General features: G+C 59.7%; 223 protein-coding genes, 2 tRNA genes, 1 other RNA gene and 1 pseudogene (1 of these 227 running past the window's edge). 123 read left to right on the top strand and 104 right to left on the bottom strand.

Translation table 11 applies throughout. From position 1 onward, the window contains the following. The first annotated feature begins 143 nt into the window (after positions 1 to 143). From Q8L89_06080 to Q8L89_06065, 4 genes are read left to right on the top strand one after another with little or no spacing between them, the layout of a single operon-like run. Positions 144 to 671, top strand: a complete 528-nt coding sequence (locus tag Q8L89_06080) for a GspH/FimT family pseudopilin (GenBank protein MDP1708618.1) — start codon at positions 144 to 146, stop codon at positions 669 to 671. Then, positions 665 to 1,393 (top strand): prepilin-type N-terminal cleavage/methylation domain-containing protein, encoded by a 729-nt coding sequence (locus Q8L89_06075; protein ID MDP1708617.1) that lies wholly within the window; start codon positions 665 to 667, stop codon positions 1,391 to 1,393. The genes Q8L89_06080 and Q8L89_06075 overlap by 7 nt, the downstream gene beginning before the upstream one ends. A gap of 30 nt (positions 1,394 to 1,423) precedes the next feature. Next, positions 1,424 to 2,629: a PilX N-terminal domain-containing pilus assembly protein gene (locus tag Q8L89_06070; protein MDP1708616.1), complete on the top strand. Its 1,206-nt coding sequence runs from the start codon at positions 1,424 to 1,426 to the stop codon at positions 2,627 to 2,629. Positions 2,630 to 2,648: 19 nt separating this feature from the next. After that, positions 2,649 to 3,134 (top strand): prepilin-type N-terminal cleavage/methylation domain-containing protein, encoded by a 486-nt coding sequence (locus tag Q8L89_06065; protein MDP1708615.1) that lies wholly within the window; start codon positions 2,649 to 2,651, stop codon positions 3,132 to 3,134. 2 nt (positions 3,135 to 3,136) lie between these two features. Here Q8L89_06065 and ispH read toward each other — a convergent pair whose 3' ends face one another. The 4 genes from ispH to rhlB form a co-directional block, all read right to left on the bottom strand. Beyond that, complete coding sequence (gene ispH / locus Q8L89_06060; protein MDP1708614.1) at positions 3,137 to 4,084, bottom strand: 4-hydroxy-3-methylbut-2-enyl diphosphate reductase; 948 nt, start codon at positions 4,082 to 4,084, stop codon at positions 3,137 to 3,139. Continuing rightward, positions 4,081 to 4,713 carry a methylthioribulose 1-phosphate dehydratase gene (mtnB, locus tag Q8L89_06055; GenBank protein MDP1708613.1) on the bottom strand — a complete coding sequence of 211 codons (633 nt, stop codon included), beginning with the start codon at positions 4,711 to 4,713 and terminating at the stop codon, positions 4,081 to 4,083. Before mtnB ends, ispH begins: the two co-directional genes overlap by 4 nt. Before the next feature lie 89 nt (positions 4,714 to 4,802). Continuing rightward, positions 4,803 to 5,345 (bottom strand): cupin domain-containing protein, encoded by a 543-nt coding sequence (locus Q8L89_06050; GenBank protein MDP1708612.1) that lies wholly within the window; start codon positions 5,343 to 5,345, stop codon positions 4,803 to 4,805. Between the two features lie 29 nt (positions 5,346 to 5,374). After that, positions 5,375 to 6,706: an ATP-dependent RNA helicase RhlB gene (gene rhlB, locus Q8L89_06045; protein MDP1708611.1), complete on the bottom strand. Its 1,332-nt coding sequence runs from the start codon at positions 6,704 to 6,706 to the stop codon at positions 5,375 to 5,377. 181 nt (positions 6,707 to 6,887) lie between these two features. On the opposite strand from rhlB, the gene trxA reads away from it, so the two are divergent. After that, complete coding sequence (gene trxA, locus Q8L89_06040; GenBank protein ID MDP1708610.1) at positions 6,888 to 7,214, top strand: thioredoxin TrxA; 327 nt, start codon at positions 6,888 to 6,890, stop codon at positions 7,212 to 7,214. A 161-nt stretch (positions 7,215 to 7,375) separates the two neighbouring features. Further along, positions 7,376 to 8,632: a transcription termination factor Rho gene (gene rho / locus Q8L89_06035; GenBank protein ID MDP1708609.1), complete on the top strand. Its 1,257-nt coding sequence runs from the start codon at positions 7,376 to 7,378 to the stop codon at positions 8,630 to 8,632. A 117-nt stretch (positions 8,633 to 8,749) separates the two neighbouring features. Here the strand turns inward: rho and Q8L89_06030 are convergent, their stop codons facing one another. Next, positions 8,750 to 11,245 (bottom strand): glycogen/starch/alpha-glucan phosphorylase, encoded by a 2,496-nt coding sequence (locus Q8L89_06030; protein ID MDP1708608.1) that lies wholly within the window; start codon positions 11,243 to 11,245, stop codon positions 8,750 to 8,752. A gap of 162 nt (positions 11,246 to 11,407) precedes the next feature. Here Q8L89_06030 and Q8L89_06025 point away from each other — a divergent pair, with 162 nt between their 5' ends. The 11 genes from Q8L89_06025 (at position 11,408) to accC (ending at position 21,207) form a co-directional block, all read left to right on the top strand. Further along, positions 11,408 to 11,842 carry a DUF3135 domain-containing protein gene (locus Q8L89_06025; protein ID MDP1708607.1) on the top strand — a complete coding sequence of 145 codons (435 nt, stop codon included), beginning with the start codon at positions 11,408 to 11,410 and terminating at the stop codon, positions 11,840 to 11,842. Between the two features lie 64 nt (positions 11,843 to 11,906). Then, positions 11,907 to 12,119 carry a 50S ribosomal protein L31 gene (rpmE, locus tag Q8L89_06020; protein MDP1708606.1) on the top strand — a complete coding sequence of 71 codons (213 nt, stop codon included), beginning with the start codon at positions 11,907 to 11,909 and terminating at the stop codon, positions 12,117 to 12,119. 21 nt (positions 12,120 to 12,140) lie between these two features. Further along, a complete protein-coding gene (locus Q8L89_06015) occupies positions 12,141 to 12,917 on the top strand; it encodes a thermonuclease family protein (protein MDP1708605.1) in 777 nt (258 codons plus the stop codon). Between the two features lie 5 nt (positions 12,918 to 12,922). After that, the gene (locus Q8L89_06010) at positions 12,923 to 14,392 is read left to right on the top strand and encodes a M48 family metalloprotease (GenBank protein MDP1708604.1); all 1,470 of its coding nucleotides are present in this window, start codon (positions 12,923 to 12,925) and stop codon (positions 14,390 to 14,392) included. 122 nt (positions 14,393 to 14,514) lie between these two features. Beyond that, positions 14,515 to 15,723 (top strand): malic enzyme-like NAD(P)-binding protein, encoded by a 1,209-nt coding sequence (locus tag Q8L89_06005; protein MDP1708603.1) that lies wholly within the window; start codon positions 14,515 to 14,517, stop codon positions 15,721 to 15,723. A gap of 7 nt (positions 15,724 to 15,730) precedes the next feature. Next, a complete protein-coding gene (locus tag Q8L89_06000; protein ID MDP1708602.1) occupies positions 15,731 to 16,549 on the top strand; it encodes a DUF3530 family protein in 819 nt (272 codons plus the stop codon). 2 nt (positions 16,550 to 16,551) lie between these two features. After that, on the top strand, positions 16,552 to 16,875 hold the full coding sequence (cutA, locus tag Q8L89_05995; protein ID MDP1708601.1) for a divalent-cation tolerance protein CutA: 324 nt from the start codon (positions 16,552 to 16,554) through the stop codon (positions 16,873 to 16,875). 1 nt (position 16,876) lies between these two features. Next, positions 16,877 to 18,793: a protein-disulfide reductase DsbD gene (dsbD, locus tag Q8L89_05990; GenBank protein ID MDP1708600.1), complete on the top strand. Its 1,917-nt coding sequence runs from the start codon at positions 16,877 to 16,879 to the stop codon at positions 18,791 to 18,793. 113 nt (positions 18,794 to 18,906) lie between these two features. After that, a complete protein-coding gene (gene aroQ / locus Q8L89_05985) occupies positions 18,907 to 19,356 on the top strand; it encodes a type II 3-dehydroquinate dehydratase (GenBank protein MDP1708599.1) in 450 nt (149 codons plus the stop codon). 12 nt (positions 19,357 to 19,368) lie between these two features. Then, positions 19,369 to 19,824 (top strand): acetyl-CoA carboxylase biotin carboxyl carrier protein, encoded by a 456-nt coding sequence (gene accB / locus Q8L89_05980; GenBank protein MDP1708598.1) that lies wholly within the window; start codon positions 19,369 to 19,371, stop codon positions 19,822 to 19,824. A 42-nt stretch (positions 19,825 to 19,866) separates the two neighbouring features. Continuing rightward, complete coding sequence (accC, locus tag Q8L89_05975; protein MDP1708597.1) at positions 19,867 to 21,207, top strand: acetyl-CoA carboxylase biotin carboxylase subunit; 1,341 nt, start codon at positions 19,867 to 19,869, stop codon at positions 21,205 to 21,207. A 112-nt stretch (positions 21,208 to 21,319) separates the two neighbouring features. Here accC and Q8L89_05970 read toward each other — a convergent pair whose 3' ends face one another. Beyond that, positions 21,320 to 21,904, bottom strand: coding sequence for a lysozyme inhibitor LprI family protein (locus Q8L89_05970; GenBank protein MDP1708596.1), 585 nt, complete (start codon positions 21,902 to 21,904; stop codon positions 21,320 to 21,322). A 214-nt stretch (positions 21,905 to 22,118) separates the two neighbouring features. Here Q8L89_05970 and prmA point away from each other — a divergent pair, with 214 nt between their 5' ends. Beyond that, positions 22,119 to 23,003 (top strand): 50S ribosomal protein L11 methyltransferase, encoded by an 885-nt coding sequence (gene prmA / locus Q8L89_05965; protein MDP1708595.1) that lies wholly within the window; start codon positions 22,119 to 22,121, stop codon positions 23,001 to 23,003. Between the two features lie 5 nt (positions 23,004 to 23,008). Then, the gene (locus Q8L89_05960) at positions 23,009 to 23,833 is read left to right on the top strand and encodes a zinc-ribbon and DUF3426 domain-containing protein (GenBank protein MDP1708594.1); all 825 of its coding nucleotides are present in this window, start codon (positions 23,009 to 23,011) and stop codon (positions 23,831 to 23,833) included. 23 nt (positions 23,834 to 23,856) lie between these two features. Here Q8L89_05960 and Q8L89_05955 read toward each other — a convergent pair whose 3' ends face one another. Then, entirely contained in the window at positions 23,857 to 24,294 is a 438-nt protein-coding gene (locus Q8L89_05955) for a cyclic nucleotide-binding domain-containing protein (GenBank protein MDP1708593.1), read from the bottom strand. Between the two features lie 133 nt (positions 24,295 to 24,427). Here Q8L89_05955 and rnpB point away from each other — a divergent pair. The 18 genes from rnpB to lpxC all read left to right on the top strand — a co-directional run bounded on the left by rnpB (position 24,428) and on the right by lpxC (position 44,131). Further along, an RNA gene (rnpB, locus tag Q8L89_05950) (RNase P RNA component class A) lies at positions 24,428 to 24,788 on the top strand. 203 nt (positions 24,789 to 24,991) lie between these two features. Then, positions 24,992 to 25,450 (top strand): division/cell wall cluster transcriptional repressor MraZ, encoded by a 459-nt coding sequence (gene mraZ / locus Q8L89_05945; protein MDP1708592.1) that lies wholly within the window; start codon positions 24,992 to 24,994, stop codon positions 25,448 to 25,450. Between the two features lie 71 nt (positions 25,451 to 25,521). Continuing rightward, on the top strand, positions 25,522 to 26,451 hold the full coding sequence (gene rsmH, locus Q8L89_05940; protein ID MDP1708591.1) for a 16S rRNA (cytosine(1402)-N(4))-methyltransferase RsmH: 930 nt from the start codon (positions 25,522 to 25,524) through the stop codon (positions 26,449 to 26,451). Continuing rightward, complete coding sequence (gene ftsL, locus Q8L89_05935; protein ID MDP1708590.1) at positions 26,448 to 26,726, top strand: cell division protein FtsL; 279 nt, start codon at positions 26,448 to 26,450, stop codon at positions 26,724 to 26,726. Before rsmH ends, ftsL begins: the two co-directional genes overlap by 4 nt. Next, on the top strand, positions 26,723 to 28,492 hold the full coding sequence (locus tag Q8L89_05930; GenBank protein ID MDP1708589.1) for a penicillin-binding transpeptidase domain-containing protein: 1,770 nt from the start codon (positions 26,723 to 26,725) through the stop codon (positions 28,490 to 28,492). The genes ftsL and Q8L89_05930 overlap by 4 nt, the downstream gene beginning before the upstream one ends. Beyond that, positions 28,489 to 30,042, top strand: a complete 1,554-nt coding sequence (locus Q8L89_05925; GenBank protein ID MDP1708588.1) for a UDP-N-acetylmuramoyl-L-alanyl-D-glutamate--2,6-diaminopimelate ligase — start codon at positions 28,489 to 28,491, stop codon at positions 30,040 to 30,042. The genes Q8L89_05930 and Q8L89_05925 overlap by 4 nt, the downstream gene beginning before the upstream one ends. Further along, complete coding sequence (murF, locus tag Q8L89_05920; GenBank protein ID MDP1708587.1) at positions 30,039 to 31,397, top strand: UDP-N-acetylmuramoyl-tripeptide--D-alanyl-D-alanine ligase; 1,359 nt, start codon at positions 30,039 to 30,041, stop codon at positions 31,395 to 31,397. The genes Q8L89_05925 and murF overlap by 4 nt, the downstream gene beginning before the upstream one ends. A 2-nt stretch (positions 31,398 to 31,399) precedes the next feature. Beyond that, positions 31,400 to 32,482 carry a phospho-N-acetylmuramoyl-pentapeptide-transferase gene (mraY, locus tag Q8L89_05915; GenBank protein MDP1708586.1) on the top strand — a complete coding sequence of 361 codons (1,083 nt, stop codon included), beginning with the start codon at positions 31,400 to 31,402 and terminating at the stop codon, positions 32,480 to 32,482. A 13-nt stretch (positions 32,483 to 32,495) separates the two neighbouring features. Next, complete coding sequence (murD, locus tag Q8L89_05910; GenBank protein ID MDP1708585.1) at positions 32,496 to 33,896, top strand: UDP-N-acetylmuramoyl-L-alanine--D-glutamate ligase; 1,401 nt, start codon at positions 32,496 to 32,498, stop codon at positions 33,894 to 33,896. Next, on the top strand, positions 33,893 to 35,074 hold the full coding sequence (ftsW, locus tag Q8L89_05905; GenBank protein MDP1708584.1) for a putative lipid II flippase FtsW: 1,182 nt from the start codon (positions 33,893 to 33,895) through the stop codon (positions 35,072 to 35,074). Before murD ends, ftsW begins: the two co-directional genes overlap by 4 nt. Before the next feature lie 106 nt (positions 35,075 to 35,180). Then, positions 35,181 to 36,254: an undecaprenyldiphospho-muramoylpentapeptide beta-N-acetylglucosaminyltransferase gene (gene murG / locus Q8L89_05900; protein ID MDP1708583.1), complete on the top strand. Its 1,074-nt coding sequence runs from the start codon at positions 35,181 to 35,183 to the stop codon at positions 36,252 to 36,254. Further along, on the top strand, positions 36,247 to 37,719 hold the full coding sequence (murC, locus tag Q8L89_05895) for a UDP-N-acetylmuramate--L-alanine ligase (GenBank protein MDP1708582.1): 1,473 nt from the start codon (positions 36,247 to 36,249) through the stop codon (positions 37,717 to 37,719). Before murG ends, murC begins: the two co-directional genes overlap by 8 nt. Positions 37,720 to 37,748: 29 nt before the next feature. After that, positions 37,749 to 38,657: a UDP-N-acetylmuramate dehydrogenase gene (gene murB / locus Q8L89_05890; GenBank protein MDP1708581.1), complete on the top strand. Its 909-nt coding sequence runs from the start codon at positions 37,749 to 37,751 to the stop codon at positions 38,655 to 38,657. Further along, positions 38,654 to 39,616 carry a D-alanine--D-alanine ligase gene (locus tag Q8L89_05885; GenBank protein MDP1708580.1) on the top strand — a complete coding sequence of 321 codons (963 nt, stop codon included), beginning with the start codon at positions 38,654 to 38,656 and terminating at the stop codon, positions 39,614 to 39,616. The genes murB and Q8L89_05885 overlap by 4 nt, the downstream gene beginning before the upstream one ends. Next, entirely contained in the window at positions 39,606 to 40,550 is a 945-nt protein-coding gene (locus Q8L89_05880; GenBank protein MDP1708579.1) for a cell division protein FtsQ/DivIB, read from the top strand. The genes Q8L89_05885 and Q8L89_05880 overlap by 11 nt, the downstream gene beginning before the upstream one ends. Next, positions 40,550 to 41,782: a cell division protein FtsA gene (ftsA, locus tag Q8L89_05875; GenBank protein MDP1708578.1), complete on the top strand. Its 1,233-nt coding sequence runs from the start codon at positions 40,550 to 40,552 to the stop codon at positions 41,780 to 41,782. The genes Q8L89_05880 and ftsA overlap by 1 nt, the downstream gene beginning before the upstream one ends. 96 nt (positions 41,783 to 41,878) lie before the next feature. Next, positions 41,879 to 43,024, top strand: coding sequence for a cell division protein FtsZ (ftsZ, locus tag Q8L89_05870; protein MDP1708577.1), 1,146 nt, complete (start codon positions 41,879 to 41,881; stop codon positions 43,022 to 43,024). A gap of 192 nt (positions 43,025 to 43,216) precedes the next feature. After that, a complete protein-coding gene (gene lpxC, locus Q8L89_05865) occupies positions 43,217 to 44,131 on the top strand; it encodes a UDP-3-O-acyl-N-acetylglucosamine deacetylase (protein MDP1708576.1) in 915 nt (304 codons plus the stop codon). Between the two features lie 22 nt (positions 44,132 to 44,153). Here the strand turns inward: lpxC and Q8L89_05860 are convergent, their stop codons facing one another. After that, complete coding sequence (locus tag Q8L89_05860; protein ID MDP1708575.1) at positions 44,154 to 44,465, bottom strand: DUF721 domain-containing protein; 312 nt, start codon at positions 44,463 to 44,465, stop codon at positions 44,154 to 44,156. Between the two features lie 106 nt (positions 44,466 to 44,571). On the opposite strand from Q8L89_05860, the gene secA reads away from it, so the two are divergent. The 3 genes from secA to Q8L89_05845 all read left to right on the top strand — a co-directional run bounded on the left by secA (position 44,572) and on the right by Q8L89_05845 (position 49,989). Then, complete coding sequence (secA, locus tag Q8L89_05855) at positions 44,572 to 47,283, top strand: preprotein translocase subunit SecA (protein MDP1708574.1); 2,712 nt, start codon at positions 44,572 to 44,574, stop codon at positions 47,281 to 47,283. 25 nt (positions 47,284 to 47,308) lie between these two features. Continuing rightward, positions 47,309 to 48,529, top strand: coding sequence for a bifunctional glutamate N-acetyltransferase/amino-acid acetyltransferase ArgJ (gene argJ, locus Q8L89_05850; GenBank protein MDP1708573.1), 1,221 nt, complete (start codon positions 47,309 to 47,311; stop codon positions 48,527 to 48,529). A gap of 101 nt (positions 48,530 to 48,630) precedes the next feature. Beyond that, positions 48,631 to 49,989 carry a diguanylate cyclase gene (locus Q8L89_05845; protein ID MDP1708572.1) on the top strand — a complete coding sequence of 453 codons (1,359 nt, stop codon included), beginning with the start codon at positions 48,631 to 48,633 and terminating at the stop codon, positions 49,987 to 49,989. A gap of 73 nt (positions 49,990 to 50,062) precedes the next feature. Here Q8L89_05845 and Q8L89_05840 read toward each other — a convergent pair whose 3' ends face one another. From Q8L89_05840 to pilB, 6 genes are all read right to left on the bottom strand, one after another. Continuing rightward, positions 50,063 to 50,230, bottom strand: a complete 168-nt coding sequence (locus Q8L89_05840; GenBank protein MDP1708571.1) for a DNA gyrase inhibitor YacG — start codon at positions 50,228 to 50,230, stop codon at positions 50,063 to 50,065. Positions 50,231 to 50,253: 23 nt separating this feature from the next. Continuing rightward, complete coding sequence (gene zapD / locus Q8L89_05835) at positions 50,254 to 51,021, bottom strand: cell division protein ZapD (protein MDP1708570.1); 768 nt, start codon at positions 51,019 to 51,021, stop codon at positions 50,254 to 50,256. A 231-nt stretch (positions 51,022 to 51,252) separates the two neighbouring features. Next, positions 51,253 to 51,855: a dephospho-CoA kinase gene (gene coaE / locus Q8L89_05830; GenBank protein ID MDP1708569.1), complete on the bottom strand. Its 603-nt coding sequence runs from the start codon at positions 51,853 to 51,855 to the stop codon at positions 51,253 to 51,255. Positions 51,856 to 51,862: 7 nt separating this feature from the next. Next, positions 51,863 to 52,786 (bottom strand): A24 family peptidase, encoded by a 924-nt coding sequence (locus Q8L89_05825; GenBank protein MDP1708568.1) that lies wholly within the window; start codon positions 52,784 to 52,786, stop codon positions 51,863 to 51,865. Between the two features lie 80 nt (positions 52,787 to 52,866). Beyond that, positions 52,867 to 54,090: a type II secretion system F family protein gene (locus Q8L89_05820; GenBank protein MDP1708567.1), complete on the bottom strand. Its 1,224-nt coding sequence runs from the start codon at positions 54,088 to 54,090 to the stop codon at positions 52,867 to 52,869. A 14-nt stretch (positions 54,091 to 54,104) separates the two neighbouring features. Further along, on the bottom strand, positions 54,105 to 55,811 hold the full coding sequence (gene pilB / locus Q8L89_05815) for a type IV-A pilus assembly ATPase PilB (GenBank protein ID MDP1708566.1): 1,707 nt from the start codon (positions 55,809 to 55,811) through the stop codon (positions 54,105 to 54,107). 171 nt (positions 55,812 to 55,982) lie between these two features. Between pilB and dapA the strand changes: the two genes are divergently transcribed. The 6 genes from dapA (at position 55,983) to Q8L89_05785 (ending at position 63,874) form a co-directional block, all read left to right on the top strand. Beyond that, positions 55,983 to 56,861, top strand: coding sequence for a 4-hydroxy-tetrahydrodipicolinate synthase (gene dapA / locus Q8L89_05810; GenBank protein MDP1708565.1), 879 nt, complete (start codon positions 55,983 to 55,985; stop codon positions 56,859 to 56,861). A gap of 18 nt (positions 56,862 to 56,879) precedes the next feature. Then, positions 56,880 to 58,025, top strand: coding sequence for an outer membrane protein assembly factor BamC (bamC, locus tag Q8L89_05805; GenBank protein ID MDP1708564.1), 1,146 nt, complete (start codon positions 56,880 to 56,882; stop codon positions 58,023 to 58,025). Between the two features lie 17 nt (positions 58,026 to 58,042). Next, positions 58,043 to 61,939, top strand: a complete 3,897-nt coding sequence (purL, locus tag Q8L89_05800) for a phosphoribosylformylglycinamidine synthase (protein MDP1708563.1) — start codon at positions 58,043 to 58,045, stop codon at positions 61,937 to 61,939. 124 nt (positions 61,940 to 62,063) lie between these two features. Beyond that, positions 62,064 to 62,252 (top strand): type II toxin-antitoxin system HicB family antitoxin, encoded by a 189-nt coding sequence (locus Q8L89_05795; protein ID MDP1708562.1) that lies wholly within the window; start codon positions 62,064 to 62,066, stop codon positions 62,250 to 62,252. Positions 62,253 to 63,155: 903 nt separating this feature from the next. After that, the gene (locus tag Q8L89_05790; GenBank protein ID MDP1708561.1) at positions 63,156 to 63,470 is read left to right on the top strand and encodes a DUF805 domain-containing protein; all 315 of its coding nucleotides are present in this window, start codon (positions 63,156 to 63,158) and stop codon (positions 63,468 to 63,470) included. A gap of 113 nt (positions 63,471 to 63,583) precedes the next feature. After that, complete coding sequence (locus Q8L89_05785) at positions 63,584 to 63,874, top strand: DUF6122 family protein (protein MDP1708560.1); 291 nt, start codon at positions 63,584 to 63,586, stop codon at positions 63,872 to 63,874. Between the two features lie 15 nt (positions 63,875 to 63,889). Here Q8L89_05785 and gatB read toward each other — a convergent pair whose 3' ends face one another. The 3 genes from gatB to gatC form a co-directional block, all read right to left on the bottom strand. Then, a complete protein-coding gene (gene gatB / locus Q8L89_05780) occupies positions 63,890 to 65,323 on the bottom strand; it encodes an Asp-tRNA(Asn)/Glu-tRNA(Gln) amidotransferase subunit GatB (GenBank protein MDP1708559.1) in 1,434 nt (477 codons plus the stop codon). A 97-nt stretch (positions 65,324 to 65,420) separates the two neighbouring features. Further along, positions 65,421 to 66,875: an Asp-tRNA(Asn)/Glu-tRNA(Gln) amidotransferase subunit GatA gene (gatA, locus tag Q8L89_05775; protein MDP1708558.1), complete on the bottom strand. Its 1,455-nt coding sequence runs from the start codon at positions 66,873 to 66,875 to the stop codon at positions 65,421 to 65,423. 75 nt (positions 66,876 to 66,950) lie between these two features. Continuing rightward, positions 66,951 to 67,238, bottom strand: coding sequence for an Asp-tRNA(Asn)/Glu-tRNA(Gln) amidotransferase subunit GatC (gene gatC / locus Q8L89_05770; GenBank protein MDP1708557.1), 288 nt, complete (start codon positions 67,236 to 67,238; stop codon positions 66,951 to 66,953). Between the two features lie 146 nt (positions 67,239 to 67,384). Between gatC and Q8L89_05765 the strand changes: the two genes are divergently transcribed. The 15 genes from Q8L89_05765 (at position 67,385) to lplT (ending at position 83,653) form a co-directional block, all read left to right on the top strand. After that, positions 67,385 to 68,431, top strand: a complete 1,047-nt coding sequence (locus Q8L89_05765; protein ID MDP1708556.1) for a rod shape-determining protein — start codon at positions 67,385 to 67,387, stop codon at positions 68,429 to 68,431. Between the two features lie 91 nt (positions 68,432 to 68,522). Further along, a complete protein-coding gene (gene mreC, locus Q8L89_05760) occupies positions 68,523 to 69,422 on the top strand; it encodes a rod shape-determining protein MreC (GenBank protein ID MDP1708555.1) in 900 nt (299 codons plus the stop codon). Further along, positions 69,419 to 69,901, top strand: a complete 483-nt coding sequence (gene mreD, locus Q8L89_05755; GenBank protein MDP1708554.1) for a rod shape-determining protein MreD — start codon at positions 69,419 to 69,421, stop codon at positions 69,899 to 69,901. Before mreC ends, mreD begins: the two co-directional genes overlap by 4 nt. A gap of 35 nt (positions 69,902 to 69,936) precedes the next feature. Beyond that, positions 69,937 to 71,844: a penicillin-binding protein 2 gene (mrdA, locus tag Q8L89_05750; protein MDP1708553.1), complete on the top strand. Its 1,908-nt coding sequence runs from the start codon at positions 69,937 to 69,939 to the stop codon at positions 71,842 to 71,844. A 1-nt stretch (position 71,845) separates the two neighbouring features. Further along, positions 71,846 to 72,931, top strand: coding sequence for a rod shape-determining protein RodA (gene rodA / locus Q8L89_05745; protein MDP1708552.1), 1,086 nt, complete (start codon positions 71,846 to 71,848; stop codon positions 72,929 to 72,931). Between the two features lie 8 nt (positions 72,932 to 72,939). Beyond that, positions 72,940 to 73,938 (top strand): lytic murein transglycosylase B, encoded by a 999-nt coding sequence (gene mltB, locus Q8L89_05740; protein ID MDP1708551.1) that lies wholly within the window; start codon positions 72,940 to 72,942, stop codon positions 73,936 to 73,938. Continuing rightward, a complete protein-coding gene (locus Q8L89_05735; protein MDP1708550.1) occupies positions 73,922 to 74,845 on the top strand; it encodes a septal ring lytic transglycosylase RlpA family protein in 924 nt (307 codons plus the stop codon). The genes mltB and Q8L89_05735 overlap by 17 nt, the downstream gene beginning before the upstream one ends. Before the next feature lie 65 nt (positions 74,846 to 74,910). Then, complete coding sequence (locus tag Q8L89_05730) at positions 74,911 to 76,080, top strand: D-alanyl-D-alanine carboxypeptidase family protein (GenBank protein ID MDP1708549.1); 1,170 nt, start codon at positions 74,911 to 74,913, stop codon at positions 76,078 to 76,080. A 39-nt stretch (positions 76,081 to 76,119) separates the two neighbouring features. Further along, positions 76,120 to 77,001 (top strand): D-amino acid aminotransferase, encoded by an 882-nt coding sequence (locus Q8L89_05725; protein ID MDP1708548.1) that lies wholly within the window; start codon positions 76,120 to 76,122, stop codon positions 76,999 to 77,001. After that, a complete protein-coding gene (gene lipB / locus Q8L89_05720; protein MDP1708547.1) occupies positions 76,994 to 77,686 on the top strand; it encodes a lipoyl(octanoyl) transferase LipB in 693 nt (230 codons plus the stop codon). Before Q8L89_05725 ends, lipB begins: the two co-directional genes overlap by 8 nt. A 12-nt stretch (positions 77,687 to 77,698) precedes the next feature. Further along, positions 77,699 to 78,646, top strand: coding sequence for a lipoyl synthase (gene lipA / locus Q8L89_05715; GenBank protein MDP1708546.1), 948 nt, complete (start codon positions 77,699 to 77,701; stop codon positions 78,644 to 78,646). 61 nt (positions 78,647 to 78,707) lie between these two features. Continuing rightward, the gene (locus Q8L89_05710) at positions 78,708 to 79,019 is read left to right on the top strand and encodes a metalloregulator ArsR/SmtB family transcription factor (GenBank protein MDP1708545.1); all 312 of its coding nucleotides are present in this window, start codon (positions 78,708 to 78,710) and stop codon (positions 79,017 to 79,019) included. 46 nt (positions 79,020 to 79,065) lie between these two features. Next, the gene (gene aas / locus Q8L89_05705) at positions 79,066 to 81,213 is read left to right on the top strand and encodes a bifunctional acyl-ACP--phospholipid O-acyltransferase/long-chain-fatty-acid--ACP ligase (GenBank protein MDP1708544.1); all 2,148 of its coding nucleotides are present in this window, start codon (positions 79,066 to 79,068) and stop codon (positions 81,211 to 81,213) included. Next, on the top strand, positions 81,210 to 82,442 hold the full coding sequence (locus Q8L89_05700; GenBank protein MDP1708543.1) for an amidohydrolase family protein: 1,233 nt from the start codon (positions 81,210 to 81,212) through the stop codon (positions 82,440 to 82,442). The genes aas and Q8L89_05700 overlap by 4 nt, the downstream gene beginning before the upstream one ends. Beyond that, the gene (gene lplT, locus Q8L89_05695; GenBank protein MDP1708542.1) at positions 82,439 to 83,653 is read left to right on the top strand and encodes a lysophospholipid transporter LplT; all 1,215 of its coding nucleotides are present in this window, start codon (positions 82,439 to 82,441) and stop codon (positions 83,651 to 83,653) included. The genes Q8L89_05700 and lplT overlap by 4 nt, the downstream gene beginning before the upstream one ends. Before the next feature lie 213 nt (positions 83,654 to 83,866). Here lplT and Q8L89_05690 read toward each other — a convergent pair whose 3' ends face one another. The 3 genes from Q8L89_05690 to Q8L89_05680 are packed head-to-tail and all read right to left on the bottom strand — an operon-like array spanning position 83,867 to position 86,827. Continuing rightward, positions 83,867 to 84,613 (bottom strand): SDR family oxidoreductase, encoded by a 747-nt coding sequence (locus tag Q8L89_05690; protein MDP1708541.1) that lies wholly within the window; start codon positions 84,611 to 84,613, stop codon positions 83,867 to 83,869. A 53-nt stretch (positions 84,614 to 84,666) separates the two neighbouring features. Next, on the bottom strand, positions 84,667 to 85,458 hold the full coding sequence (locus Q8L89_05685) for a sulfite exporter TauE/SafE family protein (protein ID MDP1708540.1): 792 nt from the start codon (positions 85,456 to 85,458) through the stop codon (positions 84,667 to 84,669). A 4-nt stretch (positions 85,459 to 85,462) separates the two neighbouring features. Continuing rightward, positions 85,463 to 86,827, bottom strand: a complete 1,365-nt coding sequence (locus Q8L89_05680; GenBank protein ID MDP1708539.1) for an NAD-dependent succinate-semialdehyde dehydrogenase — start codon at positions 86,825 to 86,827, stop codon at positions 85,463 to 85,465. 42 nt (positions 86,828 to 86,869) lie between these two features. Between Q8L89_05680 and Q8L89_05675 the strand changes: the two genes are divergently transcribed. Genes Q8L89_05675 through Q8L89_05665 form a run of 3 tightly spaced genes read left to right on the top strand, consistent with a single transcriptional unit; the run spans position 86,870 to position 91,060 of the window. Beyond that, a complete protein-coding gene (locus Q8L89_05675) occupies positions 86,870 to 88,852 on the top strand; it encodes a transglycosylase SLT domain-containing protein (GenBank protein ID MDP1708538.1) in 1,983 nt (660 codons plus the stop codon). A 34-nt stretch (positions 88,853 to 88,886) separates the two neighbouring features. After that, positions 88,887 to 89,846 carry a complex I NDUFA9 subunit family protein gene (locus tag Q8L89_05670; GenBank protein MDP1708537.1) on the top strand — a complete coding sequence of 320 codons (960 nt, stop codon included), beginning with the start codon at positions 88,887 to 88,889 and terminating at the stop codon, positions 89,844 to 89,846. A gap of 5 nt (positions 89,847 to 89,851) precedes the next feature. Next, complete coding sequence (locus tag Q8L89_05665; protein MDP1708536.1) at positions 89,852 to 91,060, top strand: multifunctional CCA addition/repair protein; 1,209 nt, start codon at positions 89,852 to 89,854, stop codon at positions 91,058 to 91,060. 4 nt (positions 91,061 to 91,064) lie between these two features. Here the strand turns inward: Q8L89_05665 and Q8L89_05660 are convergent, their stop codons facing one another. Next, complete coding sequence (locus tag Q8L89_05660) at positions 91,065 to 92,246, bottom strand: SAM-dependent methyltransferase (protein ID MDP1708535.1); 1,182 nt, start codon at positions 92,244 to 92,246, stop codon at positions 91,065 to 91,067. Positions 92,247 to 92,325: 79 nt separating this feature from the next. Between Q8L89_05660 and Q8L89_05655 the strand changes: the two genes are divergently transcribed. Continuing rightward, on the top strand, positions 92,326 to 93,078 hold the full coding sequence (locus tag Q8L89_05655) for a pteridine reductase (GenBank protein ID MDP1708534.1): 753 nt from the start codon (positions 92,326 to 92,328) through the stop codon (positions 93,076 to 93,078). Here Q8L89_05655 and folK read toward each other — a convergent pair. The 3 genes from folK to Q8L89_05640 form a co-directional block, all read right to left on the bottom strand. Next, positions 93,075 to 93,587, bottom strand: coding sequence for a 2-amino-4-hydroxy-6-hydroxymethyldihydropteridine diphosphokinase (gene folK / locus Q8L89_05650; protein MDP1708533.1), 513 nt, complete (start codon positions 93,585 to 93,587; stop codon positions 93,075 to 93,077). The two genes, Q8L89_05655 and folK, sit on opposite strands and share 4 nt — an antisense overlap. Beyond that, positions 93,584 to 93,940 carry a dihydroneopterin aldolase gene (gene folB, locus Q8L89_05645; GenBank protein MDP1708532.1) on the bottom strand — a complete coding sequence of 119 codons (357 nt, stop codon included), beginning with the start codon at positions 93,938 to 93,940 and terminating at the stop codon, positions 93,584 to 93,586. The genes folK and folB overlap by 4 nt, the downstream gene beginning before the upstream one ends. Before the next feature lie 102 nt (positions 93,941 to 94,042). After that, complete coding sequence (locus Q8L89_05640; protein MDP1708531.1) at positions 94,043 to 94,477, bottom strand: hypothetical protein; 435 nt, start codon at positions 94,475 to 94,477, stop codon at positions 94,043 to 94,045. Positions 94,478 to 94,577: 100 nt separating this feature from the next. Between Q8L89_05640 and plsY the strand changes: the two genes are divergently transcribed. Both plsY and Q8L89_05630 read left to right on the top strand, forming a co-directional pair. Next, on the top strand, positions 94,578 to 95,186 hold the full coding sequence (plsY, locus tag Q8L89_05635) for a glycerol-3-phosphate 1-O-acyltransferase PlsY (GenBank protein ID MDP1708530.1): 609 nt from the start codon (positions 94,578 to 94,580) through the stop codon (positions 95,184 to 95,186). A 2-nt stretch (positions 95,187 to 95,188) separates the two neighbouring features. After that, positions 95,189 to 95,632, top strand: a complete 444-nt coding sequence (locus tag Q8L89_05630) for a phosphate-starvation-inducible PsiE family protein (protein ID MDP1708529.1) — start codon at positions 95,189 to 95,191, stop codon at positions 95,630 to 95,632. On the opposite strand, the gene Q8L89_05625 is transcribed toward Q8L89_05630, so the two are convergent. After that, positions 95,629 to 97,017: a hypothetical protein gene (locus Q8L89_05625; GenBank protein MDP1708528.1), complete on the bottom strand. Its 1,389-nt coding sequence runs from the start codon at positions 97,015 to 97,017 to the stop codon at positions 95,629 to 95,631. The two genes, Q8L89_05630 and Q8L89_05625, sit on opposite strands and share 4 nt — an antisense overlap. Before the next feature lie 131 nt (positions 97,018 to 97,148). Between Q8L89_05625 and Q8L89_05620 the strand changes: the two genes are divergently transcribed. From Q8L89_05620 to purD, 7 genes are all read left to right on the top strand, one after another. Beyond that, complete coding sequence (locus tag Q8L89_05620; GenBank protein ID MDP1708527.1) at positions 97,149 to 98,594, top strand: M48 family metalloprotease; 1,446 nt, start codon at positions 97,149 to 97,151, stop codon at positions 98,592 to 98,594. Between the two features lie 85 nt (positions 98,595 to 98,679). Then, positions 98,680 to 99,141, top strand: a complete 462-nt coding sequence (gene soxY / locus Q8L89_05615; GenBank protein MDP1708526.1) for a thiosulfate oxidation carrier protein SoxY — start codon at positions 98,680 to 98,682, stop codon at positions 99,139 to 99,141. A 24-nt stretch (positions 99,142 to 99,165) separates the two neighbouring features. Continuing rightward, entirely contained in the window at positions 99,166 to 99,480 is a 315-nt protein-coding gene (gene soxZ, locus Q8L89_05610) for a thiosulfate oxidation carrier complex protein SoxZ (GenBank protein MDP1708525.1), read from the top strand. Positions 99,481 to 99,569: 89 nt separating this feature from the next. Then, positions 99,570 to 100,565, top strand: coding sequence for a tRNA dihydrouridine synthase DusB (gene dusB, locus Q8L89_05605; protein MDP1708524.1), 996 nt, complete (start codon positions 99,570 to 99,572; stop codon positions 100,563 to 100,565). Beyond that, a complete protein-coding gene (fis, locus tag Q8L89_05600; GenBank protein MDP1708523.1) occupies positions 100,562 to 100,843 on the top strand; it encodes a DNA-binding transcriptional regulator Fis in 282 nt (93 codons plus the stop codon). Before dusB ends, fis begins: the two co-directional genes overlap by 4 nt. Before the next feature lie 24 nt (positions 100,844 to 100,867). Then, positions 100,868 to 102,436 (top strand): bifunctional phosphoribosylaminoimidazolecarboxamide formyltransferase/IMP cyclohydrolase, encoded by a 1,569-nt coding sequence (gene purH, locus Q8L89_05595; protein ID MDP1708522.1) that lies wholly within the window; start codon positions 100,868 to 100,870, stop codon positions 102,434 to 102,436. 3 nt (positions 102,437 to 102,439) lie between these two features. After that, positions 102,440 to 103,729, top strand: coding sequence for a phosphoribosylamine--glycine ligase (gene purD / locus Q8L89_05590; GenBank protein MDP1708521.1), 1,290 nt, complete (start codon positions 102,440 to 102,442; stop codon positions 103,727 to 103,729). Here purD and Q8L89_05585 read toward each other — a convergent pair. From Q8L89_05585 to Q8L89_05555, 7 genes are all read right to left on the bottom strand, one after another. Beyond that, positions 103,726 to 104,190, bottom strand: coding sequence for a chemotaxis protein CheW (locus tag Q8L89_05585; GenBank protein ID MDP1708520.1), 465 nt, complete (start codon positions 104,188 to 104,190; stop codon positions 103,726 to 103,728). The two genes, purD and Q8L89_05585, sit on opposite strands and share 4 nt — an antisense overlap. Continuing rightward, positions 104,187 to 105,236 carry a chemotaxis protein CheB gene (locus Q8L89_05580; protein ID MDP1708519.1) on the bottom strand — a complete coding sequence of 350 codons (1,050 nt, stop codon included), beginning with the start codon at positions 105,234 to 105,236 and terminating at the stop codon, positions 104,187 to 104,189. Before Q8L89_05580 ends, Q8L89_05585 begins: the two co-directional genes overlap by 4 nt. 10 nt (positions 105,237 to 105,246) lie before the next feature. Then, positions 105,247 to 110,307, bottom strand: a complete 5,061-nt coding sequence (locus Q8L89_05575; protein MDP1708518.1) for an Hpt domain-containing protein — start codon at positions 110,305 to 110,307, stop codon at positions 105,247 to 105,249. Positions 110,308 to 110,804: 497 nt separating this feature from the next. Continuing rightward, positions 110,805 to 112,850: a methyl-accepting chemotaxis protein gene (locus Q8L89_05570; protein ID MDP1708517.1), complete on the bottom strand. Its 2,046-nt coding sequence runs from the start codon at positions 112,848 to 112,850 to the stop codon at positions 110,805 to 110,807. Positions 112,851 to 112,921: 71 nt separating this feature from the next. Continuing rightward, a complete protein-coding gene (locus Q8L89_05565; protein ID MDP1708516.1) occupies positions 112,922 to 113,470 on the bottom strand; it encodes a chemotaxis protein CheW in 549 nt (182 codons plus the stop codon). Between the two features lie 11 nt (positions 113,471 to 113,481). Then, positions 113,482 to 113,847 carry a response regulator gene (locus Q8L89_05560; GenBank protein MDP1708515.1) on the bottom strand — a complete coding sequence of 122 codons (366 nt, stop codon included), beginning with the start codon at positions 113,845 to 113,847 and terminating at the stop codon, positions 113,482 to 113,484. 92 nt (positions 113,848 to 113,939) lie between these two features. Beyond that, positions 113,940 to 114,347 (bottom strand): response regulator, encoded by a 408-nt coding sequence (locus Q8L89_05555; protein MDP1708514.1) that lies wholly within the window; start codon positions 114,345 to 114,347, stop codon positions 113,940 to 113,942. Between the two features lie 181 nt (positions 114,348 to 114,528). On the opposite strand from Q8L89_05555, the gene gshA reads away from it, so the two are divergent. The 12 genes from gshA to Q8L89_05495 all read left to right on the top strand — a co-directional run bounded on the left by gshA (position 114,529) and on the right by Q8L89_05495 (position 124,507). Further along, entirely contained in the window at positions 114,529 to 115,866 is a 1,338-nt protein-coding gene (gene gshA / locus Q8L89_05550; GenBank protein MDP1708513.1) for a glutamate--cysteine ligase, read from the top strand. Between the two features lie 41 nt (positions 115,867 to 115,907). Next, a complete protein-coding gene (gshB, locus tag Q8L89_05545) occupies positions 115,908 to 116,915 on the top strand; it encodes a glutathione synthase (GenBank protein MDP1708512.1) in 1,008 nt (335 codons plus the stop codon). 109 nt (positions 116,916 to 117,024) lie between these two features. Beyond that, complete coding sequence (locus Q8L89_05540; GenBank protein MDP1708511.1) at positions 117,025 to 117,990, top strand: FAD:protein FMN transferase; 966 nt, start codon at positions 117,025 to 117,027, stop codon at positions 117,988 to 117,990. Then, complete coding sequence (locus Q8L89_05535; GenBank protein MDP1708510.1) at positions 117,990 to 118,358, top strand: NusG domain II-containing protein; 369 nt, start codon at positions 117,990 to 117,992, stop codon at positions 118,356 to 118,358. The genes Q8L89_05540 and Q8L89_05535 overlap by 1 nt, the downstream gene beginning before the upstream one ends. Before the next feature lie 61 nt (positions 118,359 to 118,419). Then, positions 118,420 to 118,935: a Gx transporter family protein gene (locus Q8L89_05530; GenBank protein MDP1708509.1), complete on the top strand. Its 516-nt coding sequence runs from the start codon at positions 118,420 to 118,422 to the stop codon at positions 118,933 to 118,935. Positions 118,936 to 118,939: 4 nt separating this feature from the next. Next, entirely contained in the window at positions 118,940 to 119,827 is an 888-nt protein-coding gene (locus tag Q8L89_05525; protein MDP1708508.1) for an energy transducer TonB, read from the top strand. Positions 119,828 to 119,898: 71 nt separating this feature from the next. Next, positions 119,899 to 120,459, top strand: coding sequence for a YqgE/AlgH family protein (locus Q8L89_05520; GenBank protein ID MDP1708507.1), 561 nt, complete (start codon positions 119,899 to 119,901; stop codon positions 120,457 to 120,459). Then, positions 120,456 to 120,884, top strand: a complete 429-nt coding sequence (ruvX, locus tag Q8L89_05515) for a Holliday junction resolvase RuvX (protein MDP1708506.1) — start codon at positions 120,456 to 120,458, stop codon at positions 120,882 to 120,884. The genes Q8L89_05520 and ruvX overlap by 4 nt, the downstream gene beginning before the upstream one ends. Beyond that, positions 120,881 to 121,390, top strand: coding sequence for a bifunctional pyr operon transcriptional regulator/uracil phosphoribosyltransferase PyrR (gene pyrR, locus Q8L89_05510; protein MDP1708505.1), 510 nt, complete (start codon positions 120,881 to 120,883; stop codon positions 121,388 to 121,390). Before ruvX ends, pyrR begins: the two co-directional genes overlap by 4 nt. Continuing rightward, positions 121,387 to 122,349: an aspartate carbamoyltransferase catalytic subunit gene (locus tag Q8L89_05505; GenBank protein MDP1708504.1), complete on the top strand. Its 963-nt coding sequence runs from the start codon at positions 121,387 to 121,389 to the stop codon at positions 122,347 to 122,349. The genes pyrR and Q8L89_05505 overlap by 4 nt, the downstream gene beginning before the upstream one ends. Further along, on the top strand, positions 122,349 to 123,629 hold the full coding sequence (locus tag Q8L89_05500; GenBank protein ID MDP1708503.1) for a dihydroorotase: 1,281 nt from the start codon (positions 122,349 to 122,351) through the stop codon (positions 123,627 to 123,629). Before Q8L89_05505 ends, Q8L89_05500 begins: the two co-directional genes overlap by 1 nt. Beyond that, the gene (locus Q8L89_05495; GenBank protein ID MDP1708502.1) at positions 123,626 to 124,507 is read left to right on the top strand and encodes a dihydroorotate dehydrogenase electron transfer subunit; all 882 of its coding nucleotides are present in this window, start codon (positions 123,626 to 123,628) and stop codon (positions 124,505 to 124,507) included. The genes Q8L89_05500 and Q8L89_05495 overlap by 4 nt, the downstream gene beginning before the upstream one ends. Positions 124,508 to 124,513: 6 nt before the next feature. On the opposite strand, the gene Q8L89_05490 is transcribed toward Q8L89_05495, so the two are convergent. Together Q8L89_05490 and Q8L89_05485 are read right to left on the bottom strand one after the other, a co-directional pair. Continuing rightward, complete coding sequence (locus tag Q8L89_05490) at positions 124,514 to 125,641, bottom strand: PilT/PilU family type 4a pilus ATPase (protein MDP1708501.1); 1,128 nt, start codon at positions 125,639 to 125,641, stop codon at positions 124,514 to 124,516. A 10-nt stretch (positions 125,642 to 125,651) separates the two neighbouring features. Continuing rightward, positions 125,652 to 126,689: a type IV pilus twitching motility protein PilT gene (locus tag Q8L89_05485; GenBank protein ID MDP1708500.1), complete on the bottom strand. Its 1,038-nt coding sequence runs from the start codon at positions 126,687 to 126,689 to the stop codon at positions 125,652 to 125,654. A 56-nt stretch (positions 126,690 to 126,745) separates the two neighbouring features. Here Q8L89_05485 and Q8L89_05480 point away from each other — a divergent pair, with 56 nt between their 5' ends. The 3 genes from Q8L89_05480 to Q8L89_05470 are packed head-to-tail and all read left to right on the top strand — an operon-like array spanning position 126,746 to position 128,882. Next, the gene (locus Q8L89_05480) at positions 126,746 to 127,447 is read left to right on the top strand and encodes a YggS family pyridoxal phosphate-dependent enzyme (protein MDP1708499.1); all 702 of its coding nucleotides are present in this window, start codon (positions 126,746 to 126,748) and stop codon (positions 127,445 to 127,447) included. Positions 127,448 to 127,488: 41 nt separating this feature from the next. Next, positions 127,489 to 128,316 (top strand): pyrroline-5-carboxylate reductase, encoded by an 828-nt coding sequence (proC, locus tag Q8L89_05475; GenBank protein MDP1708498.1) that lies wholly within the window; start codon positions 127,489 to 127,491, stop codon positions 128,314 to 128,316. Next, positions 128,313 to 128,882 (top strand): YggT family protein, encoded by a 570-nt coding sequence (locus Q8L89_05470; protein ID MDP1708497.1) that lies wholly within the window; start codon positions 128,313 to 128,315, stop codon positions 128,880 to 128,882. The genes proC and Q8L89_05470 overlap by 4 nt, the downstream gene beginning before the upstream one ends. A 545-nt stretch (positions 128,883 to 129,427) precedes the next feature. On the opposite strand, the gene fliJ is transcribed toward Q8L89_05470, so the two are convergent. The 22 genes from fliJ to Q8L89_05360 all read right to left on the bottom strand — a co-directional run bounded on the left by fliJ (position 129,428) and on the right by Q8L89_05360 (position 152,019). Continuing rightward, positions 129,428 to 129,868 (bottom strand): flagellar export protein FliJ, encoded by a 441-nt coding sequence (fliJ, locus tag Q8L89_05465; protein MDP1708496.1) that lies wholly within the window; start codon positions 129,866 to 129,868, stop codon positions 129,428 to 129,430. Between the two features lie 30 nt (positions 129,869 to 129,898). Continuing rightward, positions 129,899 to 131,257, bottom strand: coding sequence for a flagellar protein export ATPase FliI (fliI, locus tag Q8L89_05460; protein MDP1708495.1), 1,359 nt, complete (start codon positions 131,255 to 131,257; stop codon positions 129,899 to 129,901). Positions 131,258 to 131,294: 37 nt separating this feature from the next. Continuing rightward, positions 131,295 to 131,927 (bottom strand): flagellar assembly protein FliH, encoded by a 633-nt coding sequence (locus Q8L89_05455; protein MDP1708494.1) that lies wholly within the window; start codon positions 131,925 to 131,927, stop codon positions 131,295 to 131,297. Continuing rightward, entirely contained in the window at positions 131,920 to 132,933 is a 1,014-nt protein-coding gene (gene fliG, locus Q8L89_05450; GenBank protein ID MDP1708493.1) for a flagellar motor switch protein FliG, read from the bottom strand. Before fliG ends, Q8L89_05455 begins: the two co-directional genes overlap by 8 nt. Beyond that, positions 132,926 to 134,524 carry a flagellar basal-body MS-ring/collar protein FliF gene (fliF, locus tag Q8L89_05445; GenBank protein MDP1708492.1) on the bottom strand — a complete coding sequence of 533 codons (1,599 nt, stop codon included), beginning with the start codon at positions 134,522 to 134,524 and terminating at the stop codon, positions 132,926 to 132,928. The genes fliG and fliF overlap by 8 nt, the downstream gene beginning before the upstream one ends. A 109-nt stretch (positions 134,525 to 134,633) precedes the next feature. Beyond that, a complete protein-coding gene (fliE, locus tag Q8L89_05440) occupies positions 134,634 to 134,951 on the bottom strand; it encodes a flagellar hook-basal body complex protein FliE (GenBank protein MDP1708491.1) in 318 nt (105 codons plus the stop codon). A 63-nt stretch (positions 134,952 to 135,014) separates the two neighbouring features. Next, positions 135,015 to 136,433 carry a sigma-54 dependent transcriptional regulator gene (locus tag Q8L89_05435; GenBank protein ID MDP1708490.1) on the bottom strand — a complete coding sequence of 473 codons (1,419 nt, stop codon included), beginning with the start codon at positions 136,431 to 136,433 and terminating at the stop codon, positions 135,015 to 135,017. Beyond that, positions 136,430 to 137,713, bottom strand: a complete 1,284-nt coding sequence (locus Q8L89_05430; protein ID MDP1708489.1) for an ATP-binding protein — start codon at positions 137,711 to 137,713, stop codon at positions 136,430 to 136,432. Before Q8L89_05430 ends, Q8L89_05435 begins: the two co-directional genes overlap by 4 nt. A 96-nt stretch (positions 137,714 to 137,809) precedes the next feature. Continuing rightward, the gene (locus tag Q8L89_05425) at positions 137,810 to 139,261 is read right to left on the bottom strand and encodes a sigma-54 dependent transcriptional regulator (GenBank protein MDP1708488.1); all 1,452 of its coding nucleotides are present in this window, start codon (positions 139,259 to 139,261) and stop codon (positions 137,810 to 137,812) included. Positions 139,262 to 139,508: 247 nt separating this feature from the next. Then, positions 139,509 to 140,081: a PilZ domain-containing protein gene (locus Q8L89_05420; protein MDP1708487.1), complete on the bottom strand. Its 573-nt coding sequence runs from the start codon at positions 140,079 to 140,081 to the stop codon at positions 139,509 to 139,511. A 60-nt stretch (positions 140,082 to 140,141) separates the two neighbouring features. Then, positions 140,142 to 140,489 (bottom strand): flagellar protein FliT, encoded by a 348-nt coding sequence (locus Q8L89_05415; protein ID MDP1708486.1) that lies wholly within the window; start codon positions 140,487 to 140,489, stop codon positions 140,142 to 140,144. Between the two features lie 14 nt (positions 140,490 to 140,503). Beyond that, entirely contained in the window at positions 140,504 to 140,923 is a 420-nt protein-coding gene (gene fliS / locus Q8L89_05410) for a flagellar export chaperone FliS (protein ID MDP1708485.1), read from the bottom strand. Between the two features lie 19 nt (positions 140,924 to 140,942). Then, positions 140,943 to 142,976, bottom strand: a complete 2,034-nt coding sequence (gene fliD, locus Q8L89_05405) for a flagellar filament capping protein FliD (GenBank protein ID MDP1708484.1) — start codon at positions 142,974 to 142,976, stop codon at positions 140,943 to 140,945. A gap of 175 nt (positions 142,977 to 143,151) precedes the next feature. Further along, complete coding sequence (locus tag Q8L89_05400) at positions 143,152 to 143,541, bottom strand: flagellar protein FlaG (protein MDP1708483.1); 390 nt, start codon at positions 143,539 to 143,541, stop codon at positions 143,152 to 143,154. Between the two features lie 88 nt (positions 143,542 to 143,629). Next, positions 143,630 to 145,804, bottom strand: coding sequence for a flagellin (locus tag Q8L89_05395; protein ID MDP1708482.1), 2,175 nt, complete (start codon positions 145,802 to 145,804; stop codon positions 143,630 to 143,632). A 179-nt stretch (positions 145,805 to 145,983) separates the two neighbouring features. Further along, positions 145,984 to 147,876, bottom strand: coding sequence for a DNA topoisomerase IV subunit B (gene parE, locus Q8L89_05390; GenBank protein ID MDP1708481.1), 1,893 nt, complete (start codon positions 147,874 to 147,876; stop codon positions 145,984 to 145,986). Between the two features lie 2 nt (positions 147,877 to 147,878). Next, entirely contained in the window at positions 147,879 to 148,403 is a 525-nt protein-coding gene (locus Q8L89_05385; protein MDP1708480.1) for a CNP1-like family protein, read from the bottom strand. A gap of 5 nt (positions 148,404 to 148,408) precedes the next feature. Beyond that, positions 148,409 to 149,011 carry a DUF3501 family protein gene (locus Q8L89_05380; GenBank protein ID MDP1708479.1) on the bottom strand — a complete coding sequence of 201 codons (603 nt, stop codon included), beginning with the start codon at positions 149,009 to 149,011 and terminating at the stop codon, positions 148,409 to 148,411. Beyond that, positions 149,008 to 149,313 carry a ferritin-like domain-containing protein gene (locus tag Q8L89_05375; protein MDP1708478.1) on the bottom strand — a complete coding sequence of 102 codons (306 nt, stop codon included), beginning with the start codon at positions 149,311 to 149,313 and terminating at the stop codon, positions 149,008 to 149,010. The genes Q8L89_05380 and Q8L89_05375 overlap by 4 nt, the downstream gene beginning before the upstream one ends. Before the next feature lie 5 nt (positions 149,314 to 149,318). Then, the gene (locus tag Q8L89_05370; protein ID MDP1708477.1) at positions 149,319 to 150,668 is read right to left on the bottom strand and encodes a heterodisulfide reductase-related iron-sulfur binding cluster; all 1,350 of its coding nucleotides are present in this window, start codon (positions 150,666 to 150,668) and stop codon (positions 149,319 to 149,321) included. 181 nt (positions 150,669 to 150,849) lie between these two features. Next, entirely contained in the window at positions 150,850 to 151,269 is a 420-nt protein-coding gene (locus Q8L89_05365) for a rubrerythrin family protein (GenBank protein MDP1708476.1), read from the bottom strand. Positions 151,270 to 151,614: 345 nt separating this feature from the next. Continuing rightward, positions 151,615 to 152,019, bottom strand: a complete 405-nt coding sequence (locus Q8L89_05360) for a hypothetical protein (protein ID MDP1708475.1) — start codon at positions 152,017 to 152,019, stop codon at positions 151,615 to 151,617. 95 nt (positions 152,020 to 152,114) lie between these two features. Here Q8L89_05360 and Q8L89_05355 point away from each other — a divergent pair, with 95 nt between their 5' ends. Together Q8L89_05355 and Q8L89_05350 are read left to right on the top strand one after the other, a co-directional pair. Beyond that, positions 152,115 to 153,437 carry a vitamin K epoxide reductase family protein gene (locus Q8L89_05355; protein ID MDP1708474.1) on the top strand — a complete coding sequence of 441 codons (1,323 nt, stop codon included), beginning with the start codon at positions 152,115 to 152,117 and terminating at the stop codon, positions 153,435 to 153,437. Positions 153,438 to 153,580: 143 nt separating this feature from the next. Next, entirely contained in the window at positions 153,581 to 154,687 is a 1,107-nt protein-coding gene (locus Q8L89_05350; GenBank protein ID MDP1708473.1) for a cytochrome c peroxidase, read from the top strand. Between the two features lie 96 nt (positions 154,688 to 154,783). Here the strand turns inward: Q8L89_05350 and fba are convergent, their stop codons facing one another. The 6 genes from fba to Q8L89_05320 all read right to left on the bottom strand — a co-directional run bounded on the left by fba (position 154,784) and on the right by Q8L89_05320 (position 163,017). Continuing rightward, entirely contained in the window at positions 154,784 to 155,875 is a 1,092-nt protein-coding gene (gene fba, locus Q8L89_05345) for a class II fructose-bisphosphate aldolase (GenBank protein MDP1708472.1), read from the bottom strand. Positions 155,876 to 155,939: 64 nt separating this feature from the next. Then, entirely contained in the window at positions 155,940 to 157,391 is a 1,452-nt protein-coding gene (gene pyk, locus Q8L89_05340) for a pyruvate kinase (GenBank protein ID MDP1708471.1), read from the bottom strand. A 79-nt stretch (positions 157,392 to 157,470) separates the two neighbouring features. Beyond that, positions 157,471 to 158,664 (bottom strand): phosphoglycerate kinase, encoded by a 1,194-nt coding sequence (locus Q8L89_05335; GenBank protein MDP1708470.1) that lies wholly within the window; start codon positions 158,662 to 158,664, stop codon positions 157,471 to 157,473. Between the two features lie 121 nt (positions 158,665 to 158,785). Beyond that, a complete protein-coding gene (gene gap / locus Q8L89_05330; protein ID MDP1708469.1) occupies positions 158,786 to 159,796 on the bottom strand; it encodes a type I glyceraldehyde-3-phosphate dehydrogenase in 1,011 nt (336 codons plus the stop codon). A 118-nt stretch (positions 159,797 to 159,914) separates the two neighbouring features. Continuing rightward, positions 159,915 to 161,909 carry a transketolase gene (tkt, locus tag Q8L89_05325; GenBank protein ID MDP1708468.1) on the bottom strand — a complete coding sequence of 665 codons (1,995 nt, stop codon included), beginning with the start codon at positions 161,907 to 161,909 and terminating at the stop codon, positions 159,915 to 159,917. A gap of 538 nt (positions 161,910 to 162,447) precedes the next feature. Then, on the bottom strand, positions 162,448 to 163,017 hold the full coding sequence (locus Q8L89_05320) for a thioredoxin family protein (protein MDP1708467.1): 570 nt from the start codon (positions 163,015 to 163,017) through the stop codon (positions 162,448 to 162,450). A 134-nt stretch (positions 163,018 to 163,151) separates the two neighbouring features. Between Q8L89_05320 and metK the strand changes: the two genes are divergently transcribed. The 5 genes from metK (at position 163,152) to Q8L89_05295 (ending at position 170,116) form a co-directional block, all read left to right on the top strand. Then, the gene (gene metK, locus Q8L89_05315) at positions 163,152 to 164,321 is read left to right on the top strand and encodes a methionine adenosyltransferase (protein ID MDP1708466.1); all 1,170 of its coding nucleotides are present in this window, start codon (positions 163,152 to 163,154) and stop codon (positions 164,319 to 164,321) included. Positions 164,322 to 164,342: 21 nt separating this feature from the next. Further along, on the top strand, positions 164,343 to 165,656 hold the full coding sequence (ahcY, locus tag Q8L89_05310) for an adenosylhomocysteinase (protein MDP1708465.1): 1,314 nt from the start codon (positions 164,343 to 164,345) through the stop codon (positions 165,654 to 165,656). Between the two features lie 63 nt (positions 165,657 to 165,719). Continuing rightward, positions 165,720 to 166,610, top strand: a complete 891-nt coding sequence (metF, locus tag Q8L89_05305) for a methylenetetrahydrofolate reductase [NAD(P)H] (protein MDP1708464.1) — start codon at positions 165,720 to 165,722, stop codon at positions 166,608 to 166,610. Positions 166,611 to 166,992: 382 nt separating this feature from the next. After that, positions 166,993 to 168,714 (top strand): EAL domain-containing protein, encoded by a 1,722-nt coding sequence (locus tag Q8L89_05300; GenBank protein MDP1708463.1) that lies wholly within the window; start codon positions 166,993 to 166,995, stop codon positions 168,712 to 168,714. 52 nt (positions 168,715 to 168,766) lie between these two features. After that, positions 168,767 to 170,116, top strand: coding sequence for an adenosylmethionine--8-amino-7-oxononanoate transaminase (locus Q8L89_05295; protein ID MDP1708462.1), 1,350 nt, complete (start codon positions 168,767 to 168,769; stop codon positions 170,114 to 170,116). Positions 170,117 to 170,193: 77 nt separating this feature from the next. Here Q8L89_05295 and Q8L89_05290 read toward each other — a convergent pair whose 3' ends face one another. The 8 genes and pseudogenes from Q8L89_05290 to rpsU form a co-directional block, all read right to left on the bottom strand. After that, positions 170,194 to 170,604: a cytochrome C gene (locus tag Q8L89_05290; protein MDP1708461.1), complete on the bottom strand. Its 411-nt coding sequence runs from the start codon at positions 170,602 to 170,604 to the stop codon at positions 170,194 to 170,196. A 19-nt stretch (positions 170,605 to 170,623) separates the two neighbouring features. Next, the gene (locus tag Q8L89_05285; GenBank protein ID MDP1708460.1) at positions 170,624 to 171,751 is read right to left on the bottom strand and encodes a twin-arginine translocation signal domain-containing protein; all 1,128 of its coding nucleotides are present in this window, start codon (positions 171,749 to 171,751) and stop codon (positions 170,624 to 170,626) included. Between the two features lie 223 nt (positions 171,752 to 171,974). After that, positions 171,975 to 173,294 carry a 30S ribosomal protein S12 methylthiotransferase RimO gene (gene rimO / locus Q8L89_05280; protein MDP1708459.1) on the bottom strand — a complete coding sequence of 440 codons (1,320 nt, stop codon included), beginning with the start codon at positions 173,292 to 173,294 and terminating at the stop codon, positions 171,975 to 171,977. 11 nt (positions 173,295 to 173,305) lie between these two features. Continuing rightward, a tRNA-Ile gene (locus Q8L89_05275) sits at positions 173,306 to 173,382 on the bottom strand. A 97-nt stretch (positions 173,383 to 173,479) separates the two neighbouring features. Next, the gene (gene rpoD / locus Q8L89_05270) at positions 173,480 to 175,321 is read right to left on the bottom strand and encodes an RNA polymerase sigma factor RpoD (protein ID MDP1708458.1); all 1,842 of its coding nucleotides are present in this window, start codon (positions 175,319 to 175,321) and stop codon (positions 173,480 to 173,482) included. Positions 175,322 to 175,378: 57 nt separating this feature from the next. Continuing rightward, a complete protein-coding gene (dnaG, locus tag Q8L89_05265; protein MDP1708457.1) occupies positions 175,379 to 177,187 on the bottom strand; it encodes a DNA primase in 1,809 nt (602 codons plus the stop codon). A 56-nt stretch (positions 177,188 to 177,243) separates the two neighbouring features. After that, on the bottom strand, positions 177,244 to 177,696 hold the full coding sequence (locus Q8L89_05260; protein ID MDP1708456.1) for a GatB/YqeY domain-containing protein: 453 nt from the start codon (positions 177,694 to 177,696) through the stop codon (positions 177,244 to 177,246). 138 nt (positions 177,697 to 177,834) lie between these two features. Next, positions 177,835 to 177,999 (bottom strand): annotated as a pseudogene (gene rpsU / locus Q8L89_05255) (30S ribosomal protein S21). Positions 178,000 to 178,094: 95 nt separating this feature from the next. Between rpsU and tsaD the strand changes: the two are divergent. Continuing rightward, the gene (tsaD, locus tag Q8L89_05250; protein ID MDP1708455.1) at positions 178,095 to 179,093 is read left to right on the top strand and encodes a tRNA (adenosine(37)-N6)-threonylcarbamoyltransferase complex transferase subunit TsaD; all 999 of its coding nucleotides are present in this window, start codon (positions 178,095 to 178,097) and stop codon (positions 179,091 to 179,093) included. A 205-nt stretch (positions 179,094 to 179,298) separates the two neighbouring features. Here tsaD and Q8L89_05245 read toward each other — a convergent pair whose 3' ends face one another. The 3 genes from Q8L89_05245 to glyQ form a co-directional block, all read right to left on the bottom strand. Then, the gene (locus tag Q8L89_05245; GenBank protein MDP1708454.1) at positions 179,299 to 180,012 is read right to left on the bottom strand and encodes a lysophospholipid acyltransferase family protein; all 714 of its coding nucleotides are present in this window, start codon (positions 180,010 to 180,012) and stop codon (positions 179,299 to 179,301) included. 220 nt (positions 180,013 to 180,232) lie between these two features. Next, positions 180,233 to 182,332, bottom strand: coding sequence for a glycine--tRNA ligase subunit beta (glyS, locus tag Q8L89_05240; GenBank protein ID MDP1708453.1), 2,100 nt, complete (start codon positions 182,330 to 182,332; stop codon positions 180,233 to 180,235). A 4-nt stretch (positions 182,333 to 182,336) separates the two neighbouring features. Then, entirely contained in the window at positions 182,337 to 183,236 is a 900-nt protein-coding gene (gene glyQ / locus Q8L89_05235; protein ID MDP1708452.1) for a glycine--tRNA ligase subunit alpha, read from the bottom strand. 315 nt (positions 183,237 to 183,551) lie between these two features. Between glyQ and Q8L89_05230 the strand changes: the two genes are divergently transcribed. The 10 genes from Q8L89_05230 to Q8L89_05185 all read left to right on the top strand — a co-directional run bounded on the left by Q8L89_05230 (position 183,552) and on the right by Q8L89_05185 (position 192,194). Then, positions 183,552 to 184,127 (top strand): hypothetical protein, encoded by a 576-nt coding sequence (locus Q8L89_05230; protein ID MDP1708451.1) that lies wholly within the window; start codon positions 183,552 to 183,554, stop codon positions 184,125 to 184,127. A gap of 203 nt (positions 184,128 to 184,330) precedes the next feature. After that, positions 184,331 to 185,737, top strand: a complete 1,407-nt coding sequence (glnA, locus tag Q8L89_05225; GenBank protein ID MDP1708450.1) for a glutamate--ammonia ligase — start codon at positions 184,331 to 184,333, stop codon at positions 185,735 to 185,737. Positions 185,738 to 186,046: 309 nt separating this feature from the next. Next, positions 186,047 to 186,991, top strand: coding sequence for a M23 family metallopeptidase (locus tag Q8L89_05220; GenBank protein ID MDP1708449.1), 945 nt, complete (start codon positions 186,047 to 186,049; stop codon positions 186,989 to 186,991). Beyond that, positions 186,975 to 187,403, top strand: a complete 429-nt coding sequence (locus Q8L89_05215) for a polymer-forming cytoskeletal protein (protein ID MDP1708448.1) — start codon at positions 186,975 to 186,977, stop codon at positions 187,401 to 187,403. The genes Q8L89_05220 and Q8L89_05215 overlap by 17 nt, the downstream gene beginning before the upstream one ends. Before the next feature lie 8 nt (positions 187,404 to 187,411). Beyond that, positions 187,412 to 188,041, top strand: a complete 630-nt coding sequence (locus Q8L89_05210) for a DUF4124 domain-containing protein (GenBank protein MDP1708447.1) — start codon at positions 187,412 to 187,414, stop codon at positions 188,039 to 188,041. A gap of 158 nt (positions 188,042 to 188,199) precedes the next feature. Then, positions 188,200 to 189,255, top strand: a complete 1,056-nt coding sequence (glnL, locus tag Q8L89_05205) for a nitrogen regulation protein NR(II) (GenBank protein MDP1708446.1) — start codon at positions 188,200 to 188,202, stop codon at positions 189,253 to 189,255. Beyond that, complete coding sequence (glnG, locus tag Q8L89_05200; GenBank protein MDP1708445.1) at positions 189,252 to 190,658, top strand: nitrogen regulation protein NR(I); 1,407 nt, start codon at positions 189,252 to 189,254, stop codon at positions 190,656 to 190,658. The genes glnL and glnG overlap by 4 nt, the downstream gene beginning before the upstream one ends. Before the next feature lie 105 nt (positions 190,659 to 190,763). Further along, a complete protein-coding gene (purU, locus tag Q8L89_05195) occupies positions 190,764 to 191,624 on the top strand; it encodes a formyltetrahydrofolate deformylase (protein MDP1708444.1) in 861 nt (286 codons plus the stop codon). A gap of 49 nt (positions 191,625 to 191,673) precedes the next feature. Beyond that, positions 191,674 to 191,940, top strand: a complete 267-nt coding sequence (locus Q8L89_05190; GenBank protein MDP1708443.1) for a hypothetical protein — start codon at positions 191,674 to 191,676, stop codon at positions 191,938 to 191,940. Positions 191,941 to 192,014: 74 nt separating this feature from the next. Further along, a complete protein-coding gene (locus tag Q8L89_05185) occupies positions 192,015 to 192,194 on the top strand; it encodes a hypothetical protein (protein ID MDP1708442.1) in 180 nt (59 codons plus the stop codon). A 15-nt stretch (positions 192,195 to 192,209) separates the two neighbouring features. Here Q8L89_05185 and Q8L89_05180 read toward each other — a convergent pair whose 3' ends face one another. Beyond that, positions 192,210 to 193,175 carry a dihydroorotate dehydrogenase gene (locus tag Q8L89_05180; GenBank protein MDP1708441.1) on the bottom strand — a complete coding sequence of 322 codons (966 nt, stop codon included), beginning with the start codon at positions 193,173 to 193,175 and terminating at the stop codon, positions 192,210 to 192,212. Positions 193,176 to 193,228: 53 nt separating this feature from the next. Here Q8L89_05180 and trmL point away from each other — a divergent pair, with 53 nt between their 5' ends. Next, positions 193,229 to 193,693, top strand: coding sequence for a tRNA (uridine(34)/cytosine(34)/5-carboxymethylaminomethyluridine(34)-2'-O)-methyltransferase TrmL (gene trmL, locus Q8L89_05175; GenBank protein ID MDP1708440.1), 465 nt, complete (start codon positions 193,229 to 193,231; stop codon positions 193,691 to 193,693). A 313-nt stretch (positions 193,694 to 194,006) separates the two neighbouring features. Here trmL and Q8L89_05170 read toward each other — a convergent pair whose 3' ends face one another. The 7 genes from Q8L89_05170 to Q8L89_05140 all read right to left on the bottom strand — a co-directional run bounded on the left by Q8L89_05170 (position 194,007) and on the right by Q8L89_05140 (position 197,840). After that, a complete protein-coding gene (locus Q8L89_05170; protein ID MDP1708439.1) occupies positions 194,007 to 194,228 on the bottom strand; it encodes a DUF3185 domain-containing protein in 222 nt (73 codons plus the stop codon). A gap of 107 nt (positions 194,229 to 194,335) precedes the next feature. Then, entirely contained in the window at positions 194,336 to 194,590 is a 255-nt protein-coding gene (locus Q8L89_05165) for a hypothetical protein (protein MDP1708438.1), read from the bottom strand. A gap of 21 nt (positions 194,591 to 194,611) precedes the next feature. Beyond that, positions 194,612 to 195,355 (bottom strand): hypothetical protein, encoded by a 744-nt coding sequence (locus Q8L89_05160; protein ID MDP1708437.1) that lies wholly within the window; start codon positions 195,353 to 195,355, stop codon positions 194,612 to 194,614. A gap of 209 nt (positions 195,356 to 195,564) precedes the next feature. After that, positions 195,565 to 196,575: an NAD(P)H-dependent glycerol-3-phosphate dehydrogenase gene (locus Q8L89_05155; GenBank protein MDP1708436.1), complete on the bottom strand. Its 1,011-nt coding sequence runs from the start codon at positions 196,573 to 196,575 to the stop codon at positions 195,565 to 195,567. A gap of 42 nt (positions 196,576 to 196,617) precedes the next feature. After that, the gene (gene secB, locus Q8L89_05150) at positions 196,618 to 197,103 is read right to left on the bottom strand and encodes a protein-export chaperone SecB (GenBank protein ID MDP1708435.1); all 486 of its coding nucleotides are present in this window, start codon (positions 197,101 to 197,103) and stop codon (positions 196,618 to 196,620) included. 24 nt (positions 197,104 to 197,127) lie between these two features. Next, entirely contained in the window at positions 197,128 to 197,412 is a 285-nt protein-coding gene (grxC, locus tag Q8L89_05145; protein MDP1708434.1) for a glutaredoxin 3, read from the bottom strand. A gap of 2 nt (positions 197,413 to 197,414) precedes the next feature. Beyond that, the gene (locus Q8L89_05140) at positions 197,415 to 197,840 is read right to left on the bottom strand and encodes a rhodanese-like domain-containing protein (protein MDP1708433.1); all 426 of its coding nucleotides are present in this window, start codon (positions 197,838 to 197,840) and stop codon (positions 197,415 to 197,417) included. A gap of 99 nt (positions 197,841 to 197,939) precedes the next feature. On the opposite strand from Q8L89_05140, the gene gpmI reads away from it, so the two are divergent. The 4 genes from gpmI to Q8L89_05120 are packed head-to-tail and all read left to right on the top strand — an operon-like array spanning position 197,940 to position 202,653. Beyond that, entirely contained in the window at positions 197,940 to 199,487 is a 1,548-nt protein-coding gene (gene gpmI / locus Q8L89_05135) for a 2,3-bisphosphoglycerate-independent phosphoglycerate mutase (protein ID MDP1708432.1), read from the top strand. A gap of 11 nt (positions 199,488 to 199,498) precedes the next feature. Beyond that, entirely contained in the window at positions 199,499 to 200,674 is a 1,176-nt protein-coding gene (locus Q8L89_05130) for a peptidoglycan DD-metalloendopeptidase family protein (protein ID MDP1708431.1), read from the top strand. A gap of 38 nt (positions 200,675 to 200,712) precedes the next feature. Then, the gene (locus Q8L89_05125; GenBank protein MDP1708430.1) at positions 200,713 to 202,047 is read left to right on the top strand and encodes a S41 family peptidase; all 1,335 of its coding nucleotides are present in this window, start codon (positions 200,713 to 200,715) and stop codon (positions 202,045 to 202,047) included. A gap of 48 nt (positions 202,048 to 202,095) precedes the next feature. Beyond that, entirely contained in the window at positions 202,096 to 202,653 is a 558-nt protein-coding gene (locus tag Q8L89_05120; GenBank protein ID MDP1708429.1) for a DJ-1/PfpI family protein, read from the top strand. 117 nt (positions 202,654 to 202,770) lie between these two features. Here the strand turns inward: Q8L89_05120 and Q8L89_05115 are convergent, their stop codons facing one another. The 13 genes from Q8L89_05115 to Q8L89_05055 all read right to left on the bottom strand — a co-directional run bounded on the left by Q8L89_05115 (position 202,771) and on the right by Q8L89_05055 (position 212,876). After that, positions 202,771 to 203,124, bottom strand: a complete 354-nt coding sequence (locus Q8L89_05115) for a hypothetical protein (protein MDP1708428.1) — start codon at positions 203,122 to 203,124, stop codon at positions 202,771 to 202,773. Then, positions 203,125 to 203,646, bottom strand: a complete 522-nt coding sequence (locus tag Q8L89_05110) for a hypothetical protein (protein ID MDP1708427.1) — start codon at positions 203,644 to 203,646, stop codon at positions 203,125 to 203,127. Next, entirely contained in the window at positions 203,639 to 204,385 is a 747-nt protein-coding gene (locus Q8L89_05105) for a TIGR04255 family protein (protein MDP1708426.1), read from the bottom strand. The genes Q8L89_05110 and Q8L89_05105 overlap by 8 nt, the downstream gene beginning before the upstream one ends. 120 nt (positions 204,386 to 204,505) lie before the next feature. Continuing rightward, entirely contained in the window at positions 204,506 to 206,161 is a 1,656-nt protein-coding gene (ubiB, locus tag Q8L89_05100; GenBank protein ID MDP1708425.1) for a ubiquinone biosynthesis regulatory protein kinase UbiB, read from the bottom strand. Beyond that, positions 206,158 to 206,787 (bottom strand): SCP2 sterol-binding domain-containing protein, encoded by a 630-nt coding sequence (locus Q8L89_05095; GenBank protein MDP1708424.1) that lies wholly within the window; start codon positions 206,785 to 206,787, stop codon positions 206,158 to 206,160. The genes ubiB and Q8L89_05095 overlap by 4 nt, the downstream gene beginning before the upstream one ends. A 153-nt stretch (positions 206,788 to 206,940) precedes the next feature. Beyond that, entirely contained in the window at positions 206,941 to 207,684 is a 744-nt protein-coding gene (ubiE, locus tag Q8L89_05090; GenBank protein ID MDP1708423.1) for a bifunctional demethylmenaquinone methyltransferase/2-methoxy-6-polyprenyl-1,4-benzoquinol methylase UbiE, read from the bottom strand. A gap of 55 nt (positions 207,685 to 207,739) precedes the next feature. Next, positions 207,740 to 208,117 (bottom strand): DUF971 domain-containing protein, encoded by a 378-nt coding sequence (locus tag Q8L89_05085; protein MDP1708422.1) that lies wholly within the window; start codon positions 208,115 to 208,117, stop codon positions 207,740 to 207,742. Positions 208,118 to 208,128: 11 nt separating this feature from the next. After that, entirely contained in the window at positions 208,129 to 209,448 is a 1,320-nt protein-coding gene (gene hslU / locus Q8L89_05080; GenBank protein ID MDP1708421.1) for an ATP-dependent protease ATPase subunit HslU, read from the bottom strand. An 8-nt stretch (positions 209,449 to 209,456) separates the two neighbouring features. Next, a complete protein-coding gene (gene hslV, locus Q8L89_05075) occupies positions 209,457 to 210,002 on the bottom strand; it encodes an ATP-dependent protease subunit HslV (protein MDP1708420.1) in 546 nt (181 codons plus the stop codon). 46 nt (positions 210,003 to 210,048) lie between these two features. Further along, positions 210,049 to 211,299 carry a diaminopimelate decarboxylase gene (gene lysA / locus Q8L89_05070; protein ID MDP1708419.1) on the bottom strand — a complete coding sequence of 417 codons (1,251 nt, stop codon included), beginning with the start codon at positions 211,297 to 211,299 and terminating at the stop codon, positions 210,049 to 210,051. Between the two features lie 37 nt (positions 211,300 to 211,336). Beyond that, positions 211,337 to 211,477: a lipoprotein gene (locus tag Q8L89_05065; GenBank protein ID MDP1708418.1), complete on the bottom strand. Its 141-nt coding sequence runs from the start codon at positions 211,475 to 211,477 to the stop codon at positions 211,337 to 211,339. 260 nt (positions 211,478 to 211,737) lie between these two features. Beyond that, on the bottom strand, positions 211,738 to 211,941 hold the full coding sequence (locus tag Q8L89_05060; protein MDP1708417.1) for a cold-shock protein: 204 nt from the start codon (positions 211,939 to 211,941) through the stop codon (positions 211,738 to 211,740). Between the two features lie 230 nt (positions 211,942 to 212,171). Next, positions 212,172 to 212,876, bottom strand: coding sequence for a type 1 glutamine amidotransferase (locus tag Q8L89_05055; GenBank protein ID MDP1708416.1), 705 nt, complete (start codon positions 212,874 to 212,876; stop codon positions 212,172 to 212,174). Between the two features lie 21 nt (positions 212,877 to 212,897). Here Q8L89_05055 and Q8L89_05050 point away from each other — a divergent pair, with 21 nt between their 5' ends. Beyond that, entirely contained in the window at positions 212,898 to 213,554 is a 657-nt protein-coding gene (locus tag Q8L89_05050) for a TIGR02281 family clan AA aspartic protease (protein MDP1708415.1), read from the top strand. Positions 213,555 to 213,568: 14 nt separating this feature from the next. Here the strand turns inward: Q8L89_05050 and queD are convergent, their stop codons facing one another. The 4 genes from queD to Q8L89_05030 form a co-directional block, all read right to left on the bottom strand. Beyond that, a complete protein-coding gene (gene queD / locus Q8L89_05045) occupies positions 213,569 to 213,952 on the bottom strand; it encodes a 6-carboxytetrahydropterin synthase QueD (GenBank protein MDP1708414.1) in 384 nt (127 codons plus the stop codon). Positions 213,953 to 213,956: 4 nt separating this feature from the next. Beyond that, positions 213,957 to 215,888, bottom strand: coding sequence for a 1-deoxy-D-xylulose-5-phosphate synthase (gene dxs / locus Q8L89_05040; GenBank protein MDP1708413.1), 1,932 nt, complete (start codon positions 215,886 to 215,888; stop codon positions 213,957 to 213,959). 81 nt (positions 215,889 to 215,969) lie between these two features. Beyond that, on the bottom strand, positions 215,970 to 216,857 hold the full coding sequence (ispA, locus tag Q8L89_05035; protein ID MDP1708412.1) for a (2E,6E)-farnesyl diphosphate synthase: 888 nt from the start codon (positions 216,855 to 216,857) through the stop codon (positions 215,970 to 215,972). A 40-nt stretch (positions 216,858 to 216,897) separates the two neighbouring features. Then, complete coding sequence (locus Q8L89_05030; protein ID MDP1708411.1) at positions 216,898 to 217,134, bottom strand: exodeoxyribonuclease VII small subunit; 237 nt, start codon at positions 217,132 to 217,134, stop codon at positions 216,898 to 216,900. A gap of 70 nt (positions 217,135 to 217,204) precedes the next feature. On the opposite strand from Q8L89_05030, the gene Q8L89_05025 reads away from it, so the two are divergent. Together Q8L89_05025 and typA are read left to right on the top strand one after the other, a co-directional pair. Beyond that, positions 217,205 to 218,242 carry a VIT1/CCC1 transporter family protein gene (locus tag Q8L89_05025; protein ID MDP1708410.1) on the top strand — a complete coding sequence of 346 codons (1,038 nt, stop codon included), beginning with the start codon at positions 217,205 to 217,207 and terminating at the stop codon, positions 218,240 to 218,242. 163 nt (positions 218,243 to 218,405) lie between these two features. After that, a complete protein-coding gene (typA, locus tag Q8L89_05020; GenBank protein ID MDP1708409.1) occupies positions 218,406 to 220,220 on the top strand; it encodes a translational GTPase TypA in 1,815 nt (604 codons plus the stop codon). A gap of 64 nt (positions 220,221 to 220,284) precedes the next feature. Here the strand turns inward: typA and phoB are convergent, their stop codons facing one another. After that, positions 220,285 to 220,989 (bottom strand): phosphate regulon transcriptional regulator PhoB, encoded by a 705-nt coding sequence (gene phoB, locus Q8L89_05015; protein ID MDP1708408.1) that lies wholly within the window; start codon positions 220,987 to 220,989, stop codon positions 220,285 to 220,287. Positions 220,990 to 221,058: 69 nt separating this feature from the next. Next, entirely contained in the window at positions 221,059 to 222,837 is a 1,779-nt protein-coding gene (locus tag Q8L89_05010) for a GGDEF domain-containing protein (GenBank protein ID MDP1708407.1), read from the bottom strand. A 226-nt stretch (positions 222,838 to 223,063) separates the two neighbouring features. On the opposite strand from Q8L89_05010, the gene Q8L89_05005 reads away from it, so the two are divergent. Beyond that, positions 223,064 to 224,161 carry a porin gene (locus tag Q8L89_05005; GenBank protein MDP1708406.1) on the top strand — a complete coding sequence of 366 codons (1,098 nt, stop codon included), beginning with the start codon at positions 223,064 to 223,066 and terminating at the stop codon, positions 224,159 to 224,161. A gap of 54 nt (positions 224,162 to 224,215) precedes the next feature. Here Q8L89_05005 and sixA read toward each other — a convergent pair whose 3' ends face one another. From sixA to Q8L89_04990, 3 genes are all read right to left on the bottom strand, one after another. Then, positions 224,216 to 224,719, bottom strand: coding sequence for a phosphohistidine phosphatase SixA (sixA, locus tag Q8L89_05000; protein MDP1708405.1), 504 nt, complete (start codon positions 224,717 to 224,719; stop codon positions 224,216 to 224,218). Beyond that, positions 224,716 to 225,537: a sterol desaturase family protein gene (locus Q8L89_04995; GenBank protein ID MDP1708404.1), complete on the bottom strand. Its 822-nt coding sequence runs from the start codon at positions 225,535 to 225,537 to the stop codon at positions 224,716 to 224,718. The genes sixA and Q8L89_04995 overlap by 4 nt, the downstream gene beginning before the upstream one ends. Positions 225,538 to 225,621: 84 nt before the next feature. After that, positions 225,622 to 225,695, bottom strand: a tRNA-Gly gene (locus Q8L89_04990). Positions 225,696 to 225,867: 172 nt separating this feature from the next. On the opposite strand from Q8L89_04990, the gene thiS reads away from it, so the two are divergent. The 6 genes from thiS (at position 225,868) to Q8L89_04960 (ending at position 229,722) form a co-directional block, all read left to right on the top strand. Continuing rightward, positions 225,868 to 226,068: a sulfur carrier protein ThiS gene (gene thiS, locus Q8L89_04985; GenBank protein MDP1708403.1), complete on the top strand. Its 201-nt coding sequence runs from the start codon at positions 225,868 to 225,870 to the stop codon at positions 226,066 to 226,068. 15 nt (positions 226,069 to 226,083) lie between these two features. Next, a complete protein-coding gene (locus Q8L89_04980; GenBank protein ID MDP1708402.1) occupies positions 226,084 to 226,476 on the top strand; it encodes a DUF302 domain-containing protein in 393 nt (130 codons plus the stop codon). A gap of 26 nt (positions 226,477 to 226,502) precedes the next feature. Further along, complete coding sequence (locus Q8L89_04975; protein MDP1708401.1) at positions 226,503 to 227,315, top strand: thiazole synthase; 813 nt, start codon at positions 226,503 to 226,505, stop codon at positions 227,313 to 227,315. Between the two features lie 3 nt (positions 227,316 to 227,318). After that, positions 227,319 to 228,005 (top strand): tRNA (guanosine(46)-N7)-methyltransferase TrmB, encoded by a 687-nt coding sequence (trmB, locus tag Q8L89_04970; protein ID MDP1708400.1) that lies wholly within the window; start codon positions 227,319 to 227,321, stop codon positions 228,003 to 228,005. A gap of 371 nt (positions 228,006 to 228,376) precedes the next feature. Beyond that, positions 228,377 to 228,952, top strand: a complete 576-nt coding sequence (locus Q8L89_04965; GenBank protein ID MDP1708399.1) for a hypothetical protein — start codon at positions 228,377 to 228,379, stop codon at positions 228,950 to 228,952. A gap of 29 nt (positions 228,953 to 228,981) precedes the next feature. Next, positions 228,982 to 229,722 (top strand): BPSS1780 family membrane protein, encoded by a 741-nt coding sequence (locus Q8L89_04960; protein ID MDP1708398.1) that lies wholly within the window; start codon positions 228,982 to 228,984, stop codon positions 229,720 to 229,722. Here Q8L89_04960 and Q8L89_04955 read toward each other — a convergent pair. Then, the gene (locus Q8L89_04955; protein ID MDP1708397.1) at positions 229,719 to 230,447 is read right to left on the bottom strand and encodes a ComF family protein; all 729 of its coding nucleotides are present in this window, start codon (positions 230,445 to 230,447) and stop codon (positions 229,719 to 229,721) included. The genes Q8L89_04960 and Q8L89_04955 overlap by 4 nt on opposite strands. 29 nt (positions 230,448 to 230,476) lie before the next feature. Between Q8L89_04955 and bioB the strand changes: the two genes are divergently transcribed. Continuing rightward, positions 230,477 to 230,686 carry the start of a biotin synthase BioB gene (bioB, locus tag Q8L89_04950; GenBank protein ID MDP1708396.1) on the top strand. 753 nt of this gene lie beyond the right edge of the window, so only the first 210 of its 963 coding nucleotides appear in the window; it begins with the start codon at positions 230,477 to 230,479; its stop codon lies off the right edge, out of view.

The raw sequence follows: 230,686 nt of genomic DNA, 5'->3' as shown, positions 1-230,686 counted from the left end.
CCAAGTATATAGGCCAGACAGCGTGTGGTTTCGACCCGTTCCAGACCAATGGTCATCAGGCCCGGACCGGCGGTCATGCAACCCATGTTAAACCGCTGCCGGTTCCATTACCATGGTTACTACCGGGTTTTGAAGGACAGGTCATGCGCACAGTGGCACCACACGCCGGCTTTAGCCTGATCGAGTTGATGGTCACCATCGCGGTGCTCGCTGTTCTGTTAGGCATTGCGATACCTTCCTTCCAAAGTATGCTGGAGAAACAGCGCCTCGTGGGCGCCGCCGAACAGCTCTATGAAGACCTGCAATACGCCCGCACCGAGGCCATCAAACGCAACGCCAATGTTTTTGTTTCCTTTACTACCGGCAGCAATTGGTGCTACGGCATCGCCCTGGCAACCTGCACCTGCGGTACCGCCGGCAGCTGTCAGCTGAGCGGCGTCGACAAAGTCGTCTCTGGCACTGACTTCCGCGGGGTCAGTCTCGAGAGCAATTTTGGCGGCTCCACCCGCTTTGAGCCCCGACGCGGCACCGTCCCCGGAGGCAATGGCACAGCCACCCTCAGCTCCAACTACGGCAGCATCAAAATCATCGTCGGCTCGCTCGGGCGGGTGCGCATCTGCTCCGACTCAGCCAGCCTCACCAAATACAAACCGAGTTCCGGCTCATGTTAACCCGTAATAAAATCGTTGCCCAAAAAGGTTTCAACCTGATTGAATTAATGGTTGCTTTAACCCTAGGCCTGCTGCTGCTTGCCGCGGTATCCCAGATCTACGTCAACACCACCGGCAGCAGCCACAACACGCTCAAAATGGCGCGCGTCAACCAGGAGTTGCGCGCGGCCATGGACGTGATGGTGCGCGACATCCAGCGTGCCGGTTATTACAACCAAGCGACAGCCACCGGCACGGGCGCGGTGGCTGGCGCCGCCAACCCCTTCATGCAAGGCGCGAATAATCTGGCCATCAGCGGCAGTTGCATCACCTACACCTATGACCGCGACAATAACACCACGGTGGACGATACGGAAAAGATGGCCTTTTATCTCAGCAACGACGCCATACTGATGCGTAATGGAGGAAGTGCCGCCAGCAATAGCTGCACACCCACCTCAGAGGGCATCACCGACAGCAACCGGGTCACCATTACCGCGCTCGACTTTGCCCTCACTACCCATTGCATCAACACCTCTGTCGCACTGTCCGGCCCAAACGTCGATAATTGCACAGCCATCACACCGACTGCCGGCGATGTCCTGATTAAACCACGCCAGGTGACCATCACCATCACCGGCAAACCGAAAGAGGACAGCAGCGGCGAAATGCAGCGCACCATCACCGATACCGTACATCTGCGCAATCACATGGTATGCATCGCGGGCGCCGCCCCATGCTGAACAAACTTACCAATGTTTAGGAGACTGAACATGACACATACAAAATCATACCGCCGGCACGCCCTGCCACATACGCAGCGCGGCGCCGCCACACTGGTGACCTCCCTGATTCTGCTGCTGGCCATCACACTCATGACCTTTTCATCGGCACGGGTCGTGGTGGTGGAGCAGCGCATCGCCGCCAACGACTACCGCGCCAAGCAGGCGCTGCATGCCGCGCAGGCGGCGCTGGAAAGGGCCGTATACAACTCCAACCTTGGTGCGCCAAGCCTCGGCACCGCCACCACGGGCGTCCTGCCCGGCAGCACCAGCACTATCGCACCCTGCACTGTGGCCGGCATTTGCTACCGCTATGTTTACGACTCGGTACTTACCCCGGTCAACACCGCCTTGCTAAGCATCACCGCCACGGGCTGGTCCGACGACGGCAGCGCCACCAAAACCGTCATCCAATACATCAAGAAATACAGCCTGCCCTCCTTTACGCCCCCCAATGCCCCGGTGCAATCCGGCAGCGCATTTTCATCTACCAGCCAGGCCCTTACGATTACCAACGGCGAGACGGGCACAGTCATTGAGGCGCAAGGCCTAGTGCAAGTGAGCGGTAACCCGGACAATAACACGAACCCTAATATAACTTACCAAACTGGCACCACCACTACAGTTGCCACCACAGACCCCGGCGGCGGCTTGGTTCAAAACAGCACAACGGATGGGGTAACCGGAACCGTAGACAGCACAGCGGAGGGTGAGGCCTTCTTCCAGAGCATTTTCGGCGCCAGCAAGTATGAAATCCAGAATATGAGCCTGCCGGTCACCTGCGGAGGCGTCTGCAACCCCAGCCTGGTCAATAGCGGCGCGAACACATCCAGCAACTCCATTACATACGGCACCCCGATAGCCCCCTATATCTGGGTCACGGGCGATACCACGATTAACGCAGGGACAATCATAGGCTCGCCCACCAATCCCGTGGTACTGGTTGTGGACGGGGGTCTCAGGATCGAGGGCGGCGCCACCATTCATGGCTTCATCTACTCCACCGGCTCTACTACCAAGCCAGACACGGTGCTGACCGGCACGGCCAATATCGTGGGCGCTGTGGCATCGGAAGGGGATATGATTGCCTCAGGCGGAGGCGCCCTGACCATCAGTTTCAACTCATTCGGTAACAACTCTGGGGGTAATGGACCGGAGTTTTACGTCAAGGTGCCCGGCACCTGGATTGACAATTGAACACTGGCGACGTTAACCCGTGAACTACCCGCGCACCCGACAGTCCGGCTTCACGCTCATTGAGGTGCTGATCGCCGTTGTCGTGCTGGCGGTAGGCCTGATTGCCATGGCCCGCTTCCAGGCCACGGTGCTGCAAGGCAGCGCGCTGGCCCGGGAGCGCAGCGAAGCCGTCGCCCTGGCCGAGCAGAAAATCGAGCAACTGAGAAACTATCGCGACCTGGCCGACTCTTCCACGGTGCTGGACTATGTGGACATTGCTGCCGCATGCGCCACTACGGGTACCACGGAAACTGCGGTGTACAGCAACAGCAGCGATTCCGGTAACACCGTCTACAGCCGCACCTGTACCAGCACAGCGGCGGTCACCAGCGGCACCTACTCCTACACCCCGATCACTGTAACTGTCACCTGGAGCAGGCCGGGCGGCTCTACGGCAGATACCACAGTGACCTTGCGCAGCATCATCACCAATGCCAACCCGCGTTACTCGGGCAACCTCACCTGAGGCTATGGCGCGCCCTGCTGCAATTCCCGTGGCAACGGAAACACCACCCGCTCATCCGGTCCTGCACTCTCTTCCACCAGCTCCGCACCGAAGCCGCGCAGGTGCGTGATCACTTGCTGCACCAACGTCTCCGGCGCAGAGGCGCCGGCGGTCACGCCCACCGTGGCCTTGCCGTCCAGCCAGCCGGGCAGGATGTCTGTGGCGGCATCAATGAGATAGGCCGGTGTGCCGAGCTTGATGGCCAGCTCCTTCAGCCGGTTGGAGTTCGAGCTGTTGGGTGAACCCACTACCAGCACCATGTCGCACTGCTGCGCCAGTTGCTTCACCGCATCCTGCCGGTTTTGCGTGGCGTAGCAGATGTCGTCTTTCTTCGGGCCGATGATGGCGGGAAAGCGTATGCGCAAGGCGTCGATCACGCGCGCGGTATCGTCCATTGAAAGTGTGGTCTGGGTCACAAACGCCAGCCGCTCCGCATCCCCTACCTCCAGGCTTTGCACGTCGGCCACAGACTCCACCAGATACATGCGCCCCAACTCTTCCGGCCTGTTGTACTGCCCCATGGTGCCTTCCACTTCGGGGTGACCTTTGTGCCCGATGAGTATGCACTCGCGCCCTTCGCGGTAATGGCCCAGCACCTCCACGTGCACCTTGGTCACCAGCGGACAGGTGGCGTCAAACACATGCAGCCCGCGTCGCGCGGCTTCCTCCCGCACGACGCGCGAGACGCCATGGGCCGAAAAAATCACATGGCTGGCGTCCGGCACCTGATCCAGCTCATCCACAAACACTGCACCCTTGGCACGCAGACCCTCCACCACGAAGCGGTTATGGACCACCTCGTGCCGCACGTAAATCGGCGCCCCGAACTTTTCCAGTGCACGCTCGACAATCACGATGGCGCGGTCGACGCCGGCGCAGAACCCGCGCGGATTGGCAAGAATGACTTTCATTTGCAGCGCGCCAGATAGCTCAGGATAAACTCCATACACTCCACACGATTATAGGCCTCCTGCAACGAACCGCCCCACACCGTCACCCCGTGACCATACACCATCAGTGCCGGTAGCTGCGGTGGCTCGCGCCCGAAGCGGGCAACAATGGCGTCTGCAATCTTGCTCACATCGAGGCTGTTCTCAAACAACGGCAGGCTCACCTGGGGCCTCTGCTCCCAGATGCCGAGCCCCTTGAGCATTTCCAGGGCGGGCAAAGGCAACGCGCCTGCATCTTCTGCGACGCGCGCGGCAGCCAGGCAGGCGTCCACTGTATGCACATGCAGGCAGGCACGTGCCGCCGGGAAGCTCTGGTAGAGAACGCGATGGATGGCGGTTTCAGCCGAGGGTTTGACGTCGGCACGTGCGCGTTCGACCACGCCGCCATCGGCACTGTTGACCAGCAGAAAATCGGTTTCGTCGAGACGGCCCTTGGGGCGACCGCTGGCCGTGATCCAGAAGCTCGCGGCATCATCATCGCGCGCGCTGAGATTGCCCGCCGTACCCGCCATCCAGCCGCGGGCATGGAAGTCGCGCGCGATCTCCACTAAGGCGGTACGCAACGGCAATTGGTCTAATGTAGATGGCATGAACAGGATGTGCGCGGGCTACTCTGCAGATGTATCTCCTTCACCCTGGCCCTTCGGGAGGGGGGGTATAGTAATTTACTCGCCACGTGCTACTCGAAGCTCGCCACTGTCCTTTCCGTATATACCGGCGTCCAGCCGCTGTTATCTATAAAATAGCGCACCGCCTTGATGCGTTTCGAGTCGCGCAGCGTAAACCAGTGCTCGGTATTGGCCGGCACGTTGATGTAGTCACCGGCGTTGACCTCCAGCATGAACTGTCTGCCGCTGTTATCGACAAAGCCAAAGTAGCCTTTGCCCGCCAGGATGTAACGCACCTCGTCGTCGGTGTGGTAGTGCACCTTGTCGAATTTGCCCAGCATCTCGGCCAGACCGGGCACATCCTCGTGCAGCACGATCATGTCGCGTGTGCTGTAGCCCGCCTCCTGCTTCAGTGCTTCAAACCTGTGATCAACCGCATGCAACAGCTCTTCCTTCTCGCCGTCACTCAGCGCGGCCTGGTTCAGCAGCGCCTGCACCCGTGCGTCTGCCGGGGCGGGCCAATCACGCAGCGTAATGCCGATTTCAGCCAGCTTGCCCTGAATGGTCGGGAAGTCACGGGTCTCGCGCTCACCGGGAAAAATCATACGCGCCATGTCATGTCCTCACTCAATATTTGCGCCTGTCAACCACGACCGCGCGAACGCGATGAGCCGTGGCTGTGACTCTTGGGCGGCGCGCCACGCCCACCCGGCGCCCGCCCACCCGCCTTGCCTTGCCGTGCGGTAAACGGCTTGGGCGCAAACTCGGATTTATGCGGCGGCAGCAGCGGCTTGGCCAGCAGCTCGTCCGTGACCCGCATCACGGGAATCTTGTGGCCGGTATAGTCCTCGATCTCGGGCAGCGTAAAGGCGTATTCCTCGCAGGCAAAGCTGATGGAGTCGCCGGAGGCGCCGACGCGCGCGGTACGCCCGATGCGGTGCACATAGTCCTCGCCCGATTGCGGCAGGTCGTAATTGAACACATGGCTCACCTCGGGGATATGCAAGCCGCGCGCCGCGACATCGGTAGCCACCAGGATCGCCAGCTTGCCGGCCTGGAATTCCGCCAGCAGTTGCTGGCGCTTTTTCTGTGGCACGTCACCCGACAGCAGTGCCGTGCCGAAACCGTTGCCCGTCAAATAGCCGAGCACCCTGTGCGCTGCAGCCTTGGTGTTCACGAACACGATGCTGCGCGTCGCATCGGTGCGCCGGAGCAGACCGATCAACAGTGCAATCTTTTCCTCGTTCGCCACGTGGTACACCGCCTGCGTCACCTTGTCCGCCGTCACCTTGTCGGGCTCGACCTCAATCAGGCGCGGGCTGTTCATGTGCTCGTAGGCGAGCTCGGTCACGCGCCACGACAGGGTGGCGGAAAACAGCATGTTCAAACGCCGCTCGGGAGGCGGGAGGCGGCGCAACAGAAAACGTACGTCCTTGATGAAACCCAGATCAAACATGCGATCCGCCTCGTCCAGCACCATCACCTGCGCCGCCTTCAGATCGAATACGTGCTGCTTGAAGTAATCGATCACGCGCCCCGGCGTGCCGATCAGGATGTCCACCCCAGCCTCCATCATGGCGCGCTGGGTGTCGTAGCCGGTGCCGCCGTAGACCAGGCCGAGGCTCAGGCCAGCGTGCCCGCCCAGTATCACGGCGTCCTTGTGAATCTGAATCGCAAGCTCGCGGGTAGGTGCGAGCACCAGCGCGCGCGGCTGGTTAGCCTTGCGCCCCGGCTCGGCGGGGTGCTTGAGCAGGTGGTTCATCAGCGCCAGCAGGAACGCCGCTGTCTTGCCGGTGCCGGTCTGCGCCTGGCCGGCGACATCATGGCCCGCCAGCGCCAGCGGCAGGGTCTCGGCCTGGATCGGTGTACAAAAAGAAAAGCCAATCTCTTCAATGCCTTGCATCAGTGGCGCAGGCAAGCCGAGGCCCGAGAATGCCACCTCTGTCAGGTGTTTTTTGCTTGCGGGTGCGGTCATAGGCGGTACACGATAGCAGATTTGCCGATACCTGGCTTGCCCTGTTGGAAAAAACTGAGACTTGTAAAAGTCGCCCAAGTGCGGTGAAATGTCACCAGCAGAGCGGAACAATCAAAACCTATACCCCGCAAGCGGCCCCTCTCAGGGCCACCCGATTACTCCAAACAGAGGCACACAACGCGTGAGCGGAAATATCGTTCATATCACCGACGCAACGTTTGAAAGCGAGGTACTCGAGGCCGGCGTTCCGGTGCTGGTAGACTACTGGGCAGACTGGTGCGGCCCGTGCAAGATGATTGCACCCGTCCTCGATGAGATCGCCACCGAGTACGACGGCAAGATCAAGATCGCCAAACTCAATATCGACCAGAACCCTGCCACCCCGCCCAAGTTCGGCATCCGCGGCATACCGACCCTGATGCTGTTCAAGAACGGGGGGGTCTCAGCCACCAAGGTAGGCGCGCTCTCGAAATCGCAACTCACCGCGTTTATTGACTCCAATCTTTAGAACTGGACGCCGGATGAATAGCATGCTACTGTGATTAGGAATCGTAACGCTTGTTGACCTGCCGCCCCGGCAGTTCTTCCCAAACCGCAACCACCCAGTTACTCAGGGCTCCTGAACGCCCGCCTTCCTCACCCACCCGCCATCCATAAAAATATACGTGCATGAACCTGACCGAACTCAAACAAAAAACACCCTCTGATCTGATCGACCTTGCCCAGTCCATGGGCGTCGAAGGCATGGCGCGCTCGCGCAAGCAGGAAGTCATCTTTGCCATCCTCAAGGCCCACGCGCACAAGGGGGAAGACATCTCCGGCGACGGCGTGCTGGAAATCCTGCAAGACGGCTACGGCTTTCTGCGCTCCGCCGACAGCTCCTACCTCGCGGGTCCTGACGACATCTACGTCTCACCCAGCCAGGTACGGCGCTTTAATCTGCGCACTGGCGACACCGTCTCCGGCAAGATCCGCCCGCCCAAGGAGGGTGAGCGCTACTTCGCACTGCTCAAGGTCAATGAAATCAACTTCGAAGCGCCTGAAAATGCCAAGAACAAGGTGCTGTTTGAAAACCTCACGCCGCTGTTCCCCAATGAACGTCTCAGCCTCGAAATCGGCAACGGCACCACCGAAGACCTCACCGCGCGCGTGATCGACCTCATCTCGCCCATCGGCAAGGGACAGCGCGGTCTGATCGTCTCCCCGCCCAAGGCGGGCAAGACCATGATGCTGCAGAATATCGCGCACTCCATCGCCGCCAAGCATCCGGAATGCTACCTGATCGTGTTGCTCATCGACGAGCGCCCGGAGGAAGTCACCGAGATGCAGCGCTCGGTAAAGGGCGAGGTAGTCTCCAGCACCTTCGATGAACCGGCCACCCGTCACGTGCAGGTGGCGGAGATGGTGATCGAAAAGGCCAAGCGTCTGGTCGAGCACAAGCGCGACGTGATCATCCTGCTCGACTCCATTACCCGCCTCGGCCGCGCCTACAATACCGTGGTGCCTGCCTCGGGCAAGGTGCTCACCGGCGGCGTGGACGCCAACGCCCTGCAGCGTCCCAAGCGCTTTTTCGGCGCGGCGCGCAACATTGAGGAAGGCGGCTCGCTCACCATCATCGCGACCGCGCTGGTGGATACCGGCTCCAAGATGGATGACGTGATTTACGAAGAATTCAAGGGCACCGGTAACATGGAGGTACACCTTGACCGCAAGATGTCGGAAAAGCGCGTTTACCCCTCCATCAACATCAACCGCTCCGGCACGCGGCGCGAAGAGCTGCTCACCAAGCCGGATGAATTGCAGAAGATGTGGATACTGCGCAAGCTGCTGCATCCGATGGATGAGCTTGCGGCGATGGAATTCCTGCTGGAGAAGCTCAAGAGCACCAAGGTCAATTCCGAGTTCTTTGACTCGATGAAGCGTTGAACGGCAGGGAAAAGAGGCAAGAGAAAAGAGAAAAGTTAAGGCCCGGAAACGTTTGCACCAAGGCGGCTGTGAAATAATTCAATCCTTTGCTCTTTTCTCTTGCCTCTTTTCCCTGCCTCAAATCGGGCACTGCAACGTCACATCCACCGGCGCCACGCCCCATATCTCCTCGGCATACTCGCGGATGGTGCGGTCACAGGAAAATTTGCCCATGGACGCGGTGTTCAGTATCGCCCGCCGCGTCCACTCTTCCTGATCCAGATATAGCCGTGCCGCGTGCTCGTGGCACTCCACGTAGGATGCGTAGTCGGCAAGCAGCATATAGCGATCGCCGCCATCAAGCAGGCCGTCGATGATGGAGTGATACATTCTCGGGGCATTGGGTGAAAAATAGCCCGAACCGATCATGTCCAGCACCTGCCTGAGTTGATCGTCTCCATGGTAATACTCCCATGGCTGATAGCCCTCGTGGCGCAGCCGCTGGACTTCGTCCGTGGTGCGACCAAAGATGAAGATATTTTCCGACCCCACCTCTTCGCGTATCTCTACGTTTGCCCCATCCAGCGTACCGATGATCAGCGAGCCGTTCAGCGCAAATTTCATGTTACCGGTGCCTGACGCCTCTGTGCCCGCCGTGGATATATGCTGCGACAGATCGGCGGCAGGGATGATATCGAGCGCAGTGGAAACATTGTAGTTCGGGATAAACACCACCTTGAGGTGGCCATGCACATTCGGGTCGTTGTTTATCACCTCGGCCACATCATTAATCAGCTTGATGATCAGCTTGGCGATGGCATAGCCCGGAGCGGCCTTGCCCGCGAAGATTACGGTACGCGGCACAATCCCCTCCGTGCCGCTGGTGCGTATGCGATTATAAAGCGTGATCACATGCAACAGGTTCAGCAACTGGCGCTTATATTCGTGAATGCGTTTGACTTGCACGTCAAACATCGAATCAGTACGAATCTCTATTCCCAGGCGTTGCTTGATCAACCGCGCCAGACGCTGCTTGTTCTCATTCTTTGCGGCACGAAAGGCGGCGCGAAAGCTGCTGTCATTCGCCAGCGGCTCCAGCTTTTTCAACTCATCGAGCCTGGTAATCCAGCGGTCGCCGATATGTGAGCCGATGAGTTGCGCCAGCGGCGGGTTGGCCTGATTGAGCCACAACCGCGGCGTGATGCCGTTGGTCTTGTTGATGATGCGACCGGGAAAGATGCGGTCGAAATCGGCGAACAGCGTAGTCTGGAGCAGGTGGGTGTGCAGCGCCGCCACCCCATTGACCTTGTGGCTGCCGACGATAGCCAGATGCGCCATACGTACGCAGCGTTTACCGCCCTCCTGTACCAGCGAGACGCGCCGCAACAGCTCCAGATCACCGGGATATTTGTGTATCACCTGCTTGAGAAAATGATGGTTGATCTCGTAGATGATCTGCAAGTGACGCGGCAACATGACCTCAAACAGGTCGACCGGCCACGTCTCCAGCGCCTCCGGCAACAGGGTGTGATTGGTATAGGAAAATGTGCGCTGGGTAATATCCCAGGCCTGTTCCCAGGCGACATGGTATTTATCCACCAGCAACCGCATCAACTCCGGTATGGCAATCGCCGGGTGCGTATCATTGAGCTGGATCGCCACCTTGTCAGGCAGCTTGCCGATGTCTTCGTGGGTCTTGTGAAAGCGCGCGAGAATATCCTGCAGCGAAGCGGAGACAAAGAAATATTCCTGCTTGAGGCGCAGCCCGCGCCCCGAGCTGGTGCTGTCGTCCGGATATAACACCTTGGAGATACTCTCCGAGGCGCTTTTGTCCTGCACGGCACGGATGTAGTCACCGTCATTGAAGTACTTGAGATCGAAATCGCGTGAGGACTTGCTGGCCCACAAACGCATATTGTTAACGGTGTTGGTACCGTAACCCGGAATCGGCGTGTCATAGGCCATGGCCAGCACCTCTTCCCCCTCCACCCACTGGAAATGGGACTTGCCGTGCTCATCCACGTAATCCACCACGCGACCATACATATGCACCGGATACAGTAATTCGGCGCGGGGAAACTCCCAGGGGTTGCCATAGCGCAGCCAGTTATCAGGGTGCTCCACCTGCTGTCCGTTCTCGATGCGCTGGTTGAACATGCCGTATTCGTAGCGGATGCCGTAGCCGTAACCGGGCAAGCCGAGTGTAGCCATGGCATCGAGAAAACAGGCCGCCAGTCGACCCAGGCCACCGTTGCCTAGCGCCGCCTCGGGCTCAAGTTCGGCGATTTCCTCAAGATCAAGACCCAGCTCATCCAGCGCCTCGCGGTACTCCTTAAGTACGCCCAGATTAAGCAGGCTGTTGATCAGCGCCCGACCGGTGAGAAATTCGAGCGACAGGTAATACACGCGCTTGGAATCTTCGCGGTAATAGGTGCGCATGGTCTCCATCCAGCGCTCAATCAACCGGTCACGCACGGTATAGGTGACCACAGCGGTCCAGTCGCGCGGGGTGGCGGTATGCAAATCCTTGCCCGCCGAATACTCGAGCCGGTTGGCCAGCGACTGGCGGATGGATTCGACATCCATGCCCAGACATTCATACTTCAGTGACTGGGTCTTGTTTTTAGTCAGCATAGTGCCTACCAACATTCAAAGGGGTACGTTGCGTGCAAGCACAAATCAGGCCATGCAAACAAGCCAGCAGCCGACAGCTACCGTCCGACACATGACCAGTACTTTAATTAGCGACAGCTCACGGGCTATACTTGAATCTAAGTTAGTCGATGGGCTGCCCAGATGCAAACAGCGTTTGATTGGGATATTGACTTCGATAGGTGGTCTGAACTCGCCCGCTCCGATCCCGCAGCGTTTGAACGGCAGCGTGAAGTGCTCGTCAACCAAGCTATTTCCCGCACCGTTGTGGAGCATCAGCACCGCCTGCGGTGCCTGCAATGGCGCGTCGACAAGGTGCGGGAACGGTCGGGCACCGCACTTGCCGCCTGCATCCGCATTTCCGCCATGATGTGGGACGCCGTGATGGGACAGGGCGGCCTGGTTGACCAGCTGGAGGCCTTGCGCGAGGCTGCTCCCGCGCATACCTTTCGCCCGTATACCCTCCCGCAAAGGGCATCTGCCGCCAAACCGACGGGTCTCGCAACCGTACTGCCCTTTCCGGACAAAAATGGCGTGAACAGCAGGCCCCGGCTTGCTGTAGAGGAAGAACTCCCGTAATATTACGAGTTCGAAATTTGGCCGCTACCCGTCAAGGCACGGCAGAGGAATGAGGCTTTACACCATGAAACCGGATATTCACCCCGCCTATCAGGACATCAAAGTTACCTGCAGCTGCGGCAACAGCTTCCAGACCCGTTCCACAGCAGACAAGGATCAGCATCTGGATGTGTGCTCCAGCTGCCACCCCTTCTTTACCGGCAAGCAGAAGATTAGCGACACCGGCGGCCGGGTAGACAAATTCCGCCAGAAGTACGGGCGCAGCACCAAGCCATAACCCGCCTTCCGGCACGAGCCTGTGCCCCGCCGCCCGCTTTACACACTGCCTGCAGCCCTTCTGGCGCTGGTGGCGTGTGTCAGCAGCGCCACGGAACAGGAGTGTGTCGCTGACCGCACCGATGAGCGTGCCCGCGTCGCAATGGTCTACGACGGCGACACCGTCAGGCTCGCCGATGGCCGCAAACTACGCCTGATCGGGCTCGACACCCCCGAAATGGATCATGGTGGTGCAGCTGCTCAACCCTATGCCGAGCAAGCCCGCTCAAGCTTGAACGATCTGCTGGCAGAGCATCCATTCATACGCCTGCGTTACGACGCAGTGCGGCAAGATCGTTACCAGCGCACACTTGCCCATGTCTATCTTGAGGATGGGCGCAGCGTCACGGCCCTGCTCATCGAGCAGGGTCTGGCCACGGCACTGACCGTGCCCCCCGACCTGTGGAACCACACCTGCTACCAGGCCGCAGAACAACGCGCACGTGCTGCACGGCGCGGCATCTGGTCGCTGCCATCCTATCAACCAGTCGCATCCACCGCGCTCGCCCCCGGGGCCGAGGGCTTTCATCGCATCCGCGGGCGGGTAACGCGGGTCAGCGAAAGCCGCGGATCGGTGTGGCTGGCGCTTGAGGGCAATGTTGCTTTGCGCATTGCCCGTGACGATTTACACTATTTCTCGACGCCGCCTGAGCAATGGCGCGGGCGTACCCTCACGGTACGCGGCTGGCCGCACGCAGACACTACAGGCAGACTGGTCATACGCGTGCGTCATCCCGCCGCACTTGAGATTGCAGACTAACACTGATGCCAAGACCTACAGCAACCCTTCTGTTCGGGCTCACCTGCGCACTGCTGCTCGGCAGCTGCGCAGTCAATCCGGTGTCCGGCAAGCAGGATTTTGTGCTGCTGTCGGAGGAGGCCGAGCTAGAAGTGGGGCGCAAGACAGCGCCTGAAGTACTGCGCGAATTCGGTTACTACGACGATGCAACGCTGCAGGCCTACGTACAGCGCGTCGGCGAAGAACTGGCGGCCCACAGCCATCGCACCCACCTGGTCTACCGCTTTACAGTGCTGGACAGCCCTGACGTCAATGCCTTCGCGCTGCCCGGCGGCTATATCTACATCACGCGCGGCCTGCTCGCCTACCTCAACTCCGAGGCACAACTCGCCGCCGTGCTCGGCCACGAGATCGGTCACGTCACCGCACGCCACAGCGTGCAACAGCAAAGCGCCGCCCAGGCCGCCGACATTGGCTTCACGCTCGGTGCGATCCTGTTGCCCGGGCTCGGCAATCCGGGCGCGCAACAACTGTTCGGAACGCTCGGCACTGCCCTGCTTGCCGGCTATGGACGTGAACACGAACTGGAGGCCGATCGTCTGGGCGCAGAATATATGGCGCGCAGCGGCTACAATCCGCACGAGATCATTGCGGTGATTGGCGTACTCAAAGATCAGGATACGTTCGACAAACAACTGGCCGCCGAAGAGCAGCGCGAACCACGCAGCTATCATGGCCTGTTTGCCACCCACCCGGATCACGACACACGCCTGCAACAGGTGGTGGCCAGTGCCCAGATATTACAACGGCCGGGCGCCACACGCATCAATCAGCACGAATTTCTGCATGCCCTGAAAGGCCTCACCTTTGGCGACAGCGAGCGTGAGGGCGTGCGGCGTGGCAACCAGTTTTATCACAAGGGCCTCGGCTTCGCGCTCAGCTTCCCCGTCGGCTGGCGGGTGGAGAATCGCCCTGACCGCCTGATCGCCACCGCGCCGCAAGGCGGCGGCCTGCTGCATGTCAGCAGCGACGACATCAACAAGCGGGTCACGCCGGAGGAATTTCTGCGTACCCGACTCAAGCTCACCAGGCTGCAAAATGGCGAGGCCTTCACCCATCACGGCATGCCGGGCTACACGGCGCTGGCCGGCACCCGCACACCCTACGGCCAGCGCCTGGCGCGCTTTACCGTAATCTATTTCGGCACACGCGCCTTCATCTTTGCCGGGGCCAGCAAGGACGAGCGCGACGCCCACCGCTATGACGCGGATTTCATCGCCACTGCCAGGAGCTTCCATGCCCTGACCCCGGAGGAGCGCCCGCTGGCCACGGCGCTGCGCCTCGACCTCCTGCGCGCCGACCCGGCCACGCGCTTTGCCACGCTGGCGCGTGAATCCCGCATCCCGCACCATGCCGAGGAGCAGCTACGCCTGCTCAACCAGTATTATCCGGCGGGCGAGCCCGCACCCGGCGCCCTGCTCAAGATCGTCCGCTAACTGGCCGCCGCATAGGGGAGACGTGCTATCTTGTCCGCTCCTGCCCCGCATTGCGGGCTGGCCTGACGCATAAACGTAACCGTAAAATTGAATCTTCCCTCTTGCCACGCATCCAACCACCTATGCCCACAGACCTGAAACAGGCCGCGCTTGATTATCACGCCCATCCGACAGCGGGCAAAATCGGACTCGCCATCACCAAGCCCTGCGCCACCCAGCACGATCTTTCGCTGGCCTACACCCCGGGCGTCGCCGCACCCGTGCGTGAAATCGCACGCGACCCCGAGACCGCCTACCGGTACACCGCCAAGGGCAATCTGGTGGCGGTGATTACCGACGGCAGCGCCATTCTCGGACTCGGCAATCTGGGAGCGCTGGCGGCCAAGCCGGTGATGGAAGGCAAGGCGATCCTGTTCAAGAAGCTCGCCAACATCGACGCCTTCGACATCGAGGTCGATGCCGAATCGCCGCAGGCCTTTATCGATACCGTGGCACGCATCGCCCCTACCTTTGGCGGCATCAATCTGGAAGACATCGCCGCGCCCCATTGTTTTGAAATCGAGCGCGCGCTGAGCGAGCGGCTCAACATCCCGGTATTTCACGATGACCAGCACGGCACCGCGCTGATCATCGCCGCAGGGCTGCTCAATGCGCTGGAACTGCAAGGCAAGCAGTTGAGTGACGCCGTCATCGTGTGTCTGGGCGCAGGGGCCGCCGGCATCGCCTCCATGCGGCTGTTGCTGGCGCTCGGCGCCCGGCGCGACAACCTCACACTGGTGGATCGCAACGGCGTCATCCACAGTGAACGCACCGACCTCAACATTTACAAACAGGAGTTCGCACGCGCGACCCCGGCGCGCGCACTGCATGACGCGCTCACTGGTGCGGATGTATTCATTGGCGTCTCCGGTCCCAATCTGGTAAGTGCCGACATGCTGCGGTCGATGACCGCAAAACCCATCGTGTTTGCGCTCTCCAACCCTGACCCGGAAATCAGCCCGGCAGCGGCCTATGCGGCACGCAGCGACGTCATCATGGCCACCGGTCGCTCCGACTATCCCAACCAGGTCAATAACGCGCTCGGTTTTCCGTATGTCTTTCGTGGCGCACTGGACGCCCGCGCACGCCGCATCACACCGGAGATGCAGATGGCCGCCGTGCGGGCACTGGCCGCGCTGGCGCACGAACCCGTACCTGCCGAGGTGCTGCACGCCTACGATCTCAAACAGCTTGAGTTCGGCCCCGACTACATCCTGCCCAAACCCTTCGACCCGCGCCTCATCACCTGCGTCGCGCCCGCCGTGGCGCGCGCCGCAACCAACAGCGCCTAGACCCACCATGCCCGCACACCATCCACTCCGCTACCAAGTCACGCTGCTGGTCGTCACGCTGCTGTGCACTTCACTGGCGCATGCAACCTTCAAGCAGCGTGAGGAACGCTGGGCGCAGCAGATACTGCAATATCTCACCATCGGCAAGGCGGAATGGCTGCCCGACCCCACTGGAAAATTTTTAAGCATCTACACCGCAGCCGAAGGCCAGACCAAGGGCGGAGTGATTGTGATGCACGACGAGGGGCAGCACCCGGACTGGCCGGATGTGATCTCACCCTTGCGCCGTGGCCTGCCGGCGCACGGCTATGCAACTCTCTCGCTGCAAATGCCGATCCTGCCACGCGGCGCACCACTCACCGGCTACGGCCGCGCCCTGGATGAAGCGCCGCCGCGCATTCGCGCCGGTATCAAATTTCTGCGCAACAAGGGCATCAAACGCATCATACTGATCGGCCACGGCATGGGGGCGACCATGGCCAGCGCCTATCTGGCGCAGGCCAAAGACCCCGGCATCACCGCCTTCGCCGGTCTCGCGCTGGACGCCCCGGAGACACAGAGTACAATCTACAAGCTGGATCCACGCCTGCACGCCCCCACCATGCTCGCCAAGATACGTATCCCGGTGCTCGATCTCTACGGCGGCCTTGACCGCCCCACCATCGTCGACGCCGCGCCTAAACGGGCCAAGGCGGCGGCGGGCAACAAACATTACCTGCAAGTCAAACTCGACTACGCGGATCATTTTTTCACCCGGCTGGACGACGCGCTGGTCGAACGCCTCTCTGGCTGGTTCGACCAGTATGCCGCGACGGGTGGCAACTGATCATGATCGATTGCCAGCTCATACTCAGCACCTGCCCGGACACTGAAGTCGCGGAGCGCATCGCCGATACACTGGTGGACCAGAAGTTGGCCGCCTGCGTGAACCTGGTGCCGGGGCTGCGCTCGGTGTACCGCTGGAAGGGCCAGCGGGAACGGGCCGAGGAAGTACTGCTCATCATCAAGTCACGTACGCAAGACTACAGCGCCGTAGAAAAAGCGTTGCGGGCCTTGCATCCCTATGAACTGCCGGAGATCATCGCCGTTCCTGTCAGTGCGGGCCTGCCCGCCTATCTTGCCTGGCTCGGACAGCGCGGCGAGGATGAATGACATGAAGCTGTATAAATGGATATTGCTGCTCACGCTGGCAAGCGCCAGTGCCGGCGTCAGCCTTGGCGCACTGGCGTCCGCACCCACCGACAGCGGCAAAAGCACTGTTGCTGATTTCTTCAATAACCTCGGCACCAAGCTCGGCCTGCCGGGCAGTGATGGGCAAACCTTTCTCGAACCCGACGCGGCCTATGCCTTTTCCGCCACAGCCATAAACGGCGGCCACGCCATTGCGGCGCGCTGGCAGGTGGCCGACGGCTATTATATGTACCGCGACAAGTTCCGTTTTGAGCTGGTCGAGAGCAATGACGTAAGCCTGGGCGCGGCCCAATTCCCCCCCAGCGAAACCAAACAGGACCCCAATTTCGGCGCGGTACAGGTCTACCATCAGGATGTAGAGATCGTGCTGCCGCTGCTACGCACCAGCGCTGCACCGACTGCCATCACCCTGCGCGTCGGTTACCAGGGCTGTGCCGAGGCGGGCTTTTGCTACCCACCGATGACCAAAACCGTCAGCCTGCAACTGCCGGTAGCGAGCGCAGCCAATCCACTCGTCGGCGCTAGCGCCAACACTGGCGCGCCCGCATTAACCGAACAGGATCAACTGGCACGCCTGCTCACCGGCGGCAGCACGGCCTTCGCGCTGCTGACCTTCTTCGGCCTGGGCCTGCTGCTCGCCTTTACGCCGTGCGTATTTCCCATGGTGCCAATACTCTCCAGCATTATTGTGGGTCAGGGCGGCATGCAGAACTCGCGTCGCGCCTTCATGCTGTCGCTGGTTTACGTGCTCGCCATGGCAGCCACCTACACCATTGCGGGCGTGGCCGCAGGGCTGTTCGGCAGTAACCTGCAGGCCGCCTTTCAGAGCCCGTGGGTACTCAGCAGCTTCAGCATCGTCTTCGTGCTGCTGGCGCTGTCCATGTTTGGTCTCTACAAGCTGCAATTACCGGCCGCATTGCAGACCCGCCTGACGCGCCTCAGCAATAGCCAGCAGGCCGGCACCCTGTCAGGGGTAGCCCTTATGGGGCTGTTTTCGGCGCTGATCGTTGGCCCCTGCGTGGCGGCGCCGCTGGCCGCAGCGCTGATCGTGATCGGTCAGAGCGGTGACGCCGTGCTGGGCGGGGCCGCGCTGTTTACCCTCAGCATGGGCATGGGGGTACCCCTGCTGCTGGTCGGCACCTCACTCGGCAAATGGCTGCCCCGCGCGGGCGGCTGGATGAGCACCGTGAACGCCGTGTTCGGCGTGCTGTTGCTGGCCCTGGCGGTATGGCTGCTGGAGCGCATCCTGCCTGCCTCCGTCACCCTGGCCCTGTGGGCACTGCTGCTGATTATCTGCGCCATCTACATGGGTGCGCTGGAGCGCCTGCAACCCGAGGCCACCGGCTGGCGCAAACTCTGGAAGGGCGTGGGTGTGGTGATGCTGATCTATGGCAGCCTGCTCGCCATAGGCGCCGCCAGTGGCGGCAGGGATGCCCTCCAGCCGCTGCAAAATTTCGCTGTAGCTGGCGCCGATCGGGCGATCTCCGCTGCGGCCCTGCCGGCCCTGCCGTTCAAGCAGATCAAGGACCTCGCCCAACTGCAGGACGAAATCATGCAGGCCCGTGCCGCCGGCAAACCGGTGATGCTCGACTTTTATGCCGACTGGTGCGTCTCCTGCAAGGAGATGGAGAAATACACCTTCTCCGACCCCGCCGTACAACAGGCCTTGTCGGTGGCGGTACTGCTACAGGCCGACGTTACCGCCGATGACGCCACTGACCGTGACCTGCAAAAGACACTGGGCGTATTTGGCCCCCCGACCATGATCTTTTACGGCCCGGATGGACAAGAGCGCACCGAATATCGTCTAATTGGTGCCTTAGGCGCCAAGAAATTCCTCACCCATGTACGCAGCGCCTTCGAACTACCCGCTATTTAGGCAATCTTGCCGTCAAATGCGGCGAACGTCTTCAAATTAGACTCATTCCTGCTGGACAGCCCCGCCTTTTCTAGGCACAATGGGGCGGTCTTTGGTCGCAGGGAAAGTCTTGCATGGCGAAACTGCTGGTACTGCACGGCCCCAATCTCAACCTCCTGGGCAGCCGTGAGCCCGATTACTACGGCCACACCGGGCTGGACGCCATCAACGCGCGGCTGGAAACCCTGGCCCGAACCGCCGGCCACAGCCTGCAGCACTTCCAGAGCAATGCCGAGCATAGCCTGGTAGAGCGCATCCACGCCGCCCAGACCGAAGGTGTCGCCTTCATCCTCATCAATCCGGCGGCCTTCACCCATACCAGTGTCGCCCTGCGCGACGCCCTCGCCGCCGTAGACATCCCGTTCATCGAGGTGCACCTGTCCAACGTGCATGCGCGGGAAGAATTCCGCCAGGCCTCCTATTTCTCCGACATTGCCGTCGGCGTCATCAGCGGGCTCGGCGCACAGGGCTACGAACTGGCGCTGCAAGCCGCACTCCAGCGCCTCTCACCCGCTACCGCCTAAGGCCCACCTACCATGGACATCCGCAAGGTAAAAAAACTGATCGAGCTGCTGGAGGAATCCGGCATTGCCGAAATCGAAATCCGCGAGGGCGAAGAGTCGGTGCGCATCAGCCGCCACGGCCAGAGCGGCACCCAAGTGGCCATGCAAGCCGCGCCGGCAGCACTGCAAAACGGCCACACCCCGGCAGCAGCGCCCACCGAACCGGCCGTACCGGCGGCACCCACCGTCCCTGCCGGACACACCGTGAACGCCCCCATGGTCGGCACCTTCTACCAGGCGCCCACGCCGGGTGCCCCGTCCTTCGTCGAGATCGGCCAGAGCGTGAACGTGGGCGACATCCTGTGCGTGATCGAGGCCATGAAAATCATGAACCAGATCGAAAGCGACAAGTCCGGCGTGGTGCAGGCGATGCTGGTCGAGAATGGCCAGCCGGTCGAGTTCGGCCAGCCGTTGTTTGTCATCGAATGAGCCCGGCACCCGCGCTGCCTTACCTGCTGACGACCACCCCCCATGCTTGAAAAAGTCGTCATCGCCAACCGCGGTGAAATCGCGTTGCGTATCCTGCGCGCCTGCCGCGAGCTCGGCATCAAGACCGTGGCGGTGCACTCCACCGTTGACCGCAACCTCAAGCACGTATTGCTGGCGGACGAATCGGTCTGCATCGGCCCTGCACCATCGGCCCAGAGCTATCTCAATGTTCCGGCGGTCATCAGCGCCGCCGAGGTCACCGACGCGGTCGCCATCCATCCCGGCTACGGCTTTCTGTCGGAAAATGCCGACTTCGCCGAGCGCGTGGAGCAGAGCGGCTTCATCTTCGTCGGGCCGCGCGCCGAGACCATCCGCCTGATGGGCGACAAGATCGCCGCCATCAACACCATGAAGAAGGCAGGGGTACCCTGCGTGCCGGGCTCTGACGGCCCGCTCGGCGACAACGCCAAGGAAAATCTCGCCCTGGCGCACAAGATCGGTTATCCGGTCATCATCAAGGCCTCAGGCGGCGGCGGCGGGCGCGGCATGCGCGTGGTGCATACCGACGCCACCCTGCTCAGCGCCATCACCCTCACCAAGTCCGAGGCGCTGGCCGCGTTCAGCAACGATACCGTGTACATGGAAAAATTCCTTGAGCGCCCGCGCCACATCGAGTTTCAGGTGCTGGCCGACACCCACGGCAATGCCATCCACCTCGGCGAGCGCGACTGCTCCATGCAGCGCCGGCACCAGAAAGTGCTGGAAGAAGCGCCCGCGCCGGGCATACCGGAGAAACTGCGCAACAGCATGGGCGAGCGCTGCGCCGAGGCCTGCCGCGACATCAGATACCGTGGCGCCGGCACGTTTGAATTTTTATACGAAAACGGCCGTTTTTATTTCATCGAGATGAACACCCGCATCCAGGTCGAGCACCCTGTCACCGAAATGATCACCGGCATCGATCTTGTCCGGGAGCAGTTGCTCATCGCCTCGGGCGAGCGCCTGTCTGTACGCCAGAAGGACGTTATCTGGCGCGGCCACGCCATCGAATGCCGCATCAACGCCGAAGACCCGAAAAAATTCACGCCCTCGCCCGGCACCATCACCCAGTTCCACGCCCCCGGCGGGCCGGGCGTGCGCATGGACTCGCACATCTACAACGGTTACACCGTGCCGCCGAACTACGACTCATTGATCGGCAAGCTCATCGTGCACGGCGACACGCGCGCCTCGGCACTGGCGCGCATGCACACCGCGCTGGCCGAAATTGTGGTGGACGGCATCAAGACCAACATCCCGCTACAGCGTGACATCATTGCTGACGCAGCCTTTCAGCAGGGTGGCACCTCGATACACTATCTGGAAAAGAAACTGGGGTTGTAGGCGTAGGGCGCATCAGGTGCAAGCCGTAATGCACCGAAGTGTTAGCGGTTACATTCGGCGGGATGTGCTGCAGTTAGTGCTCCCTACCGTGCTTAACAAGCTTGTCAGTACTTTAATTTCCTAACCTCTTTAATTCATCTAACTCTACCTGCAATCTAGCCGCCCTTTCAACAGTTAGGGATTCAAGCTCAGATAGATAAATTAGAGGATATATACTACCTCCTCGATAACCTATTGATGCAGACTCTGCCTGTTTTTCGCTGTATTCTTCCCACGCCTTCTGTGATTCATATAAAGCCTCTCTTTCTATCTCATCAATTTTAAAAGAAAGCTCGTTTAAGGTTTGCTCTAATCTGGCTTTAGAAATCTTCAGATTAGCATCCGCCCTTATGTTAAGTGCGGCCTGCGAAAGAAATTCCCCATCAGTTTTTTCGACCAGCGACTGGGTTTCATTTTCTATTAACCTAGATGCCTTGCCTATTAACTCCGACTTTCCGGTCAGAGCATTTTCTAATTCACAAAGATCCTCAATCGATAGGCATTGCTCAGATAACTGCTTATTTATTTCAAGGACTTTCCTTTGCCTATCAAGTTTGTCTGATTGCGGCTTCTTCTCAACCATCCTCTTAATTAGATACAGTGCGCCCGAAATAATGGCTCCCAATAAGACAAATCCTAATTTTTCGTAGATATCCATGAGCTATTCTTATTATGAATCCTGACGAGATTTAGACGCCTACTTTAAACCTATCCAAGTATGCTGCCGAAGTGATAGTAAATTAAATATCATTCTCTAGCTCTTTAATTCCGCTACTTTTTCATTCCTTGCACCTACCATCCTGATCCAACGTTACCGTGCATGTATGATAGGCTGCCTATCATCGCCTGATAGCATTTAAAGCTAAATACCCATGGCTTGGCTGCAACTCAAATTTAACGCACCCTCCGCGCTGGCCGAAGCGCTCGCCGACCGCCTTACAGACGCGGGCGCGCTCGCAGTGACCCTGCGCGACAGCCAGGACGAGCCATTATATGAACCTGCTCCCGGTGACACGCCGCTGTGGACGCACACCAGCGTTGAAGGCCTGTTTGCCGCCGACGCCGACATCCCCGCCATTGTCGAGCAATTGCATGCCCAAAGCGGTGACGAATCGGTGCGTGATTACACGCTGGAACCACTGGCGGAACAGGCGTGGGAGCGGGTGTGTCTCGACCAGTTCAAGCCACTGTGCTTCGATGACACGCTGTGCATTTGCCCCAGTTGGCTGACACCGCCGGATGCCACACGCGTCACACTGCTGCTCGACCCCGGCCTCGCCTTCGGCACCGGCACCCATCCCACTACCGCGCTGTGTCTGGAGTGGCTGGCGCAGCACCCTCCCGCCGACCTGACGGTAATCGATTATGGCTGCGGCTCTGGCATCCTCGCACTGGCGGCGGCGAAGCTCGGCGCGCGCACGGTGTATGCCACCGACTACGACCCGCAGGCGCTCACCGCCACTCGCGCCAACGCGGAAAAAAATGCAGTGCAGCTGCACACGCTGGCGCCGGAGCAGCTCCCGGCGCTGGAGGCCGACGTGCTGCTGGCCAATATTGTTGCGCAACCGCTGATGACACTTGCGCCTCTGTTTGCGCAACACCTGCGCACCGGGGGCCAGCTGGTGTTGTCGGGCATACTTGAGCAACAGGCAGACGACGTGATAGCCGCCTATCTCCCCTGGTTTTCAATGGTGCAGAAAGTTCTGCGTGAAGACTGGATGCTCTTGGAAGCGGTGCGCACATCCGCTAAGGTATAGCCCATATGTACACGCAATGTCCGCTGTGCAACACGCAATACCTCATCATCGCTGCTGAACTGAAGGCGGCGCTGGGCAAGGTGCGTTGCGCGCACTGCGATAGCGCGTTCAATGCATTAAGCCGCCTCAGTGACACACCGCTGGAAACCGCTGCAGCGCCATCGGCCTCCCTGCTTGCAGCCGACAGCATGGCGGGTGATGAGACGGGCGCGTCACCCGCAGCCGTCATTAGCGCATCCATGGCTCCCACAGGACCCATGATTTCTGACTTGATCGACACACCACCCCGCATCATGATGGAGGAATTCGCCTGTCCGCGCAGAAGGCCCTACCGGGCGTTGGGCACGGCGCTGTGGAGCATGGGTATTGTCTTTTTGCTGGCCTTGCTGCTGGCACAATATGCCTACGCCACGCGCGACAACCTCGCGCGCTCGCCGGCGCTGCGTCCGCTGGTGGAACAGTTATGCACGCTAGTGGAGATGTTTGCGCACTGCGCGATGCCCCTGCGGCGTAACCTGACGCAAATTGAGCTGCAAGGGCAGTATGTGCGCCCGCACCCGCACTTTCAGAATACCCTGCTGGTCAGTGTGACGCTGCTGAACAAGGCACCGTTCGCGCAGCCTTATCCCGCGCTCGAACTTACGCTGGCGGATTTCAATGGCGCATTAGTGGGGCACCGCCGCTTCCAGCCCGCCGACTATCTGTTGCCGGACGTTGATATCGGGCGCGGCATGGCACCCCAGACTGTCACGACTGTAAGGCTGGATATGGTCACACCGTCAGCGTCGGCCAATCCTGATCTGATCTCATGGAGCTTCGCACTGTTTTAGTCAGGCCTGCCCCTGCACGCCTGTCAGCCTGCCGCCTCTGCAATGACCCTGTTGTTATACCTCAAACGCTGCGCCAGGATCTTGAGCAGGTTGCGCGCCAGGCCATGCGAGATGCGAGTCATGGACCACAAGGTCGACTGTTTGATGACCAGCAGCACACTGTCCTCTTCGGCAATAACGGAAGCAGTGGTCGTGGTTTCGGTCAGGATGGAAATCTCGCCCACGCACTCGCCTGCACCCAGCGTAAGAAAGGGTGCCGCGTGTGTGTCGCTCAGGTGTATGTTGAGCGCACCGGAGAGTATCAGATAAAGCTTGTCATTGCGCTGACCCGGCCTGAGCAGCGCCTCACTCCGCATCAAATCCTTGAGCGGACACGCTTCCAGCAGACGCGCCATCCCATCCAGGCTGACCTTTTCAAACAAGGCCGACCGGGTGATCAGTTTCCGGTAGTGCTCGGTCATGCATGTGCTCATACATTTCCCCGACTGACTGTTATTACCCCACCCCTGCTCCCGCTAAATGCCACCGGTTTACTCAACTGTCAACTATTTCTTATTCACGGCTGCGGCGTTGCGCCATGTTAGACTAGCAGCGGGAGTCGGCCAGACAGCCGCTCCGTGGCTGGAATCCAGACGCGGGGAGGAAAGTCCGGGCTCCACAGGGCAGGACGCCAGGTAACACCTGGGAGGCGCGAGCCTATGGAAAGTGCCACAGAAAACATACCGCCTACGTCTGCATCCGTGCAGGCCGGTAAGGGTGAAATGGTGCGGTAAGAGCGCACCGCGCCAGTGGCAACACTGGTGGCAGGGAAAACCCCGTCCGGAGCAAGACCAAATAGGGAAACCATGGTGCGGCCCGCACCGTTTCCGGGTAGGTTGCTTGAGGTACGCGGTGACGCGTATCCCAGAGGAATGGCTGTCCACGACAGAACCCGGCTTATCGGCTGACTCCCGCTTTTAACAGTTACCCCTGACCAGTAAATCGAGCTCTTTCTACCCCCTTCTCCTACCCCTGCCCGGGCCTTTTGCCGTGCCCGCCCCGGCTCTCAGCATGCTGTTCTATTCCAATGATTTCACTTGACAATTCAGCACTTATCTTTCTATAGTGGGAAAATGTGGGGTAAAGTGGGTTAGCCGCAGCTGGCGTGGGGAGGCAGGCGTGTTTCGAGGGGTAAACGCACTCAGTCTGGATGCCAAGGGGCGCATGGCGATGCCCGCGCGCTACCGTGAGCGCCTGACGGCCCAGTGCAACGGCAATCTGGTGGCCACCATTGACCCGGAAGACCGCTGCCTGTGGCTGTATCCGCTGTCGGTGTGGGAAGAGATTGAGCGCGTTATCGACCGCCTGCCCAGCCTCGACAAGGGCTCACGCCGCATCCAGCGCCTGCTCATCGGCCACGCCACCGAGTGTGATCTCGACGGCCAGGGGCGCCTGCTGCTGCCCGCCCCGCTGCGCGAGTTCGCCCAGATCGACAAGCAGGTGGTGCTGATCGGTCAGGGCAAAAAGTTTGAAATCTGGGCCGAGGCGGCGTGGAGCGAGCAGCGTGCCGCGTGGCTGGAAGAGGATATCGGAGACTACAAGGAGTTGTCCGACGACATGAAAAAGCTGTCGCTCTAACTAAGGGGCTAGGGTCTAGAGACGAGGGATTTTCCGTAGCCCCTGGCCCCTAAATCCTGGTTTAGATAACGATGAGTAATCAGCACCGTGCGGTGTTGCTGGAAGAGGCGCTCACGGGCCTCGCGATCAAACCGGAAGGCCGGTATGTGGACGGTACCTTCGGTCGTGGCGGCCATGCGGCAGCGGTGCTGGAAAAGTTGGGCAAGGAGGGGCGCCTGCTGGCGCTCGACAAGGACCCGCAGGCGGTGCAGGCGGGGTTGGAGGGGCTGGCGGCGGATAAGCGCTTCATGATTGAACGGGGGTCGTTTTCGGTGCTCAAGCAGCATATTGAAAGCCGGGGGTGGCTGGGCAAGGTCGATGGTGTACTGCTCGACCTCGGGATGTCTTCGCCCCAACTTGACGACCCTGCGCGCGGCTTCAGTTTTTCCTCCGACGGCCCGCTCGATATGCGCATGGATCCGGACAGCGGCATCAGCGCCGCCGACTGGCTGGCGCGGGCCAGTGAAGACGAGATCGTCCGCGTCCTGTTTGAGTACGGCGAAGAACGCTATGCGCGCCGCATTGCCCGCGCCATCGTGACCCAACGCGTCCATACCCCCATCACCACCACGCGCCAGCTGGCCGAGACCGTGGCCGCCGCCAACCCGCGCTGGGAGCGCGACAAAAATCCCGCCACGCGCAGCTTTCAGGCCATCCGTATTTTCATCAATCATGAACTCGACGATCTGGCTGCTTGTCTAAACCAGTGTGCCGATGTGGTAGCGCCCGGTGGGCGGCTTGCCGTCATCAGCTTTCACTCCCTGGAAGACCGCTTGGTAAAACGCTTCATCCGGCGCGAGGCGCGTGGCGTCGAACTACCGCCCGAACTTCCCGTCATCCATGCCGATCTGCATCCGCGCTGGCGTGCCGTCGGTAAGGCCATCCGCCCGGGCGCAGCCGAGATCGCCGCCAACCCGCGCGCGCGCAGTGCCGTGCTGCGGGTTGCGGAGCGGCAACCATGAGACTGCATGGCGACATGCTATTCGCCGCCCTGCTGGCGCTGGCAGCGCTGGCCAGCGCGCTCGCCGTGGTCTACGCCCGCCACGAAGGCCGCAAGCTGTTCATCGAGTTGCAGGCCCTGCAACAGGTGCGCGATGACATGGATGTGGAATGGGGACAACTGCAGCTCGAGCAAAGCACCTGGGCCACGCACAGCCGCATTGACCCGATTGCACGCGAGCAACTGGAAATGTCGGTGCCCGGGCCTGACGCCACCCGGATCATCAAGCAACCGTGACCACCAGCGCGCCCTTTACCCTCCATCCCGCACGCCGCATCGTGGTGTTTACGCTGCTCGCACTGGCCGGCCTGACGCTGGTCTGGCGTGCGGTTGATCTGCATGTGGTGCACAAGGAATTTCTGCGTGACCAGGGCGAGGCACGCTACCTGCGCGTGGTCGCGCTGCCCGCACATCGCGGCATCATCACCGACCGCAATGGCGAACCTCTGGCAGTGAGCACGCCGGTGGAGTCAGTGTGGGCCAACCCGCGCGAACTCGCCACCGCCCAAGCCGACTGGCCAGCCCTCGCCGCCCTGCTCGATCTCGACAGTGATGGCCTCGCAGCCTATCTGGCCGCGCGGCTGGAACGCGAGTTTGTCTATATCAAGCGCCGCATCGACCCCGACCTCGCGGCCCGCGTGATGGCCCTCAATGTGCCTGGGGTGGCGCTCATGCGTGAGTATCGGCGCTACTATCCGGACGGCGAGATCATGGCGCATGTGGTCGGCATCACCAACGTGGACGATATCGGGCAGGAGGCCATCGAACTCGCCTACGACGACTGGCTGCGCGGCGTACCCGGGGCAAAACGCGTGATCAAGGACAGGCTCGGCCGTATCGTGGAAGATGTAGAGAGTCTGAGCATCCCGCGCCCCGGCAGGGAGTTACGTCTCAGCCTCGATCGCCGTATCCAGTACCTGGCCTACCGCGAACTCAAGGCGGCGCTGCTGCAACACAAGGCCCGCTCAGGCTCACTGGTGGTCATGGAGGCCGGTACAGGTGAAGTGCTGGCCATGGTCAATTTCCCTGCCTACAACCCGAACCGCTCCAATGGCGCGCGCAGTGACAAGCGCAACCGCGCAGTCACCGACCTGTTTGAACCCGGCTCCACGATCAAGCCCTTCACCGCCGCCGCCGCCCTGGAGTCCGGACTGTACCAACCCGGCACACTGATCGATACCGCGCCCGGCCTGCTGCGCGTGGGCAACAAGAGCGTGCGGGATATCCATGACTACGGGCGCATTGATGTTGCCACCGTAATCCAGAAATCAAGCAACGTCGGCGCCTCCAAGATGGCGCTCGCCATCTCTCGCGAACAGTTGTGGCGCATGTTTTCAGGCGTGGGTTTTGGTGCCGCCACTGGCAGCAGTTTTCCGGGTGAAGCGGACGGCGTGCTGCCGCCTTACACACGCTGGCGCGAGGTGGAGCGTGCCACACTTGCCTTTGGATATGGCGTTTCGACAACCGCGCTGCAACTCGCCAGCGCCTATGCAACGATTGCCAACGGCGGGCAACTGCATCCGGCATCGTTTCTGCCCGTAAAGAAGCCGTCGAATGCCAATACCGTCATGCAATCGGATACGGCGGCGGCACTGCGCTCCATGCTGGAGAGCGTCACCCATGAAGGCGGCACCGGCACCCAGGCCCGTGTCACAGGTTATCGTGTGGGAGGAAAAACCGGCACGGTACACAAGGTCGGCGCGCACGGTTATGACAAGAGTCGCTATGTTGCATTGTTTGCCGGTTTCGCTCCCGCACATCACCCACGCCTGGTCACCGTCGTGGTCATCAATGAGCCTGGGGGCGAACAGTATTATGGCGGCCATGTCGCAGCCCCGGTGTTTTCGCGTGTCATGGCAGGCGCCCTGCGTCTGCTCAATATCGCACCGGATGCCCCTGTCGTTCAGACACAGCAGCTCGCACACAACCTGCCCCGCACTGATTTGCACCAGACAAGCATCAACACCCTGTCCCCAGACACTTATACAGGAGATGCCGAATGACAGCTGCCTCACGTTCCAGCAGTTACCATGCACCCGCGGCACACCGACTGTCAGCCCTGCTGGCGGGCTTCACTGAAATCGCGCCCGCCTGTGAGCGCTTGATCTACGGTCTCTCGCTGGACAGCCGCACCACCCGCGCCGGTGACCTGTTTCTCGCCTGTCGCGGCACGCAGACCGATGGCCACCGCCACATCGAACAAGCCATACAGGCAGGCGCCGCTGCCGTGGCCTGGGAATGGTCCACAGAGCACGCGCCACATGAACTGCAAACTGGCTGCAATGAACACAAAAAACGTACGCCCATGATCAGCGTTGAGCAGTTGAGCCAGCGTGCAGGGGTGATTGCCGAACGCTTTTATGATTACCCGTGCCAACACCTCAGCATCATCGGCATCACCGGCACCAACGGCAAGACTTCAGTCAGCCATATACTTGCGCAGGCGCTGTCAGAGGACAACAAAACCGCCTGCGGGGTCATCGGCACGCTGGGCTACGGGCTCTACGGTCAATTGCAGAGCGCGCACAACACCACGCCCGATGCCCTCAAGCTGCACGCACTGCTGGCACAGTTCCGGGCCGCGCAGGCCCATCATGTGGTGATGGAGGTTTCATCCCACGGGCTTACCCAGGGCCGCGCCAACGGTGTCAGTTTCGATACCGCAGTATTCACCAACCTCACTCGCGATCATCTCGATTATCACGCCAGCATGGAAGAATACGGTCAGGCCAAACGCCGCCTGTTCCTGATGCCCGGACTGCGGCGCGCAGTGATCAACACCGATGACGCCTATGGGCGCGAGATCATCAACACGCTGCCCGATCACATCAAAACCCTCCACTACGGGCTGGGCGCGGCAGCTGCCAGCGGCGTGCGCGGCAGTCAGCTCAAGCTCGGCCCTGACGGGCTGCGTATGAAGGTGCATACGCCCGCAGGTGATGGCATGTTGCACAGCCCGCTGCTCGGCCGCTTCAACGCCTCCAACCTGCTCGCGGCACTCAGCGTACTGCTGCTGCAAGGCAAGTCGTTGAAGCATGCGCTGGATCGACTGGAGGGCGTACAGCCCATAGCCGGCCGCATGGAGCGCTTCGGCGGCGGACGGCGGCGTCCGCTGGTGGTGGTGGACTACGCCCACACCCCGGATGCCCTGGCCCAGGCCCTGCAGACACTGCGTGAACATACTCCGCCCGGCGGCAAGCTGTGGTGCGTCTTTGGTGCCGGCGGCGACCGTGACCGTGGCAAGCGTCCGCTCATGGGCCAGGCAGCGGAGGCGCATGCCAACTTCATCGTACTCACGGATGACAATCCGCGCCACGAAGACCCGGTGAGCATCATCACCGACATCCTGGGCGGCATGGCCAACCCGGACGCTGTTTATATCCATCGCGGGCGCGCCGAGGCCATTGCCTTCGTGCTGCACCACGCCTTGCCCACGGACACCGTGCTGATAGCCGGCAAGGGCCACGAGGACTACCAGCAGATCGGCAATGAAAAACTGCCGCTCAGCGACCGTGAGCAGGTGCAGCGCCTGCTGCATGAGATGGAGGAATGATCCAGATGCAACTCTCCGCCGCCGCCCACCTGCTCGCCGCCGAACACATCGGCGCCGATGTGACGTTTCGCGGCGTGAGCACGGATACCCGCAGCCTGCAACACGGCAATTTATTCGTTGCGCTTGTCGGCCCAAATTTCGATGGTCACCACTTTATTTCCGAAGCGTTCGCCAAGGGTGCGGTGGCGGCCTTGGTAAACCAGCGGGTAGAGGCCCCACTGCCCCAGCTCGCGGTAGCGCACACCCACCAAGGGCTGGGCCAACTCGCCGCTGGCTGGCGGGCGCAGTTTTCACTGCCGGTGATTGGCGTCACCGGCAGTAATGGCAAAACCACCGTAAAGGAAATGATCGCCGCAATTCTGGCCCAGAGCGGCCCCATGCTCGTTACCCAGGGCAACTTCAACAACGACATCGGCGTACCGCTGACCCTGTTCCAGCTCGATGGCAAGCATCGTTATGCCGTGATCGAGATGGGCGCCAATCACCTGGGTGAAATAGGCTATCTCACCCAGCTGGTGCGTCCTACGGTCGCACTCATCACCAATGCCGGCCCGGCCCATCTGGAAGGCTTTGGCAGCCTGGACGGCGTGGCGCACGGCAAGGGCGAGATCTATGCCGGGCTGGATGACGATGGCATCGCCGTGATCAATGCCGATGACGTGTATGCACCCCTGTGGCGCGGGCTCGCAGGCAGTCGTCGCTGTCTGAGCTTCGGGCTGTCACAACCCGCCGATGTGAGTGCGCAATGGGAGGCGCATGCCGACGGCAGCCTGATCCAGCTGGTGACGCCCGCCGGACAACTGGCGCTACGCCTCAAACTGCCCGGCAAGCACAACGTCATGAATGCGCTTGCAGCCACGGCGGCGGCGCTGGCCGTCGAGGCCCCGCTCACCGATATTCAGCACGGACTGGAAGGCATGCGGGCCGTGGCGGGGCGGCTGCAGCTGCGCACTGGCTACAATGGCGTGCGCATCATTGATGACAGCTACAACGCCAACCCGGCCTCACTGAATGCAGGTATCACGGTGCTGGCTGCGCAGCCAGGCGCCAAGTGGCTGGTGCTGGGTGATATGGCGGAGTTGGGACCTGATGCAGCGCAAGCGCACCACGCGGTCGGCCGCGCGGCACATGCAGCGGGCATCAATCGCCTCTATTGTGTGGGTGAACTGAGCCGCGAAGCCAGCAAGAGTTTTGGCCATGGCGCGCACCACTTTGCCACCCAGGCCGAACTGGTCGACGCGATTCGCCTGGCGATTGCAGGCAACCATGCGGATGACATCACGCTGCTGGTAAAGGGCTCACACAGCGCGGAGATGGAGCGCGTGGTCGCGGCACTCACGGCAACGGAGCACTGATCATGCTGCTGTACCTGTTTAAACATCTGGAACAATTCTACAGCGTCTTTGGCGTGTTTCAGTATCTCACGCTACGCGCCATTCTCGGCGTACTGACCGCGCTGCTGATTTCACTCCTGCTGGGTCCGCGCATGATCCGCCTGCTGAGTTTCCGCCAGATCGGCCAGCAGGTGCGTGACGACGGACCGCAAAGTCATCTGAGCAAGGCGGGTACGCCAACCATGGGCGGTGCGCTGATACTGGTCTCCATTACAGTAGCAACGCTGCTGTGGGCCGACCTCGGCAATCGTCACGTCTGGCTGGTGCTGCTGGTTACGCTGCTATTCGGTGTGATCGGCGGCATCGATGACTATGCCAAGCTGACCCAGGGCAGCTCCAAGGGTCTGTCTGCGCGCAGCAAATATTTCTGGCAATCCGTCGTGGGCTTGGGTGCGGCGATGATACTTTTTTTCAGCGCGCAGATTCCCGCCGAGACCCAGCTCATCGTCCCGTTTTTCAAACACGCCACGCTGGAGCTTGGCGTGCTGTTTATCGCACTGGCCTACTTCGTCATCGTGGGCACGAGCAACGCGGTCAATCTCACCGACGGCCTGGACGGGCTCGCCATTATGCCCACGGTAATGGTCGGTGCAGCGCTCGGCATCTTTGCCTATGCCAGCGGTCATGTGAACTTCGCCCACTACCTCGGCATTCCCCACATTCCGGGCGCAGGTGAGCTGGTGATTTTCTGTGGCGCACTGGCCGGCGCAGGACTCGGCTTCCTGTGGTTTAACACTTACCCGGCGCAGGTATTCATGGGTGACATCGGCGCACTCGGCCTCGGCGCGGCACTGGGCGTGATCGCGGTGGTAGTGCGCCAGGAAATCGTGCTGTTCATCATGGGCGGCGTATTCGTGATCGAAACCGTGTCGGTGATTCTGCAGGTCGCGTCGTTCAAGCTCACCGGCAAACGCATCTTCCGCATGGCGCCGCTGCACCACCATTTCGAACTCAAGGGCTGGCCCGAGCCGCGCGTAATCGTGCGCTTCTGGATCATCACCGTGGTGCTGGTGCTGATCGGCCTCGCGACACTGAAGCTGCGTTGAAATGGCGGCTGTCATGACAACCAACACAGCACTGCCAGAGACCCTGATCGTCGGCCTTGGCAAGACCGGGCTTTCGGTCGCACGTTTCCTGCACCGGCGCGGCATGTCGTTTGCCGTAACCGACAGCCGCGCCGAACCACCCGGCCTCGCCACCTTGCGCAAGGAATTTCCCGATGCACCACTGCGCCTGAACGGTCTGGACGCAGACGCCTGTTTGCACGCACGCCAGATCATCGCAAGCCCCGGCGTAAGTCTGCGCGAACCCGCGCTCGCTGCCGCACAGTCTCATGGCATCGAGATTATCGGCGATATCGAGCTGTTTGCGCTGAATGCGCATGCACCGACGGTGGCCATCACCGGCTCCAACGGCAAGAGTACTGTCACCACACTGCTCGGCAACATGGCCCAGCGCGCCGGGCGCAACGTGCGCGTAGGCGGCAATCTCGGCACGCCAGCGCTCGACCTGCTCGACGACACTCCGCCTGAACTCTATGTGCTGGAGTTGTCCAGCTTTCAGCTGGAGACCACGCGCTCACTCAGTGCCGCTACCGCCACCGTGCTCAACCTCACCCCTGATCACATGGATCGTTATCCCGATCTCGCAAGCTATGCAGCGGCCAAGCAGCGCATCTATCACGGCAGTGGCGTCATGGTCGTCAATCGTGACGATGCGTGGGTAGCGGCCATGGCGGAGCCAGGCCGCAACTGTGTTGGTTTCACGCTGGCAGAGCCGCAGGCAGGCGATTTCGGCGTGCGTACTGCGCAGGGCGAACGCTGGCTGGCAGCCGGCGACAAAAACCTGCTGCCCGCAAGCGCGTTACGCATCAAGGGCGACCACAACATTGCCAATGCACTTGCCGCGCTGGCACTGGGCAGCACCATAGGCCTGCCCCTGCGCGCGATGCTCGATGCTTTGCAAGAGTTCGCTGGCCTGCCCCACCGCTCGCAGTGGGTAGCCGAGTGCGATGGCATTGCCTGGTACAACGACTCCAAGGGCACCAACGTGGGCGCCACACTGGCCGCATTGTCCGGCCTCGGCGCCAGCCAGGGAGGGCTGAGTGTTGCGGGAGGCAGGACGCCGGGCACAGGCAAGATTGTGCTGATCGCCGGCGGAGACGGTAAAAACGCCGACTTTTCCATTCTGCGCGATGCCGTCAGCCGCTATGCACGGGCAGTGGTGTTGCTCGGCCGCGATGCACCTGCCATCACCACGGCACTCGCAAACACCACAGCACTGGTGCAGGCGCACGACATGAAAGACGCCGTACGCAAGGCACAACATCTCGCGCGTACAGGTGATACCGTGCTGCTGTCGCCGGCCTGCGCCAGCTTTGACATGTACAGCGGCTACGAAGAACGCGGCCGTGTATTTACCGCCGCTGTGCACGCCTGCCTGGGGGAGTCCTCATCATGAGCCAGGCTTCGCCCGCCACCTTGCGCAACGTCGATGCCTGGCTACTCGGCGCTACGCTCGCGCTGCTTGCCCTCGGCCTGGTCATGGTGGCCTCCAGCTCCATCACCAGCGCCGAACGCGCCACTGGCCAGCCATTTTATTTTTTGTTGCGTCAGGCCGCGTACCTCGGCGTCGGTCTGCTGTGCGCGCTGGCAGTATGGCGCATTCGCCTGGTCTACTGGGAAAAGTACGGCGCGCCGCTGCTGCTGTTCGGCCTGCTGTTGCTGATACTGGTGCTGGTACCCGGCGTCGGGCACGCGGTGAACGGCAGCATGCGCTGGCTCCCGCTCGGCCCGGTAAAGCTGCAGCCTTCAGAGTTCGCCAAGCTGCTGGTGGTGATCTACCTCGCGGGTTATCTGGTGCGCCATGGCGCGGAGGTGCGCAACTCGTTGCAGGGATTTTTCAGGCCGATGATGCTGTTTGTCGTAATGGCCGCGCTATTGCTGGCTGAACCCGATTTCGGTGCGGCCCTGGTCATACTCGCCACCGCCCTCGGCATGCTGTTTCTTGCCGGCGCACGCCTGTGGCAGTTTGGCACACTGCTCAGCCTCGCCGTGCTCGCCTTCGGCGCCCTCGCCTTTGCCGCGCCCTACCGCCTGCAACGGCTCACCACTTTTCTCAATCCCTGGGCCGACCCCTTCGACAGCGGCTTCCAGTTGACGCAGGCACTGATCGCCTTCGGACGCGGCGACTGGCTTGGCGTCGGGCTGGGCGCCAGTGTGCAGAAACTGTTTTATCTGCCGGAGGCGCACACCGATTTCCTGTTTGCCGTGCTGGCCGAAGAGCTGGGACTGGTCGGCGTGCTGACGGTCATTGCACTGTTCGCTGTCGTCGTGTGGCGCGCCTTCGCCCTCGCACAACTGGCGTTGATCAGAAGCAACTATTTTGCGGCCTATCTGGCCTGGGGCATCGGCCTCTGGATAGCGCTCGCCGCCACCATCAATCTGGGCGTGAATATGGGGCTGTTGCCGACCAAGGGCCTCACGCTGCCGTTCATGAGCTATGGCGGCAGCAGTATGGTGGCCAGCTGTGTCGCTGTCGCCCTGCTGCTGCGCGTACACCACGAGTTGCGCATGCCACAGCGCTCACCCGCAGCAGGCACACATGCCATGGGGAGGCCCGCATGGCAGCACGTGTAATCATCATGGCGGGCGGCACCGGCGGGCGAGTTGCGGCGCAACCAGCGCCATGCCATGAATGGCATGGCCGGGCGACTGCACCAGGGATGGTTGCATATCCGGGTGCCTGGCTATGAGGGTGCTCATCATGGCAGGTGGCACCGGTGGCCACATTTTTCCGGCCTTGGCAGTGGCAGAAGAATTAAAGACACAAGGCTGTGAAGTATTGTGGCTCGGCACGCGCGCGGGGCTGGAGGCGGACATCGTGCCGCGCGCCGGATTTCCGATTTCATTCATCGCGGTCAGCGGGCTGCGCGGCAAAGGCATTTTAAGCTGGGTACTGGCGCCCTATAAACTCGGGCTGGCATTCCTGCAGGCCTTGATGCTCATCACACGGCTCAAGCCCACACTGGTACTCGGCATGGGCGGCTTCGTGACCGGACCGGGCGGCCTGGTGGCCTGGTTGCTCGACAAGCCCCTGGTGATACACGAACAGAACAGCATTGCAGGCCTCACCAACCGTCTGCTGGCTCCCATTGCCAGCCGTGTGCTGGAGGCCTTCCCCGGCAGCCTGCACACAAAATATCATCCGCAGCACACCGGCAATCCGGTACGGGTGGCGATTGCCACACTGGCCAGCCTCACCCGCCCGGGTCGCCCCGGGCCGCTGCGCCTGCTGGTGCTGGGCGGCAGCCGTGGCGCACGCGCCCTGAACGAAGTGATGCCGCGCGCCTTGGCCACACTGGCCACCGCGCAACGACCCGAGGTGTGGCACCAGACGGGAGCCGAGCACCTTGCAACAGCCCAGCAGGAATACCGTGCCGCCCACGTGACTGCACGGCTTGAGCCCTTTATTGATGACATGGCAGCGGCCTACAGTTGGGCCGATCTGGTGCTGTGTCGCGCCGGCGCATTGACTATTGCCGAGCTGGCCTGCGCCGGCGTTGCCTCCATTCTGGTGCCGTACCCGTTCGCAGTAGATGATCACCAGACCCACAACGCGCGTTACCTCACGGATGCGAATGCTGCGCTGCTGGTACCACAATCGCAATTGACACCGCATGCGCTTGCAACGCTGCTCGCCGATCTCCAGCGCACACCAGAACGAGTACGCGCCATGGCTGCGGCAGCACACCGGCTGGCCCGGCCCGATGCCGCCACCCGTGTTACCGACGTGTGTCGGGAGGTGGCGCATGTCTGACACGCGCCTGGGCATGGGTCGTATGCGCCGCATCCATTTTATCGGCATCGGCGGGGCCGGCATGGGCGGCATTGCCGAAGTCCTGCTCAACCTGGGCTACCAGGTCTCCGGCTCCGATCTACACCCGAACGCCATGACCCGCCGCCTTGCCGAGCTCGGCGCGCAGATAGCGATCGGCCATGCGGCGCGTCATGTTCAGGACGCCGATGTTGCCGTCACTTCGACCGCCGTCAAGAACGACAACCCTGAAGTCGTGGCGGCACGTGCACGCCGCATCCCGGTGGTACCGCGCGCCGAAATGCTGGCCGAACTCATGCGTTTTCGCCACGGCATTGCGGTTGCGGGCACGCACGGCAAGACCACCACCACCAGCCTGGTCGCGAGCCTGCTCGCTGAAGGCGGGCTCGACCCCACCTTCGTGATCGGTGGCCGCCTGAACAGCGCCGGCGTGCATGCCCGTCTGGGTGCGGGCCAATATCTGGTCGCTGAAGCAGACGAAAGCGATGCCTCGTTTTTATATCTGCAACCCATGATCTCCGTGGTCACCAACATTGATGCCGACCACATGGACACCTACGGCGGCGACTTCACGCGCCTGCGCCAGACCTTCATCGAATTTCTGCATCACTTGCCATTTTACGGGCTGGCCGTGCTGTGTGTGGACGACCCGGTGGTACAGGAAATTCTGCCGCAGGTGACGCGCCCCATGCTTACCTATGGATTTACCTCCGACGCCGATGTTTGCGCGCAAGATATCCATCAGGAGCAGGCGCGCACCCACTTCAAGGTCAGGCGCGGCGGCAAGGCGTGGTTACCGGTCACACTCAACCTGCCGGGCCGCCACAATGTACTGAATGCGCTCGCCGCCATGGCTGTAGCGCACGAAGTCGGCGTCCCCGATGCCGCCATCCAGCACGCGCTTGAAGGCTTCCAGGGCATCGCACGACGCATGCAGGTGCAGGGCGAGATCGTCACGCCCAAGGGCAAGGTGCTGATCATCGACGACTACGGCCATCACCCGCGCGAAATCGCCGCCACGGTACAGGCCATCCGTGACGGCTGGCCACAGCGGCGCCTGCTGGTTGCCTTCCAGCCGCATCGCTACAGCCGTACCCGCGACCTGTTTGACGACTTCGCGCGCGTACTGTCCGAGGTCGACGCACTGGTGCTGACCGAGGTGTATGCCGCAGGCGAAACAACGATTACCGGCGCCGACGGCCGTGCACTGGCGCGCGCCATTCGCGTGCGCGGCAAGATCGAACCGGTGTTCGTCGAACACGCCGCCGAACTAGCCGGGACACTCGCTGCCCTGCTCGCCGATGGCGATGTACTGCTCACGCTGGGCGCGGGCGATATCGGTACCGTTGCGGCGACCCTGCCACAGCAGCTTGCAGCAGTATCGCAACCGGTCACGCCGTTGAAACAGAATCATCGTAGCACGCAGCACGGGAATGGACGCCCATGAACGTAGAGCTCCATCATCACAACTCCCCAATGGCGACGTTTAAGCTGCGCGGGACACTACGCCACGACGAGCCCATGGCGCGTCACACGTCCTGGCGTGTGGGTGGTCCTGCGCAGCACTTTTTTCAACCCGCCGACCTCAACGACCTGGGGCAGTTTCTGCGTCAATTACCTGCGGCCGAGCCCCTGCTGTGGCTCGGCCTTGGCAGCAATCTGCTGGTACGCGATGGCGGCTTTACCGGCAGCGTGATTAGCGTCAGCGGTGCACTCAACGAGCTTACCCAGATCGACGCGCGCACGGTGCGCGCCGAGGCGGGCGTGGCCTGCGCCAAGGTGGCGCGCTTTGCTGCGCGCGCAGGGCTTGCCGGTATCGAATTCCTGGCCGGCATCCCCGGCACCGTGGGTGGCGCACTGGCCATGAATGCCGGCGCCCATGGCAGCGAAACCTGGCTGTGGCTGTGTGCTGTCGAAACCCTCGACCGCCACGGCGAACACCATCTGCGCACCCCGGAGGATTTTCACATCGGCTATCGCAGCGTGCGCCCGCGCCACCCCGGCGAGGAGTGGTTCAGTGCCGCGCACTTCCGCCTGGCGCCCGGCAATAACGCTGCCATCAGCGCACGTATCAAGGAATTGCTTGAGAAGCGCAACCAGACCCAGCCAGTCAATCAGCCCAATGCCGGCTCGGTGTTCCGCAACCCGCCGGGGGATCACGCCGCGCGCCTGATCGAGCTCTGCGGACTCAAAGGTCTGTGCATTGGCGGTGCCTGCGTGTCGAACAAGCACGCCAACTTCATCATCAACACCGGCACTGCCACGGCGGCAGACATTGAGGCGCTGATCCGGAAAATTGCCTACAGCGTACAGCAACAGTGTGACGTACAACTGGTGCCGGAAGTGCGCATTGTGGGTGAGTATGCGGCGGGAGCAGACGCATGAATTCGCGCACCACTAACGCCCGCGACTTCGGCAAGGTCGCCGTCGTATACGGCGGGACATCGGCCGAGCGTGAGGTATCACTTGAAAGTGGCAAGGCCGTGTTTGAAGCGCTACGACGCAAAGGCGTGGATGCGCACGCACTGGACGTCTTCGGCACTGAATTGTTGCGCACACTGCAGCAAGGGGGCTTCGACCGCGTTTTCATCGTATTGCATGGCCGTGGCGGTGAAGACGGCGTGCTGCAAGGCGCGCTCGAAATGCTCGATCTGCCCTACACCGGCAGCGGCGTGCTCGGCTCGGCGCTGGGCATGGACAAGGTACGCACCAAGCAGGTGTGGCAGGCGCTGGGACTGCCGACGCCGGAATTCGCGGTACTCAACCGTCCCGATGACGTGTCACGCTCACTACAGGAAATAGGGCTGCCTTTGATCGTGAAGCCGGCCCGCGAGGGCTCCACCCTGGGTATCACACAGGTGACGACGCCGGACGCATTACGCCCGGCATGGCAAGCAGCCCTGACCTACGATACCGATGTGGTAGCCGAACGCTATATCCAGGGTGCCGAATACACCGCCTCCCTGCTGGGCAGTGAGGCGCTGCCACTCATTCGCATCGAAGCGGCTTCGGGATTCTACGATTACCAGGCCAAATATGTCGCTCATGACACACGCTACCTCTGCCCCTGCGGACTCGACCAGCAACACGAACGGGAATTGCAACAAATGGCCGTGTGCGCCTTCGAAGCGCTCGGTTGCAGCGGCTGGGGGCGGGTTGACTTCATGGTCGATGCCGAGGGGCAACCATGGCTGCTGGAGGCCAACACCGTGCCCGGCATGACCAGTCACAGCCTGGTGCCTATGGCCGCGCGCGCCGCAGGCATGGATTTCGATACCTTGGTGTGGCGCATCCTGGAAACCAGTCTGACCGCATCCCGAACGGAGGCTGGCCGTGTTGCATAACGCCGGCACGATCCGCCCGTTGCGCCACACGATCGAGCATGCGCCCATCATGCCGACCGCGCTCGCGCGCGATACGGCTGAGCGCGCCCGGTTGTATATGCAACGGAAAGAGCCCGTACTCCATACCACCGTGCGCACCGACACCGCACCACAGCGCCGTACACCACAGCCAGTAGCGCAACAACGCCCGCGTCTGCGCATGCTGCTGCTGGTCATGCTGGGCGTGCTGTTCGCCGCAGCGGCAGCCGTGCTCGGCATAAAGCTGCTCGACCCTGCCACCTTGCCGATTATATCGGTACGCATCGAGGGCCGATTTACCCATGTAACTGCCGTGGAACTACAGCAGAAGCTCGCCACCGTGACCAGCGGCAATTTCCTCCTCGTGGATGTCGATGGCATCCGCCACACCGCGCTGGCATTGCCCTGGGTCAGCAGCGTCAACGTACAGCGCGTGTGGCCTGACACCCTGCGCGTGAGCATCACCGAACATGTCGCCGCCGCCACCTGGATCGAAACCGGCGCTGAAGCAGCCACTGGCCTGCTCAGCACCAGTGGCAGGCTGTTTACGCCAGAACTCGCCTCGTATCCGGATCGCCTCCCCACCATCCGTGGGCCGCATGACACGCACGGCGCCCTGCTCGGACATTACCAGGCCATGAACCAGACACTGCTGCCGCTGGGGCTGCGAATAACGCATCTCACCCAGGACGCCCGACGGGCGTTTCATCTGACTCTCGACAATGGCATTGAACTTGCGCTGGGCCGCTCTGACAGCTACGCGCGCCTCATGCGTTTTGTGTACGCCTGGCCAGTCTTGCAAGCTGCGGGGACACAACCTGCCGTCATCGATTTACGTTACAGCAATGGCTTGGCCGTACGCTGGCTGCAACAGGAATCCGGCGACAATACAGCAGCAACGGGGAGAAATAGTTGATGTCCAGGAAATCTGAAAAAAACCTGATCGTGGGCCTCGATATCGGCACCTCCAAAGTGGTTGCGATCGTGGGCGAAATTACCACAGACGGCAGCATTGAAATCATCGGCATCGGCTCACACCCCTCGCGCGGACTGAAAAAAGGCGTGGTGGTCAACATCGAATCCACCGTGCAGTCCATACAGCGCGCGGCGGAAGAAGCCGAGCTCATGGCCGGCTGCCAGATTCACTCGGTCTATGCCGGCATCGCCGGTTCGCACATCCGCAGCCTCAACTCGCATGGCATCGTAGCCATCAGCGAAAAAGAAGTACACCAAAGTGATGTCGAGCGCGTGATTGACGCTGCGCGCGCGGTTGCAATTCCTGCCGATCAACGCATCCTGCACATCCTGCCGCAGGAATTCATCATCGACAACCAGGAAGGCATTCGCGAACCCATCGGCATGTCGGGCGTGCGCATGGAGGCCAAGGTGCATCTGGTCACCGGGGCAGTGAGCGCGGCCCAGAACATCATCAAATGCGTGCGCCGTTGCGGGCTGGAAGTGGACGACATCATTCTTGAGCAGCTCGCCTCCAGTGCCGCAGTACTCACCGATGACGAAAAAGAGCTTGGCGTCTGCCTGGTAGATATCGGCGGCGGCACCACCGACATCGCCGTGTTCACCGGCGGCGCGATCCGCCACACTGCCGTCATCCCCATCGCCGGCGACCAGGTCACCAACGATATTGCGGTGGCCCTGCGTACGCCCACACTGCATGCGGAGGAAATCAAGATCAAGTACGCCTGCGCACTGACCCAGCTGGCACAGGCCGACGAGACCATCGAGGTGCCGAGTGTCGGCGACCGCCCGGCGCGGCGGCTGGCCCGTCAGACCCTTGCGGAAGTCGTCGAGCCCCGGCTCGAGGAGCTGTTCACGCTGGTGCAGACCGAACTCCGGCGCAGCGGCTTCGAAGACCTGATCGCCGCCGGCATCGTACTCACTGGCGGCAGCTCCAAAATGGAAGGCACGGTCGAGCTGGCCGAGGAAATCTTCCACATGCCTGTGCGGATTGGCTTGCCACAGTATATCGGCGGGCTGGTGGACGTGGTACGCAACCCGATCTACTCCACCGGCGTCGGCCTGCTCTTGTTCGGCCTGCGCCATCGCAGCGGCCCCGGGCCGGAGCGGCGGCTCAAGTCTGACCGGGGCGTGTGGGGGCGCATGAGAAGTTGGTTTCAGGGCAATTTTTAAAAATACAGTGGCGAGTGGCTAGTAGCGAGCAGCTAGAAATTAGTTACTCGCCACTGACACCCCGCTACTCGCTACTTCAATTAAAGGAGGAATACCATGTTTGAACTAATCGATACCTATACGCAAAATGCAGTTATCAAGGTCATCGGGGTAGGCGGCGGCGGCGGCAATGCGGTCGAGCACATGGTGCAGGCCAACATAGAAGGCGTCGATTTCGTCTGTGCCAACACCGATGCCCAGGCGCTCAAAAACACCTCGGCCCGTACCGTGCTGCAGCTGGGTGGCGCCATTACCAAGGGACTTGGCGCCGGCGCCAACCCCGACATCGGACGTCAGGCCGCCATGGATGACCGCGAGCGCATCATCGAGGTGCTTGAGGGCGCGGACATGGTCTTTATCACCGCAGGCATGGGCGGCGGCACCGGCACCGGCGCAGCACCGGTAGTAGCACAGATCGCCAAGGAACTGGGCATCCTCACCGTGGCCGTAGTCACCAAGCCGTTTCCGTTTGAAGGCAGCAAACGCATGCTGATCGCAGAAAGTGGCATCAAGGAGTTGAGCCAGTATGTCGACTCGCTCATCACCATCCCCAATGAAAAACTGCTCATCGTGCTGGGCAAGGACATCAGCCTGCTGAATGCCTTCAAGTCGGCCAACGACGTGCTGCTCGGTGCGGTACAGGGTATCGCCGACCTCATTACCCGCCCAGGTCTCATCAACGTGGATTTTGCCGATGTGCGTACCGTCATGTCGGAAATGGGCATGGCAATGATGGGCTCCGGCGTGGCCTCCGGCGAAAACCGCTCACGCAAGGCGGCCGAGTTAGCCGTTGCCAGCCCGCTGCTGGAAAACATCAGCCTGGCAGGCGCACGCGGCATCCTGGTGAATGTGACCGCCGGCCTCAATATGTCGATCGGGGAATTCGAGGAGGTCGGCAACGCCGTGAAGGAACTGGCCTCCGATAACGCCACCGTGGTGGTAGGCACCGTGCTCGATCCTGAAATGAACGAGGAAATGCGCGTCACCGTTGTGGCCACTGGTCTGGGCCAGAGCGCCCGGAGCGAAGAGCGACCTGTACGCCTGGTACAAAAGAGCACCAGTCCGGTCGTGGATTACGGCCAACTGGAGCGCCCCACGATAATCCGCAATCAGGTGGCAGGCGGCGAACGCTTCTCTGGCAACACCGACGGCAATCTCGACTACCTCGACATCCCGGCCTTTCTGCGCCGGCAGGCAGACTGAGATGGCAGCGGTTCTGGCCACAGGCCCAAACTGACCCTGCCGCCGCACATCCAGACCGGCTAATGAGCCAAGGGGAATCAGTCACTTATACTGGAATGACGGCCAGGACAGGCTAGGCAAAGGCCATTTTCCTGTGATAACATTGCTATCTGTCTGAATTATAACCACCCTTTGCACAGGGAACGGGGAAGAATGATAAAACAACGCACGTTGCGCAATGTTATCAGGGCCACTGGGGTTGGCCTGCACACCGGGGAGAAGATCTACCTTACGCTGCGACCCGCTGCCATCAACACCGGCATCGTGTTCCGTCGCGTTGACCTGCCGGTGCCGGTCGAGATCCAGGCCCGCCCGGAAAATGTGGGGGACACCCAACTCTCTACGACACTGGTAAGCGGCGATGTGCGCATCTCCACGGTTGAACATCTGCTGTCGGCACTCGCGGGTCTGGGCGTGGACAACGCCTATATTGATCTCAGCGCCGCCGAAGTACCCATCATGGACGGCAGTGCCGGTCCGTTTGTATTCCTGATCCAGTCGGCCGGTATCGAAGAGCAAAACGCACCCAAGCACTTCATCCGCATCAAGCACACCGTGAAGGTAGAAGATGGCGACAAGTGGGCCCGTTTTGAGCCCTTCAATGGCTTCAAGGTCGCCTTCAGCATCGACTTCAACCACCCCCTGTTCAAGGACAGCCACCGTGAGGCGTCCATCGACTTCTCCACCACTTCGTTCGTGAAGGAAGTAAGCCGCGCACGCACCTTTGGCTTCATGCGCGAAGTGGAGCTGCTGCGCGAACGCGGTCTGGCCCTGGGTGGCAGCCTGGATAACGCCATCGTGATGGATGATTACCGCATCCTCAACGAAGACGGCCTGCGCTACGACGATGAATTCGTCAAACACAAGATTCTGGATGCCATCGGCGACCTGTACCTGCTTGGGCGCAGCCTCATCGGTGCCTTCAGTGGCCACAAGTCAGGCCATGCGCTGAACAACCACCTGTTGCGCACCCTCATCGCCGACGAAAACGCGTGGGAACTGGTCACCTTCGATGACGAGCGCCACGCGCCTATTTCCTTCATGCAACCCGTCACCGCCAGCCACTGACGCCTGGATACCCTTGCACCGCTCAGCTGCCGGGATGGCTGGCGGGAAAAGATTTGATGTGGATAGTGCGCAGCCCTGCGAAATCCGTCTCCTGTCTGAACTGCTTAAGCAAGGCTGCCACCTGGAAGCGGAGTTTGGCCGCCCAGGCAGGCGTATCCGTATGAATTATAAGCACATCGGCGCGCACATTCGCCACCAAACAATGTCCGGCCATCTGCTCGCCCACACACCCATGCAATATCCCGGTCGCACGCCGCACGTGCTGCGTGTGTCGCACCAGACGGGCGACGGAGGCCGTCTCCAACAAATCATTTATATGGCGCGGTAATGTCATACGTCCAGACTCTCAACGTAGTACTATACTACCCCACCAAAAACCCGTCGAGCAGCCTTGATTGCGCCTCACCCGAGGCGCCCGCACCCGGGATTATCATCGAACCATGGCCAGCAAACTGTTAAACAAAATTTTCGGTAGCCGCAATGAGCGGCTTTTGAAGCGCACACTCAAGATGGTGGCGCAGATCAACGCCCTGGAGCCAGGGCTTGCCAGCCTGTCCGATGCGACGCTGGCAGCCAAGACTGACGAGTTCCGCGCCCGCCTGGCGCAGGGCGAAGCCCTGGAAGCCCTGCTGCCTGAGGCCTTCGCTACCGTACGTGAGGCCGGCAAGCGGGCGCTCAACATGCGCCATTTTGATGCGCAGCTGATCGGCGGCATGGTACTGAACGACGGCAAAATCGCCGAGATGCGCACCGGTGAGGGCAAGACGCTGGTTGCCACCCTCGCCGCCTACCTCAACGCCCTGCCCGGGAAAGGCGTGCATGTCATCACGGTCAATGATTACCTGGCGCGACGTGATGCGCGCTGGATGGGAAAGCTGTACGCGTTTCTCGGCCTCACCACCGGCATCGTGGTAGCAGGCATGAGCGGTGAGGAGAAACGTGTCGCCTATGCCGCCGACATCACCTATGGCACCAACAATGAATTCGGTTTCGATTATCTGCGCGACAACATGGCGTTTGCCAGCAGCGAACGCATGCAACGCGGCCAGTATTATGCCATCGTCGATGAGGTCGACTCCATCCTGATTGACGAGGCACGTACGCCGCTGATCATTTCAGGTGCGACTGAAAACAGTTCCGATCTGTACCTGAAAATCAATGCGCTCATTCCCCGCCTCACACGTCAGGCAGACGCAGACTCACCCGGTGATTACCTGGTGGAAGAAAAAGACCGCAACGTGCTGTTGTCGGAGCATGGGCACCAGCACGTCGAGGAACTGCTGGCGGAGGCCGGTATCCTGCAGGAAGGTGAAAGCCTGTATGACAGCGCCAACATCATGCTCATGCATCATCTGCATGCCGCACTGCGCGCGCACGCACTATTCCAGCGCAACGTGGACTATATCGTCAAGGACAACCAGGTCGTCATCGTCGATGAGTTCACCGGGCGCACCATGCCGGGTCGGCGCTGGTCGGAGGGGCTGCACCAGGCCGTTGAGGCCAAGGAAGGCGTGCGCATCCAGAGCGAAAACCAGACGCTCGCCTCGATCACCTTCCAGAATTATTTCCGCCTCTACCACAAGCTCTCGGGCATGACCGGCACGGCGGATACCGAGGCCTACGAATTCCAGCAGATTTACGGCCTTGAGGTGGTCGTGATCCCGACCCACAAGCCGATGGTGCGCAAGGACTATGGCGACCTGGTATACCTTACCGCAGGCGAAAAATTCAACGCCATCATCGAGGATATCAAGGCCTGCCAAGTCCGCCGCCAGCCGGTACTGGTGGGTACCGCCTCAATCGAAACCTCCGAGCACCTCTCGCGTCTGCTGGACAAGGAGGGCATCACGCATCAGGTATTGAACGCCAAGTTTCATGAGCGCGAAGCGGAAATCGTGGCGCAGGCTGGACGACCCGGCACGGTGACCATCGCCACCAACATGGCCGGGCGCGGCACCGACATCGTACTGGGTGGCAGCCTCGAAGCCGAGCTGGCCGCGCTCGACAACCCGGACCAGGCGACCACAACCCGCCTGCGCGAGATGTGGCAGACGCGGCATGACGAAGTCCTTGCCAGCGGCGGCCTGCACATCATCGGCACCGAGCGTCACGAGTCGCGTCGCATCGACAACCAGTTACGCGGGCGCTCAGGGCGCCAGGGCGACCAGGGCTCCAGCCGTTTTTACCTCTCGCTCGAAGACAACCTGATGCGTATCTTCGCCTCCGAGCGGGTGGCCGGGCTGATGCAGAAACTCGGCATGAACGAAGGCGAGGCAATCGAACACCCGTGGGTAACCAAGGCGATCGAGAATGCGCAGCGCAAGGTGGAGGGCCGCAACTTTGATATCCGCAAGCAGTTGCTGGAATACGATGACGTGGCCAACGACCAGCGCAAGGTAATCTACGAGCAGCGCAATGAGTTGATGGGCAGCGATGACATCTCCGAGACGGTTACCATCATCCGCAGCAATGTGGTTGACGAGATCATCAATGCCCACATGCCGCGCGCAAGCCTGGAAGAGCAATGGGATATTCCCGGGCTGGAGACTGCCTTACAGTCCGAACTCGGCATGACCCTGCCCATCGCCGCATGGCTGGAGGGTGACGCTACGCTACATGAGGAAACCCTGCGCAGCCGCATCCACGACGAAATTGAACAGACGATGAAGACGCGTGAAGAATCCATCGGCAGTAACGTCATGCGCCATCTTGAAAAAGCCGTCATGCTGCAGGTGCTGGATGCCCTCTGGAAGGATCATCTTGCAGCCATGGATTACCTGCGTCAGGGCATACACCTGCGCGGATACGCACAAAAGAATCCCAAACAGGAGTTCAAGCGTGAATCTTTCGAGCTGTTTGCGGATATGCTGGAGCGTATCAAGCATGACGTCACACGCCTGATCTGTACCGCGCAAGTGCGCGCCGAAGAGGACGTACACCAGATTGAGCAGCGGCGGCGTAGTGCCACCAACATGCAGTTCCAGCACGCCGCTGCCAGCGCACTCACGACAGCTTCCGAAGCAACACCAGACACCGCAACTGCCGAACCTGCCTCCCCCTTCGTGCGCAGGGAGCGCAAGGTAGGGCGCAACGAGCCCTGTCCCTGTGGTTCGGGAAAAAAGTACAAGCAGTGTCACGGCACGCTGGACTGATCAAGTCCCCAGCCAGGGCACGATCGTGGCAGTAGTCATCCCGCCATTACCACACCTGCATCCGGTAGCGGGCGTACGCCTGGGGACTGCGTGCGCCGGCATCAAGAAGCCCGGGCGGCGCGACCTTGTGGTCATCGAACTCGATACTGGCGCGGGCTGCGCCGCCGTATTCACCCGCAACGCCTTCTGCGCCGCACCCGTGCTCATTGCGCGCCAGCATCTCGCGCACGCTGCGCCGCGCTATCTGCTCATCAACACCGGCAATGCCAACGCGGGCACGGGTGCACAGGGGCTGCGTGACGCCGAGGCATGTTGTGCAGCACTGGCACAGCTCACACAGTGCAGCAGCGACACGGTACTGCCCTTTTCCACCGGCGTCATCGGTGAACAGCTGCCGGTGGAGAAAATTCTGCACGGCCTGCCCGAGGCGTACGCAAGGCTTGATGCTGCCGGCTGGGAGGATGCCGCCCACGGCATCATGACCACCGACACCGCAGCAAAGGCCGTCTCGCGCACGATTGAGATCGAAGGCTGTAGCGTCACCATCACCGGCATTGCCAAGGGCTCGGGTATGATCCGGCCCGACATGGCGACCATGCTCGCCTTTATCGCCACCGACGCAGATGTCGAGCAGTCGCTTCTGCAGCAGTGCCTCCACCAGGCCGTCGAGCGCTCATTCAACCGCATCACCGTCGATGGCGACACCTCGACCAACGACGCCTGCCTGCTGATCGCCACAGGCAAAAGCAGCCTTGCACGTATCGACCACAGCACACAGCCCGCGTACCGCATGTTGTGCGACGCACTCATCCAGGTATGCATCGAGCTTGCACAACTGATCGTGCGTGACGGCGAAGGTGCGACCAAATTCATTACCGTGTCCGTCACAGGTGGCGCGAACCAGGCAGAGTGTGATGCCGTCGCCTACGCCATCGCACACTCGCCACTGGTCAAGACCGCATTCTTTGCCTGCGACCCGAACTGGGGCCGCATTCTGGCCGCCGTAGGTCGCGCCGGCATAGCTGGCATGGATATTGCTAGCACCACGCTCCACCTGGACGAGGTATGTATCGTGCGCAATGGCGAACGGGCACAAGATTATAAAGAGGAGCAAGGCCAGTCCGTCATGCACAGAAATGAAATTACCATCAGCGTTGACCTGGCGCGCGGGGCACACTGCAGCACCGTGTGGACCTGCGACTTTTCCTACGACTATGTACGCATCAACGCCGAATACCGCACCTGATTCCTCTGGCTTTCGGACAGTACTTGGGGCACTATCATCCAAAGTGTCCTTATTTTTAGGGCGTAACACTCGACTACCTCACAGGGCGGCGGGAGACGAACTTGATACCGAGTACGGCGCTCGTAGTGCTGAAAACATCACTTATCGGACCCCTGCTCACCGTACTGGTAGCGGCAGTGATAGAGATATTTTCGCGAACGTTCTACCCGATACCCAATCCACCCGCCGTACTGCTCATTACCGTGGTGTTTGCCGCCTTCCACGGCGGCATGCGCGCAGGCCTGCTGAGCGCCGGCCTCGCCTGGCTTTACTTTGCGTATGCCTTCTCCATTCCGGGCGAGCCCCTGCAGTACACACGCGAGAACCTGTTGCGAGTGCTGATATGGGGCGTGGCCACACCCCTCATCGCCACCATGACGGGTCTGCTCAAGCGTCATGCAGAGCGCTCACTGGAACTTGAGCGCGCCAATGCGGTACTTGAGACACGCATCGCTGAGCGCGAACAGGCCGAGCGGGTATTGCAGACCAAGGAAGCCCTGCTGCAGGCCGTTCTGGAAAACCTGCCCGTAGGTGTATGGCTAATCGATGCCCAGGGCAACATCACACGCGGCAACCAGGCCGGCCAGAGTATCTGGGCCGGCAAGCGCTATGTCGGTATCGATCAGTATGATGGATACAAGGGCTGGTGGGCAGATACCGGCAAACTCATTACTGCGCAAGAATGGGCGGCAGCGCGGGCCATCACACGCGGTGAGACCTCGATCGAGGAGGTGGTTAACATAGAGTGTTTTGATGGCACACACAAAACCATTCTGAATTCAGCCATTCCAATATTCGACACTGAGCACACCATCACCGGCGCTGTCGTGGTGAACCAGGACATTACCGAACGCCGCAGAATCGAGGAACACCTCACCTATCTCGCCTCCTATGACTCGCTCACTGGCCTGCCCAATCGAACGCTGTTCAGTGACCGACTGACACAAGCCATGGAGCGCACCGACCGTAACGCCAACAGGCTGGCCCTGCTGTTACTGGATCTGGATCGCTTCAAGGAAGTCAACGACACCTTTGGACACAGCGTCGGTGACATGCTGTTAAAATTGGTCGCGGATCGACTGCAGCAAGGTCTGCGCGGGGTGGATACCATCGCCCGGCTGGGCGGCGACGAGTTCACCATGATTCTCGAAAACATCGGAGATATCGACACCGCCGCCCGGGTGGCCTGCAAGGTCAAGGACGTCTTTTCCCAGCCATTCTCCCTGCATAAACAGCAGCTTTCTATCACGCCCAGCATAGGCATAGCACTCTACCCCGATGATGCACAGGATGCCGAGCTGCTGCTCAGAAATGCCGACATTGCCATGTATCACGCCAAGCGCACCGCTACCGGGGCATTCCAGTTCTATACCGATCAGATGAGCAGCCTTGACTCATCACCACCTGATCTGACTCAGTAGCACTGACTCAATTTACCCTGCTACGGCCACCACCGGCCGGAGTCCATAGAGCGATGGCGTTACCTGGCACCAACTACTCTGAGCCATCTTCGGGCCGCCTTTGCGTTGTGTCCGGGATACGGTAAGACTCATCGGCCCAGGCACCGAGATCAATCATTTTGCAGCGCTCACTGCAAAATGGCCGCCACGGGTTTTGTTGCAACGACCAGATGGCGTCTTTACCACAGGACGGGCAGGCAATAGTCTTTTCGCTAGCTTTAGCGTTCACGACATGCAGCAGGTCAGTTCGAATTTCACATCTTCGGCAGACTGCACCGTGCGACCGTCCGTCACCGGCGCCAGAAAGCGCACGGTAAATCGATGCTTGCCGCCGCTGATCTCGGGGTAATAAGGCAGGCGCGCAGGTACCGTCACGCGCACCAGTTGACAGGGGGTATCCTGATCAAGCGAGCGCTGAAAAAATCCAGCAACAGCCATTCCCGGTACAGGTACGGCACTCTCACGCGTCAACCGGAGTATGAGCTCTATGGACTGCCACATTGGTTCAATGGGCGACAACCACTCCCGCAGATTCTCAAGGCGCTCTTTGGCAGGACGCTGCAGCCAGTAGTGGTACATGGGCAAATCAAAGTCACACAAACCGCCAGGAATACTGCTGCGCTGGCGTATGCTGCATATAAATTCATTGTTTCGCAACGACTGTCCGAACTGGCCGCTGGTGGCATGCAATCTGTCTATGAGCACATCCACTTCGCTCAGCAGCTCTTTCAACCTGCTCTGATCAACCTCCGGCACCTGTTCCAGCCTTGCCAACATGGCGCCATGACGTTCGAGCTCACGCAGAAGTTCGGTTTTAAGATCGGTACGGCTGCATACATTGAGAATTTCAATCAGGCTGGTAAGCGTGGCGCGACTGTTCCACTCCGCACTCCCCTCCAGATTGTGTTGCACCTGGAGAAACAGAAGTTCGAGCCGTAGAAATGTCCGCATCTTTTCATTGAGCGGTTGTTCGTAGGTAATTTTGTTGAGCACTCACACCACCGCAACTATAAAAATCAGGACTGTGACGTCAGATGGCTTTATTGTCCATTACTTGATATGACGCTGGCAATTCCTATTTACTCAGGAGTCACAAAGTAAGGCTACATTACTTCAGGGTGTGACTCCTGAGCAAAAACCCTGCTTACTCTACATCCACCCTGTCCCGCCCCCTGAACAGGGGGCGGGGATGCAGCAGGACGTGTAGTCTTACTTATTGACTTATCAGTAATGGCTGGCGCGCGCCAGCGCCAGATAATGCTCGTGTAGCGCCCGCACCCTGCTTTCCACATGCCCTACGGCCTTATCGTTCACAATCACATCATGGGCCACAGCAAGACGTTCACGCCAGCGGGCCTGGGCCCGAAGAATAGCCGCCACCTCCTGGGCGCTCAGCCCCCGCGCCATCACACGCTGATATTGCAACGCATGCGGCGCATCAACCACCAGCACGCGCTCGACCTCACCAGCCTGTCCGGTTTCAATCAGCAACGGAATACTGAGTACGCAGTACGGTGCGTCAAGCTGTGCCATGCGCGCCTCCATTCCGGCGCGAATCAGCGGGTGCAGTATGCTCTCCAGTTGCGCGCGTCGTGCCGCATCCGAAAAGACGCTATGGCGCAATGCGGCCCTGTTCAATGCGCCATCTGGCCCCAGGACTTCAGCGCCAAAATATGTGGCAATGCTTGCCAGCGCTGGCGTACCCGGCTCCACCAATCCTCGCGCAATGTCATCAGCATCGATTACCGGCACACCCAATGCGCCGAAATAACCTGCCACTGTGGATTTGCCACAACCGATGCCACCAGTGAGCCCGACGCGATACATCGTGGCGCTATCCACCCAACAACTCGAGATAACCCTGCGTCAGTGGCATGCCCCAGAGCATGGCTATCCAGCCCGCCGCAGCAAGGTACGGCCCGAATGGAATCTGGACATCCCGCTGATGCCTGCGGAACAATACCAGGGAGATTCCTGCCACGGCCCCCACCAGCGATGACAACAGGATGATCAGCGGCAGCATCTGCCAACCGAGCCATGCGCCAAACACGGCAAGCAGCTTGAAGTCACCCTGCCCCATGCCTTCCTTGCCTGTGACCAGCTTGAACAGCCAGTACACTGACCACAAGCTGAGATAGCCCGCCGCCGCGCCGATGAGCGCCGTGTGGCTGTCTACCAGCACAGCACCCAGGCTAAGCAGGAGACCACCCCATAACAGCGGCAGCGTAATCGAGTCCGGCAGCAGTTTATGGTCAAGGTCGATGAAGGCCAGCGCTATCAAACCCCAGGTAAGCACCAGTGCCGCAACCGCGCTCCAGCCAAAACCGAAATGCACTGCCACCGTCGCTGACATTGCAGCCGTAAGTATTTCAACGACAGGGTAACGTAACGAAATGCGGGCCCCGCAGGCAGAGCACCTGCCCCTGAGCGCGAGATAGCTCAGGAGCGGGATATTTTCGAGCGCGGCAATAGTGTGCCCGCAGTGCGGGCAACGGGAGCGCGGAACCACCAGATTGAAACGCGGCGCCGCATCAGGCGACGTGCATGCAGGTGCGAATTTATTCGCATCCTGGCCGAATGAATTCGGCCCCACCTCAGCAGGCAGTTCCAACAGCTCCCGACACTGCACCTGCCAGTCGCGCCGCATCATCAACGGCAGGCGATGGATCACCACATTCAGAAAGCTGCCGACCACCAACCCCAACATGCCAGCGGACGCGACAAACAGCCAGGGAAACGCCTGCAGGGTATCAACCATGGAGGGCCTGAAAGAAGAGAAAAGAGTAAAGAGGAAAGTGTTGCAGCATTATTGGCTTGTCTTTTCTCTTGTATCTGTTTTTAAACTACCGACCCCATCTTGAAAATCGGCAGATACATGGCGATCACCAGTCCGCCCACCAGCACGCCAAGAATGGCCATGATCATCGGCTCGAGCAGACTGGACAGGGAATCCACCATGTTATCCACTTCCTCTTCGTAGAAATCAGCCACCTTGGCCAGCATGGTATCCAGCGAACCCGCCTCCTCGCCGATGGCGACCATCTGCACCACCATATTGGGGAATAATTGCGTATTACGCATCGCCTGCTGCAACTGTGTTCCAGTTGAGACATCGTCGCGCATGCGTAGCACGGCATCGGAATACACGATGTTACCGGTGGCGCCCGCCACCGACTGCATCGCCTCCACCAGCGGCACACCGGCGGCAAACATGGTGGAAAGTGTGCGCGCAAAACGCGCAATGGCACCCTTGTTCAGAATCGCGCCGATGATGGGTATCTTGAGCGCCAGCCGATCTATGGTATGACTGACGGCGCGTGAGCGCCTCTTGGCCTGTATCAACGCATAGACCGCACCTCCAATGGAACCGAAAATCAGCCACCACCATGCCTGAAAAATTGCAGAGAGCTTGATCACCATCTGCGTGAGCGCGGGCAAATCGGCGCCAAAGCCCTGGAACAGTGACTCGAACTGCGGGATCACAAAGATGAGCAAAATCGCCGTGATGATAAACGCGACCACCAGCACCGCCGTTGGGTAAAACAGCGCCTTCTTGATCTTACCCTTGATCGCCTCTGTCTTTTCCTTATAGATAGCGATCTTATTCATCAGCGCTTCGAGTATGCCGCCCTGCTCACCCGCGCGCACCAGATTGATATACAGCTCATCAAACTGCAGCGGGTGCTTCTCCAGAGCTTCCGCCAGCGAGCTGCCACCCTCCACATGGTTCTTGATGGCGAGCACCAGCTCCTGCATGCTGATATTCTCATGCCCTCGACCTATAATCTCAAACGACTGCACCAGCGGCACTCCGGCGGCAATCATGACCGATAGCTGGCGACTGAAAACAGCGATGTCCTTGGCGCTGATACCCTTTTTACGCACACCAAACAATGGCGCGGATTTCTTTCTGACTTTACGCGGACTAATACCCTGACGACGCAGGTCGGCCTTGACCAGCGTGAGCGTTGCGCCCTGCATCTCACCGCGCATGCGCGCACCATTTTTGTTGGTGCCTTCCCAGACGAAGGTATCAGTCTTCTTTATTAACTTCTCAGCCATATGCGTGTCCGTGATTATTCGTTGGTGACACGGTTTATCTCTTCCAGACTGGTAATGCCTTGTCTGACCTTCCTGAGTCCCGATTCACGCAGGTCAGCAATACCCTCTTTTTTCGCCTGCTCTGCGATCTGCATCGCGTTGCCACCCGCCATAATGATGTGTCCAATGGCCTCCGATACCGGCATAACCTGATAGAGCCCCACACGTCCCTTGTAGCCATCCGAGCACTGGTCACACCCCACCGCGCGATGAAGCCTGATGTCTGCGATCTCGGCCTCCTTGAAGCCTTCCTTTAACAACGCCTCATGCGGGATGGTGACCGGCTGCTTGCAAAATGCGCACAAGCGGCGCGCCAGGCGTTGGGCGATGATGAGCGACACCGCCGAGGCGATATTGAATGGTGCCACACCCATATTGGCCAGACGGCTCAAGGTCTGTGGCGCATCGTTGGTATGCAGGGTGGAGAGCACCATATGGCCGGTCTGTGCCGCCTTGATCGCGATCTCCGCAGTTTCCAGATCACGCACCTCACCCACCATGATGATATCCGGATCCTGGCGCAGAAATGCCTTGAGCGCTGTGGAGAAAGTGAGCCCGGCCCTCGGGTTGACGTTGACCTGATTGACGCCGGCGAGATTTATTTCCACCGGGTCTTCGCAAGTCGAGATATTGCGGTCTTCGGTATTCAGGATATTGAGTGCGGTATAAAGTGAAACGGTCTTGCCGCTGCCCGTGGGGCCGGTGACCAGCACCATGCCATAAGGGCGGTGGATCGCATCCATGAACAGTTTTTTCTGCTCCTCCTCGTAACCGAGGGCGTCGATGCCGAGCTGCGCGCTGGCAGGATCCAGGATACGCAGCACAATCTTCTCACCATACAGGGTCGGGCAACTGCTGACGCGAAAATCGATGGCGCGGTTTTTTGACAGCCGCATCTTCATACGTCCGTCCTGCGGTACCCGGCGCTCTGAAATGTCCAGTTTCGACATCACCTTGAGACGGGCGGCGAGACGGGGTGCAAGCACTACCGGCGGTGTCGCAACCTCGCGCAACACACCATCCTGCCGCAGACGCACACGGTAGATTTTTTCATATGGCTCGAAGTGCACATCCGACGCCCCCTTGTTGATGGCGTCGAGCAATACCTTGTTCACGAAGCGCACTACCGGGGTATCGTCAATATCGGCGGCAACACCGTCAGCGGCGGCAAGATCTTCATCGCCAGCGCTAATCTCCAGATTGAGGTCGTCCACGTCGGCGCCCGTAAGCGCGCTCATCGATGTATCGTGCTTGGCCAATGCTGCCTCAATGGCCTTGGACAGCTTGTCTTCCTCTACCAGCACCGCCTCGGTGTTCGCCCCCACATGAAACTTGATTTCATCCAGGGCCTGAAGGCTGCTCAGATCAGAAACCGCGATGAACAGTTTTCTGCCACGCTTGAACAGGGGCAATACATGGTGCTTGCGCACCAGTTTTTCCTCCACTAGTGTCGTGGGGGCGTGCTCCATGTCGACGGCGTTGAGATCCAGCAGCGGTACGCCGGATTCCTGCGAGGCGGCGACAGCAACCGCGTAACTGTTGAGGATATCCTGCCCCACCAGGTAGGAGGCCAGCGGGGTGTGCGCCTTAACAGCCTGCTCACAGGCGTGTTGCATCTGGGCTTCTGTGAGCAGGCCTCCCTGCACCAGACGGCGCGAGAGTCCGCCCAGTTTGAATTTCATGGTGGACGATGATATGGCCATGCGCTTATCACCCCGGACGCTGATGGACTACCCGCACCCCGGAAGCCCCTGATTGAACCCACTTAGCGTCACATCTTCGCATGCCTGTAGCTTGTCATACAATAGGGAAGCAAGTACCATGCCGATTCAAGTACAGCGGGGTAAATGTTGATGTTTCATGGCAGTATGGTAGCGCTGGTCACGCCCATGGGGGCGGATGGCGTCATCGACCATGAAGGCCTGGACAGACTGGTCGAATTTCATATTGAAAACGGTACTGACGCGATTGTCGCTGTCGGCACCACGGGTGAATCTGCGACCCTGGACACAGACGAGCACTGTGCGCTGATCCGCGCCATCGTGGAGCGGGTGCACGGTCGGGTACCGGTCATTGCAGGTACGGGGGCCAACGCCACCAGCGAGGCGATCCAGCTCACCCGCTGCGCCCTGCAGGGGGGTGCCGACGCCTGCCTGCTGGTCACACCCTATTACAACAAGCCCACCCAGGAAGGCCTGTACCTGCATTACAAGGCGGTAGCCGAGGCCGTACCCATCCCGCAAATCCTCTACAATGTCCCAAGCCGCACGGCCTGCGACCTGCTGCCTGCGACCGTGGCCCGCCTCGCCCCTATCCCCAATATCATAGGCATCAAGGAGGCCACCGGCGACTTGGCGCGCGCGGGGGAGATTCTTGACCGCTGTGGTGATAAAATGGATATGTATGGAGGTGACGATGCTACGGCCATGGCCCTGATGCTGATGGGTGGCAAAGGCGTCATCTCAGTCACTGCCAATGTCGCACCACGGCTCATGCATGAGATGTGCGCCGCCGCCCTTCAGGGTGATCGCGCCCGCGCCGAGGCCCTCAATGAGCAGCTTATGCCGTTACACCAGGAGTTATTCATCGAAGCCAACCCGATACCGGTCAAGTGGGCGCTCAACCAGATGGGTCTGATCCCGGCTGGCATACGGCTCCCACTCACCCCCCTGTCAGCTGCCTGCCATGCCCGCGTGCGGCAGGCGCTGATACATGCCAACATACTTTTATAAGCACAGGTTTATATCATCATGCCGTTTATCTATCGCCGTTTACGCCTCCTGCTTGCCATTTGCCTGCCGATTCTGCTGGTGGCCTGCAGCTCTATCAGCGCCAAGCTCGACGAAATTGCTTCAGACTCCAAAACCGACTATAAAAAAAGCCAGACCTTGCCGGCACTTGAGGTGCCGCCGGATCTGACCAAGTCCACCATAGACGATGCCTTGGCCGTACCCGACATCGGCCCCAGCAGCGCCGGTGCAACATTCTCCTCCTACAGCGGAGAGCGCGCCGGACCACAGCTAGGCCGCAGTGAAAATGTACTGCCCCAGCAAAACAATATTCGTGCCGAACGTGACGGCGACAAACGCTGGCTGGTCATGGAAAGTGCGCCGGAACAGGTCTGGCCCAAGGTGCGTGAATTCTTCCTGCAGAATGGTTTTCTGATCAAGGAAGAAGACCCGCGCATCGGTATCCTGGAAACCGACTGGCTCGAAAACCGCGCCGATATCCCCAAAGACCCGATCCGCTCTGTTATCAGCAAGGTCTTTGACTCGCTCTACTCCGCCGCCACCCGTGACAAATATCGCGTGCGTCTGGAGCGCGGTAAGGAACCCAACACCACCGAACTTTATCTCACCCACCGCGGTGTGGAGGAGGTAGGTCAGGGCAGTTCCACTATCTGGCAGAACCGCCCCTCCGATCCGGAGCTGGAAATCGAAATGCTCAATCGCATGGTGGTGTTTTTCGGCGTCGATGAGCAGAAGGCAAAATCACTGCTCGCCCGCGGCCAGGACGTGCCACGCGCCCAACTCACGCGCGATGCCCAGGGCCGCAGCTTCCTCAGTCTCGACGAAGACTTCTCCCGCGCCTGGCGCCGCACCGGACTGGCCCTGGATCGCGTTGGATTTACGGTAGAAGACCGTGACCGCTCGCGCGGCTTGTACTATGTGCGCTATGCCGACCCACTCAAGGAAGAAACCAAAGACGGGTTCCTGAGCAAGCTCAAATTCTGGGGCGGCACCAAGGACAAGCAGGCAGAAAATACACAATATCTGGTCAGCGTGGCAGGTGAAGGCGACAGCACCCGCATTACAATCCTGAACAAGGAAGGTGCGCCTGAAAACTCTGAAACCTCTAACCGTATCCTGGCCTTGCTGCACGAACAACTGAAATAGCCCTGCGCGCACCTACCATGCTCCAACTGCGCGGACCGCAGGCGCTGTCCGGTTTCAGGCTGGAGAAGTTGCGCGCCAGCGTGCGTGCTGTCGTACCTGGTCCGGCCACAGTCTCTGCCGACTTCATCCACTTTGTTGATCTTGCGCGTGAGCTCACCCGCGCAGAACACGCGCAACTCGAAAAGATTCTGAGCTACGGCTCCGCTGGCACCCAGACTCCGCCCGGCGCACCACTGCTGGTCGTACCGCGCCTTGGCACCCGCTCGCCGTGGTCGAGCAAGGCCACCGACATTGCGCACATCTGCGGACTCCATCAGGTGCGGCGCATCGAGCGCGGCGTGATTTACTACCTTGCAAAAATAAACGGCGCGCCGCTTACCAGCTCCGAACGCGAGCACATCACACCCCTCATTCACGACCGCATGACGGAGCAGTTACTGGACGATGCGCGTGAGGCCGGAAAGCTGTTCATGCACGCGAAACCCGCGCCGCTGGTTCTTGTCGACGTACTGAGCGGCGGCCGGGCCGCACTGGTCAAGGCCAACCAGACGCTTGGGCTCGCACTCACTGCGGACGAAATTGATTATCTGCTGCAAAACTTCACGGCGCTCGGACGCAACCCGACCGATGTCGAGCTCATGATGTTCGCGCAGATGAACTCGGAGCACTGCCGCCACAAGATTTTCAATTCCGACTGGATCATTGATGGCGTGCGCCAGGATGCGTCGCTGTTTGCCATGATCCGCAACACGCACCAGCGACATCCGCACGGTATTCTCTCCGCCTACAAGGACAACGCCGCCGTGATGGAAGGCGCGCGCGCCGGACGTTTCTTCCCGGCAGCGGGGCGCGAATACCGCTATCACGCCGAAGACGTGCATATCGTGATGAAGGTGGAGACTCACAATCATCCCACCGCCATCTCGCCGTTTCCGGGCGCGGCTACCGGCAGCGGCGGCGAAATCCGCGACGAAGGCGCCACCGGCCGTGGCGCCAAACCCAAGGCGGGATTGTGCGGCTTTTCCGTTTCACATTTACGCATTCCCGGCGCGCTGCAACCGTGGGAACAGACCGACTTCGGCAAACCGCGCCACACCGCGTCGGGCCTCGACATCATGCTTGAAGGGCCGCTCGGCGCGGCGGCGTTCAACAATGAATTTGGCCGCCCGAACCTCTGCGGTTACTTCCGCGGCTTTGAAGCACAGGTGCAGACCGGACATGGTATCGACCGGCGCGGCTACCACAAACCCATCATGCTCGCGGGCGGTGTCGGCAACATCCGCTCGGGGCATGTCGAAAAAAACGAAATCCCCCCACGCGCATTACTCATCGTGCTCGGTGGGCCGGCGATGCTGATCGGACTGGGCGGCGGCGCAGCCTCGTCTATCACCAGCGGCAGCGGCGATCAGGCGCTCGACTTCGCCTCGGTGCAACGCGGCAATCCCGAGATGCAGCGCCGCTGCCAGGAAGTGATCGACCAGTGCTGGCAACTGGGCGATGCCAATCCCATCCTCTCGATACACGACGTCGGTGCGGGCGGCCTGTCCAATGCGCTGCCGGAACTGGTGCACAGCAGCGCGCGCGGCGCGCGCATCGAACTGCGCAAGATACTGAGCGACGACAGCGGCATGTCGCCCATGCAGCTCTGGTGCAACGAGGCGCAGGAGCGTTACGTGCTGGCGGTAACACCGGGGCGGCGCGACGAATTTGCCGAGCTCTGCGCGCGCGAACGCTGCCCCCATGCCGTGGTCGGCGGGGCCACGGTGGACGAACAGCTCACGCTGGTGGATGCGCAGTTTCACAACACGCCCATTGACCTCGCGCTTCCCATGCTGCTCGGCAAACCACCAAAAATGCTGCGTGATGTACATCATGCAACACCGAAACTTTCTGAATTTAATTACAGCAAAATAGATATTCACGAAGCCGCGCTGCGCGTGTTGCGTTTCCCTGCCGTGGCGAACAAGGGTTTTCTGATCACCATCGGCGACCGCAGCGTCGGCGGGCTGGTGACGCGCGATCAGATGGTCGGCCCGTGGCAAACCCCAGTAGCAGACGTTGCCGTCACCGCAACGAGCTTCGACACCTGCACCGGCGAGGCCATGGCCATCGGCGAGCGCGCACCGATCGCGCTCATCAACCCGGCGGCCTCCGCGCGTATGGCGGTAGGCGAAGCCATTACCAATATCGCTGCAGCGCGCATCACCCAAATCTCCGACATTACGCTCTCTGCCAACTGGATGGCCGCTGCCGGTCATCCAGGTGAAGACGCAGCGCTGTACGACGCGGTGCAGGCAGTCGGGATGGAGCTGTGTCCGGCGCTCGGCATCGCCATCCCGGTGGGCAAGGATTCACTCTCGATGAAAACCGTGTGGCGCGAAAACGGTGTGGAAAAATCGGTGACTGCGCCGCTGTCGCTCATCGTCAGCGCCTTTGCGCGCGTACACGACTGCCGCCGCACACTGACGCCGCAATTGCGCTCCGACCAGGGAGACACCGATCTTCTGCTGATTGATCTGGGGCGCAACCAGAATCGCCTCGGCGGCTCCGTGCTCGCACAGGTCTATAACGAAATCGGCACGCAGGCGCCGGACGTGGATAACCCGGCGCTGCTCAATGCGCTGTTCACCGTGCTGCAATCACTCAACGAAAATAATCTCATTCTCGCCTATCACGACCGCTCGGACGGCGGCCTGTTTACCAGCGTCTGTGAAATGGCCTTCTCCGCCCACTGTGGCGTCACGCTCAGCCTCGATGCGTTGGGCAATGATCCCCATGCCGCGCTGTTCAGCGAGGAACTGGGCGCCGTTGTGCAGATACGCTGCACTGACAAAACAGCCGTATTAAAAATACTGCAAGCCGCCGGCCTGGAAGAACATACACACACCATCGGTACGCTTAACAACACCGATCATGTTGTGGTGACACAGCTGGGACAAACGCTGTTCAGCGACACACGCATCCATCTTCAACGCGCATGGTCGGAGACCTCGTACCGGATGCAGACACTGCGCGACAACCCAGTTTACGCACAGCAGGAATATGACGCCCTGCTCGACGCGCGCGACCCCGGCCTGAACGCGCAACTCAGCTTTGATCCGAACGACGACATTGCCGCGCCTTACCTAAAAAAAGGCCTGCGCCCGCGCATCGCCATCTTGCGTGAGCAGGGTGTAAACGGCCACATCGAACTCGCTGCGGCCTTTGACCGTGCCGGATTTTCCGCCATCGACGTACACATGAGCGACATCCTCGAAGCCCGCATCTCACTCAGTGACTTTCAGGGTCTCGCCGCGCCCGGCGGATTTTCCTACGGCGATGTGCTGGGCGCGGGGCAGGGCTGGGCCAAGTCCATTCTGTTCAGTGCGCGCGCACGCGATGAATTCGGCGCGTTCTTCAAGCGCACCGATACCTTCGGCCTCGGCATCTGCAACGGCTGCCAGATGATGTCGAACCTGCACGAACTCATTCCGGGCGCCGAATGCTGGCCGCAGTTTATGCGCAACACATCAGAGCAATTTGAGGGACGCTTCTCTCTGGTCGAGATTCCCGCCTCGCCGTCGCTGTTCCTGCACGACATGGCCGGCTCGTGCCTGCCCATCGCGGTGGCGCACGGTGAAGGCCGCGCCTCGTTCCGTCCCGGCGGCAGCGCCCAACAAGCGCTGGACGCCGGTATCGTCGCGCTGCGCTGGGCGGACAACGGCGGCCACCCCACCGAAGCCTATCCCGCCAACCCCAACGGTTCACCCCTCGGCATCGCCGGCCTCACCACCCCCGACGGACGCTACACCATCATGATGCCGCACCCGGAACGCGTGATCCGCACCGTGTCCAACTCCTGGCATCCGGACGGCTGGGGCAGCGACGGCCCGTGGCTGCGCATGTTTCGCAACGCGCGCCGCTGGCTGGGATAGACACTGCCCGCTTGCGCGCACTTCACAAGCGCTCGCGGTGCGAAGGAATCAATGGGCCTTTTCATTTGCCCTTTTCCAGGCAAAGTTTGGTAATCAGACAACACTGGCTCCCGTGGGGTATACCATGAAGGTTTATTCCGCAGTTATTGAACGTTGCCCGCAAACGAATCTTTTCGTGGGCTTCGTACCGGGCTTCCCCGGCGGCGCGCATACTCAAGCCGAGTCGCTTGATGAACTTAACCGTAATCTCCAGGAAGTAATCGCCATGCTTTTGATGGGTGGAGAGACGGTGATGAGCGATGCACTCATGTAAGGCCTGACACTGACTCTCATGCGTAGCCTCTTAGCTCCACGCTAGAACATAAAGAACCATGCAATCAATTACTGATGGGGGAACAATAATTCCGGATTTCTAACCCTTGTTTTACTCTTGGTTACACTGGCGCTCGGCTGGATAAGTGGGATATTCAGGACATTGATGCACAAGCCAAAGTTTAAAACCGGCCTATTGCCGGGGCCAACATTTCCCTGCACATATCCGACAGATAAGAAATTCAATCAAGAGGAGGCTCACCGAACAGCGACAGTAATTTACCTAGAAATCACAAACATTGGTGCTGCCCCTTCCTTTTTCAGAAAAGTATTTTGCTGCCGCAGACTATCCATACATACCTACAATCCGGGCAAGAAACCAGGGGGTAGTCTACTTCTAACAATCCGAAAGTTGTGGAGGTTCCAGACCTCGCGTGAAGAATGGGCAAGCCAGCATCAAGGTTCGAGTCATTGACTCTTATGGAAAGCGTTATTCGAAGTCATTTCAGTTAAGCATCGTAGAGATCGACTACGCGAAGAAGTTTAATAGAAAATTTGGAAACACTCTGAGCCTACTGGATGAACACCCAATTGAGGAATGGGATCAGTAATGAGGGTTCTAACACTGTAATTAACCAGGACGCTCTACGGGCGTTGCGTTGCTGCGATGGTGTCGCTCAACTGCGCACCGTTAGATGCTTACTCACACAATCCACATTGCAAGAAAATCGGTAGACCCACTCTCGCCGCCCCTACCTTAACGCTAGACACCCAAGCTCAGGCGACACAACTTCGCGTATTCAGCTAAGTGCAGCGTTTATCAGATCCCCAATAAATTTCTCTCTACCCCCACCTTAAAACTGCTACATTTATGCTTCTCTCATAAATAAAATCAGGAGCCCCCATGACCTTCGGCGACTCTATCAGCACCTGTTTCTCAAAATATGCCGTGTTTGATGGCCGCGCCTCGCGGTCAGAATTCTGGTGGTGGGTTCTTTTTACATTCCTGGTATCACTGGCAACAGGCATGGTAAGCGAAACATTGTCAGCACTTTTTTCCTTGGGCGTGCTACTGCCATCACTGGCCGCAGGGGCACGACGGCTGCATGACACCGACCGAAGTGGCTGGTTTCTGCTGCTCTGGCTGATTCCAATCATTGGGTGGATTATCTTGATCGTGTTGGTTGCACAAGAAGGCAAAGAGCCTAATCGTTTTTGATGATGGGGTAACGGGCCGTGGCTTGGGTTTAACCGTCAGGCGCCAGCACTCCCGGATAAAACAGCTCCGCGTATCCTGTAGAATAGACACCGCCCCACCACCGGAGAAGTCTCATCTTTCATATCGCCCTCCACGTTCTGCTGCCGCTGGTGGTGGCACAGCTATTCTTCAAGCCGGAATGGAAGATCAGTTATCTGCTGATGATGTCTACCATGCTGGTGGATCTGGATCACCTGCTGGCCAACCCCATATACGACCCGGAGCGGTGCAGCATCGGGTTTCACCCGCTGCACACTTATATACCGATAGGCATTTACGTCGTGATGAGTTTTATACCGGTGACGCGGCTGATTGGCATCGGCCTGGTGATACACATGGCGCTGGACGCCACGGTCTGCCTCTAGGCGCGGGCGCGCCTGTTATTTGAGTTTTTCTTTCAGCAGCGCATTGACCTGTGCCGGGTTGGCCTTACCCTGGCTCGCCTTCATCACCTGACCGACGAAATAACCGAACAGCGCCTCCTTGCCGGCACGGTACTGCTCGAGCTGCTGCGGGCTGTTGGCGATGACTTCATCCACCACTTTTTCAATCGTGCCGCTGTCGGTAACCTGGCGCAGGCCCCTGGCCTCGATGATCGCATCGGCATCACCCTCGCCGTGCCACATGGCATCGAACACCTGCTTGGCAATCTTGCCGGAGATGGTGTTGTCTTTGATACGCAGCAGCATGCCGCCCAGCGCCCGCGCCGTAACCGGGCTGGCGAGAATATCCAGCCCCGCCTTGTTGAGCGCGCCCAGCAGCTCGCCCGTGACCCAGTTGGCCGCCAACTTCGCCTCGCCCTGCGTGGTCTTCACCACGCCCTCATAAAACTCGGCCAGTTCACGGCTGGCGGTGAGCACGCCCGATTCATACGGCGTGAGGCCGTAGTCGTTTATGAAGCGCTGCTTTTTCTGGTCGGGCAGTTCGGGCAAGGTATTTCTCACCTCGGCGATGAAAGCGTGCTCAATCTCAAGCGGCAACAGATCGGGGTCGGGGAAGTAGCGGTAATCGTTGGCCTCTTCCTTGGAACGCATGGAGCGGGTTTCGTCTTTGTCGGCATCGTACAGGCGCGTCTCCTGCACTACTGCGCCGCCGCCTTCCAGCAGTTCGATCTGGCGTTCGACCTCGAAGTTGATTGCCTTTTCCACAAAGCGGAACGAGTTGATGTTTTTCAGCTCGGCACGGGTGCCGAATTTTTCCTGCCCTTTGGGGCGCACCGACACGTTGGCATCACAGCGGAACGAGCCTTCCTGCATGTTGCCGTCACAGATTTCGAGATAGCGCACCAGCGAGTGGATTTTCTTCATGTACGCCACCGCTTCTTTCGCAGAGCGCATGTCGGGCTCGGAGACGATTTCGAGCAGCGGCGTGCCGGCGCGATTCAGATCAATGCCGGTCTTTCCGTGAAAATCTTCGTGCAGGGATTTACCGGCGTCTTCTTCCAGATGGGCGCGGGTGATGCCGATGGTTTTGGTGCTGCCATCCTCCAGTTCGATTTCCAGCGTGCCCTTGGCCACCACCGGCAGCTCGTACTGACTGATCTGGTAACCCTTGGGCAGGTCGGGGTAGAAATAATTCTTGCGCGCAAACACCGAGCGCGGCGCAATGCTGGCGCCCACGGCGAGGCCAAATTTCACTGCCATGCGCACCACTTCTGCATTCAGCACCGGCAGCACGCCGGGCAGGCCAAGATCAACCGCGCAGGCCTGGGTGTTGGGCGGCATGCCATAGGCCGTGGCCGCGCCGGAGAATATCTTGGTTTGCGTGGCGAGCTGAGCGTGTATCTCAAGCCCGATGACGGTTTCCCATTCCATGTTAACCCCAGTAGCGAGTGGCAAGTGGCGAGTGGCGAGCTATAAATCTCCTGGCCACTCGCCACTCGTTATTTGTAGATATATTTACCGCTGTCATTTACTCAAAGCCGACGGGTACACGCGCATGCCAGTCAGTAACTTTTTGATATTGGTGCGCGATATTCAGCAGCCGGGCCTCGTCGAAATAGTTGCCGATGAGTTGCAGACCCACCGGGCGCTGCCCGGCAAACCCGGCCGGGATCGACATGGCGGGCAGCCCGGCCAGATTGACGGCAATGGTGTAAATATCGGACAAATACATGGTGACGGGATCGTCGGTCTTTTCGCCGAGGTTGAACGCCGCTGTGGGCGCGGTGGGGCCCATGATGACATCCACCTTGCTGAAGGCCTGCGTGAAGTCATCGCTGATCAAACGCCGCAACTGCTGTGCCTTGAGATAATAGGCGTCGTAGTAACCAGCCGAGAGCGCATAGGTACCGACCATGATGCGGCGCTTGACCTCGGCGCCAAAACCTTCGCCGCGTGAGCGCTTGTACAAATCTTCCAGGTCTTTCGGTTCCTTGCAGCGGTAACCAAAACGCACACCGTCGAAACGCGACAGATTGGAGGAGCACTCGGCGGGCGCAATGACGTAATACACCGGCACGGCCAGATGGGTGTTGGGCAAGCTGATGTCGTGTACGGTGGCGCCGAGTTTTTCATACTGCTTGATCGCGGCCTCGATCGACTGCGCCACAGCGGCGTCCAGGCCGTCACCGAAATATTCCTTGGGCAGGCCGATCTTGAGGCCCTTGATGGAATCATTGAGCGCGGCGTCATAGCCCGGCACCGGCCGATCGGCGCTGGTGGAATCGCGCGGGTCAAACCCCGCCATGGCCTGCAACAACAACGCGCAGTCTTCCGCCGTGCGCGCCATGGGGCCGCCCTGATCAAGGCTGGAAGCGAAGGCGATCATGCCGTAACGCGACACGCGACCGTAAGTAGGCTTGAGGCCGGTGATGCCGCACAGCGCGGCGGGCTGGCGGATGGAGCCGCCGGTGTCGGTGCCGGTGGCGGCAGACGCCAGCCGCGCGGCCACGGCAGCGGCCGAACCGCCGGAGGAGCCGCCCGGCACGGCGCTGGTATCCCACGGGTTTTTTACCGGTCCGTACCAGCTGGTTTCGTTGGACGACCCCATGGCGAATTCGTCCATGTTGGTCTTGCCCAGCATGACCACACCGGCGCGGTTAAAACGCTCGACGGTGGTAGCGTCGTATGGCGCAATAAAATTGTCGAGCATTTTCGAGCCACACGTCGTCTTCACGCCCTGCGTACAGAAGATGTCTTTCTGCGCCAGCGGAATACCCATGAGCGGGTTGGCGTTGGCTTCGGTCAGCCGGGCGTCTGCCGCGCGCGCCTGCTCCAGCGCCTGCGCTTCCGTGACGGTAATGTAGGCATTGAGCGCGCCGTTGTGCTGCTTGATGCGCGCGAGAAAATCCTGCGTCAGCTCGGTGCTCGACACTTCGCGCCGGTGCAGCGCGCGCGACAATTCTGCAATGGTTTTAGTGTGCATAGTGTAGTGACTAGTAGCGAGTAGCCGGGGCAAGGCAGCTCCTCGCCACTTGCGACTCGCGACTCGCGACTGTTTTTATTCTATAACCTTCGGCACCAGATACACGCCGGCATCCACTTCCGGCGCGATGGCCTGGAAACGTTCACGCTGGTTGCTCTCGCTGACGCTATCGGGGCGCAGGCGGGCGGCCATATCCAGCGGGTGGGCCATGGGCGTAACGTGGCTGGTATCGACCGTGTTCATTTGCCCCACCAGATCAATAATACTGGACAGGTTATGGGCATAGGCCGGGATATCCTGCTGGCTCACGGCCAGACGCGCCAAATGCGCGATTTTTTCTACGTCGGTGGGTTGTAAAGACATCAGACTATCTCAAAGCGTCATCGGCCCGGCCTCGCCGGGTTCATAACGTGTAACTTATCACATTTGGCGGCTTGCCCAAAGGGCCGGCGGTTGATAGAGTGAGCTGTTTATACCCTATTTATACCCTTTGTCAGGACTGAAGATACATGTTTGGACGTTTGCGCAGGATGTTTTCCACTGACCTCTCGATTGACCTTGGCACGGCCAATACGCTGATCTACGTGCGGGGCCAGGGCATCGTACTGAATGAGCCCTCAGTGGTGGCCATCCGTCAGGAGCGCGGCCCGCAGGGCCCGAAAACCATCGCCGCCGTGGGCACCGAAGCCAAGCGCATGCTGGGCCGCACCCCCGGCAACATCAGCGCCATTCGCCCGCTCAAGGATGGCGTGATTGCCGATTTCACCGTGACCGAGAAGATGTTGCAGTACTTCATTCACAAGGTGCACAAGAACCGCTTCCTGCACCCGAGCCCGCGCGTACTGGTCAGCGTGCCCTGCGGCTCCACCCAGGTGGAACGGCGTGCCATCAAGGAGTCTGCCGTCGGCGCGGGCGCGAGCGAGGTGTTCCTGATTGAAGAGCCGATGGCGGCCGCCATCGGCGCCGGCCTGCCCATCGGCGAGGCCAACGGCTCGATGGTGCTGGACATCGGCGGTGGCACGTCGGAGGTCGCGGTGATCTCGCTCAACGGGATTGTATACTCGGCCTCGGTGCGCATCGGCGGCGACCGCTTCGACGACGCCATCGTAAACTATGTGCGCCGCAACTATGGCAGCCTGATCGGCGACTCTACCGCCGAGCGCATCAAGCAGGAAATCGGCTCAGCCTACCCCGGCAACGAAGTGCGTGAAATGGAGGTATGGGGCCGCAACCAGGCCGAGGGCGTGCCGCGCCATTTCAAGCTCAACAGCAATGAAATTCTCGAGGCGCTGCAGGAGCCTTTGTCCGGCATCGTCAGCGCAGTGCGCGCTGCACTCGAACAAACGCCCCCGGAGCTCGGCGCCGACGTGGCCGAGCGCGGCATGGTGCTCACCGGCGGTGGGGCATTGTTGCGCGATCTCGACAAGCTGCTGATGGAGGAAACAGGCCTGCCGGTATTTGTGGCCGAAGACCCCCTCACCTGCGTGGCACGCGGTGGCGGTATCGCATTGGAAATGATCGACGAGCACGGGCGCGACGTGCTGATTCAGGAGTAAAACCCGAGGACCACGAAATCGCCCGCCGCGCTCGCACCAACAAACGTTGAGGGCTTTATCAGAGGTTTGCTAGCGGTGCTATGACCAGCGAATGGTAAAAGCAGCGATTACACCGGAGCAGATGAAGCCGCTGTTCGCGCGTGGCCCCTATACCACGTTGCGGCTTCTGGTGTTCGTGCTGCTCGCACTTGCGTTGATGACGTTCGACCATCGTCAGCACCGCCTCGACGGCGTGCGTCAAGCGCTCTCCCTGCTTATCTACCCGGTACAATACAGTGTCGACCTGCCTTTCAGGGTAGGCGCCTGGATCGCCGACAGCTTCTCTTCACGCACGCTCCTGCTGCGTGAAAATGCCGAATTGCGCAGCGAGTCGCTGGTGCAGAGCGCACAGCTGCACAGACTCAATTCACTGGAAAATGAAAATGCACGTCTGCGCGAACTGCTGCAGTCCTCGGTCAAGTTAGGCAAACAGACCCGCGTGGCAGAACTGCTCGCCGTTGACCTTGACCCCTTCCGCCGCGAGGTTGTCATTAATATGGGATCTGCGCACGGCGTGACGCCGGGGCTGCCACTGATTGATGCCTACGGCCTCATGGGTCAGCTCATCCATGTCAATCCCGCATCCAGCATCGCATTGCTCATTACCGACCCCAGCCATGCCGTGCCGGTGCAGGTCGAACGTAATGGCTTGCGCACGCTTGTCGTCGGCACTGGCATCCCTGACCGGCTGGATCTCCCGTACGTGCCTACCGATGCCGATATTCAGGTGGGCGACCTGCTGGTCACCTCCGGTCTGGGCGGACGCTTTCCCCCGGACTACCCGGTCGCAAAGGTGATCAGCGTAGAACACGACCCCAGCCTGACCTTTGCCAGGATTCGCGCCGCGCCCACCGCCCGCCTGGAGCACAACCGCGAGGTGCTGTTGGTACTGAGCGAGCCGGAAGTCCCCGCGCCTGCCGATGCTCCACCGACAGAGGCGGAAACACCATGAGCCGCCCGCGTCGCGGCTGGGCCATTGCGCTCTCCCTGCTGGTAGCACTGATGCTGAGTCTGGTACCCATCCCCACCTGGGCCACACTGGTACGCCCGGAATGGGTCATGCTGGTACTTATTTACTGGTGCCTGGCCCTGCCACATCGCATTGGTATCGGCACTGCCTGGGGCATGGGGCTGCTGATGGACGCTGCCACCGGCACACTGCTCGGCCAACACGCACTCGCCTTTGCGCTCGTAGCCTACATCACGCTCAAACTCTACATGCGGCTGCGTTTGTTCACGCTCTGGCAACAGGCGCTCAGCGTTCTTGCGCTGGTGTTTATCGAGCAGATGCTGGTGCTGTGGATTACGGGCATGACCCACCAACTCCCCTGGCGTTGGGACTACCTGCTACCGACACTGACCAGCATGCTGCTGTGGCCGCCCGTATTTCTGGTGCTGCGCAATCTGCGCCGTACGTTGCGGGTCACATGAGCCACACGCTACCCGCTGGCGACAGCAAATAAACGATGGATCGTCGTATCACCGCCAGAGACCACCTGCGCGATCCGGTGCGTGAAACACGCTTGCTGCGTCGGCGCATGATTGTCGCCCTCATATGCACTGTGCTGCTCGTATTCGTGGTGCTGAGCCGGCTTGTCTATCTGCAAGTCATCAACCACGAACGCTACATCACACTGTCCAAAAACAATCAGATCAGAATCGTCTCACTGCCACCGGCACGCGGACTGATCTACGATCGTAATGGCGTATTACTCGCACAAAACATACCTTCGTTTGGACTTGAGGTGATTCCCGAGCAGGTGCAGGACATGAGCGCCACACTCGCGGCATTACAGGATGTGGTAATCATTACCGACGCCGATATAAAACGTTTCCATCGACTGCGCTCACAGAAGCGTTACAGCAAGGGCGTGCCACTGCGGCAACATCTTTCAGAAGAAGAACTGGCGAGTTTCGCCGTAAACCGCCCGCGCTTCCCGGGGGTCGATATCACTGCCGGCATGATGCGCTACTACCCTTACGCCGAACTTGCTGCGCACGCGCTGGGCTATGTCGCGCGCATCAGCGAAGATGATCTTGCACAGCTCGACCCGATCAATTACGGCGGCAGTACGCATATCGGGAAAACAGGCGTGGAAAAGACCTATGAAGACGTGCTGCACGGCAAGGTCGGCTTCGAACAGGTGGAGACCAATGCCCAGGGTCGTCTGCTGCGTGTGCTGCAACGTACCCCGTCGCAGGCCGGAGACACCCTGCACCTCAATCTCGACATTCAGCTGCAATCGGTCGCTGCCGCAGCACTGGGCCACCAGCGCGGCGCTGTCGTCGCACTCGACCCCGCTAACGGTGCGGTGTTGGCGCTGGTGAGCCAACCCGCCTATGACCCCAACCCGTTTGTGAACGGCATTGACAGCAAGGACTACAACGCGCTGAATCACTCGCCCGACAAACCGCTCTACAATCGCGCCTTGCGCGGCCAGTATCCGCCTGGCTCTACCATCAAGCCGTTTATCGGCCTGGGCGGGCTCGAACTGGGCGTCATTACTGAACAGCAGAATACCTTCTGTCCCGGCTGGTTCAGCCTCAAGGGCCATGAGCACCGCTACCGTGACTGGAACCCCAGAGGCCATGGTACGGTTGATCTGGAACGTGCCATCGTAGAGTCATGTGATGTGTACTTCTATACCCTTGCCGACACACTCGGCATCACCCGACTACACAACTTCCTGAGCCAGTTTGGTCTCGGCCAGAAGACCGGTATCGATATTGGTGGCGAACTCCCGGGCCTGTTGCCTTCTGCACAGTGGAAGAAACGCGCCCGCCAACAGCCCTGGTACCCGGGTGAAACCGTCATCACCGGGATTGGCCAGGGGTATATGCTCACCACCCCGCTGCAACTCGCCGCCGCCAGCGCCACGCTCGCCATGCGTGGCACGCACACCACACCCCGGATCGTTGCCGAAATCCATGACTCTGCCACCGGCCAGATCACCTCCCCAGCCACCCCTGACAGCACCGCCGTGCCGATCAAGAATGATCACAACTGGGACAGTGTCATCGCGGCCATGACCCAGGTGGTACACGGTCCACGTGGCACAGCCCGCGCTATTGGCATCAAATCTCCCTACACCATCGCCGGCAAGACCGGTACCGCCCAGGTATTTGGCATCAAGCAGAGCGAGAAATATGTAGAGGCAGAGGTCGATCTGCGCCTGCGTGACCATGCCCTGTTTATTGCCTTTGCGCCAGCCGAGCAGCCGCGCATCGCCGTGGCAGTGCTGGTGGAAAACGGCGGTCACGGCGGCAGTGTCGCGGCACCCATTGCGCGCAAGGTGATGGATCAGTACCTGCTGGGGCAGCCGCCTGCCGAGCCCGTCGATACCGGCAACATTGATCCCGAGCTGAATGAGTAGCATGACCAGCCCCTGGCACAAGCTGCATCTCGACGGCCCGCTGCTCGCAGGACTGCTGCTGTTGGCCAGCGTCAGCCTGCTGGTACTCTACAGCGCGGGCGGCCAGGACATGCAATTGCTGTGGCGGCAGCTGCTGCGCTTTGGCCTGGCCTTCGGCCTGATGTTCGCACTGGCACAAATACCGCCGCATCGCTATCAGCAGACCGCGCCCCTGCTGTTTGGCGCCGGCCTGATTTTGCTCATTGCAGTCCTGCTGTTCGGCGATACGGCCAAGGGGGCACAACGCTGGCTGCAGATCGGCGGATTGCGCTTCCAGCCCTCCGAGCTCATGAAGCTCGCAGTACCGTTGATGGTAGCCTGGTATCTCGGCAGCCGGCCGCTGCCACCCGGTCTGTCACGCGCGCTGGTGGTGCTGGCGTTAGTGGCCGTACCGACGGCGCTCATTGCCAAGCAGCCAGACATGGGTACGGCGTTGCTGGTCGCCGCCGCAGGCATGTTCGTGCTGCTGCTGTCCGGCCTGCGCTGGCGCGTGATCGGTGGTGCAGCAGTGCTGACCGCCGCCGCCGCCCCCCTGCTGTGGCACATCATGCATGACTATCAGCGCCAGCGCCTGCTCACCTTTCTCGACCCGGAGCAAGACCCGCTCGGCACGGGCTATCACATCATGCAATCCACCATCGCCGTTGGCTCGGGCGGGATATTCGGCAAAGGCTGGCTCAACGGCACCCAGTCCTACCTCGACTTCATCCCAGAGCGCACCACCGACTTTATTTTTGCAGTCTACGGTGAGGAATTCGGCCTGATCGGCGCGGTATTGCTATTTGCGCTGTTTCTGTTCGTGATCGTACGCGGCCTTATCATCGCCTACACCGCGCAAAACAACTTCAACCGTCTGGTCGCAGGCGGACTGATACTCAGCTTCTTTACCTATATCCTGATCAATATCGGCATGGTCACCGGGCTGCTGCCCGTAGTAGGCGTACCCTTGCCGCTCATCAGCTACGGCGGCACGTCATTAGTGACACTCATGGCATCTTTCGGTATCCTCATGTCCATCCACACCCATCGCATACGCGAACACTCCTGAGACTCATTGTGCATAAACTTAAAATATTGCTTCTGCCACTACTCTGTACACTCTATGGACCTGTCGTCAGCGCCCTGGAGGTTGATACCCGCCCTGAACTGCAAGGCTTCATCGACGAGATGGTCAGGCAGAATGGCTTTGATCGTGCTGAGCTAACCCAGCTGCTTGCGCAGGCCGAGACCAAGTCGTCCATCCTTGATGCCATCAGATCTCCTGCGGAAAGAAAACCATGGCGCGACTACCGCCCCATCTTCGTGACTCCATCCCGCATTAGCGGTGGCGTGGAATTCTGGAACGCACATGCCGCCGTTCTCGCGCGCGCCGAAAGCATCTATGGCGTGCCGGCTGAAATTATTGTGGCCATCATCGGCGTGGAAACGCGTTACGGTAAAAACACCGGCAGCTACCGGGTGCTCGATGCGCTGGCAACGCTGGCCTTCGACTACCCGCCGCGCAGCCCCTTCTTCCGCAGCGAACTCGAACACTACCTGCTGCTCTCGCGCGAAGAGCAGATCGATGCCACCGCGCCCAAAGGCTCGTATGCCGGTGCCATGGGCCTGCCACAATTCATGCCCAGCAGCTTTCGCCGCTATGCCGTGGACTTCGACAAGGACGGGCGGCGCGATTTGTGGGGCAGTGTTGACGATGTGATCGGCAGTGTCGCCAACTATCTCAGCGTGCATGGCTGGCAGCCCGGCGCACCCATTGCGAACCGGGCCCGGGTACAGGGCGACAAATACACCCTCCTGCTTGATGCGGGACTCAAGCCAGAGATGGGCATCGACCAACTGTCCCGGTACGGCGTTACACTTGATGCTACCGACCCCGCGCCTACACCCGGCTCGGGCATCGTTCGCGGCACGCTGCTGGAGCTCGAAGGCAACAATGGCCTGGAATATTGGGTAGGTATGCAGAATTTTTATGCGATTACCCGTTATAATATCAGCGCCCTTTATGCCATGGCTGTCTACCAGTTGAGCCAGGAGATTCGTGCGCAACGCCAGTAACCCTGTATCCTGCTACACGCCCCGGGGGGCATGCAGTTACCCCTTCCCCACCCGCTTGCCGCTGGCCGTCTGTTGCCTGCTGGTTGCCGTACTGTCTGCCTGTGGCACGGCACCGAAGTCAGTCGTAGCGCCTCCGTCGTCGCCGGAACGGCCCGCGCGGGATGGCGCACCCGCGAATCCACCCGATCTCGCCTCCCTGCCCGAGCCGGTGCCGCGCCCCGAGCCACGCAGCAGATATGGCAACCCGCCTTCTTATACCGTTTACGGCAAGCGCTACTTTGTCATGGAGAGCAGCACAGGCTATGTCGAGCGCGGCACGGCCTCGTGGTATGGCACCAAGTTTCACGGCCAATACACCTCCAGCCGCGAACCCTACGACATGTACGCCTTCACCGCCGCGCACAAGACGCTGCCCATCCCCTGTTATGCACAGGTCACCAACCTGCGCAACGGGCGCACGCTGATCGTGCGCATCAATGATCGCGGGCCGTTCGTGGGTGACCGCCTGATTGATCTCTCCTATGCTGCAGCGAGCCGACTCGGCATACTCGATACAGGCACCGGCCAGGTCGAGGTGCGGGTGATTGATGTCTCCACGCCAGCATCCACGGCTGTTGCCGCCCATGACCGGTCAATAGCTGCCTTACCCCAGACATCTCAGTCTGCACCTGCAGCCCCCACCTACCTTCAGATGGGCGCCTTTCAGAGTCGTGGCAATGCCGAACGTCTGCGTGACACGCTGCTGAGCAAGGCAAGCATAACTGTGCAGATCACGGAAGCGCCCAGCCCCGGCGGCACACTTTACCGTGTGCGTATCGGGCCGGTGCAAAGCGCCGAGGAAACAGACCGCCTGAGCGGTATGCTCAATCAGCTCGGATTCAGTACCCCGCAGGTAGTGATTGACTGACGCGACCCGATTCAACGCTCCTGCGTGCTTCACCCAATAATGTTACTCAAAGGCGATTGTTTATCATGATGACTATGACTCGTATGCTGTGCAGTCTTGCGCTGCTCACCGCCCTGCATGCGGTGCAGGCCGCACCCTCCACCGATACGCCTGCCCCGGCGGCACAACCCATCCCGGCGGCACCCGCCATTGCAGCACGTGCCCATATCCTGATCGACGTACACAGCCAGCGCGTCATCGCGGAGAGCCATGCTGATGAACGGATGGAGCCTGCCAGCCTGACCAAACTCATGACCGCCTACACCGTATTCAAGGAGCTCGCGGCCGGCAAGCTCAAGCTTGCCGATCAGGCCACCATCAGTGAAAAGGCCTGGCGCACGGAAGGCTCGCGCATGTTTGTGAAGGTGAACACCCGGGTTTCGCTGGAGGATTTGCTCAAGGGCATGATCATTCAGTCCGGTAACGATGCCAGCGTGGCGCTGGCCGAACACGTGGCGGGCACAGAAGCTGGCTTCGCCACGCTGATGAACCAGCACGCCAAAGAACTGGGCATGACTGACAGTCATTTCACCAACAGTACCGGTTTACCAGACCCCGAGCTCTACGTCACAGCGCACGATATCGCACTGCTGGCGCGTGCCATCATCATGGAATTTCCCGAGTATTACGCGTGGTACTCCACCAAGGAATTCAGCTACAACAACATCACCCAGTTCAACCGCAATCAGCTGCTGTGGCGTGATCAGGGCGTTGACGGCGTAAAGACCGGCTACACCGACAGTGCCGGGTTTTGCCTGGTGGCCTCGGCACTGCGTGACGGTATGCGCCTGATCTCGGTAGTGCTCGGCACCAAGGACGAGAAGGCACGCGCGCAGGAAAGCCTGGCGATTCTGAATTATGGCTTTCGCTTCTTCGAGACCCACCGTCTGTATGCCGCCGGGCAAGAGCTCTATACCCTGCCGGTCTGGAAAGGTGCCGAACGCACACTGCGTCTTGGCCTCAACAGCGATCTGTATGTCACCGTGCCGCGTGGTCAATACAGGAATCTCTCAGCCTCCATGGACATGCACGCGCATCTCATTGCGCCAGTGGCCAAGAACCAGTCGTTTGGCAACGTAACGGTATCACTTGCAGGCGATACGATCGCCAAGCCGCCGCTGGTCGCACTGCATGAGGTCGCCCAGGGCGGCCTGTGGCGCCGCCTGATCGATACTATCCGCTTGTGGTGGAATTAAAAGACAGTGCTGCACAGGTAGCGCGGCGCTTATAAATTTATGACCAACACCTCCCCCACTGTTTATCTGAATGGCAGCTTTCTGCCGCTCGACCAGGCAACGGTACCGGTGCTGGATCGCGGCTTTATCTTCGGTGACGGCGTCTACGAAGTGATTCCCGCCTATGGTGGGAAACTGTTTCGGCTGGCGGAACACCTCGCGCGCCTCGACCACAGCCTGGCCGGGGTACGCATCAGCAACCCGCTCGCACACGCCCAGTGGGACGAGATACTGAGCGAACTGCTGCGCCGTAATACAACACCGGACAACCCCGACCAGTACATCTACCTGCAGGTGACGCGCGGCGTTGCCAAGCGCGACCATGCCTTCCCCTCCGGGGTGACGCCGACAGTGCTGGCCATGAGCAATCCGCTGCCGCCGGTGCCGGACGCCTATGCCACGCAGGGCATTACCGCTGTCACACTGCCAGATATCCGCTGGAAATACTGCCACATCAAGGCCATTGCCCTGCTGCCCAACATCCTGCTGCGGCAGGAGGCGGTCGAACGCGGCGCAACGGAGGCCATCCTGATCCGTGACGGCGCCGTCACCGAGGGCGCCGCGAGCAACCTGTTTATCGTCAACCAGGGTACCGTCATCACCCCGCCCAAAGGCCCTTTGCTGCTGCCCGGCATCACCCGCGACCTGGTTCTGGAGTTGGCGCAAGCCGCCGGTATTGCCCACCGCGAGGCCGCCATCAGCGAGGCGGAGCTGCGCACCGCCGATGAAGTCTGGCTTACCAGCTCCACCAAGGAAATCATGCCGGTGACCCGGCTGGATGACACCGCCGTCGGCGATGGCAAACCCGGCCCGCTGTGGCAACGCATGACCGCGCTGTATCAGGACTACAAGCAGCAGTTGCGCAGCGGCACCCATGCCTGAACCCGCCACCGAGGTACGGGTGCGGCAACTGGGTGTGCGTGATTACACCCCGGTATGGGAGACCATGCGCGCCTTTACCGCCGCCCGCACCCCCTCGACCACGGATGAAATCTGGTTAGTACAGCACCCGCCGGTATTCACCTGCGGGCTCAACGCGCAATACACACCTGCTGACTGCGGCAGTGCTGCGATTCCCGTCGTACACAGCGATCGCGGCGGCCAGATGACCTATCATGGCCCGGGGCAGGTTGTCGCCTATGTGCTGCTTGATCTGCGCCGACGCGGCCTCGGCGTCCGCCAGCTGGTCAACGCGCTGGAGCAGTCCGTCATCGCCCTGCTCGCCGACCATGGCGTCAGCGCCAGCGCCCGCCGCGACGCACCTGGCGTGTATGTCGGCGGCGCCAAGATTGCCGCCCTCGGCCTGCGCGTGCGTCATGGCCATTGCTACCACGGCCTCAGCCTCAACGTGGCCATGGATCTCACCCCCTACGCGCAGATCCAGCCTTGCGGCCAGCCCGGGCTGCCAGTCACCGACATGCGCACGCTCGGCATCCCGGCCGACCCGGCCCAGACGGCCAGCCGTCTGGTTGCCCAACTGGCACATCACCTGGGTTACACTAGCGCGCTGGAACAGACCACCCACACCTTACCTGCCGACCCGCCCCACCCCACGGTCGGCTACTGATAGCATCTGCACATGGCCAACAACGAAACTCTGCGTGAACTGAAAGGCGCCTCCAAGATGGCGCGCATCCCGATCAAGGTCGTTCCCAGCACCACGCTGGGGCGCAAGCCGGCCTGGATACGCGCCAAATCCACCGCCAGCCCGGAGGTCGCACGCCTCAAGGGCATTTTGCGCGAACACCGCCTGCACACCGTGTGTGAGGAGGCCGCCTGCCCCAATCTCGGCGAATGCTTCGGCCACGGTACGGCCACCTTCATGATCATGGGGGCGATCTGCACTCGACGCTGCCCGTTCTGCGATGTCGCGCACGGCAAACCCGAAGCGCTGGATACCCAGGAACCCGCCAATCTGGCCCACGTCATCCAGTCCATGGGTCTGAAATATGTCGTGATCACCTCGGTAGATCGTGATGACCTGCGTGATGGCGGTGCGGAGCACTTCGTCAATTGCATACAGGCCGTGCGCCAGCAGTCACCCCAGACACGCATTGAAGTCCTGACGCCGGACTTTCGCGGCCGCATGGATATCGCCCTCGACATCATGCAGCAGGCACCGCCCGATGTGTTCAACCACAATCTGGAAACCGTGCCGCGCTTGTACAAGCAGGCCCGTCCCGGCGCTGACTACCAGTATTCACTCACCCTGCTCCAGCGCTTCAAGGCCGCCCACCCCGGGGTGCCCACCAAATCTGGCTTGATGCTGGGTCTGGGTGAAGAGCTGGCCGAGATCGAGCAGGTGATGCAGGATTTGCGCGCGCACGACGTCGACATGCTGACCCTTGGCCAGTACCTGCAACCCAGCCGCCATCACCTCGCAGTGGAACGCTTTGTCACCCCGCAGGAATTTGACCAGCTGGCTGAAACCGGCAGGCGCATGGGCTTCAGCAATGTAGCCAGCGGCCCCATGGTACGCTCATCGTACCATGCTGATTTACAGGCAAAAAACCAGCGCTCCGCCTGATCCGTAAAAAACCTCTCAACAGGCGCTTGACTTATATAACTATATAAATAAGCATGTAGTTATGAATAAGCATTATCTTCGCGCCCTTCCAACACAATGGCGATCGGTCTCCAAGGCCTTTACCGCCCTGGGCGATGAACACCGCCAGCGCATCCTGCTCACCTTCGAGCCAGGTGAGCGGCTGAATGTAAGCCAGATCGTGGCTGTTTCCAGCCTCTCACGCTCGGCCGTGGATCACCACTTGCGGGTGTTGCGCGAGGCTCAGGTATTACTGAGCGAGAAAGTCGGCAAGGAAGTGTATCTGTGGATCAACAAACCCTTGCTATTGCAGATCATGAAAGACGTGCGAGACTACGTGAAAAACAAAAGCTAGCATTACCACGACCGAATCTGTGTCGCATGTTACTGATGGAGAGAACATGTTCAGACTGCTATTAAAAACATTTCTGAGACTTTTGTTCCGCCTCGTATACCGGGTGCAAGTTACCGGAGAACTGGTATTGCCTGCGGACAAAAGGCTGCTCATCATCGCCAACCATCAGTCGTTTCTGGATGGGTTGCTGTTTGGCCTGTTTCTGCCTGTCGATCCGGTGTTCGTCGTCAACACCGATATTGCACGTGTACGCTCATTCCGTGTTGTGCTGGCATTGATAGACCATTTGACAATTGATCCGGCAAATCCCCTGGCCATCAAGAAGGTTATCCGGCTGCTGGAGCAAGGCCGCCCGGTGATGATTTTCCCGGAAGGCCGCATCACCACCACCGGCGGCCTGATGAAAATCTATGATGGCCCGGCCTTTGCCGCCGCCAAAACAAATGCCACGATCATCCCGATCGGGATTGAGGGCCTGATCGGCTCCTGGTTCAGCCGCACCCGCGACAGCTACCCGCACACGCTGTTTCCCACGGTACGCATTGCGATCCAGCCCCCCATCCGTCTATCCCTGCCCGCCACGGACAACCCCAAGCAATATCGCCAACTGGCAGGCGAGGCCTTGCGCAAAATCATGCAGGCCATGGTATTTAATAGCCAGCCGAAACAAACTCTCCACGGCCAGCTACTCACTACGATACGGCGCTATGGGCGTAACCACGTCGTCGTGGGCGACATCAAGCAAGCCGCGTACTCCTACGGGCAGATCCTGAAAATGACGCTGGCCTTGGGGCGCTTGAGCGCCAAGTTCAGTCAACCGCATGAGCAGGTAGGCATCCTGCTACCCAACATCACCAGCACGCTCTGTCTGCTTCTGGGCCTGAACGCCTGGGGCCGTGTGCCGGCCATGCTCAACTACACGGCCGGCTTGGAAGCCATGCAAAGCGCCTGTCATGCAGCCCGGATAAAAACCATCATTAGCTCGCGCGAGTTTGTTGCCAAGGCCGATCTCACACAGCAGCTTGCGGCACTGAGCGATGTCCGCCTGCTTTATCTGGAGGACATGCGCGCACGCCTTACCCTCCTCGACAAGCTGTGGCTGGTGCTGCTGGCATTACCCTTCCCTCGCCGCGCCATCAAAGCCTGCGATCCGGAGGCTACCGCCGTGGTCTTGTTTACGTCGGGCTCGGAAGGAAAACCCAAAGGGGTGGTGTTATCGCATCGCGCGCTGCTCGCCAACATAAACCAGATACGCTCGGTGATAGATTTCTCCCCGCAGGACAAGATACTCAATGCCATGCCTGTGTTCCATTCATTTGGACTGACGGCAGGCGCACTGCTGCCCCTGCTGACCGGCACCCGGCTGTTTCTGTACCCGTCGCCACTGCATTACCGCATCATCCCGGAGCTGGTATATGACCAGGCATGCACGGTGCTGTACGGTACCAGCACCTTTCTCGGTAACTATGCCAAGTTCGCCCACCCCTACGACTTCCACCGCCTGCGCTACGTGATCGCCGGCGCCGAGAAATTATCAGATGCGGTACGCAGCGTGTGGTCTGAAAAATTCGGCGTACGCATACTGGAGGGCTATGGCGCTACCGAAACCGCTCCGGTACTGGCCGTCAACACCCCTCTGGCCTATTCTGCCGGAACAGTCGGCCAGTTTCTCCCCGGCATTGAGACGCGCCTGCTGCCCGTACCCGGCATCGAGCGCGGCGGCCTGTTGCATGTGCGCGGGCCGAATATCATGTCCGGTTATTACCGGCATGAGCGTCCCGGGGTGCTTGAGCCGCCCGCGTCAGAGGCAGGACAGGGCTGGTATTGCACCGGTGATATCGTCGAGATTGATAACAATGGCTTTGTGCGTATCGTTGGCCGCGTCAAACGTTTCGCCAAGGTGGCCGGCGAGATGGTGTCTCTGGAAGTGGTGGAGCAGATCGCCAGACATGCCTCGCCTGACGCACAACATGCGGCCACGGCGCTCATTGATCCACAGCGAGGCGAGGCCATCGTACTGGTCAGCACCGACGCACAGCTCTCCAGAGAGGCCCTCCAGCACGCAGGGCGCGCACTCGGCCACGCCGACATTGCTGTGCCGCGCAGAATTCTGCATGTCACCGAACTGCCCCTGCTCGGCACCGGCAAGCTTGATTACGTTGCCATCCACGCACTGGCAGAGCAGATGTCATGAAGCGGCGGGATTTCCTGCGGGGCGGGGCCGCACTTGCACTGCCGGTGCTGGGCGTGACCGGCTGGCGGCTATGGCCGGAACAAGGTTTCATCAATCCCTGTCTCGATAGTTTACCGAGCCGTCTCGCGCAACATGAACTGGTGCAGGCCGCATGGCACGGACTGCGCCCCGAGAATGTCTGGGACAGCCATGCCCACCTCATAGGTACCGGCGACAGCGGCAGTGGTATCCGGGTGAGCATTGACATGGACAGTCTGTTACACCCGGTTCAATATGCGCAAAAGCGATTCTTTCTGAATGGCGGCTGCGCCAGCGGCGGCAGCGATGGAATTGACCGGGGTTATCTGCGGCGCATGAACCGCCTGATGGGGGACATGCGCAACGGCAGCAAGCTGCTGTTGCTGGCCTTTGACCGCTACTACACCGAGGCCGGCGCACCCGATGAGCGCCGCACCACACTTTATACACCGAACAATTACGCCCGCCAGGTGGCGCAGCAACACCCGGATTGGTACGAGTGGGTGGCCTCTATCCATCCCTACCGGCGTGATTGCGTAGCGGCCCTGGATGATGCCGTTACCCAGGGTGCGCGCGCCATAAAATGGCTGCCAGCGGCAATGGGTATTGATCCCGCCTCGCCGTTGTGTGACCGCTTTTATGCGGCGCTGGCCCGGCATGACATTTCGCTCATTACCCATGCGGGCACTGAGCGTGCCTTGCACGGTGGCAACCACCAGGAATACGGCAACCCGCTCAGGTTGCGCCGCGCCCTGGAGCACGGCGTGCGCGTAGTAACAGCACACTGCGCCTCGCTGGGCCAGGATCGCGACCTGGATCGCGGCACAAACGGCCCGTGGGTGGACAGCATCGATTTGTTCGAGCGCCTTATGGATGACCCGCGCTACTATGGCAAATTGTTTGGCGACATCTCGGCCATGACGCAGACCAACCGCGCGCACCATCTCAAACGGGTACTGCAACGTGATGACTGGCACGCGCGACTGCTCAACGGTTCGGACTACCCGCTACCCGGCGTCATGCCGCTGTTCTCAATGCGCCTGCTGGTTGACTTGCAGTTGCTGGATGCCGCCGCCGTACCCATTCTGCAAGCGCTGCGCACCTACAACCCATTGCTGTTTGATTTTGTCACCAAGCGCCAGCTACGCCTTGGCGCCAGACAGTTTGCCCGCTCCATTTTTGAAACCCGTACATTTTTCAAACCCACATGACCAGCCTTGCCAATAACACCCTGGATGTAAAACTCATGTCGCGCCCGATACTGGCCGTGCTGGTGGCACAGTTTCTGTCCGCCCTGGCGGATAACGCACTGTTGTTTGCCGCGATTGCACTGGTCAAATCACTGGCCACCTACCAAAACTGGCACGCACCGCTGTTGCAGGAGTTTTTTATTCTGGCCTTTATTGTGTTCGCGCCCTTTGTCGGGCCCTTCGCCGACAGCTTTCCCAAAGGGCGGGTGATGATGCTGGGCAATGGCCTGAAATTCTTTGGCGCCGCAGCGATGCTGGGCGGACTCAATCCCTGGCTGGCCTACGGTCTGGTGGGGCTGGGCGCCGCCGCCTATTCGCCGGCGAAATACGGCATTCTGCGCCAACTGGTCAGCACCGATCAGCTGGTCAAGGCCAACAGCCTGATGGAAGGCTCCACCATCATTGCCATTCTGCTGGGCGCTGTGGCAGGCGGCATACTCGCTGACATCTCGGTACAACTGGCGCTGGTCTCCATCACCCTCTGTTATCTGCTGGCAGCGCTCAGCAATCTCCTGATTCCGCGCCTCGCACCCGAGCACCCGTTACAGCGCACGGGCTTGCAGGTACTGGTCAAGGATTTTCGCCTTGCCTTGTCTACCCTGTACCGCAACCGTGACGCACGCTTCTCACTGGTCGGCACCAGTTTATTCTGGGGCAGCGGCAGCACCTTGCGTTTTCTGCTGGTGGCCTGGGTGCCGATAGCGCTGCTGATCAGCGACAACAAAACCCCGGCCAATTTGAGTGGAGTCGTAGCGGTGGGGATCGCGCTGGGGGCGCTACTCGCCGCCCGTTACATCACCCTGCCGACGGTAAACCGCGTGCTCTACCCCGGTCTGCTGCTGGGGTGTGTGGTCATGGCGCTTGCCTTCGTGCAGGATATCTATACCGGTATTGTCCTGCTGGTGCTGATCGGCGCTTGCGGCGGCATGTTTGTGGTGCCGCTAAATGCGCTGTTGCAGGAGCGCGGTCATGAAACGGTCGGTGCCGGGCATGCGGTTGCGGTACAGAATTTCAGCGAGAATATTGCCATGCTGGTGCTGGTCGGGCTGTATACCCTGATCATCGGCACGGGCGTATCAATTACGTATGTCGCATTCGGCTTTGGCGTGCTCATTCTGTTCGGCATGCTGTGGTTGTACGTCATGCGTCGCTGCACTACGAACCCGGATTGAACTGCGAGTAATTATCGAATTTCCAGCGCAGTGGCAATGCATCTCTCGTCTCAACCACTGTTGCGAGCGAAAACTGCACCAACCGCTGGGCACCGGGAGGCTCTACAGCATGCGGCGCGTCTTTTCATGGCGCACTCTGTCTTCCTGCCTCGACCTGCGGAGCTTGGTACCGAACCATGCCAGCACAAAAGCCATCGCGACAGACACACCCCATCAGTTCCGCCCCGCCATCACACCGCCGTCTACATCCCAGATCGCGCCAGTCACCCAGGCTGCGCGATCGGAAAGCAGGAAACAGATCACTTCGGCAACATCCTCCGGCGTACCGATGCGCCCGATAGGATGAAATTTGTCAAAACTTTTGAGCGTCTCCTTGACCTTGCTCGGCTCAATGAACGCTTCGTAGACCGGCGTCTCGACCACGGCGGGAGCAACAGCATTCACTCGAATCCGATACTCGCCCAACTCCATGGCGAGATGCTGCGTAAGGCTGTGCAATCCAGCCTTGGCCATGGAATACGCAGATGACGGCGTAGCGAGCACCGCCTGATGTGCCCACATGGAGCCGATATTGACAATGCTCCCGCCCTGTCCACGCTCGACCATCTTGCGCACCACCGCTTGCGTGATAAAGAAGTGGCCCTTGTTTATGGAAAGGTACTTTTCATAATCTGCCGCAGTGTGTTCAACAAATTTCTTCGGCACAAATACACCTGCGGCACTCACCAGGTAGTCATAGGCCGGCGCATTGTTAACGGCCTCTATCACTCGTTGCACATCATTCAGCGTAATATCGGCCTGGATGGTAGCCACCTTACCGAGCAACTTGTACGCGGCGCTGAGCTTGTGCGGACTCTTGCCCAGGATGGTCACTGCGACATCCTGTTTCATGAGCATCAGTGCGACCGAAAGACCGATTCCACTGCTACCGCCGACGATCAGTGCAGTTTTCTGTGCCATGAGATATCCCTCCATTAAGAGCCCAAATGTAACCTGCGCTGCCCTGCAATACCTCAGGAGAATAACAGCATCCGCATACCAAGCAATGCCAGCAGTAAAGAAAAATAAATCCTGAGCTGACCAACAGGCAGCGTGTGTGCGAGCCGCGCACCCAGCGGCGCAGACAACACGCTGGCGAGCGCAATACCGGCAAAGGCTGGCCAGTAGATATAACCCGTACTCCAGGCCGGCAATTGCGGCGTATTCCAGCCGGTGATGACAAACCCCACCGTACCGGCGACGGCGATAGGCAGGCCACAGGCGGCGGACGTGGCCACCGCCTGCCGTATGCCGGTATTGCACCAGACCAGAAACGGTACGGTGAGCGTACCGCCACCGATACCGATGATGGCGGAGACCTTGCCGATGATCGCCCCCGTCACGCTCATGCCGGGCCAGCCCGGTAACTGACGGTGCGGTGCAGCCTTGATACCAAAGGCCATTTGCGCCGCCACCAGCAGCTCAAACACGCCAAAAATAATACGCAGTGTGGCGTTGGGCAGTTGATTCACGATGTAGGCCCCAAACAGGGTGCCCGCCACAATCCCCGGCGCGAGCTTTGCCACTATCGGCCACAGCACGGCGCCGTGCTGATGATGGGCGCGCACCGAGGACAGCGACGTAACCATGATGGTGGCAAGCGAGGTGCCTATCGCCATGTGCATAACCACCGTTGCGGACATGCCACTGCCGTGAAAGATAAACAGCAACGCTGGCACTATAATCAAGCCGCCACCGACGCCAAACAAACCCGCCACGACACCGACAAAGGCACCCAGCAACAGGTACAGCAGCAGAATCTCCATGCCGCTATTTGATCCACACGGTCTTGATGTTCACAAACTCCAGCAGACCGTGGCGCGACAGTTCGCGGCCATAGCCGGACTGCTTGATGCCGCCGAAGGGCAGACGCGGGTCGCTCTTCACGATGCCGTTCACAAAGGCCGCCCCGCATTGCAGCGCGCAGGCAATGTACTCACCGCGCGCGCTGTCCTGCGTCCACACGCTGCCGCCCAGACCAAAACAGCTGTCATTGGCAATGCGCACGGCATCGCGCTCATCGCGGGCACGCAGCACGCACGCCACCGGCCCGAACAACTCCTCGTGCCAGGCACGCATGCCGGGCTTGACCTGATCCAGCAGTGAGGGCGCGTAATGATTGCCCGGCCCCGGTAACGGCGCACAACCAGTCACCGCTAGGGCGCCCTGCGCAATGCTGTCGCTGACCTGGGCGTGCAATTCATCACGCAGGTCGGCACGCGCCAAAGGCGCCAGTGTGGTCGCTGCTGCCAGCGGGTCACCCGGACGTAACCTCTCCACGGCCGCCTTCAAACCCTGCACAAACACATCGGCGACGCCCTGCACCACGATCATACGCTTGGCAGCGATACAGCTCTGCCCGGCATTCAGGAAACGCGCGGTCACCGCCTGCGCCACGGCGACCTCCAGATCGGCATCGTCGAGCACGATAAAGGCGTCCGAGCCGCCCAACTCCAGCACCGTTTTCTTCAACTGTCCGCCTGCAGCGGCGGCCACGGCACGCCCTGCCCCGATGCTGCCGGTGACGCTCACCGCCTGTACCCGTGGATCGGCAATCACCCGCTCGACCTGCTGGCTTTCAATCAGCAGCGTGCGAAATACATCCGCCGGAAACCCGGCGGCACCGAACAACTCCTCAATGGCGAGTGCACACTGCGGCACATTAGCGGCATGCTTCAGCACCACGCTGTTGCCCGCCATTAGTGCGGGCGCGGCGCAGCGGAATACCTGCCAGAAGGGAAAATTCCACGGCATCACCGCCAACACGGTGCCGAGTGGTTCATAGCGTACATAGCTCCGTGTCGCGTCACTGGCAATAATTTCCGGGGCGAGAAACTGCGCACCCTGCTCGGCGTAATACTCGCAACCCGCTGCACACTTCTCTATTTCCGCCTGCGCCTCCGCCAGCAACTTCCCCATCTCCTGCGTAATCAGGCGCGCCAGCGCCTCTTGGCGCGTACGCAACAGCGTCGCCACCTGGCGCAGCAGTGCCGCACGGCCTGCCAGTGGTTGTGCCGCCCAGGCCGGTGCAGCCCGCGCCACCTGCCGCAGACATTGCTCCAGTGCAGACTCGCCCCAGGGCTGCACCGTCTTGAGCAGTGCGCCGGTAGCGGGATTGATCGAGGTGAACGTCATTACCGGGTTCCCCAGAGTGCTTGTTAGCGCTAGTATAGCGCCATGAGATTATGCTGCCGCAGCCTGCCCGCCTTATTGTTGTGTATCACCCCGTTCATCTGGACATCAGCACATGCTGACGGCGCGAACACGCTGGAACAGCAGCGCTCCGGCTTTCTCGCGGCACGTCAGGCCCTGGACAAGGGCGACATGAAGACCTATCAGCGCCTGGCCGACCAGTTGCGCGATTATCCCCTGTACCCCTATTTGCGCTACGACGAGTTGCGCCAGCGGATTGCGGATGTTCCGGAAGGCGAAATACGCGACTTCCTCAGCCGCTACAGTGACTCGGCGGTAAGCAGCCGGTTACGTGCGGCCTGGCTCTCCGCCCTCATCAGCGCCAAACAGTGGCAGACCTATCTGCAGGAGTATCGCCCTTATCCCAATGAACAAGGTGTGGCGCTGCGCTGTTATGAGTTACTGGCACGTTACCGCGCCCACGAGGGCCCGCCTGTACCGCCCGGCTGGTTTGCAGAGGTGCAGGAGTTGTGGCTGACAGGCAAATCGCAGCCGGGCGAGTGTGATGGTGTGTTCAAGCTGTGGCGTGCGGCAGGACACCTCACACCCGATCTGTCGTGGCAGCGTATCCGCCTCGCCATGGACAACCGCCAGACGGATTTCGCCGACCTGCTCGCCAAGGAGCTGGGCGCGGACGAGCGACAGTGGGTACAGCGCTTTCAGCGCATGCACAACAATCCCGGGGACATGCTTGTACACGCCGACTTCAAGCGCGACACACCCAAGGCCCGTGACATCGTGCGTCACGGCGTCAAGCGGCTGGCGCGCACTGATGCGGCCCAAGCCGCCGTACACTGGCAGCGCATCAAGTCTGGATATACCTTCAGCCCGGAAGAAATCGGTGTCACCGAACGCGATATTGCCGTTTCTGCCGCACTGCAACGCCTGCCACAGGCGCTGGATTGGCTGGCAGCCATCAACCCCGATCAGGCCGATGAGCGTGTGCGTCAGTGGCGCGTACGGGCCGCGCTCGCCAGGCAGGACTGGCGAGCAGGACTGGCCGCGCTTGACGCCCTGACGCCCGCAGAGCGCGAAGACGAACAATGGCGCTACTGGCGCGCACGCGCTCTGGAGCAGGCCGGATCCGCCACGGCAGGCGTCGGGCCACACGCCAACCCGGAACAGCTGTATACCTCTCTGGCGCAGAAACGCAGCTACTATGGGTTTCTCGCCGCTGACCGTCTGCAGCAACCTTATGTATTCAATGACCGGCCTATCGAGCTCACCGAGGCCGAACTGGGCAAAGTGAGCACACTCCCGGGAATCATGCGCTGCCGGGAACTCTACCAGCTGGATCTGATCCCGAGCGCGCGGCGCGAGTGGGACTATGTCACAGCAGCGATGGGTGAACGTGAGCGGCAACTCGCCGCCGTAATTGCCAGCCGCTGGGGCTGGCATGACCGCAGTATCTTCACCCTGGCCAAGGCCGAACACAATGATGACCTCGAGTTACGCTTTCCTACGGCATTTCGCGACCAGGTGCTGGCCAGTGCAGAACAGCAGGGTCTCGATCCTGCCTGGATCTATGGCGTCATACGGCAGGAAAGCGCCTTTATGCCGGATGCACGCTCCAGCGCAGGCGCACTCGGGCTCATGCAACTCATGCCAGCCACCGGCAAGCAGACGGCAAAACTGCTGAACTCCCCCCTCCGCCACATCAACGACCTGCTCGAAATCGACAAAAACATTCAAGTCGGCAGTGCCTATCTACGCCATGTGCTGGACAAAAACAATGATCACCAGGCCCTGGCGACGGCATCTTACAATGCCGGCCCGTCACGCATCAGGCAATGGCTGCCGGATAGCACACAAAAGGCCGATATCTGGGTGGAGAATATTCCGTTCACGGAGACGCGCAATTACGTCCAGCAGGTGATGGCTTACAGCGCCATCTTCGGCCACCGCCTTGGGCGTGCTATCGTACCCCTGCGTGAGCGTATGCCGGACGTTCCAGCGTACGGCGAATAGTCGCTCCATACTACCTACTGCCGGGGTTATCCACGTGCGCGAGAAAACGATTTGTGTCCTGGGTGGTACGGGATTCGTTGGACACCACCTTGCCCACCGACTGGTGGAGGACGGCTATCGCGTGCGTATCCTGACGCGTCGGCGCGAATGCCATCGCGACCTGCTCATCCTGCCTGCGCTTGACCTCGTCGAGGCAGACATTCATAACCTGCGCACACTGGCCGAACAATTCACCGGCTGTGATGCGGTTATCAACCTGATCGGCATTCTTAATGAAAAAGGCCATGATGGCAGCGGATTTCGTGCGCCGCACGTCGATCTTCCGGATAAAATCGTGCGTGCCTGTCTCGCTTCAGGCATCGAGCGCGTGCTGCACATGAGCGCGCTTAATGCTCGCGCCCGCACTGCACCCAGCCATTACTTGCGCACCAAGGGTGAGGGCGAGGATTTGCTGCATACCGCACCTGACCTGCGAGTCACCAGCTTTCGTCCTTCAGTCATCTTCGGCCCGGGTGACAGCTTCATCAACCGCTTCGCCAATCTGCTGCGGCGGATTCCCTTCATCCTGCCACTGGCCTGCCCGCAGGCGCGTTTTGCACCGGTGTATGTCGAAGATGTGGTTGAGACCCTGGTGCGCGCCCTGCCGGACTTCCACACCGTCGGCAAGCGCTATAACCTGTGCGGCCCGCGAACATACACGCTCCAGCAACTGGTTGAATATACCGCCCGCGTACTTGGCATAAAACGCCGGATACTTGGGCTCAACGACAGGTTGTCGCGCCTGCAGGCCGCTGCCTTCGAGTATCTGCCGGGCAAACCGTTTTCGCGCGATAACTACCTCTCCCTGCAGGTTGACAGTCTGTGTCACCACGACTTCCCGGCCATCTTCGGCATCACACCCACGCCGCTGGAGTTTATCGTACCGGACTATCTCGCGCCGCGCGGAGTCAGGACGCGCTACCCCGGCTACCGCACTCACGCCAACCGGGATTAGACGCCGTGCATATCTACCAGGTGGGCGGCGCGGTACGCGACAAGCTGCTGGGCCTGCCGGTGCAGGATCGCGACTGGGTGGTGGTCGGCGCCACACCCGCAGAAATGCTAACCCGGGGCTTTAAACTGGTCGGCGCGGATTTCCCTGTATTCCTGCATCCCGAAACACACGAGGAATACGCACTCGCGCGCACCGAGCGCAAGACTGCACCTGGCTACAAGGGATTTGCCGTGCATGCAGCACCCGACGTAACACTGGAGGATGACCTCAAGCGACGCGACCTCACCATTAATGCCATCGCCATGGATGAGCACGGCCACCTCACCGATCCCTTCAACGGCGTGACCGACATCAAAAACAAAATCCTGCGCCACGTGTCGCCCGCATTTTCTGAAGACCCGGTGCGCATCCTGCGTGTTGCCCGCTTTGCCGCCCGCTTCGCCGGATTTCGCGTGGCTGATGAAACGCAGGCACTCATGCGCACAATGGTTGACAACGGCGAGGTGGGTGCGCTGGTACCCGAACGTGTGTGGGTGGAACTTGAGCGCGCGCTGGCAGAGAAAACCCCCACCCGGTTTTTTGAGGTGTTGCGTGCCTGCGGCGCACTGCAAAGATTATTACCCGAAATCGCGCGTCTTTACGGCGTGCCTCAGCCGCAAAACCACCACCCGGAAATTGATACCGGCCTGCACACCATGATGGTGCTGGAGCAGGCTACGCGGCTGTCGCCCGACCCGCGCGTGCGCTTCGCCGTGCTGATGCACGATCTTGGAAAGGGCACCACACCCCAGGAGCAGTGGCCAAGGCATATCGGTCACGAAGCACGCAGCGTGGAGCTGGCACAGGACATCTGTACACGGTTCCGGGTTCCGAATGACTATCGTGACCTTGCCGTACTCGTCGCCCGTTATCACGGTGACTGTCATCGGGCGGCAGAACTGCGGCCTGATACCTTGCTGGAAAAACTGGAAGCACTGGATGCCACCAGGCGCCCGGAGCGCTTTGAGCAGTTTCTGCTGGCGTGTGAGGCCGACGCACGCGGTCGCACCGGCTACGAAGACGCACCCTACCCGCAGGCAGATGTCTTCCGCCAGGCACGCGACGCCTACGCCAGTATTGATCCGCAGCCGCTTGCGGCGTCCGGCCTCAAGGGCGAGGCCATTGCCCGACAACTGCGGCAACTGCGCATTGAGGCGATACGGGCGCTAACCTGACACGTTACAACTTGCCGCGATTGTCCCGCATTGAAAATCCGAGCAGCGGAGTATCGATACCGCGCGTGAGCGCGATCACCTTGAATAGCTCACCCATCTCATCCGGCAGGGTCAGTCGCTTGACCTGCTGCATCAGCGCCAGTTGCTCCGCCGTACTGCCTGCACCACCCATCTCGCCCACCCTGTCCATCAATCCACACGCCAGCAGAAAAAATGCCTGACTGGTGTAGCCAGCCACATCGAGGCCAGCCCCATGACCGGCCTCGGCCACGGCGGTAAAATCCACGTGCGCGGTAATATCCTGCAAGCCGGGGTAGCGGAAGGGATCAGCATGCGCATGGTGGCGATAGTGGCATTGCAGTGTGCCCTGCACACGCTGCGGGTGGTAAAACTCGTGACGAGGATAACCGTAATCAATCAACAGCAGCAGGCCTTGCTCGATCACCTGCGCCACACTGCTAATCCACGCAGACACCATAACGCCTGCCTCTGACTCCAGCACTGTCGGCGCACCCTGCATAGCAGGCAACAGGGTATCGATATACGCGGCCAGCTCAGCATCACTTACCGGTCCATGGCGCCACACAAAGCGTCCGGCTTCATGCCCGACAAGGCGCTCACTGACAACACCCTCATCGAGGCGAAAGCGGTGTACCGGCATCGCATCCAGCACTTCGTTTGCCAGCACCACACCGCGGAATCCCGGCTGCGGCAGCCCATCCAGCCAGCGCACCCGCTGCATCAGGTGAGGCACACATTGCTCCAGCCTGACCTGTTGCCGTGCACGCAGTTCGGCGCTGAGCTCAAGAATCAGGTATTGTCGTGGCAGACAGCCCAAGCGCTCGCACTCGATCAACACATCACACGCCATCGCACCGGAACCCGCACCGACTTCGAGAATGTCACTCTCCGGCACCTGCCTCAGCACCTGCTGGCACTGGCGTGCAATACAACAGGCAAACAGGGCTGATATCTCTGGCGCAGTGGTGAAATCACCGCCTGCCCCGAATTTCTGAAAGCCTGCGCTGTAATAGCCAAGGCCGGGGGCGTAGAGCGCAAGCTCCATATAGCGCGCGAAGGTCATGCGCCCGCCTGCCTGCTCGATCTCGTGGCGGATCATCTGCTGCAAACGTTCGCTGTGCGCCGCCTCGGACGCATCCGGTGTGGGCAGGTCTCTCGGTGCCATGTTCATTCGGAAGTGATTTTATGCGGAAACATTTTAGGTTACGCTAGCCGCATGCAACAGAAAGACGGCAAGGGGTATCATGCAGAATAATACAAACCCGCTGAACGGGAAAGTGGCGCTCATCACCGGCGCAGCGCAGCGCATCGGCGCGGCCATCGCTGAAGCACTGCATGCCGAGGGCCTGAATCTGGTATTGCATTACCGCCGATCGAAACAGGCAGCACATGCTCTCCAGCAAAAACTCAACGCCCGGCGCGCCGACTCCGTGGTACTCGTACAGGCCGACCTGCTCGACAACGCGAAGGTAGCCCGCATGGTACAGAACTCCATCCAGGCCTGGAACAGGCTCGATGTGCTGATCAACAACGCCTCCAGTTTTTATCCGACCCCGATCGGCTCAGTAAATGATGAGCACTGGAATGAGATCATGGGCAGCAATCTGCGCGCGCCGTTTTTTGCGGCACAGGCCGCCGCGCGCGCGCTCGGCGAATCCAGCGGATGCATCATCAATATCGTCGACATCCACGCCGACCGTCCGCTCAAGACCTACCCCGTCTACAGCACGGCCAAGGCCGGGCTGGTGATGCTGACCAAGGCGCTGGCCTGCGAACTCGCGCCTCACGTGCGCGTGAACGCTGTCGCGCCCGGCGCCATTCTGTGGCCGGAAGCACTGGACCAGGTCACTCAGCAACGCATCATTTCGCGCACGCTGCTCAAGCATCAAGGCCAGCCTGGCGACATCGCGCGCGCGGTGCTGTTTCTGATCCGTGATGCAGGCTACATCACCGGTCAGGTGATTACCGTAGATGGCGGACGCTCCATCAACGCCTAACTGTTTGCCGCAACATCGAGGTCGGCAGGAAAATCCACCCGCACGAGTTTCTGCTGGCCTTTATCGAAGCGCTGCCACAACTCCTGATACGTCTGCCCATCCTGCGGGTGACGCCACTGGCCGGCGATCTCTGCCAGCGGCCATAACACAAAGGCATATCTCAAAATCTCCGGGCGCGGCAGCTTCAGGCCGGGCTCGTGCAGCACGAGGTCGCCGTAGAGCAGGAGATCAAGGTCGAGGGTGCGCGAATTGAAGCGCGCGGCACCGCGTGCGCGGCCGTGCTCGTGTTCGATGCGCTCCAGCGTGTGCGCCACCGCGTGCACGTCCTCGGCGGTATCGAACCCCACCACCAGATTGTAAAAGTCATCGCCCGCAAAGCCCACCGCCTTGCTGTCGTAGACGGACGACACGGTGAGCGGGCCATAGTGTTCGCGCAATGCGGCAAGGCCGGCGCGGGTATTGCGCTCGCGCTCGATGTTGCTGCCCATGCTTACGTAGACGCGCGTCATGGACGCTCACCACGCTCGATAATCACGCCCACGTCCATCGCACCCCGCACCGCGCCCTTCTTGTTCACGCGCACGCGCACCCAGGCGACGTTAAACTCGGTGAGTACAATTTCCGCCACGCGCTCCGCTATCGTCTCCACCAGATGGAACTCGCTGTGGCCGACAAAATCGATCAACCGCTTCGACACCGCCTTGTAATCAAGCGTGTCCGCGATGCTGTCGCTCGCCGCCGCCGTGCGGATATCCGCCGCCATGTCGAGACCGAGGGTAATGGTCTGCTTGACGCGCCGCTCCCAGTCGAAGATGCCGATAACCGCGTCGATCTTCAGGTCGTGCAGGTAGATAATATCCATAGGGCAGGCGATCAGGATGAGTGAGTGGCAGGAACCGCGTGAGTGTATACGGACAGGCGCAGGAATGAAATCACTCACGGCGCAACAACTGCTGCCCGCGACTCATCTTACGCCAGCTGGCCAGCACCGCACCAGCCACGCAATCAACAGCGGCAACAGCAACCACTGCAGCAACGGCGCAAGACCAGTTCCTGTAATTGGCAACACCGGCATGACGGCGGAATACTCCCACCGGCTCCATGATCCCGTGGCAAGCGCCTCAAATACTACCGTCATGACCAGGCCCGGCACAAGAAACAGGGCCAGCGCACCGGCCGTGGGCTGGAGTATCCAGCGCCGGCTCTGCCGCACCAGCGCGACCCCCCAGAACGACACCAGCAGCATCAGCGCATCGCCCGCCGACACCTGCGCGCATTCCAGGCTGGCCTGCCACACAGTTACCGTGACAGGATACGTAAACAGCGGCATCTGCAGCATCTCCCACAGGAGGTTGACGAGAAACGCGTAGATCAACAACATGAACTCGATTCGAAGCATGTTTTTCTCCGTCTGGCACGTGCGTTTTGTGCGAAAAAAAACGTGCATGGCCGTTGCCGGGCTTGACCCGGAACGCGCAACCGGTTCCAATGGGCGCACCATGGACAGCGTACCTGCAATTATTACTGTTACCCTGCTCGTTGCAGCCTATCTTGCAGGCTCGGTCTCGAGTGCGATTCTGGTAAGCAAACTTTTAGGCCAGCCCGACCCACGCGTCAATGGCTCCGGCAATCCGGGCGCCACCAATGTGCTGCGCCTGGCGGGCAAGCGGGCGGCAGCACTGACGTTGCTCGGCGACACGCTTAAGGGTCTGATGCCGGTGTTGATTGCAAAATATCTGGGGCTGCCGTCACTGGCGCTGGCCGCGGTGGCTCTGGCCGCCTTTCTCGGCCATCTGTATCCGGTATTTTTTGGTTTTCGCGGCGGCAAGGGCGTGGCCACCTTCCTCGGCGTGCTGCTCGGACTCACTTGGTGGGTAGGCGGTGGCGCCATACTCACCTGGCTTGTCATCGCCCTGCTGACGCGCTATTCGTCACTCGCAGCCCTCACGACAGCTTTTCTGGCACCCTTGTATATGCACTGGATCGGCGCCCCGGCCGAGTTTATGCTGGTGGCAGTTGTCATGACCACCTTTTTGTTGTGGCGGCATCAGGGTAATATCCGCAACCTGCTCAGCGGCACGGAAGCCAGAATCAGCCTTTCCCGATGAAAATGGACTTCTTCAAAATTTTCAATGTCATCACCGGCCTGGTGCTTGGCGTGATGCTGGCCTTCATTACCCTCGGCATCATCATCGGCGTGGGCATGCTGTTTCTCAACCTGGGCGATTTGATCGGTACCAATGATCTGGCGCGGGAATATCAGCGCATCATCTCGGACGTACTCACGCTGTTCATTCTGATTGAGTTGTCACGCTCGCTGGTGGATTACTTCACCACCCGGCGCCTGCGCATGACGTTCATCGTCGACGCCGGCATCGTGTTTGTGTTGCGCGAGATCATGATCAAGCTGTTTGAGCACCAGATCACCACGGATGAGATCTATGCCCTGAGCGCGCTGCTGTTTGTGCTGGGCGCACTGCGCATCGGCTCGGTGCTGGTGTATCAACGCGAAAAGAGCATGCTGGACAACGTACCCAAGGCACCGCTGCCCTAGTCAGCCGTGCGCACCTTGAGTATCACGCCACCCTCCTGCCGCACCACGGTTTCGATCTCGGCGCCCAGTTCGGAAAGATTACGCGCCAGGGCACGCTCCACCCGGTAGGGATCAAACACCAGGTGGGTCACCCCGGACAGCATCTGTAACTGTGCCACGCTGTCTTTGGCCGCCGGGGGTAGCGGCAAGGCATCGCGGCGGGTGACCAGCATGGTGCGCGCCGGCCATTGACTCGCTACCCGAAACGGCTGTTTTTCATCTCCCGCCTCCAGTACCAGCGCCTGCAACAAGCGATCCTGCGCCGCCAGCGGGGCAGCGCGGGCATACGCTGCCTGTTGCCGGTCCTGACTCATGAACAGCGTGGCCACGACGATCACCAGCAGCAACACCCCGCCGCGCTGACGCCACAGCCCGTCACCGCCCCAGGCGCTGTTCAGCGCAATCAGTTGCGGCACGCCGTAGTAAATCACGGCAGTGAGCGCGAGCAGCGCCCAGGTATTGTCCGTCGCACTCAGCCCCAGCACCAATCCCAGCACCAGCATCAGACCGGTGGTGTCATGCAGCCAGGCCGTGCGCTTCACCCACAGCACCCACACGGTCAGTACGCCCGCCACAAAACCCAGCCAGTACGCCGCATCGCCCACGGTGGTGCCGGGCGTAGTGAGCAGCCCCGACAACACGGGGAGCAGATTACTCCACCACGCCAGACCCGACCAGCCCATGCGCACCAGCACGACGGCAACCACCGCCACCGCCAGCCCGATAAAAACCTGCCGCTGCTCCCGGCGGCTGAGTGGCGCCTTGTGCCAGCGCAGGGCGAGCGCGAGCGGGTGCGCCAGCCCTGCCGGGTGCAGGCTCACGCTGATGGCCGCCAGCACCATCTGGGCAAAATATTTGCCTCCCAGAGGCCGTGGCTCGGCGCGATAGGCCTCATCCAGCCAGGCGCCCAGTGCAAACAGCGCCACCAGATAAATGCCCGCGCCGAGGCTGTTTGCGACATATAGGGTGATCGGCGCAATCAACCACAAACCGGTCGCGATCAGGGCGGCCTCCGGGCTCGCCGTCCGGCTGCACCAGCGGTAAAACAGCAGCCCGGCGCCAAAGGTGATCAGCAACGTAAACACCTTGGCCGCCAGCAGGCTGCCTGACCAGTAGACCGCCACCGGGATGAACAGCACGGCGCGAAAATCCGGCACACCGAAGGTAAACACCGGGCTGGCCACGCTGTCGATCAGCGTCCAGTTCAGCAACAGGGCATGCGCCGCCCCCTCCTCGATGCCATAGCCGTCCTGCCGCAACAGCAGCAAGGCCAATCCACCCCAGATCAGCAGGGCGGCCAGAACCCAGGCACGGGCCGGAATACGGGCAATCAGGTCGGCGAGCATGTTTCCTTCCAAAGGTTACGTTAAACTGTCGCAGTATATAGGAGAGCCCCGGGACCGCCCACCTGAACCGATAGCGGCCGGCGCGGTCTTAACCATTGATGCCGTATCCTCCAGCCAGCCAGGACTACCGCTTGAAGCTGCGTCACTTGTGCACCCTGTTTCTGCTCGCTGCCCTTCAGCAGCCCACCCAGGCCGCTGCGCTCAACCTCAATCTGCCGGACATCGGCGACACGGCGGGCAGCAGCATCTCGCCTGCCGATGAGCGCCGGATGGGTGAGGCCTTCATGCGCGAGATCCGCCGGTCGCTCAAGATCATGGACGACCCGGAGGTCAGCCAGTACATCAACTCGCTGGGCTACCAGCTGGCGGCGCACAGCGATAACCAGTCGCTCGACTTTACCTTCTTCGTGGTGGACGACCCCTCCATCAACGCCTTTGCCGCGCCCGGCGGTTTTATCGGCATGCACAGCGGGTTGATCATGGCGACCGAGTCCGAGGGTGAACTGGCCTCGGTGATCGCGCACGAAATTGGGCACCTGACCCAGCGCCACCTGGCGCGCCGGATTGAGGCGGCCAACAAGATGAGCCTGCCCAGTACCGCGGCCTTTCTCGCCGCCATCCTCATCGGCACGCAGAACAGCCAACTGGGCCAGGCCGCACTGGCCGCAACCCAGGCAGGTACCGTGCAGGCGCAGATCAACTTCACCCGTAGCAACGAAGAAGAGGCCGATCGGGTAGCCGTGCCGATGCTGGCGCGCGCCGGCTTCGACCCGCGTTACATGCCGGGCTTCTTCGAGCGCCTGCAAAAGACCAGCCGTTATGTCGGGGCCAGTGTGCCGGAATTCCTGCGCACCCACCCGGTCGACGAATCGCGTATTGCCGACACCCGCAACCGCGCCGAGCAATACCCCTACCGCCAGCTCAGCGACAATCTCAACTACCATCTGGTGCGCACCAAGCTGCGGGTGCTGAAGGAAGTCAACCCGAAGCAAGCGGCGCAACGTTTTGCCGCCGCACTGGAAAGCGGGCAATACCGCAACGCGGCCGCAGAACGCTATGGCTACGCGCTGGCACTGTCCGCCAGTGGCGAGTATGCCGCCGCGCGCACCGAACTCAACGCCCTGCTGGCCACGGACAGGGAGCGCACGGCCTATATTAATGCCCTGGCCCAGGTCGATCTGGCGGACAACCGTATACCTCAGGCACTGCGCGCCTATGCCGACGCCCTGCAGTTACTGCCCGGTAACCCGGTGCTGACCCTGAACTACAGCCGCGCCCTGTTGCGGGCTGGCCAGCCGGATCAGGCACGCCGCCTGCTGGGTGATTTCGTGCGTCGCCGCCTGCCCGACCCGGCGCTGTACAAGCTGCTGGCCGATGCCGAGATCGCCGCCGGCCAGACCGCAGCTGCACATCAGGCGCTGGCCGAGCATTACTATCTCAATGGCCAGACCGGAGCCGCTGTCGAGCAGCTCCAGGCCGGTATCAAGGCCGCAGACAGCGACTTCTACCGCAGCTCGCAGATGGAGGCGCGGCTGAAACAGCTCCAGGACGAGCTGTCCGAGGAGGACAAACACTGATGACGCCCCACCCCCACATCGGCTATAATTGGCGTTCAGTTCCGCAGGCTGACTTTCCCGGCAAGCCAGGAGTACCACACCCGTGATGGACAATTCACGCCGACGCTTTTTATTGGGCACGCTGGCGAGCGCGTTGGGGGGGATGCTGTTGTACCTCCCGCGACTGGCGGTCGCCGCCTGGCCCGTCGAGGCCTTCCGCGAGAGGAATTCCCATGGGGCGTTGCGCGCCCTGTTTGGTGACGGCGAGACGGTAGAGGCCGGTGACAAGATACAACTGAGCGTCACGGATCTGGCCGAAAATGGCGCCGTGGTGCCGGTCACCATCGAAAGCTCTCTGCCCCAAGCCGAGGCCATCCTGATTCTGGTGGAGAAGAACCCGAGCGCCCTGGTAGCCCACTTCAAGCTTGGATCGAACGTCAACCCGTTCATCAAAGCCAACATCAAAATGGCGCAGACTTCGCACGTCACGGCGGTGGTCGTGGCGGGCGGCAGGCGCTACAGCACGCGCAAGAAAGTCAGGGTTGTACTGAACGGCTGCGGCAACTGAAGACTGAAGCAGGCAAAAAACTCTATGTCAGATACCATCAAGCTACGCGCAACACTGGAAGGTGATGTCACCACCGTCAAGGCCCTGATTCTGCACGTGATGGAGACCGGCCTGTTCAAGGACAGAAAGACCGGTGCTCCGATCCCCGCGCACTTCGTCCAGGAAATCACCTGTACGCATAATGGCGCTGTTGTGTTGTCAGCTGACTGGGGCATAGCCGTCTCAAAAAATCCCTATATTGCCTTTAACTTCAAGGGCGGGAAAAAAGGCGATACCATCGCATTGAGTTGGGTAGATAATCTGGGCGGGCGTGACGCCCTCGAGACCACCATAAGCTAACGTGCAGGCGCGTCGCTGAACACGCGGCGCACAAACTATAATAAAATCGTCTGCCCAGCAGACACGTGTACATTAAAAAAGCCTTCCCTATGCAGATCGGACCCTACACACTTCATAATTCTCTGGTGCTTGCACCTATGGCGGGCGTTACCGACCGGCCATTCCGCCAGTTGTGCAAGCGCCTGGGCGCAGGCATGGCCGTCTCCGAAATGGTGTCATCCAACTCCCTGCTGTGGGGCAGCGAGAAGACCCGCCGCCGCGCCAACCACGAAGGCGAGATCGAGCCGCGCGCGGTACAGATTGCAGGCGCCGACCCCAAGCTGATGGCCGAAGCCGCCCGCTACAACGCCGACAACGGCGCCCAGATCATCGACATCAACATGGGCTGCCCGGCCAAAAAGGTATGCAACGTCATGGCGGGCTCGGCCCTGCTGCAGGACGAAACACTGGTCGCGCGCATCCTCGAGGCTGTAGTCAAAGCCGCCGACGTACCGGTCACCCTGAAAATCCGCACTGGCTGGAACAAGGACAACCGCAATGGCGTGGTGGTGGCCCGCATCGCCGAGGCCTGCGGCATCCAGTCACTGGCGGTGCATGGCCGCACCCGCGCCTGCGCCTACACCGGCGAGGCCGAATACGACACCATCGCCGCGATCAAGGCCGCGGTCCGCATCCCGGTACTCGCCAACGGCGACATCCGCACCCCGGAACAGGCCAAACACGTACTCGACTATACCGGCGCCGACGGCGTGATGATCGGCCGCGCCGCCCAGGGACGGCCTTGGATTTTCCGCGCCATTACCCACTATCTCACCACCGGCGAACACCTGCCGGAGCCCGGCATACATGAAATTCGTGACATCCTGCTCGATCACATGCGCAATCTGTACGCATTTTATGGTGAGCATACCGGTGTGCTGATGGCCCGCAAACATTTATCGTGGTACAGCAAGGGCCAAAGCGGAGGAGCGCTGTTCCGCCAAACCATCAATGCCGCCAGCGGCCTCGAACAGCAGGTGGCGCTCACCCGCGAGTTCTTCGACCGACTGGTGGATGGTGCAAATCAAACGGAGCTGGCAGCATGAGCAGCGCAACACACCACGGCAAGTCTGCACTACCGTGCGACAACCGCCCCAATAAACCCCTGCGCGACTGTATCCGTACTGCGCTGGAAACCTACTTCAAGGATCTTGACGGCCACAAGTCAGGTGACCTCTACCAGATGGTCATTTGCGAAGTCGAACAGCCCCTGCTGCAAAGCGTGATGCAACATACGCATGGCAACCAGAGCAAGGCCGCCGAGATACTGGGCCTGAACCGCAGCACCCTGCGCAAGAAACTCAACCTGCATGGCCTGGAATAAGCCGCTTTCACGTTTGAACACTGCATGCCCCTGATTAAACGCGCCCTTATCAGCGTCTCCGACAAGACCGGCATCATCGAATGTGCACAGCGCTTGCAGCAACTCGGCGTTGAAATTCTCTCCACCGGTGGCACCGCCAAACTGCTGGCCGCGAATGGTGTCCAAGTCGTTGAGGTCTCCGACCACACCGGCTTTCCCGAAATGATGGACGGCCGCCTCAAGACCCTGCATCCCAAAATCCATGGCGGCCTGCTGGGTCGACGCGGCATGGATGAGACAGTGATGGCGCAGAACGACATTGCTCCTATCGATCTGCTGATCGTCAACCTCTACCCCTTCGAGGCCGCCATTGCCCGGCCCGGCTGCAGCTTTGTCGAGGCGATTGAAAATATCGACATCGGCGGTCCAGCCATGTTGCGCGCGGCGGCCAAGAATTTTGCCGCCGTCACGGTGCTGGTCGATGCAGCGGACTATGGCCCGCTGCTGGACGAGATTGCAGCCCACGGTGGCATCAGCGACCAGCAGCGTTTTTTGCTGGCGGTGAAGGCGTTTGAACACACCGCGTGTTACGACGCCGCCATCGCCAACTATCTCGGCACACTCGACAGCACCGGTCAGCGCGTTACCGTCTTCCCGCGCACCTATACCGCCCAGTTTCGCAAGACCCAGGTGCTGCGTTACGGCGAAAATCCGCATCAGCGGGCCGCGTTCTACACCGAGCATCAACCACCGGCGGCCTGCGTCAGCAACGCGAGTCAAATCCAGGGCAAAGAGCTTTCATTCAATAATATCGCCGACGCCGACACCGCGCTGGAATGCGTAAAATCATTCACCGAGGCGCCGGCCTGCGTGATCGTGAAGCATGCCAACCCCTGCGGCGTGGCACTCGGCAAGACGCCGCGCGAGGCCTATCAGCGCGCCTACAGCGCCGACCCCACCTCGGCCTTCGGCGGCATCATTGCCTTCAACGAGCCGCTGGATGCCGCCACGGCGCAGACCATCCTCGAACGGCAGTTTGTCGAGGTCATTATCGCGCCCGCCTACAGCGACGAGGCGCGGGTACTGCTTGCCGCCAAACCCAACCTGCGCGTACTCGCCTGCGACCCCTGGTCTGCGGCGCGCATCGCCAGCTTCGACTATAAGCGCATCAACGGTGGGCTGCTGGTACAGGATCAGGATCTCGGCATTATTAATCCCCAGGACTTCAAAATTGTTACCCAGTGCGCGCCGACGCCAACACAGATGCAAGACCTGCTGTTTGCCTGGAAGGTGGCGCGCTTCGTCAAGTCCAACGCCATCGTCTACTGCAAGGACGCCATGACTACCGGCATTGGCGCCGGCCAGATGAGTCGCGTCTACAGCGCGCGCATCGCCGCCATCAAGGCCGCCGACGCCGGTCTCACTATCAATGATTCCGTACTGGCCAGTGATGCCTTCTTCCCCTTCCGCGACGGCCTGGATGCCGCAGCGGCAGCCGGCGTCAGCGCCGTGATCCAGCCGGGTGGTTCGATGCGCGACCCGGAGGTCATCGCTGCCGCCAACGAGCATGGCATTGCCATGGTCTTTACCGGCATGCGCCACTTCCGGCATTAACACATGCAGGTGCTTGTCATTGGCGGCGGCGGACGCGAACACGCGCTGGCATGGAAAGTTGCACAGTCGCCCAAGGTGCGCACAGTTTTTGTCGCGCCCGGTAACGCCGGTACGGCGCATGAACCCAAGCTGGAAAATGTCACCATCGCGGCCGATGACATCGGCGCCCTGGCCAGCTTTGCGCACGAGAACGCCATAGCCCTCGCCATTGTCGGCCCGGAAGTACCGCTCGCGCTCGGCGTGGTCGATGCCTTTACTGCGGCAGGGCTGCGCTGCTTCGGCCCTGTGCGCGCAGCGGCACAGCTGGAAAGCTCGAAAACCTATGCCAAGGACTTTCTCGCACGCCACCATATCCCCACCGCGGCCTATTGCGCCTTTACTGACATCGATGCCGCCTGTACCTATGTAGCGTCTGTCGGCACGCCCATAGTCATCAAGGCCGATGGCCTGGCCGCTGGCAAGGGAGTGGTGATCGCACAGAACGAGGCCGAAGCCACCAGCGCCATTCGTGACATGCTGGGTGGCAATAGCCTCGGCAGTGCCGGTCGGCGGGTGGTGATTGAGGAATTCCTGGTTGGCGAGGAAGTGAGCTTCATTGTGATGGCGGACGGCAGCCACGCCCTGCCACTGGCGACTGCGCAGGATCACAAGGCGCGCGACAATGGTGATCGCGGCCCCAATACCGGCGGCATGGGGGCATATTCACCCGCGCCGGTAGTGACACCGGAACTGCATGCGCGCATCCTGCGCGAGGTGATCGAGCCCACCCTGCGCGGCATGGCCAGCGAAGGCAACCCTTATACCGGCTTCCTCTATGCCGGGCTAATGATTGCCCAGGACGGCAGCCCGCGCGTACTGGAATTCAATTGCCGGCTCGGCGATCCGGAGGCTCAGCCGATCCTGATGCGCCTGCGCTCCGATCTGGTTGATTTGTGTAACGCGGCGCTCGACCAGCGCCTGCACGAGATCCATGCAAAATGGGACGAGCGCGCGGCACTGGGTGTGGTGCTGGCCGCAGGCGGCTATCCCGGACCGTATCGCAGCGGTGATGTCATCCACGGCCTGGATCAGATACCGCCTGCCGACAGCATGTTGTTTCATGCCGGCACCCAGTTGCGTGACCATGTGGTGACAACGGCGGGTGGACGCGTACTGTGCGCCTGCGCCTTGGGGGATACCGTGGGTGAAGCACAGCGGCGTGCGTACACGCTGGCCCGGCTCATACACTGGAACGACATGTATTACCGTACCGACATCGGCCATCGCGCTATCGCGCGTGAAGTCCTGGGCTAACCGGGCATACTAGCCAGCAGCCTTTCCTCCAGTGCGCTCAGATTGGGTATGATGGCGGTCTTGCCATTCACGATCACGTGGCAGTAGCTAAGCGGGTGCAGCTCGGTCTCGTGCTCGACCATGTCAAGGTTGGCTTCACTGACCTGCAGCAATTGCGGCATGTTTTGCACCACTACCCCCCAGAAATCCAGTTGGGCATTGTCACCCGGGGCACTCAATACCACAATCTTCGTCTGCCGGCTTTCCGCAGGGATCTGCTCACCGCAGGCGACCTCAAATGAAACCACCGCAATGGCACGATCCCGCCACGCAATCCGCCCCAGCAGCCAGGGTGGCACCCCCTCCATCGGCTCCAGTGCGCCAAAGCGTATCACCTCGGCGATGACAGTGCTGGGTAGCAACAAATGCTCATTCCTGAGCGGCAGTAACTGACAATGGACTGCTGATTCGGCAGCGCTCATGCAGTGCGCTCCTGCTGCATTGGCAACGGATGTGCGACTGCAGCAACCGAAGTTGCGTAACGCTGCGACAGCCGTTGCGCAAGAATTTCCGGCGTACCACTGAAGCTCACAACGCGGGTCAATCGCGCCTGATCCGGCATACTGCTCACAAGGCAACTGGCGTAATCCTGCGCCCACACCTCACCACCCTGCGCAGCAATGGCACGCACACCCTCGGCACCATCATTGCCCATACCGCTGAAGATTATTGCACCACTGCCCTTGCCATAACGCCGGGCAACTTTCGCCAGCACCGAATCTATGGACGGACGGTACAATACATCATTTTCGGCAACCGGCGTGCACCGGATGCACCCTGCAGAGTCAAAATCAATCTCCTCGTCCACGGGCGCGAGCACTACCTGCCGCTGACATAGCGTTGCCCCCGCCTGCACCGGCAGTACTTGGTAGTCTGAAACCTGATTCAGTTGCCGAGCCAGCAAGGCAATGAACTTGATGCCGATATGTTGCGCCAGTATGAAGGCCAGCGGCAAGCCAGGCGCCAGTGCTGCCAGAAACTTCTTTAATGCATGCGGGCCGCCGATTGAAGCGCATAGCACCCAGACATCAACGGCTGCCGGCAGCACTCCACTGCCAAGGCTCTGCGCACTGACGGGCGTGGCCACAGGCCGCGGCAACAGCGTGGATACCGGTAACTGGCTACGGGTTTCAGCCGCGATCACTGCCAGCTTGCGCGCCAGGCGTCGCCCCCAGTCCCCTGTCGGCATTCCGGCACTGAACCGCGTCGCAGCACTGTCGTTGAACAGCATAGGTAATACATTCTGCCCCAGTAAAGACGCAAGCACTTCTTCATCGAAGCAGGCGTCATCGCCCAGGTCAATGAGCAGCACCTCGGCCTTGTGTTCTCGCGCCAGCGTCAACAGTTCGTGGCTGGGCGACTGGTTGAGCACCACCTGCAAGTCATTGCTGGCAAGTATTCGCCCCAGATTCATGCGCTGCTGCTCCGAGCAGGAGACGATGGCGATGCGTGGCAGCGGGCCTGGCATGGACGCCACCTCAGTGCCGAGCTTCCACATGTTCGGCCAGCAAGGCATGAATATTGTTCAACAGGTCTATCTCCTGGAAGGGCTTTCCCAGATAGCGGTTCACGCCCAGTGCAAAGGCACGATCGCGGTGTTTGTCACCGGTACGCGAGGTAATCATCATGATCGGCACATCGCGCAGACGCTCATCGCCACGCATATGTGCGGCGAGCTCGTAGCCGTCCATACGCGGCATTTCGATATCCAGCAACATTACATCCGGCACATGCTGTTGCAACAATGTAATCGCATCCATACCGTCCTTGGCTGCAAGTACGGAAATATTGTGGCGCTCGAGCAGACGGGTGGTTACTTTGCGCACGGTAATGGAATCATCCACTATCATGACGGTAATACCCTCATGCCCTGCCTCCCCCGCAGCCGATGGCACTGTGGAGGACATGGCACTGCCATCCAGCATGATAGCAATATCGAGCACCAAGACCACACGCCCATCGCCCATGATAGTGGCTCCGGTAATACCCCTTATGGTGCTGATCTGCACGCCCACTGACTTCACTACGATTTCACGGCTCCCGATCAGACCATCGACATGAATTACGATGCGCTTCTCACCCGTACGCAGCAACAAGGCTGTCGCCTTTCCCCCCGGTCCCGGCAATTGCGGGTGACTTGCGTGCAGCATCGTTCCCAGATGTAAAAACGGGTACTTCTGCCCTGAAACACGATATGTACGCTCCTCGCTCGCGTATACCTGTTTCAGCTCCTCATGTGAGATACGCATAACACGCTCGACAGTGGCGAGTGAAACAGCGTAAACGTCGTCACCCACTTGCACCATCAATACATGGCTCACTGACAATGCAAGGGGAAGGCGCATGGTGAATGTGGATCCTGCACCTCTCTCTGACCTGATGGAAAGAGTCCCCCCAAGCTGCTTGATAGCGCTGCTCACCACATCCATACCCACACCGCGTCCGGAGATCTGTGTGATCTCCGGCGCCGTACTGAATCCCGGTTCAAGAATGAACTGCATCAGTTCGCTGTCAGTTACCTGGGCGTGCTTGCTCAGCAAGCCGCGCTCGATAGCCTTGGTGCGCACGCCCTCCAGATCAAGACCGCGCCCGTCATCGCTGATACTGACAGCGACATGGGTGCCTTCGCGCACAAGTCTCAGGCTGATGGTACCCGTTTCCGGCTTACCCATTGCCAGCCGATCTTCCCTGCCCTCAATACCGTGGCCCACGGCATTACGCAGCATGTGCTCCAGGCCAGGCACCATACGGTCCAACAAAGTACGATCCAACTCATTTTCCGCGCCGGAGACGTGCAGCTCGACCTGTCTTCCCAGTTCTTCACCTGTCTGACGCAGGATACGACGTAGACGCGGCAGCACCGCGGAGAATTGCACCATGCGCGTACGCAACAGACTCTCCTGCAGGTCAGTATTCACTCGCGCCTGCTGCATCAGGAGCATCTCTGATTCACTCACCAGGCCCTGCAGCAACCCCTGAATGCTTGCGATGTCGCTCACGCTCTCCAGCAAGCTGCGTGAAAGTTGTTGCATCTGGGTAAAACGGTCAAGCTCCAGCGGGTCAAACTCCTGCTCATGAGGCCGCCCACTCTCGGCATAGCGGAACAGGATTTGCGTTTCTGTTTCAATTTCAAGCCGGCGCAACTGATCGCGCAGACGCGTTCCAGTATGCTCCATCTCCACCAAGCTGAATTTGAATGCGGTTATTTTCTGTTCAATGCGCGAGCGCAAGATACTCAGCTCAGCAGCGTGGCCAACCAGATTATCCAGCATATCTGAGCGGACACGTATCTGTTCACGCTGAGCGTATGTACCAGCACGGCCATCCTCCATCTCCACAGGCTGTTCTTCCATAGCCACAGGAAACCCGGCATCCGGTTCTGAATTATGTGCCCCCTGCGCGGTGACAGGGGGCATGGCGGGAGCGGGATGTAACGTCTCATTGATCTGCGCAATAAGGTCACCGGCAGCGGCCGGTGGCTGGCCCATACGCAGACGGTCCAGCATTGCGAGCAACCGATCATGGGCCTGCTGAATCAGTGCACTGATGGCATCTGAGGGCAGAATCAGCCTTTCTAGCATAGCGGTAAGCAGAGACTCGAGACTGTGACTCAGATCACTCATCTCGGTAACATCCGCCATACGCGCGCCCCCCTTGAGGGTATGGAGCTCGCGCCGCAGCTCCTCCAGAAGTTTGCGGTCAACCGGCTGCTTTATCCATTGCTGCAGAACAGCATCACTGGCATCCAGGGCCTCCTTTGCCTCATCCATGAACACTGCCGCCATATCGCTATCGCGCTCTACGTGTTCCGGGACCGGTACGACAGGGGCAGCAAAACCAGCCTGCAGGCCATGTTGCTGCCGCGCCCTGACGAAAAGATCGGTAATGTGCATCCGCAGGGCATTACTATCGGGCTGCATATTACCGGGGGACTGTAATGCATAAACTCTGGCCTGAATTGCATCGCACACCCTGTTCAGCGCGTCCAGAGCCTCGCCACTGAACGCAGTGTCCGTATCACGCAGTACCTTGACATATTCTTCCATTACATCGCAGAGAGCAGCGATGTCAGACACGCGGGCCATAGCCGCGCTACCATGCAGTGTATGAAACCTGCGCACCAGGTCTTCGTCCACCTTGCATGCGGCATCGGTTTCGCAGCGCGAGATAAATGCCCGCAGAGCCGCAAGATGTGCAGTGGTTTCCCTGCTGTATATCTCAAGCAATACGGGATCCATCACGGGTTCTATGTACGTTGCCGGCCGCGACACAGTGACAACCGATCCCGCTGCGGCAACTTGCTGTGCGGCAGGCATGACTGTGTTCATTGTGGCCGCCTGATTCGGCTGGCTTAGTACACGTGCGCGCTCCACCAAGCCCGGAATATCTCCCAGTGATGCTGCATTTCCCTTGAACTCCTCCACCAGCCCGGGTAGCTGGCTTGCTGCTTCCTCTACAAGGGTGATCAGCCCCGGCGTGGCAGCTACAGTGTTGTCTATGACGCGGTTGAGCAGATTCTCGAACGACCAGGCGAACGCACCCAACTCTGATGCGCCCACCAGCCGCCCACTGCCCTTCAAGGTGTGAAACGAGCGCCGCAATGTATGCAGCGCATCCTGGCCTTCATGATCGTCCTTCCATATCTGCACCTGGCTCCTGATGGAGGCAACCTCCTCATCGGCCTCTTCCAGAAACACCGCCATGATCTCGTCATCGATTTCTTCCATGCGCAACGGCCTGGCTGGCGCGGAAAGGAATACAGACTCCGTCACGCCCTGCTGCAACTGCCGACCCCCAGACACCGCCGCATCCTCGCCGGCCATCTCTGGCTGGACAAGCCGCCGCGCACAACCCAATGCCTGCTCGATAATGATTTCTCGTTCAGCGCGGCCTTCACCCAGCGCCTCAAGATAATACTCCAAGGCGCTGATGGCCTCGGTCAGCGCATCCAGCTGCTGCGGCTTGGGCACAGCCTCACATCCGATCAGTTCCAGTGCGATAAAATCGTGGCACACCTGCAGCACTTCAACGGCGCGCGTGAGTGACAGCATGGACAGACCACCGCCGACCTGCAGCAGCAGCCTGGGTATGTCTGCAAGCAGATCTCGCTGCCGGGGCATGCCAAAAAATGCCGCCAGACTGTCTTTAATACGGGAGATGTCCACCTGCGCCTCACGTATCACAGCATCCTGCATCTCGCGGTATTCCGCGTTCGGCAAGCAACCGGCATCCTCTGCGATACCATCTGCCACCGACGCCTCATCTGCCATAGCCTTGACGATATCCGACTCCGTCAGCGCAGACTCAGCCTGCAGTAAGGCACCCGCCATCTCCAGTAACGCAACCTCACCGGGCGGCACAACACCGCGCGCAATGGCGGCAACGACATTCATCTGCTCCAGTATCAACTGGCGTGGCGCACCGAGATTCAACATACCGAGTGTATCAGCCACCCTGCGCAGGATTTCCTCCAGCGGTAAAAGCGCGGACAATTCCTGCGTTTCATTGCGTACAAATATGTCGACTCCTTCCTTTACCTTGGAGATATCTTCATGCAATACCGTGAATACAGATCTCATCAGTTCCCGATTCGGGCCCGTGAGATACGCGCGCTCAGCATCAATTGTCTGAGCACACGGCAATAGCACATCAAGGCGAAAGGCCTGTCGAACCTCATTGACACGCGCGCGCGCAGATTGTGTTCTCCCGATATAATAAAGTAGACTCTTGAGCAGCTCCGTGGGAGGTTTTGCGGAAAACTCCTGCTCACCAGCATCTATCAGTCGCTTTATTTCGCGATCAATCTGGCCCAGCAACTGTTTGGCCGCCCCCCCTGCATCATTGTCGGCATCGACAAGCGTTTCAATGAAAGCACCGGCCACCCACCAGACCTGGGCCACCCTGTCTGTGCTTGCAGCCTGCTGCAACTCATCGACGATAACGGCAAGCTGATGCAGGCTTTCCACCGCATAGCGGCCCCGATACCAGTTCAGTAATGTATGCTGGTAGATGGGCCGCAGCTTGAATGCAAGCTCGCGCGCATCCCTCCTTGCCGTAGGTTCACCAGCACGTTCGGGTGAAGAGGCTGCAGGCGCTGGCACCACTGAGGGATCCGGCATAAACAGCATGCTTTCAGACAACAACGGAAGATCCCGCACAGCGCGCAGCTCATTAAGCAGAGGCAATATGACAATCGGGCTATCGACGTGACCCTTCTGCAGGCGCTCCAGATAATTAGGCAGATGCAAGATGGCTCGCATCAATATTTCATAAGCCACTTCTCTGACATCATCTGTCTGCCTGGTTTCGGCTTCCACCAGCCAGCGCGCGAGAAGCTCCATCTCTTCCGCCAACAGCACCGCACCATAGAACTCAATCATCTTCAGTGTGCCGTGCACCTGATGCAGATGCGCAATACAAAAGCGCATCTGCATCACATCCTTCGGATCGGCTACATAGGCCTCCAGGGTATGGCGTGCCTGCCTCAAGGTCTCGTCGATCTCTGGCTTGACCCAGTTGAGCGCACTGTAATCTGCCAACCTCGCCACCTTCATGAGACGGGACGGTAATACGCCAAACTGGCTTCGCAAGACACACGCCTCATATCCGGATGAGGCCATGGCATGCTCTCTGCCGGATTTGGCACCCTGCCGAGGATATCTGCGCGCTGCTGCTGACTGAAATAGACAAGTACATTCTGACAAAAAATAGCGCCGATTCCGGCAAGGGTGGATAAAACTGGTTTCAGGGAATTGGCACACTCGATACGCATGCGATTACCCAGACACTCACCTATCTGGCAGTGATCATCCACCACCTGGATAAAATAGCGCCTCAGCGAGGCAGGCTCACGCACACCCCGTTTATGCCTGTGAAATGCCCCCCAACCTGCTGCCCCGGGCATTGCAGGACGGATATAGGTACGAACCTCCAGCAGCAGCCTGATCCGCTGCGCGAACTCTGCATCACCCATGCCTGACACACCAGCCAACCGACAGTGTGCCGTATTCTTCATGTACCCGGAGAGCATCCGCCCTCAACCCGGTAACTTGAAGCCCGCAACCGAGGTGCGTAGATCATTCGCCAGACCAGCGAGACTGCCGATCGAGGCCGCAGTTTCATTCGAGCCCACCGAGGTTTGGGCAGCAATTTCGCGGATGGAACTCATGGTATCTGAAATACTGGCCGACGCAGATGACTGCTGACGCGCGGCGTGCGAAATATTCTGCACCAGCTCCGCCAGGTGTACCGATACGCGCTCTATTTCCTTCAGCGCCTCGCCTGCATCTTGCGCCAGTCGCGCTCCGTTCACCACACCGGCAGTACTTGTTTCCATGGAGGCAATTGCTTCATTGGTATCGGCTTGGATCGTCCTCACCAGGGCCTCAATCTGTTTGGTCGCGCTACCAGAGCGTTCCGCGAGGCGCTGCACTTCGTCCGCCACTACCGCAAAACCGCGGCCAGCTTCACCGGCCATGGCGGCCTGGATAGCGGCGTTGAGCGCCAGAATATTGGTCTGGTCGGCAATATCATTAATCAGTTCAACGATGTCACCAATCTCCTGTGAGCTTTCGCCCAGACGCTTGATGCGCTTTGATGTCTCCTGTATCTGTTCACGGATTGCATCCATACCCTGAATAGTGCTCTGCACCATATTCACACCCTTGTCTGCGATCGCCACCGAACGCAGCGCCACCTCTGATGACTCCGCAGCATTGGCAGACACCCGCTCAATGGACGCCGCCATCTCATTCGCCGCGTTACTCGCCTCCGTAATCTGCTGCGCCTGGTTATCGCTCGCCTCGGCGAGCTGGATCGCCGTAGCCTGCGATTCCTGGACGGCTACCGACACCTGTGCCGTGGTCTCGTTGATGACTGTCACCAAACTGCGCAGGGCGTCGATGGCATAGTTGACGGCATCGGCAATCGCGCCAGTGAACGCCTCCGTCACAGTCGCGCGGGCGGTAAGATCACCTTCCGCGAGCCCACCCATTTCATCCAGCAGGCTGCGAATTGCCGCCTGGTTGCGGCGGTTCTGCTCGGTACTCGCCTCCAACCGCTGGAGGGCATCGCGCTGCAGCTTGTAACCGAGCACAATCAGGGTAATCAAGGCAAGCGCACCCAGTACGTAACCGTACCATGGCAATATCAGACGCTGCCCCTCCAAGCCGGCATAGGCACCCACCAGTTGCTTGCCGTCCTCGAACAGTGTGTGGCTGACCCGACTAATAGATGTAGCAGCATCCTGGGTCTTGAATATGTCCGGAAATTTTTCCAGGATCAGCAGGTCAAGATCAAGTATGGCGCTCAGCATGTGTGATATTTCCCGCAGCTGTTTCTGAATCTCGGAATCCGGGATCGCGCTGATCCTCATAGCCGGATTGCCACTCCGCATTGCTTCCAGGGTTGTTGAAAACAATGACACCGAGCGACGGAAAATATCCGCAGCCTGCGCTGCTTCCTGTGAAGTTTGTGCACCTTGAAATACGCGGTTTACGCTGGAACTGATGCGCTCAATCAATAGCACCTGACCACTGGCTGCCAACAGGTCTTCCGCGCCCACACCTCGCTCCTTCATGGTTTGTATCAGGAGCTCCGAGGCCGTGACAAGCTGAGGCACCACCTCATTGGTCGTTGCCACGAATGCGGCCGCAGACTCAAGCAGAGCCTGGTTCAAGAGAATGGTATCGATATTGCGGCGCACATCCTTCCATTGCTCAACCACCTTGGACAGGGATGCGTTAACCGTTGCGGGCGAGGACGGCAAACCAGTTGCGGCATCACCCAGCCGGAGGCGGTTTAATATCTTCCCGGCCTGATCGCGTGCATTGGTCAGACTTTTGAACACCTCAGGCCGGGCATTGACAGTCACCGCCGCTACGGCATCCTTGGCCGTTGTTTCTGCAAGCAGGCGCAACTCACTCGCATCCGTGAGATATTGCTTGTCATGCGCCGCCTGACGACCCAGGTACCCAAAAACGAGCGCCAGCAGAACGATGAGCGTCACCAGCAGAGCAATCAGGTATCCCAATCCCAGATCGAGGCCGCGAACCTGCCCGGCGGCTTTAGATTTCACTTGCATAACAGACTCCCTGTTCACACTTTTTAAAGATACCGTACCGATGGCACGGTCGACCTGTCGCCCTCCAGTCGTTACACTGCCACCTGCAGAAACTGAGGACTGTGTGTCAGCCGATGCAGGCTGAACACACGCCAGTATCGCCCCGCCTGCAGAAAAGCGCCTTGCAGGTACGGCTGGATCGACGCCTCCACCCGAGACTCTTCTGCACAGCGTTCTTCTTCACAAAAATGCTGCAGCCCGTAGACCGAATCAACAACCAGGCCAACGTAGATATCACCATCACGCACTACCAGCACACGTGTACGGCGCGCGATTTGCGCGCCACCCTGGTCTGCCAGATAGCCCGCCAAACTTACAACTGGCAGCAGATTGCCGCGCACATTGGCTATACCCTTAACCCAGGGCTTGGCTCCCGGCACTACCGTCAGGACCGGGTATGGCATCATTTCGTGCACCTCGGATAATGGCGCCACCAAGTCCATCTCGCCCAACCGAAAACCGATTCCGGTCCAGGCCCGCTTCACGTCTAGCTTGTGCGGCAGATCTCTTGCACGCAGACGCCCGCGCGCTTCCATATCGCGCAGCAGCAGCAACGGCTGAAGACGGGGGCGGTGTTCCATGGCCCGGTCGATCAGCTCCCCAGTGCCGCCTTGATCTTGTTGATCAGGTCAGTCTCTGCTACCGGTTTGGTAATGTAATCACGCGCGCCTTGACGCAGCCCCCAGACACGATCCGTTTCCTGATCCTTGGTGGTCACAATAATGATAGGAATGGAGGCCGTTTCCGGTATCTTGGCAATCTGTCGGGTAGCCTGGAAGCCACTTATTCCCGGCATCACAATATCCATCAGGATAAGGTCAGGCCTTTCCTCCCGCGCCCTGGCGACGCTTGCCTCACCCGTCGTCACGGCAAGGGTCTGGTAACCGTTGCGCTCCAGCATGGTTTGCAACACATGGGTATCAGTGGGGGAATCGTCCACTATCAATATGCGGGCCATGGGTGGCATGTTCCTCTAACAATTCTAATGCGAATAACAACAGCACGCTGTGGCAGGGTGCCGCAGGCCGCTAGCAATGACGTCTACCGTACTCAGCAATGCGCGTCGATAACATGGCGCTTGATCGCGCCGAGCAACTCATCCTTGGTGAAGGGCTTGGTAAGGTATTGTGCCGAGCCCACAATGCGTCCGCGGGCCTTGTCAAACAAGCCGTCGCGGCTCGACAACATGATTACTGGTGTATGCCGGTAGGTCTTGTTGTGCTTGATAAGCGCACAGGTCTGGTAGCCATCCAGACGCGGCATCATGATATCCACGAAGATGATCTCGGGCTTCTGGTCGGCAATCTTGGACAGGGCCTCAAAACCATCGGTGGCCGTGACCACCTCGCAGCCTGCCATTTTCAGCAGCGTTTCGGCGGTGCGCCGGATGGTCTTGCTGTCATCAATTACCATCACCCTCAACCCACTGAAGCCGTCTTTTTCTGCGTCAGCGCTCATCCTGTCGCTCTTGCCCCAGCATGGGATCCCCTATGTTTGGCATGGTAGGATATTAACCTCGATTTCACAACTGTGCTCCATGGCGTTTTCCCGCCCTGACCAACGGGACTCCACCCCGGGAAAGCTCTCATGTTATGATGCTTGTCGTCTCCGGCGTGCATCGAAGCTGACAACCCCGGGGATGGCGAAATACCCCATTAGAGATTATCTGATGCGTAGTGAAGCGCTGCATGCCGTTCCCCACCTCACCACGGCGCTCAATGGCCCGCTGCAACTGATAGAGAGCCACCTGCTGGCCCAGCAGGTGCAGATTGAACACTGGCTACGTCACCAATGGCTGACAACGCCCGCCCCCTTTTATGCCTCGGTTGACCTGCGTAACAGCGGCTTCAAGCTGGCACCGGTCGACACCAATCTGTTTCCGGCCGGCTTCAACAACCTCAACCCAGCCTTCCTGCCGCTGTGTATCCACGCGGTACAAACGGCCATCGAACGCACCTGCCCACGCGCAGCCAACATACTGATTATCCCTGAGAATCACACCAGAAACCTGTTTTATCTCGAAAGCCTGGCCACCTTGCGCGACATTGTCAGGAAAGCGGGATTTGCGGTTCGTATCGGTTCGCTGCTGCCCGGCCTAGAACAACCGCTGGATGTGATACTACCCTCGAAGCGCAGCCTGCAACTGGAGCCCATACGCCGCAATGACGAACGCATCAGCGTAGACGGCTTCACCCCCTGCATGGTGCTGCTCAATAATGATCTGTCCGCCGGACGACCGTCCCTGCTGGAAGGCCTGGCGCAACCCGTGCTTCCGCCACTCTCCCTCGGCTGGGCCAACCGACTCAAATCCGACCACTTCGAGCACTACAAACAGGTGGTCGCAGAGTTTTCCAGTCTCATCGATATCGATCCATGGCTGATTGATCCGTTATTCCGCCGCTGTGGTGAAATCAACTTCATGCAGCGCGAGGGCGAAGACTGCCTCGCCACCAATGTCGACGCCCTGCTTGGTGCGATCCGGCGTAAATACGATGAATATGGCATCGAAAAGCAGCCCTTCGTGGTGGTAAAGGCCGATGCCGGCACCTACGGCATGGGCGTAATGAGTGTGTACAGCGGTAGCGAGATGCGGGAACTGAACCGCAAGGAGCGCACCCGCATGGCAGCGGTCAAGGGTGGCCAGGCCGTGAGCAAGGTCATCATGCAGGAGGGCGTATACACCTTCGAGACACTGGGTGAAGCCGGTAACGAGGCCGTCGCCGAGCCGGTAGTCTACATGATCAACCATTATGTCGTGGGCGGCTTTTACCGTGTGCACAAAAACCGTGGGACGGATGAAAATCTGAACGCCCCCGGCATGCACTTTGAGCCACTCGCCTTTGCCGAGTCCTGTACCTCACCCGACCAGACGCAGGAACCGGACGCCAGCCCCAACCGTTTCTATGCCTACGGCGTGATCGCGCGCCTGGCACTGGTAGCTGCGGCGAGGGAATTGCAAGCAGTGGCGAGTAGCTAGTGGCTAGTGGCTAGTAACGAGGGGACACCCAAAGACTGGTTATGAAAGATTTTTCTCGCCACTCGCCACTCGCTACTCACCCGCGCATCAAGCTTGGCGTGGTGATGGATCCCATCGCGGATATCAACATCAAGAAAGACACTACCTTCGCCATGCTGCTGGCGGCACAGCGCCGCCACTGGTCGTTGCATTATATGGAGCAGGGTGACCTGTTTCTGCGCGACGGGCGCGTGTTTGCACAGATACGGACACTGAGCGTGCAGGACAACGCCGAACACTGGTTTGAGCTTGGCGCTGCGGAATTCACTGCGCTCGATACGCTTGATATCATCCTGTTGCGCAAGGATCCGCCCTTTGACATGGAGTATCTCTATACCACCCAGCTGCTGGAACGTGCGGCAATAGCGGGAGTACAGGTCATCAACAAACCCCAGGCGCTACGCGACTGCAATGAAAAGCTGTTCGCCACCTGGTTTCCGCAGTGCACACCACCGACGCTGGTCACGCGCAACGCTCAGGCACTGCGCGCCTTTGTGACCGAACACGGCGACACCATCTTCAAACCCCTGCACGGCATGGGCGGCGCGTCGGTATTCCGCCTGCGCAGCGGCGACCCCAACATTAATGTCGTGATCGAAACCCTGACGCAGAATGGCGCCAGCCTGATCATGGCTCAGCGCTTTATTCCCGAGATCAGCGCCGGCGACAAGCGCATCCTGATGATTGACGGCGAGCCCGTGCCCTATGCACTGGCCCGTATTCCCGCTGCTGGCGAAACCCGCGGCAATCTGGCCGCAGGCGGACGCGGCGAAGGCGTGCCGCTGTCTGCCCGCGACCGCTGGATCTGCGCCGAAGTCGGGCCGGAGTTGCGCACGCGCGGACTGCTGTTCGCGGGCCTGGATGTGATCGGTGATTATCTCACCGAGATCAATGTCACCAGCCCGACCTGCGTGCGTGAACTTGATGCGTTGTATGGACTAAATATTGCAGACACTTTTCTCGATGTGGTTGAAAAACAAGTGGCGAGTAGCGATGAAAATCGTGCATAACCGGCTTTTTATTGCACCCTCTCCACCCGCCACTCGCCACTCGCGATTCGCACCACTCTGCTGCCTCATCGCACTGCTTACCACTGTATCGTGCAGTAAGCCGGAGCCCTTGTATCAGGAGCAACTGCTGGCACTGGGTGCGCTGGTAGACATCAGCATCTGGGGCCTGGAGCCTGACGCCGCCCGGCGGGCGGCCGATGCCATCACGGCAGACTTCAACCACTTCCACACCACCTGGCATGCGTGGCTGCCCAGCCCACTCACCCGCATCAACACGCAACTGGCCACGGGTCAGACATTTTCCGTTGACCCCGACATGATACCGCTGCTTGAACGGGCGCGCGCCCTGTCCAGCGCCAGTGATTACCTGTTCAATCCCGCCATCGGCCAGCTATTCGCGTACTGGGGATTTCAGAGCGACGAACCCAAAGGTCCACCGCCGGATCCTGCCGTCATCAGCGCACTGCTCACACAGCACCCGACCATGGACGCTGTGGTGATAGAAGGCAACCAATTGCACAGCACCAATCCAGCCGTACAACTCGATGTCGGCGCCATCGGTCAGGGTTATGCGGTGGATGTCGCCATCGCGCACCTGCGCACACTGGGCGTCGAGAATGCGATAGTCAATGCCAGCGGCGATATTCGCGTGATCGGCAAACACGGTGACCGCCCGTGGCGCATTGGCATCCGTAACCCGCGTGGCAGCGGCATCTTCGCCTCCATCGAACTGCAAGGCGATGAGAGCATCGTTACCTCCGGCACCTACGAACGTTATTTTGAGTACGCGGGCAAACGCTACCACCATGTGCTCGATCCGCGCACCGGCTATCCCGCGCAAGGCACACTGTCGGTCACCGTGCTGGCGCACGACGCCACCACCGCAGACGCCGCGAGCACCGCACTGCTGGTCGCAGGCGTACACGACTGGCAGCGCATCGCACACGCCATGGGCGTCAAACACGTGATGCTGATCGACGCCCAAGGCACCGTGCATATTGACCCGGCGCTGGCAAAACGCATCCGCTTTGAGATCGAACCGGCGCCTGAACTTGTCATCAGCCCTGCGCTATAATGCTTGCACTGAACCGGGCCGATAGCGTGATCCTGATTGCAGCGCTGGCCTTGCTGGCATTCCTGTACCTCCGCTTCTGGGGTGACGCCACGCAAGGCGAACAGGCACGTATTCTGGTCGGCGGCAGCGAGTTCAGCGTGGTGTCGCTGTATAAAGACCAGCGGCTGCATATCCCCGGCACGCTGGGGATCAGTGAACTCGAAATCCGCGCCGGCAAGATTCGTTTCGTCGACGCTCCATGTCAGGGCAAGCAGTGCATCCATACCGGCTGGCTGGCACTGGGCGGTGAAGTCGCGGCCTGTCTGCCCAACCGTATCACCGTGCAGGTGATTGGGCGTGAACCACGCTTCGACGCCATTAATTTCTGATGCAATACCCGGGATCATGCTCACCGGCCTTTTGCTGTACCTTGCCACGCGCCGATAAAATATGACTGCCTTCACCACCACCCGCGAAGACCATCTGATTGCCTGGCTCACGGCGCTGGCCATCTGCATTCACATCGCGGAAAGCGCACTGCCTTCGCCCCTGCCCGGCATTAAACCCGGGCTGGCCAATGTGGTCACAATTGCGGTACTGCTGCGCTATGGCTGGCGTATGGCGGCCTGGATTACGCTGTTGCGGGTACTGGTCGGCAGCCTGCTGCTCGGCACCTTCCTCTCTCCCACCTTTATCTTGAGCCTGTCCGGAGCGGTCTGCGGCATACTGGCGCTGGGTGTGGCCCATGCCCTGTCAACCCGCCTGCCGGGCACGGGTCTCGGTGCCCTCGGCTACAGCATGCTGGCCGCACTTGCGCACATGGCCGGCCAGTTTTTTGTCGCCTATGCACTGTTCATCCCCCACCCGGCACTGCTACACCTGCTGCCCGTATTGATGACTGCCGCCCTGCTGTTCGGGCTGGTCAGTGGCAGGGTTGCACAAGCCCTGCTCGACAGGGTAACTTGAAGCCATGTCTGTCACTGCCACACTGCCCCTGCCAGCGCCTGTCACCGCCTATGACAGGCTGGGGCTCACGTTGTTTTTCGCAGTGGTTGTGCACGCACTGCTTATCCTCGGTGTGCGCTTTGATCTCATCACGCTACCGCTCAAAAATCCTTTCCCCAGCATGGAGATCACGCTGGTCGACCAGCGCACACCGGACGCCCCCGCACACGCCGATTTTCTGGCCCAGGCACAGCAACAAGGTGGCGGTAACGTCGATACACCCACACCGCTGACACCGCCACCCGCCGCCCAACCCGCGCCGCAGGAACCTGCTGCGGCGGCACAACCGCAGCCTGAAATCACACCCGTCCAGCCCACGCCGAAAAACAGGCTCACAGCAAAGACGCCGACACCCCGTGAGGCCATACCGGATGAAGCGGCCTCTGTAGCGCCTGCCGAAACACCATCTGCTGCCGAACTTGTCGCGCGCAGCATGCAAATCGACAGCCTCTCTGCCGCGCTCGACGAGTCACGCGCCATCTATGCCAAACGGCCACGCCAGACATTCATCTCTGCTGCCACACGGGAGTACAAATATGCCAGTTACATGGAGGCCTGGCGGCGCAAAGTGGAGACCATAGGCAATCTGAATTATCCCGACGAGGCACGCCGGCGGAACCTCTCCGGCAGCCTGATACTTGATGTGGCCCTCAATACCGACGGCAGCATCAACAACATCACTTTGCGGCGTTCCTCCGGGCACAGGGTGCTGGATGACGCGGCCATCGCCATCGTGCGCCTGGCCGCCCCTTTCGCCGAATTCCCGGACAATATCCGCAAGGAAACAGATGTGCTGCATATCACGCGCACCTGGCAATTCCTGCGCGGCAACCGCTTGTCGGGCGGCGGCTAAGCCTCCGCCTGTGTCCTCTGCAGGCGCGCCATGCTACAATGCGCAAGTCTTATGAGGGCGCCCATCGAGACATGGAACCCGGTTACCTGAAAAACCATTTCCTCATCGCCATGCCAATGCTGGCGGACCCCTACTTTTTCCACAGTGTCGTCTACCTCTGCGAACACAGCGCAGAGGGTGCCATGGGTATCGTCGTCAACCAGCCCTTGGTCGTTACGCTGGGTGAGGTGCTGCAACATACCACCATTGCAACCCCTACCCAGGATGCGAAACAGCACCCCGTCTATCTTGGCGGGCCGGTGCGGCGTGACGCATTGTTTGTCATCCATCAACCACTCCAGCGCTGGGAATCCACGCTGGCCGTGACGGACTCTGTTGGCGTCACCACCTCGCCGGATATCCTCAGCGCGCTGGCGACGGATGAATTCCAGGGCCAGGCCTTGGTAGCGTTAGGTTATGCCGGCTGGTCTGCCGGGCAGCTGGAGCAGGAAATCGCTGACAATGCCTGGCTGAGTGGCGAGGCCGCTATCGACATCCTGTTCAACACCCCAGCCGAACAGCGCTGGGCGGGGGCGGCAGCATTGCTGGGCGTGGATATCAGCCGTCTCTCCGGTGAAGTGGGTCACGCATGACGCCACGTACCTTGTTGGGCTTTGATTACGGTACCAAACATATCGGCGTCGCCGTTGGCCAGCAAATCACCCACACTGCCACCGCACTGGAAACACTCTCGCTGCGCCACAACAAACCTGACTGGACAGCGATCTCGCGCCTCGTGGACGAATGGCGGCCGGAGGCCTTTGTCGTCGGCCTGCCCCTCAGCCGTGACGGCAGCGAAAATGCGGTCTCCCGCGCAGCGCAGCGCTTTGGCCAGCAACTGCATGAGCGCTATCGTCTGCCGGTACACACGATAGATGAGCACCTGTCATCGCATGCCGCAGCGCAGCTGGCAGGAAAGCCCACAGGCCGCAGGGCGCACGGCGCAATCGACATGCTCGCAGCACAGATCATTCTGCAAACCTGGCTCAATCATCCCTCACCCGGCCCTGCGCCATGACCACAATACCAGACACCCACGCACTGCTCGCCGACATGGCCGAGGCCTTGCGCCAATTGATCAGCGCAGAACGCAAGACAGAACCTGTGATGATCGGGATTCATACTGGCGGCGCCTGGATAGCGGAACGCCTGCATACACTGCTGAATATGACCCAGCCCCTGGGCACACTGAATATCTCATTCTATCGCGACGATTTTACCCGCATCGGCATGCATCCGCAGGTCAAGCCTTCCTGTCTGCCATTCAGCGTCGATGAGCGCCACATCATACTGGTGGATGATGTGCTGCATACCGGGCGTACAATACGTGCCGCGCTCAACGAAATTTTTGATTATGGCCGACCAGCCAGCGTGACGCTTGCGGTGCTGGTCGAGCGTCCAGGACGCGAACTGCCGATAGAGGCACAGATAGTGGGCTGTCACATGGCATTGGCCGACAACGAATACGTGAAGCTGGGCGATCCGGGTGATCTTCGCCTCACGCTGCAACGCAGCACCCCATGAGCAGCAACATGCAAATCGACAGCGACGGTCGCCTGCGCCACTTCCTCACACTGGAAGGCCTGAGCCGCAACTTGCTCACGGAAATTCTGGATACAGCTGAATCCTTTGCCACCGTGGGCGAACAAACGGTGAAAAAGGTTCCCTTGCTGCGTGGCAAAACCATCGTCAACCTGTTTTTTGAAGCCAGTACCCGCACCCGCACGACATTCGAACTTGCCGCCAAGCGTCTCTCTGCCGATGTCCTCAACATCAACGTAGCCACCTCCGCCGCCGCCAAGGGCGAAACGCTGCTTGATACGCTACGCAACCTGGAGGCCATGCATTGCGACATGTTCATCGTGCGCCATCCCGAAAGCGGCGCAGCACACTTCATCGCCCGCCATGCTGCGCCTCACGTCAGCGTGATCAATGCCGGTGATGGACGGCATGCACACCCTACTCAGGCGATGCTCGACATGTTTACCCTGCGCCGTCACAAGCCGGATTTCGGGCAACTGAGTGTTGCCATCGTGGGCGATATCCTGCATTCACGCGTGGCACGGGCGCAAATCCATGCCCTGACTACCCTGGGTGTGGCCGAGGTGCGTGTGATTGCACCCAAGACACTGCTCCCGGCACACGTGGAAACACTTGGCGTGCATGTGTTTCACGAGCTGCGCGAAGGATTACGCAACGTCGATGTGGTGATGACGCTGCGTCTGCAACATGAGCGCATGCAGGGGGCCCTGTTGCCGAGTGAGCGTGAATACTTCCATCTCTATGGTCTGACAGCGGAAAAACTGCAATACGCCAAAGCCGACGCCATCGTCATGCATCCGGGACCGATCAATCGCGGTGTGGAAATCGACTCACTGGTAGCAGACGGCAGTCGCTCGGTGATACTGCAGCAGGTTACGCACGGCATCGCGGTGCGCATGGCCATCATGACGCTCGCCATGCGCAGCGGAAAGGACGAATAATGCGCATCCTGATCAAGGGCGGCCGTGTCATCGATCCCGCACACGGCATCGACAAGTTGCAGGATGTGTATGTCGCCGACGGTCGCATTGCAGCGCTGGGCAAGCCTCCCGAGGGCTTTCGCCCCGACCATACGATCGATGTGCGCAAGCACATCGTATGCCCCGGCCTGGTGGATCTTTCCGCCCATCTGCGCGAGCCTGGCGCCGAGCACAAGGCCACTATCGCGAGTGAGACCCGTGCAGCTGCTGCAGCGGGCATCACCACCCTGTGCTGCCCGCCGGATACCGATCCGGTCATCGACACGCCTGCGGTGGTAGAGCTGATCCGTCACCGCGCCGAACAGGCCGGATTCGCACGCGTCATTCCCCTGGGGGCGTTGACCAAGGCACTGGCCGGTGCTGAGCTCACCGAAATGGCCGCCTTGAAGGCAGTGGGTTGCACCAGCCTCACCAACACCCGCCTGCCCATTAATAACTCACTGGTGATGCGGCGTATCATGGAGTACGCCGCAACCCACGACATCACGGTATTTCTGCACCCCGAGGACAGCGCACTTGCCAATCACGGCTGCGCACATGAAGGCGCCGTCGCCACCCGTCTCGGGCTGCCGGGGGTTCCGGAATCTGCCGAGACCGCTGCGCTGGCACGCGATCTGGCGTTGATTGAGCAAACCGGGGTACGTGCCCACTTTTGCCGCCTCTCCAGCGCCCGCTCAGTGCGCATGGTGGCCCGCGCGCAGCACGAGGGCCTGTCAGTCACCGCCGACGTATGCGCCCACCCGCTTTACCTCACCGAAATGGACATTGGCCTGTTCAACAGCCACTGTCATGTACTGCCACCGCTACGCACCCTGCGTGACCGCGATGGCCTGCGTAACGGCCTCGCCGACGGCACCCTGGGTGCGATCTGCTCGGATCATCAGCCGCATGAACCCGACGCCAAACTGGCACCTTTTACCGAAACCGAGCCCGGCATATCCGCACTCGAAACCCTGCTGCCGCTGACCCTGCGTCTGGCCGATGAAAACCTGCTGTCCCTGCCGGAGGCGCTTGCATTCGTCACCAGCAAGCCTGCACAAATACTGCGTATTGAGGCAGGCACACTGGAGCCCGGAAGGATTGCGGATATCTGCATCTTCGACCCGGAACACTACTGGACGCTCACTGAGCGCACGCTCGTCAGCCGCGGTCACAACACACCGTTCCTCAACTGGGAGCTCAAGGGCCGTGTGACGCATACGCTATTAGGCGGAAAACTGGTACACCAACTGTCGCCATGACCGCCCAACCCCATCGCGCCACCCTCTTCGTCGAAGACGCCGAGGTGCTCTCGCACCAGGCCCGCGCCGGCAACCAATACATCCTGCGTCTGCATGCACCCGACACCGCGGCCCGTGCGCTGCCGGGTAACTTTGTGCACCTGACCTGTGACCCACAACTGCCCATGCGCCGCCCGCTCTCGCTCATGCGTGTGGACGCGAAGGGTGGCTGGGTAGAACTGCTCTACAAAATCACCGGGCTGGGCACACGCCTGCTGGCACAACGCAAGATGGGCGAACGGCTCAGTCTCCTGGGGCCTATCGGTGTCCCCTTTACGGCGCATGCGAACAAGCCCCGTGCGCTGCTGATCGGCGGTGGTGTCGGCATTCCGCCCATGGTATTTCTGGCCGAGCACTTGCGCGCGCAGAAACTATATCAGCCGTTTGTCATCATGGGCTCTGAGATACCCTTTCCCTTCACCAGCCGTCCGTCAAAAATCATCGTGCCAGGCATGCCTGAGGGTGTGATCGCCGCCATGCCTTTGATGGAGGACTGGGGTATTGCCAGTCGGCTCGCCAGTCTGCAAGCTTATCCCGGCTGCTTCGAGGGCTATGTTACCGAACTGGCGCGCCACTGGCTCAATGCCTTGAGCACCGCACAGCGTGCCGAAGTAGAGCTGTTTGCCTGCGGGCCGCAACCCATGCTCAAGGCCTGCGCGCAGCTGGCACGCGATTATGGGCTGCCGTGTCAGGTATCACTGGAGGAGTTCATGGCCTGCGCCGTAGGCGGCTGCGCAGGGTGTGTGGTCAAACTTCAGACCGCACAGGGGGCAGCAATGAAACGTGTCTGCGTCGATGGGCCGGTGTTTGATGCAGCGGCGATCATGGAGTTCACCTGAACCCGATCAGTGTTTGTCCGCATCCACCAGTGACAGTCCCTCTGTCGCATCGCCCAGCTTCTTGACACCGTCCTTCTCGTTGAGTTTGACCATCAGCCGCAGCTCATTGGGTGAGTCAGAGTTACGAATGGCCTCATCGTAACTGATCTCACCCGCCGAGTAGAGTTCATATAACGCCTGATCAAAGGTCTTCATCCCCAGCTCGTTGGAACGTGCCATCAGCGCCTTCAGCTCATGTACTTCACCCTTGAGGATAAAGTCAGCGGCGAGTGGTGTATTTAAAAGTATTTCCACCACCGCACGCCGGCTCTTGCCGTCTATGGTCGGGATCAGACGCTGGGAAATCACGGCCTTGAGATTGAGAGACAGATCCATCAGCAACTGGGCGCGCCGCTCCTCCGGGAAGAAATTGATGATGCGATCCATGGCCTGATTGGCATTGTTGGCGTGCAGGGTGGACAGGCACAGGTGGCCGGTCTCGGCAAAGGCGATGGCATAGTCCATGGTTTCGCGCGCGCGTATCTCGCCCACCAGTATCACATCCGGCGCCTGGCGCAGGGTGTTCTTGAGCGCGGCCTCAAAACTCTCGGTATCCACGCCTACCTCGCGCTGCGTCACGATGCAGCGGCGATGCTGATGGACGAATTCAATCGGATCCTCGATGGTAATAATGTGGCCTGTGCTGTTCTCATTGCGGTAACCCACCATCGCGGCCAACGAAGTAGACTTGCCAGAACCGGTAGCACCGACAAAAAGCACCAAGCCCCGCTTGGTCATGGCGATATCCTGCAGCAGGGGTGGCAGATTCAGTTGCTCGAAATCCGGAATCACAGTTTCAATCTTGCGCAGCACCATGCCTGTACGCTGCTGCTGTATGAATACGTTCACACGGAAGCGCCCGATGCCCTCGGGATTGATGGCAAAATTGCACTCGTGGGTACGCTCAAACTCCTCGCGCTGCCTGGCATCCATCAAGCCCAGGGCCAGGGCGCGCGCCTGCTCGGCGCTGAGTGCATCCTGTGATACCGGTGCGATGGCGCCATGCACCTTCATGCTGGGAGGCATGCCCACAGTAATAAACAGATCCGATGCGTTTTTCTGCACCACCATTCTCAGCAGTTCATTAAAGTCCATCGTGCAGTGCCTACCTGAAGGTATCCTTGTTCATGGCGTAGCTGCGCGCCTCCGCTTTCTCCACCAGGCCTTTTGCCACCATGCCCTGCATGCACTGGTCGAGGGTCTGCATGCCTACGGCCTGCCCGGTCTGGATGGCGGAGTACATTTGCGGCACCTTGTTTTCGCGAATCAGATTGCGGATCGCTGCTGTGCCGATCATTATTTCGTGTGCTGCAATACGGCCACCGCCCTTCTTCTTCAACAATGCCTGTGAAATAACTGCACGCAGACTCTCCGACAGCATGGCACGCACCATGTCTTTCTCGGCCGCTGGAAACACATCGATTATGCGGTCGATGGTCTTGGCAGCAGAGCTGGTGTGCAACGTGCCAAATACCAGATGCCCGGTCTCGGCAGCGGTAAGAGCCAGACGGATGGTCTCCAGATCCCGCATCTCCCCCACCAGCACAATATCCGGATCCTCCCTCAAGGCCGAACGCAAGGCCTCATTAAAACCCAACGTATCGCGATGCACCTCGCGCTGGTTTATCAGGCTCTTTTTGCTTTCGTGCACAAACTCGATGGGGTCTTCTACCGTAAGAATATGCCCAAACTCCCGGTCGTTGATATAGTCGATCATCGCTGCCAGTGTGGTGGATTTACCCGAGCCGGTGGGGCCGGTGACCAGCACCACACCACGCGGCTGATCAATGATCTCCTTGAATATCTTCGGACAATCCAGCTCGTCCAGGGTTTTTATTTTGGATGGAATGGTTCGGAACACGCCGCCTGCGCCGCGGTTATGGTTGAAGGCATTGACACGAAACCGCGCGAGGCCAGGGATTTCAAACGAAAAGTCAGTCTCAAGGAACTCCTCGTAATCCTTGCGCTGCTTGTCATTCATAATATCGTAGATCAGAGCGTGCACCTCTTTGTGCTCCAGCGGCGGTAAATTGATGCGCCGGATGTCGCCATCGACACGAATTATGGGCGGTAATCCGGAAGACAGATGCAGATCCGAGGCGTTATTCTTTACACTGAAGGCGAGCAGTTCTGCAATATCCATAAACGTCCTGCTGGTATGATGTCCCCGGGAAGTAACTAAGGTACAACGGACGCCCCATGCTTGCAACATACTCTCTTGCCGCCCGCATCGCCGCCGTGCAGGAGCGGATCGTCCGGGCTGAGCAGCGCTATGGCCGCGCACCGGGCTCTGTAGATTTGGTCGCAGTCAGCAAGACCGTAGCAGTCACCACCATTGAGACTGCCTGCAATACGTGTGGGCTGCGTCGGTTTGGCGAAAACTATCTGCAGGAGGCCCTGCCAAAAATCAGCGACGAACGGTTACAACGCTTACCCATCGAATGGCATTTTGTCGGCCCTCTGCAAAGCAACAAGTCTCATGGCGTTGCAGAACATTTCTCCTGGGTACACAGCGTCGACCGCCTGTCCATCGCACAACGGCTTAGCGCGCAACGCCCCGCCCACTGTCCACCCCTCAATATCTGTCTGCAGGTCAACATCAGCCGGGAACCCGGGAAATCCGGCATTGACCTTGAGCATCTGCCAGAGCTCGCCGTGGCCGTTGCCGGTTTGCCGCACCTGCACCTGCGCGGCCTGATGACGCTACCGGCACCCTGCCACGAATTTGAGCAGCAACGCCTGCCGTTTCGTGCCCTGCGCACGGCATTTGAAACTCTGCGCCAGCGTGGACTGACACTGGATACGCTGTCCATGGGCATGTCGGGGGATTTCGAGGCCGCCATCGCTGAGGGGTCTACACTGGTGCGTGTGGGTAGCGCAATTTTTGGCAGCCGGCCATAAACTCTGGCGCCTGTAACATTCCATACGCTACACTTGAACCCATGAAAAACACCATTGTCTTTATTGGCGGCGGCAACATGGCGCGCAGCCTGATCGGGGGGCTGATCGCCGATGGCTGCACGCCCGGAAAGATCTGGGTTACGGATCCCGATCAGGACAAGCTCAACGCACTGCAACGCGATTACGCGGTGCATACAGCCACTTCGAATCACGATGCCGTGCTGCATGCCGAGATACTTGTATTTGCCGTCAAGCCGCAGGCACTGAAAATAGTGGCATGCGAGCTCGGACCTCTGGCACAGAAACACCGGCCATTGGTCATCTCTATTGCTGCCGGAATCCGCGAATCGGCGCTGTCCAACTGGCTGGGCGGCAATCTCGCACTGGTGCGGGCCATGCCCAACACACCCGCACTGGTCGGTAGCGGTGCCACCGCGATGCATGCCAACGCCCGGGTCTCGGAGGCACAGCGCAGCCAGGCCGAAAATATCCTGCGCGCAGTAGGCCTTACCCTGTGGCTCACGGATGAATCCCAAATGGATGCGGTCACCGCCCTGTCCGGCAGCGGCCCTGCCTATTTTTTTCTGGTGATGGAAGCGCTGGAAGAAGCCGCCATCCGGCTCGGCCTGCCGCGCGACACCGCGCACCTGCTGACACTGGAAACCGCCTTCGGCGCCGCCAAAATGGCCCTGGAGAGCAGTGAGGACTGCCGCGCACTGCGCGTACGCGTCACATCGCCGGGAGGCACCACAGAGCAGGCCCTACGCGTGCTGCAAGAAGGTCATATCGAGACCCTGTTTGAATCGGCGCTGCGTGCAGCACACGCGCGCTCTGTAGAGCTTGCTCACCTGTTGGGAGAGAGTACATGAGTGGCGGATATTTCAGCAATGCCGGGGTGTTCCTGATACAGACCCTGTTTCATCTATACATCCTCATCGTGCTGTTGCGCCTGTTACTGCAGCTGGTACGCGCCGACTTTTACAACCCGCTTTCACAGTTTCTGGTCAAGGCCACCAATCCTGTCGTCGTACCGCTGCGGCGCGTCATACCGGGGCTGCTCAATATCGACCTCGCCTCGGTACTGCTGTTGCTGGCATTGAAGATGACGGAACTTGTGCTGCTTGGCCTGCTCGCCGGCCACAGCTGGAACATCGGGAGTTTATTGCTGGTTTCGGTGGCCGAACTACTCGGACTTCTGTTTCATGTATTTCTGTTTTCGATTCTGATACAGGTCATCCTGAGCTGGATCCGCCCGGGCGAACACAACCCGCTGACCGCCCTGTTACACAGCCTGAATGAACCACTGCTGGCACCGGCACGTCGCATGGTGCCTCCAATGGGTGGGTTGGACCTGTCTCCTATTGTAGTATTGATCGCATTACAGTTGGCCTCAATGCTGATTGTCGCACCCCTGCGCGCCTTGGCGCTGGGATAAGGACGGGCAAACCTTACCGCTAGACCACCTCTGGCCCTGGCGATACAGCTGGCGCACGCACTGCCTCGAGCGCCAACTCGTACACTGCCATACTCGCCCTCCAATATAGTCAGCTGCGCGTCCACCCCTAACCTCAAGCAGGCAGTAATATCCGACCTACCGTAAGGCACGGCACAACAGCCGATGTGTATCTGCGCCGCCATCTACCGCGAGCACCTAGCACCCTTCTTACTGCTTGCCGCTGTCGTTCCTGATACTGAAGCTGCTGGCTTTTAAAGAATATTTCTCAACAGGCACGCCATTGCCATTAAGACAGGCGCCCAAGAAAAAGAGCTATGGATGTCAAACACCCATAGCTCCAAAAAACTAGGAGCGTAACCTTGCATAAGATTTCGCACATTTATAGCTTGCATATATGATGCCATCATATATGGCGCGGGAGAAATTAAATACTAATAGTGTGGATTTATATGGTTGGACGCTGCTTAGCCTGTTGCCAAGCATCGAATTAAACAGCGCTTAGGTCAAATGTAGAGAGGCTTGGTTCAGCTGGATTTCGGCTTGGCGTATTGTGCACGTTCGTCCGCTTCACGCTGCTCGCGCCGATCATCCATGCGCGACTCTTCACCCCGGCACCGCTCCACTGCCTTGTCCAAGGCAAGCGTCTTGCCATGCAATGCAAGCCAGTGTACTTTTTGCTGCTCGTAGTTGAGCGCCGCCTCCTGCAGCCGTTCACGCTGACTCCCGACTGCCTGGTCGAGCTTGGCAATGAATAACAGGTACTCCTGCATATGCCCGGAGGCAAGGCCTGCCGCGCCCGCCTCATGCAAACGCCGCTGATATTCATCGCGGTAGGAGAGCAACTCGGACAATCGCTCCTCACCCTCACTCAACATGCGTTGTGCCTGAGCCAGTATGTGCGACGCGCTGAGCTCTCTTGCTTCAGCGATTTGGGCAATAGGTGAAAGCCGCTGTGATTTTGTCATTTCTGTGATCTTCGAAGGTAAGTGATACGTTTAAACCAGATCCTTGACATCCTGCTGGCTCAATACCGGTTCCACGTCAGCCGTCTTGATCAATTGTGCCAGGTCGTGCAAGCTGTCGTTGAGTGTCACCTGCTGGTGCATGTCCTGCTGCAGGAAGTCGATCAGCCGAGGGTTGATCGCTATGGCCTCATCCAGCTGGCGATCACTGCCCGGCGTGTACGCACCGACACTGATAAGATCGCGCCCTTGTTGATAGGTGGAATACAGCTGCTTGAAACGCCGCGCCTCCTGCTGGTGCGCTGGCGTCGTGATATCCGCCATGGCACGGCTGATGGAGGCTTCGGTATCGATCGCGGGATAATGTCCACCCTCGGCCAGCCGGCGCGACAGGACGATGTGGCCATCCAGGATGGCACGCGCGGCATCAGCGATTGGGTCGCTCTGATCGTCACCTTCCGTAAGCACAGTGTAAAAAGCCGTGATGGACCCTCCAGCGATATCCGCATTGCCAGCCCGCTCGACCAGTTGTGCCAGCTTGGCAAAAACCGATGGCGGGTAACCCTTGGTCGCTGGCGGCTCCCCGATTGCGAGGCCAATTTCACGTTGCGCCTGGGCATAGCGCGTTAGCGAATCCATCAGCAACAGCACCTGCTGGCCCTGGTCGCGAAAGTACTCGGCGATGGTGGTAGCCAGTGCCGCGCCCTGCATGCGCAGCAGGGGCGGATTGTCCGCCGGTACCGCCACCACCACCGCGCGGGACATCCCCTCAGGACCGAGGATATTTTCAATGAACTCCTTTACTTCACGTCCACGCTCGCCAATCAGCCCCACTACGATCACATCGGCGCTGGTAAAGCGCGTCATCATGCCGAGCAGCACACTTTTACCCACGCCACTGCCGGCAAACAAACCCATGCGCTGGCCACGGCCAACACTGGCAAGTGCGTTGATGGCGCGCACACCGACATCGAGCGGTTCGCGAATAGGGCGCCGCGCCAGCGGGTTGATGGTTCTGCCTGTAAGTGGCATGCGCTTTTCCAGCTGCAGCGCACCAAGCCCGTCAAGCGGGCATCCTGCACCATCCAGCACCCGCCCCAGCAGCGTTTTTCCCACCATGGCTTCATAGCCACCTTCCTCCGGAATTACACGGGCATTGGCACTGATCCCGCGCGTATCTCCCGTTGGCATCAGAAACAGTTTATCGCCGGAGAATCCCACTACCTCACTTTCAACCTTGCCTCCATCCGGACCGATAATCAGGCACCGTGCGCCTATCGCAGCCCGGCAGCCTACGGCCTCCAGCGTCAGTCCAACCATGCGCGTAAGCTTTCCCTCTACCACCAGTGCAGGCGGGACCTTGATTCGCTCACGCAGCTGCGCAAGCCGCATACTCCATAGTGGTGCACGATCGAGTCCGGGAGAAGCGTTAGCGTGACGCTGTGTCATGTTCGCGTCCGCCCCCCATGAGATTGGCGATCAGTGTGGCCAGTCTCGTCTCCACGCTCGCATCGATATAGGATGTATCTGTGACTACCCGGCAGCCGCCACGCGTCAGCACCGGATCTTCGACGATGCGCCATGATGCACTCTCTTCGCCCATCGCCAGCACATCCCGCAGCAGTGCTGCATCCTCAGGATGCACGTTCAGACGCGCGTTCCGTGCAACTACCGGCAAGCTGGCCATCGCCTCCCGCACCACCGCCACCACCTGGCCAGGATCGGCCTTTATCTCACGCCGCACCATCTGCTTTACCATTGTCATCACCAGCAGCAGCAGTTCTTGCTCCACCTGCTGGTCGAGATCGATGAAGGGGGTATTTAACTTTACCATCAACTGATTCAGTCTCTGGGCATTCGCATGCAGCTCAGCCTTCCCCGCAGCCAGCCCTTCACGGTGCCCCAGCGCAAAGCCCTCGTCATAGGCCTGTTTCTGCAGCAGTTCGAGCTGATTCGCGGTGATCTTGCCCGAGCCATTAGCTGCGATTTCTGAAACATGCACCCAGGGGGCTTCGCCTTCTTTATAGTCACTAAGCTCCTCACTTGGTATGACCCTAGACATACTCTTCGCCACCGCCGCCCAGCGCCAACTGTCCGGCATCTGCCATGCGGCGTGCAACGGTCAGGATTTCCTTCTGCGCCGCCTCTACCTCTGACAGTTTCACTGGCCCCTTGGCCTCGAGGTCGTCGCGCATCATTTCCGATGCGCGCTTCGACATATTTTTGAAAATCTTGTCCTTCATCGCCTGGTCTGCGCCCTTCAACGCCAGCAGCAGATTTTCCGACGACACCTCGCGCAACAGCGCCTGGATCCCGCGGTCGTCCACTTCCAGCAGGTTTTCGAACACAAACATGTGATCCTGTATCTTCTGCCCAAGCTCGGCGTCGTTCTCCTTCACCTTCTCCAGAAGCCCGGACTCGACTGAGCTATCCATATTATTCAGTATGTTGGCAGCAGTTTTGATACCTCCCACCGAGGATGACTTGACGTTACTCGTGCTGTCTCCGGAAAACTGCCGCTCCATGATTTCATCGAGCTCGTGCAGCGCCGAGGGTTGAATCCCATCCAGCGTAGCCACGCGCATCAGAACATCGACACGCACCCGCTCAGGGAACAACGCCAGCACCTCGGCAGACTGATCGCTGTCGAGGTAGGACAGCACGATGGCAATGATCTGGGGATGCTCAAGACGAATGATTTCCGCCACCGAACGCGGCTCCATCCACTTGAGGGCCTCCAGGCCTTTGCTGTTGCTGCCAAGCAGTATGCGGTCGATAACACCGCCGGCCTTGTCTTCGCCCAGCGCCTTAACCAGCACATTGCGGATATAGTCATCCGAGCCGACACCCAGAGCAGTCTGATTGTCTGCGGTGCTACAGAAATCTGCCAGCACCACACCCACCTGATCCTTGGAAATATTGGCGAGTGCAGCCATGGAGGTGCCCACCTTCTGCACCTCCTTCGGCCCCATGTGCTTGAGTACTTCCGAAGCATATTGCTCACCCAGCGTAAGCAACAGTATTGCCGCACGCTCGGAACCTGGAAGTTGCGTACTGACCTCAGCCATCGCTTGCCACCCAGTTCTTGACAACCTGCGCCACGCGCTTCGGATCCTGCGCGGCAAGCGCCTTGGTTGCGTTCAGATTGGTCTCGTAATCATTGGCAGGAGCTGGCAGTCGGTTACCTTGACGCCCTCCTGCACCGATACTCACCCGGTCATCCATCAGCATCTCCTGGTCCAGGGCCGGTCCTGGCAGCGCCCGAGTGGCCAGTCCGCTCAGCACCGGACGCAGCACGCCAAAGACAATGAGGAGTATAAACGCACCGGCCATGATGTTCTTGCCCGCCGTTGCCACCCATGGCTTGCTGAAGAACGAGGGTTCCGGCAGCGGCTCTATCACCTCAGGGGCAGTAAACGAGGCATTGATGACATTTACCGTGTCACCGCGCTTTTCGCTGAAACCCACCGCCTCCTTCACCAGGGTGGTGATGCGCTCAAGCTCTTCAGGCTGCAGAGGCGTCCGCACCAGTTCCTCGTCTTCATCCAGAACCTGACGGTCATCCACCACCACCGCCACCGAAAGACGGCGTATGGTGCCGGCAGGGTTGCGGGTATGACTGATCGTCTTGTCGAGTTCGTAATTGCGCACGGTGTTGTTGCTGCTGTTCATGGGCACTGGCGGCGCAGATGTAGCGTCAGCCGGCGGATTAACGGTATCAACGTCCGTCGGCTCCTGGACAGTGGCAGCTACCGGCGGCTGATTTGACAATGCACCCGGTACGCCGGTGGCGCCCGCGCTGTTTACGGTCTGTTGCTGATTAGACTGCTCGCTGCGTAGTTTTGGTTTCTCGGCATCAAAAATTTCTGCGGTCTGCTCCGTCTGTGTAAAATCAAGGTCAGCCACCACCTGCGCCCGCATCTTGCCGACCCCCGTAATAGGGGTAATGATTTCCTCGATACGACGGATATAGGATTCCTCCAGTCGCTGCGCGTATGCCAGCTGGCTGGAACTCTGACGCATGTCGCGTGAACCGTCTTGCACCGTGAGCAGCTGTCCCTTGTGGTCAATCACCGTCACATTGCCCGTTGCCAGGTTGGGGATGCTGGATGCCACCAGGTGCACAATGGCTGCCACCTGGCCCTCTTCCAGGTTTCTCCCGGCATACAGGTTTACCATCACTGACGCAGTGGGATCCTGCTTGCTGCGCAGAAACACCGACTGCTTCGGAATTGCCAGGTGAACACGGGCACTTTGCACATTGCTGAGCGCACCGATAGTACGCGCCAACTCGCCTTCCAGGGCATGCTGATAACGCGCCGCCTCCATAAACTGGCTTGTACCCAGACTCCGCTGTTCATCCATGATTTCGAAGCCGCCGGCTGTGCCTTTTGGCAAGCCCTGAGCAGCCAGTTTCAGGCGCGTATCATACACACGCTCGGCCGGGATCAGTATGGCACCACTGCCACCCTCCATCTTGTACGGCACATTGAGCTTTTGCAGGGCGTCTACCACATGGCCCATATCCTTGTCCGCGAGGCTGCTGTAAAGCGGACGATAGCCTGGCTCCTGCGACCACTGCACCAGCATGACACCCAGCGATATGCTGGCCGCGAGGCCCAGCATGAGCATCAACTGACGCACCATTGGCAAGCGCATGAAACCTTGCATCGGGGCTGAATAATCCATTTTCATATTAAATACAGTTGCGAGTGGATAATAGCAAGTAGCGAGCACATGACAGCAAGCTGTTATTGCTCACCACTGCTTATACCTGCATGTTCATGATGTCCTGGTATGCCGATACCAGCTTGTTACGCACCTGCGTCATGGCCTGAAAAGAAATACTGGCCTTCTGCAGCGCCACCATCACTTCCGACAGGTCAGCCTTGCTGTTGCCGGTCTCGAAGGCAGATGCCAGCTTGCTGGCCGTCTGCTGCGTTTCGTTGACCTGGTTTACGGCATTCTTCAGCAGGCCGGAGAAATCTGTGCTGGCTGCCCCTGTGGTCGGTGGCGACAGTCCCTGGGACTGTGCCGCCATCGTGCGCAGCTGTGTAAGCAGCTGTGTAGTGTCAATATCATTCATGTGCGCCTCCTGATCCCAAGCCCTGCGGTTATACCCGCTTGAGGTCGTGTTACTGTGCTCCTGTTATGCATTTTCCACACCAAACCGGGCCTGGGTCTTGAATGGTTTCGTTTGCGCGGAATCCAGCACCGAGCCTGGCAGAAAAACACCGGCCTCACGCAGACGCGCCAGCTTGTAGCGCAGTGTGCGTTCGCTGATACCCAGACGTTCTGCCGCGTATTTCCTGCTGCCCCGGCCAGCACGCAACGCCTCGACAATGAGATCCTGCTCACGCGCCTTGAGGTCGTGCCCCAGCACATCACCCTGCACGGTAACGGCTGTCTCAGTGCCTGAAGGCCCGCCCTGGTCGATATCGAATGACAAGGCCTCGACCCCAATCTTGTCGCCGCAATGCAGGATCAGGACACGCTGAATCAGATTGTCGAGTTCCCGCACATTCCCCGGCCACTGGTGGGCCAGCAGCTTCTGCTCCGCCGCTGGTGTAAATTCCGGCCTGGTCTGGCCTGCGGCGCGCGCGTGGCGCGCAAGAAGATGGGTGGCAAGCGGCAGAATATCCTGGATGCGTTCGCGCAGGGGCGGCAGGTAAAGCGGGAATACATTCAACCGGTAAAACAGGTCTTCGCGGAAACGTCCTGCGGAAACCTCCTCCCGCATGATCCGGTTCGAGGTTGTGAGAACACGCACATTGAGTGGTATCGTCTTGCGCCCACCCAACCGCTCTACCTCGCGCTCTTGCAGCACACGTAGCAGCTTTGCCTGCAGGCCAAGATTCATTTCGGATATTTCATCCAGCAACAAGGTACCGCCATCGGCCTGCTCAAACTTGCCGGGGCAGGCCTGGTAGGCACCTGTGAACGCACCTTTCTCATACCCGAACAGCGTTGCCTCCAGCATATTGTCGGGTATTGCCGCACAATTGATGGCGATAAACGGCTGCTTGCTGCGCCTCGAGTGCTGATGAATAAAGCGTGCCAGCACCTCCTTGCCTGTGCCGGATTCTCCACCGATCATCACGGTTGCATCACTGCCCGCCACTCTCCGGGCCAGCTCCGTAATCTCGCGCGTGCGCGCATCCCTTGTCGTCCACTCCGGACCAGCAGTCGTGTCCCGCACCACAAAGCGTGTAACGCGCTGGATCAGGGCTTCGGCCTCGAATGGTTTCACAAGATAATCCACCGCGCCATCACGCATGGCTTCCACTGCATGCTTGATGGTTCCATAGGCCGTCATCAGCAACACCGGTAAATCAGGCCGCTGCTGTCTCAGTTGCTTGAGCAGGGTATGACCGTCCATACGGTTCATCTGCACGTCACTCACCACCATGCCGATTGCCGGGCCACGCTGACTATCGCCCAACAGCTCCAACGCGGCACGCCCGTCTGCGGCAGTAGCCACACCATAGCCCGCCTGCTGCAGTGTGTCGCACAAGGCTTCACGTAGCGAGGCATCATCTTCAACAACCAGAACTGTGGACGAACTCATGGGGTGCTCCTTGTTGCAGTGTTGGATAAATCGGGATGGGATGTGGCGCTGTTCAATGTCGTCGTGCGGACACCGCTTGCCATTGCTTCCCCGGGGGAAAAGACCGGCAGGCTCAGAATAAAAGTACTGCCTTTTCCGGGCACCGACTCAAGCCGCACACTGCCGTGGTGGGCATGTACGATAGATTGCACTACGGCAAGTCCGAGCCCGGTGCCGTCGCAGCGCGTGGTAAAAAACGGCTCGAAGATGCGCTCGCGTATCTCCACAGGCACGCCTGGCCCGTTGTCACTGAGCGCAATCAATACCTGCGGGTAGCCTTGCCCATCGACGACAGACCGCGCACCAAGAGCAAGCTGGGCTTTACCGTTACACGCCTGCATGGCATTGGTGGCAAGATTCTGCAGCACACTCAGCAAGGCCTGCTGATAACCGTGCAACAGTGTATTGTGCGTTTCGTCCACGATGGTCAGCGAACACTGACCGGCTGATATGTAGGTTTCCATTGCCTGCGAAAACTCATGCAGCAACGATCCAACCGGCAATGGCTCCACCTCTCCGCCACTGCCGTCACGTGCAAACAACAACATATCGTTAACCAGCGCCTCCAGATGGTGCAGGCGAGAGCGGATTTTTTCAGCGTAACGCCTTACTTCCTGCGGAGCATGACCCGGATTGAGGAGTTGTTCGCTATAGAGCAGTGCTACCGCAAGCGGTGTACGTATCTGGTGGGCAAGACTGGCGGTCATTTCACCCATGGCCGAAAGACGCTGGTGGTGGCCCAGACGCTCCTGCAACACACGCGCCTCAGTCACATCCTTGAACAGAAGAATGCGTCCCGGCTCAGCGCCGAGCGTGCTTTGCGACATATGAACGCGCCGCCCATCACGCAGACTGAGCTCCTGCTGTTCGACCAGGCGCGGAACAAATGCGCGGTCAAACACCTCGGCCCAGCGCCGCCCCATCAGCGGCTCACCCAGAAAATCACACGCGACAGGATTATACTCGGCGATACACCCTGATCCATCAAGCACCACGACAGCGGCGGGCAATGCATTGAGCAGGGTCTCCAGCCTGCTTGCCAGACGTTCCTTCTCTGCAAGCTGTTGTAATCGCTCACTGCGCGCTGCGGCAAGCTCGGCATTGAGCCGTGCCGTACGCTCCTCGAGGGCCTGATAGGCGGTGGTGAGTTGTGTCGATAACTGGTTGAAGATGCCGAACGCCCGCTCCAGGTCGCGGTTGGTCGAGCTATCGTGCGGGTCTTGTCGGTGTTCGCTCTGCATGGCACAGGTCATCTAGCAAAACCTGTGCCGCAGTTACTCACTCTCTATAAAACAGAAGGTTACAAACAGCGCCCCCTATTGCGCCGGGCTGGCTTGTCAAAAATCCGACGTTGCGTCGGCACGGCTCAACCCGAGCTTGCGCATCTTTTCCACCAGCGTGGTGCGCCGCATCTTGAGCAAGGTGGCAGCGTGCGCCACCACACCGTTCGACTCCTCCAGCGCCTGCTGAATCAGCGTAGCCTCCAGCTGTTGCATATGCTCCTTGAGGTCAATGCCCTTGCGTGGCAACCGTGGCTGAGCATCGTGCGTAGCCTGCAGTAGCGAGGGCATCACCACCTCTTCATCCACTGCGGATTCGGCAGACGTGGCGTCGTCGCCCGCCCCTGCACGGAACTTTTCGGGCAGGTCCACCACATCCACTACCCCATAGGGGTAGAGGATGGCAAGGCGTTCGATCAGGTTGGCAAGTTCACGCACATTGCCTGTCCATGGGTACTGGCACAGAACCAGAACGGCTGCAGGCGTCAGCCGTACCGAACCACGTTTTTCGTGCTCAATACGCAAAATCAGCTCATTGACCAGCAGCGGTATATCCTCAATCCGCTCGCGCAGCGGGGGCATATCAATGGGAAACACATTCAGACGGTAAAACAGGTCTTCCCGAAACCTTCCGCTGTGGATAGCCTCTTCAAGCTTGATGTGCGTGGCGGCGATGATACGCAGATTCACGTGGATTTGCTTGTTGGAGCCCACTCGCTCGAACGTGCGCTCCTGCAATACGCGCAACAATTTCACCTGCATCGACAGGCCCATATCGCCAATCTCGTCCAGAAACAAGGTACCGGACTCGGCGAGTTCAAACCGCCCCTGGCGCGCCGAGATGGCACCGGTGAAGGCGCCCTTCTCATGCCCAAACAGCTCGCTCTCCAGAAGATCGGGAGGGATTGCGCCGCAATTCACCGGCACAAAGGGTTTGTCGCGACGCGAAGAGTAATAGTGGATATTACGCGCCACCACCTCCTTGCCCGTACCTGATTCTCCCAGTATGAGCACAGTGGCATCCGTCTCGGCGACCTGCTCGATGAGCTTGCGTACCGCGCGAATGCTGCGACTGTTGCCAACCAGACTGCGGAATACCTCCAGCGGCCGCTTCGTATTGCTCGGTTCATGACTGTCACGGTAAACCTGGGCCTGTTGCAAGGCATAGCTAAGCTGTGCGTACTTCAGCGGTACATCTACGCGTCCAAGGGTACCGGAAACAAGTTCTTGAGAAATGTTGTACTTATCGGCGCTATCGACCAGCAACAGCACCGGGGCCTGTGGCGACCACTCCTTGACTTCACCCAGCACTTCGATGCGCGACCTTATCGAACCGCAATTCCCAAGCAATACGATGTGTACGCTGCCAGCCAGCCCGACAGCGTCACGCCAGCCTTTGCTCTCAGCAGCAATAACCACCGCATGGTCTATGAACTCAAGAATAGTCGTGAGCTCTTTGCGCCTTGTCGCGTCCGATTCAATCACCAGAATTGTCGTTACTGCGGGCATACAATTCTTTCCTTAAAGTAATATCCCGGGCCTCGCCCCATACTCAGGCCGCCACCCGGAAGCATATCGGTTACCCCGTCGGCAATCTGCCAGTCGCCGACAATCAGTTTCTGAAATTGCTACAGAGATTCTAGTTCTGTGGTAAGTGTATTTAATACAGACACATGAAAGCAAGATACCCTGTGGTCAGCAATTATACAAGGCAGTGCGCGGATCAAGCCGCACGCGAGTCAGGCGGGGAGCTGATTCAGGAAGGGGTGGCGCTACGCCGTGCGTGCGCAATACGGCGGCGGTGGTGACGAAAAATGATTTTCTCCAGCAAGTCCTGCACGGACTCACTTGTATCCTCGAACATGACGACAGTGCGCATCCCTTGCGCCAAGGGAGTCACACTGCGCACCCGGCCCAGCAACCGGAGCGCACGCGGGTAGCGCGCGCTGAGGTAAAGTTCGATGCCGACAAGCCCGCCTGGAGCAGGCGCTTCTGCCGCCTCCCACTCGACACCCTGCATGCCCAGGCGCACCAGCACCCTGGCAGGCTGATCATGGTAGTAGGACAGCACTTCGCCGACAAGATCAAGCACAAGATTGAGCTTGAAATCCATACGCGCCAGCTCGTGCGCCACATTGGCGGAATCCTCGGCAAGCTCACCGCGAGAGTCGCCCAGCATCAACAGCGTGCGCAATATATCAAGATTGGACTCCGCCAGCGCAATGGCCTCGGATTCGTCCGGCCTTGCCTCTACTGCACTCCACTGCAACGCAAGGTGATCTTCATACACCAAGCCCCCCGCAAGGGGGTGTGTATCCGGATTATTCATAATACAGCCCGTCCCTACGCAGATATTGACTTTTATAGTGCCGACACCGGGTGTCGCCTGCTATTGATTTCGGGTGTACGCCTGCTGTGCCTGCTGTGCCTCGCGGAAGTGCCTCAGTTCGACCTCTATAGTACTCCGCTCCTGTTCCGCAATATTGAGTATATTGTGGTTTATCAACAGCAACTCCTGAACATGTCTGGCAGCCTCTATACTTCTTGCGCTGGATGGAGGCCGCAAGGTGGCAAGCATGGCAAGCGGTTCCGCCCGCTGCTGCTCCAGCTCCGTAAACACACCCCATTCACGCGCCTGCGCAGCACTGTACATGGCCTGTGTCAGCAGCACAACCGTATGCAATTGCTTGCAGCCATCGTCTTCGCAAGAAATAAACCCGGCAGGACTCGTATCCATTAATTGTCCCTGTATCAGGAAGTGCCGCCAACCGGCGCGGAATCCTGCTGCGCTATCGCAACCCAGGCGTTTCTGATTTCCATCAGCAGCCCGGACACCTCGTCCAGCAAACGTATATCGTTTTCGCAGTTGGCACGCAACAGGCACCGATCCATGTAGCTATACAGTTCGTCAAGATTCTGTGCCAGTGCACCGCCAGCCTCCTTGTTCAGGCTCGCGCGCAAGCCATCCAGAATCGTAATGACACGGCTGATGCAGGCTCCCTTCTCCACTGTTTCACCACGCGACATATGACCTTTCGCAATAGCGATTCTTTCCAGCGCACCATCAAGCAGCAGAGCGATAAGTCTGTGCCGGCTGGCGTCAGTGATACCCGTCTCGACCCTGACATCGTTGTACTTGCTTAATGCGCCGCGCATTCCCGAGAAAGCCATCGTTCACCCTTTTCCTGTGTTATTTAAGATTCTGCAGTTGAGCAAGCTGCTGAGTGAGAAAATCACCCGTACTCTTCAAGCGTGATATCGCCAAATCAAGACTGGTGAATTGCGCACGCAATCGCCGCTCCACGCCCACCAGACGGAGGTTAAACGCCTCTCTCTGGCTGGCAATATCCCTGATGCTGCTATTAATGCCATCGGTGCGACTGCTCACTGCTCCATTCTCACCCAACAGGTTAGCGGCCAATTTATCCAGTTGATAAGCGTAACCCTGGGAATAATTCACTGTGCCACGGCTGCCGGTGCTGCCACCGATGATTTGCAGACGCAGCCCTTCAGAGTCATCTCCCACGACACCCGTAAGAAACTGCCCGGAACCACCCGCCGCGACACCATTGATAGTCCCTGCCACATCCACGCCTGCAGCGCCGGCACCGACACTGAACCCGATCGTGGCACTGGTATTAGTGTCCACCGTACTGAACTCCACTTTGGAAACAGAACCATAGCGGTTCGATGTAACCACAAAATTCGTGCCGTCATGGGTTACCGTCACCGTCCTGCCCGCTGCCGCCAGCGCACTGTCACCATTGATCTTGGCCTGTATTTCGGCGGCCAGTGCGGCTGCCGTAGCATAGGAGTTCTGCGCCAGACTGATGGTGCCCGAACTGACTCCATCGATCTTGACACTGAAATTGTTATTGTCAGCATCAATAGTAATCGGGAAAGCGGGAGTAGCCGCTGCATTGTAAAGGCCACGCGTCGCAAGCGTGGTCAGCGCTACGTCATAGCTGCCGGGCTTGGTTTTACTGTTACCGCTGACATAGGACACCAGGCTGTCGCTCGCCTTGCCCAGCGCTGCGAACAGACTGGCAACGTCATTGAAGTTCGATTCGATGGCGCTCTGCAACTTGACGGCATCTATGCTCAGGCTGCCGTCCTTCTGAAAACTGACACCTATGTGCGAAAGCAGCGTGTACTCGCCGTCAACAAACTGCACCGCACTGTTCAGTGAGGCACGTAACTGCTGCTGGATAGAACGTGCACCGGCATCGCCTTGCAGTATGCTGGACCTCTTGGTACTGGCATTGAATTCAGTCAGACCAGTCAGCGTCTGCTGTACGCTGTTATAGGATTTAACAAAATTCTCCACCGATGTCTTCACCGCCGCCGTATCGCGCGTGACCACCAGTGATGCGGCTACCCCGGTGGCGCTCGGCTTCACCAGGTTAAGCGTGACGCCCTGAATCACATCGGTAATGGTGTTTGATGATTTTTTAATGCCGCTAATGCCGTCAACGTTCAGCTCTGCATCCTGTGCCGCAACGGTCTGCACCGGGTTCTGGGCACCCTCCGGATCGTATGCCAGCAGGCTGGCGAGGGCGGCATCGCCGCTCACAGCGATGCGCAGGCTGTTGGCCACACCGCTGCTGCCGGAACTCAGCACCAGGCGAGCAGGCGCGGAGGCCGTACCGTCATTGACAATGGAGGCCGAGACCCCGATGCCGGCCGCATTGATGGCATTGCGTATACCTTCCAGGGTGTTGTTGGTGCTGTCGATGGTGATCGTTTTTGAACCCTGGGCCGGGTTCAGCGTATAACTCGCGCCTGTATAGCGTCCGTCGCCCCCCAGCGTGCCGCCGCTGATGGTGCCGAAATCAAAGGTGAGCGTGGTGGCAGTGCCTGTACCTATTGTTGCCGTGCTGCTTGCCTGACCGGCACTGGCAATCTTGTGTATCTGGGCGAGCTTTACCACCTCAATGGCATAATTACCCGTGATCGCCGTCGCAGAGCCGGTAGCCGTGTAAACCGTGGTGTCTGCAGATGTGGCCTTGAAGGTCTGGAATTTGGAGAGATCACTCAGGCTCCGTATCGCCGTTTGCAAGGATGACAGCGCGCCCTTGATGGATCCGTAGGCCGAGAGCTTTGCCTGATAGCCGGCCTCCTTTCTGTCGAGATCAACCAGCGGCTGACGCTCCAGGCCCAGCAGCTGACTGACAATGTTGTTTACATCCAGTCCCGAACCGATTCCTGATGCTACAATTGGCATGTGCGTTTCCTCGCGTCACAACCTCAGCCTGTGGCCCTGTCCGGTAAATCAGGGCGGGCGGACTTTCTCCGCCCGCCCTGACACTTTAAAGCAGATGTGACGGATAGGGCTAGCTTAACGGTTTGCTCTGTACTTACGAAGCAGCGGGTTGCAAATTCAATACCAACCGGATGATTCAGGCCTTGGCCCGGAGTATCACACCCTGATTCGTCTCCAGACTGTGAGCTATGGCCAATGCCTCCTCCGAAGGAATCTGGCGTATTACCTCCTGTGTTGCCGAGTCCGTGACCGTAATCACGGTGTGCCCGGTTCCCTCGTCGATACTGAACCGCAAATCACGGCGCAGGTTCTGCACATAGTCGTTCAAGCGACTCACAGCCTGTATTAACTCGGTCTCGGCGGCCTGTGTGGCTGCCAGTTCGACACTGGCATCAGCCGGCAGGTCATCCGCTTGTTCCGGCAATTGTTGCCGCGAACTTGCCTGTTGCTCTGGTTGTCCATGTCCCGCAGATCCAAATCCCGCAGACCGGGTTGCCGTCACCTGTGTAACTATAGGTGTGGGCATGGCGTTTACCTCTTCTCACTTCACCTAAGAAGTGCGTCCGGGGCCAGAAAAAACCCCGGACACGTTCCTGTCTACGCTGCCTCCCGGCTTAACGCAACAGCGACAGCACTTGCTGTGGCAGTGAGTTGGCCTGGGCCAGAATCGCCACACCGGCCTGCTGCAGTATCTGACCGCGGGTAAGGGCTGCGGTTTCGGCCGCAAAGTCAGCATCCAGAATTCGGCTACGTGACGATGTCAGGTTTTCCGAGGTGGTTTGCAGGCTCGCGATCACCGATGCAAAGCGGTTCTGATAGGCGCCCAGTTCCGCACGCGAGGTGTTCACCGACGACAAGGCCGCATCTACGATGGACAGTGCCGCGTTGGCGCCCGTGACGGAGGAGATGTCTACTGTCCCCAGTGCCGCGGTGAAGTTGACCGTGGTGGTCGTAGCCTGCGAGTTGCCGGCGATGATGCTGGAGCCTGCAAACGCAGTGTTGGCCCCGGTGATGGTAATACCATCGACTCCGTTGCCGCTCAGCGTGAGTGTGCCACGGCTGGTCTGGGTCCCGGTCAGCCCGGCGAAGCCGCCCGCCGCATTCCCGGCCAGCGTTTCCGTGAGCACCAGGTTACTGCCATCGGCCTTGCTGAAGGTGAGAGTCCCGGCCGCCGCAGTACCCGTGTAGCTGATGCCGGCGGTCGTCAGGGCCGCGGCATTAGTCGTCACGGCGCTGTCAATGTAGGCGCCGGTGACGTTCGGGCTGTAGGTCGGGTTGCTGGTCTGGGTGCTGCCCGCCACCGTGGTGGTAAAGCCACCCGTGGCGCCACCCGTCAGGGCCTCGACGACCGACAAGCTGGTGCCATCGGCCTTGGTAAAGGTCAAGGTGCCGAGTGCGGCCGTACCGGTAAAGGAAATACCCAATCCACTGAGTGTCGTGCCAACACCCCCCCCAAGGGCGGTATCGATGGCAGCTGCCACATCGGCCGGGCTGTAGGTCTGGGTGTAGGTGGTCGGGGTGGCACCGATGGTGGTGAAACCTGCGGCCGCATCGCCGCCGAAGGCCTGGGTGACAGTGAGGCTACGGCCGTCATCCGTGGTGAACTCGAGGTCGCCACCCACAACGGATCCGTTCACGGTGATGCCGGCAGCGGCAAGCGCGGCGGCATGAGTCACCGTGATCGCGTTGTCGAGGTAGGCATCATCGATTGTGGTCGCCTGCGGATCCACGGCATTGACCAGGGTCACGCTGCCCACGGTCAGGGTAAAGGTCGCGCTGCCTGCCGTGGTACCGGTAACCGTGGTGAAGGCATTGAGGTCGGTACCGGTGGTGGTGCTGGAGGTTACCGCCTGATTGACCACATTGGTCCCGTCGACCGTCAGGCTGTAATTGCCGGCGAAGGTGGCACCGATCGTCACGTTCTCGCCGGCGATGGCGGTGTAACTGCCGAGCGCACCGGAAGTGGTTGAGGAGGTGATCGCCTGGTTGTTCACAATGTTGACGCCGCCAACCGACAGGGTATAGGCCGCACTGCCGCCAGCCGTGCCGGTGAGGCCCGAGAAGGCGCCGAGCGAGCCGGAGCTGGAGGCCGAAGCCGTCGCGGTGACGCTGGTCAGACCGGTCTGGGCATTGATGGCATTGGCAATCAGGCGTGCATCCTGGGCCACGGTGCCGATGTCGCGGCCGTTGATGATCAGGTCACCTGCACCCAGTGCCGCAGTCGGCGCACCGCCACCAGCGAGTGTCGTGGTCGAGTAGCTGCTGGAAGAGGTACCGCCCAACACGCTGGTACGGACACTGGCGATGGAAGCGATGCTGATGGTTTGGCCGGAGTCGGCACCTACCTGGAACTGCTGGTTGGAAAAGGTGCCATCAAGCAGCGCCACACCATTGAACTTGGTCTGCTGTGCCACGCGATCGATTTCGGCCAGCAACTGCGACACTTCGTTCTGCAGCGCGGCGCGGTCGCTCGAGCTGTTGGTGGCGTTGGCAGACTGTACCGCCAGCTCACGAATACGCTGCAGGTTGTTGGTTTGCTCGGCGAGCGCGCCTTCTGCGGTTTGCGACAGCGAAATACCATCATTGGAGTTACGTGCGGCCTGGTTCAAGCCGCGGATCTGGGTGGTAAACCGCTCGGCGATAGCAAGGCCGGCAGCATCATCCTTGGCGCTGTTGATGCGCAGACCTGAAGACAAGCGCTGCAGCGAGACCGCCAACTGCGACTGCGATGTATTCAGGTTACGCTGGGCATTTAACGAAGGTATATTGGTATTGATAATTTGAGGCATTTCTGTTTCTCCTAATCCGCCCGAGCCGGTTTTGGCTGAGCTTGCAAGTTAAGTACAAGCTGGCCCGGGTCGGGTCAGCGATTGCTCTACGGACTGGTTATCGGGACAGCGGGGGGAAACTTTAGGATGATTCTGTATCCGGACGGCAATACCGTGGAACGGGCACAACCGGCCCGGGGTTACACAACAGCAGAGGCCAGACCACCCTTCTGCTCGAGCCAGCATTTGCGATCGGCGGCGCGCCTCTTGGCCAGCAGCATGTCCATGAGTTGCGTGGTGTTGTCACCGGACTGCACCGTGAGCTGTAGCAGGCGCCGGGTCTCGGGGGCGATGGTGGTTATACGCAGTTGTGCCGGATTCATTTCGCCCAGCCCCTTGAAGCGCTGCACGTTGACCTTGCCTTTTTTGCCTTCGGCCGCGATCCGGTCCAGCACGCCCTGTTTTTCGGCCTCATCCAGGGCGTAATAGACCTCTTTAACGATATCAATGCGGTACAGCGGCGGCATGGCGACATAAATGCGGCCCGCCGCCACCAGCGGGTGAAAGTGGCGCACAAACAGTGCGCACAACAGCGTGGCAATGTGGGCGCCGTCGGAATCTGCGTCGGCCAGGATACAGATCTTGCCGTAGCGCAGGCCTGCAAGATCGTCCGAGCCGGGATCGACACCGATGGCGACGGCGATGTCGTGCACCTCCTGCGACGACAACACCGTGCCCGGCGCGACCTCCCACGTATTCAGTATCTTGCCGCGCAGCGGCAGGATGGCCTGAAACAGGCGATCGCGCGCCTGCTTGGCGGAGCCGCCTGCCGAGTCGCCCTCCACCAGAAACAGCTCGGTTTGACCCAGATCTTGCAGGGTGCAGTCGGCAAGCTTGCCCGGCAACGCCGGGCCGCTGACAATTTTCTTGCGCACCACGTTCTTGCTTTCGCGCAGACGGCGCTGTGCATTGTTAATGGCAAGCTGGGCGATGGCCTCGGCCACATCGACATGCTGGTTCAGCCACAGGCTGAAGCTGTCTTTCACCACCCCGCCGACAAAAGCGGCGCATTCGCGCGAGGTCAGGCGCTCCTTGGTCTGGCCGGAAAACTGTGGGTCGAGCAGCTTTACTGACAAGACATGGCTGCATCGGTCAAACACGTCCTCGGGTGCGAGCCTCACGCCGCGCGGTAACAGGCTGCGGAATTCACAGAAGTCGCGCATCGCCTCCGTCAGACCGGTGCGCAATCCGTTCACATGCGTGCCACCCTGCGCAGTCGGAATCAGATTGACGTAACTCTCGGTGACGATCTCGCCGCCCTCAGGCACCCATGCCAGCGCCCACTCGACCGCCTCGCTGTTGCCCTGCATGGCGCCTGCATAAGGTTCGGCGGGCAATACAGGCATGCCTTGCAGCGCTTCAGCCAGATAAGCCCTGATGCCCTCATCGTAGTGCCAGCTTTCCTGCTCGCCGCTGGCTTCGTCGCGGAAGCCCACATGCAGGCCCGGACACAACACCGCCTTGGCACGCAACAGATGCTTCAAGCGCGATACGGAAAATTTCGCTGCATCGAAATATTTTTCATCTGGCCAGAAGCGCAGCGTGGTGCCGGTATTATTTCTTGCCACGGTGCCGGTCACCTTGAGTTGCGAGCGCCTGTCGCCACCGGCAAAGCCCATGTGATACTCCTTGCCACCGCGCCGTATCCAGACCTCCAGTTTTTTCGACAGTGCATTAACCACCGACACGCCCACACCGTGCAGGCCGCCGGAGAATCGATAGGCCTTGCCGCTGAACTTTCCGCCCGCATGCAGGCGTGTAAGGATCAGCTCCACGCCGGATATTTTCTCCTCCGGATGGCTGTCCACCGGCATGCCACGCCCGTCGTCGCTAACTTCGAGCGAGCCATCCTGGTACAAGGTCACCCCAATGCGCGCAGCATGGCCACCGAGCGCTTCATCCACGCTGTTGTCTATCACTTCCTGCGCAAGATGATTGGGACGCGTGGTGTCGGTATACATGCCGGGCCGCCGCCGCACCGGGTCGAGCCCGCTCAGGACTTCAATGGCGGAGGCGTCGTAGTCAGCTGACATGGTCAGCCGGTATAGCGCGGGGGATTGGGATGCTTCAGGCGTTCGATGATGACATGCGGCTGGAGTGGAAGCCCGCGCTCATCACACAGATAGTAGCGCAGCAGCTCGCTGCGATAGTTGGTGGGCCCGCTGCGGGTGAGTATCTTTTGCCAGGAGGACGCCAGGCTCTGCTGAAAACCGCCAGCACCATTACCGTAGGCGTAGGTCTTGTAGCGCGCCATTTCGCAACGTATGCCTTCAAACAGGATGTTTTGCGCACCACTGTCTGAGGCGATGACGGCGGTGTAGGTGACCACGCCATCGGCATGGGTCGTGAGGGACTTGCTGTCAATATAATGTTTGAAGTTGCGCTGCGGGCCATCCACGGCCAGCCGGATGAGGTCAGCCTCCTGCGGTGGCGCGGGCACTGGCTTGACGTCCTCTGTCCACGGCGCGGGCTCATCGTAGTCATTCTCATACGCTGCCGCCGCTCCTGACATACCCGGCAGCAGCGTCACCAGCAACAGCAGCAGCGAGGGTGTACGCACAGGGCTCAGGCCAGGTCCTGCACTAACGACGCACGTACATCGTCTGCGATAGGGTCAACCTGATGGCAGTAAGCCGGGTGCTCGATGCCCACACCGATGGCAACACCGGCCTTGGCCGCCGCCACCATCTCCGGCGTCAGCTCAAAACGCAGGAAGTGCACTGACGAGGTCTTCTGTGCATTCTCGCGCTCCAGGTCTTCATCGGCAACCGCCCACACATGCGCGTACTCGCCCACCTTCACCCACACCCGGTCTTCAATGCCTATCATGCTGGCCAGTGCAGTACGGCGCTCCCCTTCGTCATCATACTGGATCATGAAGGTTGCCTTCCAGTTGCTGCCATCCGGTATCAGCGGGTTGTAGGCCTCGATTTCTTCAAGTATCCCTTCGTCCTCGAAGATGCGTTCTACCCGCAGCATTTCCTGCACCTGGTAGTGCATGGTGAGCTGGTCTTCAAAGTAGAGCGTGGCATGCGGGCCTACCGGCACACGCCTGTGCGTTTTGTGCGCCATCACCTTGGCGCGAAATTCGTTGCGCATGCGCGCATACTGCTCAAGCGGGTACAGCATCTCACGGCTGAGCTTCTTCATGTTTTGTATCCCCTTCACGACTTGTGCTTCGCCTCCAGCGCAGCCAGCGGCTTGTCCGTAAACAGATAATCGCGCAACTCCTTGTCGAACACCGGGTCACGCCGACGAATCCATTCCAGCATCATGGCCGCGTGCTCTTTCTCCTCATCGCGGTTATGCGCCAGCACGGCACGCAATTCATCATCGCTACAGGCGTCCACCCGCTGGTTGTACCAGTCCACCGCCTCCAGTTCCTCCATCAATGAGACGATGGCGCGGTGCATATCGCGGGTTTCGGTACTTAATGTTTCTGCTGCTTCGTGAAAACCTTCGTTGGCCATGATCATCAGACTCCGTAAGCAATCCGCAACAGGGTGACCGGGTGGGTGGGTGGTGTACCGTTCGCCAGCCCCTCCTCCAGATGATGGCCGGCAATCGGGCAGTCGCTCGTGTAGTAATCGGCGCTGGCCTTCGCAATACGCTCCACCACCGGCTTGCCGATCTTCACCGCATGGGCGTGAAACTCGCTTTTGACTGCATAGGTACCATTGTGACCGGAGCAGCGTTCTATCGGCTCCACCTGGGTATCGGGCACCAACTGCAATACATCGCGTGTCTTTAGACCTATGTTTTGCACCCGCAAATGGCATGACACGTGATACGACACCCTGCCCAGCGTTTTTTTGAAATCTGTTTTAAGCACCCCGTCCTTGTGCCGCAGCATCAGATATTCAAACGGATCGTAGATCGCGTTCTTTACCTTGATCACATCCGGATCGTCTGGAAACATCAGCGGCAATTCCTGCTTGAACATCAGCACGCACGAGGGTACCGGGGCGACAATATCCCAACCGGCATCGACCAGCGCCGCCAATACCGGAATATTGGCCTGCTTGGCGCGCTCTACAGCCTGCAGATCTCCCAGCTCCAGCTTGGGCATGCCGCAGCATTGTTCCTGCTCGGCCAGCCGCACCGGAATACCATTGTGTTCAAAAATGGCAATCAGGTCTGTGCCCAGCTGTGGCTCGTTGTAGTTACCATAGCAGGTGGCGAACAGCGCCACGCGGCCGCGTGTATTTGGTGTCGCTGTGGCCGCTGCATCCAGTTGTCTGCGAGCGTGCTCGCGTTTGCGCAACGTGTCGCTGTGGTACTCCGGCACAAAGGCATCAGGATGCACGCCCAGTGTCTTGTCCAGAATCTTGCGCGCTGTCTTGCTTTTGTTAACGGCGTTTACTGCCTGCACCACTACCGGAATGCCTGCGAGCCTGCCAACGGTGTCGGTGCTGGTGAGTATCCTGTCACGGATTTTGACGTCGCCTTGCTGGTACTTTACTGCCTTGGCGCGCAGCATGAGATGCGGGAAGTCGATGTTGAAGGCATGCGGCGGCACATAGGGGCACTTGATCATGAAACACATGTCGCACAGGTAGCAGTGATCTACTACGTCCCAATACACCTTCTTGTCTACACCATCGAGCTCCATGGTGGGCGACTCATCGATAGCATCAAACAAGGTCGGGAAGGATTGGCACAGGCTGAAGCAGCGACGACAGCCATGACAAATATCAAACACCCGCTCCAGCTCGTGCTGGAGTGCGGTTTCATTGTAAAATTCTGGATTTTTCCAGTCCAGGGCATGACGGGTGGGCGCCTCAAGACTGCCTTCACGCTGACCTTCGATGGGTGGTGGTGCCATATAACCTCGGAGAAAAGATACAAGAGATAAAGATACAAGTTAAAACTATTCACTGCCTTAGTTCCAGGCATCTTTCCCCTGTAACTGCCTTTGAACAAATAACTACCTTATGAACAAACACGGGGCCGTACAAAACGGCCCCGCTTTTACTTGTATCTTGCAACTTGTATCTGCCTTTAACTTATTTGCCCAGCGAATCGAGCGCCTTCTGAAAGCGGTTGGCGTGTGAACGCTCGGCCTTGGCCAGCGTCTCGAACCAATCGGCGATTTCACCGAAGCTTTCGTCGCGTGCGGTCTTGGCCATACCCGGATACATATCAGTGTATTCGTGCGTTTCGCCCGCAATCGCGGCCTTGAGATTGTCACTGGTAGAGCCGATAGGCAGGTCGGTGGCCGGATCACCACAGTCCTCCATGTACTCCAGGTGTCCGTGCGCATGGCCGGTCTCGCCCTCGGCAGTGGAGCGGAATACGGCGGAGACGTCATTGTAGCCTTCTACGTCGGCCTTGGCGGCGAAGTAGAGATAACGGCGGTTGGCCTGGGACTCGCCCGAGAAAGCCGCCTTCAGGTTTTCATGGGTTTTGCTGCCTTTGAGTTGCATAGCACTTCCTCATACATGTTGATGTTGATGTGCGGCCGCTGACTGGTAACGGCCTCCTGTATTTAGACTACGTCTAAGTTTGGTTAAAGTCTACACCGGGGATTTCGATATGTCAAAATTACCCGGCTTCACGGGCACCGCAACGCGTGGATCTGAAGGCCTGCCTGCGCTGCGGTGTGCAGCCTTTCAAGTTCTGCTGCGGGGTAGCCTGAATCATAGCAGGAGCAGCTCGACGCCAACAAGTAGAGCGTCAGAGATACCTCGGCCTTGTGTGCCAGCCACACACCCATGAACCAAGGGTGGAGGCTTCCCATGCATGGACATGGTGCACTGTACACGGTCACCCTAAGCCTGCGGCACTTCCACCATCAGCGCTCCGGTGAATATCACAAAGGCGCGCACCAGCAATATCGCCCTGCCCTGGGCACCATGATCGGCGCGCAAGGTCAGTTCGCCGCGCAGCATATGGCGCGCACTCTGGATCTGCATGGCATACAACATGTAAAGCGTAAGCACTAACAACAAATGGGTCCATAACAGGAACGAGGTCAGCTCCCCCTCCACCACCAGCCGCCGGTACCAATCCTTGGTAAGGTACAGATAAAACGGCATGGTGAAATCAAACACCATCGCCCCGATCATCACGGGCACATGGAAGCGACGCCACCGTGCCCAGAAAAATGCGGCCACCATCAACAGATAGACCCCCGTAGCGGCCAAGACAGTTCCGGCACTAAACATGGCCGCCATGCTACCACCTTTCACCGCTGCAAATCGGCTGCCCGTGTCTTGTCTGGTCTTGGTCAACTCTGTTAGAGTCAATGGGATATACACGGGAGAACATCATGTCTACACGCGCCTCAACCCAGCCCGGCCGCGAGGCCCGCACAGCGCTCCTGCTGGGGGGGGTGGCGCTGCTTGGCGTCATGCTCACGATTTACCAGTGGATTGAGCTTTACCTGCTCAATACCCATGGCGCTGCGCCCCTGTGCTCGCTCAGTGCCACCTTCAACTGCGCCGGGGTGTGGAACTCGCCAGTCGGCCACGCCGTGCATCAGTTCAGCGGCCTGCCCATTGCCGGGTGGGGTCTGATATGGAGCGCTGCAGTATTGGTACTGGCCGCCATGCTGCGCTATCAAGCCACCCAAGGAGCCGCCATGAACGATACCGTACAGGCCCTGCGCATTGTCACCGGCGCGGGAGCCTTGATAGCTGTTTCGCTGCTCGGCTACAGCATTGTCCTCAAGACCTTCTGCCCTACCTGCGTACTGTTTTACGTACTGGTGGCGGCTGCCGCCTGGCTGGCCTATGTACGTCTCAGCACAGGTGCGCCCCGCTGGCTGCAGGCCAGCCTCAAAAGCGGGGCCATCCTCCTCGTTGCCTTCTCGGCGCTGATCTATCCCGGCCTGCACACGCCACGCGAGGACATGAGTGTTGCCAAGGTCTCTACCGTGATCAAGGCGGCCGATGCCAACACCCCGGCCAGCCCGTTGGTCGAGTTTCTGACCTCACTGCCACCCAGCGTACAAAAGGCCACCAGTGATTCGCTTGCCATTTATCGCCAGTCCAGCCACATCTCCCTGCAGCCCGACGCCAAACGCATGGTCTACGGGCAGGCTGGGGCTCCGGTACACATCACGGAGTGGACGGATATTCGCTGCCCGCACTGCCAACAGCTTGAAGCCGCCCTGGAAGAAATGCGCGGCATTACGCCAGTCGGCTCCTGGAGCGAAGAGGCACGCCATTTCCCGCTCGACAGTCAGTGCAACCCTGCTGTCCAGCGCAGCGGCGGCGGCATCAGTTGCCTGGCCGCCAAGGTTCAGATCTGCCTCAGCGGCTCTCCTGACTTCAGCCGCGTACGCGCCGCCATGTTCAAGAACCAGGGCAGCCTCACCCTGGCCAGCATCTGGAGCATCGCCACCCAGGACGATGGTGCACGGCGCAAAACTCTCGAGACGTGCGTCAACTCTGCCGCCACGGCAGCCATACTCCAGGAAGACATCGATCTGGCTGAAAAATACCAGATCGAGGGCACGCCCCTGGTGGTCATCAATGGCCGAACCGGAACCCCTGTGCCCGCCTTCCTGTTTAGCCTGATCATGGCCGCAGGCAAGGATACCGACCCGGGCTTTCTGGTCTTGCCCGCGCCCAGTATGCCCCGACCGTGAATCCTGGCCCCTTTTCATATTTCTGACTACACAGTAACGCGATATTCAATGCGTGGATATAAAGCCATCCCGTCCAGCGCGAGAGCGTCTGCACCTGTGTCGCTGGTTCCCACTCCCTAGCATCTTCTCCCCAGGCAAGGTTCATGAAGAAAAATGCCGTTATGGCGTTATTTGCCATCGTGCTCCTGCTGTGTGCCAGCGTAACTTCAGCCAGCGAGCCCTTGGGCCTGCCCCCGGTGCCCGTCCCCGCTGACAACCCGCAGACGCCGGAGAAGATTGCCCTCGGCAGGGCGCTGTTTGCTGATCGCCGCCTGAGCGCCGATGGCACCATCAGTTGCAGTGTCTGCCATAACCCCAACAAAGGCTTTACTGATGGCCTGCCTGTGGCAGAGGGCATCAACCGTAGCAAGGCTACACGCAATACCTCTTCTCTGCTGAATGCCGCGTACCACACCACGCAGTTCTGGGACGGCCGTCGGCCCAGCCTTGAAGGTCAGGCGCAGGATCCGTTCACCAACTCCATCGAGCATGGACTTAAAAGTCACCAGGAGTTGATCGATATCGTCCGCAAGGATGGCATTTACGTCGCGCAGTTCAAGGCGGTCTTCGGTGTCGATAGCGCCAAGATTGGCGTGGAGCATATCACCAAGGCGATAGCGAGCTATGAGCGCACACTGATTGCTGGCGATTCACCGTTCGACCGCTATCAATATGGCGGCGATAAAAGCGCGCTTTCAGCGGAGGCCATCCGTGGCCTGGAGATATTTCGTGGCAAGGCAAAATGCAGCCTGTGCCATACCATAGGCCCCAGCCACGCCATCTTCACCAACAACAATTTCCATAACCTCGGCGTGAGTTTCGAGAAAGTGGAGCCGCGCCTGTACGAGCTCGTCAATACCTTCCGCAGCGCCATCGCCAACGGCGAGAGCGTCGACGAAATCGTATTGAAAGGTGCGGATGTCTCCCAGCTGGGTCGGGTGCTGGTCACGATCAGCCCGAAAGGACTGGAGGACACCAAGGACGTCGGGCGCTTCAAGACCCCCACCTTGCGCAACGTCGAGCTGACCGCGCCCTACATGCATGATGGCAGCATAGCCACACTGGAGGCTGTCATTGACCTCTACAACAAGGGTAACGAAAAGAATCCGATGCTGGACAAGTTGTTCCGCCCGCTCGGCCTCAACGAGCAGGAAAAGGCTGATCTGCTGGCGTTCATGAAGTCACTCAACAGTCCTGAGCTGCCCCGGTAATACCCAGCCACAGCAGCAGCAAACAAAAAAGCCCCGTGGGGTGATCCACGGGGCTTTTTTTACGGCCCTATGTGTCAAAGACTACGGCACATTCAATCAGCCGGCGGCGGCCTTGGCCTTGCCCGCAGTCACCCGCGGATCCAGCTCACCCTTGAGGTAACGCTTGACCATGGCATCCAGATTGACGGGCTTGATCTTGCCCGCCTGGCCAGCACAACCAAACGCCTCGAAGCGCGCCTTGCATATCTCCATCATGGCCTTGGTGGAAGCCTTGAAGAATTTGCGCGGGTCAAATTCTGACGGATCATCCGCCATCGCCTTACGCATGGCGCCGGTAGCCGCCAGACGCAGGTCAGTGTCGATGTTCACCTTGCGCACACCGTGCTTGATGCCTTCCTGGATTTCCTTGACCGGCACGCCGTAGGTCTCACGGATCTCGCCACCATACTTGTTGATAATCTCGAGCCACTCCTGCGGCACCGAAGAAGAACCGTGCATCACCAGATGCGTGTCAGGAATGCGGGCGTGAATTTCCTTGATACGCTCGATGGCAAGAATGTCACCGGTGGGTGGGCGGGTAAACTTGTACGCACCGTGGCTGGTACCAATGGCGATGGCCAGACTGTCAACCTTGGTGTCAGCCACAAAACGTGCGGCCTCTTCAGGATCGGTGAGCAGCATGGAATGATCCAGCGTCTCATCCGAACCATGCCCGTCTTCTTCACCCATCTTGCCACTCTCAAGCGACCCCAGACAGCCCAGCTCGCCTTCCACCGCTACGCCGCAGGCATGGGCGATCTCTACCACCTTGCGCGTGACCCCGGCATTGTAATCATACGACGCGGGCGTCTTCATGTCTTCCTGCAGTGAGCCGTCCATCATAACCGAAGTGAAGCCACTCTGAATCGAGCGTATGCACACAGCCGGAGAGGCACCATGATCCTGGTGCATGACAATGGGGATATGCGGATACATCTCAACCGCCGCCCACATAAGGTGGCGCAGGAACGGCTCACCAGCATACGAACGTGCGCCGGCAGATGCCTGCATGATCACCGGCGAGTTCACTGCATCGGCGGCTTGCATGATGGAGTGCATCTGCTCCATGTTGTTGACATTGTAGGCGGGCACACCATAACCATGCTCTGCAGCATGGTCCAGCAATTGACGCATTGAAATAAGAGCCATAGGAACCTCCTTAACAGGTAATGTGTTTACTTTGAGTCTGAACCAATTCTAGCAGAGCGGCACGTCAACCGCCGCTATCAACTTCTGCCAGATCCCCGACACGCACGATCTTCATGGCGTTGGTGCCGCCGTGCACCCCCATGAGATCACCCTTGGTAATGATCACCAGATCGCCGGCACGCACCGCACCGCGCCGCACCAGTTCATCCACCGCCTCCTTGTTGACTTGGGCGTGGTTGGTGCTGGGGATATCAAAACTTACCGGATAAACACCCCGGTAGAGTGTCACTTTGCGCCGGGTGCCGGCATGCTTGGTCAGGGCAAAAATCGGTATACCCGAGCTGATGCGCGACATCCACAATGGCGTGGAACCCGACTCGGTCAGCGCGATAATCGCCTTGGCGCCCAGATGATTGGCCGTGTACATCGTGGCCATTGCTATGGCTTCGTCGATCAGCTTGAATTCGGTGTTGATGCGGTGATCAGAAACGCGGGCTATCTGCTGCTTCTCGGACTCACGGCAGATACGATCCATTGCCGCCACCGCCTTGGCCGGGTACTTGCCGGAGGCGGTCTCGGCTGAAAGCATGACGGCGTCAGTCCCATCCAGCACGGCATTGGCAACGTCAAATACCTCGGCACGGGTGGGAATCTGGTTTTCGATCATCGACTCCATCATCTGCGTCGCGGTAATCACCACCCGGTTCATGTTGCGCGCGAGGCGGATGATGTGTTTTTGTACCGGTGGCAAACCCGCATCACCGATCTCGACACCCAGGTCGCCGCGCGCAATCATGACCGCGTCAGAGGCCTCGATGATCTCCTCAATAGCCGCTACCGCTTCGGCACGCTCAATCTTGGCCACAATGCCACCGTGGCCCCCGGCGTCGCGCAGCAACTGTCGCGCCTCGTGGATATCGGCAGCATTGCGCGGGAATGACACGGCCAGATAATCAACCTGCATGCTGGCCGCAGTCTTGATATCAGCGCGATCCTTGTCGGTGAGTGCGCGGGCCGAGAGCCCGCCGCCCTGGCGGTTGATGCCCTTGTTGTTTGAGAGATCACCACCTACCACTACCCGACACTTGATCTCCCCGCCCACGACATCGTCTACCCACAACACGATACGCCCGTCGTCGAGCAACAAGGTATCGCCGCGCTTGACGTCATTGACAAGCTCGCGGTAACTGATGCCTACGCCCTGCTCGGTACCACCGACAGGATCCCACTCGGTACTGAGGCAGAAACTGGCGCCTTCTTCCAGCACTACGCTGTTATTTTTGAAGCGCTCGATGCGGATCTTTGGTCCTTGCAGGTCTGCCAGAACGCCGATGTGACGCCCATAGGCACGGGCACGGTTAGCGGCATTTTCAGCGCGCTGCCGGTGACTCTCGGCGGATCCATGCGAGAAATTGAGCCGTATAACGTCCAGACCGGCTTCGATCATCCGATCCAGCACCTTGGGATCATCCGTGGCGGGTCCAAGCGTAGCGACAATTTTTGTTCGACGTTGCATGACTACTGATTTCCCAAGTGACGCATCCCTGACAAATCGGGCCGGTACTGCGCCTGCTGCCACTGACAGACGGCTATGTTCAAACTGTGGCCGCCTGCTTGCCACGCTCTTCCAGAATTTCGACTGCGGGCAACACCTTGCCCTCCAGAAACTCGAGGAAAGCCCCTCCACCGGTAGAGATGTAGGTAATATGGTCTCCCACACCGTACTTGGCAACAGCCGCCAGCGTATCGCCGCCACCCGCCAGCGAGAAGGCGGCACTCTTGGCGATAGTCTTGGCCAGCGCCTCCGTGCCCGCACCAAACTGGTCAAATTCAAATACGCCTACCGGGCCGTTCCAGACAATGGTACCCGCCTTGTCCAGAATTTCGGCCAAGCGTGCCGAAGTTTCGGGGCCGATATCAAAGATCATGTCATCATCTTCTACCTGATCAACTTTCTTCAGCGTAGCCTGCGCGGTTTCAGAAAATTCCTTGCCACAGACCACATCCACCGGCACTGGAATATCGGCACCACGGGCCCTGGCCTTTTCGGCCAGGCGCTTGGCAGTCGGAATCAGGTCAGGCTCACACAGTGATTTGCCGACATTGTAGCCTGCCGCCGCAATAAAGGTATTGGCGATACCGCCACCGACGATCAGCTGATCGACGATACCGGACAATGACTCCAGCACGGTCAGCTTGGTGGATACCTTGGAGCCACCGACAATAGCCACCATGGGGCGCTTCGGATCCTTGAGCGCCAGATTCAACGCCTTCAACTCCTTCCACAGCAGCGGCCCGGCGCACGCCACTGGCGCATACTTGGCCACGCCGTAAGTCGAAGCCTGCGCGCGGTGGGCGGTACCAAAGGCATCCATCACAAACACTTCGCACAACGCCGCCATCTTTTTGGCCAGCGCGTCGTCGTTGCTTTCCTCGCCCTTGTTGAAACGGACGTTTTCACACAGCACCACTTCGCCATTCGCCACCTCCACACCGTCCAGCCAGTCCCTGACCAGACGTACCTTCCTGCCGAGATGTCCGGTCAGCTTTTCCGCAATCGGCGCCAGCGAATACTTTTCATCGTATACGCCTTCCTCGGGCCGCCCCAGATGCGACATCACCATCACCTTGGCGCCCGTACGCATCAAAAACTTGATGGTCGGCACGCTGGCATAGATGCGGGTTTCATCAGTGACTTTGCCGTTCTTCATCGGCACGTTGAGATCGGCCCGCACCAGTGCGCGTATGCCGGTCAGGTTTCTCAGTTCTTCCATTTTGACAATAGACATGAAATGTAATCCTTGTAAAAAACTCAACGCAAAGACGCAAAGTCGCAAAGAACACCAGGATGAATTATTAATCTTTGCATTTAATTCTCTTGCGTCTTCGCGTCTTGGCGTTAGGCCGTTCTTACTTGGCGCTCATGAGCGCCACGGTGGTATCCAGCATGCGGTTGGAGAAACCCCACTCATTGTCATACCAGGCCAGCACCTTGACCAGCTTGCCATCAACCACCTTGGTCAGCGTGGAGTCGTAGGTACTGGAAGCCGGATCGTGATTGAAGTCCACCGACACCAGCGGCTTGTCGTTGTAATTCAGCACGCCCTTCAGCTCGCCGTTGGCGGCCTCCTTCATGATGGCGTTGATTTCATCCTTGCTGGTCTCGCGCGCGGCGGTGAAGGTCAAATCGACCAGCGACACATTAATGGTCGGCACGCGCACCGCGAAGCCGTCGAGCTTGCCCACAAGTTCCGGGAGCACCAGGCCGATCGCCGCCGCAGCGCCGGTCTTGGCGGGAATCTGCGACATGGTCGCGGAACGTGCGCGACGCAGATCGGAATGATAAACGTCAGTCAGCACCTGATCGTTGGTGTAGCTGTGCACCGTGGTCATCAGGCCATGCACCACGCCAATCTTCTTGTGTAGCGGCGCAATCAGCGGGGCCAGGCAGTTGGTGGTGCAGGAACCATTGGAGATAACGGTATGCGCCGCCTTCAGTGATGCATGGTTTACGCCATACACGATAGTGGCATCGACCTCGGTTCCCGGCGCGGAGATAATGACCTTCTTGGCGCCTGCCTTGAGGTGCAGACCAGCCTTCTCTTTGGTGGTAAAGATACCGGTGCATTCGTGCACTACATCTACACCGAGATCGCCCCACGGCAATTTGGACGGATCACGCTCGGAGCAGACACGAATCTTGTCGCCGTTCACGATCATGAAGTCGCCCTCCACAGTCACCGTGCCGGGGAACTTGCCGTGCACCGTGTCGTACTGCGTGAGGTGGGCGTTGGTCTCGGCATTGCCGAGATCGTTTATCGCCACGACCTGAATCTCCTTGTTACGCTTGGCCTCGTAAACCGCGCGCAGCACATTACGTCCAATACGGCCATAGCCGTTGATTGCCACTTTAATTGCCATTTTCTATCTCCAAAATTTAATGATCAAAATCTTGATTCAACGCCAAGACACGGAGACGCAAAGATAAAATGACGATGGATTCTCATTTCTTTGCGACTTTGCGTTGCGTCTTTAAAAGTCAAAGCAAGTCCGTCACCGCGTCGATCACCTTGTCGGTGGTAAAGCCGAAGTGCTTGAACAAGTCACCGGCCGGGGCTGATTCGCCGAAGCTGTTGATGCCAACCACCCTGCCCTCAAATCCGACGTATTTGATCCAGCCGTCCGTGACGCCCGCTTCAACCGCCACCCGCGCAGTGATCGCTTTGGGCAGCACTGATTCACGATAGGCGGCATCCTGCTCATCGAACACACGGGTACACGGCATGGACACGACGCGGATACCGAAACCGCGATCGTTCAATTGCTTGGCGGCGTCTACCGCGAGGCCCACTTCCGAGCCGGTGGCGATGATGATCGCCTGCACCAGATATCCGCACTCCATCAGCACATAACCGCCGCGCGTAATGGCGGCGATCTGCTGCGCGCTGCGTGTCTGGTGCGGCAGGTTCTGGCGCGAAAAAATGAGACACGACGGCCCGTTGGTATGTTCGATGGCAGCCTTCCAGGCGACGGCGGACTCCACCGCGTCGCACGGACGCCACACCTGCATGTTCGGAATCAGGCGCAAGGTCGCGGTCTGTTCCACCGGCTGATGGGTGGGGCCGTCTTCGCCGAGGCCGATGGAGTCGTGCGTATAGACAAAAATCGAACGCTGCTTCATCAGTGCCGCCATCCGCAGTGCGTTGCGGGCGTATTCGGAGAACATGAGGAAGGTCGCACCGTAGGGGATAAATCCGCCATGCAGCGTGATACCGTTCATGATCGCCGACATGCCAAATTCGCGCACGCCGTAGTAGATGTAGTTACCATCGGAGACGGTGCTGCTGATGCCCTTGGAGTCCTTCCAGAGCGTGAGATTGGAGCCCGCCAGATCTGCCGAGCCGCCGAGCAGCTCTGGCAGCAGCGGACCAAACCCGTTCAGCGTATTCTGCGAGGCCTTGCGCGAGGCGATGGTTTCGCCCTTCTCCGCAACGGCATTGACAAAGGCCGCAGATTTTTCCGCCCAGTCGGCGGGCAGTTCGCCGCGCAGACGCCGCTCCAGTTCGCCGGCCAGCTCCGGATGGGCCTTCTGATAGGCAGCAAACCGCTGGTCCCAGTCGGCTTCCGCCCTGGCGCCCCTGGCGCGCGCATCAAAACCCTGATAATACTCGTCCGGCATTACAAACGGCTCGTGCTTCCAGCCCAGATTTTCGCGCGTGGCAGCAATCTCTTTTTCACCCAGTGCAGCGCCGTGGCAATCGTGACTACCACACAGGTTCGGTGCACCGAAGCCGATCACGGTCTTGCAACAGATCATCGACGGCTTGTCATTTACCGAGCGCGCCTCAAGTATCGCCTTCTTCACCGCATCGGCATTGTGCCCGTCCACGCCCGGCACCACGTGCCAGCCATAGGCCTCGAAACGCTTCGGGGTATCGTCGGTAAACCAGCCTTCGACATGGCCGTCGATGGAAATGCCGTTGTCGTCGTAAAACGCGATGAGCTTGCCAAGACCCAGTGTGCCCGCGAGCGAGCAGGCCTCATGCGAAATACCTTCCATCAAACAGCCGTCACCGAGGAACACGTAGGTATAGTGATCAATGACGTGGTGACCATCGCGATTAAATTGCCCGGCAAGCAACTTTTCGGCGATCGCCATACCCACAGCGTTGGTAATACCCTGGCCGAGTGGGCCGGTGGTGGTCTCTATGCCTGGGGCATAACCATATTCCGGATGGCCCGGCGTCTTGGAATGGAGTTGACGGAAACGCTGAATCTCCTCCATGGGGAGGTCATAACCCGTCAGATGCAGCATCGAATACAGCAGCATTGAGCCGTGGCCGTTTGACAGCACAAAGCGGTCCCGGTCCGCCCACTTGGGATTGGCGGGATTATGCTGCAGAAAATCGTTCCACAGCACCTCGGCAATATCGGCCATGCCCATCGGCATGCCCGGGTGACCGGACTTTGCCTTTTCCACGGCATCCATCGACAGCACGCGAATTGCGTTTGCTAACTCTCTACGAGAGGGCATTGTTGTCTCCTAAAATTAAAATAAAATTCCTTAATGGTCTGCGGAATATGCAGCGGCCACATCGACTCGGGCTACTTGAATAACGCCGGAGGCAGACGGCAACAGATGGCAGACCCTCAACAACTGAGTGAGCGCAAGCGGAGGTAATCCCTGCGGGTGTAGTACCCAAGGCAGTGGCCCGCACCTGTCGTGGTCACGCAGGTCTTGCCTGGGTGCTGTGTAATACCCTTTATAATCATGATCTTGCCGAGATACCGCCCGACACGACTGGCTTGCTCATGGCACTCACCTCACAACTCTCAATACTGAATCTGTTCGGGGTCTGCGCCCCTGCACACACGCATCTGTGGCGGTATACACCCGCGCTACGGAGACTGCTGCGTGGCAAAAAATTCCCCGGCACCTGGTTCCTTAGGTAACCCGGCCCGGGGGCGTTGGCCTGTTTGCGGAGGCGTTTCGGGTGCCCGCTACTAAGCATGGGCGATTTCGAACCCAAACGGCTATTTTGGCTTACCTGCTGCTTTTCAGCAATAGCAGCCTAGGCCATAGCGCCCTGATTGGCCCATTTGATGGAACAACCCATTGCCGGAATCTGCTCACGCGGGCCCTGACCGGTTAGGGCAACCTGCCGCATGGCCTCGAACAGGTCACGGCGGGCGTCTGGCGGGGCAGCCTCCTTCCGGCTGGCATCCAGACGTCCGCGGTACTGCAACTCCAGCAGACCGTTATAGCCAAAGAAATCGGGGGTACACACAGCGCCATAGGCCTTGGCGACCTCCTGAGTCTGATCCCATAAGTAGGGAAACGGGAATTCAAATTCCTGCGCCACGCGCTGCATGCTCTCAAACGAGTCCTCCGGATAGTCCGCAGGATCATTGGACATGATCGCCACACTCTTGACACCATAGCTCAACAGCTCTTTGGTATCGCGCACCATGCGCTCCCGCACCGCCTGCACGTAGGGGCAGTGATTACAGATAAACATCACCAGCAACCCTTTCTCACCCCTGCATTCCGCCAGCGTCCAGCGCTTGCCGTCTACGCCCATCAGCGAGAAATCGGGCGCAGGTCGGCCGAATTCGCAGACTGGTGTCTCTGTGCTGACCATAAGAACATCCCCGCCGAGCTACCGTTGTGAGATCTATTTTACACATTTGGCATGAAAAAATGGGCCGGCCACGCTAAACTAGTATGATTACTGTGCCGCCAACGTCATAGATCTCACACACAACGAGGAACCGCATGGCAACCATGAGTTTATTCACCTCCGAATCCGTCTCTGAAGGCCATCCCGACAAGGTTGCCGACCAGATATCGGACGGTATTCTTGACGCCATTCTGGCCCAGGATGCGCGCGCGCGCGTGGCGTGCGAAACCCTGGTCACCACCGGCATGGTGATGGTGGCTGGTGAGATTACCACCACTGCATGGGTTGACATGACTGCCGTGGTGCGGGAAACGGTAAAAAACATAGGCTATGACAGTTCCGAGATGGGCTTTGACTGGGAGTCCTGCGCGGTAATGGTATCGATTGACAAGCAATCATCGGATATCGCGCTGGGCGTGGATGAAACCCAGGAGCGCGAACAGGGGGCTGGCGACCAGGGCCTGATGTTTGGCTACGCCAGCAACGAAACGGACGTGCTGATGCCTGCACCCATCACCTATGCACACCGCCTGGTCAAGCGTCAGGCCGAGGTGCGCAAGAATGGCACCCTGCCCTGGCTGCGCCCGGACGCGAAAAGCCAGGTCACCTTCCGCTACGAAAATTACAAACCGGTCGGGGTCGACGCCGTGGTGCTGTCCACACAGCACAGCCCGGACATCTCACACAAGGTGCTCAAGGAAGCGGTGATGGATGAAATCATCCTGCCGGTACTGCCTGCGGAGTGGGTCAACAAGGACACGCGCTTTTTCATCAACCCGACCGGGCGCTTTGTGGTCGGCGGCCCGATGGGCGACTGTGGCCTCACTGGGCGCAAGATCATTGTAGACACCTATGGCGGCATGGCCCGTCACGGCGGCGGCGCCTTTTCGGGCAAGGACCCGTCCAAGGTAGACCGCTCAGCGGCCTACGCTGGCCGCTATGTGGCCAAGAATATCGTTGCTGCGGGGCTCGCCGACCGCTGTGAGATACAGATCTCCTACGCCATCGGCGTAGCCGAGCCCACTTCGATCGGCGTCGATACCTTCGGCACCGGCAAGGTCAGCGACGCGCGCATCGTACAACTGGTGCGTGAGCACTTTGACCTGCGTCCACGCGGACTGATCCAGATGCTGAATCTGTTGCGCCCCATCTACCAGCCCACCGCCGCCTACGGCCACTTTGGTCGTGAAGAACCGGAGTTCACCTGGGAGCATACAGACAAGGCAGCGACATTGCGTGACGCCGCCGGACTTAAAGCTGCCTAAAATTTAAGGAAGCCATCTATAGTGAGCAGTCAATCGGTACAAAATCTGAACCCGGACTACAAGGTCGCTGACGTCAAGCTGGCCGGTTGGGGGCACAAGGAAATCGCTATCGCCGAGACTGAAATGCCCGGCCTGATGGCGTTGCGCGAGGAGTATACGGGACAGAAGCCGCTCAAAGGTGCACGCATCGCCGGCTGCCTGCACATGACTATTCAGACCGCAGTACTGATGGAAACGCTGGTACAACTCGGGGCTGAGATCCGCTGGTCATCGTGCAACATCTTCTCCACCCAGGATCACGCAGCCGCTGCCATGGCAGCGAACGGTATTCCGACCTTTGCATGGAAAGGCGAGAGCGAGGACGAATTCTGGTGGTGCATTGACCAGACCATTTTTGGGCCAAACGGCTGGCGCCCCAACATGATCCTCGATGATGGTGGTGACCTCACCCAGGTCATGCATGAAAAATATACTGACCTTCTGAATGATGTGCGCGGCCTCTCCGAAGAGACCACTACCGGCGTGCACCGCCTGTACGAAATGATGACTGCTGACACACTCAAGGTCCCGGCCATCAACATCAACGACTCGGTCACCAAGTCCAAATTCGACAACCTGTACGGTTGCCGTGAGTCGCTGGTAGACGGCATCAAGCGCGCTACTGATGTCATGATCGCAGGCAAGGTCTGTATCGTGCTGGGCTACGGAGACGTGGGCAAGGGCTGTGCACAATCCTTGCGCGGCCTGGGTGCCACGGTGTGGGTCACCGAAATCGACCCTATCTGCGCCCTGCAGGCCGCCATGGAAGGTTACCGTGTGGTGCGTATGGACGATGTCGCCGATCAGGCCGACATCTTCGTCACTGCCACCGGCAATGTCAATGTCATCACCCACGACCACATGGTGCGCATGAAGCACCAGGCCATTGTGTGCAATATCGGCCACTTCGATTCTGAAATAGACATCGCGGGCCTGCGCAAATACAGCTGGGAAAACATCAAGCCGCAGGTCGATCATGTCATCTTTCCCGACGGCAAACGCCTGATCGTGCTGGCCGAGGGCAGGCTGGTCAACCTGGGCTGCGGCACCGGCCACCCCAGCTTTGTCATGTCCAACTCCTTCACCAATCAGGTCATGGCGCAGATCGAGTTGTGGCAAAACCATACCAAATACGAGCGCAAGGTATATGTACTGCCCAAGGCCCTGGACGAAAAGGTCGCGCGCCTGCACCTGACTAAAGTGGGCGCCAAACTGACCGCGCTGACACCTGAACAAGCGGAATATCTGGGCATTTCTGCCGGCGGCCCGTACAAACCTGAACACTACAGATACTAGCAGCGAGTGGCGAGTCGCTAGCAAAAATACTCCGCCCCCTAAGCGACTCGTTACTGCATTTATATGATTTCCCAAAAAAAACATGAACGCGTCTTCAGTTTCGAGTTCTTCCCACCCAAAACCAAAGACGCCGCACTAAAACTGCGCGAAGTACGCAACACACTGGCGCAGCTAAACCCGCGCTTTTTTTCAGTCACCTTCGGCGCGGGCGGCAGTACACGTGACCGCACGCTTGAAACTGTCTTAGAGATACAGCACGCCGGCCTGCAGGCCGCACCGCATCTTTCCTGCATCGCCTCGTCGCGCGAGGAGTTGCGTACGCTGCTCGACGCTTACCGGCAGCATGGAATCCGTCACATCGTGGCGTTGCGCGGTGACCTCCCGGAGGAGGGGGGTACCCCGGGTGATCTGCCCCATGCCAGTGATCTGGTGGCGTTCATCCGGGCCGAAACAGGAAACCATTTCCATATCGAAGTCGCTGCTTACCCGGAATTCCATCCCGAGGCCAGCAATGCCTCCGTAGATCTGCAGCACTTCCAGTGCAAGGTCGAGGCTGGCGCCGACAGCGCCATGACCCAATATTTTTACAACCCTGACGCCTATTACCGCTTTGTGGACAGCTGTGAGAAACTGGGCATCACACTACCCATCGTGCCCGGCATCATGCCGATTACCAACTACACGCAGCTCGCACGCTTCTCAGACCGCTGCGGAGCAGAAATTCCGCGCTGGATACGCAAGCGCCTGGAGGCGTTTAGCGATGATGCTGAGTCACTGCGCGCCTTTGGCCTCGATGTAGTCACAGAGCTGTGCCACAGACTGCTGGAGGCAGGCGCCCCCGGCCTGCACTTCTACACCATGAACCAGGCTACGCCAGTAACAGCAATTTGGAAAAATCTGAATCTTGGCACAAAGATCCCACCAGGAGGGTCATCGCTGACGCTTCCCGCCTGAGTATATTGATATATACTCTATCCTGTGCAGGCCCACGTATCTTCGTGTTACCGATGTGCCGGCACCGGAATATCGCAACCAACGCTGTCACATACCTGGTCAAAGGGGGTGTAAGGCGTGTCACCCAAGCTCTCCTTTCGCGGACTATCGGGACGTTTGTCAGTGCTGTTCGCAATCGCCCCGGCCTTCGAACTCATCATCTTTGCCGCGCCACAACAGAGCCTGGGCTATGCTTGTCACCTGTGCCGACTGTGCGCAGCAGCATATCGGCAGCCTTCCCCCGCTCACGGGAGCGACACGACGGTTGGCGCTATCGGCTGAGTCCAAGGATAAGCCCCACCCCTGGGCCGTATTAACCACTCCTACTAAAGGCATACAGACCATGGCAAAGATGTTGCGTGTCTTGATCGTGGAGGATTCTGCGGATGATGCCGAACTCATGCTCCATGAACTTCGGCACGGCGGCTACGACCCACAGGTCGAGCGGGTAATTACCCCCGAGGCCCTACACTACGCACTCCGCAGCCAGTCATGGGACATCGTGATCTCCGACTACTCGGTGCCGCAGTTCAACGGTCTTGACGCTCTGCGGATCGTGCGAGAGGTGAATTTGGACATTCCGTTCCTCCTTCTCTCGGACGCAGTCGACGAAGGTGCGGCCGTGGCGGCCATCAAAGCGGGGGCACAGGACTACATCACAAAGAACCGCATGGAGCATCTGGCATCAGCAGTCAGACACGTGCTCGATGAGGCTGAGGTGCTGAGGGTGCGCCGACATGCCGAGGAACGTATCCATCATCTTGCCTACTTCGACCCTCTCACTGAGCTGCCGAACCGTCTACAACTCCAGGAGCGGCTGGAACAGGCCTTTGTCGACGCGCAACGGGATCACCAGCCCTTCGCCCTGTTTATGCTGAACATCAACCGCTTCCGCGATGTGAACGAGGCCCTCGGACACGACTACGGCGACGCGCTCCTGCAGCAGGCAGCGTCACAATTAATCAAACAGCTACGTCGTGCCGACATGGCGGCGCACTTTGGCGCCGACGAATTTGCATTGCTGTTCTACCCCTGCGACCACACAGATGTCATGGCGCACGCGCAGACGGTGCTTGCAGCCTTTCAGCAGCCCTTCGAGGTCGCGGGCTTCCCGCTCGAGCTGAATGTGCGTCTCGGTGCTGCCTTGGCTCCCGCGCACGGGGCCAACCCTCGCCAACTCCTGCAGCATGCAGACGTTGCGCTTTCACTCGCGCAACGCGACAGCGGGTCGCTCTCCATGTACGACCCGCTGCTCGATCCATCGAGCCCTAAACGCCTGCTGCTCATGGGCGAGTTGCGCACTGCCATCGACAACCGCCAGATCGTCCTGCATTTCCAGCCCAAGGTGAACCTGCGTAATGGTACGGTATGCGGAGCGGAGGCGCTGGCGCGATGGAACCATCCTGAACTGGGATACGTACCGCCGGACGAATTCATCCTGCTGGCTGAAAAGAGCGGACTCATCCACCCGCTCACGTTGAACGTGCTGGAGACGGCCGTGCAACAAGCCTGGATCTGGCGTGAGCAGGGCTGGCGCGTGCCGATCGCCGTTAACCTGTCGGTACGCAACATGCTCGATTCAGCAATTGTGTACAAGATCGAGGCATTACTCATCGGCCGCACCATGGAAACCAACATGATCGAGCTCGAGATCACCGAGAGCGCGCTCATGGAGGATCCTGTACGTGCGCTCGGCATCCTGAGCAAGCTACGTGATATGGGCATACGCCTCCACATTGATGACTTCGGCAGCGGTTACTCCTCGCTCGCCTACCTGAAGAAGCTACCAGTCACGGCCATCAAAATTGACGAGTCGCTTGTGCTCGACATGATTTTGAATGCTGACTCGGCGACGATTGTGCGCTCCATAATTGATCTCGCCCACAATCTCGGTCTCAAGGTGGTGGCCGAAGGCGTGGAGAACAAAGAAACGCTGGAGCGTCTTATCGAATTCGACTGCGACGAGGCACAGGGCTACTTTATTGCACAGCCGATGCCCGCAGAAGACATGCCGCCCTGGCTGCAGGCGCGCACGCTGCAAACTGCCTCGAAAAAGCCCGATTAAACTCGTTAATTTGTTTATCATGGCGATGCCTAAATAACATTGTTACTCCGCCATGAACAACACTAGCCTGTCCCGCCGCGACCTTGCACGGCTGTGGCATCCCTGCACACAGATGAAGGACCACGAGCAACTTCCGCCCATCCCCATCAGGCGCGGCACAGGCGTGTGGCTGGAGGACTATGACGGCAACCGTTACCTGGATGCCATCAGCTCGTGGTGGGTCAATCTGTTCGGCCATTGCAATCCGCGCATCAATACGGCACTGCAAGACCAGCTTGGGCAACTCGAGCACGTTCTGCTCGCGGGTTTCACGCACGCGCCGGTCATTGAGCTCTCCGAACGACTGATTGAGCTTGCTCCAGCGGGGCTCACACGCTGTTTTTATGCTGATAATGGCTCGGCCGCCGTTGAGATCGCACTCAAGGCCAGCTATCACTACTGGCGCAATCTGGGTCAGTCGCGCAAAACCCGATTCATCAGCCTAAGCAACAGCTATCACGGTGAAACCCTCGGTGCGCTGGCTGTTGGCAACGTCGCGCTCTACAAGGAAACCTACGCACCACTGCTGATGGACGTCATCCACGTGCCCTCACCCGATTGTTTTCACCGTGAGCCCGACGAATCCTGTGCCGCTTACTCCATGCGCATGTTCAGCTATATGGAATCTGCACTGGAGACGCATGCCGATGAGGTGTGCGCAGTCATTGTCGAGCCGCTGGTGCAGTGTGCGGGCGGCATGCGCATGTATGACCCGGTATATTTAACGCTGCTGCGCGAGGCTTGCGATCGCCACAGCGTGCATCTGATCGCCGATGAGGTCGCTGTTGGCTTTGGGCGCACCGGCACCCTGTTCGCCTGCGAGCAGTCCGCCATCACGCCTGATTTTCTCTGCCTCGGCAAAGGGCTGACCGGCGGCTATCTGCCGCTGTCTGTTGTTCTCACCACAGATACGATCTATCAGGCCTTCTACGACGATTACGCTGCGCTCAAGGCCTTTCTGCACTCACACAGCTACACCGGCAACGCGCTTGCCTGCCGTGCGGCACTGGCGACACTGGATATTTTTGCACAGGACAAGGTGCTCGAGAGTAATCAGGCACTGGCCGGGGCGATGCATGACGCCACCGCGCACTTTGCCGCCCATCCCCACATAGCAGAAGTGCGGCAGACGGGCATGATACTGGCGGTCGAGATGGTGCAGGACAAGGCCGCACGGCAGCCTTATCCGTGGCAGCAGCGGCGCGGCCGACAAGCCTGTCAGCATGCGCTCGCCAGCGGCGTGCTGTTACGCCCGCTGGGAGATGTGGTTTACTTCATGCCGCCCTATGTAATCACGCCCGGGGAGATACAGAAAATGGCGGCAGCGGCCTGGGCTGGCATCAGCCACGCGACGGCGGACTAAATCGCCAGGCAAAAAAAACGGCACTGTGTCACCACAGTGCCGTCGCAACTACTGCAATTTAACTCAGGTGCTGATTATTAGTACGTTCCTGGTGCCAGCTTGAGGCCCTTACGGATGTTGGTCATGTAGGCAACCAAATCGACCATGTCCTGACTGTCCGCAGCGATAGCCTTGCTTTCCAGCGGGTTCTCGATGCACCAGTTGGTCATCTCCCACAGCTGCGACACCTTGCCGAGCTGCTTCTGGTACTTGGGATAGGTCTCCGCGTGGGTGTTGGAGGCTTCCGGATGGCACTGAACGCAGGCCACCTCGTTGTCGCTCTTGATTCCGCCATGGAACAGAGCGTCACCGCGATCTACGGAGGCCTTGTACTCACTGTCCCACTTGGCCGTGTCTTTCACGACTTCGGCATGCGCTGACACCGTTACGCCAAGGCCCAGAATAAAGGACGCGCCCAGCGCGGCCAATGTACTTTTACGAATCATCATAAGTTTTCTCCTTATTCTCTTAGTAATTCATCTGGGACTTGGCGGCAGGCCCGGCGCCCACTTCCTTGAGCTTGCCATCCCAGACGACCTTACGCTTGGGATTGTCGCCCCACTGGGTAACTTCGGCCTCGAACTTGCCGCCGGTATCCGTGTTGACGAAGGTCCAGCCGGTCGCATCGCGGAAGTTTGCGACATCGGCGCGGTGATAAGGCAGGATCAGGTTCGGGTAGTAGTCCGCTCCCTTTGCGCAGCCCTTGTAAGCGCCGTCTCCGCACATGGTGGCATCGGCCACGGTGCTCACATGCGGCCACGGCCAAGAGGTGGAGAAGTTGGAGAAGAAGGCGATGTTGCCCTTCTGGCTGGCCATAGGCTGGTGCACGTGGTTGTACAGCACGGTCACGCGCCTGAACGGTGCCAGAATAGCCTGGATCTCTTCCGCGTCCTCGGTCCAGAAGTTCCAGCCGTTGTAGATCTTCTGAAGCGGGGAGTGCGAGCACACGATGGTGTGCTTGTTCTTGTCCAGACCGGCGACGGTCTTCTTCAACCAGGCCTGGCCTTCTTTGCCCAGCTGGAAGGGAGAACCATCAACATAGTTGTCAATGCGCATCATCTCGTTCATGCGTACCTGGGGATTCTTGGCGTGTTTCGCTTCCCAGGCTGCGTCGCCACGGATGGTGGTCAGCATGATGAACTGCACGCCCTTGTGCTCGAAGGTGTAGTTGTCGGCGGGCATGGCATCTTTGCCATAAGCGGCTCTGGTCGACTTGCCCATGTCGAGGAAGTAGTCGTGCTCACCTTGGATGGCTTTGACCTTGAGACCGGTCTTGGACCACATCTCCAAACCGTGATCCATCTCGGCCTTGAGGCCGGCCTGGGCTATGTCACCACCGAAGTAGCAGAAGTCGGGCTTCGGGTTGGCGTTCATCACTTCGCTGATCGCCAGCTTGAAACCGTCGTCCCAGCTCTTTACGAACTTGCCACCAGTGATTAGTTGTATGTGCTGGTCGGTGACCCAGGCGAAGGTGAATGACTCACCTCCAGCTACGCCTGCTTCGGCCTCGACCGTGACCATGCTCAGGGGGATGATACTGCCAACACTGGCAGCAGCAGCGCCCTTGAGGAAATTACGGCGACTGATATTCATCATCGTTACTCTCCTATTTGGCTTGTGGATTTTTTGATTTTATGAGGTTAATCAAAGAAATGCCTGCTTCCTAAGGTTTTATATTAACCGCGTTAGATGGTATGACGAGGGCGTTTGCCTTGTCAAGCATCTTGCTGGAATAAATTTAAACCTCCGTCAGCGGACAATACTGCAATAGAACCCATCTGAGATTAGCACAGATTTTCCCGCTATGACAAACATTGGATCAGCTCACTTTCTCGGCCAGCAGATCGTGCTGGCCGGCGCCCGTAATCCGCACCTTTATTTGGGCCCCGACGGTCAACCCCGCTGCGCCTGAAACCCTGATCACACCGTCAATCTCGGGTGCCTCACAGGCCGAACGGGCACGCGCCCCGCCGGCGTCCACCGCGTCTATCAGCACTGGGTAAGTGCGCCCTATGCGGCGCTGCAGCCGGGTCGCCGAGATACCCGCCTGTACCGCCATAAAGCGCTCCAGCCGCTCCAGCTTCACCTCCTCCGCCACCGGCTGGGCCAGGGCGTTGGCGCGCGCGCCTTCCACTGCCGAGTAGGGGAAGGCTCCGACACGGTCGAGTTCTGCCTCCCGCAAGAAATCCAGCAAGCGCTCAAAGTCGTCCGCCGTCTCGCCGGGGAAGCCCACGATGAAGGTGCTGCGCAAGCTGATATCCGGGCAGATACTGCGCCAGCGCTGGATCCGTGCCAGCGTGTTTTCGCTGTTGGCCGGCCGCCTCATGGCCTTGAGGATGGCAGGACTCGCATGCTGCAGCGGCACATCAAGATAGGGCAGAATCTTGCCTTCCGCCATCAGCGGAATCAGGTCATCCACGTGCGGATAGGGGTACACATAATGCAGCCGCACCCACACCCCCAGCTCGCCCAGCGCCTGCGCCAGCGGTGTAATGTGTGTCTTCGTCGGCCGCCCGCGCCAGAATCCGGTACGGTATTTGACATCGACACCGTAGGCGCTGGTGTCCTGCGAGATCACCAGCAGCTCCCTGACGCCCGCATTCACCAGATTCTCGGCCTCCTGCAGCACGTCGTTGACCGGCCGACTTACCAGATCGCCACGCATTGCAGGGATGATGCAAAACGTGCAGCGGTGGTTGCAACCCTCGGAGATTTTGAGATAGGCGTAGTGCTTGGGTGTGAGCTTGACGCCTTGTGGCGGCACCAGACTGACAAACGGGTCGTGCAGTGCGGGCAAATGGGTGTGCACTGCGGCCATCACCTCCTGCAGTGCGTGCGGGCCAGTGACAGCGAGCACCTGCGGATGGGCCTGCTTGACCACCTCGCCCCTGGCGCCGAGGCAACCGGTCACAATCACCTTGCCGTTTTCCGCCAGCGCCTCGCCAATGGCATCGAGCGACTCTTCCACGGCCGCGTCAATGAAACCACAGGTGTTGACGATCACGAGGTCGGCATCCTGGTACGTCGGTGCAACCGCGTAGCCCTCGGCCCGCAACTGGGTGAGTATCTGCTCGGAATCCACCAGCGCCTTGGGGCAGCCGAGGCTCACGAAACCGACTTTAGGAGGGGTATGCGACATAGTTGCAGAAGTGGTGGGCCCGGTAGGACTCGAACCTACGACCAAGGGATTATGAGTCCCCTGCTCTAACCAACTGAGCTACAGGCCCGGTTAAATACAGCGAAAAGAACAAAGGGAAAAGAGACGAGCGGGTTGTTATCTTGTTTTTACTTTTCTCTTATATCTTTATTTCTTTTCCCTGCCGTCTAGAGATCCAGGAAGCTCCGCAATTGCTCGGAACGACTCGGGTGGCGCAACTTGCGCAACGCCTTGGCCTCGATCTGGCGGATGCGTTCACGCGTGACATCAAATTGCTTGCCCACCTCCTCCAGCGTGTGGTCGGTGTTCATGTCGATGCCGAAGCGCATGCGCAATACCTTGGCCTCACGCGGCGTCAGCCCTTCCAGCACATCCAGCGTCGCCTCGCGCAGACCCTCGAAGGTAGCCGCGTCACCGGGCGACAGCACGTTGATGTCCTCGATAAAATCGCCCAGATGCGAATCCTCGTCATCGCCTATGGGCGTCTCCATCGAGATCGGCTCCTTGGCAATCTTGAGTATCTTGCGCACCTTGTCTTCCGGCATGTCCATCCGCTTGGAGATTTCATCCGGCGTCGGCTCGCGCCCCACCTCTTGCAGCATCTGGCGCGAAATGCGGTTGAGCTTGTTGATGGTCTCGATCATGTGCACCGGAATACGGATGGTGCGCGCCTGATCGGCAATCGAACGGGTAATGGCCTGGCGTATCCACCAGGTGGCGTAGGTTGAAAACTTGTAACCGCGACGGTACTCGAACTTGTCCACTGCCTTCATCAGGCCGATGTTGCCCTCCTGAATCAGATCGAGAAATTGCAGGCCGCGATTGGTATATTTCTTGGCAATCGAGATCACCAGACGCAGGTTGGCCTCGACCATTTCCTTCTTGGCACGACGCGCCTTGGCTTCGCCGATGGACATGCGGCGATTGATGTCCTTGATCTCGCCGATGGTCATGCCATATTCATCCTGCATACCCACCAGCCGACTCTGCGCACGCAGTATTTCGTCACGGTACTGGGACAGCGTGGACGAGTAGTCGCGCTTCGCCTTGATGTGGCGATCCAGCCAGGTCAGATCTACCTCGTTGTCGGGAAAGGTGGTGATGAATTCCTTGCGCGGCATGTGCGCCTTGTTGACACAGATGTCCATGATCACGCGCTCCTGGGCGCGAATGCGATCCACCACTTGGCGCAGGCTGCCGACCAGCCGGTCGATCAGGCGCGGTACCATCTTGAACTCCATGAAACAGTCGGTGAGCTCCTGCCGCAGTTTCATGGCTTTCGAGTGCGGCTTGCCATGTTTGGCCAGCGCCATCGCATGTTTCTGCTGCAGGCTTCTCAATGCTGCGAACCGGGTGCGCGCCTCCTCCGGGTCAGGTCCAGTCTCCAGCGTCTCTTCTGAATCGCTGCTGTCGCTGTCATCGTCATCGTCGCCGGAATCATCGTCATCCGACTTCTTGGCAGCCTCTTCCGCAGCCGGCGCGCCCTCTAGCGCAAGCGGATCGATATAACCGCTGATCACATCGGCCAGGCGCTGCTCACCGCCTTCGGCGCGATCATACTCACGCAAGAGGTCACTGATGGTGCCGGGATAGGTAGCCAGCGCTGAAAGCACCTGGGACAAGCCGTCTTCGATACGCTTGGCGATCACGATTTCGCCCTCGCGCGTCAGCAACTCGACCGCGCCCATTTCGCGCATATACATGCGCACCGGGTCCGTGGTGCGGCCAAAATCACTGTCCACTGCCGCCAGTGCCGCAGCGGCCTCTTCAGCGGCATCATCGTCCGTGCTGACGGCGGTATCCGCCATGAGCAGGGTGTCGGTATCCGGTGCCACTTCGTGCACTGGAATACCCATATCATTGATCATGCTGATGATATCTTCGATCTGTTCAGGATCGACGATCTCATCCGGCAGATGATCGTTGACCTCACGGTAGGTGAGGTAGCCCTGCTCCTTGCCGTGTGCGATAAGGAGCTTGAGTTGGGACTCTTGCTGTTCCTGTTTCATGCCGTAGCCGTAACCCTGTTAAGTAACCTGTTATTGTACAACATCAGACTGCCTGCGTCAGCGAGAACCGGGAACCGTCCAAGCAGCCATCTCCTGCTTCTCCTCAGCGCTCAGCTGGCCTTGGTGCGCCTTATCGATCAAGCGCTCCTTGCGCTGCTCCAGCCCCTGCGTATACAGCCGCTCAAGGGCGATGCGGAATTCGGCCTCCACCCCCTCTTCAGGTACCGGGTGCCGCCACTGGGCCAGCTTCATCAACTGTCGACCCTGCTCGGTGTCGCGCCAGTGCTCGAGCAGGGCCGCCGGGCTTAGATGCGGATGCTGGTGCAATAATTCCAGCATCTCCTGCAATAACGCCGCACCCGCCACCTCCAGGCCAGCAAACCGCTGTGGATCGCCGGCCTGCGCTGCCAAGCTCGGTCGGCTCAACAATAAGGCAATCACCAGCCGGGCCTGGGACATGGCGGTCGGGGGCGCCGACACCCGTTTGTAGCGCTCCTGCCTGCCGTCCGGCGCAGTAGCTGGCGGCTTACCTGCAGCCAGCATGCGCGCCAGCTGCTGCGCATCGATCCGCACCAGTTCAGCCAGTCGCGCCACCATCATGTGCTGAAAAGCACCTGGTGCCAGTTTGGCCAGTAACGGGCGCGCAAGTTCCACCAGCCGGGCCCGGCCGTCCATGCTGCTTATATCGGCCTCGGCCATTAAACCTTCATAAAAGAATTCTGATAGCGGTACGGGCCGCGTTGCGCGCGCCAGAAAGGCCTCACTCCCCTCCTGCTGTACCAAGCTGTCCGGGTCTTCGCCCTCGGGCAAAAACAGAAAGCCGATCTGGCGTCCGTCGCGCATCAGCGGCAGGCTGTTGATCAGGGCGCGCCACGCCGCTTCACGCCCGGCACGGTCGCCGTCAAAGCAAAATACTACTTCCGGCACCACCCGGAACAACCGCTCCATATGCTCATGCGTAGTGGCTGTACCGAGCGTGGCGACGGCGTTGTGTATGCCGTGCTGGGCCAGCATCACCACATCCATATAACCCTCCACCACCAGCAGACGCGTAAGCGCACGCACCGCCTTGCGCGCCTGGTACAGGCCATACAGCTCGCGCCCCTTGTGGAATAACACAGACTCCGGTGAATTGAGATACTTGGGGTTCGTCGCTTCCGGCGTCCTGCTTCCCGCGACACTAGCACGTCCCTGTGCGTCGTCCGCTGCATCGATCACCCGCCCGCCAAAGCCGATGACGCGGCCACGTGCATCATGGATCGGAAACATGATGCGGTTGCGAAAGCGGTCATGGGTACCACCCTCGTCCTTTTTAATCAGCAGCCCAAGCTGAACCAGTGCCCCTTCTTCTGCGCCCGTTGCACGCTTGAGATTGTCCCAACCCGCTGGCGCAAATCCGATGCCATAGTCCGCCGCCGTCGTACCCGTAAGCCCCCGGCCCTTGAGATACTCCACTGCACGCCCGGCCTCGGGATGTTCACGCAACTGGCGTCGGTACCAGGCCGCTGCCTGCTCCAGCACACCGTAGAGTGGTGCCCCTGCGGGTGTGGCGACAGCTTCCTGTGAGGTACGCGGCACCTCCATACCCACGCGTGCGGCCAACTCCTGCACCGCCTCGATGAAATCAAGATGCTCGTAATCAATCAGAAAGCCGAGTGCGGTGCCATGGGCGCCGCAGCCAAAGCAGTAGTAGAACTGCTTGTCCGGGCTCACCGTGAAGGAGGGGGTTTTTTCGTCGTGGAAAGGGCAGCAGGCCGTGTATTCGCGCCCCGCCTTGCGTAGCGGCACGCGTGCGTCGATCACCTCGACGACATCCACGCGGGTCAACAACTCATCAATAAACTGCTGGGGGATACGGCCTGCCATGACCAGAAATTCAGAACGGGGGACTGGACCATCATAGTCCAGAAGACGCTCGGGCTCTACGCCAATTTTGCCTTTATCCTGGCACTGACCTGGCCCATGTCGACCCGGCCTTGCACCTTGGGTCTGAGCGCGGCGATGACCTTGCCCATGTCTTTCCCGGTTGTTGCACCGGTTTCGGCGATGGCAGCGGTGATCAGGGCATCCACCTCTGCTTCACTCAGCGCGGCGGGCATATACGCCTGCAACACACCCAACTCATATTTCTCCTGGTCGGCCAGATCCTGCCGTGCAGCTGCTTCGTACTGGCTGATCGACTCGCGCCGCTGCTTGACCATCTTCTCCAGCACCGCGAGCACCTGACTGTCATCGAGCATGATGCGCTCGTCCACTTCGCGCTGCTTGATGGCCGCCAGAATCAGGCGAATGATGCCCAGCCGCTGCTTCTCGCCCGCACGTAGCGCGGACTTCATGTCCTCGCTAACCCGCAGCTTCAGCGGGGCATCAGCCATGAGCAGGCATTGGCACCGGAGTGTGGATCAATAGCCGCCAGAACGGCGTGGACGACGCTCTTTCTCCGCTGCTGCTGCGCCGGGACGCATCATCATCGCCCGCGCTGCCAGACTGCCGCGCAGGGTCTTTTTCTGCTGGCGCTTCACGGCTGCAGCCGCCTTGCGTTTGCGGATAGAGGTGGGTTTTTCATAAAACTCGCGGCGACGCGACTCCGTCAACACGCCAGCCTTTTCGCAGGTGCGTTTGAAACGGCGCAGGGCAATTTCAAACGGCTCATTTTCTTTAATTCGTACGGACGGCATCGAATATCCTGTCAATTATCGGTTACTTAGAATCGAGAACATGCAATGATACTGCACTTACCCGCATAATTGCAAAACCTGTTCCGAGCCGCCGCATGCGCATCCTGGGCATTGAAACCTCCTGTGACGAAACCGCTGCCGCCCTCTATGACGGCGAGCGAGGGCTGCTGGCGCATGCCCTGCACAGCCAGGCCGCATTGCACGCAGAGTACGGTGGCGTAGTGCCGGAGCTGGCCTCACGCGACCACATCCAGAAGACCCTGCCACTGATACGCGCCGTACTGGCTGAGGCCGGCTGTCATCCGCAGGACATCGACGCCGTGGCCTACACCGCCGGCCCCGGCCTGGTGGGCGCCCTGCTGGTCGGGGCCGCTGTTGGCCACAGCCTCGCCTGGGCCTGGGGCGTACCGGCCCTGCCGGTGCACCACATGGAGGCCCACCTGCTCGCCCCCCTGCTCGAGCCCGACCCACCCGCATTTCCCTTCGTCGCACTGCTGGTGTCAGGTGGGCACACGCTGCTGGTAGAGGTGACAGATGTGGGACACTACCGTCTGCTGGGGGAGTCGCTCGACGACGCGGCAGGCGAGGCGTTCGACAAGACCGCCAAGCTGCTCGGCCTCGCCTACCCCGGCGGCCCGGCGCTGGAGCAACTGGCGCGTCAAGGCAATCCAGCCCGCTTCGACTTCCCGCGCCCGATGACCGACCGCCCCGGCCTCGACTTCAGCTTCAGCGGGCTCAAGACCCACGCACTCACCACCCTCCGCAGCGCCGGGCAAGACGCCCAGGCCTACGCCGACATCGCCTGCGCCTTTCAGGACGCGGTGGTGGATACGCTGGCCATCAAATGCGAGCGCGCCCTGCAAGCGACCGGCCTGCAGCGGTTGGTGGTCTCAGGTGGCGTGAGCGCGAACTTGCGGCTACGTGAACGTTTCGCCGAGCTGGACGCGGAGGTATCCTACCCCCGGCTGGAATTCTGTACCGATAATGCCGCCATGATCGCCTACGCAGGTTACCGCAATCTCGCCACAGGCCTGCGCCCGGACCGGCTGGCCTTCGACGTGCACGCGCGCTGGCCGCTGGGCTTGAATACATGAAGCAAGGTAGGGTGTATGGAATGCACCCTGCGACACTGCACGAACGCTTTGCCGAACTCGACAGCACGGAGGTATTTTACCAAAGACTGGAATTCTGTACCGACAACGCCGCCATGATCGCCTACGCCGGGTACCGTAATCTCGCCGCAGGGGTGCGCCCGCTGGCCGCTGAATCTAAAATCCTGAGACAACGGCGTACGCCTCATCACGCACGCGGCAACTGCGCCATAGTCGCCTCAATCCAGTACTCTGCCTGTGCATTGATCTCGCTCGCACTTTTGCCCTTGCTCTCGATTACCGGGCCGATCACCAAATGTATCGTGCCGGGGCGTTTGATAAATCCACGCTTGGGCCAAAATTCTCCCGCGTTATGCGCGATAGGCAGCACCGGATAACCGGAACGTTCGGCCAGCATCGCGCCGCCGATCGCATAACGGCGCTTTTCACCGGGCGCGACGCGTGTACCTTCGGGGAAAATTACCACCGAGCGCCCGCGGCTGAGCCGGTCTATCCCTTGGCCAACCAGTTGCTCCAGCGCCTTGCGGCCCGCGCCACGGTCGATGGCAATTGGCTGCATCATGGCGAGTCCCCAGCCGAAGAATGGTATCCACAGCAGTTCACGCTTGCACACCCACGACAGCGGTTGCGGAAAAATGCAGGGCAGCGCATACGTCTCCCAGGCCGACTGGTGCTTGCACAAAATCACACAGGGGCCGGGCGGAACATGCCCACTCCCGATTACTTCATAACGCAGACCACAAATCTTTTCCACACACCAGAGATTGAGGTAACTCCAGAGGCTGATAAAACGATAACGGTGGCAAAATGGCAGCAGGCCCGCCAGAACGCTGAGCGGGGCAAATATCAGCGTTGTAATCACCTGACAGCAGGCAAACAACAGTGAGCGCAAAAATAGCATCAATACCCCCGACGCCGAACTTACAAAGGTCGCCAAACCATTGTGCAACCCCAGCGGGAAACCTGCCGCGCGTCGCTACCACGACGGTATGCCACACGACTCACGCGCGCGATGGGTTCCAGAGCACCCAGGACATAAATTTACTCATCGGGTGATGTTATAGATTCGCCGCAGCCGACACCGTCACCATCGAGAATGACAAGCTCCAGGTGGCTCGGGGCTATGCACCATAGTGCAGCCTGGAAATATCCGCCACACGCATGAACAAACCCTCCAGCTTGGTGAGCAGTGCGAGCCGGTTATCCCTCAGACCTGCATCTTCCGCCATCACCATCACCTTGTCGAAAAAGGTATCCACGGCGGGTCGCAATGATGCGAGCAGCTTGAGGGCCTGCTCGTATTCTTCACGGTGCAGCAGGGGCATCACCGCTGCCTCCAGTTGCTCCACCTGATGTGCAAGCATTTTCTCGGCATCTTCCTGCAACAGTTCGTGGTCGATTACCTCGCGCGCCTCGCCCTTGCCCTGCTTCAGAATATTGCGGATGCGCTTGTTCGCTGCCGCCAGGCTCTCCGCCTCTGGCAGCTTGCGAAATGCCTGTATCGCCTTGAGGCGGGGAATAATCCAGTCCATGCGTGTGAGCTTGAGGCTCAGCACGGCATCCACTTCATCCGCGCCAAACTCCTGCTCGCGCAGATAGGGCTTCAAGCGCTCCAGCATGAACTCGTACAGCTTGGTCACGGCGTCTTGAGCGATCGTACCTGCCGGAAACTGCGCCTCGGCGATTTCCAGCAACTGCATAAGATTGAGCGACAACTTGTTTTCCATCAATGTGCGCAGCACGCTTAGAGCGGCACGCCGCAGCGCGAATGGATCCTTATCGCCCGTGGGGATAAGACCGATGCCATAGATTCCGACCAGCGTGTCCAGCTTGTCCGCCAGCCCTACACAAATACCCACGGCTTTGCGTGGCACGCGCTCATAGTGATCGCGTATCGCATTGGCCACACCCAATTCCTCGCCATCATGCAGTGCGTAGTAGCTGCCCATGATGCCCTGCAATTCCGGGAATTCACCCACCATATCGGTCAGCAAATCGGCCTTGCACAGATACGCCGCGCGCTCGACCTGCTGCATATCCGCCACGCGATTTATTTCCTTGAATCGCTCGGCGATGGCCACGGCCAGCTTCTGAATGCGCTCCACCCGCTGCAACTGGCTACCCAGCTTGTTGTGGTAGACCACATTGGCGAGCTTCGGCACCCGATCTGCAAGCTTAGACTTCTTGTCCTGTTCAAAAAAGAACTTGGCGTCAGATAAACGTGCTCGCAGTACACGCTCATTACCGTGAATGATATGAGCCGAATCCTCAGCCTCATTATTACTAGCGAATAAAAAATAAGGGAGGAGCTTGCCTTCCTTTTTCAAGGGAAAATAACGCTGATTCTGCTGCATACTGACAACCAGACACTCCTCCGGCACCTCCAGATACGCGGCATCAAAACGACCGGCGTAGACCACTGGGAATTCGACAAGGCTCGCCACCTCCTCCAGCAGCGCGATATTTTCTCCTACTGTCCAGGTAACCGAATCCCCCAAGTCCTTTGCAACCCTATCAAGCTGATCAGATATTGAGCCACAACGTACCTCATGATTAACAACCACCCGGCCCTTCGCCAGCATGAGTTGCGTGTAGTCTGCAGAACTCTTTATCTCCACCTCGCCTGCACTTAAAAAGCGGTGACCCTGCGTCTTGTTGCCACTTTGCAGCCCCAGCACCTCACCCGCCACAATCTTTTTGCCATGCAGCATGATTAAACCATGCACCGGGCGCACGAACTGCACATCGCTGTCGCCCCAACGCATCAGCTTGGCGACGGGGAGCTTTTTGATGACGCCTGCAACGATTGTCGCCAAGTGATTCTCCAATGGCTCGCCGGGTTGCGTGGCGCGGAACACAAAGTGTTCGCCTTTCTTGTCGCTTTGTTTCTCGAGCTTTTCAATTGCAACACCGCAGGACTTGGCAAAACCGATGAGCGCGGGCGTAGGCTTTTCATTTTCATAGAAGGCGCTGGCGAGCGCGGGGCCTTTGCGCTCGATGATGCGTTCCGATTGCGTGTGGGCCACGTCTTTCACCAGCACGCCAAGGCGGCGTGGCGTGGCGAACTCGCTGACGAGTACGGCGTAATTTGCATCCGCCGCAACAAAACCCTGCTCCCTCAGCCCTTCAAATATTCGTTCGCAGAAGGCCTGAGAAAGTTTTGGCAGCGACTTGGGTGGCAGCTCTTCGGTCAGCAGCTCGATGAGTAAACTGTCTTGCATGGCGTTATTTTTTATTCAGGATGGGAAAGCCCAGAGCCTCTCTTGAGTCGTAATAGCTCTGCGCCACCGCGCGGCTCAGATTACGCACGCGGCCGATATAGGCAGCGCGCTCGGTGGTGGAGATTGCGCCGCGCGCGTCGAGCAGATTAAACGTGTGCGAGCACTTCATCACCATTTCAAAGGCAGGCAATGTGAGCTGGTTTTCCAGCAGGCGCCTGGCCTCGGACTCAAACTCGCCAAATAATCTGAATAACCACTCGGCATTGCTGTGTTCAAAATTATATTTCGATTGCTCGACTTCGTTTTGATGGTAGACGTCGCCGTAACTCACACTCTCCGTCCATTTCAGATCGAACACGCTTTCCACGCCCTGCAGGTACATGGCCAGACGCTCCAACCCGTAGGTGATCTCACCCAGCACCGGCGCGCACTTGAGGCCGCCCACCTCCTGAAAGTAGGTGAACTGGGTCACCTCCATGCCATCGAGCCACACCTCCCAACCCAGGCCCCAGGCCCCGAGCGTCGGCGATTCCCAGTCGTCCTCGACGAAGCGCACGTCGTGCTCGCTCATGTTAAGGCCAAGCGCGCGCAATGAGTCGAGGTACAACTCCTGAATGTTGTCGGGCGAGGGCTTCAGCACCACCTGATACTGGTAATAGTGCTGCAGGCGGTTGGGGTTTTCGCCGTAGCGGCCGTCCTTGGGCCGGCGCGACGGCTGCACATAGGCGGCCTGCCACGGCTCCGGGCCGATGGCGCGCAGAAAGGTAGCGGGGTGAAACGTGCCGGCGCCGACCTCCAGATCGTACGGCTGCAACAACACACAGCCTTGCGCCGCCCAATACGTCTGTAACGTGAGGATCAGCTCCTGGAAGGTGGCGGGAGGGCGTCGGCTGTTTGACTCCACGGTGAACTCTTTCGACAGTAATGTCTCTGATCTGGAGCGGCCAGTATAGCCGATAGCGCGCCCTTCCGGCACGTGCAGGCGCCCGGCATGAATCCTGCTCGTTCAAGTTTCAGGCACTGCGTGCCGCTTTTATTAAGGAACCTCTGATTAAGTCAGAGGTTCCTGCGGTGCAGGGATGCACCGCCCTGTTTCAAACACGCAAGTGTTTGAAACAGGGCGCAAAGTAAAAACCACGTTTTCACTTTTCGTGCTCTGAGAAATCCAGGACGGACTTATTCAGAGCTTCCTTAACAGTGGCGACACAGGAGAATTCGCATGGCGACCCTGGTGATGCACCCGACGGCGACGGCACAGTGGTATGAATTGGTGAGCGAGGCTGAGGCCACAGCGCACTGCGCGCTGGTGGAAGAGCTGGAAAGCTATCTGGTATTTCTGTTGATGCGCTTTGCCAATCGACCGGATATTACCGGCACCACGCTGGCGCTGGAATACCTGCACGGCGTCCACGAAACAGGCCGCCTGCAGCAGGAGCAACTCAAAGATGTCGGCGACCAGTGCCTGCTGTTGTCCGGGCTGTTCCCGCGCCTGGCTGAACGCAAGCGCGTGAAGATCAGCTATTTCGTCGATCTCGGCCGCGTCGCCTATCAGCAGCTCTCCGGCCTGCTGCGCAACTCCGCCGCGCCGCTGTACGCCCATCTCTCGCATGACTTCGTGCCGCTGATGGATGTGCTACAGGTCATAGGCCGGGGCAACGGCAATACCACTCTGGAGTTGCTGCCTGCCTGCGATCTGTGGCTCGACACCGGCAGCCGTCTGGCCTATGAAACAGTACGCCAAGGCACAGCAGGCAGTTTGCCCATGCGCGATACCGGCACGTCAAACACCCATTAAAACCCTCCTGGCGCATAGCACCAAAAAAGTGCATCCAATACACTGACGCACCGTAAAGGTGCTCTTTCTGCGCCGCGCGTTTCAAAAACTCCCGTTAAATTAAGGGATTCCCCCTATGGCATATTTCGTGCAAAAATGGGCGGTATTATTCGATTGCGCCGATTTTAGCCACGCGGCGCTGTGTACATCACTTGGGAGGCATCATGTCTGCAAAAGTTTTAAAGATGATGAAGGACAACAACGTCAAGTTTGTTGATTTCCGTTTTTGTGACACCAAGGGCAAAGAGCAGCACGTCTCCTGCCCCGCACACACTGTTGATGCCTCGCTGTTCAAGGACGGCAAGATGTTTGACGGCTCGTCCATCGCCGGCTGGAAGCACATCAACGAATCCGACATGATTCTGATGCCCGACCCCAACAGCGCCGTGATGGACCCTTTCATGGACGAGTCCACGCTGCTGCTGCGCTGCAACATTGTCGAGCCTTCGACGATGAAGGGCTATGAGCGTGATCCGCGCTCGCTCGCACAGCGCTGCGAGACCTACCTGAAATCCACCGGCATTGCCGACACCGCCTACTTCGGTCCCGAGCCCGAGTTCTTCATTTTCGACGATGTGCGCTGGGGCTCCGACATGAGCGGCTCCTTCGTCAAGGTAGACTCCGAAGAGGCCTCATGGAACTCGGAAAAGGTCTTCGAAGGCGGCAACATCGGCCACCGCCCCGGCGTCAAGGGCGGCTACTTCCCCGTGCCCCCGGTCGACTCCTCACAGGACATCCGCTCTGCAATGTCGCTCGCGCTGGAAGACATGGGTCTGATCGTGGAGGCCCATCACCACGAAGTGGCCACCGCCAACCAGAATGAAATCGCCACCCAGTTCAGCACACTGACCCGCAAGGCCGATGAAATCCTGATTCTGAAATATGTGGTGATGAACGTCGCCCATCAATTTGGCAAGACGGCCACCTTCATGCCCAAGCCACTGGTAGGTGATAACGGTTCCGGCATGCACTGCCATCAGTCGCTCGCCAAGGGTGGCAAGAACCTGTTCACCGGCAGCAAGTACGGCGGGTTGTCTGACCTGGCCCTGTATTACATTGGTGGCATCATCAAGCACGCGCGCGCACTGAATGCCTTCTGCAATCCGGGCACCAACAGCTACAAGCGTCTGGTACCGGGCTTTGAGGCCCCGGTGATGCTGGCCTACTCCGCACGCAACCGCTCTGCCTCGATCCGCATCCCCTATGTCTCCAACCCCAAGGCACGCCGTATCGAAGTACGCTTCCCTGACCCGAGCGCCAACCCCTACCTCGCCTTCAGCGCGATGGTGATGGCGGGCCTGGACGGCATCCAGAACAAGATTCACCCGGGCGAGGCCATGGACAAGGATTTGTACGACCTGCCGCCGGAAGAAGACAAGAAGATTCCGAAGGTATGCCACTCGCTCGACATGGCGCTCGAGCAACTGGACAAGGATCGCAAGTTCCTCACCGCCGGTGGCGTGTTCAGCAACGACATGATTGATTCCTACATCGACCTCAAGATGCAGGAAGTCACGCGTCTGCGCATGACCACCCACCCGATCGAATACGATCTGTACTACAGCCTCTAAGACAACAGCACGGCTGAAAAATCCAACGCCCCCCTGGGGGGCGTTGGATTCCAGTTTGCGGGGCCATAGCGGCTCCAGCACAGTTAAGCACAGGGCAGACAGCTTATACTCTGTCTTAAAGGCGCCCTCATGAGACTTGCAATCCAGAGGGGGATGTACTTTAATCGTCCGATTGAAACAACAAACTCGAAAGCCGCCAAGGAGCGGGCTGTGCAACTCCTTCAACAAATTATTACTTTTCATGTAAACAGGCTTTTCCCGGAGCGACAATTCCTGTATCGCTGTCACGGGCGGGTGCGTTATATTTCCGTGTCACGCAACCTCCAGCTGGCGCTCAGTTTGCTGGTACTGATAGCGGTCATGTTGGCAAGCGCAGCCTGGATCAAGTCACTGCCCTACTCGGACATGGTCGCATCCTACCGCAAGGCCCTGTCCTCAAAGGAAGCCTTGATTGCCCGCCTCGCTGCCGAGCGCGATAGCGCCCAGGCCCAAGCTCACAGCCTGAGCAACGATGTCACTGCGCTGCATGCACAACTCTCAGCCGCCCTTAACCAGACGGCCCAGATCAAGGACGCTCAGGTCAGCCTGATGGCACAGCTCCAGGAACGCACCAAGGCAAACGCCGACCGGCTGGAAAAGGCGATCAAGCTCACAGGCCTGGATATTGGCGCACTGAGCAAAAAGAAAGATTCCGGGGTGGGTGGTCCCTATCTTAAAACCAGCCCAGACCCCAAAAAGACCAGCAGCCTCTTTACTAACATGCAGGATGTGTTCGAAGATAGCGTGCTCGAACTCGAAACCCAGATGAACAGGTGGGCAAACCTCGAAGGGTTGTTTGAGCGGCTACCGGTCGCTGCCCCGCTCAACACTGGCTACCTGTCGAGCCAATTCGGCAAACGCCGCGATCCCTTTACCGGTCGATGGGCCATGCATAGCGGCCTTGATCTCTCCGCCCCACGCAACACACCTGTTTATTCTACCGCGCCAGGTGAGATCACCTTCGCTGACCACCATGATGCCTATGGTTACATGGTGGAAATCGATCATGGCCTCGGCCTGACCACACGTCACGGTCATATGAACAAATTGCTGGTCAAGCCCGGCGACAAGGTTGCCCTGCACCAAAAAATCGGGTTGGTAGGCTCGTCCGGCCGCAGCACCGGCCCGCACTTGCACTATGAAGTGATGTTCCAGGGTGAACAGCAGGATCCGGCCTCGTTTCTGAAAGCTGGCAAGTATGTTTTTCAGGAATAACGAGGGTACGCCCTTGAACAAGCACAAGCATAGTAACGCCCCCTCCATTTTGGGCGCAGACCTCACCATCACCGGCGATCTCACTACCGAAGGTGAAATACATATTGACGGCACTGTGAACGGCAACATCAGCGCCGACAAGCTGACAGTCGGGGAACACGCCCATGTCGTGGGCGATATACGCACTCGCGAGATCATCATTCAGGGCGAAGTGCGGGGTCTGATTAACTCCGACATCGTGCAGCTTTCCCAAACCGCCAAGGTCAGGGGCAACATCGTGTGGCACAACACGCTGGGGATTGAAACCGGGGCTCATTTCGATGGCCAGTGCAAACATGCTGATACACAGACTGATACCGGATCTCCCATCACCACGCTTGAGACCCCGGATCGCTTCGCTCAGCACGCCTGACTGACACCATGCACGTCTACGCATCGCGTCTAGTGCTGATCCTTGTTGGCATGACCGTGCCGCTGACAGTGTTTGGCGCTGTGTACAAGTCGGTCGGTCCCGATGGCAGGGTGACTTACTCTGATCAGCCACAGCCGGGCGCAACTGAAGTCGATCTGCCAAAATTCCCCCCCGCGACACCACTGCCAGCACCTGCGACCACCTCCACCACCGCGCCTGCCGCCAGCGTGCCGGAGGACGGGGCACAGAATGCCGCGCCCTCCTTCAAAGGCTACACTTCACTTTCGATCGTGACCCCCGCAAACGACGCTACCGTACGCGAAAACACCGGCAACGTCGAAGTGATGGTGGTGACGGTGCCTGAGTGGGATTCGCAGTGGGGACACAGCATCAAGGTCTTGCTTGACGGCCAACCCTTGCCGGACCGCTACACCTCGCCAACATTTCAATTAAAAAATGCCGACCGTGGCACGCACACACTGCAAGCCGTCGTACTCGATGCCAAACAAGGCGAACTGATCACCTCGTCCACTGTCACCTTCCACATGAAGCGACACTCGGCACAATTCATCAAGGCTGGCCCACTGATGGCGCCTAACTTCAACCCACCTGCCTACCCCGCCCCAGACGCACCATAATGGTGCAATACGCCCCGCTTTAGTCTATCCTGTAACCTCGCAAGGCTTGAACCGGTATGTGGTCGGTTCACTTAATATACTGTTTATTATAAGTATTACTGTCCCAGCTCGGGCGCTGGTTTAATTCTTGCACTGGCCGGGTAACGGCTGCAATACCCATGACACGCACAGCACTCTATTCAAGCATCATCGAAAACCTCAATACTGCGGTATTGCTGTTCGACCGTACGTTACGCCTGCGTTATACCAATCCGGCGGGTGAAATGTTGTTCGCCAGCAGCGCCCGCCAGATGCGTGGTGTGGCGGCACGTGACCTCATGCCGGATGCCACCACCTTCACCAACTCCATGCAGCGTGCGCTCGCCACACTACATCCGTTCACCGAGCGAGAGTTACAGCTACGCCTCGCCGATGGCACGCTGTCGACGCTCGATGCCGTTGCCACACCCCTCAGCGAGCAGGAGCTGCTGCTGGAACTCAGCCGCGTCGATCAGCACCTGCGTATCACGCGCGAGGAACATCTGCTGGCGCAACACCATGCACACCGCGCCGTGCTGCGCGGGCTGGCGCATGAAATCAACAACCCGCTCGGCGGCTTGCGCGGCGCGGCACAATTGCTGGAGCGCGAGCTATCCTCGGAAGGCCTGCGGGAATATACGCGCATCATTATCGGCGAAGCTGACCGGCTGCAAAATCTGCTCAAGCGCATGCTCGGGCCCCAAGGCCTGCCTCAGCGCCGCGCCACCAACATCCATGAGGTGCTGGAGCGGGTGCGCAGCCTGGTACTGGCAGAGGTGCCGGACGGCGTACACGTACAGCGCGATTATGACGTAAGCATTCCCGAGCTGGACGCCGACCCCGAGCAACTCATTCAGGCCCTGCTCAATATCGTGCGCAACGCCGGGCAGATGCTCGGCGAGCAGGGTGTCATCCGCTTGCGCACGCGCATTCAGCGCCAGTCCACCATCGGCCAGAAGCATCACCGCCTGGTGGCGCGTATCGACATCATCGACAACGGTCCCGGCATTCCCGAGCACCTGATCGATAACATTTTTTACCCGATGGTCACTGGACGGGCCGAGGGCACGGGGCTCGGCCTCTCCATCGCGCAGGGGCTCATCAATCAGCATGGCGGACTGATTGAATGCAGCAGCCGCCCCGGTGAAACTATTTTTACCCTGCTGTTACCGACAGATAACGGAGCACAACCATGACTGACAAAGATCGCGTCTGGGTCATCGATGATGACCGCTCCATCCGCTGGGTGCTGGAAAAGGCGCTGCAACAGGCCAATATGGAGGTCACCTGCTTCGACAGCGCGACCCGTGTGGGCGCTGCGCTCGCGCGGGAGCAGCCCGACGCACTCATCAGCGACATCCGCATGCCGGGCACCGATGGCCTGGCACTGCTGGCCGAAGTGAACACGCGCTACCCCGAACTCCCGGTCATCATCATCACCGCCCATTCCGATCTGGACAGCACGGTGGCGGCCTACCAGGGCGGGGCCTTTGAGTATCTACCCAAGCCCTTTGACACCGATGAAGCCGTTGAAGTAGTGCGGCGCGCCATTGCCCATCAGCGCCAACGCGCGCCCCGCCCGGTCACGGAAACACCCGCCAGCGCGGAAATTATCGGCGAGGCTGCATCAATGCAGGAAGTGTTCCGCGCCATCGGGCGGCTGTCACGCTCGCACATCACGGTGCTCATCAACGGCGAATCCGGCACCGGCAAGGAGCTGGTCGCACACGCGCTGCATCGCCACAGCCCGCGCGCGGACAAGCCGTTTATTGCCCTTAACATGGCGGCCATCCCGCGTGACCTGCTGGAATCGGAGCTGTTCGGCCATGAGCGCGGGGCGTTCACCGGCGCACAGACCCAGCGCGAAGGACGCTTTAAACAGGCGGATGGCGGTACCCTGTTTCTGGACGAAATAGGCGACATGCCTGCCGAGCTGCAGACGCGGCTGTTGCGCGTGCTCTCCGATGGCGAATTCTACCGTGTGGGCGGCCACCAGCCGATCAAGGTCAACGTGCGCATTATTGCCGCCACCCATCAGGATCTGGAACAACGCGTACAGCAAGGCGGCTTCCGCGAAGATTTGTTCCATCGCCTCAACGTCATCCGCATTCACATCCCGCCGCTACGGCAGCGACGGGAGGACATCCCGCTACTGCTGCGGCATTTTCTGGTGCAGGCCGCACAGGAGCTGGGTGTGAAGCCGAAACGCCTGCGCGCTGACACAGAAATCTTCCTCACCAAACTGGATTGGCCGGGCAATGTACGTCAAATGGAAAACATCTGCCGCTGGCTTACCGTGATGACGGTCGGCGAAGTGGTGCATCCGGATGACCTGCCGCCCGAGCTGAGTACCGCCGCAGCCCAGGCCTCGGGCAGCGAAAATTGGGAGTCCGCCTTGCGGCGCTGGGCAGACCAGCGCCTCACGCGTGGCGACAGTGACCTGCTCGCCAATACCACACCGACCTTTGAACGCATCATGATCGAGTGCGCGCTCAAACATACCGGTGGCCGCCGGCTCGAGGCCGCACGCCTGCTGGGTTGGGGCCGCAACACCCTGACGCGCAAAATCAAGGAGCTGGGCATGACGGCGGCTGAATAGCCCGCGCGGCATTATGGATCTCGGCGACTCCTTGGTAACATAGAGCCGCTGTTGCCCCCTGCCTTCAGGATGCAACATTATGGATATCAAGAAACCTTAGCCCTGATGACTGCCGCGCGACGTTACCTGCTGACACTCACCTGTCCCGACCGCCCGGGCATCATCGCTGCCGTGAGTGCGTTTATCGCCGGTCATGCCGGTACCATCAGCGAAAGCGCCAGCCACAGCGAGCCCGCCACCGGCCATTTCTTCCTGCGCCAGGAGATCGTTGCCGAATCGCTCCCGTTCGACACCCAGGAACTCCGCACACGCTTTACCCCCATTGCCGATGCATTCAACATGCAGTGGCGTGTCAGCGATACGGCTGTCCAAAAACGCATCGTGCTGCTGGCGAGCACGCAGGATCACTGCCTCGCCGACCTGCTCTACCGCTGGCGCAGCAAGGAATTTGACTTCGACATCCCTTGCGTCATTTCCAATCACGACAGCCTGCGGAAACTGGTGGAATGGCATGACATCCCGTATATCCATGTACCGGTAACCGCGCACGACAAAAAACTTGCCCACGCCAGAATTCTGGACCTGTGCGAACAACACGCGGCGGATGCCATCGTCCTCGCCCGCTACATGCAAATCCTGCCGGATGATTTCTGTAACGCCTACCCCAACCGCATCATCAATATCCATCATGGCCTGCTGCCCGCCTTTGTCGGCGCGCGGCCCTACCATCAGGCCTTTGAGCGCGGGGTAAAGCAGATCGGCGCCACCTGTCACTATGTCACCCACGAGCTCGACGCAGGCCCCATCATCGACCAGGACGTGATCCGCGTCGATCACAGTGAGGCAGCAGAGGATCTGGTTCGTCTGGGGCGCGACGTGGAAAAAAACGTGCTCTCGCGCGGCGTGCGCTATCATGTAGAAGACCGGGTGCTGGTACATGGCGCCCGCACCGTGGTATTTAAATAAGCTGAACTGCAGAACTGGTTATCCAAGCCCCGAGGGAGTATGTATGCTAATGCCATCACTCAGACACCGCGCAACAATTCTACCGTTCCTGTTAATAGCCCTCTTGGGCATCACCACCGAAGGCCGGGCCGACAACACCCATGGCTACACCATAAACAGCATCACACATGCCGATGCTGGCGACACATCGATACTGATCGGCACCCATTGCACGCACGACGTCACCTCGATCAAGGTGGAGGTAACCTCCGTCAAAGCGGTATCTCTCGCCGAGGTTCATGTGAGCGCTTTTTTTATGATGCGGACAAAAATCTGATCCAGTCACATTACCGGCCGCCGACGGCGCCCTGCGGTTTTGTGGGTCATGAAAAACCGGCCCAAATACCCATCATGTATGAGGCAGGAAAACCGCGCATCTTCTACTTTCCCACCGAAGGGCCGCGCCCTCTGCCGTGGAAAAGCATCGTCGTGTTGTTTGGTGATGACGAGAAAGTGATTGCCCAGGTCTATCCTGCTGGTGACCCGCGCGATTTTGATTTTCCGGAGCGGAAGTTGCTGGTACCACGCTGAACGGAAGCCGCCGCCTTATCTGCAGCAGTCGTCTATGCCGGGAAAGGACTTGAGCGACCCCACCAGTTGCGAGACGTGAGTTAACTGGTGGCGTTGCAAATACTCTGCGATGCCGGTGTTTATTTTTGGGCACACCAGCGGGTCATAGAACAGCGCCGTACCGACGCCTATGGCGGAAGCCCCGGCAATGAGAAACTCCAGCGCATCCTCTGCCGTCAGGATGCCCCCCTGGCCGATAATGGGTATCTTGTGCCGCTTCGCCACCTGATACACCTGACGCACCTTGAGCAGTGCGATGGGCTTGATCGCCGGGCCAGACAGCCCGCCCTGGCCGTTACCCAAGACCGGTGTACGCCTTTCGATGTCTATCGCCATGCCCATTAGGGTGTTGATGACCGCAAACGCATCGGTGCCCGCCTCGATACAGCGGCGCGCGTTCTCGGCTATGTCAGTCTGATTTGGCGAGAGCTTGGTGATGAGCGGCTTCCTGGTCTGCGCGCGGCAAGCCGCTACCACGCGCGCCGACATGTCGGGGTCGTTGCCGAAGGCCACACCGCCCTCTTTCACATTGGGGCAGGAAATATTGATCTCCATCGCGTCGATGGGTGAATCGTCAAACAGGCGCGTGACCTCGACATACTCCTCGATGGTGGAACCGGACAAATTGGCAATGAAACGTGTCTCACTGAAATCGAGCGTCGGCAGAATAGACTTGATTACATGTTCGGTACCGGGGTTTTGCAGGCCGATGGCATTCAACATCCCCATCGGCGTTTCCCACACCCGGTGCGGCGCATTGCCGAGGCGCGGGGCGAGAGTAGTCCCCTTAAGGCACACCGCGCCCGCGTCGCGATTGGAAAAACCATTCACGCGCGTGTATTCTTCACCGAACCCCACACAACCGGAGAGCAGCACGAGCGGCGTATTGAAGCGCATGCCGCAGAACTCCATGCCCAGCATTTTCTGCTGCAACTCGTCCATTAACATCCCCCCTTAATAAAGGGGGGCAAGGGGGGATTTTTAGAGGCGCCCATATGCTCCATGTCGTCCTGTTCGAGCCGGAGATTCCACCCAACACCGGCAACATTATACGCCTGTGCGCGAACAGCGGGGCGCAATTGCATTTAATCAAGCCACTCGGCTTCAGCCCCACCGACAGCAAGCTCAAGCGCGCCGGGCTGGATTACCACGACTGGGCCAGCGTGCATCAGCACGACAACCTCGATGTCTTCAAATCAACCGTGCGGCCCCCGCGCCTGTTCGCCATCTCCACGCGCGGCACGCACAATTATGCGGAAGCTACCTATCGGCCGGAGGATGCGCTTTTATTCGGCCCCGAAACCCGTGGCCTGCCCCAGCCTGTGCTTGATGCACTGCCCAGGAACCACATTCTGCGCATCCCCATGCAACCCCACAACCGCAGCCTCAATCTCTCCAATGCCGTCGCGGTAGTGTTGTACGAAGCCTGGCGGCAACAGAGTTTTTCCGGAGCGGGGTGAGCTGGTTTACTGCTTTGCGTGGTGGGTAAGTTGAGGTACATTACAGCACAGCAACGTTAAAACGCAGCCGACCTGTTACGCTGCCTACATCGGACAATTAAGGAGACAGCACCATGAGCAAAGGCATGGACAGCAAGAAGCAAGCCAAGAAAAAGCCAGCCAAGACCATGAAGGAAAAACGGGAAGCGAAGAAGGCCAAGGTGCAGACCCGGCACGTTTAAAAAGCATTATCCCGGGCTAACCCCGGCCGATAGTCGCCAGGCAGTACTACACCCGCATTAAAACTGCCGCACCCTGCGGCCAGTTTTAATAGTTACGGTTTGCGCGCCCCTACCACCACCAGCACAATCCCGCCAACCAGTGCCAGCACTCCCAGCACGGGCGGCAACGGGATGGTCTTTTCAGTCTGGGCCGTGGCCTGTAACGGGCCCATATCAATGATCTTTTCCTCACTGGTATAGGTGATGCCCTGATAGGAAAGGGCGACCACGCCAAGCAGGATCAGGGCAATACCGGTTATCGTTGCTGATTTCATGGCGCTGCCTCCCTCGATTCAAGCCGACATTAAAAACTCCAGGCTCAACAGCTGTTACGGTAACAGAACAGCCCGGCTACGTCTTGCAAGAGTGACTCTTGGCTGGCTTATTGTTTCTCTGCAACGACACGGCCCTCGGCGTTTACAAATACCCGGTAGCGATTACCATCCGTGCACGACACAATGTGGTCGTTGTCCCCTTGCTGTGTGGCACTGACGACCTGGCCACAGGACAGGCCCAGCAACGCAATCACGCTCGTCATGTCCTTGAGCAGCGCCGGGTCATCTGCGGCGAACGACGGTGCAGTAAACAATACCGCCATCACAACGGTCAGCGCCCGAGCCTTTACATATTTATTCATGGTATCTCTCCTGCCCTCAAATTAGAGGCTTGCAAACTTGACCGGATCCGACAGAATGCCCCAGATCGCATCACGCGACGCAACGATTTCACTGGCCAGCGATCGATCTCCGTCCTGCAGCAGCGAGAGCACCTTGAGGAGCAGCCGATCATATGCTTGCCGGAGTTCGGCGAGGGTGGCCTTGGCACGCCCCTGGTAGAACGCCCGGAATTGATTCAGCAGATCGTCCACCTGATTCTTGAGCGTAATTTTGGTGAACACACCGATGGCCTTGGTCTCTCGCAGTCGCTTCTCCAGCGCCGCCATATCCAGCGCCGCCTGCTGCTGTCCCGTACGTGGAGTACTCTCTTTCTTCTGGGGCGGCTCCGCGAGCACGGGTGCTGCGGGTGGCTGTGCGGGGGGCTTGGCGCTCGCCGCCTGGGTCTTGGCAATGCTGGTATCCGTGGCGCGGGGGGCAGATGGCGTGGCCGGGCGAGTTAGCGGCTCTGCCACCACGGGCGGCGGGGCTGAATCAGCCACCGGCTCGGCCACGGTGGATACGACAGGTGGGTAGACCTCCGGCTCGGCAGTAACAGCCGGCGTCACTGAATGAACCACCGGGTCATCTGCAACGGTCTGTTCGTCTGCGACGACTTCCGCCTGTGTCACGCTCTGCGGAGGCGGCGCGCGGTCCAATCCGGCGCAACCCGCCGTCAGGAGCACAAGGAGGAACCCAACGGTACGCACCGAGGTGGCAGCACTACTCTCAACCGAACTGCTGCTCATACGTCCTCCCAACTCACCCAGGCTTATCCCACCATTATCTAAGACGCATTGGTTGATAAATCGTTCTGCCGACAAGGCGCTATTTTGCGCTTGCAGCGTTCGCCCTACAAGCCAATCAGCCCAACAGATAACGAGGGGTAAAGCACTGGCTGGGCAGGCTTTGTTCGGATGAGGTGCAGCAGAACTCGGAAACTTATCTGGACGGGAGATTAAGGCGTTTCTGCTTTTTGTTCGCGCTGGAGTAATGTCTGGACGGCGGCGCGGGGGCTCTTGCCTTCGTGCAACACGCTGCATACCTGCTCGCTGATAGGCATTTCGATGTTGTGCACCTTGGCCAGGCGCACGACTTCGCGCGCAGTGGCTACACCTTCCACGCTTTGACCGATATCGCACAGTGCATCCGTGAGCGCTGTGCCGCGCGCGAGCGCGAGCCCCAGGCGGCGGTTGCGTGATTGATCGTCAGTGCAGGTGAGCACCAGATCACCCAGCCCCGCCAGCCCCATAAAGGTTTCGCGCTGGCCGCCAAGGGCTACGCCCAGGCGCATCATCTCGGCAAGGCCGCGGGTAATGAGCGCGGCGCGGGTATTGGCGCCAAAGCCCAGGCCATCGGCGATGCCGGCGGCAATGGCAAGGACATTCTTGACCGCACCCCCCAGCTCCACGCCAGTCACATCGTCCGAGGTATAGGCGCGAAAACTATCGCCGTGCAAGGCGGCGGCAAGTTCGGCAGCAAACGCTGCATTTTGCGTGGCGACGGTGACGGCGGCTGGCAATCCCGCAGCGACTTCGCGGGCGAAGGTGGGGCCGGAGATAACAGCAAACGGGCGTGCGTCACCCATGACCTCGCGAGCAATCTGATGTGGCAGACTTCCGCTACCGGGCTCCATACCTTTAGTGGCGCAGGCGATGCGTAACGATGGTGACAGGTGGGCAGCAAGCAGTTTCAGTGTTTCGCGAAATGCGTGGCTCGGCACAGCAATGAGACTGACACTTGCCGTGCCGAGCGCATGCGCCAGATCAGAGGTCGTCGTCAGATTTTCAGGCAATACGGCTTCGGGCAAGAAACGTGTGTTGCAGCGTGTTTGCACCAGTTGCGCCATGAGCTCCGCATTGCGGCCCCACAACACGGTCGGCCGGCCATTGCGCGCCAGCCGAATGGCCAGCGCCGTACCCCATGACCCGGCACCAAGGACGGCGATGGACGGACAGGCGGCTGTCACCGCCGTGGCGTCATCACTGGTAGCGGCAACGGATGCAGGCTACTAGTGCTCAACTTCCTTGTCCGTGCCCTGCTGCTTCTGCTGCTGCATATGCGCGTAAACGGCATCGAAGTTGACCGGCGAGAGCAGCAGCTGCGGGAAGCCACCCTTGGCGACGATGTCGGCGACGGCTTCGCGCGCGAATGGAAACAGGAGGTTGGGGCAGAAGCTACCCAGCATGCGCGCCAGGTCATCCGGCGCAAAGCCCTGGATGGTGAAAATACCGGCCTGCTGTACCTCGGCCAGGAACGCAGTCGTATCGTCCAACTTGGCGGTCACGGTTACAGTCAGCACGACCTCGTGCACCGCTTCCTCGTGCTTGATCGCCTTGCTCTGCAGATGGAGGTCAATGTGGGGCGCCCACTGTTCATTGAATATCTGCGGTGTATTCGGCGCCTCGAACGAGAGGTCCTTAACGAACACTTTCTGGATGGTAAACTGCGCGGTATCTGCAGCGGCGGGTTTTTGCGGGTTTGTTTTTTCGGCCATGATCCTTTCCTGAGAAGTATGGTGTTAACCGGCTCCCATCTGGCGCGCCAGGCATGGCTGTAGCAGCAACGCTTCCAGCCTGCCGTTTCGCTCTAGCTGCGCGAGTTCCTCGAAGCCGCCGATATGCGCGTCGTTAATGAAAATTTGCGGCACACTGCGCCGCCTGCTCTTCAGCTCCATTTCATGACGCAAATCCGCCTGCTCGTCGACACGATGCTCCGTGTAGCGCACCCCCTTGCGCTCCAGCAACTGGCGGGCGCGCGCACAATAAGAGCACATACCGGAACTGTAGATGACGACATTGGTCATGTTCATTTCGTTACCAGCGGCAGTTTGGCATCCTTCCAGGCCATGAGACCACCGGCCAGTTTATACACCTTGGTGAAACCGTGCTTGCGCAGAATGTCGCCTGCGCGCGCCGAAAGCTGGCCTGCCTGACAGGTCACGACGAAGGGGCTCTCCCGCATGCTGTCGAGCTCCTTGAGCCGTGCCTCAAGCCCGGCCAACGGGATATGGATGGCATTGACGATATGCCCAGCGCTGAAGTCGGTCTCCTCGCGCACATCGAGCACGACTGCGCCTTCGCGGTTAATCAGCTGGGTAGCGGCCTGGGGCACGACTGACTTGAACCCAAGCAGTGTTTCCGACAGCAGGTTTGCCGCCAGCAGCACGCTGACGGTCAGCAGCGCCAGAAAGAGCACCCAATGATTAATGACGAAGGTAAAAAACTGTTGCATGGTTCCGGTCGCTAGCTGCGGGGCTGCGCTAAGCGCGTAAACGCTATATAATAACGGCCTTTGAACCCATCTGCATCAGTAATTTAAAATACACCGCCTATGCCATCCGCACACAAGCCTTTGGCCCTGATCATTCTCGACGGCTGGGGCTACAGTGAGAAGCCTGCAGGCAACGCCGTGCGCAACGCGCGCAAGCCTGTATGGGAGCGGCTCTGGAACACCTACCCGCACATGCTGTTGCGCACCTCGGGCACCGATGTGGGCCTGCCTGCCGACCAGATGGGCAACTCTGAAGTCGGCCACCTGAACCTCGGCGCCGGCCGCGTCGTATATCAGGAATTTTCGCGCATCAGCCGCGCCATCAAGAGCGGCGCATTTTTCACCAACCAGACGCTGACGCGGGCCGTAGACAAGGCTGTTGGCAGTGGCAAAGCTGTGCATATCATGGGCCTGCTCTCGCCGGGCGGCGTGCACAGCCACGAGGAGCACATTCTTGCCATGCTGGATCTGGCGGTAAAACGTGGTGCCAGGCAGGTGTATGTACATGTCTTCCTCGACGGCCGCGACACCCCGCCACGCAGCGCAGCGGCCTCCATCAAGGCATTGGAAGACAAATGCACGGCACTCGGCCACGGGCGCGTCGCCTCCATCATCGGCCGCTACTATGCCATGGATCGCGATCACCGCTGGCCGCGCATCCAGGCCGCCTACGACCTCATCACCCAGGGTCAGGCAGCGTTCCAGGCGCCGACGGCAACTGCGGCGCTGGAGCAGGCCTATGCACGCGATGAATCCGACGAATTCGTCAGGGCCACCGCCATTGTGCCCACCGGCGCGCAGCCGGTGGGCATGACAGACGGCGACGTGGTGGTGTTCATGAACTTCCGCTCCGATCGCGCACGCCAGATCACGCGGCCCTTCATCGAGCCTGACTTCGAGGGATTTGAGCGCGCCCTCAAGCCCAGACTCGGCGCCTTTGTGAGCCTGACCGAATACAACGACAAATTCGACGTGCCGGTGGCCTTTCCGTCCGAGCGCCTGCACAACGTGTTCGGCGCCTACATCGCGCGCCACGGCCTGCGCCAGTTGCGCATCGCCGAGACCGAGAAGTACGCGCATGTCACCTTCTTTTTCAACGGCGGCGAGGAGCAACCATTTGAGGGTGAAGACCGTATCCTCATCCCTTCGCCCAATGTCGCCACCTACGACCTGCAACCGGAGATGAGCGCCAGTGAGGTGACCGACAAGCTGGTTGCCGCGATTGCAGGCGGCAAATACGATGTCATCATCTGCAATTTTGCCAATCCCGACATGGTCGGCCACACCGGCAATTACGCCGCCACGATCAAGGCCATAGAGGCACTGGACACCTGCCTGGGCCGGGTACACGAGGCGCTGCAGAAAGCGGGCGGCGAGATGCTCATCACCGCCGACCACGGCAATGCCGAGCAGTTGATTGGCGATGGTACCGGCCAGGCCCACACCGCGCACACCACCAACCCGGTGCCGCTGATTTACGTGGGCCGTCCTGCGCACCTTAGCAATGACGGCGTGCTGGCGGATGTCGCCCCCACGATGCTGGTGCTCATGGGGCTGCCGGTGCCAGCGGAGATGAGCGGCATCCCGCTGGTGGAGCTTGCCCCCTAAGGTGCCCTGACTTGACCAGAGGCCCTCTGACAGCCTGTCGCTGGCTGCTGTTGGCCACCGCGCTGCTCATACACAACGCGGGCCCCGCCGTCGCTGCCGACGACGACATCACCCACACGCGCCAGGAACTCGAACAACTGCGGACGCGCATACAGGCCTTGCGTGCCACGCTCGCCAACGAACACGCCGCCCAGAATGAGCTGGTGAATTCGCTCAAGACCAGCGAACAGGCCATCGGTCGCATCAACCAGCGCCTGCGCCGGCTTGACGCCGACGTGGAGGCGCACAACGCCCAGCTTGCCCGTCTGCAACAGGATCGGGGGCGACTGGCCGACGCAATGAGCGCCCAACGCAACACCCTCGCCGCGCAAATCCGCGCGGCCTACCTGATGGGGCGCCAGGACCGTCTTAAGCTGCTGCTCAACCAGCAAGACCCTGCCCGGGTGGGGCGCAGCCTGATATACTACGATTATCTGAACCGTGTCCGCACCGGGCACATCGTGCGTGCGGAGACAGACCTTGCACGCATGGCAGCGGCGGAGCACGCCATCGGCCAGCAGCGCATGCAGCTGGCCAAACTGCACCGCGCGCAACAGCAGGAGAAGGAGATACTGGACGAGGGTCAGCAGGCGCGCACCCTGATCCTCGCCCGCCTCAACACCGACATTCAGCGCAAAGATACCGATCTTGCGCGGCTGCTGGAAGATGAGCGCGCACTCGATGCACTGCTGCAACGCCTTACATCGGCGCCGCGCCCGCCGGACAGCCCGAGCCACACCGCGTTTGCGGCGCTCAAGGGCGCACTCCCCTGGCCCGCCCCTGGCACAGTTACTGCACCGAGCAGCGAGCGGTCACGCGCACAGGGCGTGTTGATTGAAGGCCACGCCGGCGACACGGTGCAGGCGGTATCGCCCGGCCGGGTGGTGTTTGCCGAATGGCTGCGTGGCTTCGGTTTATTGACCATCATAGACCACGGCGACGGCTACATGACCCTGTACGGACACAATCAGGCCCTGTATAAGGGGGTGGGCGATTGGGTGGAAGCAGGCGAGAGCATCGCTGCAATGGGGGTCAGTGGCAGCCACAAACGCCCCGGAGTATATTTTGAAATACGTGAGCAAGGCCTGCCGCGCGACCCGCTCGCCTGGTGCCTGCCACAGGAACCAAAACGCGGCAGCAACAACTAAAGAGCAGGCGCACCCTAAACGGCGTCACGGAGTTATAAATGAAGCCCACACTACGCACCTTCCTCATGCTGGCACTCGGGCTGGTACTCGGCGCATCGCTCACCATCGGGCACAGCGTCTTTGCCGACCGCGAAAACATGGCAGACAGCAGCCTGCCACTCGCCGAGTTGCGCACCTTCACCGAGGTCTTTGGTCGCGTCAAAAGCGACTACGTCGAAGCCGTGGACGACAAAACCCTGCTCAACCATGCCATACAAGGCATGCTGGCGGGGCTGGACCCGCACTCCGCCTACCTCGATGCCGACGCCTACAAGGAACTGCAGATCGGCACCAGCGGCGAATTCGGCGGCCTCGGCCTTGAAGTCAGCATGGAAAACGGCCTCGTCAAGGTAATCTCGCCCATCGATGACACGCCCGCCAGCCGCGGCGGCATGCAGGCCGGCGACCTGATTGTCCGTCTTGATGACGTACCGTTGCAGGGCATGAGTCTGAACGATGCCGTCAAGATGATGCGCGGCGACGTCGGCACCAAAATCACCCTCACCGTGTTGCGCAAGGGCGAAGAAAAACCGCTCAACATCATCCTCACGCGCGCCGTAATCAAGGTGAAAAGCGTCAAGTTCCGCACGCTGACACCGGGCTATGGCTATGTGCGCGTCTCGCAGTTCCAGGCCCAGACCGGCACCAATTTGATTGAGGCCGTCAGCCAGCTCAAGAAAGACAACGGCGGCAGCCTCAAGGGCATGGTGCTCGACCTGCGCAATGATCCGGGCGGTGTGCTGAGCGCGGCGGTGACCGTCAGCGACGCCTTTATCGAAAAGGGTCTGCTCGTTTACACCGAGGGCCGGGTCAAGGATTCCAAGATGCGCTTTACCGCTACTCCCGGTGACGTACTCAAGGGCGCGCCGATGATTGTGCTGGTCAATGGCGGCTCGGCCTCGGCCTCGGAAATCGTGGCCGGTGCACTGCAAGACCACAAGCGTGCCGTCATCATGGGCAGCAAGACCTTCGGCAAGGGCTCGGTACAGACCATATTGCCTGTCACCAACGACACGGCGTTGAAGCTCACCACGGCGCTCTACTACACGCCCAACGGGCGCTCGATACAGGCCGAGGGCATCATGCCCGACATCATCATCGACAACGTCAAGGTGACTGTGGGCGAAGGCTCCGTGATGGAGCCGCTCAAGGAAGCCGACTTGACCCGCCACCTCACCAACGGCAATGGCGACAAGGCCAAGAGCACCAGTGATGCAGGCGCGGCACAGGGCGACAGCAAGGAGCCGCTCATCAGCAGCGACTACCCGCTGCACGAGGCCCTCACCCTGCTCAAGGGCATGGCGATACTGCAATCGCGCAGCAGCAATGAATAGCGCTGCGCACTGCCTGCGGCGGGCCCACCACTAGCCGGAGCCCGCGGCATGCCTCGCGTACTGGTTCCTCTCGCCCAGGGCTGTGAAGAACTCGAGGCCGTCACCCTCATCGACCTGCTGCGCCGCGCGGGCATCAGCGTTGTTACCGCCGGCCTCGACGCCGAGCCGGTAGTGGCCAGCCGTGGCACCCGGCTGCTGGCCGACACCACGCTCGATGAAGCGCTGAAGCTCGACTACGACATGGTAGTCCTGCCCGGCGGCCAGCCCGGTAGCGACAACCTCAACAACGACGCCCGCATCCATTCCCTGCTGGAAAAAATGGCGCACGGCGGAAAATTCACCGCCGCCATCTGCGCCGCACCCACCGTGCTCGCGCACGCGGGCCTGCTCGACGGCAAACGCGCCACCGGCTTTCCCGGCACGCTGGAAAAACTCGCCGCACCCAACATCACGATTGAAAATAATCCTGTGGTCAAAGACGGAAAGGTCATCACCTCGCGCGGCCCCGGCACGGCGATGGATTTTGCGCTGGAACTGATTGAGTTATTGTCGGGGAAGGAAAAGCGGGATGCGGTGGAGGCTGATTTGCAGCGGCCACATCAATAGCAACGTTCACAGCATCAAGCGATACCTGAATACACAAGCAGGGGAGTATTCCCTAGGTTTCATTTCATTCCACCCATGCTACTCACTGCCCCCTTGAATGCGCCTTGCACAAGCCAGTTACACTAGAGCAACCCCAAGGTCTTGCAGTATTCTCTTTGCCAGTTTAAGAGCCTTTCCGGAATCCCTTGATGTTATGGTTAGAGCCGTATCATAGTCAGCGCCATTGCGCTTAATCCTAGAATCATCGAGCCGATTTGCAAGTGCCAAATGGCCCTTACAGTAATAATGGGCACGGACTTTTTTGTGTACGCCGGGTGACTTGTCGGTGATACCAGCCTTATTTCTTGCCTCAAGAAAAGCGCCATAATACGCTTTGGAGATGACGGCCCGAGCACGGGCTTCGTCGTGCGGATTTTGCTGCGCAAACAACCAGCCAGCGAGGTGATAGAAATCGACAGGGTTGAAAGCCATTTAGGCCTGCGACACTACGACAAAAGGCAGTATTGCACGAAGGGTCGGGTCACTAGTTGCTTTAACAAAAAAACTATCCTCAATATCCATAAGATTATCAAAATCTTCTATCCCAGAATGAACAATAAAAACTGGTTTGATCCACCCCTCTTCAGGATCAGTATGCATGACGGTATCTATTTGCACGTCGCCATAAGTATCATGTATTGCCACTAGCAAATAATCCAACCCCTCCAAAGAAACTTGTGAGGAACGAAGGAGAAAATCCGCCAACTCGGATGTCATCCATGGCTGCGAAAATTTCGCGGTAGCGTAGCTGTACTTACCTGTGAAGATGCTGCTTAAGTGTGAATATGTCGCAGAATTTGTTGATGCGCGGTAAGCAGCATCCAATATGCTTTTGCTGCACTGTTCTTCCATGTCTGGCTGTGCAATCACTGGCAAAGAGTGCATAGCAAGCATTCCCGCCATCAATACTGGATTAAATTTACTTAATGCTTGGTTGTAGTAAATATCATACATATTCTGGCTCTAGTGCCTTGATGGTTTCTGGCTTTAGGCAATCAAAAAATACTTTCTTATTTGCTGTATGTATTGTCTCCAACTTGTCAGAAAATTCGCTAAGCAAACCTTCTAATGTCTCGCCTTGTTGGTTGGCAATAGTGTCAACATCAACAATCAGCCCTTGCTTGGACTCGCCAGTATGCAGGGTGGCTGTTGCAGATGACACCATCTGAACCACATGAATGAAGTCACCTCTCGGAATGTCTAACCGAATTTGAAATGCCTCATCTTTTAATTTATGCCCAGCAAGAGTTACGTCAAAATTTACGAGTGACACCTGTTCTCGAAGGTCAGTTGCGGGAAGCAAGTCAATATACTTGAGCGAGTACCGATCTACAGACTTTATAACATTTGCACCTTTCAGAGCGTCCATTACCTTAATAATTGCTGGCTTGAAACTATTCCAGCCAGGGTACGGATATTTAAAACCAACTGAAACACTACGGTCGCCAATGTTGATATAAAATTGCCCCCAGTCGAGTCGGCTCAATGGCGCAAACCGCAAGTTCGGATCTTCATCCCGCATAACTTGGGGTAACTGCGACAGTGGAAGCTGCTCAATCTTCTTGTCGCCATCAAGATTTCCAAATAACAAGCCTGGCAATACACCTCCGGCCGGAAATGCGCTAGTGAAACGCACCTCAAACACGGCATCTATCAGCGGTTCTTTCTTAAGTTTTTTTGGAAGAGTTTGCATAGCATATAACAGGGATCGTAAGTTCACACAGGGTACAGCACTACATAACTGACGGTCAATCCGGCCCCTATTAATCACATCAACACTAAAGTGGTTAGAGCCTACCCTTTAATGAGCCTGCTATTTATCATCCGGCCACGCGGCGATCACCAGCAGCCCACCCAAGCCAGCCAGCACCCAGGTCAACAGTGGCGCATCACCCAGCATGGTGGGCGCAAAGCCGTCGAGGCCCTTGACGATGGCGGCGCTGATGATGAGCGCGCTGCCGACAATGACGCTGTAGTTGCGCCGCTGCGCGCGGCGGATTTCACGCCGCAGCTTGGCGATTTCGTCCGACTTCCACTCCACCTTTGATTTGCCTTCGTGCGCCTGTTGCAAAAAGTCGTGCACCAGCAGCGGCAGGTCGGGCAGTTTTTCCGCCCACACCGGCGCGTTTTCCTTCAGCGCCTTGAGCAGGCCGCGCACGCCGACCTGTTCGCTCATCCAGCGCTCCAGAAACGGCTTGGCGGTCTGCCATAAATCCAGTTCCGGATACAGCTCACGGCCCAGGCCTTCAATGGCGAGCAGGGTTTTTTGCAGCAGCACCAGTTGCGGCTGCACTTCCATGTTGAACTGGCGCGCGGTCTGGAACAGACGCAGCAACAACTGGCCGAAGGATATCTCGCTTAAGGGGCGCTCGAAGATGGGCTCGCACACGCTGCGGATGGCCGCCTCGAATTCGTCCACCCGCGTGCCCGGCGGCACCCAGCCGGCATCGACATGAGCCTCGGCCACGCGCCGGTAGTCACGGTGGAAGAAGGCGAGCAGGTTTTCCGCCAGATAGCGCTGGTCGCGCGTGCTGAGCGTCCCCATGATGCCGAAGTCTACCGCCATGTAGCGGCCGTCCTTGGCAACGAAGATGTTGCCGGGGTGCATGTCGGCGTGAAAAAAGTTGTGGCGGAATACCTGGGTGAAAAATATCTCGACCCCGTTCTCGGACAAGCGCTTGAGATCGACCCCCTGCTGTACCAGACTTTTGACATGGCTGATCGGCGTGCCGAAAATGCGCTCCATCACCATCACGTTACGGCGCGTGAGCGGCCACACGATCTCCGGCACGTAGAGCAGGTCGGAACCTTCAAAGTTGCGCCGTAACTGGCTTGCATTGGCTGCCTCGCGCAACAGGTCGAGCTCGCCCAGCAAAGTCTTTTCAAACTCGGCCACCACGGCCGTCGGGCGCAGGCGCTTGCCGTCGGCCCAGTAGCGCTCGGCCAGCCCTGCCACGGTGTAGAGCAGGCTTACGTCACGGCGGATGGCCCGCTCAACATTGGGCCGCAGCACCTTGATGATGACCTGACGGCCATCGAACAACTGCGCGGCATGCACCTGGGCGACCGAAGCGGAGGCCAGCGGCGTTTCGTCGAATTCCTTGAAGACCTCAAGCACGGGTTTTTCATACGCCTGCTCGATAAACGCACGCGCCTGTGCGCCGGGAAACGGCTGCACCTGGTCTTGCAGCAAGGCCAGTTCGTGGGCGATGTCTTCCGGCAGCAGGTCGGGGCGGGTGGACAGCAGTTGGCCGAACTTGACGAAGATCGGGCCGAGGTCTTCCAGCGCACGCCGGATACGCACGGCACGCGGCGCCTGCTTGCCCCGCAGCCAGTACCAGGGAAACAGATAGAGCACATAGCGCACCGGACGGAACAAATGGGTGGCAAGTATGATTTCATCCAGACCGTGCCGAACCAGCACGATGTTGATGTACAGCAGGCGCAGCATCTGGCGCGGCGAGATCATGGTGGCGGGCCTTTTTTCGTGTCTGCCAGACGGCGTATACGCTGCTCCAGCCGCGCGACGTCATCGCGCAACGTATCCACTGCTGCGTTGAATGCCTCGGCCTCTTCCTGCGTCGGCAGGTTGCGCGCCTCTTCCTGCTGATACTCGGCAAAGTCCTGCATCAGCGTAGCCAGCGTTTGCTTGCCCCAGACGCGCGTGCTGCGCACGGCGTGGCCGATACTGTGTGCCGCCACATCACCCGTTACTTTGGAGAGCTGCTCTTCCCAGTCGATGTCGATGCTGTCAAACACGGTCTTGAAGCGCTGCCCCAGTTCCACGTCGCCGTTGAACTCCACGGTGCCGGAGGAAAATGCCGCACGCGATTTGTCACCCGCGCCCATGCGCAGCAAGGCGCCGCTGCTGCCGCGCAGACGCGCGGCCACCGGGCCGTCGTAGCTGCTGAACACCCGCAGGCTGTCGGCCTCCACCTGCATCACCCACTCCCAGTCAAAATCGGTAAGCTCTACCGCCACCGCCTTGCCGGACAACGCCGCGAGTTGGCGCTGAGTACCTGCGTCCATCGCCAGATAGCGATTGAGCGCGGCCTCAAAAATTACCGCCAGCGGTGCAGGTAATGGGCGACTCAAAAGGCACCTCTAAAAACGCGCCCTTTTCTCCAATACTGCGTTACAGCTTGTCTCCGCTGCTCACATACTAACTTGTATGCTCCGCTACTCACCTGCGCTGCGCCTTGTCTTGAATAAAAATTCATCATTTTTAGAGGCACCTTATTGGCTTAATTACAGTTTATAGCCGCGGTGCAGCGCGACGATACCCCCACTCAGATTGAAATATTCGCATCGCTCCAGACCCGCATGCTCCATCATCAGCTTAAGCGTGTCCTGATCCGGGTGCATGCGTATCGATTCGGCCAGATAGCGGTAACTCGCCTCATCACCGGCAATCAGTTTGCCGAGCACCGGTAATATCTTGAAGGAATAAAAATCATAGGCAGGCGCTATGGCCTGCAGGCGCGGTTTGGAAAACTCCAACACCAGCAAGCGCCCGCCCGGTTTCAGTATGCGCTGCATGGAAGCCAGTGCCGCCTCCTTGTGGGTAACGTTGCGCAGGCCGAAGGCGATGGTGATGCAGTCAAAGCTGTCATCGGGAAATGGCAGGTGCTCGGCATCGGCCTGCACGTATTCGACATTGCCAACCACGCCTGCATCCACCAGTCTTGCGCGCCCCACACCCAGCATGGCGGCATTGATATCGGTGACCACCAGCCTGCCCTTGGCGCCTACTTTTTCCGCCAGCAGACGTGCGATGTCTCCCGTGCCGCCTGCGACATCCAGCACCGACTCGCCGCCACGCAAACCCGCACGCGCAACTGCAAACCGTTTCCACAAGCGGTGCACGCCGAACGACATGGCATCGTTCATCACGTCATAGCGCGTCGCCACCGAGTCGAACACCGCACCTACGCGGCGTGCCTTCTCGGACTCGGCGACGTCCTCAAAACCGAAGTGGGTCTTCTTTTCCATAGCGCTGCTTCAGCTCAGGAGACACCCAGCAAGGGCACACTGCTGACAAGGTGCCTCATGAGTCAGCCGAACGGGTCACACCCGCCTGTTGCAGGCGCGCCAGATAATCACGCCAGTTGTCTTCATACCGGGCGCCGAGTTCGTACAAATAGCTCCAGGAATACAGCCCGGTGTTATGGCCGTCATCAAAGTGCAGGCGCACAGCATAGCTGCCCACCGGGTCAATCGCACTAATGTTGACCTGTTCCTTGCCGACCTGCAACACCTCCTGCCCCGGCCCGTGGCCGCGCACCTCGGCAGACGGCGAATGGACGCGCAGGTATTCACACGGCAGCTTGAAATGCGCACCGTCGTCGAAGCTCACTTCGAGCACGCGCGATTTCTGACGCAGGTTGATTTCTATGGGGTGGGGCTTGCTGTGTTCGTCTGCCATGGTGCGTGGTACTACAATATATAGCGCGTGAGGTCTTCATCCTCAACCAGCTTGCCGAGATGTTCATCCACATAGGCGGCATTGACCTCGAGATGGGTACCACCCTTGTCCGATGCCTCGAACGAGATCGTCTCCAGCAGGCGTTCCATCACCGTATGCAGGCGGCGCGCGCCGATGTTTTCCGTGCGCTCGTTCACCTTCCACGCCACTTCAGCCAAGCGCGCGATGCCATCCTTGGTGAAGCTCAGCGCCACACCTTCGGTTGCAAGCAGGGCGATGTACTGACGCGTGAGCGAGGCATCGGGCTCGGTCAGGATGCGCACAAAATCCTCCGCGCCGAGCGCGTCCATCTCCACCCGGATCGGCAAGCGGCCCTGTAATTCAGGAATCAGGTCCGAGGGCTTGGCGACATGAAACGCGCCGGAGGCAATGAACAGGATATGGTCGGTCTTCACCATGCCGTGCTTGGTGGACACGGTGCTGCCCTCAACCAGCGGCAACAGGTCGCGCTGCACACCCTCGCGCGATACGTCTGCCCCGGCATACTCCGAGCGCTTGGCGATCTTGTCGATCTCGTCGATAAAGACGATGCCGTTCTGTTCCGCATTGCTCAGGGCGCGCGCCTTCAGCGCGTCCTCGTCTATGAGCTTGGCCGCGGCCTCGTCGGTGAGCAGCTTGAAGGCCTCCTTCACCCGCAGCTTGCGGGTGCGGGTGCGCGCGCCCGCGAGATTCTGAAACATGCTCTGCAACTGGTTGCTCATCTCCTCCATGCCCGGTGGGGCCATGATCTCGACACCCATCGGTGCCACATTCAGGTCGACCTCGATTTCGCGCTCGTCGAGCACGCCCTCGCGCAACTTCTTGCGGAATATCTGGCGTGTGGCAGGCTCGTCCTGCGCTACCGAGGAATCCACTCGCGCCGGACGCAACAGAATATCGAGTATGCGTTCCTCGGCGCTCTCCTCGGCACGCGGGCGCACCTTTTTTATTTCTTCCTCACGCGTCATCTTGATCGCGGTGTCGACCAGATCACGAATAATGGATTCGACGTCGCGCCCGACATAGCCCACCTCGGTAAACTTGGTGGCCTCGATCTTGAGGAACGGCGCGTGGGCGAGCTTTGCCAACCGCCGCGCAATCTCGGTCTTGCCGACGCCGGTCGGACCGATCATCAGAATATTCTTGGGCGTGATTTCGTTGCGCAGCGATTCTTCCACCTGATTGCGGCGCCAGCGGTTGCGCAGGGCAATGGCGACGGCGCGCTTGGCAGCGGCCTGGCCAATGATGTGCTTGTCCAGTTCGTGGACGATTTGCTGCGGGGTCAGGGACATGTCAGGACTCAAGCGGTTGCACCCAGTTCTTCTACGGTGATATTGCGATTGGTAAATACACAGATGTCGGCGGCAATCATGAGGCTGCGCTCGACGATGGCGAGCGCATCAAGTTCTGTATTCTCCAGCAGGGCACGCGCCGCCGCCTGTGCGTAGGGACCGCCTGAACCGATCGCCATGAGGCCATTTTCCGGCTCGATGACGTCGCCATTGCCGGAGATGATAAGCGAGACGCCTTTGTCGGCCACCAGCAGCAAGGCCTCCAGCCGCCGCAGCATGCGATCGGTGCGCCAGTCCTTGGCCAGCTCTACCGCCGCGCGGGTGAGATTGCCCTGATGTTTTTCCAGCTTGCCCTCGAAGCGCTCAAACAGCGTGAAGGCATCGGCGGTGCCGCCGGCAAACCCGGCGATGACCTGATCGTGATACAGACGCCGCACCTTGCGGGCATTGCCTTTCATCACGGTATTACCCATCGATACCTGGCCGTCGCCGCCGACGACGACCTTGCCGTTGCGGCGCACTGACACTATCGTCGTTCCGTGCAATTGTTCCACTGTTGAATTCCTGCGTTGATGCGTCAGACTGATGCTGTATTGTAACTCAAGGCAGTAGTCGTTCAGCGGCGAATAGTGCCGGCACTGTTTCACGGGCACGCACCAGGTGGGCCTGCGTACCATCCACCATCACCTCAGCGGCACGCGGGCGGGTGTTGTAATTGGAGCTCATGCTCATGCCGTAGGCGCCCGCCGAGCGAATGGCGAGCAGATCGCCCGGTTCCAGCGCCAGGCTGCGCGCCGTGCCGAGGAAGTCCCCGCTCTCGCACACCGGGCCAACCACGTCATACACACGCTCTGGCACGGTGCGCGGCTGCACCGGCTCTATCGCGTGGTACGCGTCGTACAGCGCCGGGCGCATCAGATCATTCATGGCGGCATCGACCACGGCGAAATTCTTCGCGTCATTGAGCTTGAGATACTCGACCCGCGTGAGCAGCACACCTGCATTGCCGATGATGGCGCGCCCCGGCTCAATGAGCAGGGTGCAGGCACGATCACCGACGGCGCCCAGCAGGGCTGCCACATAGGCCTGTGGCGCAGGCGGCGTTTCACCCTGATAGGAAATGCCCAGCCCGCCGCCCAGATCCAGCTCACGGAGGACGATGCCCTGCTGTGCCAGCGCATCTACCAGCGCCAGCACGCGCTCGGCCGCCGCCACGAAGGGCGTGGTGTCGGTCAGTTGCGAACCGATGTGACAATCCACCCCGACGACTTCGATATGCGGCAGGGCCGCAGCACGGGCGTAGATCGCCGGCGCCTGCGCGATGGGAATGCCGAACTTGCTGTCTGCAAGCCCGGTGGCAATATAGGGGTGGGTGCGCGCGTCGACATCGGGGTTGACGCGCAGTGCGACCGGCGCACGCTTGCCGAGCGCGCCCGCCACCTCATTCAGCCGCTCCAGCTCCGGCGCAGATTCAACATTAAAGCAGCGGATACCGGCCGTAAGCGCCTCACGCATCTCATCCGGACGCTTGCCGACACCGGAAAATACTACCTTGCCCGCCTCGCCCCCTGCCGCCAGTACACGCGCCAGTTCGCCACCGGAGACGACATCGAAGCCAGCGCCCAGTCGCGCCAGGCAGTTGAGCACGGCAAGATTGGGGTTGGCCTTGACCGCATAACACACCAGATGACCGTGCGGATACGCCGCCAGCGCTGCGTCAAAGGCGCGAAAGCCTGCCTCCACGGCAGCACGTGAATAGACGTAGCAAGGCGTGCCGTGCGTCGCAGCGACTGTAGCGAGATCGACGTCCTCGGCGAACAGGCGCCCATCGCGATGGTGAAAGTAATTCATAAATAAGGTGTGGCGCGCTGGCCGCGCGTGGCCTTGTTTAGTGGCCGGAGGCGGTCACGGACTGATCTTGCCAGCGATCCGGCAGATATAAATCGCCCTTTTGTCCGCAGCCGCTCAAGCCAGCGGCCGCAAACAGCGTGACTGCGAGCAACAGAATAGTGATCTTTGCCTTGGTCATGTCTCAGTCCTGAAAATCACTGTGTGCCTGAGTCCAGCAGCACTCGCACACTTTACCACTATGCCACCGCCAGAGCGGGGCGAGCAGCGCATTGGGAGAAAATATTACCGTAAAATGCAAGACGAGCCCCGGCAGGCTGTTGCAAAACAGCCTTGCGATCCGGTCGGCCTGTTGCAGACACAGACAAAGCAGTTGCCGTCGCTTCGCCGGTGCGCCCACCCTGCCTGTGGCAGGCGGAGCCGCACACCCCACCCGCCCGCTCAGGCGGGCTTGACGTGTGCCGCCTGCAGCCCCTTCGGCCCGGTGGTCGTTTCAAACTCGACCGTCTGACCCTGGGTCAGGGACTTGAAGCCTTCAGCCTCGATGGCGGAGTAGTGTACAAATACATCCTCGCTGCCATCATTCGGTGTAATAAAGCCAAAACCCTTGCCGTCATTAAACCACTTCACCGTACCAAGACTCATACAGACAACCCCTTAGTTATAACTGCACTGTCTCTTGCCCGTACGCCCGACATACAACCGCATGTCATGCTACGAGGTTCGCATGGTCTGTCGCCTCCTGTCACGCCTGAAAACAACGCACACAAGACCTTCCAGGCCCAGCCATATAAACGCACAACGTCCTGATTATTTGGGCATTCTGCTACCGTGTCAATAGCCGGGCAGGTGTTTTTGCGCGACTGTCTGCACACTCATGTCACCAGACAACGCAACCAGCGCTCATACAGCACGTCCGCTATCTGCTGGAGGGCGGCCACTCTGGGCGTGAGATGCTGTTGCATCTCTTGTGCGCTCTGCACACATATGCCGGGTGCAGCCAGCTCATCGGCACCCTGTTCTGCCCAGTCGCGCACCATGTCCGCCGTCATCTCCACGTGGCATTGCAGGGCCAGCATGTTGCGCCACACGAATGCCTGATGCGCACAATGGGCGCCGGTCAACAGCAGTGTTGCATCCTGCGGCAGGCTGAAGGTCTCGCCATGCCAATGAAACACGTCGAACGCGGGCGGCAACGGCCCCAACCAGTCGTGCGTCATAGAATTGTCCGCGCGCTGCACGGCATGCCAGCCGAATTCCTTCACTGTATTGGCGCACACCTCTCCACCCAGGGCCTTGCTGATCAGCTGGCCACCGAGGCAATGGCCGAGTACCGGCACACCGACCTGCGCGGCACGGCGTATCAACGCCATTTCCCCGGCTATCCACGGCAGGTCATCGTTCACGCTCATGGTGCCGCCCATGAACACCAATCCGGCGCAGTCGTCCACCTGCGGCGGGATGGCATCACCGGCATCGATACATACGAGTTGAAAAGGGATGGCGCGCCGCTCCAGCACCGTGGCGAAATAGCCCGGCCCTTCGTTGGCGATATGGCGGAAGATGCGCACCGGCTTCATACAGCGCATAATAAACAGCTTATGGCTTGCTCTGCTACCGGCAAATACCTGGTCAGTCTGGCGTTGCTGCTCGCCAGCCCGACGCTGTTCGCCGTCAACAGCGTGGTGGTGCTTGGCCTGTTCAAACACAAGGCCATCGTGGTCATCGACGGCAAGCAGCAGGCGCTCAGTGTGGGTGAAACCAGCCCGGAAGGCGTCAGGCTGATCAGCGCCAGCAGCAACGAGGCCGTACTGGAAATTGACGGCCAGCAAAAAACCTACCCCCTCGGCAGCGAGGTGCATACGCGCCTTGGCGCACCCCCGCACACCAGCGTCACCCTCTTCCGCAGTCCGCAGGGTATGTTTGCGACGGTCGGCACCATCAACGGCCTGACCGTGAATTTTCTGGTCGACACCGGCTCCTCGCTGGTGGCGATGAACTCCGCCGAGGCCAAACGACTCGGCATCAACTACCGGCTGGACGGTAAACCCACCACAGCCGCCACCGCCTCAGGCCTCGCGCCCGCTTATCAGGTCAAACTTACCAAGGTCAAGGTCGGCAACATCGAACTGCGCGAGGTGGACGGTATGGTGATCGAAGGTCTCTCACCGACAGAGGTATTGCTCGGGATGTCGTTTCTGACCCGCCTCGAAATGCAGAACAGCGGGCAGACGATGCTGCTCAAGCAGAAGCATTAGCCTGCTGCGAAAAATTACGCCTGCTCGGCATAACGCACGCAAGCGCGGTCCGTTTCCCACAGGGTGACGGCGCTCACGCGCAGATCGGGTTTGTTAAGTGTCTGCGACAGGCCGCTATAAAAATAGGCGGCGATGTTTTCCGCCGTCGGATTGATCTTGTCGAACGGTGGAATGTCATTGAGGTAATAGTGATCCAGCGTCTTGGCGAGATCACGCGCGGCGTTTTTAATGACGCGAAAGTCCACACCCATGCCGGTATCGTCCAGCCGGTTGGCTGTTACCTCCACTTCCAGCTTCCAGTTGTGACCGTGCATGCGGCGGCAGTCGCCGGGATAGTCTCGCAGGGTGTGCGCCGAGGCGAAGTCGGTGAGTATCTTGAGGGTGTAGTGAGCAGACACGGAGCTATTTTACTTTAACCGGCGCGACCTGGCACTGTGTTTCAAAATGTTTGTGTACCGTGCGCAGTATGCCGTCGGCATCCAGACCGCAGGCCGCGAGCAGTTCGGCGCGCGTGCCCTGATCGAGAAAAGCATCCGGCAGGCCCAGATTGATGATGGTATTGCCCAGACCTTGCGCGGCGAGGCATTCGTTCACCGCGCTGCCGGCGCCGCCCTGTACGGCATTGTCTTCCAGCGTGACCAGCAGCGTATGCCGTGCAGCCAGCTGCATCACCAACGCCTCATCGAGCGGCTTGATGAAGCGCATGTTGGCTACGGTGGCATTGAGCGCCTGCGCGGCCTCCATGGCGGGTTCCAGCAGGGCGCCGAACACCAGCAAGGCGATGTCTTTGCCTTCGCGGCACAGCTTTGCCTTGCCCAAGGGCAGACTGTTGGTGCCGGATTGCAGTACGCTGCACGGCGCAGGACCGCGCGGGTAACGCACTGCCGCCGGGCCGTTATACAGAAAGCCCGTGGTCAGCATCTCGCGGCATTCATTGGCGTCGGTCGGCGCCATGATGACCATGTTCGGTATGCTGCGCATGAAGCCGAGGTCAAAACTGCCCGCGTGGGTGGGGCCGTCGGGGCCGACGATACCGGCGCGGTCGATGGCAAACAGCACCGGCAGATTCTGCAAGGCAACGTCATGCACCAGCTGGTCATAGGCGCGCTGTAAAAACGTGGAGTAGATCGCCACTACCGGCTTCAGCCCTTCACAGGCGAGACCAGCAGCCAGCGTGACGGCGTGCTGTTCGGCGATGCCGACATCGAAATAACGTGCCGGATACCGCTCGGAAAATTGCGTGAGGCCTGAGCCCTCACGCATGGCGGGCGTAATGGCAACCAGACGCTCGTCGCGCGCCGCCATGTCACACAGCCAGTCCCCGAAAATCTGTGTGTAGCTGGGGGCACCACCACTCTTGCTGCGCGGCTCGCCACTGTCGGGGTCAAACGCCGCCACGCCGTGGTAGCTGCACGGGTCGTCCTCGGCCGGCGTGTAGCCCTTGCCCTTCTGCGTGACCACGTGCAGGAACTGCGCCCCCTTGAGCGCGTGCAGGTTGCGCAGGGTTTTCACCAGCGTGGGCAGATCATGGCCGTCGATGGGGCCGATGTAGTTAAAGCCCAGCTCCTCAAACAGCGTGCCGGGGATCACCATGCCCTTCATGTGCTCTTCCGCGCGCCGCGCCAGCTCCCACATCGGTGGCACCACACCCAGCACCTTTTTGCTGCGCTCGCGCATGGTGGAGTACACCTTGCCCGACAGCACGCGCGCGAGATAATTCGACATGCCGCCGACGTTGGGTGAGATCGACATGTCATTGTCGTTCAGTATCACCAGCATGTCAGCGCCCAGATCACCCGCATGGTTCAGTGCCTCAAAGGCCATGCCGGCGGTGAGCGCACCGTCGCCCAGCACGGCCACCGTCTTGCGCGCACCCTCACCCTCCGGCTTCGCCCCCCTCGCTTCGCTCTCCCCTGAGGGAGAGAGTGTTTTTAATGAATGGGCGAGGGCCATGCCAAGCGCTGCGCTCACTGCGGTACCCGCATGGCCGACACCAAAAGTATCGTAAGGGCTTTCGTCACGCTTGGGGAAACCGGCGAGGCCGCCTTTCTGCCGCAGGCTGTCCATCGCCGCGCGGCGTCCGGTGAGTATTTTGTGCGGATAGCTCTGGTGGCCGGTGTCCCATACCAGACGATCCTCAGGGGTGTTGAATACATAGTGCAGCGCAATCGCCAGCTCGACCGTGCCCAGCCCGGCGGAAAGATGGCCGCCGGTGCGGCTGACCGATTCAATCAGAAACGCCCGTAACTCGGCGGCCAGCGGCGCAAGCTCGGCTTCATCGAACGTACGCAATTGCGCGGGCGTGCGGAGTCTCTCTAGCAACGGGTACGACATAGGCTGGTGTGAAGCTGGGGGATGTATATGGTACTCGCAAGCCACCGGACAAGGCCAGCCGCTGGCGCAGATACCGCTTATTTAACTCTGCCGCTCCACGATGTAGCGCGCCAGCGCCCGAAGCGGATCAGCACGCTGATCAAGCCCGCCCAGGCTGGTCTCTGCCTCGTCGCACAGATCCTGCGCCATCTGGCGTGATTGCGCCAGACCCAGCAGCGCAGGATAGGTGGGCTTGTCACGTAACCGGTCGGCGCCTTGGGTCTTGCCCAGCGCAGCGGTACTGCCTGCCTCATCGATGACGTCGTCATGAATCTGGAAGGCCAGCCCGATGCATTTGGCGTAATGATCGAGCCGCCCAAACGTTTCGTCTTGCTCACTGAGCGCGGCGAGCGCGCCCAACCGGACAGCGGCGCGAATCAGCGCGCCGGTCTTGTGAATGTGCATGTATTCGAGCTCGGCGAACGTCAGCTGCGCACCGACCGCCGCCAGATCCAGCGCCTGCCCGCCTGCCATGCCGCGCGAACCGCTGGCCTCAGCCAGAATCTCTACCCTGCGCAGCCGCTGCGCCGGCTGCGCCCCCAGCGCAGCGTCCTGCGCCAGCAACTGAAACGCCAATGCCTGCAAGGCATCACCGGCGAGGATGGCGGTCGCCTCGCCCCAGGCCTTGTGACAGGCGGGCTGACCGCGGCGCAGGTCATCGTTGTCCATCGCCGGCAGATCGTCATGCACCAGTGAATAGGCATGAATCAATTCTACTGCACAGGCCGGGGTGTCGAGTTGCGCGAGCGGTGTGCCGAGGGCCGCGCCCGTGGCATAGACCAGCACCGGGCGGATGCGCTTGCCACCGTTGAGCACGGCATAACGCATGGCCTGATGCAGTTGCTCCGGTACCGCCGCCGCAGGCGGCAAGCGCTGTGCGAGCGCCGCATCGGCACGGGCGCGGTAGGCCTCCATCCAGTCCGGCGTCATGGCGGGTCAGGGGTGGTCCGTCAGGGTTTGCATGCCCCGCTCAGGCATCATCGGTCTCAAACGGCTCGATCTGCACCGCGCCGTTTTTTTCCATCAGTATCTGTACCTTCTGCTCGGCCTCGGCAAGCGCCTTCTGACAGTGGCGGATCAACTGGATGCCGTGCTCGAAATCCTTGAGCGAGGCCTCCAGCGACAGCTCGCCTTTTTCCATGCGCTCGACCAGCGTTTCCAGCTCGGTGAGGGTACGTTCGAAATCAGGAGCGGGTTTTTTAGGCATGGCAGGGCGTCCGGCAAACTTGAGACATGTTAGCCTATTGAACTGGCCCAGTGAAGTTGGGAGGACAGCAATGTCAGCGCGCGAAAACTGGATGGAGGAGATGCAGTCAGCCTACCTGTACCAGGTGCTGGTCGCTACCGAGCCCGACCCGGTTAAAAACAAGCTGTTTCTGCGTCTGGGCCAAGCCGCCGAGGCCCAAGCACAGATCTGGGCGCAGCAGGCCCGCACGCGTGGCGTGGCGCTGCCCGCGACATTCTACCCCAGCTGGCGGGCGCGTCTGGTGGCGGCACTGATCCGCGCCCTCGGGCCGCGCCGTCTGCGGCCGGTGCTGGCGGCGATCAAGGTGCGCGGCCTGTCGGTGTACAGCGCACCCGCGGACAGCAGCGGCCATGCCATGCCGACCTCGGTCGAGGACTTCGGCCACCGTCACCACACCACCGAGAGCGGCGGCAACCTGCGCGCCGCCGTGTTCGGCGTCAGCGACGGGCTGGTCTCCAACACCAGCCTCATCATGGGCATGGCTGGCGCCATGCAAGACCTCAAGGTACTGCTGCTCACCGGCACCGCGGGCCTGCTGGCGGGCGCACTCTCCATGGCCGCTGGCGAATATGTCTCCATGCGTTCACAGCGCGAAATGTATGAATACCAGATCGGGCTGGAGCGTGCGGAACTGGAGGAGTATCCGGAAGAGGAAGCCGAGGAGCTGGCGCTCATCTATGAGGCGCGCGGTGTACCCCTCGAACAGGCCCGCAGCACCGCCCACAGCCTGTTGCAAAACCCTGAACATGCGCTCGACGCGCTGGCGCGCGAGGAACTCGGCCTCAATCCGGACGCACTGGGCTCGCCGTGGGGCGCGGCTGGCGCCTCGTTTCTCGCCTTTACCCTGGGGGCGCTGGTGCCGCTGCTGCCGCTGGTCTTCGCCGGGGCTAACGCGATTTACACCAGCGCCGGAGCAGCCGTTGTCAGCCTGTTTCTGATCGGCGCGGTGCTCAGCCTGTTTACCGGCAAACAGGCCGTGTGGGGCGGCCTGCGTCTGACCCTGATCGGCGGCGGGGCGGGGGTGATCGCCTATATGATAGGCACCCTGCTGGGGACCGGGCTGGGCTGAAAATAGATCCCGGCAACGTCTTTTTTACGCGCCCGATGCCACATCCGCCATAGCGCAGCTGACCCCGGCCAGGGACGGGGCACGCTTTCTGATTTTTTACGCCCAGTCGAGCCCATTTTATTGTAAAATGGACAGTTTCCCTTTCCCCGCAGGGCTTTTATTTGTGCTAGACAATTTACGCAACATCGCCATCATCGCCCATGTCGATCACGGCAAAACCACGTTGGTCGACAAACTGCTACAGCAGTCCGGTACCTTTGCCGCACGCGCGGCCAGTACCGAGCGCGTGATGGACTCCAACGACATCGAGCGCGAGCGCGGCATCACCATCCTGGCCAAAAACACCGCGCTGCGCTGGCGCGACTACCGCATCAACATCGTCGATACACCCGGCCACGCCGACTTCGGCGGCGAGGTGGAGCGCGTGCTCTCCATGGTGGACGCCGTGCTGCTGCTGGTCGACGCGGTAGACGGGCCCATGCCGCAGACCCGCTTCGTGGCGCAGAAGGCCTTTGCGCTGGGACTCAAGCCCATCGTCGTCATCAACAAGATCGACCGTCCGGGCGCGCGGGCGCACTGGGTGCTGGACCAGACCTTTGACCTGTTCGATCGCCTGGGCGCGACCGAAGAGCAGCTCGACTTTCCGGTGGTGTACACCTCGGCGCTGAACGGCTATGCCAGTCTTGATGCCGAGACCCGCGCGGGCGACATGACGCCGCTGTTCGAGACCATCGTGCAACACGTGAGGCCGCCGCAGGTAGATCCTGCCGGGCCGTTCCAGATGCAGGTGAGTTCGCTTGATTATTCCAGCTACGTCGGCGTGATCGGCATCGGCCGCATCGCGCGCGGACGCATCAAGGCCAACTCGGCTGTGGTGGTGGTAAACCCGCAGGGCGCGAAGCGCAACGCGCGCATACTGCAACTGTTCAACATGCTCGGCCTCGAGCGCATCGAGATACCGGAGGCCGAGGCGGGCGACATCATCGCCTTTACCGGCATCGAAAATCTCGGCATCTCCGACACCCTGTGCGACCCCACTGCGGTGGAGGCCCTGCCCGCCCTCGTGGTCGACCAGCCCACGGTGAGCATGATGTTTCAGGTCAACACCTCGCCGCTGGCCGGCAAGGATGGCAAGTACATCACCAGCCGCCAGATCCGCGAGCGCCTGCAACGCGAGCTCATCCATAACGTCGCCCTGCGCGTGGAAGATACCGCAGACCCTGACAAGTTCCGCGTCTCCGGGCGCGGTGAGTTGCACCTTGGCATCCTGGTCGAAAACATGCGCCGCGAGGGCTACGAACTGGCACTGGGGCGGCCTCAGGTCATCACGCGCGAAATCGACGGCGAAACCTGTGAGCCATACGAGTCCGTGGTGGTCGATATCGAAGAACGCCATCAGGGCAGCATCATGGAGCAGATGGGCCTGCGTAAAGGCGACCTCACCAACATGGAGTCCGACAGCAAGGGGCGGGTACGTCTGGAGTACATGATCCCGACCCGCGGGCTGATCGGCTTCCGCACCGAATTTCTGACGCTCACCTCAGGCACCGGCCTGCTGCACAGCGTCTATGACCATCACGCGCCGGTGAAAAAAGGCACGATCGGCAACCGCACCAATGGGGTGCTGATCGCCAACGGCGCCGGTAAAAGCGTGGCCTTTGCACTGTTCAGCCTGCAGGAGCGCGGGCGCATGTTTATCGGCCCGGGTGAGGAACTCTATGAAGGCATGGTGATCGGGCTGCATTCGCGTGACAACGATCTGGTGGTCAACCCGCTGAAGGGCAAGCAGCTCACCAACATGCGCGCCTCGGGTTCGGATGAAAATGTGATTCTGGTGCCGCCGGTGCGCATGTCGCTGGAACAGGCGATGGAGTTTATCGACGACGACGAGCTGGTGGAAGTCACCCCGCACCACATCCGTCTGCGCAAACGCCAACTGCTGGAGCACGAACGCAAAAAGACCTCGCGCGCGGGATAACAAATCCCCCTCGCTGCCGCTCGACCCCCTTTGAAAAGGGGGTGGCCGTAGGCCGGGGGATTTGTTAAACCGCCGTAGCCTTCATCGGCTGCGAGAAGCGATAGCCCGAACCGCGCACGGTCTGGATCAGGGTGTCATGCCCATGCTGCTCCAGCACCTTGCGCAGGCGCCGGATGTGCACGTCCACCGTGCGCTCGCCGACATACACATTGCTGCCCCACACCAGATCGAGCAGCTGGCTGCGGCTGTACACCCGTCCGGCGTGGCTCATGAAGAAATGCAGCAGGCGAAACTCGGTGGGGCCCATCGCCAGCTCATGCCCATGACTGGCCACGACATGGCTGGCAGGGTCGAGGCGCAAACCGTCTGCTTCGACCACATCATCGGTCGCTTGGGGCGCGGTACGGCGCAGCACGGCCTTGATCCGTGCCAGCAACTCACTCAGCGAAAACGGCTTGGTAAGATAGTCGTCGGCGCCGATCTCGAGCCCCCTGACCTTGTCCGCCTCTTCGCCGCGCGCGGTAAGCATGATAATCGGTATTGCGCGCGTGGCTTCCTCCCGCTTCAGGCGGCGCGCCAGATCCATGCCGCTCATGCCGGGCAGCATCCAGTCGAGCAGAATCAGCATCGGCGGCTGCCGGGTGATGCCGACGAGCGCCTGCTCTGCATCCTGCGCAATGTCATAGGCGTAGCCCGCGCGCGCAAGTGACAGCGCAATCATCTCGCTGATCGCTGCTTCATCTTCCACTATCAGTATGCGGTTGGTCATTCCCTGTTTACTCCGGCTTTAAGCACGCGCCATTACACTGCGGAATGATGACGGTTGTGTTACAGCGTGCTAATCAATCAGCGATAACTGTCCGGCATCGCCGTCGGTGCGGCGCCGATCGACAAACAGGCTGTTACCGGCGATATTTTTCGCCTGCGTCTTGATCTCACTCACCCGCGCGGCAATCTCGTGATGTGACACAAAGCGCCCCTGCGGTGCCTCCACTGCAGCGAGCGACAGCGTCATGACCGGAAAGAACACCTTGTTACCACGCCGATCCTTCGACCAGACCCCGCCTGCAGTGCGTTCCTCTTCCGCATAAAGCTCCACCACCTTGACCGCGAAACTGTCGATGATTGCCTGACAACGTTGCTGCCAGTTCTGGCTCAGGAAGATTATGACAAAGTCATCGCCGCCGACGTGACCGACAAAGTCATGGCGACTGTGCGCCGCATCCACAAGGATGCGTGCCAGCAGCTTGATTGCCTCGTCACCCTGGCTGTAGCCACAGGCATCGTTGAATGGCTTGAAGTTATCGAGGTCGCAGTAGCACATGACAAAGCCCCAGCGCCTTTTGAGCAGGCTGTCAAGGCGTTCGTTGATGGGCACGCTGCCCGGCAGCAACGTGAGCGGGTTGGAGTATCGTGCATTGCGCACCTGTAGATCGGTAATTTTCTTCAGCAACTGCACTATCGTGCTCATGCCGAGATAGCGCCCCCTGGAGGTAATGATGAATTCATCACTGAGATACACATCATCTTCACTGGTAACCAGCTTGCTCAGCTTTTCCAGCGGCAGGCTTTTATCGACAATAAGCGGCCTGCGTTCCATGAAATATGACACGGGTTTTTTACCGTGCAGATCGCGTCCATACCGGCTTGCCAGAACATTCATCAGCTGGGTGCGACGCACCAGGCCCAGCGGTATGTCGCCCCTGACGACCGGCAATGCATTCAGATTCGGTGTGCCGTGAAACAGCTCACCGGCCACTTCCACCGGCGTATCCGGATCCAGTGTGGGTCGCGGACTGATGAGGGTGGCGGCGACCGCTGAACGCGCCAGGCCGGGAACATAACCGCTGTGAGCAGGCGGCTCCGGCGCAAGACTTGGCGTGTCCAGCGCGATGGAGGGCAGGGCATCAGGGGGGGCGAAATAGTAGCCTTGCGCCATCGTCACACCTACATCATACAGCGCCTGATGATCTTCCCTGGTTTCCACGCCCTCGGCGATGACTTTGCAGTTGAGATCGCTGGCAATCTCCATGATCGACTGCACGAACTGGCGCTTGCTGCGATCCTGGTACATGCCCTGCGTAAAGTGCATGTCAATCTTCACATAGTCGGGCCGCAGCTCAGACCACAGGCGCAGGCTGGAATAGCCGGTACCCATATCGTCGATGGCTATCTCAAACCCCATGGAGCGGTAAAGCACAACTGCCTCGCGCAACAGGGCATAATCACCCGTGGGTGTGTGCTCGGTGATTTCCAGCACAACCTGATCCGGCACCACGCCTGTGAGGCCCATCATGTGCAACGCTTCGCTGCCCCGGAAGCCGGGCTGCATCAGGCTTGCAGGATTGATGTTGAGAAACAGCTTGCCCTGGAGCTGGAGCCTGAGCCAGGCCTCAATACACACCTGACTGCAACGCTGATCCGCTTCCGCCAGACGCGCATATTTCGTTGCGTCTGCGAACAGTACCGTGGGGGTGTGCAGGGGACTCTCCGCAGGACCGCGGATTAATGCCTCATAACCGTAGATGCGGTTCTCGACCAGTGAACAGATAGGCTGAAAAAGGGGGGTAAGCTGGCTGTGCTCCAGAATGTCATGAAGAGCCCGATCGTCGCGCATGCGCTCCTAACACCCCTTTTTGTCTCGAAGGACTTGTCGACAGCCGCCCACTCCTCTTTCCAGCATACAAGCAGCGGCGGTGCCACACAAGTCTTAACATGTCCTTCTTCTGGGTGTAACAAATCCTCCCTAGTCTGTGCCCTACGCAATTCAAGCAGGGCTTGCAAACACCCTGCGCGTTCAAGATGACCTTTTAAAAACCGGCAAAATCATGGGAGAGGATGTAATGGAACTGCACACATACGGAAAATTTATTTCCATCTCACTGGCCGCAGCACTGGCAGTCACCGCCGCAGCGGCGCAGGCAGAGGACAACATCAAGGTTTACGGCAAGGCGCGCGCCTCCGTGGACATCACAGACAACGGCACGGCTAGCGCCAGCAACGTTTCCAGCAACAGTTCGCGTCTGGGTTTCAAGGGGGTGGAAGATTTAGGCAATGGGTTGAAGGCGGTCTTTCAGATGGAAACCCTGGTTACGATGGATGGCAGTGATAGCTTGCTATTGGGCACCCCACGCAACAGCTACCTAGGCCTCGCGGGCGGCTTCGGCACACTGGTTTTGGGTGTAACCGACAATGCCTACAAGCTCGCCACCGGAAAGCTCGACATCTGGAGCGACAGCATGGGTGACTTTAACGCCATCATCGGCAACGTGAGCGGCGCGAGCACGCCGTTCAATGAGCGCGAGCCGAGCAGCATCAACTACTGGAGCCCGAAGATGAACGGTTTCCAGTTTTTGGCCGCCTACCGCGTGGACGAGGATGCCGCGAACAACCGTGACCGCTACAGTTTGGCCGGCGTGTACGAAAACGGCCCTTTGTATGCCAGTCTGGCCTATGAGCAGCACAGAAAAGAGGCTACCTTGAGCGGCTCTATTTATTCGTCCACCACGCCGCCCACGGGTGCCCATATTTACGACACCCACGCATGGACGCTCAGCCTCGGCTACACCTTCAATCACGATAATACCAAGATCAATTTCGTATACGAGGATTTATCTCAAGATGGCGCGGCGACTTTGATGGATCGGAACGCCTGGTATCTCGGCTTGGCACACAAGATGGCCGCCAACACCCTCAAGATTGCTTACGCCAGGGCAGGCGACAACGACACCGGCGGAGATACCGGCGCGGACTGGTATGTGCTGGGTCTGGATCACGCGCTCTCCAAACGCACCAGCGTCTACGCCCTGTATGCCCGCACCGATAACGAAAGCGGTGCGAAGTATGGCCTGGGCACGGGCGGTAGCAGCGGCGCAGTGAAGAACAGCACCAACGGGCTGGATTTGTCTACGTTTTCAGTCGGCATCAACCACGACTTCTAGGTTCTCACGTTGCCTTGGCTTGGCGCGGACAGCTTGACGGCTGTCCGCGCTTTTTTATTTCCCGTCGAGCAGCGCCAGCAAATCCCGCGGGCGGTAAAAATAGCCCAGCACGCCGCCGCCCGCATCAACTTCACCCGCAAACTTCAGCCCCAGCACCCCGCTCTTCACAAATTTGATACGCAGCACCGGTGACTGGCATAACAGCGCGGAGGCCCAGGCACTCATATCCGGTTCGTGCCCGACACAGAGTACGCACATGCTGCCGGCGGATGCGCGCAGCAACGCCACCAGGTCTCCCACGGGGTGGCCGCCTGTCAGTGCGGCGCTCTCTTCCAATACATGACCCAGCCCCAGCACCTGCGCGGTAATTTCCGCCGTTTGCCGCGCCCTCAGACGCGGACTGGTGTAGATACGCTCCGGCAGGATGCCCATGCGCTTTAATGCCTGCGCCACTTTTTTCTGGGTCTGACTGCCTTCTGCCGTAAGCGGTCGCAACGCATCGTCGGCATAAGCATTGCCCGGCTCGGCCTCGGCGTGACGCATCAGCATCAGCTTCATGGCTCAGCGTCGCCGCTGTCCCGCCGCAGGCTGTACTGCCCCAGCGCACGGCGAAAAGGCAGCCAGAGCAGGGCGCCGAAGCCGAGCCGTGCACGATATTCCTTCAACCCGATTTCAAAGCCCTGCTGCCCCATGGCCGGCTGGGCGCGGTAGGTGCCGCACAGCCTGTCCCAGACCGAAATGGAAAACCCGAAGTTGGAATTGGTTTCGTTCACGACGCTGGAGTGGTGCACACGATGCATGTCCGGTGTGACTACAAACAATCTCAGCCAGCGGTCTATTTTTTCCGGGATATGCACGTTGCCATGATTGAATACCGAGGCGCCGTTCAATATCACCTCAAACAGCAGCACCGCCCATACCGGTGCACCGAGCGCCGCCACCGCCGCCATCTTGTAGAGCATGGAAAGCAGAATCTCCAGCGGATGAAAGCGCACGCCGGTGCTGAGATCAAAATCCAGATCGGTATGGTGAACACGGTGCAGCCGCCAGAACACAGGCAGCGCATGCGACAGTACATGCTGCAAATACAGCGCGAAATCCAGCAACAGTAACGCCAGCACAAACTCCAGCCAGCCCGGCCAGGCAACGCTGTTGAACCAGCCCCAGCCATGCTGGAATGCATACTCAGCAGTCATCAGCGCTGCCGCGCCCAGCGTGAAGCGCAACACCAATACGTCGGTGACCAGCAAGGTGAGATTGGTGCGCCAGTGGTCAGCGCGTGGCTCGGTCAATGGCCGTCGCGGGCGGCGCGTCTCCCACCATGCGACCAGGGTAAACAGGGCGGCAAAACTGCCGAGGCGTATGATTGTTTCCATATTAAATACAGTAGTGAGTAGCGAGTGGCGAGTGGCGAGTGACAAGAATGTCTCTGTTACTCGTTACTCGCTACTGTTGTAATTTGGAGCGGGTGATGGGAATCGAACCCACACTATCAGCTTGGGAAGCTGAGGTTCTACCATTGAACTACACCCGCGGCCTGTGCCTCAGAAAACTGAACCGGGTAAAAGCTTAGCACAACTGCCCCGCCGCAGGCCTGCACCCATTGCACCGCGAGCCCTAACCCTTCAAAATAGACGGCAGTCTTAATTATGTCACTTTCCAGCCCGTGTCAGCCGGGGTAATCCCGCAGGCCCCAACGTTATTTTATGGAGATATTTGTCAATGGCGCACCCCGCGAAGTTTCCGCCGGCCACAGCGCATATCAGTTACTTGCCGATCTCGGCCTGCTGGAAAAGCGTCTGGCGCTGGAGATCAACTGTGAGATCGTGCCGCGCAGTGCCTACGCGGCACAACACTTGAGCCCCGGCGACCGGGTGGAAATCGTACACGCCATTGGCGGCGGCTAAGCAGGAGACATTACCATGCAAAACAAATACGGATTTGGGAAAACGGTCAACCTGGCCTTTGAGACTGCCATAGCGCGCACTACCGAAGAGTTGCAAAAGGAAGGCTTTGGCATACTCACCGACATTGATGTCGCCGCTACCCTGAAAAAGAAACTCAACCAGGACATGCCGCCTTACCGCATCCTCGGCGCCTGCAACCCGCCGCTTGCACACCGCGCACTGGAGGCGGAGCCCTCCATAGGCCTGCTGTTGCCCTGCAACGTGGTGGTACGCGAGGATACCGCCGGCAATGTACAGGTCGAGATCATGGATCCCAACGCCGTACTCGACATGGTGGATAAACCGGCCGTGCACGAGGTTGCGAGCGAAGTCCGCCAACGGCTGGAGCGCGTGCTGAACGCGCTGTAATCCCCTCATCCATAGAAAATACAACCATGAGTGCGCTACCGGACACCGTATCCCCCACCACGCACGACCCGCTTATTATCGCAGGCGTAACCTACCGCTCGCGACTACTGGTCGGCAGTGGCAAATACCGTGATCTTGAGCAAACCCGGCGCGCAACGGAGGCCAGCGGCGCCGAGATAGTCACTGTTGCACTGCGCCGCACCAACATCGGCCAGCATCCGAACGAGCCGAGCCTGCTGGATGTGCTGCCGCCCGACCGCTACACGATTCTGCCCAACACCGCGGGCTGCTATACCGCCGCCGACGCCGTACGCACCTGCCGTCTGGCGCGGGAACTGCTCGACGGCCGCACGCTGGTGAAACTCGAAGTGCTGGGCGACGAGAAGACCCTGTTCCCCGACATCACCGCCACCCTGGAGGCCGCCACCACCCTCATCAAGGAGGGTTTTCAGGTCATGGTGTACACCACTGACGACCCCATCATCGCCAAACGACTGGAGGGCATGGGTTGTGTGGCAGTAATGCCGCTGGCGGCGCCCATTGGCTCCGGGTTGGGCATCCGTAACCCCTACAACATCCGCCTCATCATCGAAAACGCCAAGGTGCCCATACTGGTGGATGCCGGTGTGGGCACGGCATCGGACGCTGCGATTGCGATGGAACTGGGCTGTGACGGCGTACTTATGAACACCGCCATTGCGGCGGCACAAGATCCCGTGCTGATGGCCAGCGCGATGAAGAAAGCGGTCGAGGCCGGACGCGAGGCGTATCGCGCCGGGCGCATGCCGCGCAGGCTGTACGCCAGCGCATCGTCGCCGCTGGACGGCCTGTTTTTCTAGACCGTGAAGGAAACCGCCGGGCATATCCGGCCGGTGCGCAGCTTTGTGCTGCGCCAGGGGCGCATCACCACTGCCCAGCGCACCGCGCTACACACCCTGTGGCACCACTACGGGGTCGAGTGCGTCGGCGCGCCGATCAACCTTGATCTGCTGTTTGGACGCAGCGCCCCCCGGGTACTGGAGATCGGCTTTGGCATGGGGGATGCGCTGGCCGCAATGGCGCAGGCGCATCCCGAGCAAGACTATCTCGGCATCGAAGTACACCGGCCAGGTGTTGGCAACCTGTTGCGATTGCTCGCAGAGCAGCAGAGCAGTAACGCGCACGTGCTGTGTGGCGATGCGGTGGAGATGCTGCATCTGGACTTGCCCGATGCCGCGTTTGATGCAGTACACCTGTTTTTTCCAGATCCCTGGCCCAAACGTCGCCACCACAAGCGGCGCATCGTGCAACCTGCCTTTGCCGCACTTATTGCAAAAAAACTCCGGCGCGGCGGACGCTTTCATCTCTGTACCGACTGGGAAGAGTATGCCGCACAGATGCTTGAAGTGCTGAATGCGGTACCGGGGCTCGTCAATGTCTCTCCGTCCGGCGGCTACGCCGACCGCAGCGAACGCCCACTGTCAAAATTTGAGCGGCGCGCGGTACGCGAGGGCCGGATCGTAAGGGACTTAATGTTTCTCGGTCGCTAGCGGAGTCGACGCCGTCACTGCCTTGGCCAGCAACGAGAATAGGACGCCCACCCTGCCTGGACAGTCACGGCAGTGCGGTGGCACTTACCCGCTACAATGGCACCTTCAATGTCGACGTGGCCAGCCTCGCTGCCGGTATTACCGGATAGAACAGCACAAGCCTGGACGAGGCGACCATCACCAACAACCATCTACGGGACGCGGGCTGTGCCGTCGGCAAGAACGCCGTGAGGGGTCTCGCGCGCAAGCGCGTGGAGCTCACCGGCGAGAACTGTATTTCCAGCAGCCGGCTCCGGCACCTCGCGCAGTGTCTGTGCCAAAGCATTCCATGCTAATGTATTCTTTCAGCATCATTCTGGCGGAGGTGGCGCATGATCGGCAAAAAGAATATCGTGTTCGGTTTCATCTATCTGGTGTTTACCGCAGCGCTGGGGCCGGTGATGATTCTGAATTACTTCGGTGACGTAGCCGTAGCCGAGGCGGCCAAGCAGCAAGAGATGGGGGCACTGCAGGTGGCGGAGGCGAACGGCTTCGAGGTTGATCTTGAGCCGATGAGCGCGGAGCAGATCGCCAAGGCCAACACCGCTGCGTTGCTCGCGCTCTCAGCCAACCTCAACAGCGAAGCACCGGTAGATGCCATCAAGAGTGGGCCGCACACGCACGGCAACCTGGAGGCATTGCTAAACATTGTGGTTGGCTTGGTGCTCGGATTTCTTGCCGTGCCTCTGCTGTTCAAGCAGGTCATCAGTTGGGTATTCATCGTCGGCGCGCTCGGCCACTCGGGCCTGTTGTATCTGGCGGTGGCGCTCGGCCTGCCGTGGGCACAGGCGTTGCTCGTCAGCCCGGTGGGCTATATCGGCCCGTCGCTGATTCTGCTCGGCCTGCTGCTCACCGGTATTGCGGCGGCGATAGGCTACAAGGGCCGGCTGGTCACCGACACTGGTTAGCCTGAATTAAGCACCGGATAACGGAGGACATGACGATGCATCAAACAGCACCTGCTGAACACGGCGTGACGTGGCTTACCGAAGGCTGGACACTGTTCATACAGCGGCCGGGGTTGCTGGTGGGTATGACGCTCATACTGTTGCTGATCCTTGCTGCACTGAATCTGGTGCCACTGCTGGGTGGCCTCGCCGCCCTGATCATGCTGGTGGTACTCGTCGCCGGTCTGTTTACCACGCTCGAGCGCCTGCATCGCGGACAGGAGGCAGGCTTCGACACCTTGTTCAGCGGCCTGCGTGAGCACACCCGGCCGCTGCTGGTTCTGGGGCTGATTTTCCTCGGTGCCGAGATCATCATCGCCGTGCTGGTCGGCCTCGTAGTCAGCGGCACGGTCATCGGCAGCGTGTTGATGGGCGACATTATGTCGCATGGCGAGATGTCGCCTGCCATGATATTGAGCATCGTGCAAGGCGGCCTCGCCGCCTTGCTGCTGCTACTGCTGCTGAGCCTGCCGTTGCTCATGGCCTACGCCTTTGCGGTGCCGCTGGTGTGCCTTCGCGGACATGCGCCAGTGGCAGCGCTCAAGGCCAGCTTTCTTGCGGTGGCAGCCAACTGGGCCCCGTTTCTGGTCTACGGGCTGATCTACATTGTGCTGGCGCTGCTGGCCTCAATCCCGCTCATGCTCGGCTGGCTGCTGCTGCTGCCGCTGACCGTGGCCTCGGGTTACATGGCGTATCGCGAGGTGTTTGCTGACAACGCAGTGCTGTCTTAGCCACGCAGCGCCACCCGCGCCACCACCCACACCTCGATCTGTTCAATGCCGGATTTGCGCAAGGTCGCGGCGCACTCCCGCAGCGTATGGCCGGTGGTCATTACGTCGTCCACCAGCGCCACATGGCGGGCCTTGATGGGCCGTGCCACCTGAAACGCGCCCTTGATGTTTTTGTGCCGCGCAGCTGCGGGCAACAGTGACTGCACAGTGGTATGGCGTACCCGTGTACAGCTGCGGTAATCCAGGGGAATGTTGAGCCGACGCGCCAGCGGGCGCGCGATTTCCAGCGCCTGATTGAAGCCACGCTCACGCAAGCGGGTGCGGTGCAGCGGCACGGGGATGATGCACTCCGGCCAGGCATGGCTGCGCCGCCGGGCCAGCTGCTCCGCCATCAACTCTCCCAGCAACCGCGCCAACGGCAGGCGGGCCTTGAATTTCAGGCGCTGTATGAGCTGGTCTGCCGGGGGCTCATAGCGCAGCAGGCTGTAGCCCCGTTCATAGTCCGGGGTGTGGCGCTGGCACTCGCCGCACTCCTGGCCCTCGCTGCCAGACGGTAGCGGCAACGCACACCGCACGCAGGCTGTGGTGGTGTAAGGCAGGCTCACATGGCAGGCCGCGCACAGATCGCGTCCGTCGTCGCCCCGGGCCGCGCACAATACGCATACTGGCGGCAGCAACCAGGCGTGTACACTTTTTAGCCATCTGTTTACCCTGTCCCGTGCCATTGGTTGACAGTCTCCCGCAAGCGTTTATGATGCGAAGCCTACCTTGCCAGTGTGCAACCCTGATGAAACCTACGCCACAAGACATCGCAGCCCTGCTCAACCTGCCCTTCAACGACCTGCTCTACCGCGCCCAGAGCATACACCGCGAGCACTTTGACGCCAATAGCGTGCAACTCTCCACCCTGCTGTCGATCAAGACCGGTGGCTGCCCGGAGGACTGTGGCTACTGCCCGCAGGCG

The sequence above is a fragment of the Gammaproteobacteria bacterium genome (assembly GCA_030680605.1).
In the GTDB taxonomy this organism is placed as follows: Bacteria; Pseudomonadota; Gammaproteobacteria; order SURF-13; family SURF-13; genus JAQBXX01.
Note: the sequence above shows the minus strand (reverse complement) of the source record. Positions and strands in the feature narration are given on the sequence as shown.

Bases quoted from the DNA above. Each gene is read 5' to 3' on its own strand.
- Q8L89_05290 (MDP1708461.1), bottom strand. From the start codon at position 170,604: ATGATGATTCGTAAAAGTACATTGGCCGCGCTGGGCGCGTCCTTTATT.
- Q8L89_05675 (MDP1708538.1), top strand. From the start codon at position 86,870: ATGAGATTATGCTGCCGCAGCCTGCCCGCCTTATTGTTGTGTATCACC.
- Q8L89_05660 (MDP1708535.1), bottom strand. From the start codon at position 92,246: ATGGCACCGAGAGACCTGCCCACACCGGATGCGTCCGAGGCGGCGCAC.
- Q8L89_05485 (MDP1708500.1), bottom strand. From the start codon at position 126,689: ATGGATATTGCAGAACTGCTCGCCTTCAGTGTAAAGAATAACGCCTCG.
- Q8L89_05210 (MDP1708447.1), top strand. From the start codon at position 187,412: ATGCACGTCTACGCATCGCGTCTAGTGCTGATCCTTGTTGGCATGACC.
- Q8L89_06070 (MDP1708616.1), top strand. From the start codon at position 1,424: ATGACACATACAAAATCATACCGCCGGCACGCCCTGCCACATACGCAG.
- Q8L89_04965 (MDP1708399.1), top strand. From the start codon at position 228,377: ATGATCGGCAAAAAGAATATCGTGTTCGGTTTCATCTATCTGGTGTTT.
- ubiB (MDP1708425.1), bottom strand. From the start codon at position 206,161: ATGATCTCGCCGCGCCAGATGCTGCGCCTGCTGTACATCAACATCGTG.
- Q8L89_05530 (MDP1708509.1), top strand. From the start codon at position 118,420: ATGACTGCCTTCACCACCACCCGCGAAGACCATCTGATTGCCTGGCTC.
- Q8L89_05640 (MDP1708531.1), bottom strand. From the start codon at position 94,477: ATGCTTCGAATCGAGTTCATGTTGTTGATCTACGCGTTTCTCGTCAAC.
- folK (MDP1708533.1), bottom strand. From the start codon at position 93,587: ATGACGCGCGTCTACGTAAGCATGGGCAGCAACATCGAGCGCGAGCGC.
- rodA (MDP1708552.1), top strand. From the start codon at position 71,846: ATGACCAGCCCCTGGCACAAGCTGCATCTCGACGGCCCGCTGCTCGCA.
- Q8L89_05010 (MDP1708407.1), bottom strand. From the start codon at position 222,837: ATGCGCGACGATCGGGCTCTTCATGACATTCTGGAGCACAGCCAGCTT.
- Q8L89_05430 (MDP1708489.1), bottom strand. From the start codon at position 137,713: ATGCAGAGCGAACACCGACAAGACCCGCACGATAGCTCGACCAACCGC.
- Q8L89_06025 (MDP1708607.1), top strand. From the start codon at position 11,408: ATGCAAACAGCGTTTGATTGGGATATTGACTTCGATAGGTGGTCTGAA.
- fliJ (MDP1708496.1), bottom strand. From the start codon at position 129,868: ATGACAAAATCACAGCGGCTTTCACCTATTGCCCAAATCGCTGAAGCA.
- mrdA (MDP1708553.1), top strand. From the start codon at position 69,937: ATGGATCGTCGTATCACCGCCAGAGACCACCTGCGCGATCCGGTGCGT.
- Q8L89_05140 (MDP1708433.1), bottom strand. From the start codon at position 197,840: ATGCAACAGTTTTTTACCTTCGTCATTAATCATTGGGTGCTCTTTCTG.
- Q8L89_05690 (MDP1708541.1), bottom strand. From the start codon at position 84,613: ATGGCACAGAAAACTGCACTGATCGTCGGCGGTAGCAGTGGAATCGGT.
- Q8L89_05495 (MDP1708502.1), top strand. From the start codon at position 123,626: ATGACCGCCCAACCCCATCGCGCCACCCTCTTCGTCGAAGACGCCGAG.
- sixA (MDP1708405.1), bottom strand. From the start codon at position 224,719: ATGAAGCTGATGCTGATGCGTCACGCCGAGGCCGAGCCGGGCAATGCT.
- Q8L89_05730 (MDP1708549.1), top strand. From the start codon at position 74,911: ATGATGACTATGACTCGTATGCTGTGCAGTCTTGCGCTGCTCACCGCC.
- Q8L89_06005 (MDP1708603.1), top strand. From the start codon at position 14,515: ATGCCCACAGACCTGAAACAGGCCGCGCTTGATTATCACGCCCATCCG.
- soxY (MDP1708526.1), top strand. From the start codon at position 98,680: ATGGACAATTCACGCCGACGCTTTTTATTGGGCACGCTGGCGAGCGCG.
- Q8L89_05710 (MDP1708545.1), top strand. From the start codon at position 78,708: ATGAATAAGCATTATCTTCGCGCCCTTCCAACACAATGGCGATCGGTC.
- glyS (MDP1708453.1), bottom strand. From the start codon at position 182,332: ATGCAAGACAGTTTACTCATCGAGCTGCTGACCGAAGAGCTGCCACCC.
- gshA (MDP1708513.1), top strand. From the start codon at position 114,529: ATGGCGAAATACCCCATTAGAGATTATCTGATGCGTAGTGAAGCGCTG.
- gatA (MDP1708558.1), bottom strand. From the start codon at position 66,875: ATGCACACTAAAACCATTGCAGAATTGTCGCGCGCGCTGCACCGGCGC.
- Q8L89_05580 (MDP1708519.1), bottom strand. From the start codon at position 105,236: ATGCCAGGCCCGCTGCCACGCATCGCCATCGTCTCCTGCTCGGAGCAG.
- Q8L89_05470 (MDP1708497.1), top strand. From the start codon at position 128,313: ATGAGTGGCGGATATTTCAGCAATGCCGGGGTGTTCCTGATACAGACC.
- Q8L89_05425 (MDP1708488.1), bottom strand. From the start codon at position 139,261: ATGCCCGCAGTAACGACAATTCTGGTGATTGAATCGGACGCGACAAGG.
- Q8L89_06080 (MDP1708618.1), top strand. From the start codon at position 144: ATGCGCACAGTGGCACCACACGCCGGCTTTAGCCTGATCGAGTTGATG.
- trmL (MDP1708440.1), top strand. From the start codon at position 193,229: ATGCTCCATGTCGTCCTGTTCGAGCCGGAGATTCCACCCAACACCGGC.
- Q8L89_05960 (MDP1708594.1), top strand. From the start codon at position 23,009: ATGTACACGCAATGTCCGCTGTGCAACACGCAATACCTCATCATCGCT.
- Q8L89_06010 (MDP1708604.1), top strand. From the start codon at position 12,923: ATGCCAAGACCTACAGCAACCCTTCTGTTCGGGCTCACCTGCGCACTG.
- Q8L89_05435 (MDP1708490.1), bottom strand. From the start codon at position 136,433: ATGAGTTCGTCCACAGTTCTGGTTGTTGAAGATGATGCCTCGCTACGT.
- ispA (MDP1708412.1), bottom strand. From the start codon at position 216,857: ATGACGCCGGACTGGATGGAGGCCTACCGCGCCCGTGCCGATGCGGCG.
- plsY (MDP1708530.1), top strand. From the start codon at position 94,578: ATGGACAGCGTACCTGCAATTATTACTGTTACCCTGCTCGTTGCAGCC.
- fis (MDP1708523.1), top strand. From the start codon at position 100,562: ATGAGCAGCGCAACACACCACGGCAAGTCTGCACTACCGTGCGACAAC.
- fliD (MDP1708484.1), bottom strand. From the start codon at position 142,976: ATGCCAATTGTAGCATCAGGAATCGGTTCGGGACTGGATGTAAACAAC.
- purU (MDP1708444.1), top strand. From the start codon at position 190,764: ATGACTGCCGCGCGACGTTACCTGCTGACACTCACCTGTCCCGACCGC.
- pilB (MDP1708566.1), bottom strand. From the start codon at position 55,811: ATGAAATTCAAACTGGGCGGACTCTCGCGCCGTCTGGTGCAGGGAGGC.
- Q8L89_05555 (MDP1708514.1), bottom strand. From the start codon at position 114,347: ATGAGCGCTGACGCAGAAAAAGACGGCTTCAGTGGGTTGAGGGTGATG.
- Q8L89_05160 (MDP1708437.1), bottom strand. From the start codon at position 195,355: ATGAGCAGCAGTTCGGTTGAGAGTAGTGCTGCCACCTCGGTGCGTACC.
- Q8L89_05535 (MDP1708510.1), top strand. From the start codon at position 117,990: ATGCTTGCACTGAACCGGGCCGATAGCGTGATCCTGATTGCAGCGCTG.
- Q8L89_05970 (MDP1708596.1), bottom strand. From the start codon at position 21,904: ATGGATATCTACGAAAAATTAGGATTTGTCTTATTGGGAGCCATTATT.
- Q8L89_05360 (MDP1708475.1), bottom strand. From the start codon at position 152,019: ATGGCGGCCATGTTTAGTGCCGGAACTGTCTTGGCCGCTACGGGGGTC.
- Q8L89_05030 (MDP1708411.1), bottom strand. From the start codon at position 217,134: ATGCCTAAAAAACCCGCTCCTGATTTCGAACGTACCCTCACCGAGCTG.
- mreC (MDP1708555.1), top strand. From the start codon at position 68,523: ATGGTAAAAGCAGCGATTACACCGGAGCAGATGAAGCCGCTGTTCGCG.
- Q8L89_05790 (MDP1708561.1), top strand. From the start codon at position 63,156: ATGACCTTCGGCGACTCTATCAGCACCTGTTTCTCAAAATATGCCGTG.
- mtnB (MDP1708613.1), bottom strand. From the start codon at position 4,713: ATGCCATCTACATTAGACCAATTGCCGTTGCGTACCGCCTTAGTGGAG.
- pyrR (MDP1708505.1), top strand. From the start codon at position 120,881: ATGACCACAATACCAGACACCCACGCACTGCTCGCCGACATGGCCGAG.
- Q8L89_05795 (MDP1708562.1), top strand. From the start codon at position 62,064: ATGAAGGTTTATTCCGCAGTTATTGAACGTTGCCCGCAAACGAATCTT.
- Q8L89_05190 (MDP1708443.1), top strand. From the start codon at position 191,674: ATGCCATCACTCAGACACCGCGCAACAATTCTACCGTTCCTGTTAATA.
- Q8L89_05560 (MDP1708515.1), bottom strand. From the start codon at position 113,847: ATGGCCCGCATATTGATAGTGGACGATTCCCCCACTGATACCCATGTG.
- folB (MDP1708532.1), bottom strand. From the start codon at position 93,940: ATGGATATTATCTACCTGCACGACCTGAAGATCGACGCGGTTATCGGC.
- purL (MDP1708563.1), top strand. From the start codon at position 58,043: ATGCTCCAACTGCGCGGACCGCAGGCGCTGTCCGGTTTCAGGCTGGAG.
- Q8L89_06000 (MDP1708602.1), top strand. From the start codon at position 15,731: ATGCCCGCACACCATCCACTCCGCTACCAAGTCACGCTGCTGGTCGTC.
- Q8L89_06075 (MDP1708617.1), top strand. From the start codon at position 665: ATGTTAACCCGTAATAAAATCGTTGCCCAAAAAGGTTTCAACCTGATT.
- Q8L89_05490 (MDP1708501.1), bottom strand. From the start codon at position 125,641: ATGGACTTTAATGAACTGCTGAGAATGGTGGTGCAGAAAAACGCATCG.
- gpmI (MDP1708432.1), top strand. From the start codon at position 197,940: ATGCCATCCGCACACAAGCCTTTGGCCCTGATCATTCTCGACGGCTGG.
- Q8L89_05125 (MDP1708430.1), top strand. From the start codon at position 200,713: ATGAAGCCCACACTACGCACCTTCCTCATGCTGGCACTCGGGCTGGTA.
- Q8L89_05335 (MDP1708470.1), bottom strand. From the start codon at position 158,664: ATGTCTATTGTCAAAATGGAAGAACTGAGAAACCTGACCGGCATACGC.
- Q8L89_05085 (MDP1708422.1), bottom strand. From the start codon at position 208,117: ATGGCAGACGAACACAGCAAGCCCCACCCCATAGAAATCAACCTGCGT.
- ispH (MDP1708614.1), bottom strand. From the start codon at position 4,084: ATGAAAGTCATTCTTGCCAATCCGCGCGGGTTCTGCGCCGGCGTCGAC.
- rpmE (MDP1708606.1), top strand. From the start codon at position 11,907: ATGAAACCGGATATTCACCCCGCCTATCAGGACATCAAAGTTACCTGC.
- Q8L89_05180 (MDP1708441.1), bottom strand. From the start codon at position 193,175: ATGGACGAGTTGCAGCAGAAAATGCTGGGCATGGAGTTCTGCGGCATG.
- soxZ (MDP1708525.1), top strand. From the start codon at position 99,166: ATGTCAGATACCATCAAGCTACGCGCAACACTGGAAGGTGATGTCACC.
- Q8L89_05585 (MDP1708520.1), bottom strand. From the start codon at position 104,190: ATGAGCGCTGCCGAATCAGCAGTCCATTGTCAGTTACTGCCGCTCAGG.
- Q8L89_05230 (MDP1708451.1), top strand. From the start codon at position 183,552: ATGGCGACCCTGGTGATGCACCCGACGGCGACGGCACAGTGGTATGAA.
- gap (MDP1708469.1), bottom strand. From the start codon at position 159,796: ATGGCAATTAAAGTGGCAATCAACGGCTATGGCCGTATTGGACGTAAT.
- purD (MDP1708521.1), top strand. From the start codon at position 102,440: ATGCAGGTGCTTGTCATTGGCGGCGGCGGACGCGAACACGCGCTGGCA.
- pyk (MDP1708471.1), bottom strand. From the start codon at position 157,391: ATGCAACGTCGAACAAAAATTGTCGCTACGCTTGGACCCGCCACGGAT.
- Q8L89_04955 (MDP1708397.1), bottom strand. From the start codon at position 230,447: ATGGCACGGGACAGGGTAAACAGATGGCTAAAAAGTGTACACGCCTGG.
- fliE (MDP1708491.1), bottom strand. From the start codon at position 134,951: ATGAATGATATTGACACTACACAGCTGCTTACACAGCTGCGCACGATG.
- ubiE (MDP1708423.1), bottom strand. From the start codon at position 207,684: ATGGAAAAGAAGACCCACTTCGGTTTTGAGGACGTCGCCGAGTCCGAG.
- Q8L89_05820 (MDP1708567.1), bottom strand. From the start codon at position 54,090: ATGGCTGAGAAGTTAATAAAGAAGACTGATACCTTCGTCTGGGAAGGC.
- Q8L89_05505 (MDP1708504.1), top strand. From the start codon at position 121,387: ATGAGCAGCAACATGCAAATCGACAGCGACGGTCGCCTGCGCCACTTC.
- glnL (MDP1708446.1), top strand. From the start codon at position 188,200: ATGACACGCACAGCACTCTATTCAAGCATCATCGAAAACCTCAATACT.
- Q8L89_05245 (MDP1708454.1), bottom strand. From the start codon at position 180,012: ATGCTATTTTTGCGCTCACTGTTGTTTGCCTGCTGTCAGGTGATTACA.
- Q8L89_05500 (MDP1708503.1), top strand. From the start codon at position 122,349: ATGCGCATCCTGATCAAGGGCGGCCGTGTCATCGATCCCGCACACGGC.
- rimO (MDP1708459.1), bottom strand. From the start codon at position 173,294: ATGTCGCATACCCCTCCTAAAGTCGGTTTCGTGAGCCTCGGCTGCCCC.
- fliI (MDP1708495.1), bottom strand. From the start codon at position 131,257: ATGCGGCTTGCGCAGCTGCGTGAGCGAATCAAGGTCCCGCCTGCACTG.
- grxC (MDP1708434.1), bottom strand. From the start codon at position 197,412: ATGACCAATGTCGTCATCTACAGTTCCGGTATGTGCTCTTATTGTGCG.
- aas (MDP1708544.1), top strand. From the start codon at position 79,066: ATGTTCAGACTGCTATTAAAAACATTTCTGAGACTTTTGTTCCGCCTC.
- Q8L89_05570 (MDP1708517.1), bottom strand. From the start codon at position 112,850: ATGCAAGTGAAATCTAAAGCCGCCGGGCAGGTTCGCGGCCTCGATCTG.
- mreD (MDP1708554.1), top strand. From the start codon at position 69,419: ATGAGCCGCCCGCGTCGCGGCTGGGCCATTGCGCTCTCCCTGCTGGTA.
- Q8L89_05105 (MDP1708426.1), bottom strand. From the start codon at position 204,385: ATGCAAACTCTTCCAAAAAAACTTAAGAAAGAACCGCTGATAGATGCC.
- glnA (MDP1708450.1), top strand. From the start codon at position 184,331: ATGTCTGCAAAAGTTTTAAAGATGATGAAGGACAACAACGTCAAGTTT.
- ftsW (MDP1708584.1), top strand. From the start codon at position 33,893: ATGAGCCAGGCTTCGCCCGCCACCTTGCGCAACGTCGATGCCTGGCTA.
- coaE (MDP1708569.1), bottom strand. From the start codon at position 51,855: ATGTATCGCGTCGGGCTCACTGGTGGCATCGGTTGTGGCAAATCCACA.
- parE (MDP1708481.1), bottom strand. From the start codon at position 147,876: ATGTCAGCTGACTACGACGCCTCCGCCATTGAAGTCCTGAGCGGGCTC.
- Q8L89_05370 (MDP1708477.1), bottom strand. From the start codon at position 150,668: ATGGCACCACCACCCATCGAAGGTCAGCGTGAAGGCAGTCTTGAGGCG.
- aroQ (MDP1708599.1), top strand. From the start codon at position 18,907: ATGGCGAAACTGCTGGTACTGCACGGCCCCAATCTCAACCTCCTGGGC.
- dnaG (MDP1708457.1), bottom strand. From the start codon at position 177,187: ATGGCAGGCCGTATCCCCCAGCAGTTTATTGATGAGTTGTTGACCCGC.
- dusB (MDP1708524.1), top strand. From the start codon at position 99,570: ATGCAGATCGGACCCTACACACTTCATAATTCTCTGGTGCTTGCACCT.
- Q8L89_04960 (MDP1708398.1), top strand. From the start codon at position 228,982: ATGACGATGCATCAAACAGCACCTGCTGAACACGGCGTGACGTGGCTT.
- gshB (MDP1708512.1), top strand. From the start codon at position 115,908: ATGAAAGATTTTTCTCGCCACTCGCCACTCGCTACTCACCCGCGCATC.
- secB (MDP1708435.1), bottom strand. From the start codon at position 197,103: ATGGCCGAAAAAACAAACCCGCAAAAACCCGCCGCTGCAGATACCGCG.
- Q8L89_05025 (MDP1708410.1), top strand. From the start codon at position 217,205: ATGTCAGCGCGCGAAAACTGGATGGAGGAGATGCAGTCAGCCTACCTG.
- Q8L89_05115 (MDP1708428.1), bottom strand. From the start codon at position 203,124: ATGGCTTTCAACCCTGTCGATTTCTATCACCTCGCTGGCTGGTTGTTT.
- rhlB (MDP1708611.1), bottom strand. From the start codon at position 6,706: ATGACCGCACCCGCAAGCAAAAAACACCTGACAGAGGTGGCATTCTCG.
- phoB (MDP1708408.1), bottom strand. From the start codon at position 220,989: ATGACCAACCGCATACTGATAGTGGAAGATGAAGCAGCGATCAGCGAG.
- tkt (MDP1708468.1), bottom strand. From the start codon at position 161,909: ATGCCCTCTCGTAGAGAGTTAGCAAACGCAATTCGCGTGCTGTCGATG.
- glnG (MDP1708445.1), top strand. From the start codon at position 189,252: ATGACTGACAAAGATCGCGTCTGGGTCATCGATGATGACCGCTCCATC.
- fliG (MDP1708493.1), bottom strand. From the start codon at position 132,933: ATGGCTGAGGTCAGTACGCAACTTCCAGGTTCCGAGCGTGCGGCAATA.
- lplT (MDP1708542.1), top strand. From the start codon at position 82,439: ATGACCAGCCTTGCCAATAACACCCTGGATGTAAAACTCATGTCGCGC.
- prmA (MDP1708595.1), top strand. From the start codon at position 22,119: ATGGCTTGGCTGCAACTCAAATTTAACGCACCCTCCGCGCTGGCCGAA.
- proC (MDP1708498.1), top strand. From the start codon at position 127,489: ATGAAAAACACCATTGTCTTTATTGGCGGCGGCAACATGGCGCGCAGC.
- Q8L89_06050 (MDP1708612.1), bottom strand. From the start codon at position 5,345: ATGGCGCGTATGATTTTTCCCGGTGAGCGCGAGACCCGTGACTTCCCG.
- accC (MDP1708597.1), top strand. From the start codon at position 19,867: ATGCTTGAAAAAGTCGTCATCGCCAACCGCGGTGAAATCGCGTTGCGT.
- ftsL (MDP1708590.1), top strand. From the start codon at position 26,448: ATGAGACTGCATGGCGACATGCTATTCGCCGCCCTGCTGGCGCTGGCA.
- Q8L89_05520 (MDP1708507.1), top strand. From the start codon at position 119,899: ATGGAACCCGGTTACCTGAAAAACCATTTCCTCATCGCCATGCCAATG.
- Q8L89_05685 (MDP1708540.1), bottom strand. From the start codon at position 85,458: ATGGAGATTCTGCTGCTGTACCTGTTGCTGGGTGCCTTTGTCGGTGTC.
- Q8L89_05480 (MDP1708499.1), top strand. From the start codon at position 126,746: ATGCTTGCAACATACTCTCTTGCCGCCCGCATCGCCGCCGTGCAGGAG.
- metF (MDP1708464.1), top strand. From the start codon at position 165,720: ATGATTTCCCAAAAAAAACATGAACGCGTCTTCAGTTTCGAGTTCTTC.
- dsbD (MDP1708600.1), top strand. From the start codon at position 16,877: ATGAAGCTGTATAAATGGATATTGCTGCTCACGCTGGCAAGCGCCAGT.
- lysA (MDP1708419.1), bottom strand. From the start codon at position 211,299: ATGAATTACTTTCACCATCGCGATGGGCGCCTGTTCGCCGAGGACGTC.
- ftsA (MDP1708578.1), top strand. From the start codon at position 40,550: ATGTCCAGGAAATCTGAAAAAAACCTGATCGTGGGCCTCGATATCGGC.
- Q8L89_05320 (MDP1708467.1), bottom strand. From the start codon at position 163,017: ATGGTCAGCACAGAGACACCAGTCTGCGAATTCGGCCGACCTGCGCCC.
- Q8L89_05375 (MDP1708478.1), bottom strand. From the start codon at position 149,313: ATGGCCAACGAAGGTTTTCACGAAGCAGCAGAAACATTAAGTACCGAA.
- Q8L89_05215 (MDP1708448.1), top strand. From the start codon at position 186,975: ATGTTTTTCAGGAATAACGAGGGTACGCCCTTGAACAAGCACAAGCAT.
- Q8L89_05170 (MDP1708439.1), bottom strand. From the start codon at position 194,228: ATGAAATCAGCAACGATAACCGGTATTGCCCTGATCCTGCTTGGCGTG.
- Q8L89_05955 (MDP1708593.1), bottom strand. From the start codon at position 24,294: ATGACCGAGCACTACCGGAAACTGATCACCCGGTCGGCCTTGTTTGAA.
- lpxC (MDP1708576.1), top strand. From the start codon at position 43,217: ATGATAAAACAACGCACGTTGCGCAATGTTATCAGGGCCACTGGGGTT.
- cutA (MDP1708601.1), top strand. From the start codon at position 16,552: ATGATCGATTGCCAGCTCATACTCAGCACCTGCCCGGACACTGAAGTC.
- Q8L89_05680 (MDP1708539.1), bottom strand. From the start codon at position 86,827: ATGACGTTCACCTCGATCAATCCCGCTACCGGCGCACTGCTCAAGACG.
- Q8L89_05700 (MDP1708543.1), top strand. From the start codon at position 81,210: ATGAAGCGGCGGGATTTCCTGCGGGGCGGGGCCGCACTTGCACTGCCG.
- Q8L89_05925 (MDP1708588.1), top strand. From the start codon at position 28,489: ATGACAGCTGCCTCACGTTCCAGCAGTTACCATGCACCCGCGGCACAC.
- Q8L89_05455 (MDP1708494.1), bottom strand. From the start codon at position 131,927: ATGTCTAGGGTCATACCAAGTGAGGAGCTTAGTGACTATAAAGAAGGC.
- gatB (MDP1708559.1), bottom strand. From the start codon at position 65,323: ATGGAATGGGAAACCGTCATCGGGCTTGAGATACACGCTCAGCTCGCC.
- purH (MDP1708522.1), top strand. From the start codon at position 100,868: ATGCCCCTGATTAAACGCGCCCTTATCAGCGTCTCCGACAAGACCGGC.
- Q8L89_05110 (MDP1708427.1), bottom strand. From the start codon at position 203,646: ATGTATGATATTTACTACAACCAAGCATTAAGTAAATTTAATCCAGTA.
- murC (MDP1708582.1), top strand. From the start codon at position 36,247: ATGTCTGACACGCGCCTGGGCATGGGTCGTATGCGCCGCATCCATTTT.
- Q8L89_05260 (MDP1708456.1), bottom strand. From the start codon at position 177,696: ATGGCTGATGCCCCGCTGAAGCTGCGGGTTAGCGAGGACATGAAGTCC.
- Q8L89_05860 (MDP1708575.1), bottom strand. From the start codon at position 44,465: ATGACATTACCGCGCCATATAAATGATTTGTTGGAGACGGCCTCCGTC.
- Q8L89_05420 (MDP1708487.1), bottom strand. From the start codon at position 140,081: ATGAATAATCCGGATACACACCCCCTTGCGGGGGGCTTGGTGTATGAA.
- rpoD (MDP1708458.1), bottom strand. From the start codon at position 175,321: ATGAAACAGGAACAGCAAGAGTCCCAACTCAAGCTCCTTATCGCACAC.
- Q8L89_05630 (MDP1708529.1), top strand. From the start codon at position 95,189: ATGGACTTCTTCAAAATTTTCAATGTCATCACCGGCCTGGTGCTTGGC.
- Q8L89_05165 (MDP1708438.1), bottom strand. From the start codon at position 194,590: ATGAATAAATATGTAAAGGCTCGGGCGCTGACCGTTGTGATGGCGGTA.
- Q8L89_05120 (MDP1708429.1), top strand. From the start codon at position 202,096: ATGCCTCGCGTACTGGTTCCTCTCGCCCAGGGCTGTGAAGAACTCGAG.
- Q8L89_05060 (MDP1708417.1), bottom strand. From the start codon at position 211,941: ATGAGTCTTGGTACGGTGAAGTGGTTTAATGACGGCAAGGGTTTTGGC.
- Q8L89_05055 (MDP1708416.1), bottom strand. From the start codon at position 212,876: ATGAAGCCGGTGCGCATCTTCCGCCATATCGCCAACGAAGGGCCGGGC.
- fliF (MDP1708492.1), bottom strand. From the start codon at position 134,524: ATGCGCTTGCCAATGGTGCGTCAGTTGATGCTCATGCTGGGCCTCGCG.
- ftsZ (MDP1708577.1), top strand. From the start codon at position 41,879: ATGTTTGAACTAATCGATACCTATACGCAAAATGCAGTTATCAAGGTC.
- secA (MDP1708574.1), top strand. From the start codon at position 44,572: ATGGCCAGCAAACTGTTAAACAAAATTTTCGGTAGCCGCAATGAGCGG.
- mraY (MDP1708586.1), top strand. From the start codon at position 31,400: ATGCTGCTGTACCTGTTTAAACATCTGGAACAATTCTACAGCGTCTTT.
- rho (MDP1708609.1), top strand. From the start codon at position 7,376: ATGAACCTGACCGAACTCAAACAAAAAACACCCTCTGATCTGATCGAC.
- metK (MDP1708466.1), top strand. From the start codon at position 163,152: ATGGCAACCATGAGTTTATTCACCTCCGAATCCGTCTCTGAAGGCCAT.
- gatC (MDP1708557.1), bottom strand. From the start codon at position 67,238: ATGTCTTTACAACCCACCGACGTAGAAAAAATCGCGCATTTGGCGCGT.
- Q8L89_05300 (MDP1708463.1), top strand. From the start codon at position 166,993: ATGGCAAAGATGTTGCGTGTCTTGATCGTGGAGGATTCTGCGGATGAT.
- fba (MDP1708472.1), bottom strand. From the start codon at position 155,875: ATGGCTCTTATTTCAATGCGTCAATTGCTGGACCATGCTGCAGAGCAT.
- dxs (MDP1708413.1), bottom strand. From the start codon at position 215,888: ATGTCGTACCCGTTGCTAGAGAGACTCCGCACGCCCGCGCAATTGCGT.
- Q8L89_04995 (MDP1708404.1), bottom strand. From the start codon at position 225,537: ATGGAAACAATCATACGCCTCGGCAGTTTTGCCGCCCTGTTTACCCTG.
- Q8L89_05565 (MDP1708516.1), bottom strand. From the start codon at position 113,470: ATGGAACACCGCCCCCGTCTTCAGCCGTTGCTGCTGCTGCGCGATATG.
- lipA (MDP1708546.1), top strand. From the start codon at position 77,699: ATGGCCAACAACGAAACTCTGCGTGAACTGAAAGGCGCCTCCAAGATG.
- thiS (MDP1708403.1), top strand. From the start codon at position 225,868: ATGGAGATATTTGTCAATGGCGCACCCCGCGAAGTTTCCGCCGGCCAC.
- Q8L89_05005 (MDP1708406.1), top strand. From the start codon at position 223,064: ATGGAACTGCACACATACGGAAAATTTATTTCCATCTCACTGGCCGCA.
- Q8L89_05415 (MDP1708486.1), bottom strand. From the start codon at position 140,489: ATGGATACGAGTCCTGCCGGGTTTATTTCTTGCGAAGACGATGGCTGC.
- ruvX (MDP1708506.1), top strand. From the start codon at position 120,456: ATGACGCCACGTACCTTGTTGGGCTTTGATTACGGTACCAAACATATC.
- Q8L89_05065 (MDP1708418.1), bottom strand. From the start codon at position 211,477: ATGACCAAGGCAAAGATCACTATTCTGTTGCTCGCAGTCACGCTGTTT.
- Q8L89_05350 (MDP1708473.1), top strand. From the start codon at position 153,581: ATGAAGAAAAATGCCGTTATGGCGTTATTTGCCATCGTGCTCCTGCTG.
- dapA (MDP1708565.1), top strand. From the start codon at position 55,983: ATGTTTCATGGCAGTATGGTAGCGCTGGTCACGCCCATGGGGGCGGAT.
- Q8L89_05765 (MDP1708556.1), top strand. From the start codon at position 67,385: ATGTTTGGACGTTTGCGCAGGATGTTTTCCACTGACCTCTCGATTGAC.
- murD (MDP1708585.1), top strand. From the start codon at position 32,496: ATGACAACCAACACAGCACTGCCAGAGACCCTGATCGTCGGCCTTGGC.
- fliS (MDP1708485.1), bottom strand. From the start codon at position 140,923: ATGGCTTTCTCGGGAATGCGCGGCGCATTAAGCAAGTACAACGATGTC.
- murF (MDP1708587.1), top strand. From the start codon at position 30,039: ATGATCCAGATGCAACTCTCCGCCGCCGCCCACCTGCTCGCCGCCGAA.
- murB (MDP1708581.1), top strand. From the start codon at position 37,749: ATGGCGACGTTTAAGCTGCGCGGGACACTACGCCACGACGAGCCCATG.
- Q8L89_05295 (MDP1708462.1), top strand. From the start codon at position 168,767: ATGAACAACACTAGCCTGTCCCGCCGCGACCTTGCACGGCTGTGGCAT.
- lipB (MDP1708547.1), top strand. From the start codon at position 76,994: ATGCCTGAACCCGCCACCGAGGTACGGGTGCGGCAACTGGGTGTGCGT.
- Q8L89_05285 (MDP1708460.1), bottom strand. From the start codon at position 171,751: ATGATGAATATCAGTCGCCGTAATTTCCTCAAGGGCGCTGCTGCTGCC.
- Q8L89_05525 (MDP1708508.1), top strand. From the start codon at position 118,940: ATGTCTGTCACTGCCACACTGCCCCTGCCAGCGCCTGTCACCGCCTAT.
- Q8L89_05885 (MDP1708580.1), top strand. From the start codon at position 38,654: ATGAATTCGCGCACCACTAACGCCCGCGACTTCGGCAAGGTCGCCGTC.
- rsmH (MDP1708591.1), top strand. From the start codon at position 25,522: ATGAGTAATCAGCACCGTGCGGTGTTGCTGGAAGAGGCGCTCACGGGC.
- bamC (MDP1708564.1), top strand. From the start codon at position 56,880: ATGCCGTTTATCTATCGCCGTTTACGCCTCCTGCTTGCCATTTGCCTG.
- Q8L89_04975 (MDP1708401.1), top strand. From the start codon at position 226,503: ATGAGTGCGCTACCGGACACCGTATCCCCCACCACGCACGACCCGCTT.
- Q8L89_05185 (MDP1708442.1), top strand. From the start codon at position 192,015: ATGTATGAGGCAGGAAAACCGCGCATCTTCTACTTTCCCACCGAAGGG.
- Q8L89_05365 (MDP1708476.1), bottom strand. From the start codon at position 151,269: ATGCAACTCAAAGGCAGCAAAACCCATGAAAACCTGAAGGCGGCTTTC.
- Q8L89_05725 (MDP1708548.1), top strand. From the start codon at position 76,120: ATGACCAACACCTCCCCCACTGTTTATCTGAATGGCAGCTTTCTGCCG.
- Q8L89_06030 (MDP1708608.1), bottom strand. From the start codon at position 11,245: ATGCTGACTAAAAACAAGACCCAGTCACTGAAGTATGAATGTCTGGGC.
- Q8L89_05400 (MDP1708483.1), bottom strand. From the start codon at position 143,541: ATGCCCACACCTATAGTTACACAGGTGACGGCAACCCGGTCTGCGGGA.
- Q8L89_05655 (MDP1708534.1), top strand. From the start codon at position 92,326: ATGCAGAATAATACAAACCCGCTGAACGGGAAAGTGGCGCTCATCACC.
- Q8L89_05395 (MDP1708482.1), bottom strand. From the start codon at position 145,804: ATGCCTCAAATTATCAATACCAATATACCTTCGTTAAATGCCCAGCGT.
- Q8L89_05625 (MDP1708528.1), bottom strand. From the start codon at position 97,017: ATGCTCGCCGACCTGATTGCCCGTATTCCGGCCCGTGCCTGGGTTCTG.
- Q8L89_05825 (MDP1708568.1), bottom strand. From the start codon at position 52,786: ATGGTTGATACCCTGCAGGCGTTTCCCTGGCTGTTTGTCGCGTCCGCT.
- Q8L89_05050 (MDP1708415.1), top strand. From the start codon at position 212,898: ATGGCTTGCTCTGCTACCGGCAAATACCTGGTCAGTCTGGCGTTGCTG.
- Q8L89_04980 (MDP1708402.1), top strand. From the start codon at position 226,084: ATGCAAAACAAATACGGATTTGGGAAAACGGTCAACCTGGCCTTTGAG.
- accB (MDP1708598.1), top strand. From the start codon at position 19,369: ATGGACATCCGCAAGGTAAAAAAACTGATCGAGCTGCTGGAGGAATCC.
- Q8L89_05355 (MDP1708474.1), top strand. From the start codon at position 152,115: ATGTCTACACGCGCCTCAACCCAGCCCGGCCGCGAGGCCCGCACAGCG.
- tsaD (MDP1708455.1), top strand. From the start codon at position 178,095: ATGCGCATCCTGGGCATTGAAACCTCCTGTGACGAAACCGCTGCCGCC.
- hslU (MDP1708421.1), bottom strand. From the start codon at position 209,448: ATGTCCCTGACCCCGCAGCAAATCGTCCACGAACTGGACAAGCACATC.